General features: G+C 66.2%; 230 protein-coding genes, 3 tRNA genes, 2 other RNA genes and 1 pseudogene (1 of these 236 running past the window's edge). 89 read left to right on the forward strand and 147 right to left on the reverse strand.

The genetic code is table 11. The features are described 5' to 3' along the window. The first annotated feature begins 241 nt into the window (after positions 1–241). Together FHS94_RS09950 and FHS94_RS09955 are read left to right on the forward strand one after the other, a co-directional pair. Positions 242–595, forward strand: coding sequence for a hypothetical protein (locus FHS94_RS09950; RefSeq protein WP_221234699.1), 354 nt, complete (start codon positions 242–244; stop codon positions 593–595). Positions 596–728: 133 nt separating this feature from the next. After that, on the forward strand, positions 729–4,136 hold the full coding sequence (locus tag FHS94_RS09955) for a hypothetical protein (RefSeq protein WP_221234700.1): 3,408 nt from the start codon (positions 729–731) through the stop codon (positions 4,134–4,136). A 43-nt stretch (positions 4,137–4,179) separates the two neighbouring features. Here the strand turns inward: FHS94_RS09955 and FHS94_RS09960 are convergent, their stop codons facing one another. Beyond that, positions 4,180–4,773, reverse strand: coding sequence for a PEP-CTERM sorting domain-containing protein (locus tag FHS94_RS09960; RefSeq protein ID WP_184057364.1), 594 nt, complete (start codon positions 4,771–4,773; stop codon positions 4,180–4,182). A 118-nt stretch (positions 4,774–4,891) separates the two neighbouring features. Here FHS94_RS09960 and FHS94_RS09965 point away from each other — a divergent pair, with 118 nt between their 5' ends. From FHS94_RS09965 to FHS94_RS09980, 4 genes and pseudogenes are all read left to right on the forward strand, one after another. After that, complete coding sequence (locus FHS94_RS09965) at positions 4,892–5,083, forward strand: DUF6771 family protein (RefSeq protein ID WP_184057366.1); 192 nt, start codon at positions 4,892–4,894, stop codon at positions 5,081–5,083. 149 nt (positions 5,084–5,232) lie between these two features. Further along, a complete protein-coding gene (locus FHS94_RS09970) occupies positions 5,233–5,703 on the forward strand; it encodes a vgr related protein (protein ID WP_343055233.1) in 471 nt (156 codons plus the stop codon). A 44-nt stretch (positions 5,704–5,747) separates the two neighbouring features. After that, positions 5,748–5,969, forward strand: a pseudogene (locus tag FHS94_RS19405) (vgr related protein); the annotation flags it as partial. Positions 5,970–6,018: 49 nt separating this feature from the next. Continuing rightward, a complete protein-coding gene (locus tag FHS94_RS09980; RefSeq protein WP_184057373.1) occupies positions 6,019–7,041 on the forward strand; it encodes an acyltransferase family protein in 1,023 nt (340 codons plus the stop codon). 19 nt (positions 7,042–7,060) lie between these two features. Here the strand turns inward: FHS94_RS09980 and trhO are convergent, their stop codons facing one another. The 6 genes from trhO to FHS94_RS10010 are packed head-to-tail and all read right to left on the reverse strand — an operon-like array spanning position 7,061 to position 11,510. Beyond that, positions 7,061–7,960 carry an oxygen-dependent tRNA uridine(34) hydroxylase TrhO gene (gene trhO, locus FHS94_RS09985; protein WP_184057375.1) on the reverse strand — a complete coding sequence of 300 codons (900 nt, stop codon included), beginning with the start codon at positions 7,958–7,960 and terminating at the stop codon, positions 7,061–7,063. Then, complete coding sequence (locus FHS94_RS09990) at positions 7,957–9,183, reverse strand: threonine synthase (protein WP_184057377.1); 1,227 nt, start codon at positions 9,181–9,183, stop codon at positions 7,957–7,959. The genes trhO and FHS94_RS09990 overlap by 4 nt, the downstream gene beginning before the upstream one ends. Before the next feature lie 47 nt (positions 9,184–9,230). Further along, the gene (locus tag FHS94_RS09995) at positions 9,231–9,374 is read right to left on the reverse strand and encodes a hypothetical protein (RefSeq protein WP_184057379.1); all 144 of its coding nucleotides are present in this window, start codon (positions 9,372–9,374) and stop codon (positions 9,231–9,233) included. Between the two features lie 10 nt (positions 9,375–9,384). Next, complete coding sequence (gene grpE, locus FHS94_RS10000) at positions 9,385–9,945, reverse strand: nucleotide exchange factor GrpE (RefSeq protein WP_184057381.1); 561 nt, start codon at positions 9,943–9,945, stop codon at positions 9,385–9,387. Continuing rightward, complete coding sequence (gene hrcA / locus FHS94_RS10005; protein ID WP_184057383.1) at positions 9,942–11,000, reverse strand: heat-inducible transcriptional repressor HrcA; 1,059 nt, start codon at positions 10,998–11,000, stop codon at positions 9,942–9,944. Before hrcA ends, grpE begins: the two co-directional genes overlap by 4 nt. Before the next feature lie 21 nt (positions 11,001–11,021). Next, a complete protein-coding gene (locus FHS94_RS10010) occupies positions 11,022–11,510 on the reverse strand; it encodes a DUF6438 domain-containing protein (RefSeq protein ID WP_184057385.1) in 489 nt (162 codons plus the stop codon). A 79-nt stretch (positions 11,511–11,589) separates the two neighbouring features. On the opposite strand from FHS94_RS10010, the gene rph reads away from it, so the two are divergent. The 3 genes from rph to FHS94_RS10025 are packed head-to-tail and all read left to right on the forward strand — an operon-like array spanning position 11,590 to position 13,588. Continuing rightward, on the forward strand, positions 11,590–12,315 hold the full coding sequence (gene rph / locus FHS94_RS10015) for a ribonuclease PH (protein WP_184057387.1): 726 nt from the start codon (positions 11,590–11,592) through the stop codon (positions 12,313–12,315). Beyond that, positions 12,312–12,947: an RdgB/HAM1 family non-canonical purine NTP pyrophosphatase gene (rdgB, locus tag FHS94_RS10020; RefSeq protein ID WP_184057389.1), complete on the forward strand. Its 636-nt coding sequence runs from the start codon at positions 12,312–12,314 to the stop codon at positions 12,945–12,947. Before rph ends, rdgB begins: the two co-directional genes overlap by 4 nt. Before the next feature lie 26 nt (positions 12,948–12,973). After that, entirely contained in the window at positions 12,974–13,588 is a 615-nt protein-coding gene (locus tag FHS94_RS10025) for a GNAT family N-acetyltransferase (protein ID WP_343055234.1), read from the forward strand. On the opposite strand, the gene FHS94_RS10030 is transcribed toward FHS94_RS10025, so the two are convergent. Next, complete coding sequence (locus FHS94_RS10030) at positions 13,573–14,151, reverse strand: CAP domain-containing protein (RefSeq protein WP_343055235.1); 579 nt, start codon at positions 14,149–14,151, stop codon at positions 13,573–13,575. The two genes, FHS94_RS10025 and FHS94_RS10030, sit on opposite strands and share 16 nt — an antisense overlap. Before the next feature lie 18 nt (positions 14,152–14,169). On the opposite strand from FHS94_RS10030, the gene hemW reads away from it, so the two are divergent. After that, the gene (gene hemW, locus FHS94_RS10035) at positions 14,170–15,333 is read left to right on the forward strand and encodes a radical SAM family heme chaperone HemW (protein WP_184057393.1); all 1,164 of its coding nucleotides are present in this window, start codon (positions 14,170–14,172) and stop codon (positions 15,331–15,333) included. Here the strand turns inward: hemW and FHS94_RS10040 are convergent. Next, the gene (locus FHS94_RS10040; RefSeq protein ID WP_184057395.1) at positions 15,323–16,513 is read right to left on the reverse strand and encodes a penicillin-binding protein activator; all 1,191 of its coding nucleotides are present in this window, start codon (positions 16,511–16,513) and stop codon (positions 15,323–15,325) included. The genes hemW and FHS94_RS10040 overlap by 11 nt on opposite strands. A 10-nt stretch (positions 16,514–16,523) precedes the next feature. Between FHS94_RS10040 and rsmI the strand changes: the two genes are divergently transcribed. From rsmI to FHS94_RS10065, 5 genes are all read left to right on the forward strand, one after another. Beyond that, positions 16,524–17,354 carry a 16S rRNA (cytidine(1402)-2'-O)-methyltransferase gene (gene rsmI / locus FHS94_RS10045; RefSeq protein ID WP_184057398.1) on the forward strand — a complete coding sequence of 277 codons (831 nt, stop codon included), beginning with the start codon at positions 16,524–16,526 and terminating at the stop codon, positions 17,352–17,354. Between the two features lie 157 nt (positions 17,355–17,511). Further along, complete coding sequence (locus FHS94_RS10050; RefSeq protein ID WP_184057400.1) at positions 17,512–18,144, forward strand: PEP-CTERM sorting domain-containing protein; 633 nt, start codon at positions 17,512–17,514, stop codon at positions 18,142–18,144. Between the two features lie 101 nt (positions 18,145–18,245). Then, positions 18,246–18,626 (forward strand): YraN family protein, encoded by a 381-nt coding sequence (locus tag FHS94_RS10055; protein ID WP_184057946.1) that lies wholly within the window; start codon positions 18,246–18,248, stop codon positions 18,624–18,626. Between the two features lie 49 nt (positions 18,627–18,675). Further along, entirely contained in the window at positions 18,676–19,635 is a 960-nt protein-coding gene (gshB, locus tag FHS94_RS10060) for a glutathione synthase (RefSeq protein ID WP_184057402.1), read from the forward strand. 55 nt (positions 19,636–19,690) lie between these two features. Further along, entirely contained in the window at positions 19,691–20,290 is a 600-nt protein-coding gene (locus FHS94_RS10065) for a VTT domain-containing protein (RefSeq protein WP_184057404.1), read from the forward strand. Here the strand turns inward: FHS94_RS10065 and FHS94_RS10070 are convergent. Then, complete coding sequence (locus tag FHS94_RS10070; RefSeq protein ID WP_184057948.1) at positions 20,287–21,180, reverse strand: tyrosine recombinase XerC; 894 nt, start codon at positions 21,178–21,180, stop codon at positions 20,287–20,289. The genes FHS94_RS10065 and FHS94_RS10070 overlap by 4 nt on opposite strands. A 200-nt stretch (positions 21,181–21,380) precedes the next feature. On the opposite strand from FHS94_RS10070, the gene FHS94_RS10075 reads away from it, so the two are divergent. Further along, a complete protein-coding gene (locus FHS94_RS10075) occupies positions 21,381–23,549 on the forward strand; it encodes a primosomal protein N' (protein WP_184057406.1) in 2,169 nt (722 codons plus the stop codon). Between the two features lie 356 nt (positions 23,550–23,905). Here the strand turns inward: FHS94_RS10075 and FHS94_RS10080 are convergent, their stop codons facing one another. The 7 genes from FHS94_RS10080 to FHS94_RS10110 all read right to left on the reverse strand — a co-directional run bounded on the left by FHS94_RS10080 (position 23,906) and on the right by FHS94_RS10110 (position 31,010). Continuing rightward, on the reverse strand, positions 23,906–24,160 hold the full coding sequence (locus tag FHS94_RS10080) for an ATP synthase F1 subunit epsilon (RefSeq protein WP_184057407.1): 255 nt from the start codon (positions 24,158–24,160) through the stop codon (positions 23,906–23,908). Beyond that, positions 24,160–25,638, reverse strand: a complete 1,479-nt coding sequence (gene atpD / locus FHS94_RS10085; RefSeq protein ID WP_184057408.1) for a F0F1 ATP synthase subunit beta — start codon at positions 25,636–25,638, stop codon at positions 24,160–24,162. Before atpD ends, FHS94_RS10080 begins: the two co-directional genes overlap by 1 nt. After that, on the reverse strand, positions 25,638–26,213 hold the full coding sequence (locus FHS94_RS10090; RefSeq protein WP_184057411.1) for a hypothetical protein: 576 nt from the start codon (positions 26,211–26,213) through the stop codon (positions 25,638–25,640). The genes atpD and FHS94_RS10090 overlap by 1 nt, the downstream gene beginning before the upstream one ends. Then, a complete protein-coding gene (locus FHS94_RS10095) occupies positions 26,210–27,094 on the reverse strand; it encodes a F0F1 ATP synthase subunit gamma (protein WP_184057413.1) in 885 nt (294 codons plus the stop codon). The genes FHS94_RS10090 and FHS94_RS10095 overlap by 4 nt, the downstream gene beginning before the upstream one ends. 105 nt (positions 27,095–27,199) lie before the next feature. Next, the gene (atpA, locus tag FHS94_RS10100) at positions 27,200–28,729 is read right to left on the reverse strand and encodes a F0F1 ATP synthase subunit alpha (protein WP_184057415.1); all 1,530 of its coding nucleotides are present in this window, start codon (positions 28,727–28,729) and stop codon (positions 27,200–27,202) included. Positions 28,730–28,734: 5 nt separating this feature from the next. Then, positions 28,735–29,289 (reverse strand): F0F1 ATP synthase subunit delta, encoded by a 555-nt coding sequence (locus FHS94_RS10105; RefSeq protein WP_343055236.1) that lies wholly within the window; start codon positions 29,287–29,289, stop codon positions 28,735–28,737. A 128-nt stretch (positions 29,290–29,417) separates the two neighbouring features. Next, entirely contained in the window at positions 29,418–31,010 is a 1,593-nt protein-coding gene (locus FHS94_RS10110; RefSeq protein WP_246348533.1) for a hypothetical protein, read from the reverse strand. 95 nt (positions 31,011–31,105) lie between these two features. Here FHS94_RS10110 and FHS94_RS10115 point away from each other — a divergent pair, with 95 nt between their 5' ends. From FHS94_RS10115 to FHS94_RS10130, 4 genes are all read left to right on the forward strand, one after another. Then, positions 31,106–32,149: a bifunctional transcriptional activator/DNA repair enzyme AdaA gene (locus tag FHS94_RS10115; protein ID WP_184057417.1), complete on the forward strand. Its 1,044-nt coding sequence runs from the start codon at positions 31,106–31,108 to the stop codon at positions 32,147–32,149. 57 nt (positions 32,150–32,206) lie between these two features. Then, a complete protein-coding gene (locus FHS94_RS10120; RefSeq protein ID WP_184057419.1) occupies positions 32,207–33,745 on the forward strand; it encodes a TadA family conjugal transfer-associated ATPase in 1,539 nt (512 codons plus the stop codon). Positions 33,746–33,864: 119 nt separating this feature from the next. Next, complete coding sequence (locus FHS94_RS10125; RefSeq protein WP_343055237.1) at positions 33,865–35,067, forward strand: pepsin/retropepsin-like aspartic protease family protein; 1,203 nt, start codon at positions 33,865–33,867, stop codon at positions 35,065–35,067. A gap of 4 nt (positions 35,068–35,071) precedes the next feature. Then, entirely contained in the window at positions 35,072–36,517 is a 1,446-nt protein-coding gene (locus tag FHS94_RS10130) for a hypothetical protein (protein ID WP_184057421.1), read from the forward strand. A 28-nt stretch (positions 36,518–36,545) separates the two neighbouring features. Here FHS94_RS10130 and FHS94_RS10135 read toward each other — a convergent pair whose 3' ends face one another. Continuing rightward, on the reverse strand, positions 36,546–36,728 hold the full coding sequence (locus FHS94_RS10135) for a hypothetical protein (RefSeq protein ID WP_184057423.1): 183 nt from the start codon (positions 36,726–36,728) through the stop codon (positions 36,546–36,548). Between the two features lie 10 nt (positions 36,729–36,738). Next, a complete protein-coding gene (phaR, locus tag FHS94_RS10140; RefSeq protein WP_184057425.1) occupies positions 36,739–37,317 on the reverse strand; it encodes a polyhydroxyalkanoate synthesis repressor PhaR in 579 nt (192 codons plus the stop codon). Between the two features lie 86 nt (positions 37,318–37,403). Between phaR and FHS94_RS10145 the strand changes: the two genes are divergently transcribed. After that, a complete protein-coding gene (locus FHS94_RS10145) occupies positions 37,404–38,402 on the forward strand; it encodes an alpha/beta fold hydrolase (protein ID WP_184057956.1) in 999 nt (332 codons plus the stop codon). 6 nt (positions 38,403–38,408) lie between these two features. Here FHS94_RS10145 and alr read toward each other — a convergent pair whose 3' ends face one another. The 3 genes from alr to FHS94_RS10160 all read right to left on the reverse strand — a co-directional run bounded on the left by alr (position 38,409) and on the right by FHS94_RS10160 (position 42,136). Further along, positions 38,409–39,455 (reverse strand): alanine racemase, encoded by a 1,047-nt coding sequence (alr, locus tag FHS94_RS10150; protein ID WP_184057427.1) that lies wholly within the window; start codon positions 39,453–39,455, stop codon positions 38,409–38,411. Positions 39,456–39,465: 10 nt separating this feature from the next. Beyond that, a complete protein-coding gene (locus FHS94_RS10155; RefSeq protein WP_184057429.1) occupies positions 39,466–41,052 on the reverse strand; it encodes an MFS transporter in 1,587 nt (528 codons plus the stop codon). A gap of 406 nt (positions 41,053–41,458) precedes the next feature. Further along, complete coding sequence (locus tag FHS94_RS10160; RefSeq protein WP_184057431.1) at positions 41,459–42,136, reverse strand: murein L,D-transpeptidase catalytic domain family protein; 678 nt, start codon at positions 42,134–42,136, stop codon at positions 41,459–41,461. Between the two features lie 209 nt (positions 42,137–42,345). On the opposite strand from FHS94_RS10160, the gene FHS94_RS10165 reads away from it, so the two are divergent. Then, entirely contained in the window at positions 42,346–42,942 is a 597-nt protein-coding gene (locus tag FHS94_RS10165) for a L,D-transpeptidase family protein (protein ID WP_184057433.1), read from the forward strand. Between the two features lie 43 nt (positions 42,943–42,985). Here the strand turns inward: FHS94_RS10165 and mmsB are convergent, their stop codons facing one another. The 11 genes from mmsB to FHS94_RS10220 form a co-directional block, all read right to left on the reverse strand. Next, positions 42,986–43,873, reverse strand: coding sequence for a 3-hydroxyisobutyrate dehydrogenase (gene mmsB, locus FHS94_RS10170; protein WP_184057435.1), 888 nt, complete (start codon positions 43,871–43,873; stop codon positions 42,986–42,988). A gap of 1 nt (position 43,874) precedes the next feature. Continuing rightward, a complete protein-coding gene (locus tag FHS94_RS10175; protein WP_184057437.1) occupies positions 43,875–44,156 on the reverse strand; it encodes a hypothetical protein in 282 nt (93 codons plus the stop codon). Positions 44,157–44,159: 3 nt separating this feature from the next. Continuing rightward, positions 44,160–44,933, reverse strand: coding sequence for an enoyl-CoA hydratase (locus FHS94_RS10180; protein ID WP_184057439.1), 774 nt, complete (start codon positions 44,931–44,933; stop codon positions 44,160–44,162). After that, the gene (locus FHS94_RS10185; protein ID WP_184057441.1) at positions 44,930–45,997 is read right to left on the reverse strand and encodes an enoyl-CoA hydratase/isomerase family protein; all 1,068 of its coding nucleotides are present in this window, start codon (positions 45,995–45,997) and stop codon (positions 44,930–44,932) included. Before FHS94_RS10185 ends, FHS94_RS10180 begins: the two co-directional genes overlap by 4 nt. 85 nt (positions 45,998–46,082) lie before the next feature. After that, positions 46,083–47,237: an acyl-CoA dehydrogenase family protein gene (locus FHS94_RS10190; RefSeq protein ID WP_184057443.1), complete on the reverse strand. Its 1,155-nt coding sequence runs from the start codon at positions 47,235–47,237 to the stop codon at positions 46,083–46,085. Beyond that, on the reverse strand, positions 47,234–47,722 hold the full coding sequence (locus FHS94_RS10195; RefSeq protein ID WP_184057446.1) for a hypothetical protein: 489 nt from the start codon (positions 47,720–47,722) through the stop codon (positions 47,234–47,236). The genes FHS94_RS10190 and FHS94_RS10195 overlap by 4 nt, the downstream gene beginning before the upstream one ends. A gap of 50 nt (positions 47,723–47,772) precedes the next feature. Then, positions 47,773–50,919 carry a helicase-related protein gene (locus FHS94_RS10200; RefSeq protein ID WP_184057448.1) on the reverse strand — a complete coding sequence of 1,049 codons (3,147 nt, stop codon included), beginning with the start codon at positions 50,917–50,919 and terminating at the stop codon, positions 47,773–47,775. Between the two features lie 74 nt (positions 50,920–50,993). Then, positions 50,994–52,532, reverse strand: coding sequence for a CoA-acylating methylmalonate-semialdehyde dehydrogenase (locus FHS94_RS10205; protein WP_184057450.1), 1,539 nt, complete (start codon positions 52,530–52,532; stop codon positions 50,994–50,996). 62 nt (positions 52,533–52,594) lie between these two features. Then, complete coding sequence (locus FHS94_RS10210; RefSeq protein ID WP_184057958.1) at positions 52,595–54,658, reverse strand: TonB-dependent receptor; 2,064 nt, start codon at positions 54,656–54,658, stop codon at positions 52,595–52,597. A 44-nt stretch (positions 54,659–54,702) separates the two neighbouring features. After that, complete coding sequence (locus tag FHS94_RS10215; protein WP_343055258.1) at positions 54,703–55,464, reverse strand: sulfite exporter TauE/SafE family protein; 762 nt, start codon at positions 55,462–55,464, stop codon at positions 54,703–54,705. Positions 55,465–55,475: 11 nt separating this feature from the next. Then, entirely contained in the window at positions 55,476–57,938 is a 2,463-nt protein-coding gene (locus tag FHS94_RS10220) for a TonB-dependent receptor (RefSeq protein WP_184057452.1), read from the reverse strand. A gap of 328 nt (positions 57,939–58,266) precedes the next feature. Here FHS94_RS10220 and rpsA point away from each other — a divergent pair, with 328 nt between their 5' ends. The 5 genes from rpsA to FHS94_RS10245 all read left to right on the forward strand — a co-directional run bounded on the left by rpsA (position 58,267) and on the right by FHS94_RS10245 (position 62,401). After that, entirely contained in the window at positions 58,267–59,973 is a 1,707-nt protein-coding gene (gene rpsA, locus FHS94_RS10225; RefSeq protein ID WP_184057454.1) for a 30S ribosomal protein S1, read from the forward strand. A 121-nt stretch (positions 59,974–60,094) separates the two neighbouring features. Continuing rightward, positions 60,095–60,373 carry an integration host factor subunit beta gene (gene ihfB / locus FHS94_RS10230; protein WP_184057456.1) on the forward strand — a complete coding sequence of 93 codons (279 nt, stop codon included), beginning with the start codon at positions 60,095–60,097 and terminating at the stop codon, positions 60,371–60,373. Between the two features lie 74 nt (positions 60,374–60,447). Next, positions 60,448–60,531, forward strand: a tRNA-Leu gene (locus FHS94_RS10235). Positions 60,532–60,551: 20 nt separating this feature from the next. Beyond that, positions 60,552–61,964: an ABC transporter substrate-binding protein gene (locus FHS94_RS10240; protein WP_184057458.1), complete on the forward strand. Its 1,413-nt coding sequence runs from the start codon at positions 60,552–60,554 to the stop codon at positions 61,962–61,964. A gap of 5 nt (positions 61,965–61,969) precedes the next feature. Then, a complete protein-coding gene (locus tag FHS94_RS10245; RefSeq protein WP_184057460.1) occupies positions 61,970–62,401 on the forward strand; it encodes a DUF4112 domain-containing protein in 432 nt (143 codons plus the stop codon). On the opposite strand, the gene FHS94_RS10250 is transcribed toward FHS94_RS10245, so the two are convergent. The 3 genes from FHS94_RS10250 to nadC are packed head-to-tail and all read right to left on the reverse strand — an operon-like array spanning position 62,376 to position 64,450. Further along, the gene (locus FHS94_RS10250; protein ID WP_184057462.1) at positions 62,376–63,089 is read right to left on the reverse strand and encodes a ribonuclease T2 family protein; all 714 of its coding nucleotides are present in this window, start codon (positions 63,087–63,089) and stop codon (positions 62,376–62,378) included. The genes FHS94_RS10245 and FHS94_RS10250 overlap by 26 nt on opposite strands. Further along, positions 63,086–63,553, reverse strand: coding sequence for a hypothetical protein (locus FHS94_RS10255; RefSeq protein WP_184057464.1), 468 nt, complete (start codon positions 63,551–63,553; stop codon positions 63,086–63,088). Before FHS94_RS10255 ends, FHS94_RS10250 begins: the two co-directional genes overlap by 4 nt. A 60-nt stretch (positions 63,554–63,613) precedes the next feature. Beyond that, positions 63,614–64,450 (reverse strand): carboxylating nicotinate-nucleotide diphosphorylase, encoded by an 837-nt coding sequence (gene nadC, locus FHS94_RS10260; protein WP_184057466.1) that lies wholly within the window; start codon positions 64,448–64,450, stop codon positions 63,614–63,616. Positions 64,451–64,563: 113 nt separating this feature from the next. Between nadC and FHS94_RS10265 the strand changes: the two genes are divergently transcribed. Both FHS94_RS10265 and ppk2 read left to right on the forward strand, forming a co-directional pair. After that, positions 64,564–64,905, forward strand: a complete 342-nt coding sequence (locus FHS94_RS10265) for a hypothetical protein (RefSeq protein WP_184057468.1) — start codon at positions 64,564–64,566, stop codon at positions 64,903–64,905. Continuing rightward, entirely contained in the window at positions 64,902–65,666 is a 765-nt protein-coding gene (gene ppk2, locus FHS94_RS10270) for a polyphosphate kinase 2 (RefSeq protein ID WP_184057470.1), read from the forward strand. The genes FHS94_RS10265 and ppk2 overlap by 4 nt, the downstream gene beginning before the upstream one ends. Positions 65,667–65,685: 19 nt before the next feature. On the opposite strand, the gene nadA is transcribed toward ppk2, so the two are convergent. The 19 genes from nadA to FHS94_RS10365 form a co-directional block, all read right to left on the reverse strand. Further along, positions 65,686–66,684, reverse strand: coding sequence for a quinolinate synthase NadA (gene nadA / locus FHS94_RS10275; RefSeq protein ID WP_184057472.1), 999 nt, complete (start codon positions 66,682–66,684; stop codon positions 65,686–65,688). Positions 66,685–67,136: 452 nt separating this feature from the next. Beyond that, entirely contained in the window at positions 67,137–67,487 is a 351-nt protein-coding gene (locus FHS94_RS10280) for a hypothetical protein (RefSeq protein WP_221234701.1), read from the reverse strand. A 65-nt stretch (positions 67,488–67,552) separates the two neighbouring features. Beyond that, the gene (locus FHS94_RS10285; protein WP_184057476.1) at positions 67,553–67,990 is read right to left on the reverse strand and encodes a bactofilin family protein; all 438 of its coding nucleotides are present in this window, start codon (positions 67,988–67,990) and stop codon (positions 67,553–67,555) included. Between the two features lie 151 nt (positions 67,991–68,141). Continuing rightward, a complete protein-coding gene (locus tag FHS94_RS10290) occupies positions 68,142–68,879 on the reverse strand; it encodes a DUF4230 domain-containing protein (RefSeq protein WP_184057478.1) in 738 nt (245 codons plus the stop codon). Beyond that, a complete protein-coding gene (locus FHS94_RS10295) occupies positions 68,864–69,718 on the reverse strand; it encodes an MBL fold metallo-hydrolase (RefSeq protein ID WP_184057480.1) in 855 nt (284 codons plus the stop codon). The genes FHS94_RS10290 and FHS94_RS10295 overlap by 16 nt, the downstream gene beginning before the upstream one ends. A gap of 88 nt (positions 69,719–69,806) precedes the next feature. Next, positions 69,807–71,390 carry a M56 family metallopeptidase gene (locus tag FHS94_RS10300; RefSeq protein ID WP_184057482.1) on the reverse strand — a complete coding sequence of 528 codons (1,584 nt, stop codon included), beginning with the start codon at positions 71,388–71,390 and terminating at the stop codon, positions 69,807–69,809. Next, positions 71,387–71,755 carry a BlaI/MecI/CopY family transcriptional regulator gene (locus FHS94_RS10305; protein ID WP_184057484.1) on the reverse strand — a complete coding sequence of 123 codons (369 nt, stop codon included), beginning with the start codon at positions 71,753–71,755 and terminating at the stop codon, positions 71,387–71,389. Before FHS94_RS10305 ends, FHS94_RS10300 begins: the two co-directional genes overlap by 4 nt. 264 nt (positions 71,756–72,019) lie before the next feature. Further along, positions 72,020–72,355 (reverse strand): Grx4 family monothiol glutaredoxin, encoded by a 336-nt coding sequence (gene grxD / locus FHS94_RS10310; protein WP_184057487.1) that lies wholly within the window; start codon positions 72,353–72,355, stop codon positions 72,020–72,022. 12 nt (positions 72,356–72,367) lie between these two features. Next, the gene (locus FHS94_RS10315) at positions 72,368–72,598 is read right to left on the reverse strand and encodes a BolA family protein (protein ID WP_184057489.1); all 231 of its coding nucleotides are present in this window, start codon (positions 72,596–72,598) and stop codon (positions 72,368–72,370) included. Between the two features lie 3 nt (positions 72,599–72,601). After that, positions 72,602–72,925 carry a DUF1476 domain-containing protein gene (locus tag FHS94_RS10320; protein WP_184057491.1) on the reverse strand — a complete coding sequence of 108 codons (324 nt, stop codon included), beginning with the start codon at positions 72,923–72,925 and terminating at the stop codon, positions 72,602–72,604. Positions 72,926–73,089: 164 nt separating this feature from the next. Next, on the reverse strand, positions 73,090–74,091 hold the full coding sequence (locus tag FHS94_RS10325) for an NADPH:quinone oxidoreductase family protein (protein ID WP_184057493.1): 1,002 nt from the start codon (positions 74,089–74,091) through the stop codon (positions 73,090–73,092). After that, positions 74,054–74,683: a 3-isopropylmalate dehydratase small subunit gene (gene leuD / locus FHS94_RS10330; protein WP_184057495.1), complete on the reverse strand. Its 630-nt coding sequence runs from the start codon at positions 74,681–74,683 to the stop codon at positions 74,054–74,056. The genes FHS94_RS10325 and leuD overlap by 38 nt, the downstream gene beginning before the upstream one ends. After that, on the reverse strand, positions 74,680–76,110 hold the full coding sequence (leuC, locus tag FHS94_RS10335) for a 3-isopropylmalate dehydratase large subunit (protein ID WP_184057497.1): 1,431 nt from the start codon (positions 76,108–76,110) through the stop codon (positions 74,680–74,682). The genes leuD and leuC overlap by 4 nt, the downstream gene beginning before the upstream one ends. A 44-nt stretch (positions 76,111–76,154) precedes the next feature. Continuing rightward, positions 76,155–77,387, reverse strand: coding sequence for a S41 family peptidase (locus FHS94_RS10340; protein WP_184057499.1), 1,233 nt, complete (start codon positions 77,385–77,387; stop codon positions 76,155–76,157). A 302-nt stretch (positions 77,388–77,689) separates the two neighbouring features. Then, a complete protein-coding gene (locus FHS94_RS10345) occupies positions 77,690–78,325 on the reverse strand; it encodes a 3-oxoacid CoA-transferase subunit B (protein WP_184057501.1) in 636 nt (211 codons plus the stop codon). After that, on the reverse strand, positions 78,325–78,636 hold the full coding sequence (locus tag FHS94_RS10350; protein ID WP_184057503.1) for a DUF5076 domain-containing protein: 312 nt from the start codon (positions 78,634–78,636) through the stop codon (positions 78,325–78,327). Before FHS94_RS10350 ends, FHS94_RS10345 begins: the two co-directional genes overlap by 1 nt. Further along, positions 78,633–79,454: an HAD family acid phosphatase gene (locus FHS94_RS10355; RefSeq protein ID WP_184057504.1), complete on the reverse strand. Its 822-nt coding sequence runs from the start codon at positions 79,452–79,454 to the stop codon at positions 78,633–78,635. Before FHS94_RS10355 ends, FHS94_RS10350 begins: the two co-directional genes overlap by 4 nt. 140 nt (positions 79,455–79,594) lie before the next feature. Beyond that, complete coding sequence (locus FHS94_RS10360; protein ID WP_184057506.1) at positions 79,595–80,332, reverse strand: CoA transferase subunit A; 738 nt, start codon at positions 80,330–80,332, stop codon at positions 79,595–79,597. 66 nt (positions 80,333–80,398) lie between these two features. Continuing rightward, positions 80,399–80,791, reverse strand: a complete 393-nt coding sequence (locus tag FHS94_RS10365; protein ID WP_184057508.1) for a hypothetical protein — start codon at positions 80,789–80,791, stop codon at positions 80,399–80,401. Between the two features lie 85 nt (positions 80,792–80,876). Between FHS94_RS10365 and FHS94_RS10370 the strand changes: the two genes are divergently transcribed. Together FHS94_RS10370 and FHS94_RS10375 are read left to right on the forward strand one after the other, a co-directional pair. Next, positions 80,877–82,520 carry a thiamine pyrophosphate-binding protein gene (locus FHS94_RS10370; protein WP_184057510.1) on the forward strand — a complete coding sequence of 548 codons (1,644 nt, stop codon included), beginning with the start codon at positions 80,877–80,879 and terminating at the stop codon, positions 82,518–82,520. Positions 82,521–82,562: 42 nt separating this feature from the next. After that, positions 82,563–83,228: a L,D-transpeptidase family protein gene (locus FHS94_RS10375; RefSeq protein ID WP_184057512.1), complete on the forward strand. Its 666-nt coding sequence runs from the start codon at positions 82,563–82,565 to the stop codon at positions 83,226–83,228. Between the two features lie 108 nt (positions 83,229–83,336). Here FHS94_RS10375 and FHS94_RS10380 read toward each other — a convergent pair whose 3' ends face one another. After that, positions 83,337–83,519, reverse strand: a complete 183-nt coding sequence (locus FHS94_RS10380; RefSeq protein ID WP_184057514.1) for a CsbD family protein — start codon at positions 83,517–83,519, stop codon at positions 83,337–83,339. 109 nt (positions 83,520–83,628) lie between these two features. Continuing rightward, the gene (thiS, locus tag FHS94_RS10385; protein WP_184057516.1) at positions 83,629–84,636 is read right to left on the reverse strand and encodes a sulfur carrier protein ThiS; all 1,008 of its coding nucleotides are present in this window, start codon (positions 84,634–84,636) and stop codon (positions 83,629–83,631) included. Positions 84,637–84,710: 74 nt separating this feature from the next. Here thiS and aroQ point away from each other — a divergent pair, with 74 nt between their 5' ends. The 5 genes from aroQ to glnA all read left to right on the forward strand — a co-directional run bounded on the left by aroQ (position 84,711) and on the right by glnA (position 89,306). After that, positions 84,711–85,145 carry a type II 3-dehydroquinate dehydratase gene (gene aroQ / locus FHS94_RS10390; protein WP_184057518.1) on the forward strand — a complete coding sequence of 145 codons (435 nt, stop codon included), beginning with the start codon at positions 84,711–84,713 and terminating at the stop codon, positions 85,143–85,145. A 34-nt stretch (positions 85,146–85,179) separates the two neighbouring features. After that, positions 85,180–85,680 (forward strand): acetyl-CoA carboxylase biotin carboxyl carrier protein, encoded by a 501-nt coding sequence (gene accB, locus FHS94_RS10395; protein WP_184057520.1) that lies wholly within the window; start codon positions 85,180–85,182, stop codon positions 85,678–85,680. A gap of 2 nt (positions 85,681–85,682) precedes the next feature. Then, positions 85,683–87,035, forward strand: a complete 1,353-nt coding sequence (gene accC / locus FHS94_RS10400) for an acetyl-CoA carboxylase biotin carboxylase subunit (RefSeq protein ID WP_184057522.1) — start codon at positions 85,683–85,685, stop codon at positions 87,033–87,035. A gap of 458 nt (positions 87,036–87,493) precedes the next feature. Continuing rightward, positions 87,494–87,832 (forward strand): P-II family nitrogen regulator, encoded by a 339-nt coding sequence (locus FHS94_RS10405; RefSeq protein WP_184057524.1) that lies wholly within the window; start codon positions 87,494–87,496, stop codon positions 87,830–87,832. 61 nt (positions 87,833–87,893) lie between these two features. After that, positions 87,894–89,306 carry a type I glutamate--ammonia ligase gene (gene glnA, locus FHS94_RS10410; RefSeq protein ID WP_184057526.1) on the forward strand — a complete coding sequence of 471 codons (1,413 nt, stop codon included), beginning with the start codon at positions 87,894–87,896 and terminating at the stop codon, positions 89,304–89,306. Positions 89,307–89,357: 51 nt separating this feature from the next. Here the strand turns inward: glnA and FHS94_RS10415 are convergent, their stop codons facing one another. Next, positions 89,358–90,323 carry an SDR family oxidoreductase gene (locus FHS94_RS10415; RefSeq protein ID WP_184057528.1) on the reverse strand — a complete coding sequence of 322 codons (966 nt, stop codon included), beginning with the start codon at positions 90,321–90,323 and terminating at the stop codon, positions 89,358–89,360. A 67-nt stretch (positions 90,324–90,390) separates the two neighbouring features. Here FHS94_RS10415 and FHS94_RS10420 point away from each other — a divergent pair, with 67 nt between their 5' ends. Next, the gene (locus tag FHS94_RS10420; protein ID WP_184057530.1) at positions 90,391–91,473 is read left to right on the forward strand and encodes an SPL family radical SAM protein; all 1,083 of its coding nucleotides are present in this window, start codon (positions 90,391–90,393) and stop codon (positions 91,471–91,473) included. On the opposite strand, the gene FHS94_RS10425 is transcribed toward FHS94_RS10420, so the two are convergent. The 8 genes from FHS94_RS10425 to FHS94_RS10460 form a co-directional block, all read right to left on the reverse strand. Beyond that, positions 91,470–92,444 (reverse strand): quinone oxidoreductase family protein, encoded by a 975-nt coding sequence (locus tag FHS94_RS10425; RefSeq protein WP_184057532.1) that lies wholly within the window; start codon positions 92,442–92,444, stop codon positions 91,470–91,472. The genes FHS94_RS10420 and FHS94_RS10425 overlap by 4 nt on opposite strands. 103 nt (positions 92,445–92,547) lie before the next feature. Next, entirely contained in the window at positions 92,548–92,871 is a 324-nt protein-coding gene (gene trxA, locus FHS94_RS10430) for a thioredoxin (protein WP_184057534.1), read from the reverse strand. Between the two features lie 61 nt (positions 92,872–92,932). After that, positions 92,933–96,376 (reverse strand): double-strand break repair helicase AddA, encoded by a 3,444-nt coding sequence (gene addA / locus FHS94_RS10435; RefSeq protein ID WP_184057536.1) that lies wholly within the window; start codon positions 96,374–96,376, stop codon positions 92,933–92,935. Beyond that, positions 96,363–99,302, reverse strand: a complete 2,940-nt coding sequence (gene addB / locus FHS94_RS10440) for a double-strand break repair protein AddB (RefSeq protein WP_184057538.1) — start codon at positions 99,300–99,302, stop codon at positions 96,363–96,365. The genes addA and addB overlap by 14 nt, the downstream gene beginning before the upstream one ends. Beyond that, the gene (locus FHS94_RS10445; protein ID WP_184057540.1) at positions 99,295–100,050 is read right to left on the reverse strand and encodes a nucleotidyltransferase family protein; all 756 of its coding nucleotides are present in this window, start codon (positions 100,048–100,050) and stop codon (positions 99,295–99,297) included. Before FHS94_RS10445 ends, addB begins: the two co-directional genes overlap by 8 nt. Then, positions 100,047–101,015, reverse strand: a complete 969-nt coding sequence (locus FHS94_RS10450; RefSeq protein ID WP_184057962.1) for an aminoglycoside phosphotransferase family protein — start codon at positions 101,013–101,015, stop codon at positions 100,047–100,049. The genes FHS94_RS10445 and FHS94_RS10450 overlap by 4 nt, the downstream gene beginning before the upstream one ends. Continuing rightward, positions 101,012–101,452, reverse strand: coding sequence for a tRNA (adenosine(37)-N6)-threonylcarbamoyltransferase complex ATPase subunit type 1 TsaE (gene tsaE / locus FHS94_RS10455; protein WP_184057542.1), 441 nt, complete (start codon positions 101,450–101,452; stop codon positions 101,012–101,014). Before tsaE ends, FHS94_RS10450 begins: the two co-directional genes overlap by 4 nt. Further along, positions 101,449–103,800: a sensor histidine kinase gene (locus tag FHS94_RS10460; RefSeq protein WP_184057544.1), complete on the reverse strand. Its 2,352-nt coding sequence runs from the start codon at positions 103,798–103,800 to the stop codon at positions 101,449–101,451. The genes tsaE and FHS94_RS10460 overlap by 4 nt, the downstream gene beginning before the upstream one ends. Positions 103,801–104,037: 237 nt before the next feature. Between FHS94_RS10460 and FHS94_RS10465 the strand changes: the two genes are divergently transcribed. Next, positions 104,038–107,274, forward strand: coding sequence for a TonB-dependent receptor domain-containing protein (locus tag FHS94_RS10465; RefSeq protein WP_246348535.1), 3,237 nt, complete (start codon positions 104,038–104,040; stop codon positions 107,272–107,274). A 203-nt stretch (positions 107,275–107,477) separates the two neighbouring features. On the opposite strand, the gene ahcY is transcribed toward FHS94_RS10465, so the two are convergent. Together ahcY and FHS94_RS10475 are read right to left on the reverse strand one after the other, a co-directional pair. Continuing rightward, complete coding sequence (ahcY, locus tag FHS94_RS10470) at positions 107,478–108,902, reverse strand: adenosylhomocysteinase (RefSeq protein WP_184057546.1); 1,425 nt, start codon at positions 108,900–108,902, stop codon at positions 107,478–107,480. Positions 108,903–109,048: 146 nt separating this feature from the next. Beyond that, positions 109,049–109,609 (reverse strand): YqgE/AlgH family protein, encoded by a 561-nt coding sequence (locus FHS94_RS10475; RefSeq protein WP_184057548.1) that lies wholly within the window; start codon positions 109,607–109,609, stop codon positions 109,049–109,051. Positions 109,610–109,720: 111 nt separating this feature from the next. On the opposite strand from FHS94_RS10475, the gene FHS94_RS10480 reads away from it, so the two are divergent. The 3 genes from FHS94_RS10480 to FHS94_RS19160 all read left to right on the forward strand — a co-directional run bounded on the left by FHS94_RS10480 (position 109,721) and on the right by FHS94_RS19160 (position 112,414). Then, the gene (locus tag FHS94_RS10480) at positions 109,721–110,200 is read left to right on the forward strand and encodes a peroxiredoxin (RefSeq protein ID WP_184057550.1); all 480 of its coding nucleotides are present in this window, start codon (positions 109,721–109,723) and stop codon (positions 110,198–110,200) included. A 104-nt stretch (positions 110,201–110,304) separates the two neighbouring features. Continuing rightward, positions 110,305–111,744 carry an AMP nucleosidase gene (locus FHS94_RS10485; protein WP_184057552.1) on the forward strand — a complete coding sequence of 480 codons (1,440 nt, stop codon included), beginning with the start codon at positions 110,305–110,307 and terminating at the stop codon, positions 111,742–111,744. Positions 111,745–111,805: 61 nt separating this feature from the next. Then, a complete protein-coding gene (locus FHS94_RS19160) occupies positions 111,806–112,414 on the forward strand; it encodes a hypothetical protein (RefSeq protein WP_221234703.1) in 609 nt (202 codons plus the stop codon). A 222-nt stretch (positions 112,415–112,636) separates the two neighbouring features. Here FHS94_RS19160 and FHS94_RS10495 read toward each other — a convergent pair whose 3' ends face one another. The 3 genes from FHS94_RS10495 to FHS94_RS10505 are packed head-to-tail and all read right to left on the reverse strand — an operon-like array spanning position 112,637 to position 115,710. Next, complete coding sequence (locus tag FHS94_RS10495) at positions 112,637–114,463, reverse strand: M2 family metallopeptidase (RefSeq protein ID WP_184057554.1); 1,827 nt, start codon at positions 114,461–114,463, stop codon at positions 112,637–112,639. Positions 114,464–114,518: 55 nt separating this feature from the next. Further along, positions 114,519–115,277, reverse strand: coding sequence for an alpha/beta fold hydrolase (locus FHS94_RS10500; protein ID WP_184057556.1), 759 nt, complete (start codon positions 115,275–115,277; stop codon positions 114,519–114,521). Beyond that, positions 115,258–115,710 carry a GFA family protein gene (locus FHS94_RS10505; RefSeq protein ID WP_184057558.1) on the reverse strand — a complete coding sequence of 151 codons (453 nt, stop codon included), beginning with the start codon at positions 115,708–115,710 and terminating at the stop codon, positions 115,258–115,260. The genes FHS94_RS10500 and FHS94_RS10505 overlap by 20 nt, the downstream gene beginning before the upstream one ends. 104 nt (positions 115,711–115,814) lie before the next feature. On the opposite strand from FHS94_RS10505, the gene FHS94_RS10510 reads away from it, so the two are divergent. The 3 genes from FHS94_RS10510 to FHS94_RS10520 are packed head-to-tail and all read left to right on the forward strand — an operon-like array spanning position 115,815 to position 118,976. After that, positions 115,815–116,261, forward strand: a complete 447-nt coding sequence (locus tag FHS94_RS10510) for a MarR family winged helix-turn-helix transcriptional regulator (protein WP_343055240.1) — start codon at positions 115,815–115,817, stop codon at positions 116,259–116,261. Beyond that, positions 116,254–117,384 (forward strand): HlyD family secretion protein, encoded by a 1,131-nt coding sequence (locus FHS94_RS10515; protein ID WP_184057560.1) that lies wholly within the window; start codon positions 116,254–116,256, stop codon positions 117,382–117,384. Before FHS94_RS10510 ends, FHS94_RS10515 begins: the two co-directional genes overlap by 8 nt. Further along, positions 117,384–118,976 carry a DHA2 family efflux MFS transporter permease subunit gene (locus tag FHS94_RS10520; RefSeq protein WP_184057562.1) on the forward strand — a complete coding sequence of 531 codons (1,593 nt, stop codon included), beginning with the start codon at positions 117,384–117,386 and terminating at the stop codon, positions 118,974–118,976. The genes FHS94_RS10515 and FHS94_RS10520 overlap by 1 nt, the downstream gene beginning before the upstream one ends. A 66-nt stretch (positions 118,977–119,042) precedes the next feature. Here FHS94_RS10520 and FHS94_RS10525 read toward each other — a convergent pair whose 3' ends face one another. Further along, positions 119,043–120,131: an aspartate-semialdehyde dehydrogenase gene (locus FHS94_RS10525; RefSeq protein WP_246348576.1), complete on the reverse strand. Its 1,089-nt coding sequence runs from the start codon at positions 120,129–120,131 to the stop codon at positions 119,043–119,045. Between the two features lie 442 nt (positions 120,132–120,573). Between FHS94_RS10525 and FHS94_RS10530 the strand changes: the two genes are divergently transcribed. Then, complete coding sequence (locus tag FHS94_RS10530) at positions 120,574–121,455, forward strand: alpha/beta fold hydrolase (RefSeq protein ID WP_184057564.1); 882 nt, start codon at positions 120,574–120,576, stop codon at positions 121,453–121,455. Positions 121,456–121,681: 226 nt separating this feature from the next. Here the strand turns inward: FHS94_RS10530 and FHS94_RS10535 are convergent, their stop codons facing one another. The 5 genes from FHS94_RS10535 to FHS94_RS10555 form a co-directional block, all read right to left on the reverse strand. Further along, positions 121,682–123,985 (reverse strand): S9 family peptidase, encoded by a 2,304-nt coding sequence (locus FHS94_RS10535; protein WP_184057566.1) that lies wholly within the window; start codon positions 123,983–123,985, stop codon positions 121,682–121,684. A gap of 157 nt (positions 123,986–124,142) precedes the next feature. Next, positions 124,143–125,483, reverse strand: a complete 1,341-nt coding sequence (locus tag FHS94_RS10540) for a DUF418 domain-containing protein (protein WP_184057568.1) — start codon at positions 125,481–125,483, stop codon at positions 124,143–124,145. A 116-nt stretch (positions 125,484–125,599) separates the two neighbouring features. Continuing rightward, a complete protein-coding gene (gene rplS, locus FHS94_RS10545; RefSeq protein WP_184057570.1) occupies positions 125,600–125,992 on the reverse strand; it encodes a 50S ribosomal protein L19 in 393 nt (130 codons plus the stop codon). Positions 125,993–125,996: 4 nt separating this feature from the next. Continuing rightward, positions 125,997–126,725, reverse strand: coding sequence for a tRNA (guanosine(37)-N1)-methyltransferase TrmD (gene trmD, locus FHS94_RS10550; RefSeq protein ID WP_184057572.1), 729 nt, complete (start codon positions 126,723–126,725; stop codon positions 125,997–125,999). Then, positions 126,722–126,946: a hypothetical protein gene (locus tag FHS94_RS10555; RefSeq protein ID WP_184057574.1), complete on the reverse strand. Its 225-nt coding sequence runs from the start codon at positions 126,944–126,946 to the stop codon at positions 126,722–126,724. Before FHS94_RS10555 ends, trmD begins: the two co-directional genes overlap by 4 nt. A gap of 81 nt (positions 126,947–127,027) precedes the next feature. Between FHS94_RS10555 and FHS94_RS10560 the strand changes: the two genes are divergently transcribed. Then, entirely contained in the window at positions 127,028–127,942 is a 915-nt protein-coding gene (locus FHS94_RS10560) for an NAD(P)/FAD-dependent oxidoreductase (protein ID WP_184057575.1), read from the forward strand. 10 nt (positions 127,943–127,952) lie between these two features. Further along, on the forward strand, positions 127,953–128,195 hold the full coding sequence (locus FHS94_RS10565; protein WP_184057577.1) for a hypothetical protein: 243 nt from the start codon (positions 127,953–127,955) through the stop codon (positions 128,193–128,195). A gap of 157 nt (positions 128,196–128,352) precedes the next feature. Here the strand turns inward: FHS94_RS10565 and rimM are convergent, their stop codons facing one another. From rimM to ffh, 4 genes are all read right to left on the reverse strand, one after another. Beyond that, the gene (gene rimM, locus FHS94_RS10570) at positions 128,353–128,823 is read right to left on the reverse strand and encodes a ribosome maturation factor RimM (RefSeq protein ID WP_343055242.1); all 471 of its coding nucleotides are present in this window, start codon (positions 128,821–128,823) and stop codon (positions 128,353–128,355) included. Positions 128,824–128,827: 4 nt separating this feature from the next. Further along, complete coding sequence (locus tag FHS94_RS10575; RefSeq protein ID WP_184057581.1) at positions 128,828–128,983, reverse strand: hypothetical protein; 156 nt, start codon at positions 128,981–128,983, stop codon at positions 128,828–128,830. A 69-nt stretch (positions 128,984–129,052) separates the two neighbouring features. Beyond that, positions 129,053–129,442: a 30S ribosomal protein S16 gene (gene rpsP / locus FHS94_RS10580; RefSeq protein ID WP_184057583.1), complete on the reverse strand. Its 390-nt coding sequence runs from the start codon at positions 129,440–129,442 to the stop codon at positions 129,053–129,055. Between the two features lie 36 nt (positions 129,443–129,478). Then, on the reverse strand, positions 129,479–130,951 hold the full coding sequence (gene ffh, locus FHS94_RS10585; protein WP_184057585.1) for a signal recognition particle protein: 1,473 nt from the start codon (positions 130,949–130,951) through the stop codon (positions 129,479–129,481). 234 nt (positions 130,952–131,185) lie between these two features. Between ffh and FHS94_RS10590 the strand changes: the two genes are divergently transcribed. The 4 genes from FHS94_RS10590 (at position 131,186) to FHS94_RS10605 (ending at position 135,739) form a co-directional block, all read left to right on the forward strand. After that, positions 131,186–132,775, forward strand: coding sequence for a putative bifunctional diguanylate cyclase/phosphodiesterase (locus tag FHS94_RS10590; protein WP_246348540.1), 1,590 nt, complete (start codon positions 131,186–131,188; stop codon positions 132,773–132,775). 51 nt (positions 132,776–132,826) lie between these two features. Further along, complete coding sequence (locus FHS94_RS10595; RefSeq protein WP_184057589.1) at positions 132,827–134,038, forward strand: MiaB/RimO family radical SAM methylthiotransferase; 1,212 nt, start codon at positions 132,827–132,829, stop codon at positions 134,036–134,038. After that, a complete protein-coding gene (ftsY, locus tag FHS94_RS10600) occupies positions 134,035–134,970 on the forward strand; it encodes a signal recognition particle-docking protein FtsY (RefSeq protein WP_184057591.1) in 936 nt (311 codons plus the stop codon). The genes FHS94_RS10595 and ftsY overlap by 4 nt, the downstream gene beginning before the upstream one ends. Positions 134,971–135,052: 82 nt before the next feature. Further along, complete coding sequence (locus FHS94_RS10605; RefSeq protein WP_184057593.1) at positions 135,053–135,739, forward strand: inner membrane-spanning protein YciB; 687 nt, start codon at positions 135,053–135,055, stop codon at positions 135,737–135,739. Between the two features lie 49 nt (positions 135,740–135,788). On the opposite strand, the gene FHS94_RS10610 is transcribed toward FHS94_RS10605, so the two are convergent. Together FHS94_RS10610 and pspF are read right to left on the reverse strand one after the other, a co-directional pair. Beyond that, the gene (locus FHS94_RS10610) at positions 135,789–136,400 is read right to left on the reverse strand and encodes a superoxide dismutase (RefSeq protein WP_184057595.1); all 612 of its coding nucleotides are present in this window, start codon (positions 136,398–136,400) and stop codon (positions 135,789–135,791) included. Between the two features lie 79 nt (positions 136,401–136,479). Beyond that, the gene (gene pspF, locus FHS94_RS10615; RefSeq protein ID WP_184057597.1) at positions 136,480–137,544 is read right to left on the reverse strand and encodes a phage shock protein operon transcriptional activator; all 1,065 of its coding nucleotides are present in this window, start codon (positions 137,542–137,544) and stop codon (positions 136,480–136,482) included. Positions 137,545–137,722: 178 nt separating this feature from the next. Between pspF and FHS94_RS19670 the strand changes: the two genes are divergently transcribed. The 10 genes from FHS94_RS19670 (at position 137,723) to FHS94_RS10660 (ending at position 141,221) form a co-directional block, all read left to right on the forward strand. After that, on the forward strand, positions 137,723–137,854 hold the full coding sequence (locus tag FHS94_RS19670; protein ID WP_281396882.1) for a hypothetical protein: 132 nt from the start codon (positions 137,723–137,725) through the stop codon (positions 137,852–137,854). Positions 137,855–137,928: 74 nt separating this feature from the next. Continuing rightward, positions 137,929–138,597, forward strand: a complete 669-nt coding sequence (pspA, locus tag FHS94_RS10620) for a phage shock protein PspA (RefSeq protein ID WP_184057970.1) — start codon at positions 137,929–137,931, stop codon at positions 138,595–138,597. Between the two features lie 4 nt (positions 138,598–138,601). Beyond that, positions 138,602–138,895, forward strand: coding sequence for an envelope stress response membrane protein PspB (gene pspB, locus FHS94_RS10625; protein WP_184057598.1), 294 nt, complete (start codon positions 138,602–138,604; stop codon positions 138,893–138,895). Position 138,896: 1 nt separating this feature from the next. Next, on the forward strand, positions 138,897–139,280 hold the full coding sequence (gene pspC / locus FHS94_RS10630) for an envelope stress response membrane protein PspC (protein ID WP_184057600.1): 384 nt from the start codon (positions 138,897–138,899) through the stop codon (positions 139,278–139,280). A gap of 36 nt (positions 139,281–139,316) precedes the next feature. Continuing rightward, the gene (locus FHS94_RS10635; RefSeq protein WP_246348577.1) at positions 139,317–139,610 is read left to right on the forward strand and encodes a hypothetical protein; all 294 of its coding nucleotides are present in this window, start codon (positions 139,317–139,319) and stop codon (positions 139,608–139,610) included. A gap of 38 nt (positions 139,611–139,648) precedes the next feature. Then, a complete protein-coding gene (locus tag FHS94_RS10640) occupies positions 139,649–139,948 on the forward strand; it encodes a hypothetical protein (protein ID WP_184057972.1) in 300 nt (99 codons plus the stop codon). 11 nt (positions 139,949–139,959) lie between these two features. After that, positions 139,960–140,226 carry a hypothetical protein gene (locus FHS94_RS10645; RefSeq protein WP_184057605.1) on the forward strand — a complete coding sequence of 89 codons (267 nt, stop codon included), beginning with the start codon at positions 139,960–139,962 and terminating at the stop codon, positions 140,224–140,226. 23 nt (positions 140,227–140,249) lie between these two features. Continuing rightward, positions 140,250–140,483 carry a hypothetical protein gene (locus FHS94_RS10650; protein WP_184057607.1) on the forward strand — a complete coding sequence of 78 codons (234 nt, stop codon included), beginning with the start codon at positions 140,250–140,252 and terminating at the stop codon, positions 140,481–140,483. Between the two features lie 15 nt (positions 140,484–140,498). Beyond that, complete coding sequence (locus FHS94_RS10655; RefSeq protein ID WP_184057609.1) at positions 140,499–140,741, forward strand: hypothetical protein; 243 nt, start codon at positions 140,499–140,501, stop codon at positions 140,739–140,741. A gap of 72 nt (positions 140,742–140,813) precedes the next feature. Further along, positions 140,814–141,221, forward strand: a complete 408-nt coding sequence (locus FHS94_RS10660; protein WP_184057611.1) for a SufE family protein — start codon at positions 140,814–140,816, stop codon at positions 141,219–141,221. A gap of 41 nt (positions 141,222–141,262) precedes the next feature. On the opposite strand, the gene FHS94_RS10665 is transcribed toward FHS94_RS10660, so the two are convergent. The 11 genes from FHS94_RS10665 to FHS94_RS10715 form a co-directional block, all read right to left on the reverse strand. Beyond that, positions 141,263–141,601, reverse strand: coding sequence for a (2Fe-2S) ferredoxin domain-containing protein (locus tag FHS94_RS10665; RefSeq protein WP_184057613.1), 339 nt, complete (start codon positions 141,599–141,601; stop codon positions 141,263–141,265). After that, positions 141,601–142,137, reverse strand: coding sequence for a J domain-containing protein (locus FHS94_RS10670; RefSeq protein ID WP_184057615.1), 537 nt, complete (start codon positions 142,135–142,137; stop codon positions 141,601–141,603). The genes FHS94_RS10665 and FHS94_RS10670 overlap by 1 nt, the downstream gene beginning before the upstream one ends. A gap of 232 nt (positions 142,138–142,369) precedes the next feature. Continuing rightward, positions 142,370–142,763, reverse strand: an RNA gene (rnpB, locus tag FHS94_RS10675) — RNase P RNA component class A. Positions 142,764–142,773: 10 nt separating this feature from the next. After that, positions 142,774–143,463, reverse strand: a complete 690-nt coding sequence (locus FHS94_RS10680) for an N-acetylmuramoyl-L-alanine amidase (RefSeq protein ID WP_184057617.1) — start codon at positions 143,461–143,463, stop codon at positions 142,774–142,776. A gap of 38 nt (positions 143,464–143,501) precedes the next feature. Then, positions 143,502–144,362, reverse strand: coding sequence for a CheR family methyltransferase (locus tag FHS94_RS10685; protein WP_184057619.1), 861 nt, complete (start codon positions 144,360–144,362; stop codon positions 143,502–143,504). Next, positions 144,362–145,405: a chemotaxis protein CheB gene (locus FHS94_RS10690; protein ID WP_184057974.1), complete on the reverse strand. Its 1,044-nt coding sequence runs from the start codon at positions 145,403–145,405 to the stop codon at positions 144,362–144,364. The genes FHS94_RS10685 and FHS94_RS10690 overlap by 1 nt, the downstream gene beginning before the upstream one ends. 88 nt (positions 145,406–145,493) lie before the next feature. Next, on the reverse strand, positions 145,494–145,859 hold the full coding sequence (locus FHS94_RS10695) for a response regulator (protein WP_184057621.1): 366 nt from the start codon (positions 145,857–145,859) through the stop codon (positions 145,494–145,496). 83 nt (positions 145,860–145,942) lie between these two features. After that, on the reverse strand, positions 145,943–146,380 hold the full coding sequence (locus tag FHS94_RS10700; RefSeq protein WP_184057623.1) for a chemotaxis protein CheW: 438 nt from the start codon (positions 146,378–146,380) through the stop codon (positions 145,943–145,945). Next, the gene (locus tag FHS94_RS10705; RefSeq protein ID WP_184057625.1) at positions 146,380–148,695 is read right to left on the reverse strand and encodes a chemotaxis protein CheA; all 2,316 of its coding nucleotides are present in this window, start codon (positions 148,693–148,695) and stop codon (positions 146,380–146,382) included. Before FHS94_RS10705 ends, FHS94_RS10700 begins: the two co-directional genes overlap by 1 nt. 50 nt (positions 148,696–148,745) lie before the next feature. Next, positions 148,746–149,417 (reverse strand): histidine phosphotransferase family protein, encoded by a 672-nt coding sequence (locus FHS94_RS10710; RefSeq protein ID WP_184057627.1) that lies wholly within the window; start codon positions 149,415–149,417, stop codon positions 148,746–148,748. A 3-nt stretch (positions 149,418–149,420) separates the two neighbouring features. Further along, entirely contained in the window at positions 149,421–149,864 is a 444-nt protein-coding gene (locus FHS94_RS10715; protein ID WP_343055244.1) for a M67 family metallopeptidase, read from the reverse strand. A gap of 14 nt (positions 149,865–149,878) precedes the next feature. Here FHS94_RS10715 and FHS94_RS10720 point away from each other — a divergent pair, with 14 nt between their 5' ends. Genes FHS94_RS10720 through mtgA form a run of 4 tightly spaced genes read left to right on the forward strand, consistent with a single transcriptional unit; the run spans position 149,879 to position 153,717 of the window. Beyond that, positions 149,879–150,823: an RluA family pseudouridine synthase gene (locus FHS94_RS10720; protein WP_184057632.1), complete on the forward strand. Its 945-nt coding sequence runs from the start codon at positions 149,879–149,881 to the stop codon at positions 150,821–150,823. A gap of 58 nt (positions 150,824–150,881) precedes the next feature. Then, positions 150,882–151,787 carry an RNA polymerase sigma factor RpoH gene (gene rpoH / locus FHS94_RS10725; protein WP_184057633.1) on the forward strand — a complete coding sequence of 302 codons (906 nt, stop codon included), beginning with the start codon at positions 150,882–150,884 and terminating at the stop codon, positions 151,785–151,787. A gap of 4 nt (positions 151,788–151,791) precedes the next feature. Continuing rightward, a complete protein-coding gene (locus tag FHS94_RS10730) occupies positions 151,792–153,027 on the forward strand; it encodes a flavin monoamine oxidase family protein (RefSeq protein WP_184057636.1) in 1,236 nt (411 codons plus the stop codon). Positions 153,028–153,036: 9 nt separating this feature from the next. Then, positions 153,037–153,717, forward strand: coding sequence for a monofunctional biosynthetic peptidoglycan transglycosylase (mtgA, locus tag FHS94_RS10735; RefSeq protein WP_184057638.1), 681 nt, complete (start codon positions 153,037–153,039; stop codon positions 153,715–153,717). Positions 153,718–153,753: 36 nt separating this feature from the next. Here the strand turns inward: mtgA and FHS94_RS10740 are convergent, their stop codons facing one another. From FHS94_RS10740 to FHS94_RS10780, 9 genes are all read right to left on the reverse strand, one after another. After that, complete coding sequence (locus FHS94_RS10740) at positions 153,754–154,014, reverse strand: hypothetical protein (RefSeq protein ID WP_184057640.1); 261 nt, start codon at positions 154,012–154,014, stop codon at positions 153,754–153,756. Between the two features lie 73 nt (positions 154,015–154,087). Then, positions 154,088–154,411 (reverse strand): YbaB/EbfC family nucleoid-associated protein, encoded by a 324-nt coding sequence (locus FHS94_RS10745; protein WP_184057642.1) that lies wholly within the window; start codon positions 154,409–154,411, stop codon positions 154,088–154,090. Next, positions 154,408–156,051 carry a DNA polymerase III subunit gamma/tau gene (locus FHS94_RS10750; protein WP_184057976.1) on the reverse strand — a complete coding sequence of 548 codons (1,644 nt, stop codon included), beginning with the start codon at positions 156,049–156,051 and terminating at the stop codon, positions 154,408–154,410. The genes FHS94_RS10745 and FHS94_RS10750 overlap by 4 nt, the downstream gene beginning before the upstream one ends. Positions 156,052–156,268: 217 nt before the next feature. Then, an RNA gene (gene ffs / locus FHS94_RS10755) (signal recognition particle sRNA small type) lies at positions 156,269–156,366 on the reverse strand. 35 nt (positions 156,367–156,401) lie between these two features. Further along, positions 156,402–156,635, reverse strand: a complete 234-nt coding sequence (locus tag FHS94_RS10760; RefSeq protein WP_184057644.1) for a hypothetical protein — start codon at positions 156,633–156,635, stop codon at positions 156,402–156,404. 20 nt (positions 156,636–156,655) lie between these two features. Then, entirely contained in the window at positions 156,656–156,988 is a 333-nt protein-coding gene (locus FHS94_RS10765; RefSeq protein WP_184057647.1) for a hypothetical protein, read from the reverse strand. 127 nt (positions 156,989–157,115) lie between these two features. After that, the gene (locus tag FHS94_RS10770) at positions 157,116–157,424 is read right to left on the reverse strand and encodes a 2Fe-2S iron-sulfur cluster-binding protein (RefSeq protein WP_184057649.1); all 309 of its coding nucleotides are present in this window, start codon (positions 157,422–157,424) and stop codon (positions 157,116–157,118) included. Continuing rightward, positions 157,421–158,512 (reverse strand): cysteine desulfurase family protein, encoded by a 1,092-nt coding sequence (locus FHS94_RS10775; protein WP_184057978.1) that lies wholly within the window; start codon positions 158,510–158,512, stop codon positions 157,421–157,423. Before FHS94_RS10775 ends, FHS94_RS10770 begins: the two co-directional genes overlap by 4 nt. 10 nt (positions 158,513–158,522) lie before the next feature. Then, entirely contained in the window at positions 158,523–159,590 is a 1,068-nt protein-coding gene (locus FHS94_RS10780) for a cysteine desulfurase family protein (protein ID WP_184057651.1), read from the reverse strand. A gap of 83 nt (positions 159,591–159,673) precedes the next feature. Here FHS94_RS10780 and FHS94_RS10785 point away from each other — a divergent pair, with 83 nt between their 5' ends. Further along, the gene (locus FHS94_RS10785; protein ID WP_184057653.1) at positions 159,674–160,330 is read left to right on the forward strand and encodes an alpha/beta hydrolase; all 657 of its coding nucleotides are present in this window, start codon (positions 159,674–159,676) and stop codon (positions 160,328–160,330) included. Positions 160,331–160,790: 460 nt separating this feature from the next. Here FHS94_RS10785 and FHS94_RS10790 read toward each other — a convergent pair whose 3' ends face one another. Together FHS94_RS10790 and FHS94_RS10795 are read right to left on the reverse strand one after the other, a co-directional pair. Further along, the gene (locus FHS94_RS10790; protein WP_184057655.1) at positions 160,791–160,970 is read right to left on the reverse strand and encodes a hypothetical protein; all 180 of its coding nucleotides are present in this window, start codon (positions 160,968–160,970) and stop codon (positions 160,791–160,793) included. 21 nt (positions 160,971–160,991) lie between these two features. Then, entirely contained in the window at positions 160,992–161,951 is a 960-nt protein-coding gene (locus FHS94_RS10795) for a pyridoxal-phosphate dependent enzyme (protein WP_184057657.1), read from the reverse strand. Between the two features lie 140 nt (positions 161,952–162,091). Between FHS94_RS10795 and FHS94_RS10800 the strand changes: the two genes are divergently transcribed. The 5 genes from FHS94_RS10800 (at position 162,092) to FHS94_RS10820 (ending at position 165,745) form a co-directional block, all read left to right on the forward strand. Continuing rightward, a complete protein-coding gene (locus tag FHS94_RS10800; RefSeq protein WP_184057659.1) occupies positions 162,092–163,324 on the forward strand; it encodes a type III PLP-dependent enzyme in 1,233 nt (410 codons plus the stop codon). A 110-nt stretch (positions 163,325–163,434) separates the two neighbouring features. Continuing rightward, positions 163,435–164,514 carry a 1,9-bis(guanidino)-5-aza-nonane synthase gene (locus FHS94_RS10805; protein WP_184057661.1) on the forward strand — a complete coding sequence of 360 codons (1,080 nt, stop codon included), beginning with the start codon at positions 163,435–163,437 and terminating at the stop codon, positions 164,512–164,514. 120 nt (positions 164,515–164,634) lie between these two features. Next, positions 164,635–165,081, forward strand: a complete 447-nt coding sequence (locus FHS94_RS10810) for a GreA/GreB family elongation factor (RefSeq protein ID WP_184057663.1) — start codon at positions 164,635–164,637, stop codon at positions 165,079–165,081. Between the two features lie 35 nt (positions 165,082–165,116). After that, positions 165,117–165,560, forward strand: coding sequence for an MAPEG family protein (locus tag FHS94_RS10815; RefSeq protein ID WP_184057666.1), 444 nt, complete (start codon positions 165,117–165,119; stop codon positions 165,558–165,560). Beyond that, positions 165,560–165,745: a hypothetical protein gene (locus FHS94_RS10820; protein ID WP_184057668.1), complete on the forward strand. Its 186-nt coding sequence runs from the start codon at positions 165,560–165,562 to the stop codon at positions 165,743–165,745. The genes FHS94_RS10815 and FHS94_RS10820 overlap by 1 nt, the downstream gene beginning before the upstream one ends. A gap of 1 nt (position 165,746) precedes the next feature. Here FHS94_RS10820 and xrtA read toward each other — a convergent pair whose 3' ends face one another. From xrtA to FHS94_RS10875, 11 genes are all read right to left on the reverse strand, one after another. Next, a complete protein-coding gene (gene xrtA / locus FHS94_RS10825) occupies positions 165,747–167,261 on the reverse strand; it encodes an exosortase A (protein ID WP_343055247.1) in 1,515 nt (504 codons plus the stop codon). Then, on the reverse strand, positions 167,258–168,415 hold the full coding sequence (locus tag FHS94_RS10830) for a TIGR03087 family PEP-CTERM/XrtA system glycosyltransferase (RefSeq protein WP_184057672.1): 1,158 nt from the start codon (positions 168,413–168,415) through the stop codon (positions 167,258–167,260). Before FHS94_RS10830 ends, xrtA begins: the two co-directional genes overlap by 4 nt. Further along, entirely contained in the window at positions 168,415–169,449 is a 1,035-nt protein-coding gene (locus FHS94_RS10835; protein WP_184057980.1) for a FemAB family XrtA/PEP-CTERM system-associated protein, read from the reverse strand. Before FHS94_RS10835 ends, FHS94_RS10830 begins: the two co-directional genes overlap by 1 nt. 2 nt (positions 169,450–169,451) lie before the next feature. After that, the gene (locus FHS94_RS10840) at positions 169,452–170,273 is read right to left on the reverse strand and encodes an XrtA system polysaccharide deacetylase (RefSeq protein ID WP_184057674.1); all 822 of its coding nucleotides are present in this window, start codon (positions 170,271–170,273) and stop codon (positions 169,452–169,454) included. Between the two features lie 9 nt (positions 170,274–170,282). Continuing rightward, on the reverse strand, positions 170,283–171,329 hold the full coding sequence (locus tag FHS94_RS10845) for an ExeA family protein (protein WP_184057677.1): 1,047 nt from the start codon (positions 171,327–171,329) through the stop codon (positions 170,283–170,285). Positions 171,330–171,340: 11 nt separating this feature from the next. Further along, a complete protein-coding gene (locus tag FHS94_RS10850) occupies positions 171,341–172,960 on the reverse strand; it encodes a hypothetical protein (protein ID WP_246348543.1) in 1,620 nt (539 codons plus the stop codon). Next, positions 172,960–173,934 carry a P-loop NTPase family protein gene (locus tag FHS94_RS10855; protein ID WP_184057679.1) on the reverse strand — a complete coding sequence of 325 codons (975 nt, stop codon included), beginning with the start codon at positions 173,932–173,934 and terminating at the stop codon, positions 172,960–172,962. Before FHS94_RS10855 ends, FHS94_RS10850 begins: the two co-directional genes overlap by 1 nt. Next, the gene (locus FHS94_RS10860; protein ID WP_184057681.1) at positions 173,931–175,442 is read right to left on the reverse strand and encodes an XrtA system polysaccharide chain length determinant; all 1,512 of its coding nucleotides are present in this window, start codon (positions 175,440–175,442) and stop codon (positions 173,931–173,933) included. Before FHS94_RS10860 ends, FHS94_RS10855 begins: the two co-directional genes overlap by 4 nt. 10 nt (positions 175,443–175,452) lie before the next feature. Continuing rightward, complete coding sequence (locus FHS94_RS10865) at positions 175,453–176,094, reverse strand: XrtA/PEP-CTERM system exopolysaccharide export protein (RefSeq protein ID WP_184057683.1); 642 nt, start codon at positions 176,092–176,094, stop codon at positions 175,453–175,455. A 96-nt stretch (positions 176,095–176,190) separates the two neighbouring features. Next, positions 176,191–177,408 carry a pyridoxal-dependent decarboxylase, exosortase A system-associated gene (locus FHS94_RS10870; protein ID WP_184057685.1) on the reverse strand — a complete coding sequence of 406 codons (1,218 nt, stop codon included), beginning with the start codon at positions 177,406–177,408 and terminating at the stop codon, positions 176,191–176,193. After that, the gene (locus tag FHS94_RS10875; RefSeq protein ID WP_184057687.1) at positions 177,405–178,907 is read right to left on the reverse strand and encodes an AMP-binding protein; all 1,503 of its coding nucleotides are present in this window, start codon (positions 178,905–178,907) and stop codon (positions 177,405–177,407) included. Before FHS94_RS10875 ends, FHS94_RS10870 begins: the two co-directional genes overlap by 4 nt. A gap of 86 nt (positions 178,908–178,993) precedes the next feature. On the opposite strand from FHS94_RS10875, the gene FHS94_RS19415 reads away from it, so the two are divergent. Genes FHS94_RS19415 through FHS94_RS10890 form a run of 3 tightly spaced genes read left to right on the forward strand, consistent with a single transcriptional unit; the run spans position 178,994 to position 180,732 of the window. Then, positions 178,994–179,266: a phosphopantetheine-binding protein gene (locus FHS94_RS19415; RefSeq protein ID WP_184057689.1), complete on the forward strand. Its 273-nt coding sequence runs from the start codon at positions 178,994–178,996 to the stop codon at positions 179,264–179,266. A gap of 12 nt (positions 179,267–179,278) precedes the next feature. After that, the gene (locus FHS94_RS10885) at positions 179,279–179,956 is read left to right on the forward strand and encodes a hypothetical protein (protein WP_184057691.1); all 678 of its coding nucleotides are present in this window, start codon (positions 179,279–179,281) and stop codon (positions 179,954–179,956) included. Next, positions 179,953–180,732 (forward strand): hydrolase 1, exosortase A system-associated, encoded by a 780-nt coding sequence (locus FHS94_RS10890; RefSeq protein WP_343055248.1) that lies wholly within the window; start codon positions 179,953–179,955, stop codon positions 180,730–180,732. Before FHS94_RS10885 ends, FHS94_RS10890 begins: the two co-directional genes overlap by 4 nt. Here FHS94_RS10890 and trxB read toward each other — a convergent pair. Continuing rightward, positions 180,722–181,729, reverse strand: a complete 1,008-nt coding sequence (trxB, locus tag FHS94_RS10895) for a thioredoxin-disulfide reductase (RefSeq protein ID WP_184057695.1) — start codon at positions 181,727–181,729, stop codon at positions 180,722–180,724. The two genes, FHS94_RS10890 and trxB, sit on opposite strands and share 11 nt — an antisense overlap. Positions 181,730–181,856: 127 nt before the next feature. On the opposite strand from trxB, the gene FHS94_RS10900 reads away from it, so the two are divergent. The 4 genes from FHS94_RS10900 (at position 181,857) to FHS94_RS10915 (ending at position 186,286) form a co-directional block, all read left to right on the forward strand. Further along, positions 181,857–184,172, forward strand: coding sequence for an FdhF/YdeP family oxidoreductase (locus FHS94_RS10900; RefSeq protein WP_343055249.1), 2,316 nt, complete (start codon positions 181,857–181,859; stop codon positions 184,170–184,172). Beyond that, positions 184,169–184,687, forward strand: coding sequence for a molybdenum cofactor guanylyltransferase (gene mobA, locus FHS94_RS10905; RefSeq protein WP_184057697.1), 519 nt, complete (start codon positions 184,169–184,171; stop codon positions 184,685–184,687). The genes FHS94_RS10900 and mobA overlap by 4 nt, the downstream gene beginning before the upstream one ends. Further along, a complete protein-coding gene (gene fdhD, locus FHS94_RS10910) occupies positions 184,684–185,517 on the forward strand; it encodes a formate dehydrogenase accessory sulfurtransferase FdhD (RefSeq protein ID WP_343055250.1) in 834 nt (277 codons plus the stop codon). Before mobA ends, fdhD begins: the two co-directional genes overlap by 4 nt. Before the next feature lie 238 nt (positions 185,518–185,755). Continuing rightward, positions 185,756–186,286, forward strand: a complete 531-nt coding sequence (locus FHS94_RS10915; protein ID WP_184057699.1) for a hypothetical protein — start codon at positions 185,756–185,758, stop codon at positions 186,284–186,286. Between the two features lie 647 nt (positions 186,287–186,933). On the opposite strand, the gene FHS94_RS10920 is transcribed toward FHS94_RS10915, so the two are convergent. The 3 genes from FHS94_RS10920 to FHS94_RS10930 form a co-directional block, all read right to left on the reverse strand. Then, entirely contained in the window at positions 186,934–188,175 is a 1,242-nt protein-coding gene (locus FHS94_RS10920) for a tyrosine-type recombinase/integrase (protein WP_246348544.1), read from the reverse strand. Between the two features lie 1,031 nt (positions 188,176–189,206). Next, positions 189,207–190,001 (reverse strand): DNA adenine methylase, encoded by a 795-nt coding sequence (locus tag FHS94_RS10925; RefSeq protein ID WP_184057701.1) that lies wholly within the window; start codon positions 189,999–190,001, stop codon positions 189,207–189,209. Between the two features lie 63 nt (positions 190,002–190,064). Next, positions 190,065–190,601 (reverse strand): calcium-binding protein, encoded by a 537-nt coding sequence (locus FHS94_RS10930; protein WP_184057703.1) that lies wholly within the window; start codon positions 190,599–190,601, stop codon positions 190,065–190,067. 225 nt (positions 190,602–190,826) lie between these two features. Between FHS94_RS10930 and FHS94_RS10935 the strand changes: the two genes are divergently transcribed. Then, positions 190,827–191,249: a hypothetical protein gene (locus FHS94_RS10935; protein WP_184057705.1), complete on the forward strand. Its 423-nt coding sequence runs from the start codon at positions 190,827–190,829 to the stop codon at positions 191,247–191,249. Positions 191,250–191,291: 42 nt separating this feature from the next. On the opposite strand, the gene FHS94_RS19920 is transcribed toward FHS94_RS10935, so the two are convergent. Next, positions 191,292–191,663: a LexA family protein gene (locus FHS94_RS19920; RefSeq protein ID WP_184057707.1), complete on the reverse strand. Its 372-nt coding sequence runs from the start codon at positions 191,661–191,663 to the stop codon at positions 191,292–191,294. Positions 191,664–191,850: 187 nt separating this feature from the next. Between FHS94_RS19920 and FHS94_RS10945 the strand changes: the two genes are divergently transcribed. Then, the gene (locus tag FHS94_RS10945) at positions 191,851–192,186 is read left to right on the forward strand and encodes an HU family DNA-binding protein (protein WP_184057709.1); all 336 of its coding nucleotides are present in this window, start codon (positions 191,851–191,853) and stop codon (positions 192,184–192,186) included. 219 nt (positions 192,187–192,405) lie between these two features. Beyond that, positions 192,406–192,792 (forward strand): type II toxin-antitoxin system HicB family antitoxin, encoded by a 387-nt coding sequence (locus FHS94_RS10950; RefSeq protein ID WP_184057711.1) that lies wholly within the window; start codon positions 192,406–192,408, stop codon positions 192,790–192,792. 155 nt (positions 192,793–192,947) lie between these two features. Here FHS94_RS10950 and FHS94_RS10955 read toward each other — a convergent pair whose 3' ends face one another. From FHS94_RS10955 to FHS94_RS10970, 4 genes are all read right to left on the reverse strand, one after another. After that, positions 192,948–193,466, reverse strand: a complete 519-nt coding sequence (locus FHS94_RS10955) for a hypothetical protein (RefSeq protein ID WP_184057713.1) — start codon at positions 193,464–193,466, stop codon at positions 192,948–192,950. A gap of 150 nt (positions 193,467–193,616) precedes the next feature. Continuing rightward, positions 193,617–195,191 carry a M10 family metallopeptidase gene (locus FHS94_RS10960; protein WP_221234706.1) on the reverse strand — a complete coding sequence of 525 codons (1,575 nt, stop codon included), beginning with the start codon at positions 195,189–195,191 and terminating at the stop codon, positions 193,617–193,619. Positions 195,192–195,577: 386 nt separating this feature from the next. Further along, entirely contained in the window at positions 195,578–196,315 is a 738-nt protein-coding gene (locus FHS94_RS10965) for a Crp/Fnr family transcriptional regulator (RefSeq protein WP_184057717.1), read from the reverse strand. Positions 196,316–196,583: 268 nt separating this feature from the next. After that, positions 196,584–196,844 carry a hypothetical protein gene (locus FHS94_RS10970; RefSeq protein WP_184057718.1) on the reverse strand — a complete coding sequence of 87 codons (261 nt, stop codon included), beginning with the start codon at positions 196,842–196,844 and terminating at the stop codon, positions 196,584–196,586. A 909-nt stretch (positions 196,845–197,753) separates the two neighbouring features. Here FHS94_RS10970 and FHS94_RS19790 point away from each other — a divergent pair. The 5 genes from FHS94_RS19790 (at position 197,754) to FHS94_RS10995 (ending at position 201,426) form a co-directional block, all read left to right on the forward strand. Further along, entirely contained in the window at positions 197,754–197,981 is a 228-nt protein-coding gene (locus FHS94_RS19790; protein WP_184057720.1) for a GapR family DNA-binding domain-containing protein, read from the forward strand. A gap of 271 nt (positions 197,982–198,252) precedes the next feature. Then, the gene (locus FHS94_RS10980) at positions 198,253–198,477 is read left to right on the forward strand and encodes a hypothetical protein (RefSeq protein ID WP_184057722.1); all 225 of its coding nucleotides are present in this window, start codon (positions 198,253–198,255) and stop codon (positions 198,475–198,477) included. 180 nt (positions 198,478–198,657) lie between these two features. Next, the gene (locus FHS94_RS10985; RefSeq protein WP_184057724.1) at positions 198,658–199,095 is read left to right on the forward strand and encodes a hypothetical protein; all 438 of its coding nucleotides are present in this window, start codon (positions 198,658–198,660) and stop codon (positions 199,093–199,095) included. Further along, positions 199,092–199,700 (forward strand): hypothetical protein, encoded by a 609-nt coding sequence (locus FHS94_RS10990; RefSeq protein ID WP_184057726.1) that lies wholly within the window; start codon positions 199,092–199,094, stop codon positions 199,698–199,700. Before FHS94_RS10985 ends, FHS94_RS10990 begins: the two co-directional genes overlap by 4 nt. 88 nt (positions 199,701–199,788) lie before the next feature. After that, positions 199,789–201,426, forward strand: a complete 1,638-nt coding sequence (locus FHS94_RS10995) for a recombinase family protein (protein WP_184057991.1) — start codon at positions 199,789–199,791, stop codon at positions 201,424–201,426. On the opposite strand, the gene FHS94_RS11000 is transcribed toward FHS94_RS10995, so the two are convergent. The 3 genes from FHS94_RS11000 to FHS94_RS11010 all read right to left on the reverse strand — a co-directional run bounded on the left by FHS94_RS11000 (position 201,383) and on the right by FHS94_RS11010 (position 203,976). Continuing rightward, positions 201,383–201,459, reverse strand: a tRNA-Met gene (locus tag FHS94_RS11000). The genes FHS94_RS10995 and FHS94_RS11000 overlap by 44 nt on opposite strands. 46 nt (positions 201,460–201,505) lie before the next feature. Continuing rightward, positions 201,506–202,051, reverse strand: a complete 546-nt coding sequence (locus tag FHS94_RS11005) for a 2'-5' RNA ligase family protein (protein ID WP_184057728.1) — start codon at positions 202,049–202,051, stop codon at positions 201,506–201,508. Beyond that, entirely contained in the window at positions 202,051–203,976 is a 1,926-nt protein-coding gene (locus FHS94_RS11010; RefSeq protein ID WP_184057994.1) for a potassium transporter Kup, read from the reverse strand. Before FHS94_RS11010 ends, FHS94_RS11005 begins: the two co-directional genes overlap by 1 nt. A 197-nt stretch (positions 203,977–204,173) precedes the next feature. Between FHS94_RS11010 and ald the strand changes: the two genes are divergently transcribed. The 3 genes from ald to FHS94_RS11025 all read left to right on the forward strand — a co-directional run bounded on the left by ald (position 204,174) and on the right by FHS94_RS11025 (position 206,393). Then, complete coding sequence (gene ald / locus FHS94_RS11015; protein WP_184057730.1) at positions 204,174–205,280, forward strand: alanine dehydrogenase; 1,107 nt, start codon at positions 204,174–204,176, stop codon at positions 205,278–205,280. A 38-nt stretch (positions 205,281–205,318) separates the two neighbouring features. Continuing rightward, positions 205,319–205,537, forward strand: coding sequence for a DUF3072 domain-containing protein (locus FHS94_RS11020; RefSeq protein WP_184057732.1), 219 nt, complete (start codon positions 205,319–205,321; stop codon positions 205,535–205,537). A 112-nt stretch (positions 205,538–205,649) separates the two neighbouring features. Continuing rightward, a complete protein-coding gene (locus FHS94_RS11025) occupies positions 205,650–206,393 on the forward strand; it encodes a hypothetical protein (protein ID WP_221234707.1) in 744 nt (247 codons plus the stop codon). A gap of 10 nt (positions 206,394–206,403) precedes the next feature. Here FHS94_RS11025 and FHS94_RS11030 read toward each other — a convergent pair whose 3' ends face one another. The 19 genes from FHS94_RS11030 to gspD form a co-directional block, all read right to left on the reverse strand. Beyond that, complete coding sequence (locus FHS94_RS11030) at positions 206,404–207,033, reverse strand: tetratricopeptide repeat protein (RefSeq protein WP_184057735.1); 630 nt, start codon at positions 207,031–207,033, stop codon at positions 206,404–206,406. Further along, entirely contained in the window at positions 207,033–207,437 is a 405-nt protein-coding gene (locus tag FHS94_RS11035) for a cytochrome c-type biogenesis protein (protein ID WP_184057737.1), read from the reverse strand. Before FHS94_RS11035 ends, FHS94_RS11030 begins: the two co-directional genes overlap by 1 nt. Beyond that, positions 207,434–207,964: a redoxin family protein gene (locus FHS94_RS11040; RefSeq protein ID WP_343055252.1), complete on the reverse strand. Its 531-nt coding sequence runs from the start codon at positions 207,962–207,964 to the stop codon at positions 207,434–207,436. Before FHS94_RS11040 ends, FHS94_RS11035 begins: the two co-directional genes overlap by 4 nt. Continuing rightward, positions 207,961–209,880, reverse strand: a complete 1,920-nt coding sequence (locus tag FHS94_RS11045) for a heme lyase CcmF/NrfE family subunit (RefSeq protein WP_184057739.1) — start codon at positions 209,878–209,880, stop codon at positions 207,961–207,963. Before FHS94_RS11045 ends, FHS94_RS11040 begins: the two co-directional genes overlap by 4 nt. Further along, positions 209,877–210,311 (reverse strand): cytochrome c maturation protein CcmE, encoded by a 435-nt coding sequence (gene ccmE, locus FHS94_RS11050; protein WP_184057741.1) that lies wholly within the window; start codon positions 210,309–210,311, stop codon positions 209,877–209,879. The genes FHS94_RS11045 and ccmE overlap by 4 nt, the downstream gene beginning before the upstream one ends. Before the next feature lie 97 nt (positions 210,312–210,408). Then, on the reverse strand, positions 210,409–211,134 hold the full coding sequence (gene ccmC, locus FHS94_RS11055; RefSeq protein WP_184057744.1) for a heme ABC transporter permease CcmC: 726 nt from the start codon (positions 211,132–211,134) through the stop codon (positions 210,409–210,411). A gap of 101 nt (positions 211,135–211,235) precedes the next feature. Beyond that, on the reverse strand, positions 211,236–212,288 hold the full coding sequence (locus FHS94_RS11060) for a Glu/Leu/Phe/Val family dehydrogenase (RefSeq protein WP_184057747.1): 1,053 nt from the start codon (positions 212,286–212,288) through the stop codon (positions 211,236–211,238). A 60-nt stretch (positions 212,289–212,348) separates the two neighbouring features. Next, positions 212,349–212,425: transfer RNA gene (locus FHS94_RS11065), tRNA-His, on the reverse strand. A 48-nt stretch (positions 212,426–212,473) separates the two neighbouring features. Next, positions 212,474–213,196, reverse strand: a complete 723-nt coding sequence (gspN, locus tag FHS94_RS11070) for a type II secretion system protein N (RefSeq protein ID WP_184057749.1) — start codon at positions 213,194–213,196, stop codon at positions 212,474–212,476. After that, positions 213,193–213,669: a type II secretion system protein GspM gene (gspM, locus tag FHS94_RS11075; RefSeq protein WP_184057751.1), complete on the reverse strand. Its 477-nt coding sequence runs from the start codon at positions 213,667–213,669 to the stop codon at positions 213,193–213,195. Before gspM ends, gspN begins: the two co-directional genes overlap by 4 nt. Further along, the gene (gene gspL / locus FHS94_RS11080) at positions 213,666–214,745 is read right to left on the reverse strand and encodes a type II secretion system protein GspL (RefSeq protein ID WP_184057753.1); all 1,080 of its coding nucleotides are present in this window, start codon (positions 214,743–214,745) and stop codon (positions 213,666–213,668) included. The genes gspM and gspL overlap by 4 nt, the downstream gene beginning before the upstream one ends. Continuing rightward, positions 214,742–215,734 carry a type II secretion system minor pseudopilin GspK gene (gene gspK / locus FHS94_RS11085; protein ID WP_184057755.1) on the reverse strand — a complete coding sequence of 331 codons (993 nt, stop codon included), beginning with the start codon at positions 215,732–215,734 and terminating at the stop codon, positions 214,742–214,744. Before gspK ends, gspL begins: the two co-directional genes overlap by 4 nt. Further along, complete coding sequence (gene gspJ / locus FHS94_RS11090) at positions 215,724–216,341, reverse strand: type II secretion system minor pseudopilin GspJ (RefSeq protein ID WP_184057757.1); 618 nt, start codon at positions 216,339–216,341, stop codon at positions 215,724–215,726. Before gspJ ends, gspK begins: the two co-directional genes overlap by 11 nt. Next, a complete protein-coding gene (gene gspI, locus FHS94_RS11095; RefSeq protein ID WP_343055253.1) occupies positions 216,338–216,775 on the reverse strand; it encodes a type II secretion system minor pseudopilin GspI in 438 nt (145 codons plus the stop codon). Before gspI ends, gspJ begins: the two co-directional genes overlap by 4 nt. After that, complete coding sequence (locus FHS94_RS11100; RefSeq protein ID WP_184057759.1) at positions 216,768–217,220, reverse strand: GspH/FimT family pseudopilin; 453 nt, start codon at positions 217,218–217,220, stop codon at positions 216,768–216,770. Before FHS94_RS11100 ends, gspI begins: the two co-directional genes overlap by 8 nt. Positions 217,221–217,247: 27 nt before the next feature. Next, positions 217,248–217,709, reverse strand: coding sequence for a type II secretion system major pseudopilin GspG (gene gspG, locus FHS94_RS11105; RefSeq protein WP_425506179.1), 462 nt, complete (start codon positions 217,707–217,709; stop codon positions 217,248–217,250). Next, positions 217,706–218,929 (reverse strand): type II secretion system inner membrane protein GspF, encoded by a 1,224-nt coding sequence (gene gspF / locus FHS94_RS11110; RefSeq protein WP_184057763.1) that lies wholly within the window; start codon positions 218,927–218,929, stop codon positions 217,706–217,708. Before gspF ends, gspG begins: the two co-directional genes overlap by 4 nt. Continuing rightward, positions 218,922–220,496 carry a GspE/PulE family protein gene (locus FHS94_RS11115; RefSeq protein WP_184057765.1) on the reverse strand — a complete coding sequence of 525 codons (1,575 nt, stop codon included), beginning with the start codon at positions 220,494–220,496 and terminating at the stop codon, positions 218,922–218,924. The genes gspF and FHS94_RS11115 overlap by 8 nt, the downstream gene beginning before the upstream one ends. A 79-nt stretch (positions 220,497–220,575) precedes the next feature. Continuing rightward, positions 220,576–222,494 carry the 3' portion of a type II secretion system secretin GspD gene (gspD, locus tag FHS94_RS11120; protein ID WP_184057767.1) on the reverse strand. 283 nt of this gene lie beyond the right edge of the window, so 1,919 of the gene's 2,202 nt are visible here — the last part of the coding sequence; its start codon lies off the right edge, out of view — the gene reads right to left on this strand; its stop codon occupies positions 220,576–220,578.

Genomic DNA, 222,494 nt, shown 5'->3' on the forward strand with positions numbered 1-222,494 from the left:
GCTCATCCGTCAGCCAGTACAGGTCGCTCATCCACGCTCTCCTCACAGAGCCTGAATCAGATCGCGCCTCTCACATCAATGGGTCCTGACCCTAGTACTCGACTACCATCACGAGCGGTTCTCCGAACTGCGCGAGGCAGCACTCAAGCTGGGCTACGCACACCTGTTCATCACGACCGAGAACCGAGCGCAGACCCTCAACACGATCACGCTCGTAGTCCCGTTTTCCGCCCCGTTGGGTGTGTCCCAATATAGCCGCATCGCAAGCTGTATCGCGACCGAGTTGAGCGTCTACGGGCTGGTTGAGGGCGCGCTCGCAGCAACCCACATCGTCAACATCCATGCCACTTCACTGACCGGGTTTGAACGAGGCGAACTGCTCGACGGTGCGGCTTACATCCAGCGCACCGCTCGCATGTTCCAACGACAAGACGCTCGCCGCTTCGAACGCACGACGGCCCGCTCGGCAGCAGCGGCGCAGATCGAAACTCCCCACTATACCTGCTCCGACGACATGTTTGCCTGGCCAGTAACGAAGGCGGAGCAAGTCGCTATCCCGGCCGCTCGCCCCTTCCAAATCTCGACAATCAAGTAATGAAGTAGGGCGGACAGTTCAGAACGTGATGGGGCAGTCTAGCCCAGCAAGGGCTACTGCCTAAGCGGCATAGAATGCGGCGTCTGGTAAATACCGGATGCCGCTAAAAACAGACAGCAAACTCACTCAGTTCATGGTTTCGGCAGGCGAGCCGGTTCATGTGCGAAAGATCCTCGCCGACCAGCAGGGCATCTCAGAAGACTTGACCGGACGTGCGTTCACGCTTGGTGCGTGGGACACCGCCCGTAACATCGACGAGAAGCTAGAAGCTACTGTCCACACGGATACCACTCCGCATTACATGGAGTGGAAGCAGAACGGCTCCTTTACGACGAGGATCAAGTCTGCCGGCACCCTGAACTTCGAGATCGCCGAGCGTCTAGCCGAGGACACCAAGGAAACGCTTGCTTCGGGGAAGCTGACGGTAATCCCGTCGCATCCATCGATCGTTAGCCTCAATACGGGGCCGATCTCTCGGCACATGCTCACGATCAAGCGGCTAAACGACGCAACAAACGACAAAGACGCAGAATACCAGATTACCTACGGGCCAGCGCCCAACATCTTCCCGGTCGCACCGTCCAACACTTCTGCTCCGACGATCACGGGCACTCCCCAGCAGGGCCAGACACTCTCCGCTTTGAGTGGCTCCTGGTCGGGCACATCGCCCACCTATGCGTACCAGTGGCTTCGCAATGGCACGGCGATCACCGGAGCGACCTCTCAGACTTACACGCTCGTGGCCGCAGATGTGGGCACGGCCGTTTCCGTTAGGGTCACGGCATCCAATAGCGCGGGCAATGCGACGGCAATCAGCGCAGCGACTGGTTCAGTGTCGGCGCTTGTTGTCGCGCCCGCTAACACGGTCGCACCAAGTATCAGCGGCACTGCTCAGCAGGGGCAGGTTCTCACCGCGTCGCCGGGCACATGGTCCGGCACCTCGCCCAGCTACGCTTACGCATGGCTCCGCAACGGCACGGCAATCAGCGGCGCTACTTCGTCCACCTACACCCTCGTTGCCGCAGACGTTGGCACGACCATTCAGGTGCGTGTCACTGCCAGCAACAGCGCAGGCAATGCTACCGCGACGAGCGCTTCTACTTCCTCGGTTGCTGCCGCTCCCGCCACCCCTCCAACCTACACGTACGGGCAGCTTGGCGTCTCGCCCCAGGCGTTCACGCAAGGCGCGGCGGCCGGAACAGTCATAGGAACGATCAGCGGCAAGACCATTGGTTCGACCATCACTGTCAGCGATCCACGCCTATCCGTGTCCTCGGATGGCACCCAGCTGCTTGTTGGTCTGACTGTCAGCAACGCCAACGACGTTATCAGCGCCAACCTAATCGAAAGTGGCAGCGACGCGACCAACTCCGGTCGAGCCTCCGCAATCTCCATCACGGTCAATCCCGCACAGGCGAGCGCTGCGACCGTAGACTTTTTCTCCCAGGATATTGCTTCGGCTCCTTGGTACGCAGGTGCGACTAGCCCGAGCGCTATCCGCGACCGCGTCAGTGGCAGAACCCTAGCGACCTACGAAGCATGGGACGGACCGCTACAGAAGCGCGTCTCTAAAGTCCGCATTTTCGATCCCGCGACTAAGACGTGGTCCGCTGGTTGTCGGATGTTTGATGCGCAGATCGTTGACGACGATCACGGCGTCCCTGCCCTTGATATTGCGGACAATCGCCGAGCCTACAGCTTTGGTGGCGCACACGTGAATAACAGCCAGCTTCAGGTAGCGATGAGTGCTGCTGGTGACTTCACCTCGTGGACTGTCCAGCCGGGACTCACGCCCTCTACTTACGGTTATGACGGCCTGGCCTACCCCCATCCAATTGCCATCGGAACCAAGCTGTACTTGTACCTACGCTGCCAGAAGAACTCGACCAACAGGTTCCTTTTTGGCCTGTTGGCCGGCGACATTCAGACGGACGGATCAGTCGTTTGGCCTTCGGCTATCACTATCCTCATGGACTTCGGTGCCGATAGCCGCGTCTATGCGGTACAGCCGTTGGTGATTTCGCAATCGGGCAACGATGCGGTCATCCGTCACGCTTGTACGTTCGCGGACTCCGGCGACAACTACCGCCAGGACGCTTACTGCTTTGACCACGATACCGCAGCAGGAGTTCTGAGGGACATCACAGGTGCTTTCTCGCGAAGCACAAGCTCGCCAATGCCGCTGGCCACGGCCCGTTCGTCCGTTCGTGTCACGCAGCATTTCGAGAATAGTCTTTACGGCAACGTGCCCGCTCATACCTTCGATAGCGCTGGCAATTACCAGATTGCCTATTCGGAGTCCGCCAGTGGCAGTCTGGATACTCAGATCACCACTCCAGTAATGGAAAGGGTCCTACCCGCAGGTTCGACGGTGCTTGGCGCTCCGATCAACACGGGTGCGGTAGTCAAGCAGCGCTATGACGTGTTCAACTACGTTCCCATGCCAAACAGCCGCGTGGACATGTACTTCTGCGCTGAAGATGCTCGCGGTTACAATCGCGGTGGAGACATCGCCTACGTGAGCCGCACAGGACCAGCTGGCACATGGGGCAGCAAGGTCACCATCGCGAATGCTGGTTACTACCTGGGCCTGGATCGCGTCACCAGCGTTAAGCACAGTGACGGTTCAGTTCGAGTGCTCTGGGGTGAAAACGTCATTCCGGGCGGCGGCAGCGGCGGTGGCCTCAACGCAACTTCGGGCAACGCTCGTATCTTCGCCCGCTCGGACGCTGGTAATCTCACATACCCGTTTCAGCCGCGACCTGAAACGCAGGCGTTCGCTGCCCGACTACAAGTTCAGCCCTCCGCTACGGAGATGAAGGCGCTCGACGCACTGATCGCTTGCTACGTTGATGACGGCATCTGGGCACAGGCTGACGCCATCTATGTACCCGCATGGCTGACCCCTAACACACAGGCCATGTCGCTGAATTTGGTCGGCGACGTTTACAATATGAGCATTCTGGGCAGTGTGACTGCGCAGCAGGTGACCGGGAAGACGGGCTACGCCCTCAAGACCAATGGCGTGGCAGGTAGCTATCTTCGCAGCAGCCTAATCCCGTCTGCGGCAACGGGTCTCAAGTACGCCCAGACCAGCGCAACACTGGCCATCTACCCAGTGAGTGACGAACAAGAAGTTGGTCAGGCTATTGGCTTTGATAGCGGTGGTACGTCGGGTACGGCATTCATCGTGCCGCGCAATGCGAGCAACCAGTACTCAATGCGAGTCAACGACGTCGCTGGTTCGGGAAGTAACCTGACCGGCCCTGCCACAACCGCAATAACGATGATGGTTGCGCGTCGTCAGTCCGCTTCGCCGTTGAAGGGCCTTTACAAGGCGGGTTCACAAACCGCTACGACCTTCGTCAACAGTTCAAGTTCGCCCGTACCAAACTCAGCGTTCTGCTTGCTGGGTACGTCGGCCACTCCAGCGTCTCGTCAGATTGGATTCGCGTTCATGGGCTCGGCAATCAACGATACGAACCTGCCGATCTTTGAGGCACCAATACACCGTTACCTCATCGACATGGGCGTGCTCTAAAGAGGTACATGGCCGTCCAGACGATCCGGACGGCCATGGTCGATCAAGCAAATGTGACCTTGGTCTTGCGCCGACGGCGGTAGCCAGCGACACCACCGGCCAAGCTGAGTCCAGCGATCATCGAAGCCCAGGTAGCGGGCTCGGGCACAGGCGCAGCCATCGGAGCAAAGGTGAGAGTGCCGCTGCCGCTTCCAGTCAGAGTTTCGTCCGAGTATGGGTCGTAGCGCGCGTTGTAGATGCTCAAGCCGCCCTTAGTCCCGAACAGTTGCTGAAATGTGGGCAGGTAGTGAGGCTCGTTGCCCTTCGCGTCAGCAAAGATGCTGATAATTGGAACGGACCGACTTGTGGTAAAGCTAAACGATCCTGTGTTCGTGTTGCCGCTAATATAGTTGACGTTGTCGCCAGCGCTTGTTCCGTCTTCAAAGAAAACATCGACCATACCCCAGCCGCCCAGTAGGCCCTCAACGTCGTCGTTGTACTCGCGCTCGTAGCTTAGAGTGCCGTAGAACTTCTCGCCCGGCTGATACAGACCTTCGGCATCGTCGCCGAACACACCATTGAACTTAAGGACTACATTTTCGGCGTTGGCCACGGTTGGTGTAACCGCCAAAATGGCGGCAAGTACGTACCCCTTCATCTACTTTCCCCTGCTAAGTTCAGGGCGAAGCTAGACTAGGTTAATAACGTGTCAACTAGGATCGCCCGCTCGTCAGAAGAACTCTCGACAAATCGGAACGTATGGAGAACAAGGCGACATGACCACGCCCGATTCCTCCAGCTTCGCCCACTGCCTCCTCAATGCCCCGGCCTGGGCTCGCGTGGGGCTTACGGCTCCATCTGAGCGCCTGCGTGAAGCTGCGGCAGCAGAACTTGCGCAGACGATCATGGGCGTTCTGGAGGGCTCGCAGGGAACGTACGACGCCCGCCAGATGGCGCTGCCACTCTGACGTGGCGCCGGCCAACACGGCACTGGTCGCAAGCTGCCCATCATTCTGTCTGTTTTAGGCCCTCCATCCTGAATTGACCGGAACAAGCCCCGTGCTGACCCATTCTCGCCCACCTTGGAGGCGGAATGAATACGAGTACGAGTACGAGTGTGGGTACGGCGAAGGGCACGAGACGAAAGCTGACCGAGGGCGAGAAGCGGCTCGCTCGATCTGTCTACCGGGACAGCATCAACCTCGACGCAGTGGAAGTCCGCCGCAAGAAGTGGGCGTTCTTCCAGCCGCGACACGTCGCCATGGCTCCAAGCGGTCACATACACCTTCACCCCGATAGTCCGCTTTGGACCGAGGATTTCAGTCACGGCGGACTGGGTACGCGGGGGCTGTTCATTCACGAGCTCTGCCATGTCTGGCAGACGCAACGTGGAGTGTACCTTCCACTCGCTAGACACCCCTTCTGTCGCTACAGCTACACCATCAAACCCGGCTGGCGATTTCAGCAGTATGGGCTTGAACAGCAAGCTGAGATCGTGCGCCATGCTTACCTGCTGCGCGAAGGATACACCGTGCCAGGGGCGCCCTCGCTTGGTCTCTACGACAGCATCTTGAGCGTATTCCGCTGAGATTACGCGTTTTTAATTCGTTGCGTTTGCGCAAATACAGGGTGCACATCTGGCAGCACCAGCGCGGCGTCTATCTTCCCCTCGCCCGTCATCCCTGGTGCCGGTACGACTACGCAATCAAGCCCGGCCAGCCCTTCGCCCGCTATGGCTTGGAGCAGCAGGCCGAGATCGTTCGCCACGCCTTTTTGCTGCGTGCAGGTCAGATCGTGATCGGCGCGCCGCCGCTCCATAGCTACCGGTCTTTGCTTCCGTTCAACATGCGGTAAGCGTCGGGCGTGAACGCTTTGCTAAACCGGACGTGCTACCTGCCGGTTGATGAGCGCCACGCCAGACACGATACGCCTGAGCGCACGCCTGCCTGAACTCGATGCACTACGCGGTCTCTCCGCACTGGCCGTGGGCTTGTACCACCTGACCTATTTCGTACCGTTCATGTTGCCGGGCGCTCATCGCGGCAGCGTCCCGATCTGGTGGGGCTGCTACGGCGTCCAGGTATTTTTCGCGATCTCAGGTTTTGTCATCCTGGGCTCACTCGACCGCATCTCCGACCTTCGTGCGTTTGTCCGGGCCAGGGCCGCGCGGATCTTCCCCGAGTACTGGCTGGCGATGCTTGTTACGGCCAGCGTCACGGCGTTGCTCGGGCCGCCCTGGCTTCGCGTCGATCTCGCTACCTGGATCGCGAACCTGCCGCTCCTGCAGATGTGGACGGGGGTTGGCATGGTCGACGGGGTATATTGGTCGCTGAACGTGGAGATCGTTTTCTACGCGGCGATGGCACTGGTATGGCGGGTCGGCTGGACCCGGGAGATCGAAACGGTGGTGCTCATCTGGCTGGCACTCAAGTGGCTCCTGTGGGCCTGCCCAGTACTGCCGGTCGGAATCGAGCATTTTCTGATGGTCCAGCATGCTCCCTATTTTGCCGTCGGGCTGATCGCCTATCGCATCTGGGCGGGGCACCGGAGCCTATCCGAACAAATCCCTATCCTGGCCACGTGCGCCGCCACCGTGTGGCTGCTCGACCCGGTCCACGCCCATTGGTTGTTCGCCGCCATGGTGCCGCTGTTTCTACTGCTCGCCTGCAACCGCCTTCGTGCGCTGGACCACCCGGTCCTGCTGTGGATGGGGCGGATCTCCTACCCGTTCTACCTGCTGCACGGCGCTATCGGCTATTCCGTTATCTATCGACTATCCGCCGCAGGATGGGGGCCGAACGAGGCCTCAGCCGCGGCGCTGGTCACGGGTGCGCTGCTGGCGACCGGTCTCGACTACCTGATGCACCTTGGCCGCGGGGCCGGTTTCCGCGTTGGCAACCGTCCTGCAAAGGTCGCGCTCGCCTGAACTCTCGGCGGCTTACAGCCTAGCCTCCCCTCGCTTCGGCAAGCTGCTTCTGACGATGCCGTTCGGCATAGCCTGCCCGCTGCTCGTCGCTCCGCTGGTCGTGGCAGGCAGCGCAGCTGACGCCTTCCTGAAACAAAGGCGACGATAGATCGTCGGGCGACAAAGGGTGTTGGCAAGCGCGGCACAGGCGATGGGTGCCCGGCTCCAGGCCATGCACGACCGCGACCCGCTCGTCGAACACGAAGCACTCACCCTGCCACCGGCTCTCGGCTTCGGGCACCGTTTCCAGGTATCTCAGGATGCCGCCTTGAAGGTGAAACACGTCCTCGACGCCCTCCTGCTTCAGGAACGCCGTCGCCTTTTCACAGCGAATGCCGCCCGTGCAGAACATAGCGACCCGGCGCTTACCCGCGAGCAGAGACTCGCGGTTCTCGCGGAACCAGCGAGGGAAGTCGCGAAAGCTTGGCGTCTCGGGGTCGACCGCCCCGGCAAAGCTGCCGATCGCGACCTCGTAGTCATTGCGCGTGTCGATCACCACGATGTCCGGATCGTCGACCAGCGCGTTCCAGTCCTCGGGCGCGACATAGGTCCCGACCGTATGGAGCGGGTCGATCCCCTCCACGCCCATCGTGACGATCTCTCGCTTCAGCCGCACCTTCATGCGCCCGAACGGCATCAGCGCGGCATCCGCGAACTTGACTGATGGCGCCTCGCAGCCGGGGAATGTCCGAACAAGCGCCAGCACCGCCTCGATCGCCTCGGGGCTGCCCGCAATCGTGCCGTTGATCCCCTCCTGCGCGAGCAGCAGCGTACCCTTCACCCCGCCCGCCTCGCACAATTCCAGCAGCGGCCCGCGCAGGGCGGCCGGATTCTCGAAGCGCGCAAACTGGTACAGGGCGGCCACCCGAATGGTCGTCATAGCGCGTCGAAGTCGATCGTCTGGTGTCGGTCGAGCAACTGCGGCGCTTCGGGCATCGGGTATTTCAGACCGGTTGCGCAATTGAACAGCACGACGCGTTCATCCTCGTCCACCTCGCCGGTCCGGACGGCCTCCCTGTATGCGGCCAGGGTAGCGCCGCCCTCTGGGCACAGCAGCAACCCGTCCTTCCTGGCGCAATCATCCACCGCCTTCAGGATGGCCGGATCGCCGACGCCCACCGCCTTGCCACCGCTTTCCCGCACGGCACGCAGGATCAGGAAGTCACCCACGGCCCTTGGGACGCGAATGCCCGCGGCGATCGTGTGCGCATCCTCCCAGCGCTCGGCATGTTCTTCGCCCGCTTCGAACGCGCGCACGATCGGCGCACATCCCGACGCCTGCACCGCATACATGCGCGGCCGTTCGGGCCCGATCCAGCCAAGCTTCTCCAACTCATCGAATGCCTTCCACATGCCGATCAGGCCGGTGCCGCCGCCCGTGGGATAAAAGATTGCGTCCGGCAGCGTCCAGCCAAGCTGCGCCGCCAACTCCAGTCCCATCGTCTTCTTGCCCTCGATCCGATACGGCTCCTTGAGGGTCGAGAAGTCGAACCAGCGCCCCTGCTTCGCGCCCTCACCCACGATCGCGCCGCAATCGTCGATCAGGCCGTTGACCCGCCAGACGCGCGCGCCCTGCATCGCGATCTCGCGCACGTTCACTTCGGGCGTGTCCTCCGGGCAGAACACGATCGTCTCGATCCCGACCCGGCTGGCATAGGCGGCCAGCGCCGCGCCCGCATTACCATTGGTCGGCATGGCGATCCGCTTGACACCCAGTTCCTTGGCCATGGCCACCGCCATCACCAGCCCGCGCGCCTTGAAGCTGCCGGTCGGCAGGCGGCCTTCATCTTTCACGAGCACGTTGGGCGCGCCCGCCGCTTTCGGGATCGGGATCAGGGGCGTTTCAATCTCGCCCAGCGAGACGATATTCTCCGTGCCACGGACCGGCAGCAACTCGCGCCAGCGCCACATGTCGGTCGGGCGCGCTTCCAGCATGCGCCGTGACAGGTTGGCCTTCACCGCGTCCAGGTCATAGCGCACCAGCAAGGGCCGCCCGGCGCGCGACAAGCCTTGAAGCGTATCCGCCTCGTAGCGCTCGCCAGAAATCGAACATTCCAGGTGCGTGACAAACGTCGGTCGGTCGGTGACGAGGTTCTGGTTCATGCCTGCCGGTTAAGTCGCTGCACGTTGCTCCACAACAGGAGCTAACCTTAGCGCGAGAGAATAAATCCGATTGCGACGCTGATCGTCAGGGCAAGGGCAGAGAGCCAGATGGCCGTCAGCTTACGACCTTCTTGCCCTGACGGCAGTGAGACGGCGAAGTACTCCAGCAACGCGCCGAGTACCTCGCCCATCACCAGCGCCCTAGTCCGGCTTCTTCGCCACTCCCACCAACGCCGGGCGCAGCAGGCGGTCCTTGATCATGTAGCCGGCCTGCATCTCCGTCACCACTGTGCCCGGCTCAACATCAGCGCTCGGCACTTCCATCATCGCCTGGTGCTTGTTGGGGTCCAGTGTCGCGCCCATCGCCTGGATGCGGGTGATGCCGTTGCGGGTGAACACATTGTCGAGCTCACGGCCGGTCGCCTCCAGGCCCGTCACCAGGCCCTTCATCTTTTCGTCTTCGCGCAGATCCGCCGGGATCGCAGCCAGCCCGCGCGACAGGTTGTCGGCGACCGACAAAACGTCGCGGGCAAAGTTCGTCGCCGCATAGGCGCGCGCGTCGGCCGCCTCGCGCTCGGCACGACGGCGCAGATTTTCCGTCTCGGCACGTGCATAAAGAACGCCCTGCTTGGCTTCGGCAAGCTGGGCCTCCAGCTCGGCGATGCGAGCCTGGGCGGCGTCGTGCTCGGCCAGCTCGGGCGATGCGTCCGCCGTCTCGGCGCGCAGGTCCTCGGTCTCGGTCGTCGCAGTGGTATCGGTCATGTTTGTCCCTGTAGCCCCATCAATCGGGCAAGCGTTGCCGCGGTAAAATCCACCATGGGCACGACCCGGGCATAGTTCAACCGAGTCGGTCCGATCACGCCGACCACGCCCAGCACGCGCCCATCCTGCCCACGAAACGGTCGTGCGATCACGGAAGATCCCGACAAAGCGAACAGCTTGTTCTCCGCACCGATGAAAATGCGCGTTGCATCACCCGCTCTGGCTGAATCGAGCAGGCTTGCGATCTCCTGCTTGCCATCCAGATCGTCCAGCAGTGCTTGCACTCGTTCCAGGTCGGCCAGCGCCGCGGCATCGACCAGCCGCCCCTGCCCGCGCACGATCAGCACCGGGCGCCGCTCGCCATCCTCGCTCCACACGGCCAGGCCCCGCTCGACCAGTGCCCGCGCCGCGCCATCCATCGCGGCGCGCCCATCGGCCAGTTCGCGCTCCAGTCGTTGCTTCGCTTCGGACAGGGTCAGTCCGGCAAGCGTCGCCGACAGGTAATTGCCCGCTTCCACCAAAGCGGACGGTCCCATGCCTTCGGGCAGCGCCACGACCCGATTCTCTACCGCGCCATCCTCGCTGACGAGCACCGCCAGCGCCTGGGCAGGGGACAGCGAGACGAACCCGATCGAGCGCAATCGCATCTCACGCTTGGGCACCAGCACCAGCCCGGCGCAAGCGGACAAGCCCGACAGCGCCGCCGCCGTGGTCGCCAATGCTTCCTCGACCGGGCCACCGCTGCTGGCCCGCGCCTCAATTGCAGCACGCTCCTCCGCCGATGGCTCGGCCACCTGCATCATCCCATCGACGAACAACCGCAGCCCTCGCTCGGTCGGCATTCGGCCGGCGCTGGTGTGCGGTGCCGCGAGGAGGCCGCGCTCCTCCAATTCCTGCATGACGCCCCGAATGGAAGCGGGCGACAGGCTCAGGCCCGCCTGTTGCGCGATCGTGCGTGATCCCACCGGCGCGCCGCTGATCAGATAAGCGTCAACCACCGCGCGAAAGATGTCGCGCGCCCGGTCGTTCAGATCAGCGATCGGCAAGTGAGCCATGCTGGGCAATCTAGGACGCGCCTAGCGCCCCGAAAAGCCGGATCGGTCACCAATGAGAGCCGCAATCGGCAGCGTCGCGGGTGCAGCGGCCAAGGCTTCGGCAATCGCCTGGTTCTCCCTTGCGCAGCCTCGATAAAAGCGCAGCGACCGTGCACCCTGCGTTCCTTGCCAGCGAACATTGACGCTCGGCATGTCCGTTGGCGCATTGGCGCAGCCTGGCGAACCGGGCTCGATCACCCGGTCCCTCGTGGGCCGCGCGGAGGCCAATGCGGCGGCAAAGGCGCGAACCTGTTCGGGCGTCGCCTGAAAGCGCTGTTTGCCCCGCGTCGTCGTGAACATCTGCCCGTCAAAGATGCCCTGGCCATCCGGGCCGACCGTCACAGTGTAAACGGGGCAGCTCCCAAAGCAGCGCTCCGTCGAATAGCTGATGGTTTCAGCGCCGACCTGGTCGCGTCCGTGCGCGCATCCCGCCAGGGCCAGCGCCGCCGCTCCAATCACCAACCACCGCATCATCGCACTCCCTTCGCTCACCACTGGCGCGCCAGTTCACGCCCGTCTAGTGGCGCAAAGCTGAACAGGAGATACGTTTATGCGCCCCAGCGGCCGCGCCCCCGACCAGATGCGTGCGATCACCATCGAACCGAACTTCACCCGCCATGCAGAAGGGTCGGTGTTGATCGGCTTCGGCGAAACCAAGGTGCTGGTGACTGCCAGCATCGAAGAGCGCGTGCCCCCCTTCCTTCGCGGCAAGGGTGAGGGCTGGGTTACGGCCGAATATGGCATGCTGCCCCGCGCCACCCACACCCGCAGCAGCCGTGAGGCCGCGAAGGGCAAGCAGTCCGGCCGCACACAGGAAATCCAGCGCCTGATCGGCCGCTCGCTTCGCGCGGTCACCGACCTCAAGGCGCTGGGCGAACGCCAGATCACTCTCGATTGCGACGTCATCCAGGCGGACGGCGGCACCCGCACCGCTTCGATCTCAGGCGCGTGGGTTGCCCTGCGCCTCGCGATCAACGCCTTGCTGCGGGACGGCAAGCTCACGACCGACCCGCTGACGCAAAAGGTCGCGGCCGTGTCTTGCGGCATCTACGAGGGCACGCCGGTGCTCGACCTAGACTATCCCGAGGACTCCTCCGCCCACGCGGATGGCAACTTCGTGATGTTGCAGAACGGCACCTTTGCCGAAGTGCAGGCGACTGCCGAAGGCGCGACCTATGACGAGGAAGGGTTGCTCCGCCTCCTGCGCCTGGCGCGCATGGGTTGCGCCGAAATCTTCGCGGCACAGGATCGCGCCGTCGCCGGGGCGGCCCAATGAGCCTGGAGTTCCCCGGCCCGCAAGCGGTGCGCAAGCTCGGCCCCGGCAAGCTGGTGATTGCCAGCCACAATCCGGGCAAGGTGAAGGAGATTGCCGCCCTGCTTGAGCCGTACGGCATCGAAACCGTGTCGGCCGCCGCGCTCGACCTGCCCGAGCCGGAAGAAACCGGCACCACCTTCGTGATGAACGCCGAGCTAAAGGCTCGTAGCGCCGCCGACCTGTCCGGCCTGCCTGCCCTCGCCGACGACTCGGGGCTGTGCGTCGAAGCGCTGAACGGTGACCCGGGCGTTTACACCGCCAACTGGGCTGAAACGCCGTCGGGCCGCGACTGGGATCTTGCGATGCGCAAGGTCGAGGATGCGCTGAACGCCAAGGGCCCAGACGTCAGCCGTGACGCGCACTTCGTCTGCGTCCTCGCGCTCGCCTGGCCGGACGGCCATGTCGAGTGGTTCGAAGGCCGCGCCGAGGGCACGCTGACCTGGCCGCCGCGCGGCACGGTGGGTTTTGGCTATGATCCCGTCTTCGTGCCGACTGGCCACGACCGGAGCTATGCCGAACTCGACCCTGCCGAAAAGCATGCGATCAGTCACCGCGCCGATGCCTTCCGGCAAATGGTGGCAGCCGTATTCTGACCGGGCACGCGATCGATCCCGACCTCGTGCGCGGCTGGCTCGCCGCGCGCTCGGTGTCGCGCGGCCTGCCCGCCCCCGTGCCGGACAGCGGCGGCTGGCGAGTCGACACGGGCTCTGAAGAAGAGCGCCGGCGCTATGTGTTCGCCACGACCGGTCCGGGCATCTCTGCGCTCGCCGGCAGGATCACCGAAACCAAGGTCCCAGTAAAACTCTGCGCCTCGGCAGCGGTGTTCGGGCCGCGGCTTCCGTCGAATTGGGAGATCCTCAGCGAACACTGCATGATGATCGCGGGACCCGTTGAAAGGCCCGCGCCCGCGCTGCCGCACAGCTACAGCCTCAACCTACGGGCAAGCGGCCCTGTCACCCACGCCACCATCAGTGCGCCGGACGGCACCTTGGCGGCGACTGGCTATGCAGCAGAAGTGGACGGGATCTTCGTCTACGACCGTATCGCCGTGTCAGAGGCGCACCGCCGCCGCGGGCTGGGCCGCGCACTCATGGCCGCCCTGGCCGAAGCGCGCGCCGATCCCTCTTCGCGTGAAGTTCTGGTCGCAACTGATGCCGGTGCGGCGCTCTACGCCTCCATCGGTTGGCAGGTCTATGCGCCCTACACCACGGCCGCGCTTCAGAAGGCGCGCTGACCCACCACGTTGCCCGCGGGCGAGTAGCGGCACACCAGGTAATCGTCGCTGCGATTGCTCGCGATGGCACATCCGACCTGCCTGCTGCCGCGCCAGACGATTTGCGAATAGTGCGCCACGTCCTCCCATCGGCCAGTTCGACTGAACGCGGGAGTAGCAAGGTTCACGAACTGATCCCGCTCGGCGACCCAATGCCCGATCATCTCGGAAAGGGCATAAGCATCGCGAGTGCCCGTCCATAGATTCTCACCCTCACGCGCTGGCCCTTGTGGTTGCTCGGCGTGCTGAAAGCGCCCGCTCGCCGCCAGCTGATCCGCATAGGCCTGCGCATGGGCGGCCAGCGTGTCACTCCAGGTGAGCGGGGTCACGCCCACCGCGGCACGCGCCCGATTATGCCCGTCCAGCATTGCGCGCCTAAGCAACCCGGCGCCTCGCGGCGCAGCAGCCTCGGATCGACGCGCCTCCACGACTCGCTCGGGCCCATACGCATCATCGGCACCGGAGCAGCCCGTACAGGCCGTCAGCAGCATCAGCGAAGCAAGACAGTGGCGTAGCGCACGCATGGTTGCCATATCGGCGCCGTGACCGATCCCGACAAGCAGCCGCCGCTCGCGCTTTACGTGCACTGGCCCTTTTGCGTTTCCAAATGTCCGTATTGCGACTTCAACAGCCATGTGCGCGCATCGGTCGACCAGGATGCCTGGCGCAGCGCGCTGCTGGCTGACCTCAACCATGAGGTCGCCGCCCTGCCTGACCGTCGCCTCGGCTCGATCTTCTTTGGCGGCGGCACACCATCACTGATGCCGCCAGCCACGGTGGCAGCGATCATCGACGCCGCGGTTCGCGCCTGGGCACCCGCCGGCGACCTGGAGATTACCCTGGAGGCGAACCCATCCTCCGTGGAGGCGGCACGCTTTGCCGACATCGCCGCAGCCGGCGTGAACCGCGTTTCGCTAGGGCTTCAGGCGCTCGACAACGAGGCGCTCCGCTTTCTCGGCCGCGCGCACGATGTGGCTGAAGGGCTAGCCGCGCTTGACACCGCGCAGCGGCACTTTGCCCGGGTCAGCACCGACCTCATCTATGCCCGGCCCGGGCAGACCCTGGCGGCTTGGGATGCGGAGCTGTCCCGCGCGCTCGGCTTCAGCACCGAGCACCTCTCCCTCTACCAATTGACGGTGGAGCCCGGCACACGCTTTGCTACGGAGGAAGCCGCCGGACGCCTGACGCTTCCCGACGGCGACTCAGCTGCCGATCTATTCGAACATACCCGCGCGCAGACCGCCGCCGCAGGCCTGCCCGCCTATGAAACGTCAAACCATGCGCGTCCGGGCGCTGCGAGTCGGCACAACCTGACCTATTGGCGCTATGGCGACTATGCGGGCGTCGGCCCGGGCGCGCATGGCCGGCGCGGCGGACTCGCCACCCAACGCCGCCGCAAGCCCGAGAACTGGCTCGCCGCCGTCGATCGCAATGGCCACGGCATGGAGGTGGAGGAGCCGCTGGACCCGCACACTCGCGCTACGGAAGCGCTGGTCATGGGACTGCGACTTGCCGAGGGCATTTCCCTGCCCCGCATCGCCGCCCTGGCTGGCGGGCATGCCCCGATCGACGAACGGCAGGTCGCCCGACTTGCGGAACAGGGGCTGGTCGCCCGTGAAGACGACCGTCTGCGCGTCACCGAAGCCGGCGCACTGCTCCTCGACGCCATTCTGCCCCTAGTTGTGGCCGATCCCGTCAGCGCGTGAAGTCACTCGGTGCCGGCGACACCACCGTCGTCGTGCCGCCCCGAATCTCTTGCACCTCCAGCGCGCGTTCCGCGATGCCGTCCCGGCCAAAACGGAACGCGCCGTCGATCCCGGCAAAGCCGCCCGCATCGCGCAGCCGCGCCTCGGGGAACGGCCGGTTCATCGGCCAATCGCGAGAGATCCTGACCGCCAGCAACACCGCGTCATAGCCAAGGCTCGAGAGCCGGTACGGCGCGGAGCCGAAGCGGGCGCGGTATTTGGTCGCAAACTGCCGGTACAGCGTGTCCGATACGCTCGCGAACCACGCGCCATTCAGCGCCGTACGCCCGCCGATCGACGCGTCTGAATTCCACAACTCCGTGCCCAGCAGGTGCACGCCCGGGCTCGCGCGCTTAACGCCAGGCGCGATCGCCGCCCCCGCGGCACCGCCGTCCGCGATCAGCACCGCCCCGAAAGGCGCTTTGGCATTGAGGCGCGTGACGGCGGGTGACGCCTGGCCGCGCTCGTAGACCTGAAGCGATACGACCTGCCCGCCCGCGCCCTCGACCGATCGCAGGAACGCAGTTGATGCGCGCTGGCCGTATAAGCCGTTCGGCACCAGCCCGGCAAAGCTCGATACGCCACGCGAACGGGCAAAGCTGACCACGCGATCGATCGATTGCGAGGGCGCATAGCCCATCAGGTACGCACCGTTCCCTGCAACGCCGGTGTCGTTGGAAAAGCTGATCAGCGGCACGTTTGCCGAGCGCGCGATCGGCGACACCGCTCGCACGTCATCGGCCAGCAACGGGCCCAGGATCAACTGCGCGCCGTCCGCGACCGCCCGCTGCGCTGCCGTGACGGCGCCGCCTGCGGTGTCATAGGTGGTGATGCGCAGCTGGTCGGTACCCGTGTCGAGGACCGCGAGCTGCGTCGCATTGTTGATCGATTGACCGACGCCAGCATTGGGTCCGGACAAGGGCACGAGCAGCGCGATACGATGGCGGGCGGTGTCGCGGGGAATGCCGGCGTCCACCCCCAGCTCGGGCCCGGTCTCGGGACGAGTCGCCCTGCGCGGCGGCGGTGCTTCCGCTGGCCCCCGGGGCACCAGCGTTGAACAGGCGGGCAGAAGCAACCCCGTCACCAGCACGGCCCATCGCCGCCATACGCCCCGTTGCGCAGTCCCGTTACGCTCTGCCATGCACACCCCCATGGATCCCTTGTCCCCAGGCCTCTACATCGTTGCCACGCCTATCGGCAATCTCGGCGACCTTTCCCCGCGCGCGGCCGACATCCTGTCGCGCGCCGACGTGGTCGCGGTGGAGGACAGTCGGGTCACCGCTGGGCTGCTTCGCCACATCGGCGTGAAGCGCCACATGCAGCCCTATCACGATCATAACGCCGAGGAGGTTCGTCCCGGCCTGGTCTCGCGTCTTTCGACTCAGGCGGTGGCGCTGGTATCGGACGCGGGCACGCCGCTCATCTCCGATCCGGGGTACAAGCTGGTCCGCGACGCGCGCGCGGCGGGTCACGCTGTAGTGACTATCCCGGGTCCCTGTGCCGCGGTCGCGGCCTTGACGCTCGCAGGATTACCTACCGACCGTTTTCTGTTCCTCGGCTTTCTTCCGCCCAAGGTGAAGGCGCGGGCAGACGCGATCGCGGAGATCGCGAACGTGCGCGCCACCTTGGTCCTTTACGAGTCGGGCCCGCGCCTGTCCGCCTGCCTGTCGGCGCTCGCGAAGGGCTTGGGCGATCGCGAAGCCGCTGTGACGCGCGAGATCACCAAACGGTTTGAGGAGGCCGTCACCGGGACGCTCGCCAATCTTGCCGCCCGCTACGCCGATACGCCACCAAAGGGTGAGATCGCGATCGTTGTGGCTCCGCCGGGCGAGCCGGAGCCTGCCAGCGCGGAGGACGGCGACGCCGCCCTCGCCGAAGCACTCACCCGTCTTCCCGCCTCCAAGGCGGCCGGAGAAGTCGCCAAGCGCCTCGGCCTAGATCGGAAGGCGCTTTATGCGCGGGCGTTGGAGATGAAGCAGTAGTGGGTCGCCCGTACGGCTTCGCCTGCCGAACGCGCCCTTGCGCGCCACATCATCCCGGTCTGAAATCCGCACCCGGAACATGGGTCTTACGCGCCACCCGGTGCAGGCATAATCCTTTATCGGGGCCGTCCTCCTTTCGACAGGCGAGGAGCATTCGATGCGCAAGCATACTCACTTGATGACAGCCGTGATTGCCCTGGCCCTGTTCAATCCGCCTCCAGCAAGCGCCGAACACCGGCAGTTCACAAATCAGAGCCAGTTCGAAAGCGTTACGAAGAACCGCGATGTTGCAACCGTGGAGAGCTCGCCTGCTGACTATTACGGCAACTCCGGCTTCATCGACCTCGGCACCATCTCAGTCATCACCTCCTCGCCCCTGTTCGTGCAGGACACCAACTATTATGGATCCGGCAAGTTCTTGAGTGCGCAACAGGAGTCACCGATCTATCTAACCTTCACGGCAGATCGCCTGGTGACGGCGTTCGGGTTCAACTACACTTCCGCGGTGCCGCTCCTCTTTTACGTCGACAATTTCAACCTTAAGGCTGAACCAAGTCCGTTCCCCACGAGCAGCTTCTTTGGCTTTACGTCCGACGCTCCGTTCTCCACCGTTTTCCTCGGCATCAACGGTGACGGTATCGATCTCGACAGCATCCAGGTTGCGGACATGGTACCTCCGGTGCCGGAGCCGAGCAGTTGGGCGCTGATGGGGCTCGGCGTCCTTGCAGCCTGGTTCGCCGCCCGCAAACGGCGTGGCACCGGGCCAGCGGCCCGCGCGCTGGCAACGTAGGGCTTTGCACCCGCGCTCGCTGGCGCACGCGCTCGTTCGCCTAAGCAGGCTTGGCGCAGCACCGGCTTGCCGCGACGGGGCTGGGGCCGCATTCTGCGCCCATGCACCGCGCCCCGCCCCGCCGAACCGCCGATAATCGCCGCCTTGCTGAAACCGCCGGCCGCCGCGGTGAACGACTCGCGGGTTGGTGGCTTTGGCTGAAGGGCTGGCGCATCCTCGACCGCCGCGTACGCACGCCGGCGGGAGAGGTCGATCTGGTCGCACGAAAGGGGAACCTGATCTCGTTTGTCGAGGTCAAGATGCGGGGCAGCGCCGCCGATCTCGATCACGCCATCGACGAACGACGCTTGGCCCGTGTCGCCGCGGCGGCAGAGCTTCTGATGCCCCGATATGCCGGGCCAAACGACGACATCCGGGTCGACGTCGTGCTTCTCGCGCCCGGCACCCCGCCCCGCCATATCGAGAACGCCTGGATAGGCTAGTTTAGCGGATCGGGTGACAAGCGCCCTCTGCCGCCTTACCTGCCCGGACATGGCCACTCCCCTCACCGTCGCCGTCCAGATGGACCCCCTCGCCTCCATCAACATCGCAGGCGACTCGAGCTTCGCGCTGATGCTGTCGGCACAGGCCCGCGGCCATCACCTGTTCCACTACCTGGCGGAGGACCTGAACTACCGCGATGGCCGTGTCTGGGCCCTTGCCCATCCTGTGACGGTTCAGCGGCAGCAGGGCGCGCATTTCACCTTCGGGGACCCGGTCAGGCTCGACCTCGGGCGAGAGGCGGACGTGGTGCTGATGCGGCAGGATCCGCCCTTTGACCTCGGCTACATCACCGCGACCCACTTGCTTGAACGGATCGCGGACGAGACGCTGATCGTCAACGACCCTTCCAGCGTTCGCAACGCGCCCGAGAAGATCTTCGTCCTCGACTACGCTCATTTCATGCCACCGACGCTGATCACGCGATCGCTCGACGAAGCACGCGCCTTTCTGGCCGAGCACGGCGACATCGTCATCAAGCCGCTTCACGGCAACGGCGGGAAGGCTATCTTTCGCGTCGGTGCCGATGGCGCCAACCTGTCCGCGCTGATCGAGGTGTTCAACAACACCTGGCGCGAACCGCACATGGTGCAGGCGTTCCTTCCGGCGGTGGCGAAGGGCGACAAGCGCATCGTCCTGGTCGACGGGGAGATTGCGGGCGCGATCAATCGCCTGCCCGGCGAGGGGGAGATCCGCTCCAACCTGGCGGTCGGCGGATCGGCGGAGAAGACGGAACTGACCCCCCGCGAGCGGGAGATCTGCGCCGCGCTCGCGCCGGAGTTGAAGCGCCGCGGGCTGTTGTTCGTCGGCATCGACGTGATCGGTGGGGAATGGCTGACGGAGATCAACGTCACTTCCCCCACCGGCATCGTCGCGATCGAGCGGTTCGATGGTACCGATGTCGCCGGCATGATCTGGGACGCGATCGAGGCGAAGTGCACGCGCGCATGACGCCCGTCGGCCACTCGTCGCGCGAGCTCGCCGGCCGTGTCAGCCTCGGGTTCCCGTGACCGACTTCATTCTCGATGCGATGGCGTGGGGCGGGTATGTCGGCATTTTCCTGCTGATGGCGCTGGAGAATATCGTCCCTCCCATCCCGTCGGAGGTGATCATGGGCCTCGGCGGCATGGCGGTGGCGCGGGGCGACATGCACCTCTGGCCGCTTGTGGCCTGGGGCACCGCGGGGACCACGGTCGGCAACTACTTCTGGTACTTCATTGGCCGTAACGTGGGCTATAAGCGCTTTCGGCCCGTTATCGACCGGCACGGCCGTTGGCTGACGCTGGACTGGTCCGACGTGCAGCGCATCCACGATTTCTTCCTGCGCCACGGCGGCTGGGTTATCTTCGTGTTCCGCTTCATGCCGGCGTTCCGGACCATTATCTCGCTTCCCGCGGGAATGACTCGCATGGGGTTGCCGCGCTTCCTGATCTGGACGTTCCTTGGCAGTGCAATCTGGAACAGCATCCTTGCCGCAGCGGGACTGTATTTCGGTAGCAACTTTGGCGTGATCGACCATTATGTCGGGCCGGCCGCGATCGCGCTTACCGCGCTGCTGATCGCAGGGTATCTGTACCGCGTCGCGACCTGGCGTCCCCGCGGCTAGGAGCCCGCGCGGGGGTGCGCGTTGCGATAGACGTCCAGCAGGTACGCGGCGTCCACCGCTGTATAGACCTGCGTCGAGCTGAGGCTTGCATGGCCTAGCAGCTCCTGAAGCGCGCGAAGGTCCGCTCCCCGGCCAAGCAGGTGGGTGGCAAAACTGTGCCGCAGCGCATGTGGGGTCGTCCGCTCGCCCAACCCCAGCCGTCCGCGCGCGCCCTGCACCGACCGGCGCACCACGCCGGGTGACAGCGGTCCGCCCTTGGCACCGCGAAACAGCGCCTCCTCGCGCGGCAGCGGCCACGGCACCTCCTCGGCATAGCGTTCGATCGCGCCACGCACCTGCGGCAGTAGCGGCACGATCCGCGTCTTGGCGCGCTTGCCCGTGACCCGCAGCGTGTCGCCGAGCGGCAGCACCGACGCGGTCAGCCCCAGTGCTTCGCCAATGCGCAGCCCCGCCCCGTAGAGCAGCATCAGCACCGCCCAGTCGCGCGCGCCGATCCAGGGCTCGCTTGCGTCCTCCGCCACGTCTCTCGCCAATGCCACTGCTTCGTCGGGCGAGACGGGCCGGGGCACACCTTTCTTGACCCGCGGCCCCCGCAGCCTCGGCGTTGTTGCCCCCTCGCTCGCCCAACCCAGGAAGCCACGCACGGCCGACAGCTCCCGCGCCGCCGACACGTTGCCCAGACCATCTCCTCTCCGGTGTGCCAGGAACGCGCGCAGGTCCGTCGCGTCGATCCTTGCGAGCCGCGCAGCATCAACGCGCTCGCCCCAATGTTCAGCCAGAAAGTCCAGAAGCCGCTCCGCCGTCGCCTGATAGGCGCGGACCGTATGAACGGACCTTCGGCGATCCCGCGTCAGATGCTCGCCCCAGCCTAGCGCGAGTGGATGCACCATTCCGTCCATGTCCGCCGCTGTCCTACAGCGTTGGTCCGGTGGCAAGGTCGGGCATATCTCCGACGAGGGGCGCCCCGCGGCCGGTCGCCCATCGATGCTGAACCCCGGCAAAGCACAAGAGACGATAGTCGATCGCTTCTCCCCTTTGCCGGCTCGTCAAGCGGTTGCCCCGAGTCGCTCCGGCCCCATATGGGGGAAAGATGAGCCGCGCCCGCGTCCTCCTCCTCAACGCCGCGCTCGGCCCTCTCGACTACCGCGTCCCCGACACGATGAGCGTCGAGCCCGGATCGATCGTCGTCGCGCCGCTTGGCCCCCGACAACTTCTCGGAGTTGTGTGGGAGCCAGATCGCATGCCTTCCGACGCGGAAGTTGGCGACAACCGCCTGCGTCCGCTGCTCGCCGTAGCGGACGCACCGCCGCTGCGCGAACCGCTGCGCCGGTTGGTCGAGTGGACTGCGGACTATTATCTAGCTCCGCCCGCCGCAGTGCTGCGCATGACACTTGCCTCCACTTCCGCGCTCGAAGGCGCGCGCACGGCGGTGGAGTATCGCGCCACCGGGACCGTACCGCCCCGCCTCACGCCGCAGCGCGAACAGGCGCTTGAGCGGATCGGGGATCGCCAAGGCCTGATTCGAGAACTCGCGGCCCTTGCGGACGTGTCCGACGCCGTGATCCGCGGCCTGGTTAAATCCGGTACGCTGGAGGCTGTGCAGGTAGACATCGACAGCCCCTTCCCGGTACCCGACCCCGGTCACGGGGTTCCCGAACTCTCCCCTGACCAGCGGGCCGCCGCGGACGCGCTGGTCGCGGACGTTGCCGCGCATCGTTTCCAGCCCACGCTGCTCGACGGCGTCACCGGCTCTGGCAAGACGGAAGTGTATTTCGAGGCAGTGGCTGAGGCGATCCGGCTGGGTCGGCAATGCCTCGTGCTCATACCCGAAATCGCCCTGACCGAGCCGTTCCTGAAACGCTTTGCCCAGCGCTTTGGCTGCGAACCGGTAGCGTGGCATTCGGGCCTTCGCTCCAGCCAGCGTCGCCGAGCGTGGCGGGCGATTGCGAGCGGGGAGGCATTGGTCACGGTCGGCGCCCGTTCGGCCCTGTTCCTGCCCTATCGCAACCTCGGCCTGATCGTGGTCGACGAGGCGCACGAGACAAGTTTCAAGCAGGAAGACGGCGTCCATTACCACGCCCGCGACGTCGCCGTGATGCGCGGGCGGTTCGAGGGCTGTCCCGTGATCCTCGCGTCCGCCACCCCGGCCATCGAGACGCGCCAACAGGTCGAACTTGGGCGATACGCCGAGTTGCAGCTACCCGGACGCTATGGTGCAGCAGAGCTGCCGACGATCGAAGCGATCGACCTCATCCAGGAACCGCCAGAGCGCGGCCGTTGGCTCGCGCCCAAGCTCGTCACCGCGATGGAGGAAACGCTCGGTCGCGGTGAACAGGTGCTGCTGTTCCTCAACCGTCGTGGCTATGCCCCGCTGACGCTGTGTCGCACCTGTGGTCACCGTTTCCAGTGCCCGCACTGTACCGCCTGGATGGTGGAGCACCGCCTCACCCGCCGTCTCGCCTGCCACCACTGCGGCCATGTCGAGCCAGTGCCCCGCGCCTGTCCTGAGTGTTCGGGCGAGGACACGCTCGTCGCCTGCGGGCCGGGCGTGGAACGCATCGCTGACGAGGTCGCGCTGCTGTTCCCGGAAGCGAAGACAGCGGTGGTCACCTCCGACACGATATGGTCGCCTGCCAAGGCCGCCGAGTTCGTGGACCGCATGGAAGCAGGCAATATCGAGGTCGTGGTCGGCACCCAGCTGGTGACCAAGGGCTATCATTTTCCCAACCTGACCCTGGTCGGCGTGGTCGATGCTGACCTGGGGCTGGAGGGCGGTGACTTGCGCGCTGCCGAACGCACCTTCCAACAGATTCGCCAGGTCTCGGGCCGCGCCGGCCGCGGTGAGAAGCCCGGGCATGTCCTGATCCAAACTCATAGCCCGACCGCACGCGTCATGCAGGCCCTGATCACGGGCGACGCAGAAGCGTTCTATGACGCAGAAACTGAGGCAAGACGCGAAGCCAACGCGCCACCCTTCGGCCGCTACGCCGCCATCGTGGTTTCATCGGAGGATCAGGCCTGCGCTCATGAGGCTGCGCAACTGGTTGGCCGATCAGCGCCGCGGGTCGACGGCATGTACGTCTACGGCCCGGCCCCGGCGCCGCTCGCCATGCTACGCGGCCGCCACCGCTATCGCCTGCTCGTCCATGCCCGCCGCGCGCTCGACGTGCAGGATGTTATACGGGATTGGCTCGGCAAGCTGGACTGGCCGGCCAAAGCGCGGGTCACCGTTGATGTGGATCCGTACAACTTCCTCTAGGCCGCTTGGGTGAGGAGGCGCGCGAAAGTTACGGAGGGGCGGCGCATGTAGGCCGGGCTGCGGCGCCGTTGCTGCCGGCTGAGCGAACAGCATGGCCGCGGACAACGCAAGTTTCTGTGCGGATCAGCCCCGGAGCAAAGGCCGGCGCCGGCCTGACACTAAGTATTTTCAGGGCCTAGCTGCTGCACGGCCGTCAGCGTTGTCTAAGTTCGGGCGGGCGTGCCCCGATATGCTCGCCCCATCCACGGCGCGCAGCACAGAAATCGCAACTGGGGGCCTGTTCCCGTCACCTGAAAGATCGAGAGAAAAGGGCGACGGGCAGAGCGGACGACCGCCCTCCCCGCCTGCCCTGCATGTCAGGCCGTCTGTTCGGCCAGGACCGTCAGACCCTTGGCGTTCACTTCGGCGAAACCGCCAGTGATCGGCAGCGTCTCGGGCGTGGCACCCTGAGCGCGATAAATCGAAAGCGAGCCATCGCGGATTGTCGACATGAAAGGCGCATGGCCCTCCAGCACGCCGAAGTCGCCCTCGGTGCCAGGCACGACCACCATATAGACCTCCTCCGAGCGTACCAGGCGCTCGGGGGTGACCAGTTCGAAGTGCAGCGCCATTACGCCGCCTGCGCCAGCTTCTCGGCCTTGGCGACCGCCTCGTCGATGCCGCCGACCATGTAGAAGGCAGCCTCCGGCAGGTGGTCATATTCGCCGTTCACCACTGCCTTGAACGAGCGGATCGTGTCCTCGATCTGCACGAACTTGCCGGGGATGCCGGTGAACACTTCCGCGACGTGGAAAGGCTGCGACAGGAAGCGCTGCAGCTTGCGGGCGCGGCTGACCGTCAGCTTATCCTCTTCGGACAGCTCGTCCATTCCGAGGATGGCGATGATGTCCTGCAGCGACTTGTAGCGCTGGAGCACCTGCTGCACGGCACGCGCCGTCTCGTAATGCTCCTGGCCCACGGTGCGCGGCTCCAGAACGCGGCTGGTCGAGTCGAGCGGATCCACAGCCGGGTAGATGCCCAGCTCGGAAATCGCGCGGCTTAGCGTCGTGGTCGCATCCAAGTGGGCGAAGGATGTTGCAGGCGCCGGATCGGTCAAATCGTCCGCGGGAACGTAGATCGCCTGCACCGAGGTGATCGAGCCCTTGTTGGTCGACGTGATGCGCTCCTGCAGTGCGCCCATGTCGGTCGACAGGGTCGGCTGATAGCCCACCGCCGACGGAATACGACCGAGCAGCGCCGACACCTCTGCGCCCGCCTGCGTAAAGCGGAAGATGTTGTCGACGAAGAAGAGCACGTCCTGGCCCTCCTGGTCGCGGAAATACTCGGCAATGGTCAGGCCCGACAGGGCGACGCGAGCGCGGGCGCCCGGCGGCTCGTTCATCTGGCCAAATACCAACGCGACCTTGGAGCCCTCCGGCGTCGCATTGCCGTCCGCGTCCTTTGCGATAACACCCGCATCGAGGAACTCGTGGTACAGGTCGTTGCCCTCACGGGTACGCTCGCCGACGCCCGCGAACACGGACACGCCGCCATGGCCCTTGGCGATGTTGTTGATCAGTTCCTGGATCAGCACGGTCTTGCCAACGCCGGCGCCGCCGAACAGGCCGATCTTGCCGCCACGCGCATAGGGCGCGAGCAGGTCGATCACCTTGATCCCGGTGACCAGGATCGCGCTCTCGGTCGACTGATCGATGAAGTCGGGCGCCTTGGCGTGGATCGGAGCACGCAGGTCGGTGCCGACCGGACCACGCTCGTCGATCGGCTCACCGACAACGTTCAGGATGCGGCCCAGCGTCGCCGGACCCACGGGTACCGAGATCTGCGCCCCGGTGTCGCGGACGGTCTGGCCGCGAGTCAGGCCCTCGGTCGAGTCCATCGCGATCGTGCGGACGGTGTTCTCGCCCAGATGCTGCGCAACCTCGAGCACCAGCTTGTTGCCGTTGTTGTCGGTCTCGAGCGCCGACAGAATGGCGGGCAGGTTCTGGTTGAAGTGCACGTCCACAACGGCGCCGATCACCTGCGAGATGCGGCCGACATTGTTGGTGCTGCCCTGGGAGGTGGGGCGGATGTCTTCGGCGACGGTTGCCATTACTTTTTCCTCGGCTCTGCTGTGCCCGCCATAGCGTCTGGACGGGAGAAGGTCACGACCCAGCGGGTGCCGCTGGGCAAGGGTTCGCGGGTCACCGCGTAAGTGGCGCCGGCAAGCGTGCCGGCTCCGGGATGTTCGGCCTCGATCGCGGCCACGACGGGCTCGGCACCGGGCGCGCCAAGCTGCTTCAACGGTTGACCGATCCAGCGCCCGAATTGCTGCCGAGCGAAGGCCCCGTTGGCCGCGTTCACCAGATCGAGCGAGAAGCGCATCGTGCGCAGCCGCTGCTGGTCGCCCGACACGGTCAGGTGCGCCATGTTGACCGGCGGCGCCGATGGATCACCCATTGGCGTGGGCGTCGCTTCCGACTGGAAGCCCTGCCCGGCCACAACATACTCGCCCAGACGGAAGCCCATGCGATTAAGCAAGGTCACCGTCCCCGGCGCGTCATTCCATAGCGTTGCCCAGCCGTTCTTCACGAACGGCGTGGGCGCCGCCTGCGGCTGCTCGGCGGACTTGGAACAGCCGCCAAGCACCGCGGCGACAAGCGCCAGGGAGGCGGCCGTGCGGATCAAAGCGCCTCGGCGCCCGAGATGATCTCGACCAGCTCGGTGGTGATCGCGGCCTGACGCGTGCGATTATACTGGATCGACAGGCGGTTGATCATGTCGCCGGCATTACGCGTCGCGTTGTCCATGGCGTTCATGCGGCTGCCCTGTTCGGACGCGGCGTTTTCCAGCATGGCGCGGAACACTTGAATCGCGACGTTGCGCGGCAGCAGGTCGGCAAGGATCGCCTCCTCGTCCGGCTCATATTCGACCACCGCGTCGCCCGACGTGGACATCGCACTGGCAGCCTGTACCGGAACCGCGACCGGAATGATCTGCATGCCGGTCGGCTCCTGAACCAGGGCCGACACGAACTTGGCATAGAAGAGCTCGGCAACGTCGAACTCACCCGCCGCGAAACGAGCGAGCAGGTCGTCAGACACGCGACGTGCATCCTCGAACGTCACGGACTTGATTGCCGACAAGTCGGGATCGGCCACGATCTGGTTCGGGAACAGCCGGCGCAACACGCGGCCCTTCTTGCCCGCCAGGAAGAACTTTACCGTCTTGCCCTGCGCCGCCAGCTCTTCAGCCCGGCGACGCGCGGCGCGCACGATGTTGGTATTGAATGCACCGGCCAACCCGCGCTCAGAAGTTGCAACTACCAGCAGGTACGTCTGGTCCCTGCCAGTACCCGCCAGCAACGGCGACACGGCAGGTCCGCCGGCAAGCTGCGCCGCCAGCGACGCCACGACACGCTCGATCCGCTCGGCGTAGGGACGGCCATTCTGCGCCGCTTCCTGCGCACGGCGCAGCTTGGCGGCGGCGACCATCTTCATCGCCTTGGTGATCTTCTGCGTCGACTTAACCGAGCCGATGCGGAGCTTCAGGGCCTTGAGGGATGCCATCGTGGTCCTTTGGTCGTCATCCTGGGCCTGCTCCGGGGTCCCGGGCCCAGCGGCGGACCGCTTGCAACCCGGAAACCCGGCGCGACGCCGGGAGGACGGAAGTGTTTACGCGAACGACTTCGCGAACTGGTCGAGCGCCGCCTTCAGCTTGCCCTTGGCCTCGTCGCCCAGGTCGCGCGAGTCACGGATTGCCGTCAGCACGTCTGCATGGTTCGCACGCAGGTCGGCCAGCATCGCGCTTTCGTACCGGACCACGTCGGCTACCGGAACGTTGTCGAGGTAACCGTTGGTGCCCGCGAAGATCGACGCCGTCTGCTCTTCAAAGGGCAGCGGGTTGAACTGCGGCTGCTTCAGCAGCTCGGTCAGGCGCGCACCACGGTTCAGCAGGCGCTGCGTCGACGCGTCGAGGTCCGAACCGAACTGGGCGAACGCAGCCATTTCACGATACTGGGCCAGCTCCAGCTTAATGGAGCCGGACACCTTCTTCATCGCCTTGGTCTGCGCGGCGGAGCCGACGCGGCTGACCGAAAGGCCGACGTTGATTGCCGGGCGGATGCCCGCAAAGAACAGGTCGGTTTCGAGGAAGATCTGGCCGTCGGTGATCGAGATCACGTTCGTCGGGATATAGGCCGACACGTCGCCTGCCTGCGTTTCAATGATCGGCAGTGCTGTCAGCGAGCCACCGCCATTCTCGTCCGACATCTTTGCGGCGCGCTCGAGCAGGCGCGAGTGGAGATAGAATACGTCGCCCGGATACGCCTCACGGCCCGGCGGACGGCGCAGCAGCAGCGACATCTGGCGATACGCGACCGCCTGCTTGGACAGATCGTCGAACACGATCAGCGCGTGCATCCCGTTGTCGCGGAAGAACTCGCCCATCGCGGTGCCGGTGTACGGCGCGAGGAACTGCAGCGGCGCAGGGTCGGATGCGGTTGCGGCAACAATGATGGAATACTCCATCGCGCCGTTCTCTTCGAGCGTACGGACGAGCTGCGCGACGGTGGAGCGCTTCTGGCCGACCGCGACATACACGCAGTACAGCTTCTTCTTCTCGTCGGTGCCGGCGTTGACGCCCTTCTGGTTGATGAAGGTGTCGATCGCCACGGCCGACTTGCCGGTCTGACGGTCGCCGATGATCAGCTCGCGCTGGCCACGGCCTACCGGCACCAACGCGTCGATCGCCTTCAGGCCCGACTGCATCGGCTCGCTCACCGACTGCCTCGGGATGATGCCCGGTGCCTTTACCTCGACGCGGCTGCGGTGATCGGCGACGATCGGGCCCTTGCCGTCGAGGGGGTTGCCGAGCGCGTCGACGACCCGGCCGAGCAGGCCCTTGCCAACCGGCACGTCCACGATGGTGCCGGTGCGGCGCACGATGTCGCCCTCGCGGATCTCGGCGTCCGATCCGAAGATCACGACGCCGACATTGTCGGCTTCAAGGTTGAGCGCCATGCCCTGCACGCCATTGGCGAACTCGACCATCTCGCCCGCCTGGACGTTGTCGAGGCCATAGATGCGGGCGATGCCGTCACCCACCGACAGCACCTGGCCGGTTTCGCTGACCTGAGCCTCGGTGCCGAAATGCGCGATCTGGTCCTTGATGACCTTGGAGATTTCTGCGGCGCGGATATCCATTTTCGTCAGCCTTTCATCGCGCTGGCGAGCGCATTCAAACGGGTACGGATCGACGAATCGATCATCTGGGAACCGATGCGGACCACAAGTCCGCCGAGGATAGCTGGGTCGACGTTGAGGTCGATCGCGACCTCACGCCCGACACGCTGACGTAGCTGCTGCCTCAGCTCGACCACCTGTTCGTCGGTCAACGGGTGCGCGCTCGTTACCTCTGCCGTCTGCTCGCCGCGGTGACGCGTCGCAAGCTGGCGATAGGCACTAATGATCTTGGGTAGTTGGCTCAAACGGCGGTTCTCCGCCAGCACGCCCAGGAAGCTGCGCGTGGTCGGATCGAGCCCCATCTGGTCGGCGGTTGCGGTTACCGCCTTCACGGCATCGCCACGCGCGACCACGGGACTGGTCGTCACCTTGCGCAGGTCGGCCGACTGGCTGAGTGCATCGCGCACCGCCAGCAGGCTCTGCTCAACCTGATCAATAGCCTTGGCTTCTTCCGCCAGCTCGAACAGGGCCAGGGCATAGCGTCCGCCTAAGCTCGCTTGAATACCGCCGGATGACTCCACGCGATGAGTGTCCTTACCTAACAATCGGTTGCCCCATGCACATGGGGAGGCGCGCGAAATCGGCGCCTCGATGGGGTGGCGGGCGGCTAGCATGGGGTCCCGCAACATGCAAGCGCGGCCGGAACGACTCAGCTACCATCCTTGCCGCCGCTTTTGGGGCCGTCCTTGGTCAATTCGCTCGATTTCTCCTTCGCCGCCTCCAGCGCCGCTCGTCCGCCCTTCCCTGCATCAAGGGCGGCAAGGATCCGCGCGGCCGGGTTGTCGCTGTCGGCGTGGGGGTTGTAGGCAAGCGGCCGCAGCAGCGCCTTGGCACCGGGCACATCATCATCAAGCAGCCGCTGCTGCGCAGCCTGGAACCGTATGTCCATGTCCTGCGGCACTAGCTCAACAGCGCGATACAACCCGGCCACCGCGCCCTTGTTGGGCTTGGCGTCCTGCATCTGGAACGACTGATAGAACAGGGCGAGCGCTGCCGCGTCGTTGTTCTGGGCCCGATTGGCCTTGATGATCCAGCTGCGCGCCTCTTTCCAGGCCGCCTCATCGTGTGACTTGGCGGCGACCAGCCGGGCGAGGTGGACGCGCGCCTTGTAGAGCAGGCCCTGGCTCGATGTCGGATCGGCCGCGACCGCGTGATCGGCTGCTGCTTCGGCGGCCTCCAGATCGCCCGCGTCATACGCCATCTCGGCGAGCCACCCCTGCGCTACTGGATCGGCAGGGTAGCGTGCGCCCGCCTCCTTGGCCTTTGCCCAGAGCGGCTTCGCGGTTCGGCCATCGACCCCGCGCGTCGATTCCATCCGCATCCGTATCAGCGCTGCTTCCCCCTCGGTCAGCGCTCGCACGTCCACCACCGGTTGCGGCAGAATCGATGCGCTGACCGGCAGGGCGGAAACCCTGGACTGTTTCAGGTAAGCATCAGCACGCTTGTCCAGCGCCTTCAGATCGCCAAAGCTCTGCTGTGCCGCCGCCGCGCTCTTTGTCCCGGAGTTGAGCAGCGTCAGGTATTTGCCGAGTTGGGAACGAAGAACAGGGTCGAACATGACCATATGGGTCAGCAACCAGCCACGGCCATAGATCGCCTCTGTCTGCTCGGACGTCATGGAGGCGGGCGGTGCGAACAGCTGCCCCATCGTCAGCTGCTTGTCCATTTCGAGCAGGCCATAAGCGCGGTGCTGCGCCGGAACGCCGATCCAGTACTTGTCGTCGCGCTTCGCGGTGGTGGACGCGAACTCGGCAAAGCCTTCCGAGAACCAGGCCGGCAGCGCCAGCGTCGAATTTCCGAGCAGAAAGTGGTGGGTATACTCGTGGAACAGCACGATCCGGGGGCTCAGCGCGTTCTCCCCGACACTGTCCGATTGGCGCGGGGTGAAGGCGATCGACCCTGTCACGCGCGGCACATAGAATCCGGCCACGTCCTTCATCCTGGCGAATTGCTGGACGGAGGCGATCGAGGGCAGGACGTAAACGGTCACCTTGTTGAACGCGCGATCCGGGTTGCGCGCCGCGTCGGTCACGTCGGTGAGGAAGCGTTGCGAGAACGCGGACATTAACAGGTCAAAGCGCTCGAGTTCCGCGGTCTCGGCGCGCAGTTTCTCGGCATTGCTGTCCGAATATACCACGAAGTGCGTGCTCGTGGCCCTCATCCAGGTCGCCTCGGCGGGGACGCCAGCCGTCACCACGCCGAGGGCGAGCGCAGTGCGCCCGATCCTTCCCTTTATCCCCATTACATCCCCCTTTGTTCTTCTGCCGACCATATCGGGCGCCGGTTTGGACGCAAGCGCCGGGATGCAGTTGGCGCGGCTGCTGATAAACTGGCCCGATGACACAGACATCCGCCCCCATCGATGTCGAGCAGGCATGGGCAGCCTTTGCCGCGCGCGACCGTACCTCCGACGGACGCTTCGTCGTCGCCGTCCGCACAACCGGCATCTATTGCAAGCCGAGCTGCCCGGCCCGCCGACCGGCCCCAGGCAATGTCACGTTTTTCGCCGATGGTCCGGCAGCGCAGGCCGCAGGCTTTCGCGCGTGCCTGCGTTGCCGCCCGGACGAGGTCGCGCGCGACCACGCCGCCGTTGCCGAAGCCGCGAGACTGATCTCGGAAGGTGAACAGTTGCCGACCCTTGCGAACCTGGCGACGGCGGTGGGCTATGCGCCGCATCACTTTCAGCGCGTCTTCACGCGCCTTACTGGCATCAGTCCAGCCGCCTATGCCCGCGCCCTTCGAGCAGAACGGGGCGACGACGCGCTTGGGAAAGCAGGATCCGTAACCGACGCCGTGTACGCAGCCGGCTATTCGACCCCGAGCCGCTTCTATGCCGAGACTGCGCCAAGGCTCGGCATGACCCCGCGACATCGTAAGAATGGAGGAGCAGGTCAGGTGATCAGATGGACAATCGCGCCGACCAGCCTTGGCCCGCTGCTGGTCGCGGCAACCGAAAAAGGCCTGTGCCGCGTCGCTTTTGAGGAAGACGAGGCTGCGCTCGCCGCGCGCTTCCCGGCCGCCACTCTCACGCCCGCAGACGAGGCCCTCGCGCAACTCGCGCGACAGTTGGTAGCGCTGGTCGATGAGCCACGCAGCGCACCTGCCGATCCCCTGCCCCTCGATATCCGTGGTACCGCTTTCCAGGAGCGCGTTTGGCGGGCGTTGGCCGATCTCGCGCCCGGTGAAACGGTCAGCTATACCGAACTCGCTTCACGCGCCGGCAACGCAGCGGCCGTACGCGCTGCCGGCTCCGCGTGCGGCGCCAATCCGGTCGCCATCGCGGTACCCTGTCATCGTGCCAAGCGCGGGAACGGGACCCTTGGCGGTTATGCCTGGGGGCTCGATCGCAAGCAGGCGCTGCTCGATCGCGAGCGTGGTTAGGCAAATGTAAATCGTTACACCCTAGGCCGATCCCGAGTTGATGGGGACGAGTGTGGCATGAGTGCGTTCGGTCGGCGCAGCGGCGTGAGTGGTGGAACCGGACCTAGCCGGCCGGCCTTCGGCGTCGCTCGTCCGATGCAAGGCGGCGGAACCACCCGTCCCGAGCCGGAGGGCGGCAGCCAGTTTCCTCCGCTCGATCCGCTTGTCCCCCTGCCGGGCGACCCCGTTCTCGAAACGGTCGGCACCATGCCCGGCCAGGCGATGGATGCGATGGCCCGTCTGGCCGAACGTCAGGCCGCCTCGGCGGACTCCGGATCGAGCCGCGTCGAGGGGTTCGAGTCTTCCATCCACAAGATCAAGGAACAGGTGCTCCCGCGCCTGCTCGAACGCGTCGATCCCGAAGCGGCCGCGACGCTGGGCAAGGATGAACTTGCCGAAGAGTTCCGCCCGATCATCGGCGAGGTGCTGGCCGAGCTCAAGCTGACGCTCAATCGGCGCGAGCAGTTCGCGCTGGAAAAGGTACTAGTCGATGAGCTGCTCGGCCTTGGCCCGCTCGAGGAGCTCCTGTCCGACCCCAACATCTCCGACATCATGGTCAACGGTCCGGACCAGACCTATGTCGAGCGCAAGGGCAAGCTGGAACTGGCACAGGTCCAGTTCCGCGACGAGGAGCACCTGTTCCAGATCGCGCAGCGCATCTGCAACTCGGTCGGTCGCCGCGTCGACCAGACCACTCCGCTCGCCGACGCTCGCCTGAAGGACGGCAGCCGCGTCAACGTCATCGTGCCGCCCTTGTCGCTGCGCGGCACTGCCATCTCCATTCGTAAGTTTTCGGCGAAACCGATCACGCTCGACATCATGGCCGGCTATGGCTCGATGAGCCCCAAAATGGCGACCGCGTTGAAGATCGCGGGTGCCTGCCGCTTCAACGTCGTTATCTCCGGCGGTACCGGCTCGGGCAAGACCACGATGCTGAACGCCCTGTCCAAGATGATTGACCCGGGCGAGCGCGTGCTGACGATTGAGGACGCGGCGGAGCTTCGCTTGCAGCAGCCGCACTGGCTTCCCCTCGAAACCCGCCCCGCCAATCTGGAGGGCCAGGGCGAGATCTCGATCCGCGACCTGGTCAAGAACGCCCTGCGTATGCGCCCCGACCGCATCATCCTGGGCGAGATCCGCGGCAGCGAATGTTTCGACATGCTGTCCGCTATGAACACCGGCCACGACGGGTCCATGTGTACGCTTCACTCCAACTCCCCGCGCGAGGCGCTGGCGCGTATGGAGAACATGGTGATGATGTCGGACATCAAGGTGCCCAAGGAAGCGATCAGCCGCCAAATCGCGGACTCGGTCGATATGATCATCCAGGTGAAGCGACTGCGCGACGGCTCGCGCCGCGTCACCAACGTAACCGAGGTCATCGGCATGGAAGGCCCGGTCATCGTTACCCAGGAGCTCTTCAAGTTCGAATATCTGGATGAAAGCGCGGACGGAAAGATCATCGGCGAGTACCGCTCGATGGGCCTGCGCCCCTACACGATCGACAAGGCAAAGCAGTTCGGGTTCGACCAGGCTTATCTGGAGGCGTGCCTGTAGGTCACGAAGCGCCCGAGACCCGCGCTGTCACGATCGCTAGTCGCGTTCCGCAACCATGTCGGCGGGACGAGCGGCTAACCCACATTGTGCGGGGCGCGAATGCCGCCTAGCTGGCGCACGTGCCACGCCCGCTTACCCTGCTGCTCCTCCCGCTTCTTCTGACGGCAGCTCACTCGCCGTCGCCGCCGGTTGCGATCGCCAGCCGCGACGCCGGCGTCGCCACCCTGTCGGACGATGCCGAAGCGCGCTGGGTTTCGTTCGACCTGACGCCAGGGAACCAAATCCGCTTTGTCATGGCCCTCGATGGCAAACCCGTGACTGCCATTCTCGACACGGGCGTCAGCTATTCGGTGCTCGGTCGCGGCTCGCCCGCGGTGACGCCTGCGCGATTGCAGCCGGGCGGCAGCGCCACGGCCATCGGCGGTGCGGTCGCGATCGAATGGATGCCGGTCGCGACGTTGCAGGTCGGCGGCCTGACCCGGCGCGGCGGCGGGGTCACCGTAGCCGAGCTTCCCGCCCTCGCCACGGGCAGCAGCAAGGCGGTGGACCTGCTGGTCGGGCGCGACCTGATCGGCGAACAAGCGCTCGACATCGACTATCAGGCGCGCCGCTTCCGCCTGCTGCGATCGGGCCGCATGCCATTTCCCGGGCTGACCGCGCCCCTCACGATCTCTGCCGAGCGCCGGGTGTACGAGAGCGAGCTGATATTGGGTGGCCGACGGCTGCGACCGATGGTGGTCGACACCGGCGACGGCTCCTCCATCACGGTCACCCAATCGGGCTGGCGTGCGGCCGGCCTGTCGGCCCTTCGCAGCACCACCGGCATCTCCTTTGGACTCGCTGGCCCGGTCGTGAGTGACGTCGCCATTGTTCCCGACCTGCGTCTCGGCCAGGTCACCGCCCGCTCCGTAGAAGTCCGGGTGGAACCGTCAGGCGGGTTCTCGCAGTCGATCGGTACCGCCGGCCGGATCGGATCGGGCTTCCTGCAGAACTACCGTGTGCTGCTGGATCCAGGCGCCGGCCGCATGATCCTTCAGCCCGGCCCGGACGCGGGAATGCCGCCACTCAGGTCGACCAGTGGGCTGCTCGTGGGCCTGGTGCGGGACAGGTTGCGCGTGCTCCACGTGATGAAGAACGGCCCGGCTGCCGCAGGCGAGTGGCGCGAGGGGGATGAGATCTGTTCGGTGAACGGCGCCCCAATCCCGCCCGACTACCCATCCAACCCATTGGCGAACTGGTCCGTCGGGGCGCCCGGAACGCGCGTCACCCTGGGCCTGTGTGGCGGCGGATCGCGGGTGCTGACCCTGGCGAGCTTCTACTGACGCGATGACCCGTCCTGCGGCTCAGGGGTGGCTGGCTGCGGCAGCCTTGCTGTGCGTCATGGTCCTGCTGCGCGCTTGGGACTGGGGCAATCCGGTGATCCATGTCGATGAGCAATATTACCTGCTCGTCGGGAACCGGATGCTGCATGGCGCGGTTCCCTATCTCGACATTTGGGACCGCAAACCGGTCGGGCTGTTCCTGCTGTTCGCGGCAATACGGCTGCTGCCGGGCGACGGCATCCTCGCCTACCAGCTGGCCGCGTCCCTGACCGCCTGGGTAACCGCCCTGATCGTCCGCCAAGCTTCGAAGGAGATTGGCGCTGCTGAGCGAGGAGCGCTGGCCGCGGCGGCGTTGTACCTGATCGGCGTGTCGCTTCTGGGCGGGCGCGGCGGCCAGGCTCCGGTCTTCTACAACCTGCCCGTCGCGGCCGCGGGATGTCTAACCCTCACCCTTCCGCGGCGCAGCATAAATGCCATGGTCGTCAGCGGGGCGGCGGCGTGCCTGCTCGTCGGCTTGGCGATCCAGATGAAGTACACGCCCGCGGTCGAGGGCGCCGTGATGGGCCTCGCTCACCTGTGGTGGTTCCGTCGCCGGGGCGCGGGCTGGCCGGCGCTGGCTGGGGCAGCCCTTCTATGGTCAGCGCTGGGGGCGGCGCCAACGCTGGCCGTTTTCGGTTGGTATGCAGCAAAGGGCCCACAGGCGCTCGACACGTTCTGGTTCGCGAACTTCACGTCGATCGCATTGCGCGCCGGTTATCCAGCCGACCAACTCGCGATGCGCCTGCTCGGCATTGTTGCCCAGCTTGCACCATTGCTTGTCGCGGCGGGTGCTACTTGGCGTCGGCAGTACAGGTCCCCCGCCGTCAAACTGGCAGTATGCTGGCTGCTGGCGGCAATCGGCGGTTTCCTCGCGATCGGCACCTTTTTCGACCATTACGCCCTGCCGCTTGTAGGGCCGCTCGCCATCCTGGCCGCTCCAACGCTGGGCAGGCCCAGCCGATTGCTGATCGCGACGGGCCTGCTCGCGCTTGTCCTGTTCGCGGTTGAAGCGATCAAGCGTCCCGCCGATGCCGCGGGCGCACGCGAGGTCGCCAGGATCGTGCGCGCGAACAGCGGCAGCGAATGTCCTTACGTCTTCATCGGCGACACGATCACCTATCTGCTCGCCGACGCTTGCCTGCCGACCGCTTACGCCTTCCCCAACCTCCTCGCCTACAGCACGGAGAAGGGCGCGACCGGGATCGATGAAGCCGCCGAGGTTCGGCGCGTTCTAGCAAAGCGGCCACCCGTGATCGTGACCTCAGATCGACGGCTGGAGATCTGGAATCGGGACAGCCTCGCCGCGCTGAAGGGCACGCTGTCGCTCGACTATCGGCTGGTATATCGCACCAAGCGGCAGAACTGGAACACGCTGGTGTATTTGCGGCGCGACCGGCCGCTACGCCGCTGAGCCGTAAACCGTTCAGCCGTTCAGCCGTTCAGCCGTTCAGGGCGACGCTGACCAGGATCAGCGCGCCGACCAGCCCGAACAGCTGCACTGCCCGCCAGTCTACCCACCCAACCCGATCAGGGTCACGCCGGCGCTGGCGGCGGCGCTCGGCCGCCGCTGCAACCAGCGCAATGAGCACCGATCCGCCCGCACCCCAGAACGCGCCCGGCACGTCGCTGGTCCTACTTGCCCAACCTGTCGATTTTTTCCTGCAAACGACTCAGCTCAGCCTTCAACGCTGCGACATCGTCGCCCCCCGCCGTCTCCGGACCGCTTGCCGCGGCGCCGGACGTTGCCGGGGAGACGGGAGCGCCGGCCGCCGGGGTAAAGGCGCTCGCAGCCGCTTCGAACATCTCGAGGTTGCGCTTGGCGATGTCGGCAAAGGGCGACCCCGCAAAGGCTCCCTCGACCGCCGACTTGAACTGGTCCTGGTTGCGACGAAAGCTGTTCATCGACGCTTCGAGGTAACCGGGCACCATCGCGCCCATCGAGTCACCGTACATCGAGATCAGCTGGCGCAGGAAGCTTACCGGCAGCATCGTCTGGCCCCGGCTTTCCTCGTCCATGATGATCTGGGTCAGGACACCGTGCGTGATGTCCTCGTCGGTCTTCGCATCAACGACCTTGAAGTCGCGGCCCGCGCGCGTCATCGCGGCGAGATGTTCCAGCGTGATGTAGGACGATGTCTCGGTGTTGTAGAGCCGCCTGTTGGCGTACTTCTTGATCGTGACGACCCCTTCGCCGGGCTGTTGCTTTTTCATGGACGCCCCCCTCTGTGACCCAAAGGGCTACACCTTCCCTTGTCGCGCCGCAACATGGCCCGCGGCCCTTGCCGTTGTTCCTCGAAATGCTGCGCAGCGAAACGGCAAATTCACATGAACGGCAAGCTGCAGCGCTGGTTGGACTGTCCGCCTATCAACAGGCGCCGCGGCCAAAGGGGATGCCCCCGCTGCCCGCCCGCTTCCGCCGTGGCCGTGCAAGGTTGCGCGATGCGGGAGGGACCGGGCGACCGGTCGTGCTTATCCCATCGCTCATCAACCCGCCGAGCGTGCTCGACCTGGCGTCCGATAGGTCACTTGTTCGCTGGCTGGCTGGCCAGGGCTGTCATGCCTGGCTTCTCGATTGGGGCGCACCCACCCCGGCCGAACGTGACCTCGATCTTGCCGGGCATGTCGAGCAGCTTCTTCTGCCGCTACTGACCAAGTTGGACGAACCACCCGTCCTGGTCGGCTATTGCCTCGGCGGCACGCTGGCCATGGCCGCCGCTGCGGCAGCCGGCGCGGCGGGGTGCGCGATGATCGCGGCGCCGTGGCATTTCTCCGGCTACGGGGATGCCCGCACCGCCATGGCTCAGCACTGGGCCACTGCTAAACCGGCCTGTGAGATGCTGGGCCTGTTGCCGATGGAGGTGTTGCAGTCCGGGTTTTGGCGGCTCGACCCAGGTCGGACGATCAGCAAGTTCGAGGCGTTCGGCCGCATGGACCCGACGAGCGAGGCAGCACAAAGCTTCGTGCGGCTGGAGGACTGGGCCAACGCAGGCGCACCGCTGACGCTCGCCGCCGGTCGCGACCTGTTCGAGCGTTTGGTCCAGCGGGACGAGCCGGGAGCGGGAGCATGGCAAGTCGCTGGACAGCGGGTCTGTCCCGCCACGCTCCCCTGCCCTGCCATCGAGTTCGTGTCGCTGACCGATCGCATCGTTCCTGCCGCAACCGCAGCCGGGCTGCGTGAGCGTCACGATATTGGCGCGGGCCATGTCGGGATGATGATCGGCAGCCGCGCGCGCCAGCAGCTCTGGGATCCCCTCGCATCTTGGATCCACCGGGCCTGCACCAGCGCGTGTAGCTAAACGGAGCTACTGTCCCCAGTACCGGTCGAAACGCCGCCCCAGACCCGTCAGCAGCTCATATTGCGACACGCCGGACGCGTGCGCCTGAGCAGGCAGGTCGTAGTCGATCTCGACCCAGTCACCTTCGCCCAGCATCGGCGCGTCAGTCACGTCGAGTGCGACCAGATCCATCGACACGCGGCCAATAACCGGCAGGGTAGAAGCCCCGGCCCTTGCGCCCCCGACATTCGAAAAAGCGCGGCGGTAACCATCCGCATAGCCCAGGTTGATGACAGCAACTTCGGTGTCGGCGGGCGCGGTCCAGGTTGCGTTATAGCCGACCGTGTCGCCCGCCAGCACCCGCCGACGTTGCAGGATCTCGGCCTCCGGCCGCACGACCTGGCGCAGCCGGTCCCTCAGGCCGGGTACTGGCACGCCCCCATACACCGCCAGCCCCGGTCGGGTGAGATCGAACGCGTAACCCGACCCAAGCGCAATCCCGGCCGAGTTCGCCAGGCTCATCCGCGTCGCGCCCGTCTGACCAGCCAGTGCCGCAAAGCGCGCGCGCTGTTGCTCGTTCATGGCGCTGCTTGGCTCGTCCGCGCAGGCAAGGTGGCTGTGGAGGGTGCTGACGGACAGCCCGTCCAGCAGCCCCGCCGCAATGTCACCTGGCGCCACTCCCAGCCTGTTCATGCCGGTATCGACCATGACGTCACAGGGTCCGCCGCCCGCCTCGCGCCAGCGCGCGATCTGGTGGGCGGTGCTGAGCACCGGCCTTGCCGGTCCGGCGAGCGCCGCCGCCAGCTCAGCCTCGCGCACTCCGTGCAGCACGGACACGCTGAGCCCCAGCGGCGCTATCTCCCGCGCCTCCGCCCAGGTCGCCACGAAGAAATCACGGCAGCCCGCGTCCGCCAGTCGGTGAGCCACCTCGACCGCGCCCAGGCCATAGCCGTTCGCCTTCACCGCCGCGCCACAGGCCGCGGCGCCACTCATCCTGGCGAGCGAGGTCCAGTTTGCGGCAAGCGCCTCCCCATCAAGGCGAAGGCGAAGAGGGCTGTCGGTATTGTCGGTCACGGCGCCGCGTCTAGGCTCCCCGTGCGGGCTCCCGCAAGCCGAACAGGGTCACGACCAGCGCCATCGCGACCACCGCCTCCGTATACCAAAGGCCAGCAAAGGGGTTTCCGGTGCGCGCCACGATGTACTGGCTGATGAAGGGGAGGAAGCCGCCGAAATAGCCGGTGCCGATATGATAAGGGATCGACAGCGACGAATAGCGGATCTCTGGCGGGAACATCTCCGACAGCAATGCCGCCACCGGACCATATGTCGCGCCGGACAAGGCGGCGAGCGCCAGGATCGCGAACAGCATCTTCGCGATGTTGCCGGCCGACGGCTTCACCGGCGCCAACTGATAGCCCGCTCGGGTCAGCGCAGCGTCCAGCCCGGCGGGCGACAGGTCTTCCTGCGGATCCCCACCGATCAGGACCACGGTCGCTGGCGTCGTCGCCTTTGTATACGCGACGCCCTTCTTGCTGAAGTAGTCGAGTAGTTGCCCGCACTTGTCTGCCTGCTTTTGGGCAAACGGGCTGTACGCGCAATGCGGGCCGGCAACCAGCACCGGCGCTCGCTCCGCAGCGCGCGACAGTGCCGGATTTGCAGCATCGGCGATCACCCAGAAGATTGGGAACAGCAGCACCAACGTCAGCGCATAACCGATCACGATCGGCTTCTTGCGCCCGACCCGGTCGGACAGGCGCCCGAACAGCACGAACCAGACCATACCCATCAGCGCACCCGATCCGGTGATCAGCTGCGCGGTCGTCTCCTCGACCCGCATGGTGCTCTGGATAAACGACAGCACCGTGAACATTGCCGTGTACCAGATCACCGTCAGCCCGGCGGCGATCCCGAACAGCGCCACCAGCATGCGACCGATATTGCCGGGGTAGGTGAAGGAGCGGGTGAACGGATTGCGCGCCCTCTCTCCCTCCGCCCGCATTGCCAGAAAAACGGGGCTTTCGGAGAGTTTCAGCCGCATCCACAGCGATACTGCCAGCAGCACGAGCGAGAACAGGAACGGCAGGCGCCAGCCCCAATCACCCCAGGTCTCGGCCGAGAGCAGCCCCTTTGTGCCCAGCACCACAGCCAAGCTCAGGATGAAACCGCCAACCACGCCCGCCTGGATGAAACTCGTGTAAAATCCCGCCTTGTTCGGGGGCGAATGCTCCGCGACGTACACGGCCGCGCCACCATATTCCCCACCCAGCGCCAACCCCTGGCAGACCCGCAGCAGCAGCACGAGCGCGGGCGCGGCAAAGCCGATGGCGGCGGCCGACGGGATCAGGCCTACGCCCGCCGTGGCTATCCCCATCAGGGCGATGGTGACCAGGAACGTGTACTTACGCCCCAGCCGATCGCCCAGATACCCGAACAGCACCGCGCCCAATGGTCGAAAGCCGAACCCGACCGCAAAGCCGGCCCAGGCGAGCAACGTTTGCACCACCTCGTTTCCGGCGGGGAAAAAGGTGCGTCCGATTATCCCCGACGCGGCCAGCGTGCCGTAAATGAAGAAGTCGTACCACTCGAACACCGTGCCGAGTGCCGAGGCCGTGATGACGAGACGGATATCGGCGGCCGACGGTTGGGCGGCGTGGGTCGTGCTGGTGGCCATGTTCCTCCCCTACCCGGCCACGGTAGCGCCCGCGCACCGCAGGGCAAGCGTTCGGGGCAACGTTGGCGCGCGCCGGAACGACAGAGGTGGAGGGAAACCAGCTCGACCAATCATGTCAGTCGTGGGGCGGACAGGCTTCGCGCGCGCCTCCGCCGTCGGGGCAAACTCGCAGACCGCACAATTTCGACGACGCTGTCCCTTGGTCACGGCGGCTGCGCAGAGCCGGTGCTTGTGCCGACAGGATGCGAATGGTCCGCTGATCCCGCTGGCAAAACGCGCTTAGCCGTCGCTTCCGACTGAACGCCGCGCGTCAGACAGGGGTCGTTAAAAGCGCGTGATGAAGTGCCACTACGGCGCGCTCACAGCGTCCGAGCCGACCTCCAACGCCGAATGGACACGGACGCCCTCAAACCTTCGCGGCGTAGATCATCCGACCCGGCCCGAGGCGGTCGAACAACCGTGGCAGGTCAGCTTCGCCGACCGCAAAACAACCCTGGCTACGGCCCAGCATGCCGTGGGTCTGAAGCATGTCAGGGTTGGAGTACCAGGCCGCGTGAACCACGATCGCGCGGGCAAGCGCATTGTTGTTGGTCTGGTCCAGCCCGATCAGGCGCTGCGAGCGGCCATGCTTCCCGACATAATAGTCGTCGGTCATGAAAGCGCCCTCGCACGATGCGTTCGAGTTGGGCTGATTGGAAAAGCGCTGCAGCCAGCCGCTATGCGCCGGATCCGAGCCGCTGCCATGCGCAACCAGCATCGACGTGCTGCGGCCACCCTCGATGTCGATCAGGTGAAAACGCGGCTGTGCGGAGGGAGCGGCGAAATCCGCAATGGCGATACGGTCGCGGCGGGAAAGGCGCCCAGCATGCGTGTCGAGCGCTGCCATCGCACGCCGCAGCAGTTCCGGCCGCACCACGCGCGGGCTGGTGATAGGACGAGCCGGCACTGGCGGCAGCGCAGGCATCCGCATCCCTTCGAGCTGCAAACTGGCCGCCGATGCCGCACCCGGTACTGCCAACGCTCCCGCCAGAACCACTCCGTTCCTGATCACAGTACGGCGATTACGGGCGGTTTCGAGCGTCATGTGCACTAATTTCCTCACTGGACCAGTCGGCCTTGATGAGGACAATATAGCGGTTTCCGCACTAAATTTCCCTAGCGTTCACCGCAGGTTGCGCACGAGTTGCTCCTTTTCGCCGCAGCATCGCAACGGTTGGTCGCAACTCGCGTCGGCACCTTTTCAGGATGATGACGTTATACCCACCGAGTCCTGCGTAATCAGGGAGCCAAGCAATGAGGGGATTCGTCATCACCGGCGCGCTGCTGCTCGGTGTCTGGACTACTGGGCCTGCTCAGGCTGCCAGCGAGGGTGCGCTGTCCGCCGAAGCGGCGGCAACGCTGACCCCCAATGCCTATGTCTGGCGCGACGACGCCAACACGGGAAACGTCAGGATCGTCGTGAGCATCGCCGATCAGCGGGCCTATGTCTATCGGGATTCTACGCTGATCGCAGTTTCTTCGGTTTCGACCGGCAAGGAGGGCAAGGACACGCCCGTCGGCGTCTACCCCATTCTGCAGAAGAACAAGGACCACAAATCCAACCTCTATAACGCGGCACCCATGCCCTACATGCAGAGGCTGACCTGGGATGGCATCGCCATTCACGCGGGCAAGAACCCGGGATTTCCCGCGTCGCACGGCTGCATTCGCGTGCCGACTGCCTTTGCCCAAAGGTTGTTCGACATTACCGCGGTCGGAACCACGGTAGAGGTCACGGACCTGCCGGTGGCCGACACGGCGCCGGATGACAGCCTGGTGCCACCCGACGTGATGGCACAGGCGGAGGCGGCAAAGGCCAGCAACACGCAGATGGCGTCACTGAACCGCTGATCCGGCCTTTCCAGCCTGGCTCCGCCGCACGCGGCCGGATCTTTCAGGCGGCGGGAGCGCGCAGTAACTGGCCGACGACAGAAAAGTCGCGGCTGCCCTGCCCCTCGGCAGCCAACTGCTCGTAAAGCTCCGCTGCTCTGGCGCCCATAGGCGTCGCAGCACCCGCTTCGCTCGCCGCGGCAAGCGCAAGGCGCAAATCCTTCAGCATCAGCGCCGCCGCGAACCCGCCCTGATAGTCATGGTCCGCAGGCGTGTCCGGCCCCACGCCGGGAACGGGGCAATAGGTCGTCATCGACCAGCTCTGCCCCGAGGATACAGAACTGATGTCATAGAAGCGCTGCAGGTTCAGCCCCAGCTTGTCCGCCAGCACGAACGCCTCGCAGGTCGCGACCATGGTCGCGCCGAGCAGCATGTTGTTGCAGATCTTGGCCGCCTGCCCCGCCCCGCTGCTACCTGCATGGATCACCGCCTTTCCCATCGCTTGCAGGAAGGGCTCCGCGCGCTCGAACGACTGTTCGGTGCCGCCGACCATGAAGGTCAAGGTTCCGCCCGCCGCCGCAGAGATGCCACCGGAGACCGGGGCATCAACGGCGAGCAGACCTTTCAGCGTCGCTGCCTCCGTCACGCGCCGGGCCGTCGCAACGTCGATGGTGGAGCAGTCGATCAGGATCGCCCCCGGCGCGGCGTTCGGGATCGCGGCCTCGGTGTATACCGCCTCCACATGCGTTCCCGCAGGCAGCATGGTGATCACCGCCTCCGCGCCATCCACCGCCGCCGCCGCTCCATCGACGGGCAGACAGCCTGCCGCCTTCGCTCGGTCGAGCGCGTCAGCCGACAAGTCGAACGCCCTTACATCATGCCCCGCCTTGGCGAGGTTTGCGGCCATGCCGCCGCCCATGTTGCCCAACCCGATAAACGCGACGCGTGCCATCTCATCTTATCCTTGCCAGGAACTTCGCCATGCCTGCTCCAAATAGCACGGCAACACAGACGACCGGGACCAACAACCCGGCGGTCCACACGGAAATTGTCGCGGTCGCGACCAGGTCCGGGCCACGTGTCCAAAGCAGATGGCCCAGAATGGCCAGAAACCCGGTGAGCACGACCGTCAGCATTTCGGCGACCGGCCGTCGCCGGACAGCAAAGCCGACCGTCAATGCGGCCAGGCCAACAACAACGGCCAGAGCGCGAACAAACTCGCCATAGCCGTCCACCGGCTACCGCCCCGTCCAGTTCCCCGGCCGCTTCTCGACGAACGCCGCCATACCTTCCTTTTGGTCCGCCGTGCCGAACAATGCGTGGAACAGGCGCCGCTCGAACTGCACCCCCTGGGACAGCCCGCCTTCATACGCGGCGTTGACCATTTCCTTGTTAGCCTGCGCCGCCAAGGGCGCCATGCCGGCAATCGTCGCTGCGGTCTCCATTGCTTCCTCGACCAACTCGCCCGCGGGCACGATGCGGCTGACCAATCCGGCTCGCTCCGCCTCGGCCGCGTCCATCATGCGGCCGGTCAGCACCATCTCCATCGCCTTGGCCTTTCCAACCGCGCGCGCCAGCCGCTGGGAGCCCCCCATGCCGGGCGACACGCCAAGCTTGATCTCGGGCTGCCCGAACTTCGCCGTGTCGGCCGCCAGGATGAAATCGCACATCATCGCGAGCTCGCAGCCACCGCCCAAGGCATAGCCGGCGACGGCGGCGATCATCGGCTTGCGCGTCCGCGTGAAGCGATCCCAGCCGGCGAAAAAGTCCTGCCCGTACATGTCGGCAAACCCTTGTGCCGACATTTCCTTGATGTCCGCCCCCGCCGCGAATGCCTTCGCCGATCCGGTGATCACGGCGCATCCCAGCCCCGGATCTTGATCGAAGGCGGCCGTCACGTCGAGCAACTCGGACAGGAGTTGGCTGTTCAGCGCATTCAGCGCCTCGGGCCGGTTCAGCGTCACCAACAGCACGCGCTCGCGCTGCTCGACCAGCAGGGTATCGTAGCTCATTCGGGGCTCCAGGCATCTGACGCCGGCAGGGGGGCAAAGATCTGGTCGATCAGGTGGTCGCTCACCGCATCCGGGGTAGCCGCGCTCCAGCGCGGGGCATTGTCCTTGTCGACGATCACCGCACGCACGCCCTCGGCGAAGTCCTGGCGCTGCACGACGCGAGTCGCCACGGCATACTCCATCGCCATCTCGTCTTCGAACGTGCCGACGCTCACGCTTTCCAGCAGCAGTTTCAGACTGATCTTCATCGCCTGGGGGGATCGGGTACGCAGCGCTTCCAGAGTTTGCCGAGCGAAGTCGCTTTCGTCGGCCTCCAGCGCAGCGAAGACGTCCTCCAGACGGTCGGACGCGAACAGGCGATCGATCGCCTCGCGTTGTGACAGGATCGCTGCGTCCGGTGCCGACGCCGAGAAATGATCGAGCGTCGCCGCGATATGCTGAGGGTCAGGGGCGATCGCCTGCTTGGCCTCGTCCAGATGTTCGATCGGCAGGAAGTGCGTGGCAAGTCCCAGCGCCAGGCACTCCGCCCCGTCCAGCCGGTGCCCCGTGAGCGCCAGATACTGCCCCACCCGTCCCGGCAACCGCGACAGGTACCAGCCGCCGCCAACATCCGGGAAAAGACCGATCGCCGTTTCGGGCATGGCCAGCTTGGTGTTTTGTGTCGCGACACGAAAACGGCACGGCTGGCTGATCCCGACGCCGCCGCCCATCGTGACGCCGTCCATGAAGGCGACGGTCGGCTTGGCATAGGTGAACAGGCGGTGGTTCAACCGGTATTCGGTGAAGAAGAACGCGCGCGCCGCGACCCCGTCCGTCGCACCGGAGTCCGCCAGCATACGAATATCGCCCCCGGCACAGAAGCCGCGCGACAGCTTGGGATCGCCATCGGGTGCTGGCAGGTGGTCGATCACCACCGCTTCCACGTCGTCATCCTTCCGCCACGTATCCAGGGCCTGCAACATGCCCTCACACATGGCAGTGTTGAGTGCGTGCAGTTGACGCGGGCGGTTCAGGCGTACCCGGCCGACGCGGCCCTGCACCTCCGCGACGAGTTCGCCCTGCATCAGATCAAGCCTTTCGAACGCGATCGCGCGAGGCACCGGGCCCGGCGCGTCCGGCTCTGCGCCGCTAACCGCGTAAGACTTCCGTTCATCCGCGCACCAGATCGCGGCCGACGATCATCCGCATGACCTGGTTGGTCCCTTCCAGGATCGAATGAACGCGAAGGTCGCGCCAGAAACGCTCGATCGGATAGTCCATCAGATAGCCATAGCCGCCGTGCAGCTGCAGGGCGCGGTCGACCACCGCCGATCCGGTGTCGGTCGCCAGCCGCTTGGCCATGGCAGCGAAACGCGTCTTGTCGGGTGCGTTCGCGGTCACCTTCGTCGCGGCGGCGTAGAGCAGCATCCGCGCGGCTTCCAGCTCCGTTGCCATGTCGGCCAGGGTAAACTGGGTGTTCTGGAAGTCCGCGATCGGCTTCCCGAACTGCTGACGGTCCTTGGTGTAGCGAATCGCCTCGTCCAGGCAGCGCTGTGCGCCGCCCAGCGAGCACGCGCCGATGTTGAGCCGCCCGCCGTCGAGCCCGGTCATCGCAATCCGGAAGCCCTGGCCAAGCTCGCCGACCAGATTCTCACCCGGCACGCGCACGTCCTGGAACGTCACTTGGCGGGTAGGTTGTGAATGCCAGCCGAGCTTGCGCTCATTGGCGCCGAAGCTGACGCCCGGCATGTCCTTCTCGATCACCAGGCAGGAGATACCCTTCGGCCCTTCCTCGCCCGTGCGGACCATCACGACATAGACCTCGTTCTCGCCCGCGCCGGAAATGAACTGCTTGGACCCGTTGACGATCCAGTCGTCGCCATCCTTCACAGCCCGCGTCTTCAGCGCGGAGGCGTCGGACCCTGACGACGGTTCGGTCAGGCAATAGCTCGCGAGCCGGTCCATCGTGACCAGACTGGGCAGGTACTTGTCCTTGACCGTCTGTGACCCAAACGCATCCATCATCCACGATGCCATGTTGTGGATGGAGATAAAGGCGCTGGTGGAGGGGCAGCCATAGGCCATCGCTTCCATGATCAGCGCGGCCTCCAGGCGGCCAAGGTTGATGCCGCCCGACTCTTCACTGACGTAAATCGCCGCAAAGCCGAGCTCCGCCGCTTCCTTGATCACGTTGCGCGGGAAAATGTGCTTCTCGTCCCATTCGGCCGCGTTGGGGGTGATGCGGTCCGCGGTGAAGCGGCGAGCAAGTTCCTGGATCTCGCGCTGGTCGTCGGTCAGATCGAACTGGTTGGTCGGGTCGGTCATGCAGGGCACCGCTGATAGCGTTCGGAGGATGTCGGGGACTTGGTGTCGCGCACCAGCGTGCGGCCTTCGTCGATCAGGGTCAGCGTTTCGTCCGATGACCAGACCTGCCCTTCCCCGTTCATGGACAATCTAAGGTCGATCTGCGTCGGCCCGACCTGCTGCAGGCTCGCGATCGTACCCCGCGATTCGTAGAAGCTGACCTTGGCCGGCTCGACAGTCATCAGCCCCTTGTTGTCGCCGCGTGACGGATCGCAGTCGCCCTCAACCAGCGCCCATCTGCCCGTGAAGCTGGCCGGCAGCGCCTTGGCAGCGTGCGGACTTGGCGAGGTGATCGGGACGACGGTGTTCTGCTGATCCTGGTAAAGCGCCTCGTTCATCGGCTCCTGCGCGGTCGTGGTCGCCTGTGACTCGTTGTCACCGCCCGCCCCGCCGCTACAACTGGCTAGCAGAGCAGCACCGGCAATCAGCGCGTGCGCCCTTTTCATGGCTTTCAAACTCCTCTCGCCATCGCTGCTGGGCGCGCTGGCGCCGAAAATCAACTCTCGACCAGCTCGTCGAGCAGCGTCCTGACTCGTTCCAGCCGCTCCGCCGCATCCTCGATCCGCTCGCTTAACAGCAGCCTGTCACCCTTTTGCGTCAGCCCCGCCGCCGCCCAGTCACCCGCGAATTCGGGTCGTGGAGTCAACGCAATCGCTGCCGGCCCCGCATCGACACGCGCAATCCCGGCCACCGCAGCCGATAGCCGCACGGCCACCAATGACAGCAGGGCCTCAGCTTCGGGAGGCGACTTGCCAAACCGATCCTCCAACTCCTCCGCCAGCCCTTCCAGGCCGTCGCTATTGGTCACGCGGGCAAGCCGTGCATAGGTGGTGATGCGCAGCTCCGGCTCAGGAATCCATTCGGCCGGCAGCCGTCCCTCAACACCCAGGTTCAGCTCGGGCGTCCAGCGTTCCGCGTCCTGCCCGCGGGCCTGGCGCAGCGCCGCTTCGAGCAGGTACTGGTACAGCTCCACGCCGATCAGCTTCATGTGCCCGGCCTGCGTCTCGCCCACCAGATCTCCCGCGCCGCGCATGTCCAAATCGCGGGCGGAGATGGCAAAGCCCGCCCCAAGCCGGTCGAACGCCTCAAGCGTGCGCAGGCGCTTGGCGGTCGCGCCCGCGATCGGATGCTCGGGGTTGGTCAGCAGCAGAACCTGCCCACGCCGGCTTCCACGCCCGACCCGCCCGCGCAACTGGTGAAGCTGCGACAAACCGAACCGATCGGCCCGCCATACCACCATCGTGTTCGCACGCGGTACGTCCAGCCCCGCTTCGATGATGTTCGTCGCTAGCAGCACGTCGCCCTCACCATTGGCGAAGCGGACCATGGCGTCGTCGATCTCCGCCACCGGCATCTTGCCATGGGCTTGCAGCACGGTCAGCTCCGGCACCAGCTTGGCGAGCCGCGCGGCCATGTCGTCCATGTCCTCGATCCGGCTGACCACCACGAAGCTCTGCCCGCCCCGTCCCTTTTCCCGGCTCAGCGCCGTGCGAACGGTGGCGCCGTCCCATTCACCGGTGGAGGTCCGGATTGGCTGACGCCGCGCGGGCGGCGTGGCGATGACCGAAAGCTGCTGCAATCCGACCAGCGCGGTCTGCAAGGTGCGCGGAATCGGCGTGGCTGACAGTGACAGGACGTGGGTGCCCGGACCGCCCAGCGCGCGCAGCTTCGCCTTGTCCGCCGCTCCAAAGCGTTGCTCCTCGTCGATTACGACCAGCGCCAGGTCCTTATACTCGACACCCTTGGCCGCAACGGCCCCGGTGCCGACCACCACTCCGATTGATCCGTCCGCCAGCCCTGCCTTGGCCGCTTTCTTCTCGGCCGCGCTCGACAGGCGGGACAGCCCGGCAACGCCGATCCCGGTGCCCTCAAAGCGCTTAGTGAAGTTCTGGATATGCTGGCGGACCAGCACCGTGGTGGGCGCGGCAACGATCACCTGCTTGCCGGCCAGTGCCGTCAATGCGGCAGCGCGCAACGCCACCTCTGTCTTGCCATAGCCGACATCGCCGATCACCAGCCGATCCATCGGCTTTCCGCTCGCCAGGTCTGCCCGGACAGCCGCGATCGCGCGCGCCTGATCCGTTGTCTCAGTAAAGGGAAAGCCCGCCGCGAACCGTTCATAGGCGGCGGCGTCCGGGTCCAGCACCGGTGCCTCCTGTTGGTCGCGCTCGGTCGCCAGGCGGGTAAGCTCACGTGCGCTTTCCGCCACCGCTTCATCGATCGCGCCGCGCCGCTTAGCCCAGCTTGATCCGTCCAGTTTGTCGAGCGTCACCGCGTCAGCGTCAGCGCCATAACGCCAGATCCGGTCCGCTTCGGCGACCGGCACCAACCGCCTGTCCTCACCCGCATAGCCGAGCACGATCGCGTCGCCGTCCTCGACCTTGTCCAGCCCTTCAACGATGCCGAGGCCGAAATCCTCGTGCACGACCACGTCGCCGATCCGGATCTCTCCCGCCGGCCCCATCAACGGGTCGATCTGGCTTGGCCCCGTATCGCCCAGCGCCGCGCGGCTGCCGATCAGGTCGGCGGCGGCAACGACCAACGTGTCACCCTCCTGCCACCCGCGATCGATCGGGAGCACCAGCGTCAGCAGTCTTCCCGCGCTGGCGTCCTTGACGGCTGCCCAGCTCTCCACCGGCACCGCTTCGCGCTTCAGGATCTTGGCAATGCGGCGCGCGAGGAAACGAACGTCCCGTGCACTGCCGGCCAGCACCACGCGACCGCCCGCGTCCAGCACGGGGCCGGCAAGCTTCGCAAGAGCGCGGCCTGGCGCCTTGCTCTCGACGAAGCGCGGCGTGGGCTCTGCGCCGTGGCTGTTCAAAACCAGCAGCTGGCGTGCTTCCAGCACCGCGTTCCAAGCGTCGGCGTCGGCGACCGGCTCACGCACCTTACCACCTCGCGCGGCGTCTTTAGCGAGAGCCACGAAGCGATCACGCCGGTCATTAACGCCCGGATCGGTCATCACCCGAGCGTCCGGCAAATGATCGAACAAGGTGACGTTCGGCGTGCCGTCGGGCTCACGCACCTGCCCGATCTCCAGTTGCTCGATCGACTCGATGCCGAGCTGGGTGATCGGGTCGTAATGGCGGATTGACGCAATCGCGCCGTCCTCCACCTCGACCCGAGCAGGGTTTGGCGCGTCGGCGGGAAAGATGTCGGCCACCTGGCCGCGAACGGCCATTTCGCCCGGCTCGTCGACCCGGTCGTCCGCGAAATAGCCGATCTCTTCCAGCGTGCCCGCGAACTCCGCCAAATCGAGCGCATCGCCAACCGCAAGTCTTGGCGGGCGTGCGTCGAATGCGTCGGGCGCCAGGAACAGCCGGGCCGCCGCCTCGCCCGTGGAAACGAGCGCGATCCGCTCCTTACCCTGCGTCGCGCGACGAAGCCGGCGCAATGCGGCAACTCGGCGACCGGCGTTGGCGGGTGACGCTTCGGCGGCATCGCCCGGCAGCGCATCACTGGAGGGCAGGTGTATCACGGTCGCCTCGGGCGCCGCCGCGGCCAGTGCCGCTGCCAGTGCTTCCGCCCTCTGCTCGTCGGTGACAATCGCCAGAACATGGCCGTCGGTCAGCGCTTCCGCCGCACGAACGGCGAACACACCCACCGGCGCCGGGGTAACCCCGGCGGCATCCTTGTCGGCCATCAACACTCCCTTCCGCTCAGCCCCGTTCAACGATGCGAACGGGGCCGGCGTTCCGAAGGCGTGTGGCCCGGGCCTCAGCCCATCGTCGGGATCACAAAAGCGTCCTGTATCCGGGACGGGCCGCCATCCTCGCTGCCCCGCGGCAAGGCAGAACCATCGGGCCAGCGCTGGGTCACCGTCTTGGTCTTGGTCCAGAACCGGACGCCCTCGGTGCCATGCTGGTTGATGTCGCCGAACGCCGAACGCTTCCACCCGCCAAATGTATGATAGGCGACCGGCACCGGGATCGGCACGTTGATGCCCACCATGCCGACGTTGACGCGCGCCGCGAACTCGCGCGCGGCATGGCCGTTGCGGGTAAATATCGCGACTCCGTTTCCGTACTGGTGCTCGGACGGCAGGCGCAGTGCGGTCTCGAAGTCGGGCGCACGCACGATCTGGAGCACGGGGCCGAAAATCTCCTCCTTGTACGCGCTCATGTCGGGGGTGACCCGGTCGAACAGCGACGGGCCGATAAAGAAGCCGTTTTCGTGCCCCTGCAACTGGAACCCGCGGCCGTCCACGACCAGCTCGGCACCCTCGTCAACGCCCGTCTGAATCCACTTTTCCACCCGCTCCCTGTGCGCGGCGTTGACCACCGGCCCATAATGCGCGTCCGCATCGGTGGACACGCCAACGCGCAATCCTTCGATCGCGGGGATTAGCTTCTCGCGAAGCGCATCTGCCGTGCGCTCGCCGACAGGCACCACCACCGGCAGGGCCATGCAGCGCTCACCCGCCGAGCCGAAGGCCGCGCCGGACAAGTCGGCCACGACCTGATCAAGGTCCGCGTCGGGCATGACGATGCCATGGTTCTTGGCCCCGCCCATCGCCTGCACGCGCTTCCCCGCATACACGCCGCGCCGGTAGACATAATGCGCGATGTCGGACGACCCGACAAAGCTGACGGCGCTGATCGCGGGATGATCCAGGATCGCGTCCACCATCTCCTTGTCGCCATGCACGACCTGAAGGATGCCCTCCGGCGCGCCCGCCTCCCGCATCAGCTCGGCAAGGCGAACGGGCACGGAAGGGTCGCGCTCCGAGGGCTTCAGGATGAAGGCATTGCCGCACGCGATCGCGACGCCGAACATCCACATCGGGATCATCGCGGGGAAGTTGAACGGTGTGATCCCCGCGCCGATGCCCAGCGGCTGGCGCATGGAGTAGACGTCGATGCCGGGCCCGGCGCCCTGCGTGTACTCGCCCTTCAGCACATGCGGAATGCCGCACGCGAACTCGATCACCTCCAGCCCGCGCTGGATGTCGCCCCTGCTGTCAGCAATCACCTTACCGTGTTCGGACGAGAGCAGGTGTGCGAGCGCGTCCATGTTCGCCTCGACCAGTTCCTTGAAGCGGAACATGACGCGGGCTCGCCGCTGCGGGTTGGTCGCGGCCCAGCCCGGCTGCGCTGCCTGCGCCGCTGCCACTGCGCGGTCGAGGTCGGCCGACGTGCCCAGCGTAACGCTCGCCTGGACCTGGCCGGTGTTCGGGTCCCAGATGTCGCTGGTCCGCCCGCCGCCTCCGCCGCCACCGGCAGGGCCGCCGGCGATCACGTGGTCGATGGTCCGCATTCAAACTCTCCTGCCTTATCGTTGCGGCGGCCTTTGCGCCCGAAGACAGTCGTGGGCAAGCATCAGCGCGGGCGGTAGCGCAGCCCCAGCCACAGCGTCCGGGGGGTCGCGCGTTCGACGATGTCGGCGCCGCTGATGCCGGCCTCCACCCGCTCGTCGAACAGGTTCTCGGCGCGGACCTCCACCGCCACCGCGCGGGTGAGGGGAAGCGCCAGATAGCCGTCCAGCGTCGTCGCAGGTGCCAGCCGATCGACATTGGCGTCGTCGTCATACTGGCCCGCGAAATACCGCAGTGTCGCCGACGCGGTAAACCCGCCGCGCTGCCACCCGAGCGTCCCTGACACTTGGTCAAGCGGCGTCTGCGCAGGCCGGAGTCCATCCAAGGGTGCGGCGGTACCCGATGCCTCAACGCGCGGATCGACATGGCTCCATGATGCCAGAACAAACGCCGGCCCTGCTCGCCAGGACGCGTCGACCTCGACGCCATTAGACCGGATCGCATCGAGGTTCTGCCGCACCCGATACGTGCCGTTCGCCGCGACGAAGCCGACCACCGGGAAGGCACCAGGCCCCGCCCCCTGCGTCACGTTCGCGATCGCGCCACGCAATTTGTTGTGGAACACGGTCGCGGCCAGGCTGACGCGCGGCACCGGCGCCCAGGTCGCGCCCGCCTCATACCCGGTCAACCGCTCAGGCGAGAGGGCTGAGTTCGGTGCGGTCGCGTCCGGGCCGACCCGGAAAGGACGATACAGTTCGTTCAGTGTCGGCAGCCGCCAGCCCCGATACGCCCCCGTCCGCAGAGCCAGTGTCGCCACGGGCCGCCACGCAACGCCAACCCGCCCGGTCGCTTCCGTCCCGTCACGATCGGCGAAGCGCGTGTCGGTCAGCGCCGGCCCGCCTGCTAACGGCCGTTCATTCAGAAAGCCGTCCGTAATCTGCCACCAGTCCAGCCGCCCGCCCGCGGTAAAGGTCAGCTGCCCTGCTTCCATCGCCCCGTCGACGAACAGCCCGGCCGTGCGTGACTCGCCACCTGCGACACGCCGCCGCGTCGGGCTGCCCCCGACAAAGGTATAAAGCTCCTGAGTCCGCCCCGACACATTGCGAAGGTCGCCGCCCAGTCGCAGCGTGATGGCATTGCCAAGCGGCGGCGCCACCTCGACGCGCACGCCGCTGCCGGTCGCAGGCGTGTTGTACTGGTTCAGCGACTGGGTCGCCGTCGTGCGCTGGGCGTTGATGCTGGCGAAGCTCGACGCGAATGCGCGTGTCTGCAGGTAAGCGAGCGCCGACCAGGCCCAGTCGCCTCGCCCGACGAACCGCAGACTGGCGTCCGCACCTTCGGACTTGTTGGCAGTGAAGTCGGTCCCACGATCACGCCGGTCCGTAAACGCTGACAGATTTGCCTGCAGTTCGGTACCGCGACCAATGTCGATCACGGCCCTGATCGCGCCTGAGGCCTGCTCATAGGGTGCTGGCCGATCCGCGGGACCGCGGCTCTCCGTGACGGTGGGCGTAAAGCCGTCTCCGCGTTGGTAAGCGCCGGACAGCGTGGCGAACCCGCCGGGCCGGACCAATGCCGCCGATGCGTCGGCGTCGATCGAGTCACGGCTGCCATAAGCGGCCGATCCGCTGAACGGTGCCAGCGCCTGCGGCGTCGCGCTCTCCAGTTCCACTGTGCCCGCCAGGGCACCGGGTCCCCAGAAGCCGCTGCCCCCACCCCTGGTGACCCGCACCTGTCCCAATCGGCTGACAGCATAGGCCGGGAACGGAACCCAGCCGCCGAACGGGTCGGTTTGCGGGACGCCGTCAAGGATCAGCAGCGCCCGGCTGGACGCATTGCCGCCGATGCCGCGCAGCGAAATGCCCTGGCTGGTCGGGTTAGCCGAACGGGAGTCGGATCGGCGGAACTGCTGCAGCCCGGCGACGTCGGACAGCACGCTTTCCAACCGGTTGCTCGCATTGGCGTCCAGCCGCCCACGATCGATCGTCACCACGCCAAACGCCCGATCACCCGGCGCCTCAGCAAGACCACGGCCGGTAACGACGACGTCTGGTTGTACAGGTTCGCCCACCTGGGCGGCGACGGGCGCGGCGACCAGGGTCGCGAACAGGGGCAAGCGGCTGAGCATGAAGCTGCCTTTGCCCACTTTGTGCACTGCCGCAAACACTTGCATCAGCGCATCAGTGCGGATGCCACTCCGTAAAGGCTGGTCAGCGTCAGCACCGTTCCGACCAGCAGCAACAGCGTACGCGTAGGAAGCCGCTTGGCCATGATCGCGCCCAGCGGCGACGCCACCAGACCGCCGATCAACAAGCCCGCCGTCGCTGTCGTGAACGCTTCCCAGCCCAATCGCGCGATAAAGGTCGCAGACACGGTCGCCGTCAGAAAGAACTCGGTCGTGTTGACGGTCCCGACCGTGCGCCGCGGGCAGCCGCCCTGCACCAGCAGGTTGCTGGTCACGACGGGGCCCCATCCGCCCCCGCCCGCTGCATCAAGGAAGCCGCCGACCAGCCCCAAGGGCGCCACGAACCTGGGCTCGCGCTCCGGCGGGTGCCGATGGCGGAGCGCGCGCCACAACAGGTACACCCCGATCGCGGCCAGATAGGCCAGCACGAACGGCCGCGCGACACTCGCATCGACACTGCTGAGCACATACGCGCCGAGCAGCCCGCCGATGATTCCAGGGATCGCCAGGCGGCGGAACAACCGCCAGTCCACATTACGGTGGAGAACGTGACTGATCCCGGATGCGGCCGTCGTGAACGTCTCCACCGTATGCACGCCTGCCGATGCCGCTGCGGGCGGCACACCCAAGCTGATCAGCAACGTGTTCGATATAACGCCAAACGCCATTCCAAGCGCGCCGTCCACGAGCTGCGCCGCAAACCCCACCGCAACGAACGGAAGCAGTTGTTCTAAAAGTTGAATTGAGATCGGATCAGTCCTTAGAAGGATTTGGACAAGGTGACGCCATAGGTGCGTGGATCACCCGGTTGTCCTACGATCAACCCCGTGCTGCCCGACTGGGTTGCGAGCAATTCAAAGTAGTTCTCGTCGAACGCGTTGCGAACCCAGGCAAACACGTTGAAATCCCTTTCAGTTTTGAAACCGAGACGAAAATTCGAGATCGAGTAGCCGTCGACATAGGTGTAGATTGAGGGCGACGGGCTGGACGAGAAGCGCGACCGATAGCTGCCGTCGTAACCCAGATATACCTGGCCCGCGACATCGCCGACCCGAACCGGCAGGTCGTACTCCGCACCGAATGACAGCGCCCACTTCGACACGCCGGGCAGCACCTGGCCCGAGATGTCGCAGACGACGGGGCTGAACGAGGGTGAAGCCGTTGACCCGATCCGACCGGGCGCGCTCGCCGGGTTGGCTGCGGTTGCGATCGAGCCGCCGGACAATTCCGGCGGGCACGGCGCGTTGCGGAAGCGGACATATTTTGCATCGGTATAGGCGGCGTTGAAGTAGGCATTCAGACGCTCGGTCGGACGGAATGCTGTGTCCAGCTCTGCACCGGCAGTCCGCACGCGACCAGCATTGGCCAGGTAGCCGCGGATCACCGCTAATTGTCCGTTGTTCACCGTCGCCTGGTAATCGTCGATGCCGGTGTAGAAGACGGCCAGGTTGGCGGTGACCCGACGGTCAGCAAACTGGGTCTTCAGGCCCAGCTCCAGGTGATTGACCTTCTCCGGATCGACCGTTTGCACCGACAGGTCGACCGCGGTTCCGGCCGCGTTCAACGGCAGGCCTGACAGGTTTATACCGCCCGACTTGTAGCTGCGCGCATAGGTCGCATAGCCATGGACATCGCGACTGAAGTCATAGGCGACCGTCAGATCCCCCGACAGATTCCAGTTGTCGAATTCCGGAGCATAGCTTTGCGGGCTGAGCACGCCCGACTGGTCGCCGGTCAGCGCCGTGTTCGTTCCATTTGTGACCAGCGACACGTAGTCGCCGCTTTTCTTGTCGTAGTTGAGCCGCAACCCCGGCGAGATCGACAGCTGGTCGGTCGGGTGCCAGGTCAGCTTGCCAAAGGCGGCCGCGGACGTGTTGGTGAAACCAATGGTGTTGCGGCTGGTCAGGTTGTTCAGCGTCGCAGGGTTGCGCCCGCCTGCGCTGGTCGGGTTGAGCAGGAACGCGCTCGCTGCTGGGCCCTGAATCTGCAGGCCCTGGGTGTCGATCTTCTGGTGAAAGTAGAACAGGCCCGCGACGTAATCGAGCGATCGGTCGCCATTCGACGCGATCCGCAATTCCTGGCTGATCTGGCTCTGCTGGGATGGGTTGTTCGACGCGCTGGTGATCGGCAGCCCGATGAAGTCGCGATCATTCGACGGATCCCAGTGCCAGAAGCGCCAGGCGCTGACGGAGGTGATGGTCGCGCCGCCCAGGTCCCAGTTCCCAACCAGCGATAGTCCGCCCAGTTCCTGCTTCGCGCGCACATCAACGTCGATGTCGGTCAGCCGATCGAACGGGTTGGTTGAAGGGACTGCATAATTCTGCGCCGCCGCGAGAGCGCCATACTGCCGGTTGGCATTGCGCTGGGTCGCGCCCACCCGGGCATAATATTGTACGCAGCAGTTCGGGTTCTGGCGGTTATAATCGCCGGCCAGCGTCAGGTCGAGATTGGGCGCTGCCTGCCAAAGAATGCGGGCGCGAAAGGACTGGTTGTCCTGGCTGTTCTGCCATTCGCGCTGCCGGACATTGTAGACTGTTCCTCGCCGCGTGGTGACCGACGTCGACAGCCGGATCGCGACCTTGTCGTCAACCAGCGGACCGGACACGGACGCCTTGCCCTGGAAGAAGGAGTAATTGCCCCCCGTCAACTCGACCCGGGCCTCCGGTTCGAAACTGGGAGCGCGCGTGATGATGTTGATCGCGCCAGCAGTGGTGTTCTTGCCGTACAACGTGCCCTGCGGCCCGCGCAGCACTTCGATCCGATCGGTGTCGGTGAAGTCAAAGGTCGCCGACGCGATGCGACTATAATAGACCTGGTCGACATAGATGCCGACGCCCTGTTCGATGCCATCATTGGTAAGGCCGAACGGTGCGCCGAGCCCGCGGATATTGGCAGCCGAGTTGCGAGGGTTGGTGGAGTAAAATTGCAGTGTCGGCTGGATCTGGGTCAGCCGGTTCACATTGTACGTGCCGGTCTCAGCCAGCGCGGTTCCACCCACAACGGAGATCGCGATCGGCACCCGCTGGGCAGACTCCGCGCGGCGCCTTGCCGTGACCACCACTTCACCACCTGGGGCCGGACCGGTGCGCCCGGTCGCCTCGTCGTCAGTCCCGCCATTCTCCTGCGTCTGGGCCACTTCCTGTGTTTGAGCGGCGACATCCTGAACCGGCGTTGCAGGCGCGCTCGCCTGTGCGGCAAGCAACAGGGCAATAGTGATGGTCATGCAAATCCCCCCCAAATCTCCCATGCTAAACTCCAGCTTCTAGGTAGGAGATCAAGACGCGACAGCTACTAGGGTAAGAAGCACAGCTTCTTGCCGAAACCTGCGCGATGCGCTAAGGACGCGCCGTCCAGCGGGCAGGTGCTCGTGGAGGTCGGTGCAGAAGTCGTGGCTTCATGCGCCCTTTTCGCACATCTGCGGCAAGTATCCTCTGCATCGCCCGTCGGCTAGATCCTGCGCTGGCATGGGGCCACGTGGGCAGTGCAAGGCCAAGACCACCGGACACAACCGGTTGGCCGGAAACGAATAAAAGCAGGAACTGAAAGACTTTATGGCAACCCAGGCTCAGCCCACCCGCGACGATTTCGCCGCGATGCTCGATGACATGTTCGGCGGCGCCGACAGTTTCGAAGGACGCGTCGTGCTCGGCACGGTCACCGCGATCGAGAATGATCTCGCCGTGATCGACGTCGGCCTGAAGTCGGAGGGCCGCGTGCCGCTCCGCGAATTCGCTGCGCCGGGTCAGAAGGCTGAGCTGAACGTGGGCGACGAGGTCGAGGTTTATGTCGACCGCGTAGAGAACATGCACGGCGAGGCGATGCTGTCGCGCGATCGCGCTCGCCGCGAAGCCGCCTGGGACAAGCTGGAAACCGAGTTCGCCAAGTCGGCTCGCGTCGAGGGCGTTATCTTTGGCCGCGTGAAGGGCGGCTTCACCGTCGACCTGTCGGGCGCCGTGGCGTTCCTGCCGGGCAGCCAGGTCGACATCCGTCCGGTGCGTGACGTCACCCCGCTGATGGACATCCCCCAGCCGTTCCAGATCCTCAAGATGGACCGCAAGCGCGGCAACATCGTGGTGTCGCGTCGCGCGGTGCTGGAGGAAACCCGCGCCGAGCAGCGTTCGGGCCTGATCCAGTCGCTGGGCGAAGGTCAGATCATCGACGGCGTGGTGAAGAACATCACCGACTATGGCGCGTTCGTGGACCTGGGCGGCATCGACGGCCTGCTGCACGTTACCGACCTCAGCTACAAGCGGGTCAACCACCCGTCGGAAGTGCTGAACATCGGCGACACGGTGCGCGTGCAGATCATCCGCATCAACAAGGACACACAGCGCATCAGCCTCGGCATGAAGCAGCTCGAGTCGGATCCGTGGGACGGCGCTGCCGCGAAGTACCCGGTCGGCGCCAAGCTGTCGGGCCGCGTGACCAACATCACCGAATACGGCGCGTTCGTTGAGCTGGAAGCAGGCATCGAGGGCCTGGTCCATGTCAGCGAGATGAGCTGGACCAAGAAGAACGTCCACCCTGGCAAGATCGTGTCCACCTCGCAGGAGGTCGACGTGGTGGTGCTCGAGGTCGATGCCGAGAAGCGTCGCATCAGCCTCGGCCTCAAGCAGGCACAGGCCAATCCGTGGGAGGCATTCGCGTCCGCTCACCCGATCGGCTCGACCGTTGAGGGCGAAGTCAAGAACGCGACCGAGTTCGGCCTGTTCATCGGCCTCGACAACGACGTCGACGGCATGGTCCACATGTCGGACATCGCCTGGGGCGTGTCGGGCGAGGACGCACTCGCGCTGCACCGCAAGGGCGAGACCGTGTCGGCTGTCGTGCTCGACATCGATCCCGAGAAGGAGCGCATCAGCCTCGGCATGAAGCAGCTCGAGCGTGGTGGCCCGTCGGTTGGCGGCGTGACCTCGGGCGGTGGCGTCAACAAGAACCAGGTCGTGACCGTGACCGTGCTGGAAGTCCGCGACGCGGGTCTCGAAGTGCAGGCGGGTGATGACGGTGCTACCGGCTTCATCAAGCGCACCGATCTGGGCCGCGACCGGGACGAGCAGCGCCCCGAGCGCTTCCAGGTCGGCCAGAAGTTCGACGCGATGGTCACCGGCTTTGACCGGTCCAAGAAGCCGACCTTCTCCGTCAAGGCGATGCAGATTGCCGAGGAGAAGCAGGCGGTGGCACAGTATGGCTCATCCGACTCGGGTGCGTCGCTCGGCGACATCCTGGGCGAAGCGCTGAAGGCGCGCGGCCAGAAGTAAGAAGACGATGGGCCGGAACGCACTGCGTTCCGGCCCAATTGTTTTGATCCAGGTCGAAACAGCGCTGTACTACGGCCGGATCGGGTCGTATGATCTGCATCAAGTCGCGCCGGGGGGCCCCATGATCCGATCAGAGCTTGTGCAAAAGGTAGCTGACGAGAACCCTGGCCTGACGCCGCGGGAAATCGAAGCGATCATCAGCACGTTCTTCGACCAGATTGTCGACCGTCTGGCTGCCGATGGCCGGGTTGAGCTGCGCGGATTCGGCGCGTTTTCCACCCGCGCTCGCGATGCGCGCACGGGCCGTAATCCTCGGACCGGCGAAGTGGTCGACGTCGACGCCAAGCGCGTCCCTTATTTCAAGCCGGGCAAGGACATGCGGGTTCGCCTGAACGTGTGACGTGTTCCGGCGATCTGATCGCTGAGACGCACGCTTGACGTGACCCGCCGGCTCGGGCTTTCCCTTTCCCGTGCGCGGACGTGGCGAAACCGGTAGACGCAGCCGACTTAAAATCGGCTTCCCCTGGAGTGCGGGTTCGAGTCCCGCCGTCCGCACCATCATTGTTGCCGGCGCGGCATTGCTTGCCACAGGCTGCGACCGCCGGGCCGACACCGGCGCCGTCGTCGTCAGCGCCATTGGAAGCCCGCCGACCCTTGCCAACCCTGACCTGAGGGCGATCGACGAACCCTCACGCGCGCTGATCGATGCAACCGCTCAGGGGCTGGTACGGTTCGACGCTGCGGGCCAGATCGAACCGGGGCTGGCGGAACGGTGGACCGTCATCGACGACGGCATGACCTACATCTTCCGCCTGCGCCGCGCCACTTGGTCGGACGGACGGCCCGTTTCCGCCGAGGAGGTAGCCGCGCGGCTCAAGCGGCATGTAGCGCCGACATCGCGCAATCCGCTGGTGCCATTCCTGTCGGCGATCGACGACGTGGTGGTGATGACCCCTGAGGTGATCGAGGTGCGGCTTACCCGTCCTCGCCCCGACCTGCTCAACCTGTTCGCCCAGCCCGAAATGGCTCTGCTCCGCACACGTCCCGTATCGGGGTCCGGCCCGTTCCGCATGGTGCAGCCGGGCCCGTCTCCACTTCTCCGCCCCGCTGTCGATCCTGATCGCGACGAGGCGGACGAGGCTGACCGTGGTGCCCGCCCCGAACGCGATGTGCGGTTGATCGGAGAGCGCGCTGCCCTGGCGGTCACCCGGTTCGCAGCGAAGCGGTCGGACATGGTAACCGGCGGTCGCTTTTCGGACTGGCCCCTGCTTTCTGCGGCCGGCGTCGCGCCCGCCAACATCAAGGTTGACCCGGCGGCCGGGCTGTTCGGGCTTGCTTTCACCTCCCGTGACGGCTTGCTGGCGGATGCGGGCGCGCGAGACGCCATTTCGGCATCGATCGATCGGACCGCGGTGCTGAAGTCCGTGCGTAGCCAGTGGCTGCCGACTGAAACGCTGCTCCCCGACCAACTCGACTCTGCAACACCGCCTTCAGTCCCGGCCTGGGTAGCGCTTCCCCTTGCCCAGCGTCGCCAGGCGGCGGCAGCGCTGGTTCGAGCCTGGGGCAAACCCGTCCGCCTCCGCATCTCGTTGCCCGCTGGTCCCGGCGCTACCTTGTTGTTTACGCAGCTTGCGACCAATCTGGCGGCTATCGGGATTGCGGCTGACCGGGTTGCTGCGGATGCCCCGGCCGAGCTGCGGCTGATCGACGAGGTCGCTCCCTATGACAGCGGCCGCTGGTATTTGCAGACCGCCTGCGCCCCGTGCGGACCCGAGGCGTCAGCCGCGCTTGAGGCGGCTCGGCTGGCGCCGACGCTTCCCGAACGCTCGCGCCAGGTGGCGGTCGCTGACGCGACCCTTACCCGCGACGCCGCCTTTATTCCGCTCGGCCGCCCGCTGCGTTGGTCGCTGGTCGCCCTACGGTTGCGGCTGTGGACCGCGAACGCGCGTGCCGCGCATCCGTTGAACCGGCTGCGTCTCGATACCAGATAAGGCGCATGGCCGTTCGACCCACGCCCCTGGCGCCCGCCCTGCCGATCGGGCGCGACCCCGCCGCGGTTCGTCAACGTATCGAGATGCTGGAGCGCGTGCTGGAAGGCCTCGTTCGTATTCCAGGCACGAACAGGAAGCTTGGCTTGGACGTGATCCTTGACCTGCTACCCTTTGCTGGCAGCACCGTCGGCGCCGCGCTCGGCAGCTACCTTGCCTGGGAGGCGCACAATCTTGGCATGTCGAAAACGCAGGTCGCGCGCATGGCGGGCAACATCGGCGTCGACTGGGCCTTGGGAATGATCCCCTTTGTGGGCGCGATCCCAGACTTCTTCTTTCGATCGAACACGCGCAATCTGCGGTTGGTGAAGCGGCACCTGGACCGCCATCACCCCGCAACGGCAACCGTTGACGTCAGCGCGCCCCGCGCCAGATCTTGAGCGCCACCCGCCGCGGCAGTCCGCCCTGGTGAACGGGGCAGGGCTGCGGCCGGAACGCCTTGTTCAAACAGAACCAGATCTCGTCCAGCCATCCCTGCCGATTAGCTGTTACGCGCATATGATCGCCACGCATTCCCGGATTTGCACGCGCGACCGCATCGGCGAACGCGCCTGCCGTCAGGGCGCCCCGCGACAACTGATCCATGTCCGGGAATCGAAGCCGTGCATATAGCCCTGTGGAACGCTGGAAATAACGGGCGGGCGACAGGCCGGGCATGCAGGTGCCGTGCTTCGCCCATTCGTGCTGCAGCAACTGCGCCGACGGTGTCGAGCACAGATTGCCCCGGATCACTGTTGCGGGCAGCAAGCCGGTCGGGCGGCAATATTGCGGCCAGTCCTTGCCCACCCCGTCGGGCCACAGTCCGTGCAGCGTAAAACCAAAGCGATTGCCCGACCCGCATTGCAACCGCGCGGATTGGTCGCGCGCGTGCTCATGGCAATATTGTGGGGCCCAGGTCACGGCCAGCGTATAACCGCCGATGGGCACGACCCGCGTGGGCTGGCTGGCGCTCGGCAGGTCGGGACGTGGGCGCTCAATGCTGCCCGGTACGGTGCACCGATATGCCTGCGCCTGCGCGCCGGCGATGGGAACGGCTGCCAGCAGCAGCGCGGTCCAGCGCGCCTTCACGACGGCATCTCCGGATCGGTGTAGCCGGGCCCGGTCACGCCCTCCTCATAATCCCCAATCTCGCCGAACCATTCCCGTGCATCGGCGCGAAACAGCAAGGCCGCCGCGATGATGGCGACCACCGCCGCCGCGATCGTCAGCAGCGACGACACGGGGTGGCGGAAGTTCGATCCCATCAGGTTGATCAGCGTGACCAGCGCACGCAGGCCGCCCAACGTCGCGACGATCAGCACCCCCCATTTGCCCGTCAGGCTGCGGTGCAGCACCATGTACCATAGCAACAGACAGAACAGGGCCACGATGCCGGTAAGCGTCGGCAGTGCCCAGTGCGCGATGGGCGCGGATTGCGGGTTCGCTTCCAGCATCGCCTGCACGCGCACGCGGCTGACCCAAGCGGCGACGATCGATAGCAGGATGGACAAAAGCCACAGCCGCCCAAAGGTGACGATTGATGCCGGTCTCATGTCGCGAAATCTGCTCCCTGTAAGTCGATGAAGCTAGCCGGTTCATGCCCGGCCCGCCAGTCAGGCCGTGGCGAAATCCAGCCCGATATCAGCGGCCGGTGCCGATTGGGTCAGCCGGCCCACCGAGACGAAATCGACCCCCGTCTCCGCGATCGCCCGGATCGTCTCAAGATTGACTCCGCCAGACGCTTCGGTTGGCACGCGGCCACCCACCAGCGTTACCGCTCCGCGCAAGATGGCCGGCGGCATGTTGTCGAGCAGCAACCGCGTTGCGCCCGCCGCGAGGGCCGGCTCGATCTGATCGACCCGATCCACCTCCACGATCACTTCCGCGATCCCGGCCGATCGTGCCCGGCGTACCGCCTCGGAGACGCCGCCCGCGACAGCGACATGATTGTCCTTGATCATCGCCGCGTCCCACAGCCCCATGCGGTGATTGCTCGCCCCACCCATCCGGGTGGCGTACTTCTCCAGGCGGCGCAGGCCGGGCAGTGTCTTGCGCGTGTCGAGCAACGTCGCACCCGTTCCGGCGATCTTGTCGACATAGCTGCGCGTCAGTGTCGCGATGCCCGACAGATGCTGAACGGTATTAAGGGCGGAGCGCTCCGCGGTCAGCATGGCACGCGCCCTGCCCTCCAGCCGCATCAGGTCCGTTCCCGCCGGCACGCGCGCGCCGTCGTCCACCAGCCGTTCGACCCGGACTTCCGGGTCGAGCGCACGGAAGAAGGCTTCGGCAATCTCCAGCCCCGCGACCGTGATCGCGTCACGGCTGTCCATCACGCCGGTGAAGCGCGCGTCATCGGGTATGACGGCGGCAGAGGTGGTGTCCCCCGCCCCGCCCAGATCCTCGGCCAGTGTCGCGCGAACGAACGCGTCCAGGTCCAATCCGTCGATCATGTGCTTGCCGGTCCCCTTGCCCGCCCGATGGTGCCCTGGCCCTATACGCGTCGCTGCCGACGAGGGAACCCGACCCGGTGATCCGATCGTTGATCGGCAAAGGAGTTCACCTCATGCCCACAGATCAGCCCAACAACACTGCGACTGAAGCGCTGCCAACCGACGCGCGCGAAGATCGCACGGCGGCGGCAGTGGTCACCGACGAGCGACTGGACCAGCCGCCGGGCGGCGGTGGGCTGGGGGGGCTGTCTGCGGCGCAAGACCCGCTGAGTGGAACGGGTTCGGTCGCAGGCGGCACCTCTCCCAACAGCCCCATCGACGTGCCCGTCCCGGCGTCCTCACTCGACGAAAATGGCCAAAACCCTTCGGCCGAGCGGAGCGTGCAGACCGAGGTGTCACGCGATCGATCACCCGAACCGCAGCCGCTCTCCGGCTCGGGGGCTGGCCACCAGTGAGCAACGACAAGGACGACAAGCAGGCGGCCGACGATGCGCTGCAACTAGGCCTTGTTCAGACCCAGCAAGCCATGGCAGCCACCGGCCAGCGCGCGATCGTGGTGTTGGAAGGGCGGGACGCCGCCGGCAAGGACGGGACGATCAAGACGCTAACGGAGCATCTGTCGGTTCGAAACACGCGAGTCGTTGCACTGCCCAAGCCGTCCGATCGCGAGCGGGGGCAATGGTATTGGCAACGCTACGTGTCGCACTTCCCGGCGGCGGGCGAGATCGTGATCTTCAACCGCAGCTGGTACAATCGCGCCGGCGTGGAGGTTGTAAACGGCTTCTCGACGCCAGCCGAACAGGCTCAGTTCCTGGCGGACGTGCCGGGCTTCGAGCGCATGCTGGTCGAGAGCGGGATCACGCTGATCAAGTTCTGGCTGGATATCGACAAGGACGAACAGGACCGGCGCCTTCGTGCACGCCGGGAGGACCCGCTCAAGGCGCTGAAGATCTCGCCACTAGATGCAGTCGCGCAAGATAAATGGGACGCGTACACCGCCGCCCGTGATGCGATGCTGGCGGGCAGCCATACACCGGACGCGCCATGGACGTGCGTGCGTGCCGACCACAAGAAACAGGCACGTCGTGCGATCATACGTCACTTGCTGCGCCAGATCGGGCCCGACAAGGTGGCCCAGGAGGTCAAGAAACCCGACCCCGACATACTCTTCACCTTTGAACCCGCCGCCATCGGCGACGGGCGCCTCGCGCGGTGACACGCGGGCGCCCGGACGCTTAATCTCCCGTGACGCGCGCTGGACCCAGGTCACCCCGACCAACGGTCGACTCCGCCATGGTCAGCATCGCATCAAGGCTCTTCTTGGCGCGCAGCCGCAGTCCCTCTTCGATCTCGATCTTCGGCTGGAGATCGCGGAGTGCGACGTAAAGCTTCTCCATCGTGTTCAGCGCCATGTACGGGCAGATGTTGCAGTTGCAGTTCCCGTCGGCACCCGGCGCGCCGATGAACTGCTTGCCGGGCAGTGCCTTCTCCATCTGGTGAATGATGTGCGGCTCGGTCGCGACGATCAGCGTGTCGCCGGGGAAGCTCTTCGCAAACTCGAGGATGCCACGCGTGGAGCCCACATAGTCGGCATGGTCCAGGATCACCGCGGGGCACTCCGGATGCGCTGCGATCGGGGCACCAGGGTGCAGAGCCTTGAGCTTCAGCAACTCGGTTTCGCTGAACGCCTCGTGCACGATGCACACGCCTGGCCACAACAACAGGTCACGCCCGGTCTTGCGCGCCAGATAGCCGCCAAGGTTGCGGTCCGGGCCGAAGATGATCTTCTGGTCCGCCGGCAACTTCGCCAGGATCGTTTCCGCCGAAGACGACGTGACGATGATGTCGGACAGCCCCTTCACCTCGGCCGAACAGTTGATGTAGGTCAGCGCGATATGGTCCGGGTGCGCGGCACGGAATGCCGCGAACTGCTCGGGCGGGCAGCTGTCTTCCAGGCTGCAGCCGGCATCCATGTCGGGCAGCACGACCGTCTTCGTTGGCGACAGGATCTTGGCCGTTTCCGCCATGAAGCGCACGCCGCAAAAGGCGATCACGTCCGCGTCCGTTTCCGCAGCCTTGCGGCTGAGGTCCAGGCTGTCGCCGACGAAGTCCGCCAGGTCCTGCAACTCGGGCTTCTGGTAGTAATGCGCCAGGATCACCGCGTTGCGTTCACGGCGAAGGCGGTCGATCTCGGCACGAAGGTCGAGGCCGGACAAGGATGTTGGCTGTTCCATGTCGTCGCAAATGGTCCGGTGTGGACCTGCGATCAAGCCTTGATGCGAGACGGCACCGTCCTCGGCTAGTCGAAGTCGTCGAACTGAAAGGGCGAGCGCTCAATCTGGCCTGAAAACGGCCTTGGCGGTTTTGATCTGATCGTGGCCGGGCTCGCCGGCATAGGCTCATGCGAAGGCGATAAGGGCCGCTCCTCCGGATTTGCCTCGGCTGATTGTTCTCCGGCATCCTGGGCCCGCATTGCGACCGCCAAGTTGCCCGGCGGCTGGGCACTCCAGACAATGCGAAACCCGTGCGGCACGTGCCATCGGCCAAACGCCGATCGGACCATGTCACGCCCGCATCGCGCGCATCTCGTGAAGCAATAACCACCATTCCACCGCCCACCAGGGATGGGCGGGTGCAATCCCAGCCGGCACAGAAGGCGGGGCAAGATCACCGGCTCCCGTCCGCCTCACCGCATCCATTGCTGCGGGTCTGAAGGGTCGGCTGGCCGCGCCCGCGCCGGCTCCACTGCAGCCGCGCTGGTGTTCGCCCCCAGCATTGCCCGGCACCGTTCCATCGCTCGCCGCACAAAGGCCTGCCGCAATGAAGGGTCGGGGTCGTACAGGTTTATGAACTCCCGGAACTTAAAGACCGTCAGGCATTGATAGAGGAAGCCTGGCAGCAACGCCTTCGCCCGCGACTGCAACAAGTCAGATCGGCAGTTCGAATAGGTGTTCGCCTGCGATCGATTGGGCGTTCCCCCGCCCGCGATCCCACACAAGAGCTCTTCGAGCACGTCGATCGCGTTACGTTCGTCCACGGGCGCACCGTCCGACACCGGCCTAACTCCGCCGGCAAGGGACCGGGACAGTTACGGGCCGGCGCTCAATCAACATAGACACGACGCGGATTCGCGTGATCGGGAGAATCCACCAGCTTCAGGCCAGTGTCGGGCGCCGGCACCGGTGCGGACGCGTCGCTGCCGCGATGCTTGAAGCTGCCCTCAACGACAGCGCTCGCGCTCACTTTCAGGCGAGCATAGCTGACATTGCCGGAAACCCGTCCGCCCGGCTCCACCGCCAAGTCGCCGGCCTCGATCGTCCCTTCGACCAAGCCGGAAACTCGGACGCGCTCGGCATAGATGCCACCGGCCACTGAACCGCCTTCGTCCACGAACACGGTGGAGCAGCGAACGTCACCCTGCACGCGTCCCGCGATCTGAAGATCGGTCGAACAGGCAACGTCGCCGGTGATGCTGATGCCTGCCGTGATCGTCGCCGGTGCCGCCCGGGCATGAATATCGCGCCCGTCTCCAGTGCTCATCGATGTTCTCCCCTGGACGGCATCAGCCTCCCCCGATGGAGGGCGAAGCTGGCGCTCAAGATCCGGGATGAAGAGTATCGGGCGTTCCTGCGGTTCACCAGTACCGCAAAAACGTGCCCCGATTCCGCGCAGCGCGTGTCACCTGGAAGGACTAACGGCGGTTCTGCGTCACCTGGTCGAGCGAACGGGACACATCCCACCGCTCGTTGCTGGGCACGGGCTCGTCGGCAAAGCGGACACGCACGGTGGCGTCCAGCCCCGTCGCGCGCAGCGGCATGGCGAAGCTCCGCTCCACCGCCCGCCGAGTCGCGTCGCGGGCCAGGCGCATCGGCATCGCATCGCGCGCTTGCCGGATGAGCTCGGCCTGCCCCGCCCGGCGATTGGCTGTGTCGAGTGCCTGGCCGGCATCGGTCAGCCGCGCGAGAACGCCGCCCGTCCCATATTCCCGCACAGCGTTCAGGTCGACCTGCGGCCCGTCGATCTCAACGGGCGGCAGACGCACGGACAGGACTTTCGTTGCCGGGTCCCAACTCACGTCCCGCTGAGTCAGCTTGGCAAGATCCACCTCATACCTGACCAGCCCGGGCATGATCAGCGTCTTCTCGGTCGAAAGACCCAACTGAGTACGACAGCTGGTGACTACCGCCACAAAGCGCGCCGCGAACGCGGACAGCCGGTTCTGTTCGCGCAAGCCCTCCAGACTGGCAGAGGCGATGGTGACAGGATCGGGAGCAAGCTTGCTCGACAGATAGCGCTGCACACCCCAGAGCCCCGCCACGCCGGCCAGTGCCAACAGCAGCAGCGCCACGGCAAACTGGATCAAGCATCCCGGCCCCCGCCTTCCCGCGCCGCCGGGCGCCGATTCGGCTGGCGTCACCGGCGCGCCCATGCGCCATCCTCCTGCCCGACAAGTCCGCGGGCGCCGAGATCGAGCAAATGGGCCAACACCGATCCCTTCGCTGCCGGCAACAGCCTGGGGTCGAGCGACGCGTACATGTCGGGCAGCAGCGCTTCCACCGGCCGGGCCCCGCCGGCGAGCAGCCGCAGGATCTGCCCCTCGCGGTGTTTGCGATGGCCCAGCATTCCACGTACCAGGCGGCGGGGCTGCTCCACCGCATCGCCATGGCCGGGATAATAGATGCGGTCGTCACGCCCCATCAGCTTTTCCAAGCTCGCCATATACTGACCCATATCGCCATCGGGCGGCAGCACGACTGTCGTCGACCAGCCCATGACGTGGTCGCCCGAGAACAGCGCGCCCGTTTCGGGCAGCGCGAAGGCGACGTGGTTGGAGGTGTGGCCAGGAGTTGCCACTGCGGTCAGCGTCCAGCCAGTACCGACCACGCTTTCGCCATCGGCCAGCACCCGATCAGGCGCATAGATCGCATCGAATGATGCATCCGCCCGCGCCGCCGCCTCCGCCGGGGCGAACGGGGCGGCCCCGATGATCGGCGCTCCGGTCGCAGCGGCTAGTGCGCGGGCGCCTGGGCTATGATCGCGATGGTGGTGGGTGATCAGGATGGCCTTGACCGGCCGCCCGGCAATCTCGGCTAGCATCGCCTGTTGATGCGGGTCGCTCTCAGGCCCCGGATCGATCACCGCCAGATCTTCGGTGCCGATCAGGTAGGATTGCGTTCCCGTGTGGGTGTAGGGCGACGGATTGGGCGCGAGCAGGCGTGTGACCAGCGGCTCTAGCCTGATGGGAATACCGGTCGGGGCCTCGGCCATGGGGGCCAGATGGTCCGGTCGGCGTCGCTTGGCAACCCCGACTGCTCGCGGCGTGCTTTGTGGCCATGCCGCGAGCAGTGGGCCTGTATCAGCCCTCGGAGGCCAGCTCCGCCTCGGCCTGCGCCAACCCTTGCAGGGCCTCATCGCGTTGCTGGGCCGTCAGGTTGCGGTCGCGCTCAATCGCCGCGCGCGCCGTGGCAAGGCCGCTACGTGCGCTGCGGCGTGCCTGCTGTTCCGTGACGGCCGCATCTGCGGCGGTACGTTCGGCTTCTTGGGTCATTCGCTCGATCCGGTTGGTGCAGATGGTGATGCGACGGCGACCACCCTCGCTGCGATCATCCACCGCCGGGCCGCTACCGGCGCAGTTCCTTTCGGAAACTTGCGGCACGGGCGGCACGGTGATCGTCTGCTCCTTGCCGTCCGGATCGCGGAAGCGGATCACCTTTCCGCCCTTCGCCTCGTTCAGGTGCATCACGCGAACCCGCACTGGCGGCTGCGGCGCGGCAGGAGGCGGCGGCGGCATCATCTCAGGATTCGCGGCCAGGAACGCGTCGGCTTCGGCGCCCTCATAGCTGGTGCTTTTGCCGTCCTTGACGATCACCACACGCTTCTTGCCCTTTGCCGGATGAGCGGGTGGTGCGGGTGGCAAGGGCGCGACAGGCGCATTGGCCAGGGGCGCGGGCGCCGCTGGCGGAGCGGGCGGCCTCGGCGGAGTCACCTGTGCGCTCACCGTCTCGGCGATCGCGGCCGCGCCGCTGCCCGATGCGGTCAGGCCCAGGCCGCCCAGGACCAGCACGCCGACACAGGTAGCGCCCGAAAAAAGCCGGCGACGCGAGGCAGGGGAACGCGCGAGCATCTTTAGTCTCCCTTTCAGATCATTGATGGTGTGAAGGTGACAGGCGGCCGACACCGCGCCGCCATGCGCCGCCTTGACGATGGCCCGACCATAGGCGTGCCGCTGCGACACGGAACGGGTTGCCAATATGCCGGCGTCGTTGGCCAGCTCCTGGTCATTCCGGAAGGCGCGAAAAGCCATCCAGGCAAGCGGGTTGAACCAATGGGCGGCGAGCACGGCCAGCGCCAGCCAGTTGGCGATCAGGTCACCGCGAAGGTGATGCCCGACCTCATGCGCCAGCGCGAGTTCACGCTCGTCGGGATCATAGCGATCCGCGAAGTCGATCGGAAAGGCGACCACCCGGCGAAAGATGCCAAAGGCGAGCGGGCCGGGTGCGGCGTCGCTCACCACCATGGTGATCCCGCGAACCCTCGACTGCATCGTCGCCCCTTGCAGGACGGAGGCGCAAAAGCGGGTATAGCGAACGATGTGGAACAACAGAAAGCCTGCCGCGCCAACCGCCCAGACGGCCGCCAGGATGGTGCCCCAGGCTACCGACGAAGCCGCAGCGGCAGCCGGAACCGCCGGCGCCGTGCCGTCGAACACCATCACCGTCAGCGTGTCGCCAGCTTTGTCGATCGGCGTAACAGCGGAGCCCAACCAGGCCGGCATGGGCGGCAATACGAGTCGCAGCAGCGGCAATGCCCACAATGCGTATGCGACGCTCGGACCAAAGGCGCGGCGCACGGGTCCGCGAACCAGCAACACCAGGGCCATCAACAGCCCCGACGCGACCAGAGCCTGGATCATCCAGGGCGCGAGGTCGACGGCGCTCATGCCCGCAGATCCTTCAACAGGGCCTCGATGTCGGCAATGTCCTGCGCCGTCAGCGCGTCGCGCTCGGCCAAGTGCGCGACTAGCGGCGTCAGCTTGCCACCGAACAGGCGGTCGATCAGCCGCCGGCTCTCGCCCTCGACATAGTCGCCGCGCTCGACTAGCGGCCGGTACAGGTAACGCCGGCCGTCCGCCTCATGCGCGATCACTGATTTGGCGAGCAGACGCCCAAGCAGCGTCTTGACGGTGTTGGCGCTCCAGCCACGGTCGGGATCGACCCGTTCGGCCACATCCTGCGCCGTCAGCGGCGCCTCATCCCACAGCACTTCCATGACGGCGTGCTCGGCATCGCTGATCCGTTCGGCCACGACTCGCTCCTAACTGACTACATCTGTAATCGCATTGATTACACGCGTAGTCAACAGGGCTGGCCGGCAACGTGCCTGTCGGATCTTCTTACAGCCGAGCGGGTCGCTCGGAAGCAGTTAACCAATGGGTCCCGCAGCAACGCGTGCTTGGGCGGGACTGGCACGCAGGCTGCAAAGCTGTGAGTGTCCGAGCGGCTGGTCCGCTTCAGTAGGGCGGGTCGGCCGCTTCCGGATCAGTGCCGACCCGCCCTCACCCGGCTTGTCTCAGCCTTCGGCCTTTTCGCCGCCGAGCAGTTCGGCGAGTTCACCGCTTTCATACATTTCCATCATGATGTCGGATCCGCCGACAAACTCACCATGGACGTAAAGCTGCGGGATTGTTGGCCAGTCGGAATAAGCCTTGATGCCCTGCCGGATACCCTGATCCTGCAACACATCCACACCCTCGAACTCGGCGCCGAGATGCTGCAGGATCGCCACGGCGCGGCTTGAAAAGCCGCACTGCGGGAAAAGGGGCGTGCCCTTCATGAACAGCACCACGGGGTTCGCCTTTACCAGGGCGTCGATGCGGGCGTTGGTGTCGATGGTCGTGTCGGTCATTGTTCTGGGTCCTCAGGCGGAAGCAGTCTTGAGTTGCAGGGCGTGTAGTTCGCCGCCCATCCGGGTGCCCAGCGCGGCATAGACCGCCTGGTGCTGCCGGCGCAGCGGCATGCCGGCGAAGCTCGGCGACACCACGCGCGCGGCATAATGATCCCCATCACCGGCAAGATCGGTGATCTCAACCTCGGCGTCAGGAATGGCGGTGCGGATCAGCGCGGCGATGTCATCGGCAGCCATCGGCATCGATCAGCGACCTTCCATCAACTGGCGGCGGGCCTCTACGGCTCGCTCGTCCAGCGCACGACGAAGCGCGGCGGGCTCGATTTCAACGCCCGCTGCGGTCAGATCGCCCAGCAGCTTGCGCACGACATCCTCGTCACCGATCTCTTCAAAGTCGGCCTGGACCACCGACGTGGCATAGGCATCCGCCTCTGCCGGGGTCAGCCCCATCAATCCTGCGGCCCATTGCCCAAGCAGCCGGTTGCGTCGGGCGGTGACCCGAAACGCCATCTCTTCGTCATTGGCGAACTTCGCCTCAAAGCCGCGGCCGCGGTCCTCGAAACTGGTCATCTGGCCTGGCTCCCCTTGAAAGTACGCCATCAAGATAGGGGCGTGCCGACGCCCACGCAACGCGGCCGTCAGATCAAGGCCAGGTGTTGCCGCTTGTGGCGTCCGATACGCGAGACGACCTGGTTCATCCCCTCGCTTCAGCGTGGCGCGGAGCCGTTGAAAACCTATCCGGTTACGTCCACTACCAGCTTGCCCACCGAAGTCCGCGCCGCCATCTTGGCGATCGCACTTCCGCCTTGCGCCAGGGCGAAGCGCCCGGTGACCCGCGGCGCAATCCGGCCCGCTTCCCACAATCGAAACAGCTCGGCGACATGGGCGGCGTTGGCCTGCGGATCACGCGCCGCGAACGCCCCCCAGAACACCCCGCACACGTCGCAGCTTTTCAGCAACGTGAGGTTAAGCGGCAGTTTCGGTATGCCGGCCGGGAAGCCGACGACCAGGTACCGCCCTTCCCACCCGACCGACCGCAGTGCGGGCTCAGTATAGTCGCCTCCGACCGGATCATAGACGATGTCGAAACCGCCGGGCCCCGCTGCTGCCTTGAACTGGTCGGCCAGCGCGCGGGACTGGTCCTTGTCGAAAGGCGCGCGCGGATAGATCAGCGTTTGATCTGCGCCTGAATCCCGCGCCGCCGCTGCCTTCTCCTCGGACGACACAGCCGCGACCACATGCGCGCCATAGGCCTTGCCGAGTTCCACGGCGGCCAGTCCGACGCCCCCCGCCGCGCCCAGCACCAACAAACGCTGCCCTGCCCGGAGCCGCCCGCGGTCGAGCAGCGCATGAATTGTGGTGGCATAGGTCAACAGCAGCGCCGCACCTTCCGCGAAGCTGCGCCCTTCCGGCAACCGGAACAGCCGGACGGCATCGACCACGATCTTCTCGGCAAGCCCACCGAAGCCGATCACACCCATGACCCGGTCCCCGGGCCGCCAGGCCGTGACGCCTTCCCCCACTGCCTCGACGACGCCCGCGATTTCGCCACCGGGCGCGAAAGGGCGCGGCGGCTTCATCTGGTACTTGTCCTCGATGATCAGAACGTCGGGATAGTTGATCGCGCAAGCCTCGACGGCCACCACGACCTGCCCTGGGCCGGCCACCGGATCGGGCAGCTCGGCCAATTCCAGAGTTTCAGGTCCGCCGATCGCCCTCGACAGCAACGCCCGCATACCCGCTCCTCTGCCCTGTCCAGGGGCGGTTCTCAGTGGCCGCCGCCTCGAACTTAGAAATCGCGGTATCTCTTGCCAGCGTCAGCCCGATCTCGTCCAGCCCTTCCATCAGGCAGCGTCGGCGAAACGCATCGAGCTCAAAGGAGAAGCGGTCCTGGTACGGGGTCGTGACCGTCATCGTCTCCAGGTCGACCGTCACAGGCTGGTCGGCGGCGACCTCCAGCAACCTGTCGACCGCCTCCTGCGGCAGTACCACGGGCACGATCCCGTTCTTCACTGCATTGCCGGAGAAGATGTCGGAAAAAGATGGCGCGATGATCGCCGTCACGCCCATGTCGGCCAGCGCCCATGCGGCATGTTCGCGGCTCGACCCGCAGCCGAAATTGTCGCCGGCGATCAGGATCGGGCTGCCCTGGTAGCGCGGGTCATCAAAGATGTTGCCCGGCACCGCCCGGACCGTCTCGAAGGCACCCTGCCCGAGCCCCGATCGCTTGATGGTCTTGAGCCAGTGCGCAGGAATGATGACGTCTGTGTCAATGTTCTTGGCGCCCCAGGGATAGGCGGTGCCGGTGACTTCCACGACCGGAGTCACGCCATCAACTCGCGTACATCGGCCAGCCGGCCGGTCACCGCCGCCGCTGCTGCCATGGCTGGCGACAACAGATGCGTCCGCGCACCCGGTCCCTGCCGGCCAACGAAGTTGCGGTTGCTGGTCGATGCGCATCGTTCCCCCGGCGGCACCTTGTCGGGGTTCATGGCGAGGCACATGGAGCAACCGGGCTCGCGCCATTCGAACCCGGCGGCGGCGAACACGCGATCCAGCCCCTCCGCCTCCGCCTGCCGCTTCACCAGTCCCGACCCCGGCACCACCAGCGCGCGCACCCCGTCCGCAACATGCCGACCACTGGCAACGCTGGCCGCGGCGCGCAGGTCCTCGATGCGGCTGTTGGTGCAACTGCCGATAAACACGTGATTGACCGGCACGTCCTGCATTCGCGTGCCCGGCGTCAGGCCCATATAGTCGAGCGATTTGCGCGCCGCGGCCTGCTTCGCGGGATCGGCAAAGCTTTCCGGGTCGGGAACGGTGCCCGTGATCGGCACCACGTCTTCGGGGCTGGTGCCCCAGGTCAGCGCCGGCGCGATGTTGGTTGCGTCAAGCCGAACCTGCTTGTCGTACCGCGCACCGGCATCGGTCGGCAGCGACCGCCACCATTCGACCGCCCGGTCCCATTGCTCGCCAGCGGGCGCCATCGGGCGGCCCTTCAGGTAAGCAAAGGTCGTGTTATCCGGGGCCACCAGCCCGGATCGCGCCCCACCCTCGATCGACATGTTGGCAACGGTCAGCCGTCCCTCGACAGAGAGCGCCCGGATCACCTCCCCGGTGAACTCGATCACGTGGCCGGTGCCGCCCGCCGCGCCGATCCGGCCGATGATCGCGAGGATCACGTCCTTGGCCGACACTGCAAAGCCGAGCGTGCCGTCAACCCGAACCTCCATGGTCTTGGACGGCGACAGGATCAGCGTTTGGGTCGCGAGCACATGCTCGACCTCGCTGGTGCCGATGCCGAACGCGAGCGATCCCAGCGCCCCATGCGCGCTGGTATGGCTGTCGCCGCACACCAGCGTCGTGCCCGGCAGCGTAAAGCCGAGTTCTGGCCCCACCACATGCACGATGCCCTGCTCGGCCGCCGCGGCATCGATATATTCGACGCCGAACTCGGCCGTGTTGCGGCGGAGCGCGTCCAGCTGTGCCGCGCTTTGGGGGTCGGCAATCGGCAGCATTCGCCCTGACGCATCGACTCGCGCCGTAGTCGGCAGATTGTGATCGGGCACCGCCAACGTCAGGTCGGGCCGCCGCACCCGCCGCCCGGCCGCGCGCAGCCCCTCGAACGCCTGCGGGCTGGTCACCTCATGGACCAAGTGGCGGTCGATATAGATAAGGCAGGAGCCGTCGTCCCGACGCTCCACAACATGAGCGTCCCAGATCTTCTCGTACAGCGTGCGTGGTGCAATAGTCATGACAGGCGCGCGTTAGTAGATTGTGGCGCGCAACGAAACCCTGGCTATGGTTTTCGTGCGCCGCGGTCAGGAAGGGAGGAGACCCACCTCTGCAACGCAGCCGTGTCGCGCAGGTCGCCACCATAGGCGTGCACCGGCATCCAGGGCTGATTCGCCCCGCGCTTGCGCCCGCGATAAACCTTCATAGGCACCACCGCGCGTGTCATCCCGCTTGGCAGCACCGTGTCACGCACGTCCATGTAGAGCGTGTCGGCGCTTGTCTCCTGCCCAACCTGGATCGCGCCAAGCGCCCGCCAAAGGTCGACCGCATCCAGGCACGCGGACCCGCAGCCCCAGTCGGTGACGATAAACACCGGCCCGGCAAGCGGTGCGACCGTCTGCTCCTTCGCTGGGATCGTGGCTTCCGGCTCGTCCGTCTCGCGCCACAGTGGCTGGTGCTTGGCCGCGGCGCCTGTCAGGCCGTCATAGGTCCGCTGCGCCCATTGCTTCGCGTCGGGCGACGCATTCGGGGCGGCGGCGAACTGGTCCCGATACTCGCCAATTGCTCTGATCGTCGCCGGCGACACGCGCCACTCCACCGCCTCGGAATGCCCTTCCGCTCCGCGCACCGCCGCCTCGCCCCACAGGACCGCCGCGATCTGGCGCGACCAGTCGGACGATCCGCCGTTATTGCCGCGAAGGTCGAGGACGATCCGCGGCGCCCGCGCTAGCGCCGTCCGGTCTGCCTTCAGCGCCGCGATCAGCGGCACGAGAGCTTTGAAGTCCGGCCCCGACGGATCGCTGTTGAACCCCGACAGTGACAGCCAACGCGTCCCATCCGCCAGTGTGCGTTGCCCAATCGCCTCCCGCGCCCGTCCGCCCACGGCAGCAATCCGCGTCGCCGCTTCGTCCGCCGGCAGGGCACGCCAGCTGAGCGCCACCTCATGCGTCGCGCCATTCCAGGCGAAGCGACACGCTCTTGGCCGCGCCACGAACGGGTTGCCACGGTCCAGGAACAGGTTGCGCGCCAGCAGCGCCCGGCGCGACGCCAGCATCCACCGCCCGGCAAAGGTGCCGACCCGCTCCTCGGCCAGCCTGCCCGCCGCAACCCCATCGCACGACACCAAGGCGGCGCCGATCGGCACGGCGGCGTCATCGGCCCGCGTTGCGACCCGATATCGGCGATCGGCACCGTACCCGGTCAGGAAACCGGGCCAGCGCCCCTCAATCGCCGGGAACGCATCGGTCGGTGCCGTCGCAAGATGCCCGTCGTCGAAGCTTGCCGCATAGGCGTCCATCGCCGCGCGATAGCCTGCCGCATCAGTTACTTTCGGCGCCCAGCGCAGCGCCCGTGCCAGCGCGCGATCGTTGCGCGCGGCAAAACCGGGGTCCAGGTCGTTCGACGACCCGGGGTGGTTCGCAGCGATATCGTCGTGGAAAGCTTGCGCGTCCTACCGCAGCAACTCGGCCCAGTTCGGCGAAGGCGGCGCCGCCGCGATCAGCAACGGCAGGGACAAAAGGCTTAGTCGCAGGCGGGTCATGCCGCCGATGCTAGGGTGCTCCCGCGCAGCCGGTCAACGCTGCCCAGGACCTCGCGCCGTCATGCCTCATAATGGGCAGTGGTCTTTGCCCTGACCTCGTCCGCCTCCACGCCCGGTGCCAGCTCGACCAGCCTGAACGCCGATTGATGGTCGGGCCGCTGGAACACCGCCAAGTCGGTCACGATCATGTCGACTACATTCTTGCCCGTCAGCGGCAGGGTGCACGCCGGGATGAACTTGGGGCTGCCATCCTTGGCGGTATGCTCCATCACCACGATGATCTTCTTGACGCCCGCGACCAGGTCCATGGCGCCGCCCATGCCCTTGATCATCTTGCCCGGGATCATCCAGTTGGCGATGTGGCCGGTCTGGGCCACCTCCATCGCACCCAGCACGGTCAGGTCGATATGCCCGCCCCGGATCATCGCAAAGCTATCGGCGGAGGAGAAATAGGCTGATTGCGGCAGCTCGCTGATCGTCTGCTTGCCCGCGTTGATCAGGTCGGGATCAACCTCGTCGTCATATGGGAACGGGCCTATCCCCAGCATCCCGTTCTCCGATTGCAGCGTCACCGTCATGCCATCGGGGATGTTGTTCGCGACCAGCGTCGGGATGCCGATGCCAAGGTTCACATAATGACCGTCGCGCAGTTCCTTGGCCGCGCGTGCCGCCATGCCGTTGCGGTCCCAGGGCATCAGTGCGCCTTTCCATCGTTGGTCGGCAAGTTGTCCTCGCGCCGATAGCGCTCAGCCTCGACTCCTTGCCAGATGCGCCCCAGCGCTTCCTCCTCGTCGATGTTGACCGCGCGGGCATAGGCTTTCGCGCCCTGCCGAATGCAGTCCACCAGAGCAGCGCCGAACGCCGCCGGATCGGCCCCAACCGGCACGGGGTTGATGAAGCTCGCCGTCGCGCCATCCGGGCGCATCCACACGCGCAGGAACTCGCGCGCGCCATTGATCATCGCCACGTGGGCATGGAGGTCGATCGGGACGGGCTTGTCGGTCATTGAGCAGCTCCGGGCGAGTTCCAGCGCTTGTCGGCGGGGAAGACGTCGTCCAATCCACCCTTCAGCGCCGATCCGTAAACAGGGTTGGGCAGCACGAACCAGCCCGCGCCCCACAGCAACGCGAGCGCCGGCGCGGCGACCGCATCCCGTCGAGCACGCACAGGCTGGCCCGCGTTGAACAGGTCGGAAAAATCGCCAAGCTGGTCGCCACCCATCGCGATCACGCAATAACGCGCGGCGATGGTCGCGCGGCGCAAGTCCTTGCGCGAACCGGTCGGGTCGTCACCGGCCACGAACAGGGTCTCACCATGTCGCGCCGGGCCCAGTCCCGCGCCGTTCAGCGACGCCGCGGTCTGCTCCACCGTGCCGACCGAGCGGTTGGTGTTGAACACCGGGGTCACTCCCATGGCCCGCAGAGTCGCAAGCGCCTCGCGAGCACCCGGCACCGGCGAAACCTGCGCCACGCCCGTCCTCTCCCACGCCTGCCAGCGTGCCTGGTCATAGGAACGTCCCGGATGCGCTGCGTCGTCCGCCTCGAAGCCGAGGTTGAGCAGCACGGTTTCGTCCACGTCGAACACGGCGGCCAGCGGCTTTGCCCCGCATGGCACAAAGCGGGGCGCGTCCAGCGTCGCGCCGCTCGCCAGCACCACGCTGTCCGTCGGCCGAGCCTTGGCCCTTGCTGCCGCATAGCCGACCAGACCGCGCCACGCCTGGATGCTGATCGCCGCGCCCTCGCCCGACCCGTACAGATATTGCATGCCCGGCGGCACCGAACCCGGAGTCACCGCGGCCGGTGGCGGTGCCACTGTTGCCGCCATCGGAGTGGCCGCGACCGGCGGCTCTGCAGAAGGGATGGTCGCGCACCCCGCCAGCAGCGCTCCCGCGCATGCAGGGGCCCAAGCAGATCTGCGCCACGCCCGACTTGCCGGCCCGGCGTCGCGGCCGGGAACTGCCAGTGTCACGCCCCGACCTCCGACCCTGCAGCCGCGCTTGCCTCGGCGCGTTGACGCGTCGTGCGGAACTCGATCTTCTTGTCGTAGGGGGCGCCGACGATCATGCGCTTCACGTAAATGCCCGGCAAATGGATCGCGTCGGGATCAAGCGCCCCTACAGGCACAACTTCCTCAACTTCGGCCACGCAGATCCGCCCCGCCGTCGCCATCGGCTGGTTGAAATTGCGCGCCGTCTTGCGAAAGATCAGATTGCCGCTCTCGTCGGCCTTCCAGCCCTTGATGATGGAAAGGTCGGCACGGATACCGCGCTCCAGGATGTAATCCTCGCCATCGAAGGACTTCACTTCCTTCCCCTCGGCCACCAGCGTGCCGACGCCCGTCTTGGTGTAAAAGCCCGGAATGCCGGCACCACCCGCGCGGCACCGCTCGGCGAGCGTCCCTTGCGGGCAGAACTCCACCTCCAGTTCGCCCGACAGGTATTGCCGCTCGAATTCCTTGTTCTCGCCGACATAGGATGAGATCATCTTCGCGACCTGGCGAGACCGCAGCAGCTTGCCGAGCCCGACGCCGTCCACGCCCGCATTGTTCGACGCGATCGTCAGGCCCGTGACCCCGCTCGCCTCGATGGCGTCGATCAATCGCTCTGGAATGCCGCACAGGCCAAAGCCGCCCGCACAGATCAGCATGTTGTCGTGCAACAGCCCGTCCAGCGCCGCCGCCGCGTCGGGATACAGCTTGTTCATGGGCGACCCTCCTGCGCGCCGCCCTAGCGAGCGGGCGCGCAGCGGGTCAAGCGAGCGCGCCTCGCGTCACTTCTTGGGGGGGAGGCGATAGGGGGTGAACTCGCCCAGCGACACGCTGCCGCGTTCGAACCGGCTCCCGCGGTCGATCAGGCGCACCAGGTCCAGGCTGCACAGCTGCGACGTGAACTGGCGGGTCACCAGGATATCATCCTCTCGCAGCGACTCCGCACCCGACCGCGGGCGGTTGACCCACAGGGTGCCGCCCTGCCGGTACACAATCGCCTGGCCTGGGATGATCTCGCTGTTCTGGGTTTGCTGCGGAAGGATGCAACTGGTCGGCCTGCCTGCAACTCGCCCGTCCAGAAGCTTGGCAAGCTTCACGTCGGGGGTGTCGCGCTTGGCCAGCGCAGGGGCTGCGACCAGCGCAGCGGCGGACAGGGCAAGAAGAATGTTTCGCATGGGACAGCAATTACCACATCGGCGCTGAACACATGCTGACTTGCCGCAAGTTGGCGCTCGGCCCAGCCCGCGCTACGGCGGCCCGATGACCAGCAGATCCGGCGGCCGAATCCTTGTTGACCAACTCGCCATCCAGGGGTGCGAACGACTGTTCACCGTGCCCGGCGAAAGCTTCCTGGCGGTGCTCGACGCGCTCCACGACACGTCGTCGATCGAGACGGTGGTGTGCCGGCAGGAAGGCGGCGTCACCTTCATGGCCTGCGCAGATGGTGCGCTGACCGGGCGCCCGGGCGTCTCCTTTGTCACCCGCGGGCCGGGCGCTACAAACGCCGCTATCGGCGTCCATGTCGCGATGCAGGATTCGCAGCCGATGATCCTGTTCATTGGCGATGTCGACCGGTCCACCCGCGACCGCGAAGCGTTCCAGGAGGTCGACTTTCAGGCAATGTTCGCGCCGCTCGCGAAATGGACCGCCCGAATCGACGATGCTCGCCGCATCCCCGAATATGTTGCCCGCGCCTATGCCACCGCCATGAACGGCCGGCCGGGCCCGGTCGTGCTCGCGTTGCCGGAGGACATGCTGCTCGAAACGGTGGAGGCAGTGGACCGCCCCCGGATTACGCGTGCACCACAAGCGGTCGACGACGACTCCCTCGCTCGCCTCGGCGACCTGCTTGCCACAGCCGAGCGCCCGGTTGCGATCATCGGCGGAGCGGGGTGGACCAGCCATGCCGGCCAGGACGTCGCCGCCTGGGCCGATCGCACCGGCGTGCCGCTCGTCGCCGCCTTTCGTCGGCAGGATGCAGTGCCGAACGATTGCCCCGCCTATGCCGGAAACCTCGGCTATGGCCCCAATCCCAAGGTGGTCGAACGCGTTCGCTCTGCCGATCTGCTGCTGGTAATCGGCGCGCGTCTGGGGGAGGCAACCACCGACGGCTACACGTTGGTCACCCCCGATCACCCCGACCAGCGCCTTGTCCATGTCCATCCCGATCCCGAGGAGTTGCACAGCAGCTACCGAGCCGACCTAGCCATTTGCGCCGACATGTCGTCCTTTGCGGAGGCTCTCGCCGCACTCGATGGCCCCGCTCACCCGGCCGGCGCGGAGGCCCACGCCGACTATCGCGCCTGGTCCACGCCCCGGCCCCGCGCGAACGTGCGCCTCGATCTCGGACCCTGCGTCGCCGCGATGAAGGAAGCGATGCCGGCAGACACGATCATCTGCAACGGCGCTGGCAACTACTCGGGCTGGTGGCATCGCTACTGGCAATATGGCGGCTACGGGACCCAGCTTGCACCCACTGCGGGAGCGATGGGCTATGGCCTCCCCGCCGCAGTCGCGGCATCGCTCCGCTACCCGGCCCGCGCCGTTGTCGCACTGGCAGGCGACGGCGACTTCCTGATGAACGGACAGGAACTGGCCACCGCGGTCCAGCATGGCGCGTCGATCCTGGTGATCGTCGTGGACAACTCGGCCTATGGCACGATCCGCATGCACCAGGAACGCGAGTTCCCCGGCCGCGTCTCCGCCACCACCCTCGGCAATCCAGATTTCGCGGCCCTCGCCCGGGCCTTTGGTTGCTGGGCCGAGACGGTGGAGGAAACGGCGGCCTTCGCGCCCGCCCTCGGCCGCGCCCTGAACCAGCCGGGCGTCCGCCTGCTGCACCTCAAGACCGACCTGGAACAGATTACCGCTGGCACGACGCTGACGGCGATCCGCAGCAAGTGACGTTTACCGCTTGTGGAGGGCTGCTGGTGTAAGCGGCCCTTCATGAGCGCCACCCCTGCCCTGTGGACCGCCCGCGTGATCCTGGCCAGCGCGCTCGGGATCGGCATCGCGGTGGTCGCCGCCAGTCGCCATCGCGATGCGCCCCCGGCCATTGCTGCGACCCTAGCGCCACCCGTAGCTGAGCCTGTCTCGCCTGTTCGGCAAAAGCCGGCCCCGACGCCCAGCCCTGCTCCCGAAGCCTACGCGATCAAGCGCATCCTCGATACAGGCGGCCCGATCAAATACGGCGCGTGGTTCTGGAATGACAAGGAGGTTCCCGCCGGCCGCGTCGTCGTTACCGTCGACCTGGAAGCCAATGTCCTTTCCGTGTTCCGCGCAGGATATGAGGTCGGTACGGCGGCCGTCATCTATGGCGCTGACTCGAAACCGACCCCGACCGGCGTATACCCGGTGATTGGCAAGGACGCTGACCACGTCTCCAACCTGTACGATGCGCCAATGCCGTACATGCTGCGGCTGACCAATGACGGCATCTCGATACACGGCAGCAAGGTTGCGTTCGATGCCGCTACCCATGGCTGCATCGGCATTCCCACGCCGTTCGCCCGCAAGCTGTTCGGGCTGGTGAAGCTGGGAGACCAGGTCATCGTCACACGCGGAGAGAAGCTGGACCTCGGCCAGTCAGTGACCGCCGCCAAGCGCACCTGAGCCCCTCCGAAGGCACCATCCTAAAAGCAAAGCGGCGCGCAGACCTCATCAGGTCCACACGCCGCTTGCAATCAGCACCAGCAGCCAGGGCCGCCGGTTACCCGATCATCAGATATCGTCGCCGAGTGCGCCCTTGACGCTGCCCTTGAACTGCTCGCCCTTGCCCTGCACTTCCTGGGCCTTGCCTTCGGCCGCCAGATCCGGGTCGCGGTTATGCTCGCCGATCGCCTGCTTTACGTTGCCGATCGCCTCATTGACGTTGCCTTTGATCTTGTCGGTCAGCTCGCCCATGGTGAACTCCTTTGTGGTCGCGCCTGCTGCTCGCCGGGATTGGCTGCGCGCGCGGTGATCACGTGAAGATAAACGGCTTGAGCGGCCGGCTGTTCCGCTTTCGGCTGCTTTAGATTAGTCCTGCCAACGGGCTCGACGGGTCGGCATAGCGCCGCTGCCCCATCCGCCCGGCCCGATAAGCGAGCCGCCCCGCGTCCACCGCCGCACGCATGGCTGCTGCCATCATCACCGGGTCCTTGGCTTCGGCGATGGCCGTGTTCATCAGAACACCGTCACAGCCCAGCTCCATCGCCACAGCCGCATCGGATGCCGTGCCGACGCCAGCATCGACCAGCACCGGCACCCCCGCGCCCTCCACGATCAGCCGGATGGTGACCCGGTTCTGGATGCCCAGCCCCGATCCGATCGGCGCACCGAGCGGCATGATCGCGACCGCCCCCGCTTCCTCCAGCTGCTTCGCCGCGATGGGGTCGTCAGTGCAATACACCATCGGCTTGAAGCCCTCGCGCACCAGCACCTCCGTCGCCTTCAGCGTTTCGCGCATGTCGGGATAAAGCGTCTTGGCTTCCCCCAGCACTTCCAGCTTTACGAGGTCCCAGCCGCCCGCCTCACGCGCCAGGCGCAAGGTCCGGATCGCCTCGTCCGCGGTGAAGCAGCCCGCTGTGTTGGGCAGATAAGTCACCCGCTTGGGATCAATGAAGTCGGTCAGCATCGGCGCCTTGGGGTCGCTGACGTTTACCCGCCGCACCGCCACAGTGACGATCTCCGCCCCGCTCGCCTCCAGCGCCGCCGCGTTCTGGGCAAAGTCCTTGTACTTGCCGGTGCCGACGATCAGCCGCGAACGAAAAGTCCTGCCCGCCACCGTCCAGCTGTCATCGGCGATAACTCCCGCATGGTCGCCGCCACCAACAAAATGGACGATCTCGATATCGTCGCCATCTTCGACGCATACCTGGCCGAGCGTGGACCGCGGCACCACTTCCATGTTTCGCTCCACCGCTACCTTTTCGGGCACCAGGCCAAGCTCGGTTGCAAGGTCGGCCAGCGAGATTCCCGCCGCGACGCGCTTGTGCTCGCCATTGACGCTGATGGTGACGGTGCCGTCGGTATGGGGCATGAGGCTTCTTCGCTGATGAAAGGGTTGCGGGCGAGATAGGCCCCGCGTCCCGGTTGCTCAACCAAAGGTTTCCTATGCCCGATACGGTCCTCGTCCTGAACGGCCCCAATCTGAACCTGCTGGGCCTGCGCGAACCGCACATCTACGGCCATGACACGCTGGACGACATTGCCGGCCAGCTGGAGGACCGCGCCCGCGAACTCGACCTCGATATCGACCTGCGCCAGTCCAATCATGAAGGGCACCTGGTTGACTGGCTGCACGAAGCGCAGGCGACGAACGCGCGTGCCGTGCTGCTCAACGCCGGCGGCTTCACCCACACCTCCGTGGCGATCCACGACGCGATCAAGGCGGTGACGACACCGGTGATCGAGGTGCACCTGTCCAACCCGCACGCCCGCGAATCCTTTCGTCACGTCAGCCTCGTCGGGCAGGCCGCGCGGGGAACCATCGCGGGCTTCGGCGCGCTTTCCTACCTCCTCGCGCTTGAAGCGGCGGCGCGCATCTGACAGTGGCGCGCGCTTACAAGGGGATTTTTGGCTAATGGCCGACAACAACGAACCCAAGAACAACCAGGCCGCGATGCAGATCGATGTCGATCTGGTCCGCCAGCTGGCCGAACTGCTCGACACCACGCAGCTGACCGAGATCGAGGTGGAGGACAAGGATCGAAAGATCCGCGTCGCTCGCAAACCGGCAGCGGCGGCACCGGCGCAGGTCGCCTATGCTCCAACCGCGCCTGTGCCCTCTGCGCCCCTGGCGGCGGCTCCTGCCGCAGCGGAGATCGGCGCGTCGACCCCGGCCAGCACAGCGTCCGCGGTCCGCTCGCCGATGGTGGGAACCGCCTACCTGTCGGCGGAACCGGGCGCCAAGCCTTTCGCGGGCATCGGGCAAAAGGTATCCCCTGGAGACACGCTGCTGATCGTTGAAGCGATGAAGGTGATGAACCCGATCACCGCGCCCAGCGGCGGCACGGTAACGCAGGTGCTGGTCGAGAATGGGCAACCGGTCGAATTCGACCAGCCGCTGATCGTCGTCGAATAATCATGCGCCAGATCAAGAAGCTGCTGATCGCCAATCGCGGCGAGATCGCGCTGCGTATTCACCGCGCATGCCACGAAATGGGCATCAAGACGGTCGCGGTCCACTCCACGGCCGACACCGACGCCATGCACGTGCGGCTGGCGGATGAGGCGATCTGCATCGGCCCGCCGGCCGCGACGGACAGCTATCTCAACATCCCGAACATCATCTCCGCGGCCGAGATCAGCGGCGCCGATGCGATCCATCCCGGCTACGGCTTTCTCAGCGAGAATGCCCGTTTCGCGGACATCGTCGAGTCGCACGACCTGCTGTTCGTCGGGCCCAAGCCCGAACACATCCGCACCATGGGCGACAAGGTAGAGGCCAAGCGCACCGCCGGCGCGCTCGGGCTTCCGCTGGTGCCGGGCTCTGACGGCGCGATCAGCGACCTCGACGAGGCCAAGGCTCTTGCCGACCGGATCGGTTATCCGGTGATCATCAAGGCGGCGAGTGGCGGCGGCGGTCGCGGCATGAAGGTGTGCACCTCACCCGACCAGCTCGAAACTCTGATGCAGCAGGCCGGCACGGAGGCAAAGGCCGCGTTTGGCGATGCCACCGTTTACATGGAAAAGTACCTCGGCAACCCGCGGCACATCGAATTCCAGGTATTCGGCGACGGCAAAGGTAACGCCATCCACCTTGGCGAACGCGACTGTTCGCTGCAGCGCCGCCATCAAAAGGTGCTGGAGGAAGCACCCTCCCCGATCATCTCCGCCGAAGAGCGTGCCCGCATGGGCGGCGTCGTCGCTAAGGCGATGGCCGATATGAGCTATCGCGGCGCAGGCACGATCGAGTTCCTCTGGGAAGACGGTGAGTTCTACTTCATCGAGATGAACACTCGGCTTCAGGTCGAGCATCCGGTGACGGAGATGATCACCGGCATCGACCTGGTGCGCGAACAGATCCGCGTGGCCGAAGGGCATCCGCTCTCCGTCACCCAGGACAAGGTGCAGTTCCGCGGCCACGCGATCGAGTGCCGCATCAATGCCGAGGACCCGCGCACCTTTGCCCCCTCACCTGGCCTGGTGAAGCAGTTCCATGCGCCCGGCGGCATGCACGTCCGCGTCGATTCGGGGCTCTACGCCGGCTACAAGGTGCCGCCTTACTACGACTCGATGATCGCGAAGCTGATCGTCTACGGCAACACGCGTGAAGGCTGCCTCGCCCGCCTGCGCCGTGCGCTGGAAGAGTTCGTGATTGAGGGCATGAAGACCACCATCCCCCTCCATCAGGCGCTGCTCGACGATCCGGAGTTTCAGCGCGGCGACTACACGATCAAGTGGCTTGAGGAATGGCTGGCCCGGCAAGCCCCATGACGGCCGGGAGGGGGCGTCGTGGTCGCGTCTAGACAGCCCGACGCCCCTCCCGCGGAATGATAGACTTTTCGCATATAACTGAGACGACGCAGCGACATGGCCTGCGTGTAAGCCAGCGCCGTCGATACCTCGACGTGACGGGATGGCGCATGAGCCTTCACCCCTCTCTGACGGGGCCGAGAGGCGATGCGGCCGAGGTAGCTCCAACATCTCACAGCAACCGCAGACACGTCGACCACGCCTTTGCCGGGCTCGAAGAACTCAGGCTCCCGACCTTTGCCGGACGCGCCCACTCTGCCCACCAAACAAGCACCCACGCCCACTCTGCCCGAAAAAGCAGCACCAGAATCGTGCTGCCATGCAGCAGAATCCCCCTTCCCCCTCGCCCCTCTCACTGGCACGTTCAGTGCAAGGCGCCCGGACGGGCGAGGATCTATTCGGGGTGGGGTTGAGCTGACGTGAAAAAGATCGAGGCGATCATCAAGCCGTTCAAGCTCGACGAAGTGAAGGAAGCGCTCCACGAAATCGGCGTCAGCGGGATCACCGTAACCGAAGCCAAGGGCTTCGGCCGGCAGAAGGGCCATACGGAGCTTTACCGCGGCGCTGAATATGTGGTCGACTTCCTGCCCAAGGTGAAGCTGGAGGTGGTCGTCGAGGACGGCCTGGCGGCCCGGGTGGTGGAGGCAATCGCCGCCGCCGCGCAGACCGGTCGCATCGGCGATGGCAAGATCTTCGTTCTCCCCGTCGAGACCGCGCTCCGCATCCGCACCGGCGAACGCGATGAGGATGCGATCTGATACGCAATTCCGCTCCGGGTTCCCGGGCGGCGCTTGAACACCACATCGAGGACTGATTCACATGGCGAATACGGCCGCAGACGTTCTGAAGATGATTGAGGATCAGGAGATCGAGTGGGTCGATCTGCGCTTCACCGACCCAAAGGGCAAATGGCAGCACCTGACCATGGTCGCATCGATCCTGGGCGAGGATGAATTCACCGACGGCCTGATGTTCGACGGCTCCTCGATCGAGGGGTGGAAGGCGATCAACGAATCGGACATGACGCTGAAGCCCGATCTGGACGCGGTCTATGTGGACCCGTTCTCGGCAACGCCGATGCTGATCGTGATCTGCGACATCGTGGAGCCCTCGACTGGCGAGCTTTACGCCCGCGATCCGCGCTCGACGGCCAAGCGCGCCGAGGCTTACCTGAAGACCACCGGAATCGGCGACACCGTGTATGTCGGCCCCGAGGCCGAGTTCTTCATGTTCGACGACGTGCGGTTCGAGAACAGCTACTCGACCAGCTACTACAAGATCGATGACGTCGAGCTGCCGGGCAACTCGGGTCGCGAATATGAGGGCGGCAACCTCGCCCATCGTCCGCGCGCCAAGGGCGGCTATTTCCCCGTCGCGCCGGTCGACTCGGCGGTCGATATCCGCGGCGAGATGGTCTCGACCATGATCGAGATGGGCCTGCCTTGCGACAAGCACCACCATGAGGTGGCGGCCGCGCAGCATGAGCTGGGCCTGACCTTTGGCACGCTGACCACCACCGCCGATCGCATGCAGATCTACAAGTATGTCGTGCATCAGGTCGCCCATGCCTATGGCAAGACCGCGACATTCATGCCCAAGCCGATCAAGGAAGATAACGGCTCGGGGATGCACACCCACTTCTCGATCTGGCAGGGCAAGGAGCCGCTGTTCGCCGGCAACGGCTATGCGGGCCTCAGCGATACATGCCTGTACTTCATCGGCGGCATCATCAAGCACGCCAAGGCGCTGAACGCGTTCACCAACCCGTCCACCAACAGCTACAAGCGCCTGGTACCGGGTTACGAGGCGCCCGTGCTGCTCGCCTATTCGTCGCGCAATCGCTCGGCGTCGTGCCGTATCCCTTATGGCACCGGTGCCAAGTCGAAGCGCGTGGAAGTGCGCTTCCCCGACGCGCTCGCCAATCCCTATCTCGCCTATGCGGCGTTGATGATGGCTGGCCTGGACGGGATCCAGAACCGGCTCCACCCGGGAGAGGCGATGGACAAGAACCTTTACGACCTGCCGCCGGCAGAGCTCGCAGAGGTTCCGACCGTGTGCGCCAGCCTGCGTGAAGCGCTGGACGCCCTTGCCGCAGATCACGACTTCCTGCTCAAGGGCGACGTGTTCTACAAGGACCAGATCGAGGCGTATATCGAACTCAAGTTCGCCGACGTCGCGCGCTGGGAAATGACGCCGAGCCCGGTCGAATACGACATGTACTATTCGGGCTGATCGCCGGCCCTGACGAACACGCCGCGGTCGTTATCGGCCGCGGCGTGTCGCTCACCTCTTCGGCCGCTTGGCCAAGGCGAACACGCCCAAACCCGCGACGATCACGCCAGCCGCCGCAAGCCCGACGGCCCGCTGCTTGGGGCTACGCAGACCGCCATCGACCGATACCGGGCCACCGCCCGATTCGAACAGATTGCCCGTCGTTCGCTCGTCCGGCTCCGCTCGATCGAGATACGATGCGATGAACCCGTACATCGACTTGGCCGTCAGCCCCGGCGCGAGGAAATGGCCTAGCCGGATCGCATGAGCCATTGATCCGACTACCGTGGTGGCGCGCGGGTGTTTGGCCAGCCTGACGATCGCGTCTGCCACCCGCCGCGCGTCGGCAACCGGCGGCGGCGCGGACAGCTTTCTGCCCGTCTCGTTCGCGGCATGGGCGATACCCGGCGTGTCCAGAAATGCCGGGTAGACGTCACAAACATGGATATGCGGATGGGCGGCCAGTTCACCGCGCAGCGCTTCCGAAAAGCCCTTCAGCGCGAACTTGCTTGCGCCGTAAGCCGCCGCCCAGGGGGTGGACGCGAACCCGCCGAGCGAGATCATGTCGACCCAGATGCCCCGCTCCTGCTCGATGAACACTGGCAGCACCGCATGCGCTTCGGCCATATGGCTCAGCAGGTTGGCGCGGATCACCTGCTCGTGCTGCTCGAACGGCACCTCGTGGAAACGCCCGACCACGCCAACACCGACATTGCTCACCCACATGTCGATGCGGCCTAGCGCCTCCCGCGCGCGTGAGACCAACCGGCGCACCACCTCCGCGTCGGTAACGTCGGCAGTGATCGCCGTGACCTCCGCACCAAGTTCCCTGACCTGTGCAGCCGCCTTGTTCAGCGCCTCCTCGCCACGCGCAACGAGGACCAACTTCGCTCCTTTGCGAGCAAACGCCTCTGCCGTCGCCAGCCCGACACCGCTCGACGCGCCGGTGATCACCACCGCCAGCTTCGTGTAATCCATGCCAACTTCTCCGCAGATGCTCGACGCCGAACGGGCAACGGCGGCCGTTGATCCGCGTTGAGCACAGATGGCGACCGCTGCCCCCCTGTCCTCCGCGCGTGCCTGGCAGCCCCGGCGGCTGCTCGCGACGCCGTCTGCGCTCGGCTGGGACCACGGTCGCCAGGTCGCCGAGCGCGTTGCTGCGCTGGGCATCGAGGTGGTCGAGCTGCCGTCCGACCGCATCAAGCTCGACCTGCCCGATGATCCACGCCGCGCCTATGCCGAAGCGAAGAACACGCTGGCGCTGGTTGTCGCCAGCCCCGCCAAGCGCCGCCTGCAGCCGATCGCGCCATCCGCCGACTGGCGCGTCGACCTGGCGGAAGGGTGCCCCGCGCATTGCAGCTACTGCTACCTCGCGGGTTCGCTGAAGGGCCCGCCGATCACCCGCGTCTACGCCAATTTGCCCGAGATCATGGAGGAACTGCCCCGCCACCTGGGCCAGGGCAAGGTCACGTCACGCTCGCGCGCGCGCGCGCATGAAGGCACAACCTATGAGGCATCATGCTACACCGACCCGCTGGCGCTGGAGCACCTGACCGGATCGTTGTCGGCACTGATCGGCTATATGGGTGACTGGGACGCGGATGCGCAGCTGCGTTTCACCACCAAGTTCGCCGACGTGTCACCTCTGCTCGGCCTCCGTCATGGCGGGCGGGTGCGAATGCGGGCTTCGATCAATCCACCCAGGTTCGCGCGCTTCGAAGGGGGCACGTCGCGTGTCGCGGACCGGCTGCGTGCCCTTCGGCGCATGGCGGATGCGGGCTACAAGGTCGGCCTGACGATCGCGCCGATCATCGCGGCAGGGGGGTGGGAAGTGGCCTATGCCGGTCTGATCGCCGATGCTGCGGCGGCGCTTAACGATGTTCCTGACCTGGATTTGACGGTGGAGCTGATCACCCATCGCTTCACGCCGGGGTCAAAGGCGGTACTGGACAGCTGGTATCCGGGATCCTCCCTGGAGATGGACCCGGCCGCCCGCTCGGAAAAGCGCACCAAGTTCGGCTCGATCAAGCATGTGTATGACGCGAACACGATGAAGGCGCTTCGCAGCTTCTTCGAACAGGAGATTTCGCGCGCCCTGCCCGACGCCCGCATCCTGTACTGGACCTAGGGTAGCAGAACCGTGCTGCCCCGGGTTTCGCCAGCCTCCAGCGCGCGATGGGCTTCCGCCGAGTCCTCCAGCGCAAAGGTCTGGCCGATCTCCGGCCGGATCGCACCTGATCGAAGCATCTCCCACAACCGCTCGACGCCAGCGGTCCGTTCCTCCGGAGTGACATAGAAGTCGAACAGCGTCGGCCGGGTCACGAACAGAGAGCCATGCTGACTGAGCGTGCCGAGCGATACGCCAGTGACGGGCCCCCCAGCATTGCCATAGCTGACGATCAGGCCACGCCGGGCCGCCGCGCCAAGGCTCGCCTCCCAGCTCGCGGCTCCGACCCCGTCGAGGATGACAGGCGCCCCCGCACCGTCGGTGATCTCCCGAACGCGAGCGGCAACATCCTCGGCACGATGATCAATGGCATGGTATGCGCCGGCGGCAAGCACCCCAGCGCACTTGTCCGCGCCGCCGGCGACGCCGATCACCACCGCATCGATTGCTCGCAGCCAGCCGACAAGCAAGTGTCCGACACCCCCGGCAGCGGCCCAGACCAGCACCGCCTGGCCCGGCTGAACCCGTGCGCAGCGCTCCACCAGGAACTCCGCGGTGCAGCCTTTCAGCAGGATGGCCGCCGCGGTCCGGTCGTCTATGTCGTCGGGCAAGGCGATCGCCTGCGCCGCGGCCATGTTGCGCTCGGTCGAATAAGCCCCGCGCGCCGGACCGAAAGTGCCGATACGGGTTCCGGGCGAAAGGTGGGTGACACCCTCCCCCACTGCCTCGACCACTCCGGCCGCCTCGCCACCCAGCCGGGCAGGCAGCTCGATCGGGTAGATGCCCCGCCGGTGATAGGTGTCGATGTAGTTCAGGCCGACGGCCGTATGCCGCACACGTATTTGGCCGGGCCCGGGCGCCGCCAGGTCTTCGTCATGCCATCGGATCTCCTCTGGGCCGCCGGTACGATCGATCCGTGCGTAGCGAGCCATGAGGGTCCCCCGATGTTGCATTTTCGTCGTTCGAAACTGCTGGCCGTGCCGGAGAACCGGCACGACCAGAGAGCATTAGGCAGAGTGCATCAGCCAGAATGCATCAGGCGAGCGCGCCTTCCAGCCACGCCTTGATACGGCCCTTGGGCTCAGCGCCGACCTTGGTCGCGGCAGGAGCGCCGGCCTTGAAGAGGATCATCGTCGGGATGCCGCGCACGCCATAATTGCCGGGCGCGTCGGGGTTCTCGTCGATGTTGATCTTGGCGATCGTGACCTGCTCACCAAGCTCTTCGGACAGCTCTTCCAGGCTCGGCCCGATCATCTTGCACGGCCCGCACCACTCGGCCCAGAAGTCGACCAGGACGGGCTTGTCGGACTGCAGCACGTCGGTCTGGAAGCTGGCGTCGGTGATCTGCTTGGTAGCCATGAGTATCTCCTTGTTTCCTGCCATCTAGGGAGGCGGCACGGTCCGCTCAACGGGCAGATGCCTAGCTTTGCTCCGCGGCCGGCAAGCCGGGCTTGTGTCGGTCAAGCAGTTCGGGCGGCAACACCAACAGGCTTGGGCCAGACGTATACAGCAGGGCCGCCTCTACCCGCCGGTCGGGAAAGATGACGCGGAGCGCGGCGGCATAGGCCGCCATCTGCCGCAGGTGATAGTCGGGCACCTCCGCCACCGCTGCCGGGGCGCGCCGCCCGGTCTTGTAGTCGACCAGCATGATGCGGTCCGCCCCAACGAGCAGCCGGTCAACCGTTCCCGCCACCACCAATCCGTCGGGAAGCGTCGCGGTGATCGGCGCCTCGGTCAAGGCGTCGCCATCGAACAGCGCGGCAAAGCGCGGCTCGGCCAGGATGTCCAGCACCGGGGCTGCCAAGGCGCGACGCTCGGCCGCATCCTCGATTCCACCCGCCCGCGCCAGCCATCGATCGGCCGCATCGGCGCGAGCCGCGGGAGCGACGGCGGGCAACCGCTCGAACAGTGCATGGAGCAGCCGGCCACGCTCCGCCGCTTCGCGCATCGCGGGGCCGGGCGGCGGGTCCGCCACTCGATCCTCGCCCAGGGCGGATGGCGCAAGCGGGCGTGACGGGCGCGACTCCTCCGGCGCGGGGCGGCGCGCCCAGTCCGGCAGCTCGACGGGTGGCGCCAGCTGCGGGGCCGCAGCCTTGCGACGCGGCCGGGTAGGCTCTGGGGCGCGCCCGCGAAAGACCCGCTCGCCCTCGCCCGCTGGCACGCCGAGCGCGGTGAGCGCGCGATCCGCGGCGGCATACCAGCTCTGCTCTGGCGGGACGCCCTTCGCCCGCGGACCCAGCGCTCCGGCAATCACCAGCCGCTCCTCCGCGCGCGTTGCTGCGACGTAGAACAGGCGCCAATGCTCTTCCAGTTCGCGCGTGTCCGACGCGGTCAGCGCGGCATCCAGCGGCCCGCCACGCTCGCCCGAACGCGGACGGAACACGGGAATGGCCGGAGTCTCCTCGTCAGGCGACCAGCGCAAAATGGAACGGGGCGCGGCGGCCGGGTCAGCGGTCGCATCCGCCAGGATCACCAGCGGTGCCTGCAAGCCCTTCGCCCCGTGCGCCGTCATCACTCGAACCGCATCGAGTGGCGCGGACGGGTCGCGCACGATCTCCACGTCGCCGCGGTCGAACCAGTCCAGAAATCGTTGCAGCGAGGGCGTCGTCGTCGTCTCGAACGCGAGCGCGGCACCCAGCAGCTCCTCGATTGGGTCGCGCGCTTCCGCGCCCAGTCGGCGCAGCAGCTTGCGGCGCCCGTCGAGCTCGCCCGACAGCATCTCCTCCAGGAACTGATAGGGCGTCGTGAAGTCCGCTCGCGCCAGGATCGTCGTCAGCGGCGCCAGGCGGGCAGCAGGCTGGGTGCGGCGCAGATGCCGCCACAAGCTGCCATTCTCTCGCGGAGCGGCGGCCATCAGCTCGTCCTGCGTCCAGCCGACCAATGGGGAGACGAGCAGGCTCGCCAACGACAGGTCATCATCGGGCTGCAACGCAAAGCGAATGGCGGCAAGCAAATCCTGCACCGCCAATGGCGCGTTCAGCCGAAGGCGGTCGACACCCGCCACCGGTACGCCCTCCGCGTACAGCCGCGCGACGAGCAGCGATGCGAGGTCGCCGCGCCGCTTCACCAGGATCATCACGTCCTCGGGCCGGAGCGGGCGGCCCTTGGCCTCCAGCATCAGCCCGTCGTGCAGCCAGCGGCTGATCGTGGCGGCGATGTCGGTCGCCAGCCGGCGGGTGGCGTCGCTGATCCAACCTTCTTCGTCCTCGTCGCCATCGGGAGGGCCAGCGACGGATGCGGGCCACAGCAACACCTCGCCCGGCCCCGGAACCTCGCTGGCGTGCCGCTCGGCCGCGCCGGTGCCCAGGCCCGGTTCGCCGATCGCCTCCACCGCGGCATCGACGAACTCCAGCACCGGGCGGGTCGATCGGAACGAACTGGTCAGCGCCAGCTGGTGCATCGGCAGGCCGGTTTCCTCAATCGGCCAACCCTCCGCCCCGGAAAGCGCCTCCGCACGCGCCCGGAAGTACATCTCCGCCGCTTCAAAGGTCCGTGGGTCGGTGCCCTGAAATCCGAAGATCGCCTGTTTGAAGTCGCCCACGGTGAACAGCGTGCGGGTCCAGGGTGCATGGACGCCGCGGCCGACAAAGAACTCGTCCACCAACGCGCGCACGATGGTCCATTGCGCGACGTTGGTGTCCTGCGCTTCATCGATCAGTACGTGCTCGGTGCGCTGGTCGAGCTTGTAGCGGATCCACTCGCCGATTCCGTCCTGCTGCAACAGGCGAACGGCGGTCTGGATCAGGTCGTCGAAATCGACGGCACCGACCCGCCGCTTCGCCAGTAAATAGGCCCGCGCATAGTCGCGCCCGACATCCAGGCCCTGCGCCAGCAGGTCGGCATAAGCGGCTCGCGTTGCCAAAGACAGCAGCGCGGAACACCGGCCATGCAGCTCCGTCGCTTGCGCGGCGTAATCAGCGTCCGCCGGCGCCTGCCCCTTGGCAAAGGAGCGCAGGTCGCCATCCGCCTTGGCCCAGACGGAATGAAGCTGGGCGAGGTTGGTGGCGCGCGCCGCCTGATCACCTGCCAGCCAGCTATCGATCGCCTCTGCGCGCACGACCCCGCTCTTGGTCGCCCAGGCGCGATTGGCGGCGGCAATGTCGCGGATCGCGTCGATGTCGAGCGCCTCGCACCCGCTCGCGATCGCCTCCGCAATGTCGCCGGCTGGTAGGTCGAGCGCGCGCCGGAGCCAGGGCTGGATGCCGGCGGGCAGCGCGTTCAGCGCCTCCAGGGATCGGGCGCAGGCCGCCAGGAACGCCTCCGCCCCGCCCTCTCCCAAGCGAAGCGACAGCGCGCCAATCGCGTCGATGGGGGCCTGCCGCCCTTCACGCTCGGCATCGGCGAGCATGCCGGCCAGCGCCTCTCGCTGCAGCACCGCTTCTTCACGCGGCTCCAACGGCCGAAAGCCGGGCGCCAGGCCCGCCTCGACCGGGAATGCGGCCAGCAACGACTGGCAGAAGCCGTGGATGGTCCCGATCCGGATGCCGCCACCCGGCGCGTCGAGCACGCTGGCAAACAGAGTCCGGGCGCGCCTGCGCAGCTGCTCGCTCGGCTCCTCGCCCAACGCATGAAGATCGCGCGACAAAGCCGTGTCGGGCGCCCGTACCCAGGCGGCCAGCCGGTTGCCGATCCGGGTCGCCATCTCGGCCGCGCCTGCCTTGGTGAAGGTGAGGCACAGGATCGCGTCCGGCGCGACCCCCCGCAGCAACAGCCGGAACACCCGCGCGGCCAGCACTTGCGTCTTGCCCGTTCCGGCCGAGGCCGACAGCCAGACATGGGCTTCCGGCGCCGACGCATCCGCCTGATCGCGGGTCAATGGCGGCAGCGGTCGGAGCTGAGCGACGGGCGAACTACTCACGGCCATACCATTCGTCTCGGCGCATCAGCTGGTCATATTCCGCATAGGGCGCGTATTCTGGCACCAGCTTCGCGGTGAAAGGCTCCTCGCCGGTCAGCCACTTGCCCGCCGCGTCCGCGAAGTTTGCGGCCGCGACCGTCGTGAACTCGGACGTGACGATGCGGTCGCGCTTGCCCGCGTCGTCGCACGGGGAGGTAACAGTGCCAAAGCCACCGGGGCCCTTGGCAAGCGACCAATATTCAAACGCGCGCGCCTCGCCCGATACGCCCTCGAAACCGCCACGTTCTGCAATGATCCCCGTCAGGCCGAGCTGCAGGCTGAACCCCGCCCGCACCGCCGCGGTGCTGGGTGCCTTGCCCGTCTTGTAATCGACAATGGCGATGCCGCCGCCCGGCAGCGCGTCGATCCGATCGAACCGCCCCGACAGCGTGACGCCCGCCAGCGCAATGCGCCCGCGCCCCTCGGCATGGGTCACCTTCCGCCCGGTTTCGGCATCGGCACTGACCTTCGCCGCGACGAAGTCGATCGCCTCCTCCAGCCGCGGTTGCCACAGGGCCCGCAGCATCGGATGCGTAGCGCCATCGCGCAGCATCGCCCGGGCGCGCGGTTTGAGCGCGTCGGCGGCGCAAGCATCCTCCGTCCACCAGGCCTCCAGGATGGAGTGCACCGCCGTCCCTCGCCACGCGGGCGTCGGGTCGGCATCGACCGGATCGAGCGGCGCAAGCGCCAGCACCCGGCGCGCGTAGAAAGCATACGGGTCCGCCTTCAACCGGTCGACCTCGGTGATCGAAATGGCCGTAGGGCGCAGCGCGCGCGGCGGCACGGGCGCTGGGCGGCTCGCCGGAATGTGCTCGCCCGGTTCATCGAGCGCGTGCGTCCAGCGCTCCACCTCCGGTGCGCGTTCGAACCGGTCGTCCGCCATCGCCTGCAGCCGCAACCAGAAACGCGACGCGAGCGCCGGCGCCGAGGCATCCCGGCGCGCGCGCGTGATCAACACGGACGGACTGCCCAGCGCCTGACCGAAATCGTGCGCGGCCACGCCGACCCGCCGTTCCAGCCCGGGCAGGCCCAGCTCCGCCCGGATGCGTGGCGCCAGCCATGGATCGGGGGCAGGGCGGCCAGGCCAGACGCCTTCATTCAGCCCACCCAGCACCATCAGGTCCGCCGACTGCAACCGGGCCTCGATCTGGCCATAGATGGCAAGCCGCGGGTGGCGGACACCCTGTGGCGGCCGCACCGCGACCTCGTCCGCCAGCACGCGCAGCATCGGCGCCAGCTCAGCCGGGTCGACCAGCGGCGGCCCGCCCGCGCCTTCTCGCTCCAGCTCGTCCAATAGTTCGGCGGCGGCGCGACCGGCGGGACCGGTCCATGCCTCATCTCCCGCCAGGGCATCGGCGGCTTCACGCAGGCACGCGACCAGGGTGGCCAGCGGCTGCGGCCCGGCGCTGAAGGTGGACGCCATGGGCTCCAGCGTCGCCCGCGCTTCGGCCCACCACAGCGCCGCAGCCCCCTTCACCCGCGTGTCGATACCGTCTAGCCCCGCCGGCGGACGTGGGCCGCGCAAGGCAAGGTCGAGCAATCGAACACCGTCCAGCCAGGCTAGCCGGTTGCCCACACCCACCAGCGGATGCTTCAACAGCGCCAGCAGCGCGAGCGGCGCCCAGCCCTGCGTCGCCGCCTCCGCGATGGCGAGCAGCAACGTGCCCGGCGGCAGGATCGACAGGGGTCGGCCAGCCGAATCGTCGATGGTGATGCCCCAGCGCCGGCAATGCGCGGCAACCCGGCGGGCAAGCCCACGGTCGGGCGTGACCAGGGCTGCCGTCCGCCCGGGTGTCTCCAATGCCTCGCGCAGGGCGAGCGCGATCCCCTGCGCTTCTTCCGCAGCGGTGGCGAACTCCGCTGCTCGCACGCCTGACAGCCGCCGATCGGCGGGCCCAAGGGTCGTCCATCGGGAGGTGAACTCCGCCGGAGCCAGCGCATTGGCGACGGCTCGCCCGCGCGCCACGTCGGACCCGGCGCCCGCGACCTCTCGCCAGGGCTGCACCTCTCCCCGGCCCACGTCCATGCGGTCCAGCATCAACTTCAGGTGGAACTGCGGATGCACCTCGATCGCGCGCGGCCGATGGCCGGTGACCGGATCGGGCTCGTGCGGTCCCAAGGCGTCCCACTCGGCCTGCTGCATCGCCAGGTCTAGCCCGGCGAACACGACCAGCCCGCGGGGCAGATCCGCGATCCGGCGCAGCAGCCGCGCGACAGCGGGCGCGCTGTCGGTGACGCCCGCAGCGCACACCAGCCCCGGCGGCGGCGCAACACGCCAGCGCTCGACAAGCTCGCCCAGCAAGCGGCGGCGGCGATCGGCCGAATCGATCCGGTTCAATCGCGCAAGCTCTCGCGGCCAACGATCGAGCAGCACCGCCAGACTCTCGCGCGCCCGCTCCCAATGGCTGGCAAGCTCGGCACCGATGTCCAGCGTCCGCAGGCGATCCGCGGGCACTTCTTCCACGGCCAGTTGGTCGCTGACTCGTGCAAGCTCGCCTGCAAGCCGGACCGCTTCTGCGGCGCCAACCGGCTGGCCGGCGGCTTGCCGCTCCTCCGCCACCAACCGGGCAAGGATCAGGCGCCGCGCATGGGGCGACACTGCGGGGGGCGGCGGATCGGGCGCGTCGGCCGCATCGATGGCGGCTCCCACCGCCTCGCCCAGTTCAGGGTCGCCAATCGCCACCAGCCGTGGCAACAACAACGCCCCGCCGCTTGCCCGCACAAACGCGTCCGTCACCGCTCGCGCCGCACGGTTGTTGGGCAGGATGACCATGGTCCGGGCCAGCGCCATCGGGTCGTCGCCTGCGCGCCGGCGCAGCCCCGCCACCAGCGAATCGGCGAAGGCGTGGTGGCCGGGTATCGTGAAAAGCTGCGGCCCGCGTGCCTCAGCCATCGGCCAGCACCGCCTCCGTCGCCGCGATCGCGCCGGGATAGCCGACGTCGAACCAAAGGCCCTGATGAACCAGGCCAAAGGCGCGCCCGGCCTCGATCGCCCGGTTCCAGAACAGATTGGTAGAAAACGGCCCTTCCGGCGCGTCGACCAACAGGCGCGGATGCACGATCTGCACACCCGTGAACACGAACGGGGCGACCCGTCCCTGGCCACGACGCCGGGTGATCCGCCCGTCGCCGCCGAGGTAAAAGTCGCCCTGCCCGGCATGGTTGTGCGCCCGGGCGAGCGGGACCAGTAGCAACAACACGTCCATCGTCGCATCGTCCCACCGCGCCGCGAGAAGCCGGATCGCGTCCACGGGGCCATCAACCCACAGATTGTCGCTGTTGACGACCACGATCGGGTCGTCGCCCAGCAGATGGCGCGCCTGCATCAACCCGCCGCCAGTCTCCATCAGCCGCGCCCGCTCGTCGGACACGACCACCTCCAGCCCTTCGGTCCGAAGCCGCAGATGCGCTTCAAGAGCGTCGGCCAGGTAATGAACGTTCACCACCGCGCGATGCACCCCGGCCGTGCGCAACCGGTCAAAGACGTGATCGATCAAAGGCTTGCCCGCGACTTCCACCAGCGGCTTGGGCCGGGTCGCGGTGAGCGGTCGCATCCGCTTGCCCAGGCCAGCCGCCATCACCATCGCCGTATCAGGCACGCGCCCGCCGGGATCGGGGCGCAGCGCCAGCTGCCGGGTCATCGCGCCAGCACCATGGGGTCGCCGCGCTTCTCGGGCGGGACGTTGTCGTCGAACCAGCGTGCGACAGGGGCCAGCACGGGCTGCGACAGGTCGCGTTCCAGATACCCCCACACCCGCGGGCACAGCGCCCCATAACGGGGCTTGCCGTCCCGCTGCCACAGGCGGGTGAAAATGCCGATCACCTTGGCATTCCGCTGCGCCCCAAGCACATGATAAGCGGCCATGAACCCGTCTCCCTCGCCGGTCGCGGCAAGGTAGCGGTCGAGCATGACATCTTCGAGATTGGGGTCGACCTCGCGCCGCGCATCCTGCAGCAGCGACACCAGGTCATAGGCCGGGTGCCCCGCCAGCGCGTCCTGAAAGTCGAGCAGGCCGAGCGGCCGTCCCTCGCCCAGCAGCATCAGGTTCTCGGCATGGTAATCGCGCAGCACGGTGACCGGCGTTTGGGGCAGGCCATGATCCAGCACGGCATCCCAGGCCGCCCGCCAGCCTTCGCGGTCCACGTCCAGTCCGACCGCCTGGCAATACCAGTCGACGAACAGGTCTGCTTCCCGGTGCAACACCGCCCGATCGTAGGCAGGAAACGGACCCGCCGGATGTTTCCGCAGCGCGACCAGGGCATCCACTGCCGACTCGTACAACGGCACGGTCAGCCCGTCGTCCGTGTCGATCACCTCACGCATCCGGGCGTCGCCAAAGTCCTCCAGCAACACCAGCCCCACCTCCTCGTCGGCGGCGTGGATCACGGGCGCCGCAAAGCCCCGCTCCGAAAGCCAGCGCGCAACCTCCAGAAATGGGCGCGGGTCCTCGTTAGGGGGCGGCGCGTCCATCAGCACCGCACGGCGGCCCTGATGCTCCACCCGGAAATAACGACGAAAGGAGGCGTCGCCCGCAAGCGGGTCGATACGCGCGCCGGCCCAGCCATGGGCGGCGAGGAAGCCGGCGGCGCCCGCCGGCGGGGTCATGTCGGCCATCGATCCTTCCAAGCGGCGGGCACGGTGGCTGTCAAGCGGCGCGCATTGTTCGGCTCGATGGAAATGGTCAGTGCCAGGGCGTCGGGCCATGCTCCCGCGCCCGCATGTTCCGGCCACTCGACCAGCAACGCGTGGTCATGCCGCGCATCGTCCAGCCCCAGCTCCTCGATCTCCGCTGGATCGTTCAGGCGATACAGGTCGACGTGCAGCACAGGCAGTCGCACCTCGGGAACGGCATAGGGCTGGACGATGGCAAAGCTCGGGCTGGGCGCTTCACCCGCCAGGCCCAGCGCGGACAGCACGCCACGCGCGATGCTGGTCTTGCCTGCCCCCAGCGGCCCGGACAGAGTCACCACGTCTCCCGCCCGCAACGACCCGGCCAGGGTGCGGCCGACCGCGTCGGTTGCCGCCGCATCGCGCAGGATCATCGACGCGGCAGTTCCACGGTGACCAGCGTCCCCTCGCCCGGTTCGGACAACAGCTCAACCGTGCCGCCATGAGCTTCCACGAACTGCCGGGCGAGCGGCAGTCCCAGGCCAAGCGCCCGCTCGCCCGTCGGGGTGATGCCGGGCTGCGCAAAGCGATCAAAGGCATGGGCGACCGTGTCTGGGTCCATGCCGGGACCATTGTCGGACACTACAATTCGCGCGCCGGTTGCGTTGCCATCGGCGTGGAGCAGGATGCGCCCACCCTCCGGCGTCGATTCCAGCGCATGCCGCAACAGATGCTCGATGACCTCACGCAGGCGTCGTGGGTCGCCCGTGATGCGGCCCGTCGACCGCGCGATCTCGACCGCAAAGTCGAGCCGGCGACGCTTCAGCGCCGGCGCCACCGCGTCCGCTGCCGCCCGGGCGGTCGCGGCAAGGTCCACGTCCTCACGCGCCAGCTCACCGCCCTCGCGTTCCGAACTGGTCAGGTCGAGCACGTCGTCGATCAGGTGGCTCAGCCGCTCGACCGAATCGATGATCGCTTCCACATAACCATCCGCCTGGCGTGGCAGCTTGCCCGCATAGCCGCCGTGCAGCATCTCGGCGAAACCACTGATCGACGTCAGCGGCGTTTTCAGCTCATAGCTCATGTTCGCGACGAACTCGGTGCGGACCCTGTCCGCCTCTTCCAGCGCGTCCGCACGATCGCGCAGCGCTTGTTCGGCGCGGCGGCTGTCGGTGATGTCGAGCATGGTGAACAGCGCGTTGCCATCGGGCAGCGGCACCGCCGCGAACTCGAAGTGGCGCCCGTCGGCAAAGGCTACCCGCCCACCGCGCTGCTGCCGCTCGCCCGTCGCTGACCGGACCAGCTCGGGGATCAACGCCGCGCGATTGGGCGTCGCGAGCTTGGAGGCGACGGCGTCGGCAAAGACATCGACCCGCGGATGGGCTGTGAAGAATTCTTCTTCCACGCCCCACAATGCGCGGAAACGGCTGTTCCACAACTGCAGTCGGCCGTCGGCGGCGAACACGCCCAAAGCTTCGAACAGATTGTCGAAGGTCGCGGTACGAACCCGCAGCAGCGTGTCGCGCGCGGAGGCAAGCTGCACCTGCTCCGTCCGATCCTCAAAGATCAGCAACAAACCGCCGTCGGGCAACGGCTGGGCGACGACGCGGATGTGGACGCCGCCGGGCAAATGCCAGTTTTCCTCGATGGCGCCGTCCGTCTGCGTGAACCAGTCGCGTCGTTCGGCCTTCCAGCCCGGAAAGTCGCGTACTTCTGGAACCCGGCTCGCCTCACGCATGCGCTCCAGCACGCGGTCGAACTCCGGGCGGTCGGCCAACCATTCCGTGCGCATCGCGAACATGCGGCGGAACGGCTGGTTGCAGAACACCAGCGCGCGATCGGACCCGAACTGCGCCACGCCAGCGGACAGGCGATCCAGCATCCCGCGCTGTGCTTCGGCGAAACGGCGCGACGTGCTGCGGGCCTGTTCCAGGTCCTCGATATCGACCGCAAAGCCTGCCACCCCGCCGGTCGGCAGCGGGACGTCGAACTGGCGAAGCGAACGACGCGCGCCGCCAATGGTCGCGGGCACGACCATCTCGTGCGATCGCCCCGTGTCGCGCGCCGTGGCCGCCCCCGCCAGCGGCCCGCCGCGATCGGACCCTTCGATCAGTTCGATCCCGCGCGCCACCACGTCGGCGGCATCGCGCCCTTCCACCGCCTCGACATAGGCTGAATTCACCATCGCCAGCCGCAGGTCCGCGCCGCGGTACCACATCGGCAGTGGCGCCGCCTCGATCAGCCCGGTCAGTGCCTCGAAGGCGCTGCTCAACCGTGCCGTTTCCCCGCGCAACCGGGCGATCTCCGCCTCCGAATCGGTCGCGTCGAACGCCCAGATCAGCACGGTGCCAGGCGCCCCGACGCCGGCCGGCGCGCGCGCGCCGCGCAAGGTGATGGCCCGCGGCGATCCCAGCGGGCGTACCGCCCGTACAAAGCCACGCCCTGCCCGCTGCGCCGCCTGAACGTCCGCGGCGATCGCGGCGCTGTCCTGCGGCGACAATCCCTGATCCTCGCCCGTCAGCTCCGGAAGGTAGCGCGGCGGTGACGCCAGGCCGAACCAGTCCGCCAGACGCTGTGGCATGTCGACCCGCCCATCAGCCTGCACCAGCATCACCTGAGCCGGACCGGCGGTCAGCAATGCGGAAAGCCGGTCGTTCTCGCGCGTCGCCGCCGCGGCATCCGCACGCATCCGCAGGCCGAGAAACAGCAGCACTGCTCCCCCAATCAGGAACAGCGCCGCGATGACACCAGCCACCACCAGCCCCGTCGCGCCGCTCACCATTGCCGATCCGCGCGCCTGAACCCCTGCCTCATGCGCGCAGGTTGTAGGGTGTGCGGTCCGCAGCGGCAATGCGGCAGATTTCGCCGCGACCCCGGGTTTCGCCTCGGTATTCCTGCCTGTTGCTCAACTGTTACAGTTTGTGACTATCTGCATCCTAGGGCGCCCGCACCTTCCAAAGCCGTTGCGCACCTATGCGGCAGTAGTACTGGCTTAACGCCCGGTTTTCTGAGGATAGTTATGCGTCGTTCCATCCTTTGCTCCACCACGGGGCTGACCACTTTGGCCTTTGTCGGGCTGATGGCCTCCACGGCTCCGGCTTATGCCCAGGCAACGGACACTTCCGGTCAACAAAGCCAGATCCCGTCGACCTCGCAGCAGGAAGGGCAGCAGGCGGGCGCCGCGGCGACCACCTCGACGGCGCCGACCGAAACTCCGGCGGCTGCCGCGCAGGAGGGGTTGGGCGGCCAGCAAGTGCCCGCGGACGCCGGCTCGGACCAGGAAGTCGTGGTAACCGGCTCGCGCATCGCGCGCCCGTCCGTCGACAATGCCCAGCCGACCACCACGCTCAGCGCCGCAACCCTGAACAACCGCGGTTATCAGGATGTCGCCCGCGCCATCAATGAACTGCCGGGCTTTTCAGTCCCCGACAGCTCGCTCGTTGGTGGACAGGGCAACGGTTTTGGCGTGGGCCAAAGCTTCGTCAACCTTTACGCCCTGGGCTCACAGCGCACGCTGACGCTGGTCAACGGCCGCCGCTTCGTGGGTGCCAACCCGGCCACCGTGTTCTCGTCAGCGGGCGCCGGCACGCAGGTCGACCTCAACACGATCCCGACCAAACTGATCGAGCGGGTTGAGACCGTCTCAATCGGCGGCGCACCCATCTATGGTGCCGATGCGATTGCTGGCACCGTCAACATCATCCTGCGCAAGGATTTCTCGGGCATCGACCTTGATGGCCAGGCCGGCATCAGCCAGCAGGGCGACCTCGGCAACCAGCGCATTCGCGGGCTGTTCGGCACCAATTTCGGCGATGGACGCGGCAACATCACCGTGAACGTCGAATATAATCACGACGCCGGCCTGCTCGGTAACCGCCGTGACATCGTACGTCGCCAGCTCGGCTTTGTTGCGCCCGGCGATCCGGACTCGCCCTTCTCCCAGGTGCTCGTCGGGAACACCCGCACCTACCTCGGAACCACGGGGGGGGTGGCGTTCATCCGCGATGCCGGCCGGCTTGTCCCGGCCGCGCCCGGCGGCACGACATCGGTTATCCGCAACGCCGCCGGCCAGATCGTCGCCTTCGATCCTTCGGGTAACCTGACGCCGTTCAACATCGGCACGCCGACATCCGATCCGACCACCTTTCTTGGCGGCGACAATCTCAACTTCGCGGACATCACCAACCTTCGCGTCACGGATGACCGCCTGAACGCGGTCGTGCTGGGCCATTATGACCTGACCGACGGCATCGAGGTCTTTGGCGAGGGCTGGGTGTCGAAGAACTGGGCGACCAACCTCGCGGACCAGCCGAACTACAATACGTCCTTCTTTTCACAGAGCGCGCCCGGCTCGTTCGACGTCAACGGCAACTTCATCTTCAAGTTGAACAACCCGTTCCTGACGCAGCAGGCGCGCGACGTGATCCGCGCCAATCTCGCCGCAGCCGGCCTGCCGTCGGGCGATGATGCCAACTTCTATGTCGGCCGTGCCAATGTCGACCTCACCTCTGGCGTATCGAAGCTGAACCAGGGCACCTATCGCCTGGTCGGTGGCTTCCGCGGTGACTTCCAGTTCAACGGCCACAAGTGGACCTGGGAAGCCTCGGCCAACTACGGTCGCACCAACAGCCGGTCCGTGATCCCGTCGATCGTCGAGCCCAACCTTCGCCGGGCGCTAAATGTCGGTCGGGACGCCAGCGGCAACATCGTCTGCCTGCCGTTCAACCCGGACCCCAACGATCCGACCCAGCCACCGCTGGTCCGGACCGACCCGAACTCGCCGCCATTCGGCCAGCAGTATAACGGGACGATTTCGACCACCTGTGCACCGCTGAACCTGTTCGGCAATGGCGCACCCAGCCAGGCTGCGCGCGACTACGTCACCACCAACGCGACCACCTATGCGATCACGTCGCAGCGGGACTTTCTGGCCACGCTGACGGGCTCGCTACTGACCCTGCCGGGCGGCGACCTGGGCGTGTCGGTCGGCTATGAGAACCGGCGCGAATATTCGCGCTTCTCACCCGATGCCTTCTATACGACGCCGCTGGGCCGCTCGATCCCGATCAATGGCCTCAGGGGTTCGTACACGACCAACGAGGTGTTCGGCGAAATCCGCGCGCCCTTGATCGGTCGCGATCAGAACATCCCGCTGATCGAGGAACTGGAGGTCAACGCCGCTGGCCGTTATGTCGACAATTCTGCAGTCGGCGGCGCCTTCACCTGGACGGCAGGCGGGCGCTGGGCGCCTATCTCCGGCGTGGCGGTACGCGGCAACTTCACCAAGGCGATCCGCGCGCCTGCCGTGACGGAGCTGTTTGCCGCCAACCAGCCTGCCTTTGACGGCGGCTTCGACCCTTGCGACGTGCAGAATGTGAACGGCGGCCCGAACCCGGCAACCCGCATCGCGAACTGCACCGCGGCGGGGCTGCCGCCATCGGCTGAGTTCAGCTCGCTGGTCAATTCGGTTTCCATCCCGATCAACGTGATCGGCAACCGCAACCTGGAAAACGAAACGGCCAATTCCTGGACCGTTGGCGGCGTCATCACCCCCAGCTTCGTTCGCGGCTTCTCGCTGTCGGTGGATTACATCAACATTAACCTGCGCAACACGATCGTGTCGTCGAGCGCGGAGGACGTGTTGCGGGGCTGCTATGACGCGACGACCTATCCCGACAACTTCTACTGCGGCCTCGTCACCCGCGACACGACGCCGGGCGAGAACTTCGGCCAGGTGCTGACGCTGGACGAACCCTACATCAACCAGGGTGGCCAGCGCTTCCAGGCTCTGGAGCTCGAGGGCGGCTATCGTTCACGGATCGGGTCGCTCGGCACGGTCAACGCCAGCGTGTCGTACCAGCACATCATCAAGCAGGACTCACAGATCAGCAGCGATACGCCGCGCACCAGCACCCGCGGCAACATCGGCAGCAGCGTCGACAAGGTGAACGCCAGCGTCACGTTGGACACCGGCCCGGTCAGCTGGTTCAACCAGGTCGTCTACACCGGCCCGGCGAAGTTCGACGTGGAGGACGCGCCCAATACCCGCGACGTCACCGGCGTCGGCAGCTTCACCGTGTGGAACACGGCGCTGATCATGCGGGCAAGCGATCGCTTCGACTTCCGCTTCAACATCGACAACGTGCTGGCAGAAAAGATTCCCTACCCGGCCACCGCCGGTTCGGGTGCCCTGAACACCTATTACCAGGGCCTGGTCGGCCGCGCGTTCCTGGTCGGGGCCGGCTTCCATTTCTGATCGCTCGGGCGGCGGCAACGCCGTCCGGCAATCAACAGGCGCCGGTCCCACACGGGGCTGGCGCCTTTTCTTTGGGCTGGCCCGCACTCCACGTGGGGCTCTGCGCACGCCCCCTCGCGCGCCAGTCGCCCTGACCCGGACAGCAAAAAGGGGCAGCGCCCTTATCAGGCGCCGCCCCCTTTGTTCGATCACTCAGGCGAGGATCAGTAGCGGTAATGGTCCGGCTTGAACGGGCCTTCGACCGGCACGCCGATATACTTGGCCTGCTTCTCGTTCAGCTTCGACAGGTGCACGCCGAGCTTTTCGAGGTGCAGCGCCGCAACCTTCTCGTCCAGGTGCTTGGGCAGAACGTACACTTCGTTCTTGTAGTTCTCGCCCTTGGTGAACAGCTCGATCTGCGCCAGCGTCTGGTTGGTGAAGCTTGCCGACATCACAAAGCTCGGGTGGCCGGTGGCGCAGCCCAGGTTCACCAGGCGACCCTTCGCCAGGATGATGATCTGCTTGCCGTCCGGGAACTCGACCAGGTCGGTGCCGGGCTTCACTTCGGTCCACTTGTAGTTCGACAATGCCGCGATCTGGATCTCGCTGTCGAAGTGGCCGATGTTGCAGACGATCGACATGGGCTTCATCGCCTTCATGTGATCGGCGGTGATGACGTCGGCGTTGCCGGTGGCGGTGACGAAAATGTCGGAGCGCTTCACCGCCTCGTCCATCGTCACGACCTCATAGCCTTCCATCGCCGCCTGCAGTGCGCAGATCGGGTCGATCTCGGTGACCAGCACGCGCGCGCCGCCGTTGCGCAGCGATGCGGCCGAACCCTTGCCCACGTCGCCAAAGCCGGCAACGGTGGCAACCTTGCCGGCGAGCATGACGTCCGTCGCGCGACGGATCGCGTCGACCAGCGACTCCTTGCAGCCGTACAGATTGTCGAACTTCGACTTGGTCACGCTGTCGTTGACGTTGATCGCCGGGAACGGCAGCTCGCCCTTCTTTGCGATCTCGTACAGGCGGTGCACGCCCGTGGTCGTCTCTTCCGACACGCCCTTCAGGTTCTTGACCGTCTGCGTCAGATAGCCGGGCTTCTTGGCGATGAACGCCTTCAGCGCGCGCTGGAACTCGACTTCTTCCTCGTTCTCCGGCTCGCCAAAGCTCTGGCCGGCTTCCAGCTTCGCGCCCCACAGCGCAAACATGGTTGCGTCGCCGCCGTCATCGAGGATGATGTTGGCGGTCTGGCCGTCGCCGTTCGTATCCCATGAGAAGATGTCACCGACATAGTCCCAGTAATCGGCCAGGCTCTCGCCCTTGATCGCGAATACCGGCACGCCCGTCGCGGCGATCGCGGCGGCGGCATGGTCCTGGGTCGAGAAGATGTTGCAGGTCGCCCAACGCACGTCGGCGCCAAGCGCGGTCAGCGTCTCGATCAGCACGGCCGTCTGGATGGTCATGTGCAGCGAGCCGGTGATGCGCGCGCCCTTCAGCGGCTGCGACGCGCCGAACTCTTCGCGCAGGGCCATCAGGCCGGGCATTTCGGTTTCGGCGATGCGGATCTCGGCGCGGCCGAAATCGGCCAGGCCGATGTCAGCGATGGCGTAGTCTTGCTGGGTGTTGGGTGCGAGTGCGGTAGCCACTGGCAAACTCCTGAATGGAATTGATCGGCGGGCGGCGCGCCCGTGCCGGATGGCGCGCGCCATAGCCGCTCCGCGCCGTCCGGGCAAATATAAAGATTTCTTTATATGACGAACAATGGCGCCCTCGCGCCGTTCCGTCCGGGAGCTCAGGCGTTGCCGGACCCGGTCACCAGCAGGCGCGGATCGACGCCCGCCGCGCTGAAGCCTCGAGTCCAGCGCTCGGCGGCCGGCGTCTCGAACAACAGCTTCTGGTCACACGCGACATTCAGCCAGCCCGGCCGCACCAGCTCGCCCTCCAGCTGCCCCTCGCCCCACCCGGCATAGCCGAGCGCCACCGTCCAGCGGCTCGGCCCGGTTCCCGACGCAATCGCGCGCAGAACGTCAACGGTGGTCGACAGCGACCAGCATCCCGCCACGTCCACCGTGTCGCCGCCGTCCCAATCGGAACTGTGGATCACGAAACCCCGGCGCGGCTCGCACGGTCCCCCGAAGTGCACGGGTGCATTCGGCGCCGCCCCGTGTTCGATGCTGAAGCTGTCGAGCAGATCGTGAAAACCTAGCCCGTCCACCGTCGCGCCGAGGCCGATCCCCAGCGCACCATGTTCGTCGTGCGAACACATGGCGATCACCGCATGCTCAAAGCGCGGGTCGCCCATGCCCGGCATGGCGAGAAGAAATTGCCCGGTCAGAAAAGAAGGCGCGTCCATGACAACAACATAGGAGGGCGCGGCGCCTCTCGCCACGCTTGAAATCAACTTGGCCGCGCGGCACATGCCGGCGGCTCGGGTTTTCCCCGGACGATCTCAGGAGTTACAGGCATGACCATCAGCGTCGGCGACCGCTTGCCCCAGACCACGCTCGTCAAGGTGACGGATGCTGGCCCCGACCAGGTGAATACCTCCGATTACTTCGCCGGGAAGACGGTTGCGCTGTTCGCCGTCCCGGGTGCTTACACGCCGACCTGCTCTGCGCGGCATCTGCCGGGCTTCGTCGAAAAGGCCGACGCGCTGTACGCAAAGGGCGTGGACGAGATCGCCTGCACCGCCATCAACGACGCCTTTGTCCTGGGTGCCTGGGCACAGGCGAACGGGGCGACCGCGGTTACCATGCTCGCCGATGGCAACGGCGACTTCGCCAGCGCTCTCGGGCTGACCATGGACGGGTCGAAATTTGGCATGGGCACACGCAGCCAGCGCTACGTCATGCTGGTCGAGGATGGCGTCGTGCAGCAGCTCCACGTTGAACAGCCCGGTGAGTTCAAGGTAAGCTCGGCCGACTATCTGCTGGAACACATCTGAGCCTTTTCTTCTCGCCCCAGGCCAGCCCAGGGGCGAGAAAATCGGCATTTGGGCCGACAAACACGCGGCTTGCTCGGGCGTCGGATCGGGCTAAACACTGCCCGATGACACGCGCTGCCCAGATCGTCTCCGAACTCGACCGCCTCTATTGTGCTTCCGTGGAGCGGCTGCAAAGCGCCCTGACAGCGTATGTGACCGAAGGGCGCCGACCCGATCCGCAGGCGCGCCACGACGGCAGCTTCGCCTACCCTGAAATTGCGCTGACCTATCGCGGCGGTGCCGAAGACCGCCCGGTTCCCCCGCGCTCCTTTGGCCGGCTCAGCACACCCGGTACCTACCGCATTTCGGTGACCAAGCCGGGCCTGTTCGCGGATTACCTGACCGAACAGCTGACCCTGCTGATTGAGGATTATGACGTAGAGGTTCAGGCGGTCCCCGGGCGTCAGGAGATCCCCTTCCCCTACGTCCTCGATCCGGGCCACGCACTCAGCCTCGATGCGGTCTCCGCGGCAGAGCTCGCCCGCTTTTTTCCGGCGACCGAACTCGCCCATATCGGCGATGAGATCGCCGATGGCCGCTGGCAGTCACCCGACCCGTCACGCCCACTGGCCCTGTTCGATGCCCTGCGGACGGATTTCAGCCTGGCGCGGCTGCGTCACTACACCGGCACGCCTGCCGAGCACACGCAGCGGTTCGTGCTGTTCACTAACTACCATCGCTACGTCGACGAGTTTGTTCGCTGGGCCGTCGGGCAGCTAGGCGAGGGTAGCCGTTTCACCGCCGTCTCGGGTGCTGGCGGCGTTCTGATGCACGCCGGCGACGATCCCGACCGCGTCGTCACCGACAGCGCGTGGCGGCGGCACCAGATGCCAGCCTATCATCTGATGGCGCCCGACCGGACGGGCATCACGCTGGTGAACATCGGCGTCGGCCCGTCGAATGCGAAGACGATCTGCGACCATCTCGCCGTGATCCGGCCAGAGGCGTGGTTGATGATCGGCCACTGCGGCGGTCTTCGCCCCTCGCAGCGGATCGGCGACTATGTTCTCGCGCATGCGTACCTGCGCGACGATCACGTCCTCGACGACGTGCTGCCGCCCGAAATCCCGGTGCCGGCCATCGCCGAAGTACAGGTAGCGATGGCTCGCGCCGCAGAGATCGTGTCCGGCCAGTCCGGCGAGGAGCTGAAGCGCCGCCTGCGCACGGGCACCATTGTCACCACCGACGACCGCAACTGGGAACTGCGCTATTCGCAATCGGCGCTGCGGTTTTCGCTCAGCCGCGCGGTGGGCATCGACATGGAGTCCGCCACGATCGCCGCGCAGGGTTATCGCTTCCGCGTCCCCTACGGCACCTTATTGTGCGTGTCGGACAAGCCCCTGCATGGCGAGTTGAAGCTCCCCGGCCAGGCTAACCGCTTCTACGAACGCGCGATCAGCGAACACATGCGGATCGGCATCGAAGCGTGCGAACAGCTTCGGCGAGAGGGCGCGACGCTGCACTCGCGAAAGCTGCGCGCGTTCGATGAGCCCCCCTTCCGCTGATTGGGAGCCGATCCGGCACAAGCGCGTTACGCAAGCGAATCAATTCGCCAGGGAGCACGACATGGCCGACAACTCAGACACGCCCGAAACCCCGGCCGCCGAAGCTCCGAAGCCGGCACCGCGCCGCCGGGGCCCTCGCAAGGCCACTGCCGGTGCCGACGCTCCCGCGCCCAAGCGCGCCACCACCCGTCGCACGCCCGTCAAGCGCGTGCCCAAGGATGAAGGCATCGTCGCAACAGTAGAGGACGGCGCCGCAACGGCCGCGAAGTCGGTGCGCGCCGCAGCGTCCCGCACGGCGACTAAGGCAGGCGACACGGTCACCGGCACCGCTCGCAAGGCGGCCACGGCGGTCGCCGCAGTGAAGCCGCGTTCTTCAAAGCGGGCCACTCCGCGCTCCACGGCCAAGGGCAAGAAGGCAGCGCAAAAGTCGACGCTCGCCAAGGCGACGGACAAGGTCGGCGGCACTTGGGGCGCAGCGGCCATTGCCGGCGGCCTCGCCGTAGCGGGCGCAACGGCAGCAGCGCTGCTGTCCCTCCGGTCGAGCAGCGCCAAGGGTGACGCGAGCACGCCGCCCAAGGCCAACGCCGGCGCGCACCAGCCGGACGGTACGGACTCGTCCAAGTCGTTCGAAGCTGGCATCGCTGATGAGAACACCGTCCCCAACGCCTGAATTCAGGCTCGGCCCTTTGTGGCCCTGACCGATCAGGGGCAGCGTCGGTCAACGTCGCGCTGCCCCTGATCCAGTCTAATGCGCCGGCTTACCGCTTACGCCAAGTCCGACGCCTTCCGCCTTGTCCCGATCCGATCGCGGCCAGAACACCCCCGCCCCGGCACTAAGCCGAGGTGCAGGGCGTCCTACGCCACCATCGCGGAAGCAACGCTCCCGCCGTGTTCACCAGCCGGTCGGCTTGCCCTTGTTCTGCTGGTCCAGCCACTTCTTCAGCGGCGCGAAATACGCGACAAGCGCGCGGCCCGACATCTCGCGGCTGCCCGTGAACACCTGCAGTGCGTCCGGCCAGGGCTTCGACTGACCCATCTCCAGCATTGCGTTCAGCTTCTGCCCGACCGCCTTGTTGCCGTAGAAGGAACAACGGTGCAGCGGCCCCTTCCAGCCCGCCTGACGGCACGCCGCCTCATAGAACTGGAACTGCAGCACCCGCGCCAGGAAATAACGCATGTACGGTGTGCCCCCTGGGATGTGGTACTTGGCGCCTGCATCGAAGCGCGTTTCGTCGCGCGCGACCGGGGGCTTGATCCCCTGGTACTTCAGCCGCAGCGCATCCCAGCCGGCCTGATAGCCGCCCGGCTTGATCTCGCCCGACGACACGCCCCAGCGCCATTTGTCGACCAGAAGGCCGAACGGCAGGAACGCCACCTTGTCCATCGCCTGGCGCAGCAGCAGGCCGATGTCCTTGTCTGACCCGGGCACTGCCGAACGGTCGAGCAACCCGATCTGCACCAGGTATTCAGGCGTGATCGACAGCGCGATTGTGTCGCCGATAGCTTCGTGGAAGCCGTCATTCGCGCCGTTCTTGTACAGGAACGGCTGCGCCTTGTAGGCGCGCTGGTAGTAATTGTGGCCAAGCTCGTGGTGGATGGTGACGAAATCGTCGGCATTCACCTTGGTGCACATCTTGATGCGAATGTCGTCCTGGCTGTCGATGTCCCAGGCCGACGCGTGGCAGATGACCTCGCGGTCTGCAGGCTTCACGATCTGCGAACGCTGCCAGAACGTCTCGGGCAGCGGCGCAAAGCCCAGCGAGGAATAGAAGCCCTCCCCCTGCCGGACCATCTTGGTCGGGTCATAACCCTTGGCCTTCAGCAGCTCGCCCGTGTCATAACCGATCGAGCCCGAGCCCGCCGGCGCGACGACGTCATAGATGTTGCCCCATTCCTGGGCCCACATATTGCCGAGCAGGTCGGAACGGATCGGCCCCGTCTTGGCCTGCACCGCATCGCCATATTTCTCGTTCAGCTTCCAGCGGACATACGTGTGGAGCGACTTGTACAGCGGCTCGACTTCCGTCCAGATCTTGTCGGTCAGCGCCTCGAACTGCTCCGGGCTCATGTCATAGCCCGACCGCCACATCGCGCCCAGGTCCGCATAGCCCAGCTGCTTGGCGCCTTCATTCTCCAGCGCCATCGCCTTCTGGTAATCGCCCCGCATCGGTGCGCCGACATTGTCGTTCCAGCTGGTCCACATCTCCTGCAGCTTGGCGGGGTCGCGCACCTCGCCCATTGCCGCCTCGATGTCCGATCCGTTGATTGCCTTGCCCTCCAGCGTTCCCTTGCCCTTGCCGTAGGTGGACGACATGCGCGTGCTCAGCGTCGCCAGCTCGTCCGCAGCACCCGCCCGGGTCGGCGCGGGGTTGGTGATGCCGCCGCGCAGCAGGTCCAGCTTGCGCTTGGTATCGCCCGACAGGCCGGACACGGACTGGAACTTGGCCGCCTCCAGCGCCTGTTCCACCTGCATGGTCGTGATCTTCGCATTCGCCGCCGCGGCGAGCGCGTCCGTATCGTCGGTGATAAAGGTGGCGTTGACCCACGCGATGCGGCTCGCGTCCAGCGAAGCCTTTGCCTGCTCAGCCTCCGCCTTTGCGACAAAGGCATCGGCCTGGGCGGGGGTTGCTGCGGGCGCGGAAGCGGTCGTCTGCCCGGCGGCAGGCAAAGCGGCAATCGCGCCGGCCAGCGCTGCCAGGGAAATGGCGGAACGGATCATCGATGGTCCTTGATAAGCGAATACAGCGGGTTGTGCCGAACAGGTGGGGCGGCGGTCAAGCGGCCAGGAATTCGGCAATGGCGCGGCCCAGCTCCGGCTTGGTGACCGCGCTCATATGGTTGCCGGGCACCTCGAGATATTGGCCGCGCAACGCCTCGGCCAGCTCGCGCGCCGAACCATTGTCGTCGTCATCGACGCCGCACGCGACCAGGACTGGCCGGTCGATCGCCGTCAACGCGTCCCGCGGCGTGTCCACGAACGTGTCCAGCACCCGCAGCAACGCCTGTGGATCGCCCTGCGTGGTCTTGAGGAAAGCCTCCGTCAGCCATTCCGGCGTGCCCCGCTCGAACGAGCCTAGGTTGGTCAGCACGCGCCGGAAATACTCGCCTCGCCCGGTGGTGGACACGATGCCGGTCAGTCCCATACCCGTCAGCACGACCCGGCGCGGCGCCGCACCGTTCGCCAGCATCCGCACCGTCGTCCGCGCGCCCAGCGAATAGCCGCCCAGGTCATAGTCGGTCAGGCCCAGATGCTCGACCAGCGCCAGCCCGTCCCGCATAAGGGCATCGGGCGGATAGCTCGCCGCGTCATGCGGCCGGTCGCTAAAGCCGTGCCCGCGCAGGTCCGGCATGATGACCCGAAAACCGCGCGCGGCGACGGCGGCGGCATGGCCGTACTTGATCCAGTTCACTTCGGTGGTGGAGAAATATCCGTGGATCAGGACGACCGGACGCCCCTCCCCAATCTCGCGCCATGCCAGGCGCACGCCGTCGAAGCTGTTGAAGAACTGCGGTTCAGTCGGGAAGGTGGCCAATTGCTTTGATCCAGCGATCGCGGGTGGAGGGGTTCTCCTCGCTCCGTATGCCGGGCAGGTCACGCGTGTCGAGCCACGCCTCGTGCCGGCTCTCGATCGCGAAATGATGCGTCGGGCGAAATGGCGCCGGGTCATCGAAACTGCCGACCGTCAGGTCCAGGCCCTTCGCCTCATCGTCCGAAAACTCGAACGTCAGCGGCGTCCCGCAAGCCGAGCAGAACCCGCGATGCGCGATCGGAGACGATCGATAACGATCGGGCTCTTGCGTAGTCCAGGTGACCCGGTCGCGATCGACGCCGACGAACGCAATGGACACGCCGCCCGTCGCGCGCTGGCACATTCGGCAATGGCACAGATACGCGTCGTCCGTTTCCAGCTCCGCTTCGTACCGCACCCGCCCACACTGGCAGCCGCCCATCGCCAACCTCGCCATGGTCGCTCTCCTGTTTGCTCCAGTTAACGCGCTTGCACGCTTGATTGCAAAACCGGTATGGGACAGCTCTTCCAACACATAAGCATGCTTACTATATCGGCCGTGTGCAGGGGTACGACATCGGCTTTCTTCTCAGCGACGTGTCGCGCCTGATGCGGCGTGAGTTCGACGCGCGAGCGCGCGCGATCGGCATCACCCGCGCCCAGTGGAAGGCGCTCACCGCGCTGAAGCGGCATGAGGGCATTAACCAGGGCGGGCTTGCCGACCTGCTGGAGGTTGAGCCCATCACCCTGTGCCGCATGATCGACCGGTTGGAAGAAGCTGGCCATGTCGAACGTCGCCGCGATCCCGCCGATCGCCGCGCGTGGAAGATCTTCCTGACCGACAGATCGCGCCCGCTGATCGACCAGCTTCGCGCGCTTGCCGACGACGTGATCGGCGACGCGCTCTCGGTTCTCACTCCGGCGGAACAGGCGGCGATGGTCGACGCTCTCTCCCGCATCCGCACCAATCTCCATTCTTCGGACCTGAAGGACACGGCCCATGGCTGACGCAGATCCCCAGCGCGACCTGCGCCATTCCGCCGAGCCGGTCGGCGATCCAATCGCGGCAGAGGCAGCACCCGCCGCCGCAACGCCCGTAATCGACGCGGCCCCGGCCGAACCGGCACACAAGCGTCGTTGGCTGCGCCCTCTCCTCCTCGTCAGCGTGCCGATCGCCATCGCGGGTGGCGGCGGCTATCTTTGGCTGACGGGGGGCCAGTTCGTCTCCACCGACAATGCTTATGTCCAGCAGGACAAGGTTTCGGTGTCGTCCGACGTTGCCGGCCGCGTTGTCCAGGTCGCCGTCCGGGAGAACCAGCCGGTCCACGCCGGTGACCTTCTGTTCCGCATCGACCCTGAACCCTACCGGATCGCCGTCAGCCAGGCGAACGCGGCCATCGCGAGCGCGCAGGTCGCGTTGACCTCGCTGCGCGCGGATTTCGCGGGCACTGGCGCGGACATCCAGGCCGCGCGCGACGCCATCGTCAACGCCCAGCAGGACTATCAGCGCCAGTCGGAACTGATGCGCCAGGGCTTCACCACCCGCGCACGGTTGGAGCAGTCGCAGCACGCGCTTGAACAAGCCCGCGCGCAGCTCGCCAACGCGACGTCCAACGCGGCCGAGGCTCGCGCCAAGCTCGCCACCGGATCGGCCGTGCCCGGCGCCAACCCCGCCATCGCCGCCGCCCAGGTCCAGCGTGATCGCGCCAGCCTGGATCTCGGCCGCACCGCGGTCCGTGCGCCGGTGAACGGCACCATCAGCCAGTCCGACCGGCTACAGGTCGGCGCCATGATGGTGACCGGCCTGCCCGCGGTCAGCATCGTCGCCAATGGCCGTTCCTGGGTGGAGGCGAACTTCAAGGAAACCGACCTCAACCACATGCGCGTCGGCCAGCCGGCGGAGGTCAGCTTCGATGCCTATCCCGGCCTGAAGCTTCGTGGCCATGTCCAGTCGATCGGCGCTGGCACGGGCAGCGAGTTCTCCGTCCTTCCCGCGCAGAATGCGACCGGCAACTGGGTCAAGGTGACCCAGCGCGTCCCCGTTCGCGTCGCGATCGACGAAAAGAGCCCGCGCCAGCTGATTGCCGGCCAGTCCGCCGACGTACGGGTCGACGTGCGCTCGGCCCGCTGATGGCCAGCGCCGCCCTGCCTGCCGGCGCGTCCGCGACCACGCCTCCGCCTGCCCCGGTGGAGGACCAGCCTGCGCTCCACACCAGCAACCGCCCGCTGCTGACCATTGGCGTCATGGCGGCGACGGTCATGCAGATCCTCGATTCCACCATCGCCAACGTCGCGCTGCCGCACATGCAGGCGGCGCTCAGCGCGACGGCCGACACGATCACCTGGGTCCTGACCAGCTACATCGTCGCTTCCGCCGTCGCGATCCCGCTGACCGGCTGGCTGTCCGATCGGCTCGGCAGCCGGCGTCTGTTCCTGTGGTCCGTTGTCGGCTTCGTGCTGTCCTCAATGGCGTGCGGGCTTGCGACCAACCTGCCCTCCATGGTCGCCTTTCGCTTGCTTCAGGGCGTGGCCGCGGCGTTCATGAACCCGCTCAGCCAGACCGTGATGATGGACATCAACCCCAAATCGAAACAGGCCAGCGCCATGTCGATCTGGGGCATGGGTGTCATGGTCGGCCCGATCCTGGGCCCGGTGATCGGCGGCTGGCTGACCGACAATTACGACTGGCGCTGGTGCTTCTTCGTCAACGTGCCGGTCGGCATCGCCTGTTATGCGATCCTGTGGGCGCTGCTCCCCTCGCGCCAGGTGATCCGTCGCCGCTTCGACCTGTTCGGCTTCGCAACGCTCGCCGTCGCGATCAGCGTGTTCCAGCTGATGCTCGACCGCGGCCAGACGGAGGACTGGTTCTCAAGCTGGGAAGTGCGGATCGAGGCGATGATCGCCGCCGCCGCAGCGTGGATGTTCATTGTCCACCTGTTCACCGCCAAGGAACCGATGTTCGAACGCTCCTTGTTCAAGGATCGCAACCTGATGACCGGCGTCAGCTTCATGCTGGTCATCGGCGTGTTGATGACCGCAACGCTCGCGCTGCTGCCGCCGATGTTGCAGAACCTGTATGGCTATCCCGTGCTCACCACCGGCATCCTGATGATGCCGCGCGGCGTCGGGATCGTGGTCAGCATGGCCTTTGCCGGCCGCCTGATGGCCAAGGGCGTGGACCCGCGCATCCTGGTCATGTCGGGTCTCAGCATCGCCGCCTGGTCTCTTTATGAAATGACCGGCTGGACGCTTGGCATGGATAGCTGGCCCTTTATCTGGACCGGCGTTGTCCAGGGCATCGGCCTTGGCCTGATCTTCATCCCGCTCAATATCATGGCGTTCGGGACGCTATCGCCGTCAAAGCGGACGGAGGGCACGTCGCTGATGAACCTGTCGCGAAACATCGGCGGTTCGGTCGGCATCTCCGTGGTGACGGTGCTGCTCGCCCGCAACCTTCAGACGAACCATGAGGTGCTGGGCGCTCACATCCCCGCGGCGGGCCTCACCACCGCCGACCCGATCGTCGCGTCCCTGACCGGCTCCACCAGTTCCAGCGTGCTCGCCATGGCCGATGCGATCGTCAACCAGCAGGCGGCGATGATCGCCTATATCGACAACTTCAAGCTGATGATGATCCTGACCGCCGGTGCCCTGCCGCTCGGCCTGTTGCTCAAGCGGCCAAAGGGCCCGGTAAAGGCGAGCGCCGACGCCATGGGCCACTGAACCGCCCCGGCCCCGCGCCTGTCACCTCTAACGAACAGGTGATCGGCGCGGGGTTGGGCATGCGGCTCAATCCTCGTCGTCGTCCTCAGCCTCGATCGCGACGTTGGACTCGCCCGCCAGCACCGCCTCGTTGCCACGCCGCAGGTGGCGCCGGCCGAGCAGTTCCGCGATCTGCACCGCGTTCAACGCCGCACCCTTGCGCAGATTGTCCGACACGCACCACAGCGACAGCCCGTTCTCGACCGTCGGGTCCTCGCGTACGCGGCTGACATAAGTCGCGTCGTCGCCCGCGGCCTCGATCGGGGTGATGTAGCCGCCATCCTCCTGCTTATCGATCAGCATCACGCCCGGCGCCTCGCGCAGGATGCGGCGCGCGTCTTCGGCACTGATCTCGTCCGCGAACTCCAGGTTGATCGCCTCGGAATGACCGACGAACACGGGCACGCGGACGCAGGTCGCGGTGATCTTGATCTTGGGGTCGAGGATCTTCTTGGTTTCGACCACCATCTTCCATTCTTCCTTGGTCGAACCGTCGTCCAGAAAGCTGTCGATGTGCGGGATCACGTTGAAGGCGATCTGCTTGGTGAATTTGTGAGGCGTCGCGGGATCGCCGACAAAGATGTTGCGGCTCTGCTCGAACAGCTCGTCCATGCCACTCTTGCCCGCGCCCGACACCGACTGATACGTCGCCACCACCACGCGCTTGATCGTCGCGGCATCGTGCAACGGCTTCAGCGCGACCACCATCTGCGCCGTTGAGCAGTTCGGGTTGGCGATGATGTTCTTGGCCGTATAGCCGTCGATCGCCTCCGCGTTCACTTCCGGCACGACCAGCGGCACGTCCGGGTCCATGCGATACAGGGAGGAATTGTCGATCACAGTGCAGCCCGCCGCCGCGAACTTCGGCGCATAGACCCGCGTCGCCTCGGATCCGATCGCGAATAGCGCCATGTCCCACCCGGTCGGGTCGAAATGCTCGATATTCTGCACCTTGAGCATGCGACCGGTGTCGCCATACTCGATCTGGTCGCCCTGGCTGCGGCTCGACGCCAGCACCGCGATCTCATCAGCCGGAAACTGACGCTCGGCGAGGATGTTGACCATCTCGCGCCCGACATTCCCCGTCGCGCCCGCGACCACCACCCGATAACCCATTTCGCCCTCCGTCGTCGGCACGGGTCTAAAGGGCATTGCGCCTCCCAGGGCAACGCCTTTGTCATGGAGTGAGTCATAGGTTGGCTATCCCGCACAGGCGAAAGGGCAGCAGCTGCCCATTTACGCCCGCACCCCCCTCCTCCAAGAACATGGCGTCTCGTCGGGGACGCCGGTCGACGGAGCAGGCATGGTCAGCAGAATAACCGCGGGTGTGACCGCCTTCGCGTCGTCCATGAGCGTCGCAGTGCCGGCTCAAATCCCACCGCCGCCGCTTTCCGTGACGATCCCTCACATTCCTTCAGGGGTTAGCGTAGCGAACGACAGGTCGAATGCAGCACCATTGCTCGTCAAGTCACTCGATCCTGCGGTGGCGCTACTCGGCCTCAACCCCTGCCGATATTCGAGATCATATGCCAATGGAGAGCCAAGTGGCGCTGTCACCATGGTCGGCAATCCAGAAATCGACTGCGCTACATGGAAGGTCAGCAAAGCACCCGATGTCACCGTGTTTTCGGGCTCGGTCACGATAGCGGGTTCCAGGCTACCGATCGTCGCCTTCTATGACGGCCGGGACCTCGCTCCTTCCACTCCGAGGCGGATCGTCATCGACGTCATCGGCGGCCCCGGCTCGGACATTTCGCCTGGCCTGAACGATGACCTGCCGCTCTTTCTGGTGGAGAGGGGCGTGTTCGTCGTGAGGCTCGGCTACACAGGCACCCGCCATGGGTCGAGTTTTCCGCGTCCCGATCTCGACAACGCCTCCTTCCAAGTCGGGTCTTACGCAACCAGGCTGCGTCAACTCCATCCGCGGGGCAAGATCGTCCTTCTCGGTGAAAGCCTGGGAGGGCTAATCAGCGCCAAGGCTGCCGGCGATCTCCCCGCTGCCCCCGTGATCGACGGGCTGGCGATGGTAATGCCCTTGGTGTTCAGCGCCAATGAGGCGGTCGGGAACTTCAACCACCTGTTCTCCGCGCGCCACGAACAGGTGCCCGCCAGTCCGCGAATCCGGTTGCTCGAAAGCCCTCATGACCTTTGGTCGGACGGCAGATTGGCGACTGTCCCGGGCCTTGATCTCCTCCGGGGCTTCTTTCCTGAAACCGCCCGGCGGCGGAACCTGGAAAGCTATCTCGCTCGGACAAGGGGGCTCAAGAAGATGCTGGCCTTTGGAGAGAATGATGACCGAACCGGGAATGCGGGTATTGCCTCGATTGCTCGCGACATACCCGACCTCGACGTCGTCAAACTGGAACGGAGCGGCCACTTTTTCGACAGGCGGACCGCCCAGCAGCTTGTGGACAGGATGTGGGACCTGTTCCTGAAATAGGGCGAGGGGCTTCCGCGTCGCGGTCCTCCCTCGATCGCACCGGAGCGCACCAAGGTCGACGAGCGCTCCATCCTATTCGTGCGCGGCAAGGGGTGGACCGGCCGGGTACGAAGTCTGTTCCGGTGTCCGCCCTCACCCCCGACCCGACCAGCCTCGCTCGCGGCTCCCTGCCCTCGCCTGCTGAAGCAGCCTCTCCGGTAGCGGGTCGCGGTGCGCTGCCCCGACCCTAGGGCCGGGGAGCTGATGTCGCTGCGACCTGTACCGTCGGCTTGTCGCGCACCTCCCGGTTCAGGAAGTTCAGGATCGTGGTCCAGACATGGATGTCGCGTGCCGCGGCGTGCGTCTTGCCTGGGTAGAACATCATCTCGAACGGCCGGTTGTTCGCCTGCATCGCAGCCGCAAAGGCGGTGGAGTTGTCCAGGAACACATTGTCGTCGGCCATGCCATGCAACAACAGCAACGGGTCGCTGATCTTGGGCGCATCCAGGACCGCGTTCGCGGTGGCATAGCTCTGCGGATCGGTCTTGGGATCGCCCAGATACCGCTCCGTATAATGCGTGTCATATAGCTGCCAGTCGGTTACCGGCGCGCCCGACACGCCAGCGGCGAACACCCCCGGCGCCTTTTCCAGCATCTTCAGCGTCATGTAGCCGCCGTACGACCAGCCATAGGTCGCGACCTTGGTCGGGTCCACGAACGGCAACGTTTTCAGGTAATTGGCCCCGGCGACCTGGTCGTCGACCTCCACCGTGCCCATCGCGTGATAGACCGCGCTGTTGAACGCCACCCCGCGATTGGGCGTGCCGCGATTGTCGATCTCGAAAAAGATATAGCCCTGGTCGACCAGGAACTGCGGGAACGGGTTGGACCAGGCGCGGCTCACCGTCTGGCTGGTCGGGCCGCCATAATGCTCAAAGAACACCGGATAGCGCTTGCCCGGCTCCAGCGCTGGCGTGATCATCTTCCAGTGCAGGTCGGTGCCGTCGGCAGCCTTGATGGTGCCGAACTTCGTCTCGCGATGGCTGGACAGGTAGGGGTAATATGGGTGCCCCTCCCGGATCGCATTCTCGTTCACCCACGCGGTGCGCTTGCCGTCGGGGTCGGCCAGGAACACCTGCGACGGCTGGGTGGGGCTGGAGCGGGAGATGATCAGCCGGGTCGCCGCCCTGTCCATCCGCGCGCCATTCCAATACCCTGCCTCGGTCAGGCGTGTCAGCTTGTTCGGGCGTGCCAGGTCGACGGCATACAGGTGCTGCTCCAGCACGTCGTCCTTGTTGCCCAGGAAATAAACGCGGCCCTTTGGCTGGTCGATGCCGACCAGCCCGGTTACTTCCCACTCGCCCTGGGTCAGGGCCGTCCACTTGCCCGCCTTGAACCGGTACAGATGGCCATGCCCGGACCGCGCCGATCGCCAGATCAGGCTGCCGTCATCCATGGCCTCATAGGAATCGGTCAGGTCGACCCAGCTCTTCGCGCCCGCCTTTTCGCTGAACAGGATCGTCGCCTTGCCCGTCGCGGGATCGACACGCAGCATGTCGAGCCGCTTCTGGTCACGGCTCTGCCGCTGCACCAGCAACGCCGACCCGTCCGGCGTCCAGTCGACACGGGCAAGGTAGATGTCCGGGTTGCTGCCCAGGTCGACCTTTATCTGCCCCGACCCGTCCGGGCGCATGACATACAGCTCGACCAGCACGTTGGGCGTACCCGCCGCCGGATAGCGCTGCTCGTACGTCTTGGTGCCCGCCGCGCCGATGCTGGCGCGGGTGAAGATCTTCACGGGCGCTTCGTCGAACTTCTCGACCGCGATGTGCTTCTCGTCCGGGCTCCACCAGTAACCCGTGCGGCGATCCATTTCCTCCTGCGCGACGAACTCCGCTTCACCCCAGTGGATGGTGCCCTGCCCGCCGGTCGTCACGGCCTTGGCGTCGCCCCCGGCGATCCGCTGCACGAACAGGTTCTGGTCCCGAACAAAGCTGACAAAGCCGCCCTTGGGGCTCACCACCGGGTTCAGCTCGCCGCCGGGCGTACTGGTCAGCCGCCGCACCTGCCCGTCGAGCGAGGCGAGGTACAGGTCACCGTCCAGCGGCACCAGGATCGACTTGCCGTCCGGCGACCAGTCATATTGGACGATGCCCGTCTTGCCGGTCAGCGAACGGTCACGCTCGCGCTGCATCTTCTCGGCCTCGGACAGCTCGGCGCCGCTGCCGACGCGCTTGCTGTCGACCAGCATCCGCTCCTGCCCGGTCCGCGTGTCATACGCCCACAGGTCGTAGCGATTGCGCTCGTCGGCGCGCGGGCGGATGGAGGTCAGCAGCGTGCCGTCGGGCGACAGGGTCAGCGCTTGCGGCTGCTGCCCGGACAGGTCGGGACTGGCGAACAGCCGCTCCAGCGTCAGGTCGCCCGGCTTCGCGGCGACGGGCGCCAGCACCGCGGGGCTCGCCTGCGCCGGCTCGCTCGCGGCCGTCACCTGCGGCTCAGCGGCCAAGGCAGAGGTTCCGAGCAGGGCAAGGGCAAGCAGGGTCAATCGCATGAACTAACTCCGTCGCGACAGCCGCCGCGTGGGTAAAGGGGTTGAACCGTGAAGGGGACACGCTGCCCATCGATGGCATCGGCCGCGTGGCATTCAGGGAAACGTCGGGCACGGCAGTGTCGTGGCAAATATCCAGCCTGTAGGACAGGAAAAAGCGCTACCCGATCGCGACCGCTTCAGGTGCTTCAAATGCAGCGCCGCGGCGGAACGGCAGCCGCCTTCCCGCGACCAGCGACCGCCAGGCCCACTCGACCGGTGCCATCCGGTACCGCTTGACCCACCAGTTCGCCGCCACCGCCAGCGCGATGTTGATCGCCACAGCCGTCAGCATCAGCATCGCCCATCCCGATCGGCCGTAAAGCGCCAGGCCCCAGGGCGGGTACAACACCCACAGCGCAATCACCGTCTGCGCGATGTACACGCTCAGCGCCGTTTGCCCCACCGCGCGAAAGGGGGCCAGCACGCGGGCGCCGGTCCCACTCGCCAGCATCCAGTTCACCAGAAATATGTGGCCCAGAGTCATGGCAATGCGCCCCGGCTCGTAGAGCGCCTGCGTCAGATGGGGAAAGACCCCGGTGCCAACCGACTCCGCGGCCAACGCGATCCGGATGGCAAAGCCGAACAGATAGGCGGTCACGGTCGCGGCCGCATACCACCTCGCCGACAGGCTTCCTTGCAGCACACCCAGCTTGAACAGCGCCGCCCCGATCAGCATCAACGACGCCGCTTCCCAAATGATGAAGACCTCGATGCCCTTGCCTTGGATCGCCATCTCCTGGTGCCATTGCCAGCGGACCCATTGACCTGCCGTTCCCGAACGCTGGGCGTCCTCCGTCGCGACCTGCTTTGCGCTGTTCGCCAGCCGCGCCGTGCGCTCCGCACGCAGCTTCACCGCCGCCTTCTGCTCGTCGGTCAGGAGCCGTCCCGCCGCCTGGGCGACCTGCGCGGCCTGATAGGCAGCGATCGACTGCCCGGTGTCGACATACCCCATCCCGCCGCCCGCCAGCTGCAACAGGCTCATCGCCAGTCCGAACGCGACCAGCAATCGCGGGCGCAGGTTTCGCATGGGAAAGATGACCAGCGCCGCGATCGCATAGCTGTGCAGGATGTCGCCCGGCCACAGCAGGATAAAGATGTGAATCAGGCCGAACGCGAACAGCACGGCGTTGCGCCAATAATAGCGCTTCAGTGCCGCCCAGCGCCGCTCGTCATCGACCAGCCGCTCGGTCAGGATGACCATGCCCGCACCGAACAGCATTTCCAGCATGCCACGCGCGGTGCCGCTTGCGACCACTTCGCGGACCCACCACGCGACCTGGTCAGCCGCGCCCCAGCCGATATGGCGGAAGTCGCCAAAGGACGCGTTCATCGACGCGCCCATGTCGTTGATGTTCATGAACAGGATGCCGAGGATCGCGATCCCGCGCAGGATATCCAGGTTCAGCAGCCGCGGCGCGCCGTCGGGCTCTGCGACAGTTCCCAAGGCGGTGTCGGTCATGGCCACTCCCCCGTTGACCGGAACGCTATCCGAACCTTGCGCCATCGCAAAACGCAGAAAGGGCCGCTTTCCATTGCGGGAAAGCGGCCCTTTCGTTTTGGCTAAACAGCGCTGACTTACTCGGCGGCAGCGGTGCCCTTGGCCGGACGATTGTCGCGACGCTCGGCGATACGCGCCGACTTACCGGTGCGGCCACGCAGATAGTACAGCTTGGCACGACGCACGGCCCCCTTGCGGACCACGTCGATCGAATCGATGTTCGGCGAATACAGCGGGAAAACGCGCTCCACGCCCTCACCAAAGCTCATCTTGCGCACGGTGAAGGAGGAACCCATGCCCTTGTTCGAACGCGCGATGCACACGCCTTCATAGGCCTGTACGCGGGTACGGTCGCCTTCGACGACCTTCACGCCGACCTTCAGCGTATCGCCAGGACGAAATTCGGGGATCGCACGCTGGCCGGTCAGCTTGGCGATCTGCTCGGCTTCGAGCTGCTGGATGATGTTCATAACGTCAGTCCTTTTCGCGCCGCGCGCCAGAGGGCGACCTGACCCGAGCGCCCTCATGGCGCTCCCAAAGGTCCGGCCGCCTTAGCCGTGTGTCGATCTCCGCCTGACGCAAACGCCAGGCAGCGATCTTCGCATGATCCCCCGATCGCAGCACTTCGGGGATCGTGCGCCCTTCCCATTCATATGGTCGGGTATAATGCGGGTATTCGAGAAGGCCGCTTTCGAAGCTTTCCTCGACTCCGCTGGTGGGCGCGCCCATTACGCCGGGAAGCAGCCGAATGCAAGCATCCAGCAGCACCAGCGCCGCCATCTCGCCGCCTGAAAGCACATAGTCGCCGATGGAGACTTCCTCGATCGCCCGTGCCTCGAACAATCGCTGGTCGAACCCCTCGAACCGGCCGCACAACAGCGTGACCCCCGGCCCCGCCGCCAGCTCGCGCACCCGCGCCTGGGTCAACGGCGCGCCCCGCGGCGTCATCGCGAGTACCGGGCGCCCCTGCCCTTCCACACTGTCCAGCGCCGCCGCGACCACGTCCGCGCGCAGCACCATGCCAGCCCCGCCGCCTGCCGGCGTATCATCGACCGAGCGATGCTTGTCCGTCGCGAACTCGCGGATCTGCACCGCGTCGAGCGACCAGCGCTCCTCCCGCAACGCCCGCCCCGCCAGCGATACGCCGAGCGGCCCGGGAAACATCTCGGGGTACAGGGTCAACACGGTCGCGGCAAAGGTCATCGGGGCCTCACCACCGCGTAGGTGAAGCCGCCCGCCAAAAGGCCGTACAAGGCAATCAGCGGCGAGAGGAATAAGGCGAGGCCCTGCGTCGCTACGGCCGCAACAAACGTCGGTATGGCCGCCGCCATCAAAACCACGACCCTCGGCGGCCACTTACGGTGAAAGTCGACCAGCCGACGTCCGATCAACGTGACCAGCACGGGACTGAGCAAGAGTAACATTAAGGACATCCGGATCGCTATTGCCGCTCGCGAACCGGCGGGCAAGGAACGATGCCGCCGGATGTGCGCTTGCTCGCTGGCATGAACGAAACCGACGACTGCATCATCATCGGCGCGGGGCCGGCGGGCCTCACCGCCGCCATCTACCTCGCGCGGTTCCACCTACGCATCCGGCTGTTCGACTCCGGGTCGAGCCGCGCCGCGTTGATCCCGTGCACCCACAACCATGCGGGTTATCCAGAGGGGATCAAGGGCACCGACCTGCTGCTCCTGATGCGCCAGCAGGCCGAGAAATACGGCGCTGTCCGGGAAACGGTGAAGGTCACGGCAATCGAGCGGAGCGGGCAGGAGTTCCGGGTGATTGCCGGCGACCGTGAGTTCGGCGGCCGCACCGTCCTCCTCGCGACCGGCGTGGTGAACCTCCGCCCCGATATGCCCGACGACGTCCATGACGAGGGGCTCGCGCGCGGGCTGTTACGCTACTGCCCCATCTGCGACGGCTATGAAGTAACCGACAAGCGCGTAGGCGTAATTGGAACGGGCGACCATGGCATGCGGGAGGCGCTGTTCCTGCGCGGCTACACCAAGGACGTGTCGCTGATCGCGCCAGAGGCCGAGCACATGCTAGATGACTCATGCCGCGCCAAGCTGGACGAGGCCGGCATCACCCGCATCGATGGCCCATGTGGCGGTTGGGCGTTGGAGGGCGACCGGATCGCCTTCGATACCGCGGCCGGTCGCCTCTCATTCAACAGCGTCTACCCGGCCATGGGCTCGCACATCCGTTCCGAACTCGCGGTCGCAGCCGGCGCAAAGGCGACGGACGAAGGGTGCCTGGACGTGGACGACCACCAACGCACCACCATCCCGGGCCTGTTCGCCGCGGGCGACGTGGTGAAGGGCCTCGACCAGATCAGCCACGCTATGGGCGAAGCCGGCGTTGCCGCAACAACCATCCGCAACACACTTGGCGAACGCGCGCCGTTATGGCGCTGAAGGAGAGATCATGACCGACACGACCAACCAGGACGGCACGATCCAGACCCGCCGCCGCGAAATCGCCGCCGAGCATGTCCTGTTCAAGCTGATCGAATACGTCGAATCCAAGCACCCCGGCCTGCTCGACTTTGTGGAAACAAGCCTGGACCATCTTGGCGATCCGGCAACGGACGGCAGCAAGAATGACGAAGCCGTTCGGGAGATTGCCCGCAAGATGATCACTGGCGCGCGGCGTCAGGGCGTCAGCTAACCCGCACGGCCCAGCGTCGTACCCGGTGGCTCCGCCAGCGCAGGAGCACCGGGGTAGCTGCCGCTCCTACGCGTTCGTCGGACAGAAGCTGGAGCGGAGCGCACCCGAACCCTGCTGACCGAAACACGAGTACGGTCTGACTGGTCGGTCGGGCGACCTAACCCTCGGCGAACGCGTGGCTGACGATCAGCCGTTCGCCATCCCATTCCGGCACCGCCTCGGGCCGCATCGGAATCATGAACCGTCGCCCGTTCGGACGCTCAATTTCGATCACGTCACCTGCACCGAAATTCTCGACCAGCACGACACGACCCAGCGCCTCGCCGTCCGGGGTCACCGCAGGAAGCCCAATCAGGTCGGCGTGATAATACTCGCCCTCCTCCAACGGGGGCAGTGTGTCGCGCGACACGGTCAGCTCTGTTCCACGCAACGCCTCGGCGGCCGTGCGGTCTTCAACCTCCGCAAAGCGGGCGATTTCTCCGCGCAGGCTCTTAACCGTCAGCCGGCCGCCGTTGAACGACCGGTAGCCCGACAGGTCACCGGTAAACAGCTTCAGGCGCACTTCGCCGCCGATGCCATGGGCACCAGTGACGACGGCCAGCGTCACCGTGCGCTCGCCGTCGCTCACAGGCTCAGCGCTCGTCGGCTGTTTCACCGGTGATGACACCTTCGGGGGAGCCGCTGTCACCCGTGGGGGCATCGTCGGCTCCTTCGGCGGGCTCGGTGGTCGAGACCCCCTGGTTGGTCGCGTCTTGCTGGTCATCGCGGCGGTCGGTGTCGGCAGTCATGCAGCATCTCCTCGGGTTACCCCGGGGCAACGCATGACTGCCGCATTCCGATGCTTCGAAAGCCGAAGCTTACTCGGCGGCCGCTTCTTCGGTCGCCGGAGTTGCGGCAGCTTCCTCGGCGGCGCGCTGCTTCTCGGCACGCTCCTCGGCGCGCTCCTTGGCCTTCTCGCCCGGCTCACCCTTCTTGGGGTTGCTGCGCTCCGCGCGCTCACGAACGCCAGCGGCGTCCAGGAAGCGGGCAACGCGATCGGTCGGCTGGGCGCCGACGGACAGCCAGTGCTTGGCACGCTCGCCGTCGAGCTGGACGCGCTGATCCGAATCCTTGGCCAGCAGCGGGTTGTAGTTGCCGATCTTCTCGATGAACTTGCCGTCACGCGGGCTGCGCGCGTCGGCAACGACGATGCGATAGTAAGGACGCTTCTTGGAGCCGCCACGCGACAAGCGAATGCTGAGTGCCATTGGTAATCTTCCTTCGTGTTTCGAGTAGGTTGAGAGTTATTTCTTCTTGTTCATCAGCGCGGCGAGCTCTGGCGGCAGGCCGCCGCCCGGCAAGCCAGGCAGGCCGCCGCCAGCCTTGGTAAGCGCCTCGCCCATGTCCGCGCCGCCGATCGCATTGCCCAGGCCGCCAAGGCCGCCCTTGCCCAGCATCGCCATCATGCCCTTGATCCCGCCCATCTTCTTGATGCGCTTCATGGCGGTTGCCATTTCCTGATGCATCTTGAGCAGCTTGTTGACCTCCTGGACCGTGGTGCCGGAGCCCTTGGCGATGCGGATCTTGCGTTTGGCGTTGATCAGCTCGGGCTTGGCGCGTTCTTTCGCGGTCATGGAGCTGATCACGGCGTCCATGTGGGTCAGCACCTTGTCGCCGCCAGCCTGTTGCAGCGCGCCCTGCGCCTTCTTCATGCCGGGCATCATGCCGGCCAATGCGCCCAGGCCACCCATGCGGCGCATCTGCGACAACTGGCTGCGCAGGTCATTCAGGTCGAACTGACCCTTGGCCATGCGCGACGCCATGCGCTCGGCGTCTTCCTGCTGGATCGACTCCGCCGCGCGCTCGACCAGGCTGACGACGTCGCCCATGCCAAGGATGCGGCCGGCAACACGCGCCGGGTGAAAGGCTTCCAGCGCGTCGAGCTTCTCGCCCGTTCCCGCGAACTTGATCGGCTTGCCGGTGACAGCCCGCATCGACAGCGCCGCGCCGCCGCGCGCATCGCCGTCCATGCGGGTCAGCACCACGCCCGTCAGCGGCACCTGGTCGGAGAAGTTCTGCGCGACGTTGACCGCGTCCTGGCCGGTCAGGCTGTCAACGACCAGCAGGATCTCCTGCGGACGCGCGATGTCGGCCACGGCCTTCATCTCGTCCATCAGCGCCTGGTCGACGTGCAGACGGCCCGCCGTGTCGAGCATCAGCACGTCAAAGCCCTGAAGCTTCGCGGCCTGAAGCGCGCGGCGCGCGATGTCGACCGGCTGCTGCCCCGGGATGATCGGCAGCGTCGCCACTTCGACCTGCGTGCCGAGCGTCGCCAGCTGCTCCTGCGCATTCGGGCGATTGACGTCGAGCGACGCCATCATGACCTTTTTGCCGTCACGGCCCTTCAGCCGGCGTGCGATCTTGGCGGTGGTGGTGGTCTTGCCCGAACCCTGGAGACCGACCATCATCACGATGGCAGGCGGCGAGACGTTCAGGTCGAGTTCCGACGCGTCCGCGCCCAGCATCTCGACCAGCGCATCGTTGACGATCTTGACGACCTGCTGGCCCGGCGTGACCGAGCGCAGAACGTTGTGGCCGATCGCTTTTTCGGTAACATCGTCGACGAACTTGCGAGCGACGGGCAGCGCCACGTCCGCTTCCAGCAGCGCCACGCGAACTTCGCGCATCGCGGTCCGCACATCGCCTTCGGTCAGGGCGCCACGTCCGCGCAGGCGGTCGAAGACGCCGCCAAGCCGGTCGCTCAGACTGTCAAACATCGCCTACACCTCATCAACAAGTTGCTAAACGCAAGAAACGCCGGCGGGCGAAACCTCGCCGGCCAGCGTGCATCCTTGGATGCTTCATCTTCACGTCCTGCAACGGACTTGGGTGTGCTCCTACGCGACAGGCAGGCGAAATGCAAGGGAAGCTCCCGCCATACCCGCGCCTTAACGCCGTCTACACTGCTGCCGTGGCAAGCGAGGCTTTGGGAGACGCGCTTGACGATGACGATGTCCACTGATCCGCTCGAACAGGCGGCCCCGCTGCCGCAAGGGGATTACGTGACCGGTGCGATCACCGGCGGGGCGATCATCCTGTTCGTCGGGACCGGGAGCACGGTGCTGGGATCCGCCCTGCGCAGCCTGGCTGGCAATGGCGGCGCCGTGGACGAAATGCAGCTCGTCGCCATGCTTCTCAACATCGCGATCATCCTGCTCGCCTGGCGCGGGTATCGCCACAAAGTGCACGAGGTCCGCGACCTGGCGGCGGCCGGCCAACGCGCGGAAAAGCTGGCGGCGCACGACCCGCTGACCGGCCTCATTAACCGGCACAGCTTCGCCGAACAGGGTGCCGCGCTAGTGTCCCTCGCGGCAGACCATGGCAAGGCGGTTGCTCTGCTCATGCTCGACCTCGACGACTTCAAGACGGTCAACGACATGCACGGCCACCGGATCGGCGACGCGCTGTTGCGACAGGTCGCCGATGACATCGCGCAGGTCCTTCCTGCCAACGCGCTCACGGCGCGGCTGGGCGGCGACGAGTTCGGCTGTGCGATGTTGTTCGACCCGGCACACCCCGATTCGGTGGAGCGCGTTGCCAAGGCGCTGGTCCGCCGCCTGTCGCGCGCGGTCACGGTGGACGGGCACCTGCTGACGATCAGCGCGTCCTGCGGCCTCGCCCGGTCCGACCAGGATTGCGACACGGTCGACGTGTTGATGCGCGAGGCCGACATCGCCATGTATGCGGCCAAGAAGGCTGGACGCAACCGTTACGCCTGGTTTGACCGTTCCATGGAGCGTGCGATTCAGGCCCGGAACGAGATCGAGACGGGGCTGCGCAACGCCATCCCGCAGGGGCAGATCGTGCCTTACTTCGAGCAGCAGATCGACCTCGCGACCGGCGCGCTCGCCGGCTTTGAGGTGCTCGCCCGCTGGGAACACCCGCTACGCGGACTGATCGAGCCCGACCAGTTCATCCCGATCGCGGAAGAGACCGGCCTGATCGCCGATCTGTCGATGTCGGTGATGAGGCAGGCGTTTATCGCCGCGCGCGACTGGGACCCGGATCTGGTATTGGCGGTCAATATATCGCCGTGGCAGCTGAAGGACGCCTGGCTCGCCCAGAAGATCATCAAGCTTCTGCTTGAAACCGGCTTCCCGGCCCGGCGGCTGGAGATCGAGATCACCGAAAGCGCGCTGTTCGACAATCTCGCGTTGGCCCAGTCGATCGCGGTCAGCCTGAAGAATCAAGGCATCCGGTTGGCCCTGGACGATTTCGGCACCGGCTATTCCAGCCTCGCCCATCTGCGCGCGCTGCCGTTCGATCGGATCAAGATCGACAAATGCTTTGTCGGCTCGATTGCGGAAAAGCTGGAAAGCGCAGCCATTGTAGGCGCGATCGCGCGGCTCGGCGACAGCCTAAACATGCCGACCACGGCAGAAGGCGTGGAGGACGCCGACACGCTGGAACGGCTGCGGGTCATGGGCTGCGCGCGTGCCCAGGGCTATCACTTTGGCCGGCCGGTCAGCGCCGCCAACGTCCGCCGCCTGCTGGCGGAGCGGCGCCTCATCGCACAAGGGCCACAGCGGCTGGCGGGGTAAGCGGACGGGCGTGCGTGGACTTCGAACGCCGCCGCTCCTAGATCGCGCTCCATGTCGCCCGCCGTCCAGCCAGAGGTGGTCAGCCTCGGCTGCCGCCTCAACATCGCCGAAAGCGAGACGATCCGCGCGCTGCTCGGCGCCCGGAGCGACACGCGCGACGTTGCGGTGGTCAACAGCTGCGCGGTGACGAACGAGGCGGTGAAGCAAACCCGCGCCGCCATCCGCCGCCTGCGCCGCACACGGCCGGATGCGGAGCTGGTGGTGACCGGCTGCGCCGCCACCATCGATCCCGACGGCTTTGCAGCCATGGCGGAGGTCGACCGGGTCGTCGCCAACCCGTTGAAACTCGCGCCCGAAAGCTGGGGCGCCGACACCGCCCTGCCCGCGCCCGCCTTTACCGGCCACGCACGTGCGTTCGTGGAGGTGCAGAATGGCTGCGACCATCGTTGCACCTTTTGCGCCATCCCTTTCGGTCGGGGCCCCAGCCGCTCTCTGCCAGCCGGCGCTGTGGTGGAACGGGTCCGCTCGCTGGTTGAGGCCGGCCATGCAGAGGTGGTGCTGACCGGCGTGGACGTGACAAGCTGGGGCACCGACCTGCCCGGCCGTCCGACCTTCGGCGCGCTTGTCGAACGGGTGCTGGTGCACGTGCCCGCGCTGCGCCGGCTACGACTGTCCTCCCTCGATTCGGTGGAGATGGACGAACGGCTGGTGGAGCTGGTGACCGGGGAGCCGCGGGTCATGCCGCACCTCCATCTGTCGCTTCAGGCCGGCAACGACCTGATCCTGAAGCGCATGAAGCGGCGCCACTCACGCGCGCAAGCGGTGGCACTGGTCGAGCGCCTGAAGGCGCGACGGCCCGGGATCGCGATCGGCGCGGACATCATCGCCGGCTTCCCCACCGAGGACGAATCGATGTTCGCCGACAGCCTGGCGTTGATCGACGACTGCGACATCGTCCACGCTCACATCTTTCCCTACTCGCCGCGTGCGGGCACGCCGGCTGCCCGCATGCCGCAAGTCGACCCGCTGGTCCGTCGCGAGCGCGCAGGCAGGCTGCGCGACGCTGCCGAGAGGCGGCGCGCTGATTGGCTTGCCGGCCTGATCGGCAGCCGCGCTGATATGCTGGTCGAACGACCCGGCGACCGCGGCCATGCAGAGCATTTCGCCGAGGTGCGGCTGTCCCACAGCCTTGAGCCAGGCACCATCGCGCAGGTCACCATCGCCGGCGCCACCCCAACCCACCTGACGGGCATCATCGCATGAGCACTACCCCAACCTGGCATGACAAGCTGCTCGGCGGCTTTCGGCGCACCTCCGACCGGTTGATCGGCAATCTCGCCGGCCTGGGCGGCGCCAGACTCGATGAGAGCACCCTGGATGAGGTCGAAGAGGCGCTGATCGCGTCGGACCTGGGTCCGGAGACGGCCGGCCACATCCGCACCCGCCTGGCCGAGGGGACGTTCGAGCGCGACATGGAGGAGCTCGGCATCCGCCTGGTGGTGGCCGAGGAAGTCGAGAAAGCACTCGCCAAGGTCGCCCGCCCGCTGGAGATCGATGCCTTCCCGCGGCCGCAGGTAATCTTGGTGATTGGCGTGAACGGGTCGGGCAAGACCACCACGATCGCCAAGCTCGCCCACTTGTTCATGGAACAGGACTACGGCGTCATGCTTGCCGCCGGCGACACCTTCCGCGCCGCCGCCATCGGCCAGCTTGCCACCTGGGCCGATCGCGTCGGCGTGCCGATCGTGCGCGGGCCCGAAGGGGGCGACGCCGCGGGCGTGGTCTGGGACGCGGTCAAGCAGGCGACGGCCACCGGCATCGACGTGCTGATCGTCGACACTGCTGGCCGCCTTCAGAACAAGCGCGAGCTGATGGATGAGCTTGCCAAGATCCGCCGCGTGCTCGGCCGGCTCAACCCGGAAGCGCCGCATGACGTGGTGCTCGTGCTTGACGCCACGACAGGGCAGAATGCGCTCAGCCAGATTGAGGTGTTCGGCGATGTGGCGGGTGTCACGGGGCTGGTGATGACCAAGCTCGATGGCACCGCGCGCGGGGGCGTCCTGGTCGCGGCGGCTGAGCGTTATGGCCTGCCGATCCATGCGATCGGCGTCGGCGAAGGCATGACGGACCTACGACCTTTCGACGCGCGAGAGGTCAGCCGGATCATCGCAGGCGTGGAGCGGGTGTCAAAGTGAGCGACCATCCTACCGGCACGACCGAGAGCTTGCTCGACGCGACCGGAACGAAGCCGGTCATGTCGAGCGTTAAGGCCCGCTGATGACCACCATCAAAGCCCCCTCTCCCGGCCTGCGGCTCGCGCTCGACTACGGGCCCTTGCTTGTCTTCTTCGCGGTCAACTTCCTCGTCCCTGCCGATTGGTGCCGGGTGCTGGTGGCGCGGTTCACGCCCTCGCTCGATGCGCTCACTCGGGTAGAGGCGCTGTTGATCGCGCGGGTGATCGTCGCGACGGCTGCCTTCACGCTGGCGACGATCGCGGCTGTCGTCTGGTCGCTGGTAAAGCTGCGCCACGTGTCCCCGATGCTGTGGATCAGCGCGGTGCTGGTGATCGTGTTCGGTGGGCTCACGGTCTATTTCCACGATCCACGATTCATCCAGATGAAGCCGACATTCGTGTATGCCATTCTGGCTGCGGTGCTGGGCTTTGGCCTCGCGACGGGGCGCCCCTTGCTTCAGCAACTCCTCGGCACCGCCTATCCGGGGCTGAGCGAGGTTGGCTGGCGCAAGCTGACGATCAACTGGACCGCGTTTTTTGCCGCGCTTGCCATTGCTAATGAGATCGCGCGCGCCGCGCTCAGCTATGATGCCTGGGTGCTCTTCAAGTTCCCCGGCTGCACGGTCGCGACCCTGGCCTTTGCCTTCGGGAACATCCCGATGCTGCTGCGCAACGGTTTGACGCTTGGGGATGAGGAAACGGCGGCAACCGGTCAGTTGCCGCCGGAGTAAGTGCGTAGGCAATCCTGTGCTCCCATTTAGGCGGGAGCACAGGTCGGGATCAGCCGCCTAACGCCTCATAGCGCTGGCCGACCGTGTCCCAGTCGACCACATCCCACCACGCCTTCAGATAGGCGGCGCGGTCGTTCTTGTAGTCGAGATAATAGGCGTGCTCCCACACGTCGTTGCCCAGCAGCGGGGTGCCCGGCTCCTTCGCGTCGTCCATGAGGGGGTTGTCCTGATTGGGGGTCGAGGTGACCTTGAGCTTGCCCGACTGGTCCGCGATCAGCCATGCCCAGCCGGAGCCGAACTGGCCGACGCCCTTGGCGTTGAACTCTTCCTTGAACTTGTCGAGGCCGCCGAAATCGCGATCGATCGCCTCGGCCAGCTTGCCGGACGGCTTTCCGCCGCCCTTCTTCATCGACTTCCAGAAGAAGTCATGGTTCCAGTAACCACCGCCATTGTTGCGGACCAGCGGCGGCTGGGAGGAGATCACCTTCAGTATGTCCTCGATCGACTTGCCGGCGAGGTTCTGGTCCTTCTCGACACCCTCGTTCAGCTTGTCGGTATAGGCCTTGTGATGCTTGTCATGGTGAAGAGTCATGATCTCCTTGGAGATCGTCGGCTCCAGCGCATCATAGTCATAGGGAAGCGGGGGCAGTTCAAACGCCATGGGGGCTCTCCTTCGAGGTCGCGAGCGGTAACGCCCGAGCCGCCCTAGCGCTCCCTTATCGTTACGCAAGCGAGCCGATCTATGTTGCCTTGATCAGATCGTGTCGGCGCAAGGCATGGCGCAGCTGGTCATAGGTCAGCCCCAGCGCCTCTGCCGCGGCACGCTGGTTGAACCGATGCTCGGCCAGGCTGCGGGCGAGCAGTTCCCGCTCAAACCGCGCGACCCGGCTCTTGAAGTCGGACGGCCCCGCCTCGCAAGCGGCGACCACGTCATCGTCACTGCCAGCAGCCGGTGACCTCTCGGCAGAGGCGGGCTCCGGCGAGGATGCGGGTGCTTGTGGCGCCGTCGATACCCTCGCTGGGCTGGTCGGTCGGTATGGCGACTGGAACGGGTCGATCTCGATCACGTCGACAGGAGCTTCCGTATCCCAGCGGTACACAGCGCGTTCGACAACGTTGCGCAGCTCACGCACGTTGCCCGGCCAGCGATACTCGGTCAGCACCTGAGTCGCGGCGGCGCTGAATCCGGGCCAGTCGCGCCAGCCAAGCTCCGCCGCCATCCGCCGTCCGAAGTGGTCGGCAAGCACCATGATATCGGACCGGCGCGCCCGCAGCGGTGGCAGCGTCACGACCTCGAACGACAACCGGTCGAGCAGGTCGGCACGGAAGCTGCCGGCGTCGACCCGGTCGGGCAAATGTTCGTTGGTGGCAGCAACGATGCGCACGTCGACTCGCTGCGGCCGTGAGGAGCCGATACGGGTCACCTCCCCATATTCGACCGCGCGCAGCAAGCGTTCCTGCGCCCCCATCGACAGGGTGCCAAGCTCATCAAGGAACAGCGTGCCCCCGTCCGCCTCCTCGAACCGCCCCGCACGCATCTTGGTGGCGCCGGTGAAGGCGCCCGCCTCATGCCCAAACAGCTCCGCCTCGATCAGTGTCTCGGGCAGCGCGGCGCAATTCATGATCACCAACGGCTGGTCCCAACGAGGGGACAGACGATGCAGGCGTTCCGCGACCAATTCCTTGCCGGTGCCGCGCTCCCCGATCACCAGCACCGGCCGGTCGAGCGCAGCCGCCCTGCTCGCGCGCTCCAGGGCGTCGAGAAAGGCGCCGGACTGGCCAATGACCTGAGTAGTGCGCTCCATGATACCCAAGGCTTGGCGCAAAATCCCGACACTTGGCAAGAGGTCAGCCGCCCCTCCCGACTTGCCCAGCGCCAAGCGCCTGTAAACACGTGAAAACTAGAATTGGCACGGTGGATGCAAAGCATGTGGCATCCCGCCGATGGGCGGCCCGGTTCACACGCTTCGAGGAGTTTCCGCCATGTTCAGCACCAACCTCCGCCGCCAGCTTGCCGCCGTCTTCTGCACCGTTCTGATGAGCTCGGCCTGTGTGTTGAGCGCTGTGGGGCCGGCACAGGTCGATGCTGCCGCCACCACGCGGTCAGTCGCATGACCGCTCATTCTGCGGTAGAAGTGATGCCGCGCGCCGCACCGCCGGCGAACCTTGTTCCAGGAGTTCCCGCAATCATGGGCATCTTTTCCCGCACCCGAGACATCATCGCCGCCAACATGGCGGACCTGCTGGAGAAGGCGGAGGATCCCGCCAAGATGATCCGCATGATCATCCTGGAGATGGAGGAAACGCTGGTGGAGGTGCGCGCCTCGGCCGCCCGCACCATTGCCGACCAGAAGGAGATGCGCCGCCACGTCGTCAAGCTTGATGCGCTGCAGGAAAGCTGGACGGAAAAGGCAGAGCTCGCGCTGTCAAAGGGTCGCGAAGACCTGGCCAAGGCAGCGCTGGTCGAAAAGGGCAAGGCGGTCGACATGAGCGATCAGCTCAAGGCGGAGATCTCGGTCCTGGACGACGCGCTGCGCGCCAATGAAGAAGACATCGCCAAGCTGCAGAACAAGCTGCGCGAAGCACGGGTCAAGCAGGCCAACGTCCAGACCCGTCTGGAAAGCGCAACCAACCGCTTCCGCCTGCGTGACATGTATGCGGGTGCCAAGACCAACGAGGCCTTTAGCCGGTTCGACGTGCTGGAGCGCCGGGTGGACGAGGCAGAAGGTCGCGCCGACGCGATGGGCCTGGGCGTGGTCAAGAGCCTGGACGACGAGATCGCCGAGCTGCGCGCCAGCGACAAGGTGGATGCCGAGCTGGAAGCGCTCAAGGCCCGCATGATGAAGCGGGAGGGCTGACGCGATGGAAGACGTTGTTGTCCCCTTTATCGCCATCGTCACCCTGTTCATCGGGCTGCCCTGGCTAATCATGCATTACGTTACCAAGTGGCGGCAGGCGCCCAAGATCACCGAGGAAGACGAGCGTCTGCTGGACGAGATGTACAACCTCGCCAGACGCCTGGAGGACCGGGTGACCACGGTTGAACGGATCGTCGCCGCCGACAATCCCGATTTCCGTCCCGGTCTGTCGAACGCCACCACGGATTGGCAGATCGAGAATACCAGTCGCAACTATTCGATCGATCGGAGGAACTGAGATGAGCGGGAGCCGTACCAAGTTCTACCTCGATAAGCAGAACGAGAAGTTCAAGGGTGTTTGCGCCGGCATCGCCGACTACACCGGGATCGAGGTACTGTGGGTCCGCGTGGCAGTGGTCCTGCTCACCGTGTCAGGCGTGGGTATGCCATGGGTTCCCCTGGCCTATTTTCTGGTCGCCTGGATGGCGAGCGCTAAGCCGACCGGCCTGTACGACACGCCGGAGGATGCCAAGTTCTGGCAGGGCGTTCGGACCAATCCCAAGCGCTCCACGGCTGAGGTCCGCTCCAAGTTCCGCGAACTCGACAAGCGCCTGGCGGATATCGAGACGTTCTACACCAGCCGCAACACGCAGCTGGCGAGCGAGATCGACAGCCTGCGCTGAGGCAACACACGCAATCGAAGGGGGTTTTCGATGGACATGGGCTGGATGGTGCCGGTGGGGATTGTGGGTGCGGTCAGCGCCAGCCACGCCTTTCGCACCTGGGTTCGCGCCAAGCACGGCTATCCGCTGGACGAAGGTCGCGGTCGGCGCCGGTCGCGGGGCGACGGGAATGACTTGGGGGAAGACCGCAAGATCGCGCTGCTGACGCAGGAGAACGAGCGGCTGAACGGCCAAGTCGGTCGACTGGAAGAAAGGCTGCGTGTGCTGGAGCGGATCGCCACAGATCCCGCCGCCCGCACCGCCCGGGAGATTGACGCGCTACGCGACTGAGGAGAACTGTCGTGTCACATGAAACCTACCAGATCATCATGGGCTTCTTTCCCCTGATCTGCATCATCGTTGGCATCTCGGTCGGCGGTTGGGTGCTGACCACCTGGCTGCGGATCAAGAACGGTTATCCGCTGGACGGGGCATGGGGGCAGGCGATCTACCCGCAGAAGAACGAGGAAACGGTGGAGCGCGTGAAGCTGCTGAGTCAGGAGAACGCGCAACTGCGCGCCGAGCTTGGGTCGATCAAGGACCGGCTCGCCAATGTTGAGCGGATCGTGACGGACAGCAGCCATCAGCTCGACCGCGATATCGAGGCGCTTCGCCTCAAGGCCAACTGAGGAGAATTTCGATGAGCCCACTCCTGATCCCGATCTTCGCCCTCATCATCCCGATCGTGGCGATCATTTGCGGCGTGGTGGTGAAGCCTTGGCTGGCCCTGAAAGAGCGCCAGATGGAGATGAACTCGGTCGCAACCGCTGAAAAGGCGGCACAATATGCCGCTCAAACCGAACGGCTGGAACAGCGGGTGCGAGTGCTGGAGCGGATCGTGACCGACCGCGGCATTGCAGTAGCTGACGAGATTGAGCGGCTGCGCGACGACCGCCCGCTGAACTGAACACCGGAAAAGGGAAAGATCCCATGAGCGTTTATGCGATGGTCGTCATGATCGTTCTGATCGTGACGATGGGGAAAGTGCTGGGCGGTCGCCACCGTATTCATCGGGGCACGGGGATCGACAACGCCGACTCCATGCGCCTGCAGGGCGAAGTGCAACAGCTGAGGGAGCGCATCCAGGTACTGGAGCGCGTCATCACCGACAGTCATTCCAGCGTCGACCTCGATCGTGAGATCGAGCGCCTTCGCGACCGCTGAGAAGGAGGCGGAACCATGGACACCAATGCTTACCTTGTGCTCGCCAGCGCTTCCATCACCGGGCTTGGCATGGTTACCGCGGCAGGGCTTGCCGGCTGGCGCGGCTGGCTGCAGCTGAAGCGGCAGGAGCTCGACCACAGCCATGCCGGGGCGGCCGGCGCCACGGGCGCGGCAAGTGCGGGCGCCCGGATCGAGATGGCCGATCTACGTGAGCGAATCCGAAAGCTGGAGGCGATCGCGGCGGGCGTCGAGCTATGACCTATCGCCGTTCCTTGCCGCCCGGCCCTGCAGCGGTTGCGGCGGCGGCGGGGGCACTGTACCGGCGGCGCTATGGCGACCCTCGCTGACTTGCATGAAGAATATGACTTTCTCGACGGCGACGACCGCTACCGGTTGCTGATTGATCTGGGGCGTGGGCTGGAAGTGATGCCGCCAGCGCTCAAGACAGACGCGACGCTGGTACGGGGATGCTCCGCCTCCGTATGGGTATATCCGATGCGGCGTGAGGACGGGACGCTCCATTTCCTGGCCGACTCCAACGCTGCGATCACCAAGGGGATCATCGCCCTGGTCCTGCTGACGGTTCAGGACCGATCGCCTGCGGAAATCACGGCCACCGACATTGAAGGCGCTTTGGCCCCGTTCGACCTGAAGGCGCAGCTCAGCTCCAACCGGACGCAGGGCATTCCCAATATGATTGCGCTGATCCGCGAAACCGCCGCCCGTTACGCAGCCTGAATAGGTCGGAACGGCTGCGCTTCCGCAAACGCGCGGCGGGCCTACGACCGCGTTTCTAGCGCGGCGCCATGTTCATGAACCACAGGGGCGCTCGTTAGCGCATCAAGGACGTCCTCGACAGCCGCTCCTTCCGGGACGATCATCCAGTCGCCAGGCCGCCGCGTGTCGACCATTGCGACCGCTAGCTTTGGGCAAAGCTTCAGGCACTGCGTTTCCACCACGCCCAGCGTGGCTTTTCGGCCCTTGCCCAGTCCCAGCGCACGGCGAAGCGCCTTGGCGAGCGGCGTCCTGCCCTTCCTGCCAAACCCGCCGCCCAATTTTTTCGAGCATTTTCCGCAGACGAGCACCGCGCCCGTCCAGTGCGATCGGACCTGCCGCATCAGGCCGGGCGCGCTTCGCGAGCCTCCTCGGCCGCGCGCAGCACTTCGTACGCCGCCTGCACCTGCTGGAACTTCGTGGCGGCACTGGCATCACCGGGCCGCACGTCCGGATGATTTTCCTTGGCCAGCCGCCGCCACGCCGCCTTCACACCCGCGAAGTCAGCGTCTGACTCCAGGCCAAGCGCTTCAAGCGCGCGCATTTCGTCGCGCGAGCGGGTGCCGTCGCCCGGACCACCCCAGGCATAATGGTTGGCGCTGGCAAAAGCGGAAGCACCGCGCCGCTCCGCCTGTTCGCGCGAAGCCGCCTCCTCCGCGTCCAAACCAGCGAAATAATCCCAGCCCTTGTTGTACTCGGCCGCGTGGTCCCGGCAAAAATACCAGCGGTCGGGATTGTTGGGCGATTTGGGAGCGGGGCAATCGCCGGGCTGCTCGCAGCCATGGCGGTCGCACAGGCGCACGGGCTTTGCTTCCCTGGCGGAGCCATAGCCGCGCCAACGGGGAAAGCCCCAGTCCTGTGATCGGGTCGGTCGTGCCATGAACGCCGCGATGTAGGGTGAAAGCCGTGCAAGCTAAAGGGGGTAGCGGGATGATGACGCGCGTTTGATGCGGGGCGGAAGTACCAAGTGTCGTTCTGGCGGGCGTGACGGCTGTCGTGGGCCGTCATGACGGACGCCCCGTGACGTCGGCCTCCGCAAGCGCGGCAGGCTGGCAGGCCCGGCGCGTACGCTGTGCGCAACGGCGGCTAGCATTGCTAGCCGCCTCGCTTGGGGTGCCAAAGGGTCTGTAAGCCGGGTTCTGTCCATCCCCGAAGGGACTGGGCGACCATTCCTCTCCGACGACGCTTGCGCGCCGCCTCTAGCAACCAACCCGGGCGGCGAGCGGGAACACGCCCCGGGGCACAAGGCCCCATGCCGCCCCTATTCGGTCTTGCTCCCGGTGGGGTTTGCCGTGCCGATGCTGTTGCCAGCACCGCGGTGCGCTCTTGCCGCACCCTTTCACTTTTCGCGTGGCCGAAACCGTCGCTTGTCTGCTCTCTGTGGCACTGTCCCTGAAGGCGCCCATTACTGGCCGCCCCCGCCGGGTGTTACCCGGCACCGTTGTTCCGTGGAGCCCGGACTTTCCTCGGCATGTTTGCACATGACGCGGCCGCCCGACCCTCTGGCCGGTTCGCCTTACTCGTCACCCTGCGGCTTGGGAAGCAGTAGCGCGAGAAGGATCATGCGGCACTCTGCATCGATTTCCCCGTCGATCAGTTCGGGGCGAAAGCGGCGCTGGAATGCCATGATCGCGGCCATGCGGTCACTGACGTCATAGCCGAACCGCTCCAGCGCCAGGCAGAACCCCGCTTCCGTCCACTCCGGGTCCATCAGGTTGCGCGTCGGTCGAGGCAGCGCGAGCCGCAGCCGCGCCAGGCTATGCCAGGGGAACAGCTCACCCGGGTCGCGCTTGCGTCCGGGCGCTACATCGGAATGGCCGACCACGTTGCCGCGACTGATGCCGTGACGATCCTTGATGTCGCCGACCAGTTCGATCACGGCGGCGATCTGCTCGGCCGGAAATGGGCGGTAGCCCCACTCGTGCCCCGGATTTACGATCTCGATGCCGATGCTGGCGGAGTTGACGTCGTCGATCTCACGCCAATGGCTGCGGCCCGCATGCCAGGCGCGCCGGTCCTCAGGCACCAGGCGGTGCACCCTTGCGTCTTCATCGACCAGATAATGGCACGACACCTTGGCCTCTGCATCGCATAGTCGCGCAAGGGCCCCGGCGGCATCCGGCATGCCGGTATAATGAAGCACGATCATCGAGATCGGGAGCGAGCGCTCGTCCCAATTGGGCGAGGGCGTGTCGATGATCGTCATGCTGCTCTGATCGGCGAGCCGCGCCGCAAAGTAAACCGTCAGGCGACGGCGCGACCGCCCCCGACGACGGGTTCGTAAAAGCCGCGAACACGCGCGCTCGGCTGGAAACGGTCGGTCTGCCCGATCACCGTCTCACCCGCGCCCAGAACCAGCAGCCCCCCGGGACGCAGCACCTCCGCGAACCTCGTGAACATCAGCGCCTTCGCCTCCGCCGACAGGTACAACAGCACGTTGCGGCACAGGATCACGTCAAAGCGGCCGATCGGCCAGCCTTCGCCCATCAGGTTCAGCGGTCGATAAGCCACATGGCGCAGCAGCTCGGGCTTGGCGATCCACTCGCCCGATGCATCGCCATCGAACCACGTCACCGCGCGTCGGATCGGCAGCCCGCGCTGAATCTCGAACTGGCTGTAGCGGCCCTGGCGTGCGCGATGGATCACGCCCTCCGACACGTCGGTGCCCAGGATCTCAGGCATGCCACGCCCGGTCTTGTCGCGACGCTCAGCGAACAACATGGCGAGCGACAACGGCTCCTGCCCTGTCGAGCAGCCCGCGCACCACACGCGCGCCCGACGGCCCTCGCCTTCCAGCGCCGTTGTTGCTTCCACAACGGAATCGAAGACGGGCGATTCACGAAAGAACGATGTTTCGTTGTTGACCAACGCGTCAACGATTTGATCCGACAACGCAGCCTCCTGTCCCCCGAGCAGCAGGTGAACGAGCTGGTCGAGTGTTTCCAGCGCACGCAGGCGCATCAACGGCCGCAGGGCGGTGTCGATTCGCCACGCGCGAGCGGAGGCGAGCTGCTGACCCGTGCGCGCCTCCAGCAGCCGCGTGAGCACGGCGATCGCCTGGGGCGAAGCGGGCGGTGACGCCTGCGGGGTTGCTTGACTGGCCATCAGGGCCTCCGTCCACCAGCCAGCAGCCGGCCAATCGCTTCGGGAGCCAACACCGCATCGGCCAGGCCCAGCGCCGCCACTGCGCCCGGCATGCCCCACACGGTAGAGGATGGCTGATCCTGCACCACAACACAGCCGCCCGCGGCATGAACGACTCGAGCGCCCTCCGCGCCGTCGCGCCCCATGCCGCTCAGCACGATCGCCAGGACCCGCGACTCGAACGCCGAGGCCACGGACGCGAACATGGGATCAACCGAAGGAAGGCAGCCGCTCGTCACCAGCTCGCTCGACAGGCGGACGGCGCCGCCGCCATCGGCAAGTCGAACGCAGCGGAGGTGCGCATCGCCGGGCGCCACGATCATCCGACCCGGACGCATGCGCAGCCTGTCCACTGCCACCTCACAGGGCCGCCCGGCAATCAACGTCAGTTGCGCTGCGAAATAGGGCATGAACGACGCGGGGAGATGTTGAGTTATCAGGATCGGCTGAGTGACGCTGGCCGGCAGCGCCCTCAACATGCCGCTCAACGCATGAATGCCGCCCGTTGAGGCACCGATCGCAATCACATCGAAATTGTCCCGCGCAGCCAGGGCCGCGCTGGCAAGACGTTCGGAAAGACGGAGCGGAGCCGGCACCGGAGCTGGCGATGGAAGCACCGGATTCGCGGGCTGGCCCAATCGATCAAGCTTTTCGAGCAATTGTTCGCCGAAGCGGGCGCTGCTGTCGCCGCTGCTCGGTTTCACCAGCGTGTCCGCCGCGCCAAGGGCCAGCGCCTGGACAGTAGCTACCGCCCCTTCCCCCGCCGCCGCTGACACGATCAGGACGCGCGCATCGGTTGCGGCGAGCAAGTCGGGCAGCGCCGTCAGCCCGTCAACGCCTGGCATCTGAATGTCGAGCAACACTGCATCCACGCGCTCACGAGCGAGGAATTCCAGCGCAGCCGTGGCGTTGGCCACTGACCCTGCCACCACGAACCTTCCGCTCGCTTCAAGGGTGCGCGCTATCACCGCCCGTGCGACTGCCGAATCGTCCACCACCAGCACCCGACGCGAACCGACGTCACCGGCGGGCAGCGAGGCCGGGCCGCGCGATGCGGCTGCATGGGTGGCGGCGCTCACCGGCGTGCCTGGATCAGGCCATGCCGACAATCTGGAGCTTACTCTCCAGCGTGTCGCGATCGAACGGCTTCATGACATATTCGTCCGCGCCGGCTTCGATCGCTGCGCGGATATGGGCCATGCCGTTCTCGGTCGTGCAGAACACCACCTTGGGCTTGTCCGCGATCGAGCTTTCACGCAGCGCGCGAAGGAACTCCATGCCGCTCATCACCGGCATGTTCCAATCGAGCAGGATCACGTCGGGCGGGGTCGCCATGCAATGATCCAGCGCCTCACGCCCGTCCGCCGCTTCGCTGACCGCGAAGTTGAGCGTTTCGAGGATGTGGCGGGCGACCTTGCGGATCACCTTCGAATCATCGACCACCAGGCACGTCTTCATCGAAACACCTTCTACTGACTGGGGCTCTTCTTGCGCGCATAGGAGTAAGCAGCGCGTTAAGCCCCAAGAAGAATCAAGAACCTCTACGCCGCTGCTGCGGAAATCTTGTGCGTCCCGGGCACCAGCGCTGCGAGGTCGAGCACTAGCAACGGGTCACCGTCACGATCGACCAGGCCCCTGCCAGCGCTCGCCCAGCCATGCTGGAGCGAAAGGCCGGACGACAGCGAAAGCGGCTCGTACCGCGCGACATCGTCCAGGCTGTCGACCAGCACGGCATAGTGATGGCCGTCGATGCGAGTGATCACCGCGCGCCGACAACTGTCCGGCATCGGTTCGATCCCCAGCGCGGTGCCGGTATCGATCACGGTCAGCACGCGGCTGCGCAGGGCCGACAGGCCTCGCACGGATGAAACCGCGCATGGCACCGCGACCACGTCGCCAAGGTCCACCACCGAATCGACTTGCTCGGTGGGTATGGCAACGCCCCGACCCGCGATGTGAGCGATCAGATAGAGTTCCATCAGCCGATCCTCCGCGTGGCGATCGTGTCTGCCATTGCTGCGAGCAGGGCGGCACGGTCGTAGCGATACACCGTCGTATCTTCCCTCGCGGCGGCGCGCTCCCGCCGCAACCTGACCACCGGCACGCCAGGGTCGTTTGCTCCGGCCCCGCGCTCGCCGCTCGCCAAGCTGAGGGCGATTGCCGGGCGCTGCCCTGCCGGGGCAGCAGCAACGCAGCGGTAGCCGGCGGCCTCCAGCGTCGGGCGCAGGAACTGGTCCATCCAGCCGGTGCCGTCGTCGTGCAGGAGGCACAAGGCGGGATCGGCAGGCTCCGGCTCTGCCTGTGCGAACAGGGCCAGCGGGTCGAGCACTTCCACCGGCTCTTCCCCGATCAGCACCACGCCCGCGATCGTGCCGGCCCCATTGGCGCAGGCCATCGTTGTGGGCAGATCCACGATGTCGAGCGGCTCAGCGATGGCATAGGCGACGTCCGTCTCACGGTCGGTAAGACGAAGAACGGGCAGGCTCGCCCGGCCCTCCAGGGTGGCGACAGAATAAAGGGGAACAATGACGCCGTCCGCCGACAACCTCAGCCTGCCACCAACATGTCGGATCGACGATGCTTCCACCGTTTCGACCCGGTCGACGGCAGCGAGCGGGACCGCGCGGCGCTGGCCATCGAGGTCCTCGAACAGCAGCGCCGGCACAGCCGGTATCGCGGCTTCGGTGTCTGCCTGTTCGTCGGCCCCTATCGCCCTGTCGAACCGCAGGCCCGCCACCGTCGCAACCCCCGCGCCATCGAGCAGCAGCATCGGCAGGCCGCTGTCAGGCAGCGACTGCCCGGCATAAAGGCCGGTTGCCATCACGGCGGGCGCAGCCGGCTTGATGACCAGCTCTTCCGTGTCCAGCACCGCGTCGATGCCAAGCGCGTAGCTGCCATCGCGGGTGCCGACGATTGCCAGCGTCCCCGGCTCCCCCGTTTGTGGCAGGCCGAGCAGCGCCGACAGGCGAACCAGCGGCAGCCGTTCGCCCCGCACGGTCGCAATGGCCGAATCACCCACGGCGTCGATCCGCACCGTGTCGCCCCGCGCGGTCACGATCTCGTCGATGCTCGCGCGGGACAGGGCAAAGCGCTGGCCGCCCGCACCGATGACGATCGTCGGCATAATCGACAAGGTCAGCGGCACCTGGATGGTGATAACCAGGCCGCGACCCGGACGACTGGTCAGCGAGATGCGCCCGCCAATCTGTTCGATGTTGGCGCGAACGACGTCCATGCCGACGCCGCGGCCGGATATTGAACTGGCCAGATCCTTGCTCGACAGGCCGGCGGCAAAGATCAGTTCCTCGCGCGCGGCCTGACTCATGGCGTCGACATCGGCCGCGCTGTACAGCCCCATCTTCACCGCTTTTGCCGCAACACGGGCAACGTCGATGCCCGCCCCGTCGTCCGCAATCTCTACCAGAATCTGATTGCCCGACTGGCGCGCGGATACGGTCAGCCGCCCTGTTTCGCGCTTGCCCGCGCTACGACGCACAGACGGCGCTTCGATGCCATGATCCAGTGCGTTACGAATGATGTGCACCAGAGGATCGCGCATCATCTCGATCATCTCGCGGTCGAGCTCGACGTCCGACCCCTCCAACGTCAGGGCCACCGCCTTGCCGAGCTCGGCCGCCGTGTCGCGCACCATGCGGGGCAGCGCGGAGAACAACGCATCGATCTTCTGCATGCGCGTGCGGGTCACGGTGTCGCGCATTTCCGCGACAGTTCCGGACAAGCGCTCCAGCGCTGCCTCGACCCGCGGGTCCACATCGTCGTCGCGCAACCGACGCGCGAGTTCGTTGCGTGCCAGCACGATGTCGGACATGCCGCTCATCATGCGGTCGAGCAGTTCGACGTTGAGCCGGACCGAACGCGCAGGGGCACGATGTCCCATTGCCGACGCAGGCGCGGACGCCGGCGCGGCATTTTCTGCCAGCGCCGCAATCAGCAGGTCCTCGGAGGTGTCGTCCAGCGACACACCGGCGTCGATCGCTTCCACGATCTCCCCGATTCGATCAACGATGGCGAGGACCGCATTGACCAGCGCCGTGTCGGGAATGCGTTGGCCATCCCGCACCGCAGCCAGCACATCCTCCGCTGCATGGCTGAGGCGGGCAAGGCGGGGCAGGTCCAGAAAACCGCAGCTACCCTTTACCGTGTGAACGAAGCGGAAAATCGCATCCAGTCGAGCGCGGTCGGCTGGTTGCGCTTCCCACGCGACGATCTCGCCCGCCAACGCTTCCAGCGTTTCACGGGTTTCGGCGACGAATTCCTGAAGCAGGTCATCCATGATGCCCGTCCTGCCCCGGACGGGGTTAAAGCGCGGTTTACCCCCGCCGCTCATTCGGCGCTGGGCATTCCGGCACGAAAGGTCGCACCGAACACGGTGACCGGTTCGTCGCTCGCCGAAACCAGCACGCGCCCACCGCCCGACGCGACGATGTTGTGGACCATCAGCGCCGCCGCGGTGCGCGAAGTGATCGGCTCACCTCCCTCACCGCCGGTCAGCACCGCGGAGATGCCGCTGTCGAGCAGGATGCGTGGCCCCTCGATACGAATCACTATTTCCACCATGGCGGCATCGCCTTCGCCGTTCACTTCGGCGCCGATATCGAGCTTGCCGCCACGGACCAGTGCTTCGTTGGCGATCAGCGCGAGGTTGAGCAGAACCTTGATCGCTGCCTTGGGCAGTTGATCATCTTCGATCAGCCAGCCAAGCTCGGTCCGCTTGGCGTCCGCCAGCAGCGCCTCGATCGCCGCGCGTGCTTCGCGCACGTCCACCAGCTCGCCGAAACCGCCGCCGGCACCGAACGCCAGGCGGAAGAATTTGAGCTTGGCTGCGGAAGCCCGCGCGCTTTCATGGAGTAGCTCGGTGACGCGTGCACGCATCGCCGGGTCGGTTTCATCCGCCAATAGCTCCAAACCGTTGTTCAGTGCGCCAACTGGCGAGAGCAAGTCGTGACATAGTCGCGAACACAACAGGCTTGCGAAATCGACAGCGGTGACGGGCATGGATTACCTTTCCTCAACATCGGCGTTTCTGGCGACGGACGCGCCCATGCGCAAGGCAAGCGGGTCAAAGCGCCCCTCGACCGCGCCATTTGCAACGGCGCGCCATGCCGTGACATCAAATCCCGCGACAATCAGCCAGACGGAGCCGTCAGCAACGGCATCTGCAGCATCGGTGGCGGATGGCCACGCCCTGCCGCTCGGATGCGAATGGTAGTGGCCGATGACCACCGGCCCACCGGCGCGGGACCGGCGGTGGGCCGCAAGCAACTGCGCCGGGTCGATCTCGAACCGACGTGCAGGCTCCGCCGCGACATTTGTGCAGCGTTCCAGCGCATCGATCACATCGGGCGTGCCGAACAACAGACCACAGACCTCCGCAAACGGCGATTGCTGCGCGTGCGCTACGATTTGGGCCAGCAGTTCGGTTGAAATCGCAACGTTCGCCACCATATCGCGATGGCATGGACCGGGGGGTCTCAATCATACAAGCGACCATTGCGCCTGCCGCGCATGGATGGCGGCTGGATCGGGCACTCGCAGATGCGGTGCCGACCTTGTCGCGTGAGCGGCTGAAGGTGCTGATCAATTCGGGTGCCGTATCCCAGGGCAGCGCGCTTGCCCGCGATCCGGCGAAGAAGGCGGCCGCAGGTGACATCTTCGCCGTCGCAATCCCCGCCCCCGCCCCGGCCCACAACGAAGCGCAGGACATACCCCTGGTTGTGCCGTTCGAAGACGAACATCTGCTGGTCGTTGACAAGCCGGCGGGGCTGGTAGTCCATCCGGCGGCCGGCAATCTGGACGGCACGCTGGTCAATGCGCTGCTTCACCATTGCGGGGGATCGCTGTCGGGCATCGGTGGCGTTGCGCGGCCGGGCATTGTTCACCGGATCGACAAGGACACATCGGGTCTTCTGGTCGTGGCAAAGACCGATCGCGCGCATGAAGGACTGGCGAAGCAGTTTGCGGTGCACTCAATCGACCGGCGTTATCTCGCGATTGTCGGCGGCCGACCGGCTCCGGAAGGAACGGTTGACGCTCCGCTCGCCCGTTCGCCATCTAACCGGAAAAAGATGGCCATTGTGCAAAGTGGCAAGCGCGCAGTGACCTTTTACCGGAGTTTGCGAAACTTTCGCGATGCTGCGATGGTTGAGTGCCGGTTGGAGACGGGGCGCACGCATCAGGTGCGGGTGCACATGGCCTCCATCGGGCACGCTCTGCTCGGCGACCAGACCTATGGTCGTGACAAGGGTGCGACCAAGGCACTGCTGGATACGCTGAGTTTCCGCCGACAAGCCTTGCACGCAACCCGTCTGGGGTTCATCCACCCCGTGACACGGCAACCTATGGCATTCGATAGCGCGATGCCGGCGGATATGCAGGAACTGTTCAGCGCGCTTGTCGTATAGCTTGGGCAAGCTTCACCGCAGTGCGGGAAGTATGCCTCCGGACAAAGGGAGAATGGTCATGGCAAAAGGCAGCAACGTCCCAGCGACGGTTCCTGCGCTGGGCGGCGAGCAAAGCCTCAACCGCTACCTGGCCGAGATCAAGAAGTTTCCGATCCTGCAGCCAGAGCAGGAATATATGCTCGCCAAGCGCTTTCAGGAGCATGGCGATACCGAAGCTGCAGCGCAGCTCGTGACCTCACATCTTCGGCTCGTGGCGAAGATCGCCATGGGGTATCGCGGCTATGGCCTGCCGACGTCCGAGCTGATCAGCGAAGGCAATATCGGCCTGATGCAGGGCGTGAAGAAATTCGAACCCGATCGCGGCTTCCGCCTGGCGACCTATGCCATGTGGTGGATCCGCGCGTCGATCCAGGAGTACATCCTGCGGTCGTGGAGCCTGGTCAAGATGGGCACTACCGCGGCGCAGAAGAAGCTGTTCTTCAACCTGCGCCGGATGAAGTCCAAGCTCGACGCGTTCGAGGACGGCGATCTGCGCCCCGAGGACGTGACCAAAATCGCGACCGATCTGGGCGTGGCTGAAGCCGACGTCGTGTCAATGAACCGGCGCATGGCGATGGGTGGCGACACCTCGCTCAACGTGTCGATGAACGAGGACGGCGAGGGTCAGTGGCAGGACTGGCTCGCCGACGAGGGTCCGTTGCAGGACCAGGTTGTCGCCGAGGAGCAGGAAGCGGACGTTCGCCACACCATGTTGGTGTCGGCGATGGACGACCTGAATGATCGCGAGAAGCATATCCTGACCGAGCGCCGCCTGACCGACGATCCCAAGACTCTGGAAGAACTGTCCCAGGTCTATGGCGTGAGCCGGGAGCGCGTTCGCCAGATCGAAGTCCGCGCCTTTGAAAAGCTGCAAAAGGCGATGATGCGGATTGCAGGCGAAAAGCGGATGCTGGCAGCGGCGTAATGTGATGGGCCGGATCGTCGTCATTGGCGGCGGTTCGGCCGGTATCGCGGCGGCACGGGCGCTGCACGACGATGGGCGCGACGTGTTGCTGCTCGAGGCGGGCGACCGCCTTGGCGGACGGGCGCACACTGTCCCGCTCACCCTTTCAACGGGCCAGGTTCGCGTAGATCATGGCTGTGGCTGGCTTCATTCCGCCCGCCGCAACCCTTGGACCACCATCGCCGAAACGTCCGGATTTCATATCGATCGGTCGAGTCCTGGCTGGGGCGAGCAATGGCGAAACCTTGGCTATCCGCCCCATGAGCAGGAGGCGTTCGGCCAGGCCTATGCGCGTTTCGAGCGCCATGCCCGCGCCGCAGTCACAGGGCCGGATCGCCCCTTGTCGGAACTGGTCGAACCGGCCGATCCGTTCCGGGCGACGCTGGACGCCATGTCGGGTTACATCAGCGGCGCGCCGCTAGATCGCGTCTCGCTTCACGACTGGGCCGCGTATGAGGCGGATGCCAGCAACGACAATTGGGCTGTGCGCGAAGGCTATGGCAGCCTGATCGCGAGCCACGCGGCAGGCGTGCCGGTCAGGCTGTCGACGCCGGTCACTCGCATCGACCATCGCGGGCTGACGGTCCGCGTCGTGACCACCGCCGGCGCGATCGAGGCAGACCGCGTCATCGTCGCCGTGCCGACAACGGTGCTGGCACGCGGCGAGATCACCTTCGACCCACCCTTGCCGGCCAAGCAGGACGCCGCAGCCGCGCTGCCCCTCGGGCTGGCAGACAAAAGCTTTCTCGCTGTCGATGACACTCCCTGGCCGCCGCACTCGCACCTGATCGGCAATCCGCACGCGGCGGTGACGGGGAGCTACCGCTTGTCACCCTTTGGCTGGCCGATGATCGAAGCCTTTTACGGGGGCCTTGCCGCCGAGGCGTTAGATGAGAAAGGTGCCGCTGCGGCCTTTGCGATCGATGAGCTGGTAAAGCTACTCGGTAGCGATTTTCGCCGCCGCCTCCACCCGCTCGGTGCGACGCGGTGGAGGCAGCAGCCCTACATAGCCGGAAGTTATTCTTATGCGGTTCCAGGCCGGGCGGACGCGCGTTCGGTACTGGCCGAGACGGTGGACGGCCGACTGTTCTTTGCAGGTGAGGCCTGCCATGCGACCGACTTCACCACGGCGCACGGCGCCTATGAAACCGGCCTCGCGGCCGCGCACGCGATCTTGTCGGCCCCGCGCACCGTCGCCTAAGGCGCACGGATGACCGTCTTTCGCGTGTTCATCTGGCTGACCAAAGTGGCGCTGTGGTTTCTCCTGATCACCGTGTTGTGGGTCGGCGTGTATCGGTTCGTCCCGCCCCCCATCACGTTCACGATGCTGGGCGATGTTGTTGGCGGTCACGGCGTCACCAAGGACTGGATGTCGCTGGCCGAGATGGACCCCGACATGCCCCGCGCGGCGATCGCGGGCGAGGACGCGCGCTTCTGCGTACACCATGGCTTCGACTGGCGCGGCATTGCGAGCGCAGCGGCCAACAACGCGCGGGGTCGACGCGTCCGTGGCGGCTCGACGATCAGCCAGCAGACGGCAAAGAATGTGTTCCTGTTTCAGGGCGGCGGCTATGTCCGCAAGGCGTTTGAGGCGTACTTCACAGTGCTGATCGAAGCGATCTGGGGCAAGCGCCGGATCATGGAGGTTTATCTCAACGTCGCGGAGACGGGGATCGGCACATATGGCGCGAACGCGGGGGCGATGCGCTACTATCACCATAACGCATCGAAGCTGTCGCCAACCGAGGCAGCGCGCATCGCGGCGGTGCTGCCGCTGCCCAAGAAGCGGGCGGCGGTGGATCCCCGCGGCTTCGTCCGGCGTCATGGCAACACGCTGGCGCGCTATGTCGGGGTAGTCAGGCGCGGCGGCCTGGACCGCTGCATCAGATAAGGCGGCGGCCGGACCGAGCCGGCCGCCGAAATGTGCTTACTTCCCCGGATCGATCGCGGAGCCAGCCTTGTCGGCCGTGCGCTCCACGCTCTTCGCGGCAGAGGTGATCGCGTTGTTCTTGGCGCTTTCGCTCGAGTTGCGGGCGAACAGGAAATAGCCGCCGATCAGAACTGCAATCAGCAGCACCACCGCGAGCAGGGCCGTTCCGCCGCCCCCGCCGCTCCGCTCGACCACCGTTGTATGGGTGGACGTGCCCGCGCTGTTTGCCGGGGTCTCTACGATACGCTCTTCGACCATGACGCTTACTCCCTGTTGTTCACAGGGCCCGTAACGTGGAGCGGCGGAAACTTGTTCCCGCCGCGCAACGACCTCAGAACGGCAGCTTGAAGCCCGGTGGCAGGGGAATGCCTGCGCTCATCTTGGACATCTCCTCGCCCGACGCCGCATCGGCCTTGGCGCGCGCGTCGTTGAAAGCCGCGACCACCAGGTCCTCCAGCATCGCCTTTTCGCTAACCTGGACGAGGCTGTCGTCGATGCTGAGTGATATGACACGCCCCTTCGCCGACGCCCGCACCTTTACCAGGCCGCCACCCGCCTGCCCTTCGACTTCGATGGTGTCGAGGTTGGCCTGCGCCTTGCTGAGTTCGGCCTGGACGTTCTGCGCCATGGCCATGATCTGATCGAGGTCGTTCATGCGATGCTCCGTTTGCCCGGCCAGTCTTCAAGTTCAGCGTCCGGGAATGCTTCTTGCGCCGCCCGGACGAGGGGGGATGCCAGGATGGCCTGCCGCGTGGCCTCTGCGACGGTATCCTCGGCCTGACGAATGGTGGGGTCGCCGGGCTCGTCCGACAAGGTCACCTTCCACACCCGGCCGGTCAGCCCCTTCATGGCCACCGTCAGTTCGGTCAGCGTGTCGGCCGCGATCGGGCGACTGCCGCTCAGCACCAGTTCTGGCGGGGTATAGCGAACCAGGCGCGCGCCGTGCCGCAGGCGGGCCGCTAATGCGAGGTGGCCCGCATTGTCTAGCGCATCGACCATGCCGGGGAATGTCGCCGGCGTTGGATCCTCCGCTACCGGCTCTGCCTGTGGTGCGGGCGCAGTAGCTGGCGCCGGGGCTGCGGCACCGGGAATGGGTCCACCTGCCTGGATCCGTCGTGCAAGCTCGCCCGGATCGGGAAGCGTGGACGCGTGGATCGCGCGGAGCAGCGCCATCTCGGCCGCTTCGATCGGCAGCACCGCGCGCGCGACCTCATCATGTCCCTTCAGCAGCAGCTGCCACAGCCGGTGAAGGACAGGAAAGGACAGTCGCGCCGCCCAGTCTTCCCGCGCGGCGCGCTCCTCTTCCGACTGAGCGGGATCGGGCGCGGTGCCGACCTTCGCCAGCGTGATGCCGTGCACCGCCTCCAGCAGCGCGCGCATCACTGATTGCGGGTCGGTGCCGCCGTCATACTGCCGCCGAAGCCCGTCGAGCGCGACTGGCGCATCGCTTGCCAGCACCGCTGTCAGGATCTGACGAACGGCACCGCGATCGGACAAGCCCAGCATTGCCCGCACGGCAACGGCGGTGATCCCGCCGCCTTCCAGTCCGGCGTGCGCGATCGCCTGGTCCAGGATCGACAATCCGTCGCGCGCCGATCCTTCGGCAGCGCGCGCGACCAATGCCAGTGCCGCGGGCTCGGCCTCCACCCCTTCCTTGTCGCACACTTCGGCGAAATGCTGGGCGAGCAGGTCGGCCGGGATGCGCCGCAGGTCGAAGCGCTGGCAGCGCGACAGGACGGTGATCGGAACCTTGTTCACCTCCGTCGTCGCGAGCAGGAACTTGACGTGCGCGGGCGGCTCCTCAAGCGTCTTCAGCAGCGCGTTGAACGCCGCCTTCGACATCATGTGGACCTCGTCCACGATGTAGATCTTGTAGCGCGCGGAAACGGCGGCATAGCGCGACGCCTCCGTGATCTCGCGGACGTCGTCGATGCCGTTGTGGCTGGCAGCGTCCATCTCGATCACGTCGATGTGGCGGCCTTCGGCGATGGCGCGGCACGGTTCGCAGACACCGCATGGACCGATCGTCGGGCCGCCCTGCCCGTCCGGACCGATGCAGTTGAGCGCCTTCGCGATCAGGCGGGCGGTGGAGGTCTTTCCGACCCCGCGCACGCCGGTCATCAGGAACGCGTGCGCGATCCGGTCGCGCTTGATGGCGTTGCCGAGCGTCCGCACCATCGCGTCCTGCCCGATCAACTGAGCAAAGGTCTGCGGACGATATTTGCGGGCGAGAACGCGATACGCCTCCGGCCGGGCGGGCTGGGACGGTTCACCAAGGTCGAGGAAGTCGGCCATTACGGAGCCGATATAGGCGCGTGCCCCGCGAGAGTCACCGATCGTTGGTGGATTGTGACGGAGCAAGGGTTTGAGCCCGGTCACGCTCAGCTGCAGGCCCAATGGCCAGGCATGAGGCATAAGGGGTTAGGTGGCGAAGCCGCGTCGTCAGTCATCACTTTGCGACGCTGGCCGCGCTCGCCGGCGTGGCGAGGCGCAGCCTCGCTCTCGCTGGCTGCACGGTGGGAACCGGAACGACCCGTGGCGAAATCGTTGTGGCTGCTGCCTTCCGGCCCTGACCAGGTTGGCGACGACCACGTCCGCCCGGCTCCCGCGCGCTATATGGCGAAGCCGGGCGGTGTGATCAAGCGTCAGTAACGGTTACGGACGCGGCGGCACACCCGCTCACGATGACCATGGCGGCGCTCGGTGTGGCACATGGTGCGATAACGCGCGCGATTGTGGAAGCGGCGGTCGTTGTGGCGAACCACCGTACGCTCACGCACGATCACCCGCTCCTGAGCGGCCGCGGGGGTCGCGATCGCGATCGGCGCCAGACCCGTCAGCATCGTCAGGCCGGCAGCGGCCAAGGCAATCAACTTCATTTCACTCTCCTCTTGTGAACTTAATAAACGCGGAAGCAGCGGCGGACGGGGCCGTAATATCCCGGGCGCAGGCGGCACACGACGCGCGGCCGGTGATAGCCGCCGCCGTACCCGCGGTAACCACGCGGGCCGCCATAACCGTAGTCGCCGCGGAACCCGTGGCGCCCGCCGCGATAGGCGTAGCGGTTGCCGCCACGGTAACCATGGTCGCGAGAGCCCCGATCGTGGCCGCGGTCACCATAGCCATGGCTGCCCCGGTCATAACCGTACCCGTACCGCTGCGCCTCCGCCGGCACTGCACCCAGCGTTCCCGCAGCAAGGGCACCGACGCCCAACATCGCGATCAGCTTCATGATCCCACACTCCTCTCTACGCACCCGTTCGCTGACGGGCATGAGGACAATCTGAGAGCCCCGCCATGCACACGGCCTGAACTCGTTGTTGTGAGAACGTCAGCTTGGCTGCCGCTGTTCCCTGGCTTTAGCCGGGAATGCGGACCGTGATCGCGCCGACCTGTGCGGTCAGTCGCACCTGGCAGGCGAGCCGGCTGGTCCGGGTCGCGTTGGGGGCGAGGTCAAGCAGGTCTTCTTCTTCCGCGCTCGCGGCGGGGAGGCGCGCGAAATCGGCGGCGTCGACCACGACGTGGCAGGTCGCGCAGGCAAGGTCGCCATCGCAGGTGCCCTCCAGCGGCTGTCCCGCGGCTTGCGCCACGTCGAGCAGGCGCGCGCCCTCGATACCATGTGCGTGCGTCTCACGCCCGTCCATGCCCAGAAATGTGACGAGGATCATGCGGCCACTCGCTGCCGTGCCGCTGCCTGAACAAGCCGATCGAGTGCCTGGGCGAGGTCATTCGCATTGGTATAGCGCCCAAACCCCAGGCGAATGGACGAACGCGCCTCCGCATCCGGCAGCCCCAGCGCGCGCAGCACATGGCTCGGCCGACCCGAGCCGCTTGCACAGGCAGAGCCGGCGGAAAAGGCAATGTCGCGGCAATCCGACATCAGCCGGGCGACATCCAGCCCGGCCCGCCGCACGTTCAGATTGCCATGGTAGCGTTGATCGACGGACCCGTTGACCTGCCACTCACCCCCGAGCCGGTCCTGGGCGACAGCCCATAGGCGCTCGATATGCGCGCGGTCCGCCTCCGCCCGATGGCGCATGAGCGTCGCGGCGGCGCCGAACCCCGCGCACAGGGCCGGCGACAGCGTGCCCGAACGCCCTGCCGGCTCCTGCATGCCACCGTGAAGCAACGGATCGATCTGCACGCCGTCCCGTATCCACAATGCGCCAATGCCCTTGGGGCCATGCAACTTGTGCGCGGATACAGCGATCAGGTCGCAATCATCCGGGATCGGCACGCGGCCATAGCCCTGCACCGCATCGCACAAGAACAGCGCGCCTGCCGCCCGAGCCAGCCCCGCCAGCGCGGCGACCGGCTGCACCACGCCGACCTCGTTGTTGACCAGCATGGCCGCGACCAGGCCAGTGCCGGGCCGGATAGCGGCTTCCGCTCTCGCCAGGTCCACCAGCCCGTCCCCACCGACCGGGAGAACGGTCAACTCGCGCCCTAGCCGTGCCTCGGCCGTAGCCGTGTCGAGAACGGCCGCGTGTTCGGTGCTAAGCGTGACGATCGGCCCGGTCGTGCCCTTGATCGCCCAGTTCAGGGCCTCCGTCGCGCCGCTCGTCCAGGTGACCTGCCCGCCGGACGGTAGCAGAGTGGCCACCGCGTCGCGGGCTACCTCCACCGCAGCGCGAGCACGCCGCCCCTCACGATGGGGTGAATGCGGGTTGGCGAAGTTGTCGCGTAGCCAGGGCAGCATCGCGTCCAACGCTTCGGGCGCCAGTGGGGTGGTCGCCTGATAGTCGAGATAGGCCATGCCGTGGGTATCAGGCCGCAAAGCGGCTGGTTGCGCGGGCAATGCCACGCCAGGCCGCGATCAGGGCGTCGACCTCCTCGATACTCGTGCCGCGACCGAAGCTGACACGGATGACCTCTCGCCCCGCCTCCTCCGAATAGCCGAGCGCGGCCAGCACATGGCTGGGCTTCAGACTGCCGCTCGCGCACGCGCTACCGGCCGACACGGAGAAGCCGGCCAGGTCCAGCCGGATCAGCTGCGCCGTGGATGGCGTGCCCGGCAGTCGGTACGATCCGATCGCGGGGTGGCGCGGCGACCCGCCCGCAACAACTTCGCCCCCCGACCGCGCGAGCGCATCGTCGAGTCGCGCGCGGAGCATTGCCCAGTTCTCCACCGGCTCAGGCTCCGCCAGCGCCGCCGCATAGCCGAGCACGCCCGGAAGGTTCTCGGTCCCGCCACGATAGCCGCGCTCCTGCCCGCCGGACGGTCGCAACAGCGCGAGGTCTCGGACGAGCAGCGCGCCTACTCCGGGCGGCCCGCCGCGCTTGTGGGCGGAAAGCGCCACCATGTCGGCGCCGGCAACCGACTCGGCTTCGCTCGCCGGCATCTGCGCCGCATCGACAAGCAGGTGGCACCCAGCCGAATGTGCTGCCTCCGCCAACGCCGCGACCGGCTGGCGTACCCCTGTCTCGCTATTTGCCCATTGCACTCCCACCAGCGTGCCTGCCGGTAATGCGGCAACGCTGTTCACATCGAGCAACCCGTCCCGACCGACCGGCAGCACCCGCGCGCCCTCGCCCGCCGCCCGGATCGCCGCGTCATGCTCCACCGCGCTGATCGCGATTGCACCCGCCGTGTTCCGCCCGAGCGCGATAGCGAGCGATTCGCTGGCGCCGCTGGTGAACAGCACCTCGCCGGGCCAACCATGCGCGGCGGCGACCTGCGCCCTTGCCTCTTCCAGCGCTGCACGCGCGGCCCGACCCTCGCCATGGGGACTGGACGGATTGGCCCAGCGCGCCATGCCGTCCAGCACGGCTGCGCGTGCCCTCTCGGTCATCGGCGTGGTGGCGGCGTGGTCAAGATAGGTGCGGGGCGGCAAGGTCGTTCCAATTCGGCTCGGCTCCCCTATATAGCGGCGCAATCCGGCGGGTTCGACCCGCTGCCGCTATTCTAAGGTTCGCCATGCCTGAAGTCATTTTTCCCGGCCCGGAAGGGCGCCTGGAAGGTCGTTTTGCTCCTGCCCCCCGTCCGCGCGCGCCAGTCGCGATGATCCTGCATCCGCACCCGTCTTCCGGGGGCACGATGAACAATCGCCTGGTGCAGGAGCTCTACAAGACCTTCCAGCGCCGCGGCTTCGCCACGCTGCGCTTCAATTTCCGCGGCGTCGGAAAAAGCCAGGGCGTGTTCGACAACGGCGTCGGCGAGCTGTCGGATGCGGCAAGCGCGCTCGACTGGGTGCAGAGCTTCCACCCCGAAGCGTCGTCGACCTGGATCGCAGGCGTCAGCTTTGGCGCGTGGATCGGCATGCAGTTGCTGATGCGCCGGCCGGAGATTCGCGGCTTTATCTCGATCGCGCCGCCCGCGAACATGTACGACTTCACCTTCCTAGCCCCCTGCCCGTCATCGGGCATCATCATCCAGGGCGAAGCGGACGAGGTGGCAACCCCGGCCGCGACCCAGAAGCTGGTCGACAAGCTGCGGACGCAGAAGCACATCACCATCCATCACGATACGATCCCCAAGGCCAATCACTTCTTCGAGCATGAAACGCCCGAGCTGATGGCCTCGGTGGACAAGTACCTGGACATGCGCCTGGACCCGAACTCACCCATCCGGTGAGGTTGCCGCTGGCAATCGGGCGCGGGTGTCACCGCGCCCGCCTTGTCCCAGCCTCGCAATATTCCTGAACCAGGTCTGCGATGCCGTCGCTTTCGGACCGGATATCACGGTGAAGCTGCGCCGTTTGCGGTGCCGCTGGCTTGTAGCGGGCCCGGTTTGCCACGATCGCGGCCGCGTACCAGCGGTTCAGATAAGCCCTGAACACCTCGCCCGCGCTGACGCAGGCGATTTGATGTGCCGGCCCGGCTGTGCGCGCTGCGCGTCACCCGACGCGACCGGTCGAAAACAGCGCATACTTGAAGGTTTGATAGGCACGCAGCGCCGTCTCACGGCCGCTGCTCCAGGGGGGCAACATCGCGTGACAGGTTGCCAAGCGCGGGTTCCTGATGCCCGCGTAGCGCCTCGAGGGCGATGGGGGCGCTCATTCCCCTGACGCTCCCCGGAAAGGCTTCAGCGAGCGTTACAGGGTCCAGATCGCCACATTGGCGAGCAGGACGACGGCCATGATCAACAGCAGCACGCCCTTCCTGGTATCGCGCCGGCGCAGCACCATCATGCCACCGCCGATCAGGCAGGCGAAAAAGCCGATCATCGCTATCGCGGGTGCCGCGGCCCCAAGGCCAGTAAAGTTCCCGCTCATCTCAGATGTCTCCCGGCCCGGTCATGACAGGACCCGCGCATATGCCGCCAGGTCGACATTGCCGCCCGACAGGATGATCAGCATCCCCGGCTCAGGCGCCACGCGCCCTGCCAGCAGCGCCGCAAGCGCAACGGCGCCTCCCGGCTCCACCACCAGCCGCAACCGCTCCGCCGCCCAGCGCTGCGCCATCCGTACCTCCTCTTCGCTCACGGCGACACCGCGCGCGTCCCGGCGCGAGAGTACGTCAAAGGTGAGCGGAGAGACGCGCGTGGTCTGCAGCGAATCGCAGGCGGTCGGTGGCGGGTTGGGGCCCACCGGCTCTATCCAGCTTGCCTCAAGGCTGCGGCGCATATCGTCCCAGCCGTCAGGCTCCACAGCCGTGATCTGTGCCTCCCCAAGGCCCAGCGCTATGCCCGCAGCCAAGCCGCCGCCGCCGCAGGGCACAACGACGTGGGTGGGCTCACCCAGTCCCGCTGCCTCCATCTGCCGGCGCGCCTCGATCCCGGTCGACCCCTGCCCTTCGATGATCCATGGGTCGTCAAAGCTCGGTACCAGGGTGGCCCCGCGCGCCTCGGCCAGACGCGCGGCGATCGCTTCGCGGCTTTCGGTCGCGCGATTATAATCGACCACTTCGGCCCCGAGCGCGAGCGTGCCTTCACGCTTGGCCCGCGGCGCATCGGCCGGCATCACGATCGTCGCCTGCATGCCGAGCCGCCGGGCGGCCCAGGCTACTCCCTGCGCGTGATTGCCGCTGGAAAAGGCGACCACACCCCGCGCCCGCGCCTGGTCATCGAGGGCAGTCAGCCGGTGCCACGCCCCCCGGATCTTGAAGGCGCCGATCGGCTGCAGGCATTCTGCCTTGAAAGCGACCGTTATCCCCTTGATCTCGGCCGTGAACAGCGGCGTCGGCGGCAGTATCGCAGCCACCTTTGCCGCCGCGTCGCGTACCCCGGCCCGGGTCGGCTGTCGCACGATTGTCACCTTTTATCTCCTGACCCTGATTCATTGCTTTACAGGGGGGTACCCCAATCCTATGTGCGCCGTCCGCTGCCCCATGGGACTTCCAACCGCAAGGCAGCTTCTGAACGTCGTCGCCGCAAGGCACTTGGAGGTCCCTTGAATTGCACCAGCATCATCGCGCGCTGGGGCTAGCGCCCCAATCGACCGCCGACTCCCCTGTCCTGGGGGGTGGTATCGACATCGCCAAGGCGTTGCCGGTTCAACCGGTAACGCTTGTCCGTCCGCATGCCGCGGCGCGGGCTGCCCGCTTCTTTTCGGAGAAGTTTCCGGGCCGGTCGATGTACGCCGTAAAGGCTAATCCTTCGCCCGACCTGCTCCGCGTCCTGTGGGACAACGGCATCACGCATTACGACGTGGCATCGTTGGCCGAAGTGCGCCTGGTCGCCGACACGCTGCCGGAGGCGACCTTGTGCTTCATGCACCCGGTCAAGGCCGAGGAAGCGATCGCGGAAGCGTATTTCACCCACGGCGTGCGCGTGTTCAGCCTGGATTCGCTCGACGAGCTCGAAAAGATCCAGCGGGCGACCCGCTTTGCGGCCGACCTGACCCTGTGCGTTCGGCTGCGGGTTTCGTCCGAGCATTCGAAGCTGAGCCTCGCGTCCAAGTTCGGCGTTGCTTCGCATGAGGCAAAGGCGTTGCTGTTCGCGACCCGTCAGGCGGCGGACTCGCTTGGCATCTGCTTCCACGTCGGCAGCCAGGCGATGACACCGGATGCCTATGCGCAGGCGATGGAGCGCGTTCGCGCCGCCATCGTCGAAGCGGCCGTAACCGTGGACGTAATCGACGTCGGCGGTGGCTTCCCCAGCGTCTATCCGGACATGGAGCCGCCGGCACTCGAGCGCTATTTCGAGGTGATCGGACGCGCATTCGAAAGCCTGCCGATCTCCTACTCGGCAGAGCTATGGGCGGAGCCGGGCCGAGCGCTGTGCGCGGAATATTCCTCGCTGGTGGTTCGGGTCGAGCGGCGGCGCGGGAATGAGCTGTACATCAACGACGGCGCCTATGGTGCGCTGTTCGATGCGGCGCATATCGGCTGGCGTTTTCCGGTGAAGCTGCTGCGCGAGCCGGAGTCGACGGTGCGCGATCACCCCTTCTCGTTCTATGGCCCGACCTGCGACGACCTGGACCACATGGCAGGCCCTTTCCTGCTCCCGGCGGACGTAAAGGCGGGCGATTACATCGAGATAGGGATGCTCGGCGCTTATGGCGCGGCGATGCGGACCAGGTTCAACGGCTTCACCTCCGATGAAACGGTGGTGGTAACGGACGAGCCGATGGCCTCGCTCTACGCACAGGTCGATCCGATCACTACCTCGAACGTCGTCAAGCTGTAAGACGGCGAGAGCAGACAAGCTTGGTCGGCGGGGCTACGGTCCCGCCGATCCAATACGGGTTTCCGCGTCCCCTTTGAACGACGTCGGCTTTGAACAACCATAAGGCTGTCATGACCGATACCCTGACCAAGACCGCGGCGGCAAACGCCCCGATCAACGACACCCGCAAGGCCGAACTGCTGAGCAAGCAGGTCAAGCACATCGACATCAAGAGCTTCGACGCACGCCCGATCGTCGATGCGATGAGCGACATGAGCTTCACCAGCCGCGACCTCGGCCGCGCGACCAAGATCTACAACCAGATGCTGGCCGACAAGGACTGCACCGTCTGCCTGGTGATCGCAGGATCGACCTCGGCCGGCGGCTGCATGGACCTGTATGCGGAGCTCGTCCGAAACAACATGGTGGACTGCATCGTCGCGACCGGCGCCACCATCGTCGACATGGATTTCTTCGAAGGCCTGGGTCACAAGCACTTCCAGGCGCTGGAGATCCCCGACGACGACACGCTGCGCTCGCTCTACATCGACCGCATCTACGACACGTACATCGACGAGGAAGCGCTCCAGAACGTCGACCACACGATCTTCGAGATCGCCGAGTCACTGGAGCCAAAGGCGTACAGCTCGCGCGCGTTCATTCGCGAAATGGGCAAGTACCTTGTCGAGCACGGCAAGAAGGAGAACAGCCTCGTCAAGCTCGCCTATGAGCATGACGTGCCGATCTTCTGCCCGGCGTTCGTGGATTCGTCGGCAGGCTTCGGCCTGGTGAAGCATCAGGTCGATCGCGCCAAGGAAGGCAAGCCCTACCTGATGATCGACGCGGTGGCCGACTTCCGTGAGCTCACGCAGATCAAGATCGAGGCTGGCACCACCGGCCTGCTGATGATCGGCGGCGGCGTGCCGAAGAACTTTATCCAGGATACCGTCGTTTGCGCCGAGATCCTCGGCCATGACGACGTCGCGGTCCACAAGTACGCGGTGCAGATCACCGTGGCCGACGTGCGCGACGGCGCCTGCTCGTCCTCCACGCTTCAGGAGGCGGCGAGCTGGGGCAAGGTCAACACCGGGATCGAGCAGATGGTGTTCGCCGAAGCGGGCTCGGTCATGCCGCTGCTGGCGTCCGACGCCTACCACCGCGGCCACTGGAAGGACCGCGCGGTTCGCGGCTGGGCGAAGCTGTTCGCCTGAACAGCGCGCGGGTAGCGAAAGCTACCCGCGAGACGGCGAGGGCCGGCCGACGCGGGCCGCAAGCCCGCGTCCGACGTCACGGGGGCATGCCCCCGTGACGTGGCCTGGAGAGATATAACGATGAGCGTCGCCTTCCGCCGCGACTCCGACGAGGAGCATCTCGAACCCAAGTTCGAGCGGCCCATCGCGCCCGGTCCCAATCTCGTGACCCCGCGCGGACTGGAGATGATCGGGGCCGAAGTCGCGAGGCTGGAAGCGGCCATTGCCAATGCGCCTGCCGAAGACATCGAAGCACTACGGCGCGACCTTCGCTATTGGCACACCCGCGCCACCACCGCCGAGCTCGCGCCACGGCCCGAGGAGGGCGAGGCCGGGATCGGATCGCGCGTGACGTTCCAGCAAGGTGCCACGACCCGCACCGTCGAGATCGTCGGCGGCGATGAGGCCGACCCGGCGTCCGGGCGCGTCGGCTTTCAGGCTCCCCTCGCCCGTGCGTTGATGGGCGCGATGGAGGGTGAGGCAGTCGCATCCGGTGGAGCGACGCTACAGGTGCTCGCGGTCGAATAGTTGCCGCCAGCGGGCCGGCCGCCTAGCATCACTCGATGGCCGTCCCGCTCCATAGCTTCTCGCCCATTCTCCAACCTGTGGCCGTGCTGGTCGCGTGGACACTCGCCATGCTGGTCTGGACACTGGCGACCCGGTTTCCGGCTATGGCCAAGGCCGGCGTGCGCTTCTCCACCCTGGTCGGGACCAAGGGAGCCGACGCCGACCGGGCGCTGCCAGCGCAGGCGCAGTGGAAGGCGCACAATTACAACCACCTGGTGGAGCAGCCGACGCTGTTCTACGCGATCTGCGCCGTACACGCGCTGGCGGGCAGCGGGATCGGGGTAAATGTGGCGCTCGCCTGGCTTTATGTCGCCTTCCGTATCGCACACAGCCTGTGGCAAGCGACGGTGAACCGGGTATCAGTGCGCTTCTATCTGTTCTTCGCGTCGTCGCTTGTGCTGGGCGCGCTCACTTTTTCGGCATTGCTGGTGGTATTCTGATGGCCAAGGACAAGGAATTCGAACGGCATCGGCAGCCCTGGACCACGGATGAGATCCAGAAGCTGCACACGCTGGCGAAGAAGGGCATTGCCCTGCGCGCAATCGCGAAGGCGTTGAAGCGGTCGGAGGAGTCGACCAAGGATCGCGCCAAGCAGGACGGCCTTTCGATCGCAAAGCTGCACTGATCTAGCGGACCGATCGCGCGATCAGCGCCCTCGGCGACCCTGCGGCACGGAGCAACGCTTCAATGCTGCCGGCCGGGTCCGGGCCGTTCGGGATCGCCTCGGCCGACAGGTGAAGAGCGACTGCCTGTTGCGATCCGCCGAACAGGCGCCCCCGCAGGGTGGCGAGCTTCACGTCGACAGGGCTTGCCGTCAGGGTATCGCCAATCCGGTACCAGCTCGTCACCAAACGCCGCACAGGGCCGGGCGCCGTGATCCACATTGCTGACCCGGCTGCCACGGCCGGCGCGTCATTTACCCGCAGCCAGCGATCCTCGGCCCGCAGCACACCAACGCCATAGCCGACGAGCTCGCGCCCTTCCGCCTGCCGCGGATAAGCCGCAACCGCGACGTCGACCGCCCGGCCGTGCCCGTCCGCGTAGCGCTGCATCGAGAGAGCCGCACCGGGGTACCAGGGCCGCCAGGCGGCCGAACTCTTGCCGGAAACGCGATGCCACCCCGGAATGTCCGGCAGCACGATCAAGGGTGCGGCTGCAGTGCGGCTCTCAACCGCCGCAGCCCAGACGGGAAACACACCCGCCCCCGCCATAACGAGCGCCGCCGCCGCGATCAGGGGCAGTTGCGGGCGAACCGGGCCTTTCAGGGTTTCGGGGTCGAACGCCGGGTCATCCGCAGGCCGATCGAAGAAGCGCCACGCGACGGCCAGCATCCCGGCTACCACCAACGCGAAGAAGACCCAGCCATAAACGATGTGGTCGAACCCGCCCGCCGTCTCGACATCGGTCAGGTCTGCGGCAAGGATGGTGGCAAAGGCGCGCAAACCATTGGCGAGCACCGGCACGACCAGGCACGCGGCCAGCCAGACAAATCGCCGTCGTCGGGAGCGGAACCCGACCTGCGCGACCAGCACGCCAAAGGCAGCCATGGCGATGACGAACTTGGCCCCAGAACACGCCTCCGCCACCTCGAAATAGTAACGGCCGGCATGGATCATTACGCCGTCGGCACTTGCCGGGATGCCCGCCAATGCGAGGAGCGGCATCACCAGGCGGACGGTGATGGCCTGAAGCGGTGCCTCCAGCCAATCGCCGAATGGCACCAGGAACAGCGCATAGCCGAGCGGAAAGGCAAGCCCGCGCGCCACCCTCGGTCCGAGCAGTGTCACCACGGCCCCGATCAGCATCAGCACCAGCGCGAACTGCCGGGCGAAGGCGACGGACGCCGCCTGCCCTAGCCACCACTGCGCCCCGCCAGCGCTCACCAAAAGAAGCCCGGGCCACCATGCAACCGGCTCCAGCTCCGCTAGCTGCTCGCGGCGCTGCCACACCAGCCAGCCGAGGATTGGCGCGATCAGCAAACAGTGGCCGAAGGTGCTGCTGGTCCACCAGATGCCGACCATGTCGGACAGGTCGCGCGCGAAGATCAGCAGTATCGCGGCTGCAACGGCAGCGACCACCGAAAGGTGCATGCGCCAGCGAACCGGCACAGCAAAGGTCGTTGCGGGGATCGCCACCGTCACGCGAACAGCGCGTCGAGCGGGGCGAGGTTTGCACGCCATTCATAGCGTTCCAGCACTCGCGCCCGCGCCGCCCGGCCGAGCGCGCCCGCCGCAGGCCTGTCCGACAGCAGTTGCGCGAGCGCCTGCGCAAATCCCGCCGGGTCGTCGGCGGTCCTCAGCGTTCCGGCATGGTCGATCCCCTCTGCCGCCGCGCTGGTCGCGACGACGGGTCGCGCCATCGCCATCGCTTCGAGCACCTTGTTCTGGATGCCGCGCGCCAGATGCAGCGGCGCGGCAGCGACTGCCGCGCGCGCGAGCCAGGGCCGCACATCCGCGACCTCACCAGTCACGGCCACGCCAGGCTGCTGTGCCAGGGCCTTCACCGCGGGAACGGGCGCTCGCCCGACAATGGCAATTTCCGCGTCCGGATGGATCTCGCGCAGCACTGGCAGCACGCGCTCGACCAGCCAGACGGCGCCCTCGACATTGGGGGCATAATCCATCTGTCCCGTCATCACGACCAGCGGCTCGGACGGTGGCGCGAAGATCGCTGGATCGAACACACCCGCATCGATCCCGTTCTCGACCGCTATGACGCGCCCTGATCCGCCGCCCCTTGGGAACAGCGCCGCCTCGGCTTCGCTAACGAACAAGGTCGCGCTTGCACGCGCCGCCACGTCGCGCTCCACCGCGCCGAGCAGCCGCGCCTCGCGGGCGTAAAGCGACGCGAGCGGACCGCGCCCGCTGGTCGAAAGCTGCGCGAATTTGGCCGAGTCGACATCGACCAAGTCCATCACCGTTCGCGGCCCGTCGGGGAGATACTGCGCCATCTGCCCCGAAAAGGCATAGGTCGCCCCGATCGGATGCGCTGCCCGGACCTGCGCCACCGCGCGGGCGAAGTGCGGGTCGGCGAAGGCGGTCATCGACACCGCCCGACCTGTCGCCAGCGCCTCAGCCAACGCCCGTGCACGTGACTTACGCCGATGCAGCAAGGTGCAACTCGCGGTGACGGCGGTCAGCTCAGGCGCGGGCAGCGTCTGCGCCGCCTCGTCAACAAAGGCGACCAGATGGACGCGATGGTGCCGGGCGAGGTGCTTCAGCACATGCCAGCTGCGGATACGGTCGCCCCTGTCCGGCGGCCAAGGGGCACGGTGCGCCAGGAACAGCAAATCCATCAGCCCAGGCCGCGGGCTATCCAGGGGCCGGCCAGATTGGCGATCGGGAGCGGCAGGCGTTTCCACGTCCGCACCATCAGCGCGTATTTGGGGTTAAGCGGGTTCACCTCTCGCGCCGGGCCATCCGAGCGCTTCGCATAGCGGCGCGGGACCGGCTCAAATCCCCAGTTCTTCTTGAACGACGCCGCACCGGTGCCGGCCTTGGAGCGCCCGAAATCAAACCGCCTACAGCCGCGCGCCCGCGCATGGTTCATCAGCGCGAAGTACATCATGTCGTTAGCGCGCAGGGCTCGCGCCGCCGCGGTGCCGCCGCCCCAATAAGGGTACACCGTGCCCTGCCAGTACAGGCTCAACACCGACGCGACGGCGCGTCCCTGATGGCGAACGGTCAGAACGTCGCTGTCGACCGCCGCCGCCACGTTGGACAGAAGCCTTGGCGGGAAGACGGGGGTGCCGAGGTTGTGCACCGATTCGGCATAGACCCCGTAGTGCTCGCCGAGATCACGCCCGACCGAAACCTCCAGATCGAAGCCGAGCGCACGGCGAACCTCCGCGCGCTGCTTGCGCGGGATCGCGGCAAGCTCTGCCGCCTCGTCGCCTGCCAGTGGCCGCACGAAGCCAAGATAACTGCCCTCGTCGACCGCCCAGCCTTCGGGCAGCGCTCCGCCGCGCAATTCCACCTCCGGGCAGCCCAGACGCCGCGCCAGTTCCCATGCACCGCTGGCGAGAGATTCCACCCCGTCACCCAGGATGCCGCCGTCCACCCCGAAACCCGTCGACACCAGCGCCCGCCCGAACAGGCGCGACCGCATCTCTGTCAGCGGCAGCACGCCGATCACGGCTCCATTGGCCCGCTCCGCCACCAAGTATCGGGCGCGGTTGCCCGTCGCGCGCGCGACGGCGGCGCTCCAGCCCGCCAGGTGAAATGGCGTGGATCCGGGCGTACTCGCGACAAAGGCGTCGATGCGCGCGCGTTCGCGGTCGTCGGCAAGGTTCGCCTCCCGAACCCCGACCGGCTGAGTCACCAGTGACATCGTCACGCGGCGATTGCCTGGTCGACGCGGCCCCACTCGTGCCGGGCGAGCAGCCCAGCGAGCTTGCCGCGCATTGCGCCGAGCCGGCTGTAATGACGCAGGCGAGAACGCAGCGGCGCGCCCGTGACCCGGGGCTGGTCGGGGTCGACTTCCCAGGGATGGAAGTAGAACATGGCCGGCTGCTGCTCGGCATTGGCCCGACGCACCGCGCGATCGGTCACGGCCGAGGGTAACAGGCGAAAAAAGCCTCCGCCCGCCGTTACCTGCTTCGGGCCGACTGTAGCGATCGTCACCGGCACCTCCAGCAACGGGCTGTCCGCCAGCGGACGGTGCGCATAGCGTGGCGCGTCGGGCCAGCCATAATGGTCATGTGCGATCGGGGCGATGCTGGATGAATAGCGGTAGCCCGCCGCGGCGAGCTCGACATGGGCCCAGGGCGTGCGGGTATCGACGGAGAAGCTCGGCGCGCGGTAACCGATCACACCCCGCCCGCTCGCATCCTCCAACGCGGAACGCGCGCGGGCCAGGTCCGCGCGGAACGTAGCCGCGTCCATGGTCCACACCCGCTGGTGGTCCCAACCGTGGCTAGCAATCTCATGTCCTGCGTCCGCGATCCGCCGGATCAACGCAGGACAGCGATGCGCAACCCAGCCAAGCGTGAAAAAGGTCGCGGCCACGCCGGCTTCCGCGAACAGGTCGAGCACTCGCCCTGTGTTCGCTTCCACCCGGCTTTCGAGCGTCGGCCAGTCGTCCTTGTCGATCACGCGTTCGAACGCGCCGACCTGAAACCATTCCTCCACATCGACCGACATGCCGTTGAGCATGGTGCGAACTCAGGCAGCGCGGTTGGTGAGCGTGGGGCGGGCGTCCTCCCCCTCCACCCATTCGACAAGCATGTTGAGCACGCGGCGCAGCGCCAGGTCCTGCTCCTCGATGCGCGTCTCCAGCTCGATCAGCCGCGCCGCCGTCTCGTGATCAATGGCGGGAGCGACCGGCGCGTTGGCCGACGAAACCAGCTCGGCCGCAGCCGTGACGGCCTTGGGCGCGTGCTTGGCGGAGGGTACGGGCAGATCAGCGCGCATGTCCGCCACCACCGCTTCGACCGCATCTGCGTTGATCAGGTCCGATCCCGACAGCGCGGCGTGCAGCATGACCCGGTTCGCGATCGAATTCAGCTGGCGCGGCACACCGCCCGACGCGCGATGGAACGCGGCAAAAGCATCGGCGGTGAAATCGGGCTTTCCCTTCCAGCCCACGCGGAGAAGGCGGTGCGCCATGTACGCGTCCACCTCTTCCAGGCCCATGGGCTCCAGGTGATGGATCGCGATCACACGCTGGCGCAGCTGCTCAAGGTGGCTTTCGCCGTGAAGGCGGTCGCGGAACTCGGGCTGGCCGAGCAGCACGACCTGCAGCATAGCCCGCCCGCCGGCCTGAAAGTTGGAGAGCATGCGCAGCTCCTCCACCGCCGACACAGACAGCGCCTGCGCTTCATCGACGACCAGCAGGGTACGACGCCCAGTGCGCGCCACGCTGTGCAGCCCGCGTTCGATGGCGAGCAGCAGCTCCGCCTTCGCCAGCCCGCGCGGTTGTACGCCCAGCTGCACCGCCACTATGCGCAGCAAGTCGTCTGCTTCCAGGGCAGTCGACACCATCCGGATCGCGTTCAGCGAGGTTGGGTCGATGCTGGCGAGCAAATGCCCCATCAGCGTGGTCTTGCCCGCGCCGATCTCCCCCGTGATGACAACAAAACCCTCGCCCTGCTGGAGCCCGAACCCCAGATAGGCCATCGCCTTGCGGTGGGTTGCGGTTTCAAACCAGAAGGCCGGGTCCGGCGTCAGCTGGAAGGGACGGCCGGTAAGCCCGAAATGATCCTCGAACATCTCAAACGTCCTTAGAAGGTATAACGGGCCGCGAGCTGCGCCTGGGCGGACCAGTCGCTGGGCAGGTCGCCGACCTTGAAGCTGTACAGGCCGGCGCTCGCGGTGGTGCTGATCCGGCCGAAACTGCGATTGTAGCTGCCGACGGCGCCGTACGACCAGACCCCGTCCGAGTTGACCTGACCCGGATCGAAATAGTTGGCGAACAGGTTCAGATCGACCGTGGAAACCGGGCTCATCCGTCGCGAGTAGAAGCCCTGGGCGTAATAGCTTTCGTCCTCCACGCCGAAGACCGACACGCCAGGATTGGCGCGGGAGAACAGCTTGCGATTCACATATCCGGCGCCGAAGCCATAGGTGTTCAGCCCCCGCGTGGCGGTGACCACGGCATCCAAACCGCGGGTGCGATAGGTGGCCGTCGTGATCGATTGGAGTACGCTGTTCAGGCAGGATCCCGGCGCCGCGCCGGACGTACCAAAGATGCAACCGTTGAACTGTTGCGAATACAGGTCGCGCGCGGTCACGAAGCTGGTCGGCAGGGACCCGATATTGTCGCGCAGCTGATTTCCGAACGTCTCGACGCTGTCGTACAGGTTCACGGCGACCCCGACACTGCGGGACGCGGCCCAGGTTGCCTGCCCGGTATAGATGGTGGAGCCATAGCGGCGCCCCACCGCGCCGGAGACGGAGGTGCGTCGGTTGGGCCGCCATACCACGCCCGCATCGAAGTAGACGCCGTCGGTACGGTAATCGACGCGGCGCGGGCTGGCGGGATCGGTCACGAAGCGGCCATTGCCGTCGGTCACCGGCACGCCCGTCACCGCGTTAACCAGCGGAGCCCGGCTGGAGGAGGTGACCTTCTCATAGCCCACCCCGCCCTGCAGGGCGAGGTTCGCGGATACCGGCAACAGCGCATCAACCCGGCCATACGCGTCTTCGAACCGCTGGCTCAGCTGGCCCGCATCCTCACGCACATAACCACCGCTCGCGGTCAGCCCGACCGGTAGCAGCGTGCCGGGCGCAAAGCCGATGCGCGCGGTCGCGACGATGCCAAGCGAATCGTCGTAGTAGTCGCGACGGGGCCGGCCGACGACCGCCGGGTCGAAGCCAGGCGTTTCGACCTTTGTGTAGCCGATCCGGTAATCCGCCCCGACCGTGAACGCGCCCAGCGTCGTCGACAGGCTGGGCCCCGCGTAAAGAGAATAAAGCTGCGAAACATTGGTGTTGTTGCCCAGCAACAGCCCCGGCGCGGCACCGCGAATATCAGACCGGGTCCGCGTTGCCAGGCCGCCCGCCTCCAATGTCAGCGCGTTGGTGACGCGTGCCGCCACGCGGGCCAGGCCGAGGTGCAGGTCGTCGTCGCCGACGCCCTTTTCCCATGAAAAATTGTGCTGGTAGCGATAGCTCAATTGCGCCGAGGTACGCGCGGTGTCGGCCGACACGTCCACGCCCGCGGCCAGCGTGGTATAGGTCACCGCGTCGCCGTTGTTCAGGTCCCAATCGAGCAGCTGCCCGACCTCGACATAGGGCGCGACCTGCACGCTCCCGCGATCGCCCGACCTTTCCTGCGCCGCGGCCGGCGCTGCCAGCGCCAGCGTCGCCGTCCCCGCGATGAGCGCCTGTTTCAGGCTCATCACCTGTTCTCCTGATCGTAATAGCTGCCAAAACGCGCGCCGCTCGGCACGAACGACACGGCATTCAGCACCAGCGCGATATGCTCGCACGCGTCGAGCAGCCCGACGGCCTGGCCGACCTCGCTTTCAGGGGTATGGTCCGCGCGCACCACCAGCATCACCTGGCCGACCAGCATCGCCAGCACCGAAGCGGGGCTGGCCGCCAGCGCGGGGGGCGAATCGAACACCAGCAGGCGGTTGGGCTCCGCCTCCAGCAGCCGCGCGATCACGGCACGAGTGCGGGCGGAGGCAAGCAGCTCGGTATCCGTCGCCGTACGGGTACCCGCGCGCAGCACCGACAGGTGCGGCACGTCAGTGCGCACGACCAGCGTTTCCGGGTCGAGATGCGTGTCAGCCAAAGCGTCGAGCAGCCCCGGCCCTTCGGTCAGGCCCAACTGCCGCATCACGTCGGGTTTGGCGAAGTCCGCATCCACCAACAGCACTTCCAGGTCACGCTCCGCCGCAAGGCTGAGGGCGAGGTTTATCGCGCAAAACGTCTTTCCGTCGTTCGGGCGTGCGGAGCAGACCAGCAGCGAACGCGCCTTTTCGGGCGAGCCGCCCTCGGCCACCCGCTCGCGCGTGATCAAGAGCTGGCGCTTCACCAACCGGAATTCCTCCGCCAGCGGACCCACGGGCGCGCCGGGGACGATCATGCCGGCCTCAGCCAGCATCAATCGATCGATCGGTGCGACGTCCTGCGGGTCCCGCGCGGGCGCGATGTCCTCATCATAGCCGCCGAACTGGTCGACCGGCGCGAAGTGCGGCTCCCATTCAGGCGCTGTCTCGAAGTCGGGCTCGATCGGCGGCAGTGGCTCGGGCTGTGCGGCCAGCGGCTCGGGCGACCGGAACTGACGCCCCCAGTCATAGGTCTGCGCCGCACGTTCCAGCAGGGAACCGCCATCCTGCGCAGGGTGGTCGATCTTCTCGTTCCTCATGCTGCCATCCCCCGCTGGAGAAGCTCTACGCCCAGCAGCAGCACGTACGCCGCCGGCAAGGCCGCCGCGCCGCCCAGGAACAGCTTCAGCTTCTTGGCGCGGTCCTCCGACTGGCGCCGGGTCACGACCTCCCCGATCGATCCGATCACCGGCAGGCCTGCCGCCTTTTCCAGCCGCGCTTGCGTCGGGAAAGTGGTGCGCAGCTTACCCATGGCGAACGCACCGCCGACTCCTGCGCCCGCACCAAGCAGCAGCACCGCTGTCAGCAACAGGAAACGGTTTGGCGCGGTCGGCGCACGCGGCAGGGTCGGCTTATCGATGACCGAGAAGCGGACGCGATCGGTTTGCGACTGGGCCTGCCCCTTCAGCGCCGTTTGTTCGCGCTGGGCGAGCAACTGGTCATATTGGTCCTTAAGGACCTGGTAATCGCGCTCGATCTGTCCCTGTTCTGCCGCGACCGCGGGATCGCCGGCAAGCTTGGCGTTGAGCTGGTCGAGGTCGGCCTGCAGCTGCGCCTTTTTGATCCGAAGGCCGGCGACCTGGCTCTGCTTGTCCGCCAGCATGGACTGGAGCGACAGGTAGAGCGGATTGGGCGTGCCCCCGCCGGCTACACCCGCAGGCTCGCTGCGAGCCGCGCCCGTGGCGGCGCTCAGCTGCGCCTTCAACGCGACGACATCGGGGTGGTTTTCGGTGTAGCCCCGCGCCCGCGCATCAGCGAGCTGGCCCTGGATCGCGGCCAGACGCGCGCGAGCAGGACCGCCGGTGACACCACCGGCCCCAGGCAGGCTCGCCTGGGTGCCCGCCATCTGCCCCTGCACGGCGGCAAGGCTCGACTGCGCCGCCGCAAGGTCACCATCGACCTGCGCCATCTGCGCGCGTGACGCGCCGATCCGGTCGCTCACCGAGCCTGCGCCCGGCAGCGAGCCGAGATACCGGTTCTGGAAATCCGCGCGCTTGGCTTCGGCGTCCTGCAGCTGTTGCTGGCGCTGGGCGAGCTGCTGGTCGAGGAACGCGAGCGACTGGGTATTGCTCCGCCGGTCGCCCGCCAGGTTGCCGTCCACGAACACGTCGATCAGCTTCTGGGTCACCTGTTGCGCCAGCCGCGGGCTCGACATGGTAGTGGTCAGCCCGAATACATTGTCCTGCTGCGCATCCACCTTGATCGCGAGGGCCAACGAGGCGACGCGGTCGGCGACATCGCGGTCGCTCGACACCGTGTTGGCGAGGTCGGTCCCGCGCACCACCTTTTCGAGGTTCACCGCGCTGACCATCGTCTGGCGAACGCTGGTGATGTCGCGCGTGGTGTCCGTCGGCACACCGTTCATCTGCTGCGGCAACAGCGTGTTCATCTGGATCAGCACGCGCGCGGTCGAGGTGTAGCGGCTGGGCATCTGCGACACGACGAGCCAGCCGAGCACACAGGTGGCCCAGGCGATGCCCAGCGCCAGCCAGCGACGTGTCCACACCGCGTGCAGCGCTATCCGCGCTTCATCGTAGATGCCGTTCAACGGACGGTCCTCAGAACATCGACTCGGGGATGATGATCACGTCGCCCGGCTCCAGCCGGACATTCGCGGACGAGTCGCCCTTCTTCAGCAAGTTGCTGATCTGGAGCGCGAACTCCTTCTGCTTGCCCGTGTCGCGGTCATAGCGGACCAGCTTCGCCTTATTGCCCGCTGCGTATTGCGACAGCCCGCCGACCGCGATCATCGCGTCAAGCAGCGTCATGTTGGCGCGGAACGGGATGGAGGCGGGCTTCTCGGTCGCGCCGACGATGCGGACCTGCTGAGAATAGGTGCCGGAGAAATTCTCCACGATCACAGACACGATCGGCTTGTTGACGTACTCGGACAGCGCCTTCTTCATGTCGTCGGCCAGCATGGCGGGCGTCTTGCCGACCGCGGGCATGTCGTTGACCAGCGGCGTGGTGATCCGACCATCGGGGCGCACCTGCACCTTCGCCGACAGCTCCGGGTTGCGCCACACAAAGATGTTGAGCTGGTCGAGCGGGCCGATGACGTATTCTTCGCCAGGCTGCTCCTTGGACGCGACATAGGACGCAGAGGGCAGCTCGGGACGCCCGCCATTCCCACCGGCACAGGCGGTGGTCATGGTGGCGAGAGCGCCTAGGGTCAGGACCGAACGGGAAACGGAACGCATGGCCGACAAATCTCCTGAGCTCGGGCCCGTACGGGCGCTCGGCTTGGCTGATCGGCTATGCGCGGGAGAGGTGAAGATAGCGTTAGGGCTGAGCGCTCAGGCGACGACCTCCGCCGCCGGGGGGTGGCCGAGGAACGCGGTCGGCGACGCGGTTGCGCCATATGCGCCCGCCAGGAACACGGCGATCAGATCGCCGACACTGGCCGCAGGCAGCCCGACATGATCCCCCAGCCGGTCGAGTGGGGTGCAGAGCGGGCCGACCACTGAGGCCTCCTGAACATCCTCCACGTTCACCGCATGGGTCAGCGCGAGCGGATAGTTTCGCCGCACCACCGTTCCCAAATTCCCGGTGGCAGCGAGCTGATGATGCAGCCCGCCGTCGACAACCAGAAAGGTCTCGCCCCGGCTCTGCTTCACGTCGACAATTCGGGTCAGGTACACGCCCGCTTCTGCGACGAGCCAGCGGCCGAGCTCGATCGCAAAGCGCGTATTCGCCAGGATCGCGGGGCGGCTCGCGAGCGCGCCGGAAAGCGACGCCCCCACCGCTTCAACGTCGAGCGGCCTGTCGCCCGCGAAATACGGCACCCCGAACCCGCCGCCGAGGTTGACGAGCGGCGGCGCGGCGTCCGCCTCCTCAGCCAACCGCGCCACGAGCGCAAGCGTCGCTGCTTGTGTTTCGATCACCGCCTCGGCGCTCAGGGCCTGACTTCCGGCATAGACGTGGAAGCCCCGCCAATCTGCTCCAGCCCCCACCAGCATCCGGACCAGCGCCCCTGCCCGTTCGGCATCCACCCCGAACGGCGACGGGCGTCCGCCCATCCGCATCCCCGACCCGCGCAGTTCCAGGTCCGGGTTGACCCGCACCGCCAGTCTTGGCTGCACCCCGATCTGCTCGGCGATGGCGAGCGCGCGCTTTGCCTCGTTCTCCGATTCCAGGTTCAGCGTCGCGCCCGCCAGGATCGCCGCCTCCAGCTCCGCATCGCGCTTGCCAGGACCCGCGAAGCTGATCGCGGCCGCCGGCTTTGCATTGAGCGCCCGGGCGAGCTCCCCCGACGAAGCGACGTCGAGCCCGTCAACCAGCGGCGCGATTGCGGCGAGCAGGCCGGTGTGCGGGTTTGCCTTGATCGCATAATGAAGGTCGACGCCCGGAAACGCCGCGCGAAACCGCGCGACACGCGTTGCGACCATGGCCGGATCATAGACGAAGACCGGGGTGCCATGCTCGGCAGCCCAGCTATCGGCCGAACGTCCCGCGATCATCAACTCGCCGCCTTGGCCCGCGAACTCGCGCGGTAAAGGGCCGGTCGGCTTCATGCTTCCTCTCCCCCGCGCAGCATCGCCGCGATGGCCGCCCGGTCCAGCTTCCCGTTGGCGTTGCGCGGCAGTTCGTCCAGCCAGCGGTAACGCTGCGGCTGCTGAAAGCTCGGCAGCTCCGCCCTCAACCGCGCGCGCAACGCTCCCTCCCGCGCCGGATCGCCCGCCACCGCCACCGCGATCGCCTGCCCCAATCGCTCGTCCGGCACGCCCACCGCGACCGCCTCGCGCGCCTCACCGCCGGACAGCACCGCTTCCTCGACCTCGGCCGGGCTGATGCGGTTGCCCGCCGACTTGATCATCTCGTCGTCCCGCCCGACAAAGCGTAGCAGCCCGTCCAGGCCGACCATCATGGTGTCGCCCGACCATACCGCCGTGCCCCCCAACCGTGACCATGCGGGTGCCGGACGGAAGCGGCGGGCCGTACGCTCCGGGTCCCGCCAATAGCCTTTCGCGACCAGTGGGCCGGCATGGACCAGCTCACCCGGCTCACCTGGGTCCGCGCGAGTACCGTCAGGGCGGACCACCATCACCTCAGCAGACGGGATCGCAGCGCCGACCGCATCGGGATTAGCGTCGATCAGCGTCGGATCGAGGAAGGTCGAACGGAATGCTTCGGTCAGGCCGTACATGGCGAAGATCCTTGCCGCCGGAAACCGCTCACGCAGGCCTCGCACCATACGCGGCGTGAGCGCGCCGCCAGAGTTGGTCAGCCTGTTCAGACGCGCCGAAACCTCGCTCGGCCAGTCAGCCTCCAGCAATTGCACCCAGAGCGGCGGCACCCCGGCCAGCGTGGTTGCCCCCACCCGTTCAACAGCCTTCACCACATCGCGCGCGGTCAGATAGTCGACTGGCGCAACCACTCCGCCCGCATACCAGGTCGAGAAAAGCTGGTTCTGCCCATAATCGAACGACAGCGGCAGCACCGCCAGCACGCGGTCGTCGCTCCCCAGCCCCAGATAGTGGGCGACCGACACCGCCCCCAGCCACAGATTGGCATGGCTCACCATCACTCCCTTGGGAGCGCCCGTCGAGCCAGATGTATAGAGGATCGCGGCAAGGTCATCAGGGTCGGCAGTCGAGGGCGATAGCGGCTCTCCCCTGCCCGCCTCCGTCATGACCCGGCAATCGTCGGGCACATCGCCCGGCACCAGCGTTGCTGCGCGCGCCGGCTGCGTCAGCAAAAGCGCCGCTCCGCTGTCGGCAAGGATATGGGCGACCTGTGCACGACGTAGTGCCGGGTTAATCGGCACGTGGACCAGACCCGCCCGCGGCGCGGCAAGCGGCATAAGGCAGGCGTGGCGTGTCTTGGGAAGCCAACTTGCAACGCGCGCACCCGGAGCAAGGCCAAGGCTGGCCAGCCACCCCGCGAGCGCTGCAACCTCCGCCTCTGCTTCCGCGAAGGTCAGTTCGCCCTCGCGATCGATCAGGGCCAAATCGTCCGGCCGTCCGCGCAAGGCATGGTCGATGGGCCGGGGCACAGGATCAGGCGCGATCATCGCTACCCCATAGCGCGAGGGCGTTGCCGTTTTCACCCCCGGCGATTATCGCGGCGCACCATGACAGGGGCGAGAGGAAGCGGGCGGTGATCTTCGAGGGCACTCACGAGGTAGAGCGGGCAGTTCGCGCAGTGCTCGGCGACGTCCTGGGCCTGTCGCCCGAACGCACCGCCGAGTTCACGGATGTGACGCCATTGTTCGGCGCGCTCCCCGAGCTCGATTCCATGGCGGTCGCAGGCGTGCTGACCGAGGTCGAGGACCGCCTGGGTATCGTGATCGAGGATGATGAGGTGGATGGCGAGACGTTGTCGACCTTTGGCGCCCTCGTCGCCTTTGCCGCTCGCAAGACAGCCGTTTAGCACCGCGCCGGCATGACCGGCCTGCGGATCGACAGCTATGACTGGCAAGGCGGGCATGAGGCAATGCTGCGCCTCGGCCCCGACCACGCGCCCCTTGCGATCATCGCGCCCGCGCTGTTCGAGGAAGCCAACCGCACACGCGCCTTTACCCTCGCGATTGCACGCGCCCTGGCGACTCATGGGATCGGCGTGGCCATTCCGGACATCCCCGGACAGGGCGAAAGCGTGCTTCCAACCGACCGCGCCAGTCTGGCAGACTGGCGAGCGGCCTTTGCCGCAGCAACCGCGCAGATCGGCGGCCAGGTGCACGGCATCGCGATCCGCGGGGGCGCTATCGTCGACACGGACGCGGAACTCGCCAGTCGCTGGCGCCTGTCTCCGATCACCGGCCAGACCGTCCTCTCCGATCTTCGCCGCGCCTCCCGCCATGCAACCGTCAACGGCGAGCCATCAACCCTCGCCGGAAACCGGCTAGCTGCTCCGCTCGTCGCCGCACTAGAGGCAGACGAGATATTTCCATCAACGGGCGGCCCGGTTCGGACCGTCAGGGTCGACACCGACCCGCGCCCAGCAGATCGGCATGTCGCTGGTTCGCCCTTGTGGCGCCGAAGCGAGCCAGCCAACGATCCTCCGTTCGCAGCTACGCTCGCTGCCGACATTGCCCAATGGATCACAAGTTGCGGAGGGTGATCACCTTCACCTGCGACAGGGCGAGCCTGCTCGGCACGCTCGACGCGGCTCCGGGCGCCACGGGCCTGTTGATCCTATCGGGTGGCAACGAGGTTCGGGCAGGCGCTCACCGCGGCATGGCACTGCTCGCTGCCAAGGTGGCATCCGCCGGATATCCCGTGTTCCGCTTCGACCGTCGTGGAGTCGGCGATTCGGAAGGCGAGAATGGCGGCTGGGAAAGCGTGGAACCCGACCTCATGGCCGCCCTCGCCATGCTGCGCCGCGAACAGCCGCAGGTCACCCGCGTGGTGGCACTTGGCAACTGCGATGCCGCAACGGCGCTCGCCCGGTTAGGTGCCCGTGCCGGGGTAGACGCGCTGGTGCTCACCAATCCCTGGACCGGCGACGACGCGGACGGACTGCCCCCCGCTGCCGCGATCAGGCAACGCTACGGCCAGCGGCTGCGCGATCCGGCGATGTGGCGGCGCGCGTTAAGCGGCAACATCGCCTGGGGTAAGCTCTTGCGCGGCATGGCTAAGAGCCTAGTTCTCGCCCCCAGCACGCTACTGAATCGAATGGCTGCGGATCTGGCCGCCTTCCCCGGCCCGCTGACGCTGGTGCTTGCCAGAGGAGACGCCACCGCGATCGGCTTCCGCGCCTTCTGGACGGGCGCGGCCTTTGCGCCCGTTCGCGACCGCGCGACCCTGGTCGAACTCGACACAACATCGCACAGCTTCCAGCACGCGGCCGACGCCGCCGCGCTGGAAGCCGCGGTGCTGGCAGCGCTTACCAGGTAGCTTCGGCGTTTTCCTTCTCGCGTGGCGGCTCGTTCATCGCCGCCACGTCGGACTCGAACTGAGCGTGGGCCAGGAAACGCTCGGCGTCCAAGGCAGCCATACAGCCTGTGCCAGCCGCCGTAATCGCCTGGCGATACACCTTGTCCGCCACGTCGCCGCAGGCGAACACACCCGGGACGGAGGTCTTGGCCGTGCCGGGCTCCACCTTCATGTAACCGTCAGCGTCCAGTTCCAGATGTCCGCGGAACAGCTCTGTCGCCGGCGAGTGGCCGATCGCGACGAAGCCGCCCTCGACGTCCAGCCTTCTCTGTTCGCCGGTGCAGGTGTCCACCAGGTCGAGCGCGACCAGCCCGGCATTGCCCCCGCCGTCCACGAACTCGCGCACTTCCTTGTTCCACAACACGGTGATGTTGGGGTGCGCGTGCAGCCGCTCCTGCAGGATGCGTTCGGCACGCAAGGTGTCGCGGCGGTGGATCAGCGTCACGTCCTGCGAATGGTTGGTGAGGTACAGCGCTTCTTCGACGGCGGTATTGCCCCCGCCGATTACCGCAACCTTCTTGCCGCGGTAGAAGAAGCCGTCACAGGTCGCACAGGCGGACACGCCCTTGCCCTTCATCGCGTCTTCGGACGGGATCCCCAGCCACTTTGCCTGCGCGCCGGTCGCGATAACCAGCGTTTCGCCCTCATAGATGTCGCCCGAATCGCCGGTCAGGCGGAACGGACGGCGTGACAGGTCGATGCCGACGATCGTGTCCCATACCATGGTGGTGCCGACATGCTCGGCCTGTGCCTGCATTTCCTGCATCAGCCAGGGTCCCTGGATCACCTCGCGGAACCCCGGATAGTTCTCGACGTCGGTGGTGGTGGTCAGTTGGCCGCCGGGTTGGATGCCCTGCACCACGATCGGCTTCATGCCCGCGCGCGCTCCATAGATTGCGGCAGACAACCCGGCGGGGCCGGAGCCGAGGATGAGCATGCGGGTAGTATGGGTCGCCATGAAAAAAGCCTCTTAGGAATCGGTGCTGATCTAGGATGTTGGCAGCCTGATTTGAACCGATCGATTTCGGTTCCCGTCAGGGCATCCAAAGCTGCCCCGGCTCGTTGTGGCCAGAGCGGAGGATGGCGTGACACAAGGCAGCAATATCCCGGCCGAAGGGTCGGGCAAGGTTGAGATAACCGAGTACAAGGGCGCGGCAGGCGGCTGGGGGTCGATGAAGTCGCTCGTCCACATCCTGCCCCAAGAGGACGCGATCGGTCCCGACACGCTCGACACACTCAGGCGGCAGAACAAGCCCGAGGGCTTCATGTGCGTGTCCTGCGCCTGGGGAAAGCCGGCCAAGCCGCACATCGCCGAGTTTTGCGAGAACGGCGCCAAGGCAACCGCGTGGGAGCTGACCAGCTACCGCGTCACGCCGGACTTCTTCCAGCAGCACACTGTTGCCGAACTGGAGCAATGGCCCGAGTACAACCTCGAACAAGCCGGCCGGCTTACGCATCCGATGAAATATGATCGCGCGACCGACAAATACGTCGCGGTCAGCTGGCAGGAGGCGTTCGATGGCATCGCCGCCCGGCTGAAAGGGTCGGACCCCAAGAAGGTCGTGCTCTATTCGTCCGGCCGTGCCAGCCTGGAAACCAGCTACATGTATGCGCTGTTCGGGCGTCTCTGGGGTACCCAGAACCTGCCCGATTCGTCGAACATGTGCCATGAAACGACGTCGGTCGGGCTGAAGAATGCGACGGGTTCCCCGGTCGCGACCATCCAGCTTCAGGACTATGACAAGTGCGACGCGATCTTCTGCTTCGGGCAGAATGTCGGCACCAACTCGCCCCGCATGCTCCATACGCTTCGCGACTGCGCCAAGCGCGGGGTGGAGATCGTCACCTTCAATCCACTGAAGGAGCGCGGATGGGAGAAGTTCACCGATCCCCAGAACCCGATCGAGATGGCGACGGGTAAGTCGACCCAAATCTCGTCGCAATATCACCAGGTCCGCGCAGGCGGCGACATCGCCGCGATCCTCGGCATCTGCAAGCTGACCATCGAGGCAGACGACCAGGCGCTGCGTGATGGCGGCGAGCGCGTGCTCGACCACCACTTCATCGAACAGCACACGGTTCGCTTCGAGGAGTTCGCCACCTTCTGCCGCAACGCGACGTGGGACGACATTACTCGCGAAAGCGGGCTGACGCGGGAAGCGATCACGGAAGCTGCCCGCGTGTACATGAATGCCAAGGCCGTCATCAACGTCTATGGCATGGGCATCACCCAGCACCGCTATGGCATGGACAGCCTGTACATGCTGACCAACATGCTGCTGCTGCGCGGCAATATCGGGCGCGAAGGAGCCGGACCGGGGCCGGTCCGCGGCCATTCCAACGTGCAGGGGCAGCGCACCGTCGGCATTACCGAAAAGAGCGAGCTGGTGCCGGTCGACAGGCTGAAGCAGCTCTATCAATTCGACCCGCCCACGGAAAAGGGTTGGGACACCGTCGAAAGCTGCCGCGCCATCATCGCCGGCGAATGTCAGGGCTTCGTCCAGCTCGGCGGCAACTTCCTGCGCGCGGCCCCCGATTATGGGCGCCTGCGGGAAGCCTGGGCCAAGCTTCCTTTCACTGTCCACATCGCGACAAAGCTCAACAAGAGCCACCTCGTGCCGGGTGAAGACAGCTGGATCCTCCCCTGCCTTGGCCGGTCGGAGCTCGACATGCAGGCGACCGGCCGACAGGCGGTGTCGATCGAGGACTCGTTCAGCCACATCTACGGGTCAGTTGGGAAGGCAAAGCCGGCGGCAGAAACGTTGTTGTCCGAACCCGCGATCGTCGCCGGCATTGCCTCGCGCGTGCTGCCGCCCAATCCGAACATTGATTGGGAAGAGTGGGTCGGCGACTATGGCAAGGTCCGCGACGCGATCGAGAACACCTATCCCGACAAGTTCGCCAACTATAACGGCCGCCTGTTCCAGCCCGGCGGCTTCTGGAAGGGCAACCCCGCCGCGCATCGGAAATGGGAAACGAAGAGCGGCAGGGCGGAATTCAACGCCCCCCGGGCGCTCAACTCCGCAGGGTTCGCGGACAAGGAAGGCCGATATCGGCTGGTGACGCTCCGCTCCAACGATCAGTTTAACACCACCATCTATGGCTATGACGACCGATTTCGTGGCATCAAGGGGACCCGCCAGGTGGTCATGATGTGCGTCGCCGACCAGCAGCGATTGGGGGTCAAGGACGGCGACATCGTTGCGCTCGAGAGCGACGCGGACGACGGCATTGATCGCGTCGTGGAAGGTCTCCGCGTCGTCAACTACGACCTGCCAGAGGGCACGATCGCGGGCTATTATCCCGAACTCAACGTGCTTGTCCCGCTGGAACACCATGCGCTCGAAAGCCATGTTCCGGCGGGCAAGTCCGTCCCGGTCAGGGTGCGGGTGTCTGCATGACGGGGTTGCTGGGCGCTGTACTGGCTGGCGGGCGGTCGAGCCGCTTCGGGTCTGACAAGGCGCTGGCACTGTGGGAGGGCCAGCGACTGATCGACCGGTCCCGCGCACTGCTGGAACCCTGGTGCGATGAGGTCATCGTGGTCGGTCGGAATGATGATGGCGCCGGAGTGGCCGATCTTCCGCGCGCAAGCCTCGGCCCGCTTGGCGGCATCGCCGGGGCACTCGATTACGGGGCAAGCCACGGCTATCGCTGCGTCCTGACGATCAGTTGCGACATGCCGTTCCTGCCCGATGGCCTGGTGGAGGCGCTGGTCCGTCGCGGCCCCGCATACTGTTCGGACGCGCCGGTGCTGGGGTACTGGCCGTCCGCCCTCGGCGCACAACTGCTCGGCTGGATCGAGACTGCGCCCGATCTGTCGGTGCGCGGCTGGGCCCGCTCGGTCGGCGCGCTACCCATCGCCTCCCCCGCTCCGCTCGCCAACGTCAACACGCCCGAGGACTTGCTCGCCCTGTGACCGGGCCCGTTGCCGGCGACACGGTGAGGCGAGCGCCGACGCTGGTCCTGCGCGCTGACACCGTTCTACCCGGTGAGCGAGTGATTGCGGTGGAGGCGCCCGTCGCGATCGAGGTCGACGGGCTCGGCTACGCGGTAATGATGATGACCCCGGCCGATCTCCAGGCGTTTGCGACGGGGTTCATGCTGACGGAGCGGCTTGCCGACAGCGCGGCCGACGTGATCGATGTGGAGCCTTTCGAGTCACAGGCGGGCTGGATCGTGCGCGTGGCCCTGTCTGACCGATGCCGTGGGCGCATTCAGGACCGGGTCCGCCACCGCACCAGCGATACAAGCTGCGGCTTGTGCGGCATCGCCGGGCTGGAACAATTGCGGCGCCCGGTGTCGGGCCGGCCTGCCCGCCCGGAGGTCGCCTCGCCCGCTCTCTTCGCCGCCCTGGCCACACTGCGCGACCGACAGTTGCTTAACGCGGAGACCGGAGCCGTTCACGCCGCCGCCGCCTGTGACCGGGATGGTGGCATTACCCGCGTCATGGAGGATGTTGGCCGTCACAATGCCCTCGACAAGCTGATCGGCGCGCTGGCGCTGTCGGACGAGGCACCGGGGTTCCTGCTCGTCACCTCGCGGCTCAGCTTTGAAATGGTGGACAAGGCGCTTGTTGCAGGTGTGCCGCTGCTCGTCGGCATCTCCGCACCCACCAGCCTCGCTCTTGATCATGCCCGCGAGCATGGGCTGACGCTGATCGCCCTGGCACGGCACGATGCGATGCTGGTCATGAACGATCCGTGGGAGGCCTTCGGGCCTGGTAGCGGAGGACAGCTACCCACTTAACCGAGCGGTGAAGACCATTAAGGTTTGACCGCTCGGGCCGCAGACAGCGGCCCTCTCCCCTCGACGATAAGCATCAGCCAGCGCTCACGCGCTCCACCGTGATCCCGACTTGGGAGCGGCGCTCCTAACCCGCGTCTCCTCGGGCGACGCCTCAGAACCTGCGACTGCGCACGGCTGCCGACCTCGGTTCAGCTGGCGCTTTCGTGCGCCCATCGACTCCGCAGTGGGAGCCGACACGATGTCGAATGCCAAGAGCACTGACGCAGCGCTGACCGCGCGCCAAGCTCGCCAGATTACCCAAGGTTTCACCGCACGCCTGACCGGGCGCGCCGAACGCGGCGCTGACCGGAAGGTCCGCCGCAACAGCGTCGACGTTGGCGATCGCCGGGCGCAGGTCTCCCGGCCGATCGGCGACGGCACCATGGCCGGCGCGCTGTCCTGGATCGACTGCCTGCTGAAAGCCGTCTCGGAATGGGACAATATGGAGCGCCGCAAGAACGGCGCCCGGCCGCTCGGGCTGTACGGCCTGCGCGTGCTCGAGGTGATCCTCGGCCGCCACGGCGCGATCGCGATCGACTTCAAGTCGGGCCGCCTGGACCCCGCGATCGACACGATCGCACGTGTCGGCCGGATAAGCCGAACGACGGTGGTACGCGCTCTCGCCCAGCTGCGCGCCATGAAGGTGCTCAGCTGGATCCGCCGGACAGAGAGCACCGGCCGCGATGGCCTGTTCGGGCCGCAACGTCGGCAGGTGTCGAACTCTTACTAGTTCACGCCCGAGCAGCTGCCTGCGCGCGTGCTACAACGCCTCCGCGACCTGGTCGCCCGTCGGGCGCTCCGCCGCCGCACTGGCGCTGAGAGCCCGCCGCACGCCCCGCCCTCACCCGCAGAGCCGTCGAGTCCCGAACTTCGCGCTGTTCTGGCCCGCGTCTCGCAGGCCCTGAACGCGAGTCCACCATCCCGTCTGTATCCCTGCTCAGGGGTTGAAGGATAAGAGGAATGGGATCGTTCAGACGATCCCATGCGCTGATTTGAAGTCCCCCAGGCCGAAACGGCCCACCTTCCACCACCGGACCGCTTAGACGCGCGGTCGGGACCGGGCGGCCATGCCGCCCGATGCTGCCGGAGGGGGACGAGCACGAAGCGTGCCGATCAGCCGCCATCGGAGCGGCCTACGGCCGGCGAAGCCTAAAATGGTGGCCCCTCCGCGGGGGACTTTGGAGGGGCCTCAGGTTGGGGTCTGTCAACACGGAAAGGCTGCTGACTCGTCAAAGATACGCAACGCGATCCGCACTTCCCATGCCGAGAACATGACCCCAACTTTTTACCCAAGAAACGTTCGCGGCGCGCATGAAGGCACTGCGCGGTGTTCGGCCCCAACCGGCCCTGACTTTCGAGCCCCTGCCATCAATCTGGTCAGGTGATCAGAACCGCCCAGGCATCGAAGAGCTCGCGCAGCTGGTCGAGATACTCACCGCGATCATATGCGGCCTTCACCTTGTTCTTCGGCGCATGAGCCAGCGCCCGCTCGATCAACTCGCCGTCAAACCGCCCGCCTCGATTCATGATGGTAGAAAAGGCCGCGCGCCAGCCGTGCGGCACGTGGCGGCCGGAGAAGCCAGCTCGACCATACAACGCGCCGATCGCCGCCTCGCCGATCGGCGCCGACCCGGTGCGGCCGGGGAAGATCAATTGCGCGGCGTCCCGAATATGATCGCCCGCCAGGCCGCGTGCCTGGCGCAGCACCTCCACCGCAGCCGGCGACAGCGGGACCAGATGGTCGTTCTTCGGATCCAGCTTCTTGGCTGCCGCTTGCTTCATCCGAACTGCAGGCACACGCCACACCGGCGCCGGGCCGTCCAGGTCCAGGATCTCCGACCAGCACGCGCCCCGAACCGCGGCCAGGCGCATGGCCGTAAGTGCCAGGAAACGAGAAGCCAGTTTGAACGACGGCGCGGCGCCCAGCTGGTCGACAGCGGCCAGCAGCTCGCACACCTGGTCGACCTCGAGGAGCGCAGGCTGATGGCGTGCCGGCTTGGGCGGCATCAGCGCGCGGCCGACGATCGCGGCCGGGTCGCTCTCAGCCCAGCCCTCGCCCATGGCGTAGCAGAACACGGCCGAGATCCGCTGGCGCACCCGGCGCGCCGTTTCGCGTCGGCCGCGCCCCTCAACTGAACGCAAGGCGTTCAGCAGCACAGGCGGGGTGATGGCCGCCAGCGGCATCGCGCCGATTGCCGGGAACACGTCGCGCTCGAGGCTGTCCAGGACGTCGCCGGCGTGAACTGCGGTCCAGCGCGGCAGCATGTGCTTATGCCAGAGCCGGGCAACATACTCGAAAGCACGAACTTGCGCCTGGTCGGCCGCGACCTCGCGCGGATCCTCGCCTCGGGCCAGCTGCTCGCGTGCGAGCTCGGCACGTTCCCGCGCCTGGTCGAGCGTGACTTCCGGCCACTGGCCGATCGTCAGGAGCTGCTCTTTGCCGGCGAGGCGAAAGCGCATGCGGAACGACTTGGTCCCGAGCTTCGTCACGAAGAGGTGCAGCCCGCGCTCGTCGGTAAGCCTATAGGCAGCCGGCTTCGGCCGCGCGGCTTTCACCGCTGCGTTTGTCAGCATTTTAACCTCGCTCAAGTAAGGGGCCGGCATGGCCCTGACGTTCAAACAGTTCCTGCGATCGCGCCCAGCGACGGCGAGCGATGTCGGCCGGTTCGTCTCAGCGGCTCGCCGGGACCGACGCCTCGGGACCTGCACATGCTGGAAGGATCTCGAGCGCTACCTGCTCAGGATTGGAGCAGAGCCAGACGCGCGCGTGGCCGCTCGAAAAACGTGGCTGGCCTACGAAGCGGCAGACAATTTGGCGAAGCGGCACAACACACGGCCGAAGGTCGGTAAGCTGGCGGTAACTCCCGCCCTTTAGGCGGACACCGTGGCGCCTGGCCCGGTCGCCCTGAGAATAGCCGGGCCACCCGCAACAGTGGCGGAGAAACCCTCCGCCATGGTCATGCGCGAGCCGCGCTTCTCTGCCGTTCCTGATGTGTCGGCCGGGGCGCGATACCCCGGCCGGTACCCGCACTTTCAGGTAGAAACGTCCAGGTAGGCGCGGGACCTGAGACGGACGGAGGCACGAACGTCGGCGTTGAAGGTTCAGGTCGGATGCTAACAGGTGCACTCGTCACGGCCCTGCTTGCGCTTGTCGCGCCGACTACGTCCGCGAGGCAGACAGGAACGCAGGAGCGGAACGACGCGAGACAGAACTCCAACGATCTGGTCCTAATTCGCCGGACCACGACCGGCGCCTGGGCTTGGTCGAACTGGTGGAGCGCTCGGGGCAGGCTCTGCATGCTAGTCGAGACACTCGATGGTTCGGTCACGGCCGTAAAACGGGTGCCTCGGAGGGACTGCGCCAAGCCGATCCCGCGAGACTTTTGAAAGCGGCAGAGGTGCCCTCCGCCATGGTCGTGCGTGGACCGCACTCTTCCGCCATTCTCGACAGTTAGGCAGGTGGGTGATACCCCAACCGGTACCCGCTCAATCTAGCTCCCAACCTCGTCCGGCAGATTGCAACCTGCTGCCGGACGAGGCGGAGCGCTGGGGGGTGTCCCGCAGGTCCGCCTTGCCCTGCGACAGCGCAACCCGGAGGCAGGCTACGTGTGGCTGTCCAAAAGTGTCCACGCAGAATCGTGGTTAGCGGTTCAGCGCGTCTCACTTCGGATCAGCAGCTCGTTGACCTTCTGAGCACCGGCCGATCGCGTCGCCAGCGTCCAGGTCGTCGGGATCTCCTCGATCGAGAAGCGCGCGAACGCGTCCCGGACGAAGGGCGTGTCGTTGATCGAGATGATGAACTGGCCTTTGATGCCGGCGAGCTGCTCGGCCATGGCCAGATAGTCGTCGCGGCTGAAGTCGACGCCGTAGCCCTCGGTCTTGTCGTAGGGCGGGTCCAGGTAGAACAAGGCCCGTGCATCATCGTAGCGACGGATCACGTCCTGGTAGGGCAGCTTCTCGATCGTCACCGGCTCGAGGCGCCGGCTGAGCGATCTTAGGTTGGCCCTGATCTTCGCCAAGTTGAAACGCGAGCTGGCCGCGCGGTCCACGCCGAAAGTGCGGCCTTCGATCATCCCGCCGAAGCAGAGGCGTTGGAGATATAGGAATCGAACGGCCCGCTCGATATCGGTTAGAACCTCCGGATTAAGCCGGCGCTGGCGGTCGAACTCGTCCCGGCTCGCCGGCAGGAACGCCAGCTCGTCGACGAACGGCTGATAATGCCGGCGCACGATCCGGAACAGGTTCGCGACGTCGCCAGAGAGGTCGTTGATGACCTCGACGGGGGCCGGCTTGGTGCGGCGTAGGAACACCCCACCCATGCCGACGAACGGCTCGATATAGGCCCGGTGAGGAATGGTCTCGATCAGGGCGCACAGGCGCCGCGCGAGGTTACGCTTGCCGCCAAGATACTTGGCAGGCGGGTTAGCGACGATGGTCGCAGTCATAGGTCTCAGCTCTCTGGGAAGAGCACGTCGGCTATGCCATGGACCCGGCGCGCGGTCGAGAGATCAGCGGCGGGTGACGGTCTCGCCGGACGCAAGGTCCTGGACGATCGCCTGGGTGTAAGTCTTGCCGTTGATCTTGATCTTGCGATCGGCCGGCACGTTGTACCAGTCGACGCCACCACCGCCCCAAATGAGTGCGGTAGGCGTCAAAGCACTGAGCGTGTCGTTACCGCCATTGCCGCGAATGCCGTCCGACGCGGACCCTTTGTCGGTTGCGATGCCCATCAGGACATTGTCGTTATCATCGCCGACCAGCGAAGCGCCCCAAGGCGCGCCGATTGCGTTGGCAAAGCCGCGGATCCGGAAGGTGCAACGGCCGACCTTCACCTTGCCAGCCTTGAGGTCGATGGTCGCGAAGCTGTTCTGCCCGCGCGGCAGCTGCTCGCCGCTGATCGTGGCATCCGGCTTGGACGCGACGACGGTGTCCTTGGGACAGGCCGGAACGTTGGTCGCGACAGTGGAGGGGATGTAGAACGTCTCGGCCGCAGCCGGCGCCGCAATGACGAGCGCCGCCACTGCGAGGATCATGGACTTGATCATCGGATCTTCCTTTTCGTGGAATGCGGGTGTGCGCCCCCGCTGTTGCGATCTGTTGGCGAGCTTAGGGCCCGACGGTCACCCCCTATGGGTCCTCCCCGCGATCCTGCCCGTATGCGGGAGGCTGGGGCCCATCGCGCGCGTGTTTCCCATGTCCGGAAAACACTACGCCTTTTTATTACGCCTTTGGATCTGCCGGCGGGCCGCTGATCGGGCGCGGGAGGTGCCATGGCGCGATCGTCGACCCCGCGTCAGGCGCCCAAGAAGCGCAAAGCCGCAGAGCTTATCGTCAGCCTGGACGAATTCGCCTCGATCTGCGGCGTCACGCCCGAGACGATGCGCAAGCACCTCGCGCAGGCGCCGGCCGACGCGCCCTGGCTGATCGAACGCGGTCGCCGGGGCGTCGGCTACAAGATCGCAGCGGGCGGGGCGGTCGCCTGGTGGCGGACCCGGTCGGCCGGGGGCGGCGAGGACGACGCAAAGCTCGCCGCGATCGCCGAGCTGCGCATGCAGATGCGTTGGCTGCAATGTTCACTAACGACCGAACATTGGTCAACGCCCGGCGGGCGTGCTGACCGAGCTCAACTTCGGCAAGCATCTCGGCCAGCTGCAGCTTCGGCACGGCGAGCACCTCGCCCTCCGTTGCGTTGATGTGGGCGCGAACTTGCGCGACGTTGATCATGGTCCCCCCGACTAGTCAGGGTCGGGCAAATGCTCAAAAGGCGGCAGGACCGGCAGCTGTACAGGTGACAAGGGGGGCAGAAGGTCTCCCATCGGCTCAGACGCGGTGATCCCTAGCCCCCGCAGCGTCTCCACGATTACATGCCGGCAATGCTTTAAGTCGCGAATCCGCAAACTGCGGGGCGACCCGGGCGTCTTCTCAAGCACGCCCTCACGGACCAGCTGGTCTATCAGCTGTTGCGCGCGTTGCCGGCTAACGCTCAGCGCCGACGCGATCTCTCCGGACGTCGGGCTAGTGCCCGTCCGGATGATCCGCTGGATGACTAAGGCCAGCACCTCGGCGCGGCGAGGTGGTGACAACGGGGGTGTGAAAGGCGCGCCCATGTTTCCCCCAGACTACACCCCCGAGCGGAACATAGCCTGAACTCAATGCTGTAGGAAAGCACTGGCTGTAATGGGACCTTGTCAGTCTGGTCGCCAGCGCTACGCAGCGATCCATGCAAGTCCCGACTGAAGCTCCGGCTAGCCTTCAACGTTCACCCTGCCACGAACGCTTTATTCGGTTGTAAGGATGACGCTCGGCACTTCCAGCCCGCATCTGGCGCGGGAAAACATGACCCGGGAAGACCTCGCAAGAGGATTAGCCCGAGCACATGGGCTGCTATTGGATCAGGCGAAGGGTCTGGTGGACAACATACTCGATCAAATCGGCGCGGCCTTGGAGCGAGGTGAAAACGTGAGCATCGCCAACTTTGGGGTTTTCGAGATCCGAGAGAAGCCCGCGCGCATCGGCAGGAATCCTGCAACAATGCAGCCGTTTCCGATCGCCGCACGAAAAATCCTGACGTTCCGCATCGACAAGAATGCACGCGAGCGGATCTACGAAGCAGCTCGACCCGCCGCTTGAAGCTGCGATCTGAGATGGCGCGGTTGTCAGCGGCTACGTCATCGAAGACTGCAGCTCGGAAGCTATAACGCTGCTTCATCGGTCGACGGGCAGCGTGGCAACGCAGGCAGAGATGGCAATCGGAACGCTCAAGAGCATCGAAGAGCAGAGCGGCGTGCAGCACCGGTAAGCCGCTCCTCCTCGTGACATTCCTCCACCCTCCGGAAAGGATCCTGAGTCATGGCCACTGTTCACTATGTCGCCATTATCGAGCGGTCGGCACATGGCTTTAGCGTCTTCTTCCCTGACCTACCCGGCTGCACCTCGGCCGGGGACACGATGCAGGAAGCGGCGATCGCCGCTGAGGAGGCCCTGTCGAGGCATTTGGCCATGTCGATCGGGCATGGCGATCACGTTCCCGATCCGACTGACCTCGACCGGGTCAAGCGTGATCCGGAAGTCAACGAGGTTGGCCGCATTCTCGTCCGTGGCGAGCGGCCTGGCCGGACAGTTCGCGTCCAAGTGTCGATCGACGAGGGACTTCTTGCCCGAATCGATCGCGTCGCGAGGAACCGTTCCGGGTTCCTCGCGGACGCTGCCCGTCAAAAACTCGCTGCAATGGCATAGCGCCGGCCCGACCATGGCGGAGGAGTGATCCGGCATGGTCTCAAGAACTGGCGCAGTTGCGTGGCCTTTGCAGGCTAGATCGCGCCCGATACCCACGCGGTACCCGCACTGTTCCGGCTCGCGTAGTAAGCGAACGGGCCGCGCGCAGACGTTTATCACTCAAGATCAATGGGAACTTCCAACCGCTTCGTCCTAGGAAGTTCGACTGATGTGAGATTGTTTCTCAACCAACGTCGAAACTCGATGGTCTTGCTGACATAGCCAAACATGAAGAAGACTAGCCAAAAGCCGAGTGCGAGGGCCCACGCCCACTGGTAATCCGGCGCTCGGGTGAACCGGATTACCAGACCGGCAGCCAACGAGAAGGCAGTCGACAACCAGAACCAGACCCGACAATCGAGTTTGTAGCTCACGGTCAAACCTTCGAAGGTGCGATCCAATCGCAGGGAGCAAACGCCTAGTGCGTTGAACATCCAACCCTCGCCCTCCGGGCGTAGCTTACGCTCTCCGCCCTTTACCTGCGGAGTGAACTGGATCGTGTCCTCGCCGATCGTGATAGTGTCGACGGTTTGGGCATGAAGTGCGTCTCGAAGTCGGTCCCTTGCGTCCTGACTGGCGTTCAGGTCCTGATGCCGGATCCTAAGTTGACCCGTGATGGAAAGCGGAAAAGCCATGCGATCTGGTATAGCGCATGACGCTGAAAGCTGCGTGCGTAGTCATTAGCGTTGATTTGTTTCGACCACGCGGGCTTCGTGCCCTGCCCGCAACTAGCATCGCATGTGGATCTGCGAAGCCCGGGGAACTTTGGTTCCCCGGGCCGCCGGTCAATACAGCATGTCGCCTGCGCCAACGAGAACGTGTCCCAGATTAATGGCGAAGTCCGCCACGTGATCTCCATCGACGTCGCCTGACAAGAACGTGTTGCCTGAGACGTCCGTGGACAGGTGTAGGTCGCCAGCCTTGGTGAACGCGCCGGTTCCGACGAAGCGGAATGCTTGATCCCCTGCCTTCTGGGTATTCGCATCAATCAGATGAAGGTCGATATGATCGAGACCACGTTGGAAGTCCGTAATCGTATCGGTGTATCCGATCTGGCCGAAAACGAAGGTGTCTGCTCCGGCCCCACCAGTGTAGGTGTCGTTTCCTGCACCACCGTCGAGGATATTGGCGACGCTGTTCCCGATCAGCAGATCGCGACCCGAGCCAGTCGCACCGTCCTCGATGGTCGTGTTGTAAGCGATGCCGATGTTGTCCGACAGGAACCCGGGATTGGAGGTCTTGCCAGCGTAGATGGCATCCCATGTCGCCTGGCTGAAGTTCGTGCCGTAAAGCGAGTTTAGCTGTCCTGCATCGCCCTTGGTATAGCCACTGCTAAAGTGGCCGGCGTTTAAGTCCAGCGTCGCGTCAACTGACCAGCCGCTCAAGTCGAGCTTATCATGCTCTCCCCCGGCGTCATAGATTGTGAGGAATGGGTTCTTGTTTACCGCGAAGTCGTAGACATCCCGGCCAGCGGTTGAGTTGAAGCCGTAAGTTGTGGACCCGAGCCGCGTAGTGGTGTCGGCGCCATACATGGCCTGAACAGCGGCGATGTCGTCGAGCATGGGAGTCTGCGGCGTCTGATAGTAGCCCCCAGTCCCCCAGTTCACGAATCCTGTCGAGCCGGTATTGTCCGCAGCGAAGTACGACATGATCGTATATTCGTACGAGTCCTGGAAGAAGTACGCGCTGCTGTCGTAGGTAATCGGGTCAGGGATCCCGTCGCCGTTTGCGTCTGCACCGAAGTTGTAGTCACCTGGGTGCGAGAGCCCGATTGCGTGCCCGGTTTCGTGAACGAGGGTGGTCTGACCATACCCACCAGGCGCGACGTCGAAGTTGCTGGACTCGAGCCCGTCCACGAACACGTCGCCCTGGATCTTGCCGAACTTGCCATGGGTGCCAGCGTAGAACGGCGTATAGGCTGCGGCCTGAGCCGGGCCACCTTCGCCGGTATTCATATAGACGATGTCTGCTCCAGCCCCGTTCTTCTCGACGAACTTGACAGAAATCAGGTCATCCCAGAGGCCAATGGCCTCACGAGCAGCGATGCGCTGCTCGGGTGTGAAGGCGCTAAATTGGGAAACGGTCAGGCCAAGATCGCCTGCGTTCTTCGGGCTGTTGTACTGGCCACCGGGACTGTGTTCAGCGAAGCTGTACGTGATGACGCCCCTAGGGCCCACGTCCCAGATCGCTCCGGTCCTGTTCAAGTTCGCAGCGGCCTCCGCTTGCGTGAGGATGGGCTTGCCATTGAACGCGATCCCATCGCCGTCCGCGTCGACGATAATCTGCGACTGAGGACCTGCCCTCGAACCGGACGTAATCGATACGCCCGTCTCAGTTCTGTTCAAGTGGAACTTCTGCATAACGCCTCCCTGCCGCGGCGTGGCGATTTTCGCCTTCACCGAATTTCTCGAGCGTCACGAGCCACTTCGTCGGTGTCAACGAAAAAGGAGTTTCGCACGAGCCAATCCGCCGGGCGCTGATGGTAACGCTCGGCCAAGGAGGGCGGACAATCGATCCGCCATGGTCGCCGAAACACACGTATTTGCGTGGGTCTATTAGATCAGATTAGGCGATATACCCGTGCAGTACCCGCAGGAACGGCTCTCGATTGACCCCGAGACATAGAGCTCGAGACCAACTCACGCTGCAGTCGCGGACGATTTCGAAAGAGAGTGCTGAGAGCTCTGCGTTTTGAGGATGTACCACAAAGCCCAGCTTGGCCGTTGCACCCCTCGTTCGATCGTTCTCAGATGTTTATGCCCGACGAGGACTGATAAATCTGAAAGAGTCTGAACTGCTCAGTTTCCGTTACGCCGTAGCCTTCGGCTGCTAGCTCCAGCAGCCCGCACGCGTCCCGGATCACCACAAGTCCCCGCTTAGCGCTAATTAGGCCATACCCCTCGATGTCATGGAGCGCGCCAGTGACACCGGTCCGTTGCACGCCAATCATCAGACTCATGAACTCGTGAGTGACCGGCAACTGATCCGTTCCAAGCCGATCCCGGTACATGAGGAGCCACCTCGCCAAGCGCTCTGGAATTCGCTGATTCGCGTTGCTGATCAGACCCTCAGCGATTTGCACGAGCTTGACTTGGACTGAACGCAACAGCACGCGGCTAAAGTCTTCATCTTCTCTGAGAAGGCGGAGAGTGGAGGCCGCATCCAAAATCACGCCTGATAGGTGATCTCCCTGCACGATAGTGCGGTAGGGCCAACTTGTATCTGCCAGGACCAGAGGAGTGCCGCAGAAGCTCTCTGGCCCCGACAGGCAAATCTCCGTTCCATGCGGCTGAGAAGGCTTAAAGATCGATGCAATGCCGTCTTCAATGAACAGCGCAGATGTGATTGGTTCATCCGCTTCGCTGATCAGCGCAGATTTCGGTAGAATCACATGCTCGCAGTGAAGAGCCATGCGGGTCAGTGTAGCATCAGGTAGAATAGCCAGGAGCTTATTCCCGCCATGTCGTAGCGTTTGGGCGTCCATTGCGTGACACTCTCGGCCGGGTCGCAGTTCTACTCGGCCCGCGCACTATGGCGCCTTAGTAGGTCCGGAGCGAGCCTTATTTTCGAAAAGCCCCGGTTCTATGTCCAGAGAAGCCGTGAGGTAGGTTGGCGCAGCGATCGCGGCGGACCTTCGCCCATAGCGGACAAATGGTCCGCCATGGTTCCCGAAAACGACCTAAAACCCTAGTTCAACATGGCGATTTCGGGAGCGATACCCTCCCCGTAACCGCATTGCCGCGAATTGATGTTCACCTGCGACCGGTTTGCTTAGCTCGATCAGGACACGGTTCGTCAGGCCAGGCGGGCACCGATTTTGTCTTTCCCGGCTCCAGTCCGCCGATGTGGGCAAGAACCTCGGCGTAACCGGCATCCGTAGGCTTATAGACGACGCGAGCTTCGAGGATCTCGCCATCGCAACCAACGGACCCGAGATCGAGTACAATCTGCCGATCGGCGTCCATGGTCGCGACGCCGATGTTATCGCCGGCCTTGGTCGCAGGCTCACCCATCCGCCATGGTCGCCGAGAGGCGCGCGTTCGCGTGACCTTATAAGCACTAGTCCGTCGCAAGTACCCACCCGGTACCCGCGCCTACTACCGAGCTAAGTGCGGTTGGCCTCGCAATGTTAGATCCGCCGTTTGCGCTAAATCCGGGCTCCGCCCGGCCCGCCTGGTGCCGCAGGCTGGTCAACCGGTGCGGGACCAGCGTCCGGTGTCGGCTTATCGACCGGTCCGGGTCCGGCGTCCGGAGCCGGCTTGTCGACCGGTCCGGGTCCGGCGTCCGGAGCCGGCTTGTCGACCGGTCCGGGACCAGCATCCGGGGCTGGCTTATCGGCCGGCGCGGGTCCGGGTCCGGCGTCCGGCATGGGCTTGTCGACCGGTCCGGGTCCGGCGTCCGGCGCCGGCTTATCGACCGGTCCGGGTCCGGCGTCAGGCGTCGGCTTGTCGACCGGTCCGGGTCCGGCGTCAGGCGTCGGCTTGTCGACCGGTCGGGGTCCGGCGTCCGGCGTCGGCTTGTCACCTGCGCCGGGTTGCGCAGGCGCTGGGCCAGCAATCGGACCGGTTGGCGCTGCGCCCGCGTTAGGTGCGGACGGCTTGTCGGCCGGCGCAGAAGCCGCAGGTTTGTCGCCTGCGCCCGGCCCGGCCGGTGCAGGGCCCGTGTCCGGCGCCGCAGGCTTGTCGCTTGGAATTGGAGCTGCCGGCTTGTCGCCCGGGGTCGGAGCTGCTGGCTTGTCACTAGCGCCCGGACCGGTCGGTGCGGGACTGCTGTCCGGCGCCGCTGGCTTGTCGCCTGAAGTTGGAGCTGCCGGCTTGTCGCCCGGGGTTGAAGCTGCTGGCTTGTCACCACCGCCCGGACTGGCCGGTGCAGGGCCGGTTTCCGGGGAGGTGGGCTTGTCAGCTGGTGCAAGGTTCACGGGCGTGTCAGCGCCACTCCGCGGCGCAGGTAGCGAGCCTGCGTCGGCGGGCGAAGGCTTCGGCGTTTCAGTCGGAGCACTTGGCAGTCCAACCGACGGCCCAGGAGTGGCTGGCGTATACGACCCGAAGGCGATCCGCACGATCCTATCGATCCGGAAGAAGAAAAAGGAAGAGTACCAGGAGGAGGAGTCGATCCTCCAGGTCTACATGCAAGCGCTGGGCATGATCTGATGCCCTGCCAGCACGTCTCAATGCCGGGCGGCGGGACCGCCATCGTCTGCACCTCGCGGACGCGCCAGCGCTGCGCGTGCGGCCGTCCGGCGACGCTGCTCTGCGACTGGACGGTCGAGCGCCAGCGTAGCGGCACGTGCGATAAGCCGCTGTGCCGCACCTGCAGCACGTCTCCGGCACCGGACAAGGATCTCTGCGCAGCGCATGCGACCGAGTTCACCCGCTGGGCTGCAGCGCGCGCGGCTAAGCCGCCGGTCGAAGGGCTGCTGCTATGAGCGGTCTCGCCCGCGCCGCTCAAGTCGATCGCATGCTGCGGTTGCTCGATCGAGAAGCCGAAGTGCTCGGGCCCGGCGCGCATCAGCCGCTGGTCGAGCTCGAGGCGCGTGGTCTCGCCAAGAGCAAGACGGTACGCGGCATCGACGGCAAGATCGCGTCCAGTGTGATCTGGACGATCACGCCCGCCGGCCGTGCCCGCGCGGGAGGCGCACATGGTTGAGCGCCCGCAAGAGTTCGCCTGCCTGTGCGGCTTCGGTGCGCCTGCGTCGCAGATGTGCTGCGGCGCGCCCATGTACCCGGTCGGTCAGCGTCCTTGGGATAGCCCGGCTGCACTGGCAACGGCGGCATCGCCGGCAACGCCCGAAGCCGACGCGATCGGGGATTTGTTCAGGTGGGCAGCATGAGCCCGGCCGTCCTCTCCTGGCACGCTGCCATGGCTGACCGCTGGTCAGCTCGTGCGGCCGAGCTGCGCGCGCGTGCCGGCGCTGGCGATGACAACCGCGCCTTCATGTTGGAGCACCACGCCCGCAGCAACCGTGAATTCTGCCAACGGCACAACGCTCCTGTCCCGGCCACCGCGGTCGAGACGACGCGGATTGCCGAGCTGGAAGTCCGGCTAGCTGAGATCCAGCCGCGCCCGGGCCCCTACGGTCTAATCATCAACGGTGGTGAGATCATGGACCGCGTCCGTGACGGCATCGCCCGCGAGCTGGCCCGCTTGCGGGGCGACGCCGCACCAGAGCCGACGGCGAAACCAGCCCTGGCGGTCTGCCCGCCTGCCGAGGCGCGCCCATTCAGCGCTGGCCCCCAGCTAGATCTGTTTGGACTCGCCGCATGAGCCTCGCCCCGCTCTCCACGACCGCGGGAAGTGCTTTCTCGCGCGCCCAAACGGACGATCGCGCTAACCGCGAGACCCACGACTTCTACCCGACGCACCCGGGTGCCACGCGCGCCCTGCTGACGGTCGAGGCGTTTGACGGCCCGATCTGGGAGCCAGCCTGTGGCGACGGCGCCATGTCGACCGTGCTCGAGGCGGCTGGGCATCAGGTGATCAGCACCGACCTGGTCAAACGCGGCTATGGTGAGCAGCGCGACTTTCTGATGGAGTGGGCGCCCCGCGCTCCGCACATCGTGACGAACCCGCCGTTCCGCTGGGCTCGGGAGTTCGCCGATCGCGCGCTGCTGCTGACCCGGATGCCAGGTGGCAAGGTCTGCCTGTTTCTGCGCCTCGCCTTTCTGGAAGGGATCGAGCGCCAGCGCTGGTTCGCCACCACCCCACTCGCCCGGGTTTGGGTCATGTCGCGCCGCGTCCCGATGGCGCGAGGCAAGGCGCACGGCGAGGGCGACGGAAGCGGCGTGATCGCCTTTGCTTGGTTCGTTTGGGAGCACGGACATCAAGGCAAGCCGGACCTCGGCTGGCTCGACTGGAAAGCGGCCGCATGACCCCTGCCTTTGCCGCTCTCATCGATGCGATTGCCCGCGACATGGCGGCCGACGATGCTGCGCGCGTCACGAATCTCCGGAGTTCTTCATGCCCCGCTGCGCCATCTACGCTCGCTTCTCGACCGACAAGCAAAACGCCCTCTCGGCCGAGGACCAGGTCGCCAGCTGCACAGCACGCGCCGAGCGCGAAGGTTGGGAAGTCGCGGGCGTCTACACCGACGTCGCGATCTCCGGCACCAGCAACAGGCGGCCGGGCATGACTGCAATGCTCGCCGACGCCGGCGCTGGCACGTTCGACATCGTTCTTGCCGAGGCGCTGGACCGGATTTCGCGCAACCAGGCGGACATCGCGACCATCTTCCAGCAGCTCGAGTTCGCCAACGTATCGATCGAGACGCTCACGGAAGGCCGGGTCAGCGAACTGCACATCGGCCTCAAGGGGACCATGTCGGCGCTGTTCCTTAAGGACCAGGCCGAAAAGATCAGGCGCGGCCAGCGGGGCACCGTCAGCCGCGGCCGGGTGCCTGGCGGGCTGACCTATGGGTACGACGTCGTCAGCCAGTTGAACGACCGCGGCGAGCTTGATCGCGGTATCCGGAAGCTCAACCCGGAGCAGGCGGTAGTAGTCCGGCGGATCTATGCCGAGTACCTGGCCGGCCGTAGCCCGAAGATGATCGCCAAGGGGCTGAACGCTGACGGTATCCCCAGCCCTCGTGGGGGCGAGTGGCGCGCCTCTACGCTCTCTGGCAATCGCGAGCGCGGGATTGGGGTGCTCTGCAACCCGATCTACTCCGGGCGCTACCTCTACAATCGCGTGCATATGCGACGCGATCCGGAGAGCCGGCGCCGGGTGTCACGGCCGAATTCGGCCGAGGAACGCGTGTGGGTCGACATGCCAGAGCTGGCGATCGTGTCGGCTGCGGACTGGCAGGCAGTCCAGGACCTAGCCGAGCAACGCTCGATCGGCGCTCCGGTCCTGCACAAGCGCCCCAAGTACCTTCTGACCGGCCTTGTGACGTGCAAGCGCTGCAGCGGTTCTATGGTGATCAAAGGTGACGGCCGCCTCGGCTGCAGCCGTCATCGCGAGGCTGGCACCTGCGACAACCGGCACACCATCAAGCGCGTTGAGCTTGAGCAGCGAGTGCTGAACGGCATTACCGAGCAGCTGCTCGCCCCCGCTGCAGTCTCCCGCCTGGTCGCCCGTTATCACGCCGAAGTTGAGCAGCACGAAGCGGCGCGCCGGCACAAGACCGGCGACGTTGATCGGCGAATCGCGAAGGTGGAGAAGTCGATCGAGCGGCTGGTTGCCGCGATCGCGGAGGGCGGAGCCGGCTTTACGGAGATCCGCGAAGCACTGGCAGCGCGCAAGGCGGAGCGCGAGGCGCTGAAGCGCACCCGGCAAGAAGCCGAGGCTGCGCCGGTGATCGCCCTCAATCCGCACGTCGTCGCTGCGTATCGCCAGCGCGTTCGCGCGCTCGCGATGCACCTGGACGGTGAGTCGGCAACCGGACGTGAGGTGCTAGAGCGCCTGCGAGACCTGATCGTCGGCGTGCGCTGCGCGCCCCTGAACGATGGTGCCTGGGACGTGGAAGTGATGAGTTCGCTAGGTGGGGCCGTCGCCCTAGCGACGGCCTCATCTGCTTCCTTCAGGCCTTCGAGCGGTCTTCACCGCTCGGTTAAGATGGTAGCGGAGGAGGGACTTGAACCCCCGACCCCAGGATTATGATTCCCGTGCTCTAACCAGCTGAGCTACTCCGCCGAGTGGCCCGAAGGAGCGGCGCCTATATGGGGGCGCTCGCAGGCGGTCAAGCGAACATGTGCCGGGAAAGAAGCTTCCAGGGGCCGCCACGGTACCACCAGGCCGCAAGGCCGGCGATCTCGACCTCGCGGGGGCGGAAGTCGCGGCTCAGCTGATCCAGCAGCAGCTTGGCAACGGAGGGCTGAACCTTGTTCTGGACGGTGACGTGCGGACGCCAACCGCCCGCGTCCTGGGGCGTCAGCAGGCCCGAGAATGCTTCTGCCAAACGAGCGCGCACGGCCGTGAGTTCGGGTGACTCGATCCGGACCGCAACGCCCCTCCCCAGCGACATGAAGCCGCCAGCCCGCGCCACCGGCGCCCGGACCCCACGCGTCTCGCCGATCAGCCGATGCTTCAGCTCGTCCGCGCTCGAGGGCGGCAGGTGATGGAACAGGGTCAGATGTGCCGCGAGCTGGTTGCGCTCGGCCGGGAAATGCTCGCGCCGCATTCCGTCCAGCCAGCCCTGGTCCGCACGCCCGAATAACGCGGACACGATGATCGGGGCCGGCCTGGTACTGCCCTCCAGCGCAGCATCGCCCGGCGATACCGACATCAGATCTCCACCTGGCTGCCGAGCTCGACCACGCGGTTGGTGGGCAGGCGAAAGAATTCCATCGCCGACTCCGCGTTACGGAGCATCCAGGCGAACAGCTTTTCGCGCCAGATCATCATGCCTGGCCGATCGGATGCCAGCAGCGTCTGGCGCGACAGAAAGAAGCTGGTGTCCATCATCTTGAACGCGGCGCCGCGGTTTTCCATCGTCTTCAGCGCGGCCGGCACGTCGATCTCGTCCATGAAGCCATAGCGCAGTACCAGGCGATAGAAGCCCTCGCCCAGCGTGTCCCATTTCGCGCGATCGTCATCGGGCCAATAAGGCTGGTCGGTGATCTTGACGGTCAGCAGCACCACTCGTTCGTGCAGCACCTTGTTGTGCTTCAGGTTGTGCAGCAGCGCGTGCGGCACTCCCTCCGCGCTCGAGGTCATGAACACGGCCGTACCGGCAACGCGACTGGCGCTGTTGGCGGCGGAGCTGATGAAGACCTTGATCGGCATGGCCGACTCGGTCAGCCGGTCGATCATCAGCTTGCGCCCCTTCGACCAGGTGGTCAGCAGCGTGAAGATGATGAAGCCGATCATCAGCGGGAACCACCCGCCATCGGGGATCTTTGTCAGGTTCGCCGACAGATAGGCACCGTCGACCAGGAAAAAGAGCGCGAGCATCGGGAACGCGGCGATCCGCGGCCAATGCCACAGCCGGATCAATGCGACGCCCAACAGGCAGGTGTCGATCGTCATCGCCCCCGTCACCGCGATCCCGTACGCGCTGGTGAGATTGGACGACGTGCGGAAGAACAGCACCAGCAGGATCACGAAGCACATCAGCGCCCAATTGACGAGCGGGATGTAGATCTGCCCCGCTGTCTGTGCGCTGGTATGCTCGATGCGAAGCCGCGGCATGAAGCCGAGCTGGATTGCCTGTTGCGTGACCGAGAACGCGCCGGAGATCACCGCCTGGCTTGCGATGATTGCTGCCATTGTCGCCAGGATCACTAGCGGCAGTTGCAGGTTTTCCGGCGCCAGCATGTAGAACGGGCTTTGCAGCGCCGCCGTGCCCTGCCGGAACAGCAGCGCGCCCTGCCCCATGTAGTTCAGCATCAACGCCGGCAGCACGAAGAACAGCCACGACACCCCGATCGGCCGCCGCCCGAAATGGCCCATGTCGGCATACAGGGCCTCCGCACCCGTGACCGCCAGCACTACCGATCCCAGCGCGAGAAAGGCGCGCACGGGATCGAGCAGGAAGAACTCAACCGCGTAATGCGGGCTCAGCGCCCAGAGCACGGCCGGCGTTTCGACGACGCTGATCACTCCCAACGCGCCGATCGTGGTGAAATAGACCAGCATGATCGGGCCAAAGAACAGCCCCACCCGCCCCGTTCCCACCGACTGGATGGAGAACAGCCCGACCAGGATCGCGACGGAGATTGGCAGCACCAGCATGCCAAGGGTCGGCGACACGACGCCCAGCCCTTCGACCGCGGACAGTACCGACACGGCGGGGGTGATCATGCTGTCGCCATAGAACAGGGCCGTGGCGAACACGCCCAGCAGGATGATGCCCGTCGACCAGCGCCGCGTTTTTGTCTTGCCCGATACCAGCGCCAGCAGGGCAAGGCTGCCGCCCTCCCCCTTGTTGTCGGCGCGCATGATGATCATCACGTATTTCAACGTCACCACGATCATCATCGACCAGAACATCAGGCTGATGACGCCCATGATGTGGGCGGGATCGAGAGCCAGCTTGTGATGGCCGGCAAAAGTCTCGCGAAACGCGTAAAGCGGGCTGGTGCCGATATCGCCGAACACGATCCCGATCGCACCCACCGCCAGCTTGACCAGGCCTTCGCTGCCATGGCCGCCATGATGCCCACCGTGATCACCGACATCGCCGCCAAGCTCGGCCCGTGCGGCCGGCAGGGAAGCGGAAGGTTGGGTCGTCACAGGCGTGCTTTGCCCGGCATGGGTTGGCTTTCCGTGGATTGCGCTCCGACAGCAAAGGTCGGCTCTCGCGAAGGAACGGCGCGTGTACACCCCGGTTCCCGGCCACGCAACGGGACCGGGACAGGCGTGATCACCGCGGTTATAGCGCGCGCAACCAGATCAGGAGAGTTCACATGCGAGTCGGTGTTCCAAAGGAGATAAAGAACCACGAATACCGGGTAGGTTTGACCCCTCCATCGGTTTCCGAACTGGTCGCCGCAGGTCACGACGTGGTGGTCGAAACGGGGGCAGGCGCCGGCATTGATTTCTCGGACCAGGATTACAGGGACGCCGGCGCGGCCATCCTGCCTGACGCACCTGCCGTGTTCGCGGGTGCCGACATGATCGTGAAGGTCAAGGAGCCGCAGGCGTCGGAGATCGCCCTGCTGGAACCGCGCCACCTGCTGTTCACCTACCTGCACCTGGCGGCCGACAAGCCGCAGGCCGAAGGGCTGATGAAGTCGGGCGCGACCTGCATCGCCTATGAAACCGTGACCCAGGCGACCGGCGGCCTGCCGCTGCTGAAGCCGATGAGCGAGGTCGCTGGCCGCATGTCGGTGCAGGTCGGCGCACATTATCTGGAAAAGGAGCAGGGCGGCCGCGGCATCCTGCTCGGCGGCGTGCCCGGCGTCGCACCGGCGAAGGTGGCGATCCTGGGTGGCGGCGTGTCCGGCATCAACGCAGCGCAAATGGCAGTTGGCATGCGCGCCGACGTGACCGTCTATGACCTGAACATGAGCCGCCTGGCCGAGCTCGACATGTTCTTCTCCAGCCAGATCAAGACGGCCTATGCCAGCCGCGCCGCGATCGCGTCGGCCGTGAAGAACGCGCACCTCGTCATCGGCGCGGTGCTGGTGCCCGGCGCCGCGGCTCCCAAGCTCGTCACCCGCGACATGCTGAAGACCATGAAGCGCGGATCGGTGATGGTGGACATCGCCATCGACCAGGGCGGCTGCTTCGAAACCAGCCACGCGACCACGCACGAGGACCCGGTGTTCGAGGTCGACGGCGTGATCCACTATTGCGTGGCGAACATGCCAGGCGCCGTCGCACGCACCAGCACCTTTGCGCTGAACAATGCGACCCTGCCCTTTGCCCTCAAGCTCGCCAACATGGGCGCCGAGGCCGCGATGAAGGCCGACCCGCATCTCGCCAACGGCCTCAACGTCTACGGGGGCAAGATCACGTTCAAGGCGGTCGCGGACGACCTCGGCCTCGAATATCAGGCGTGGAACGGATAAGGAACATGGGGGTTGTCGGTGCTGAAAGGATTTTCTGCATGAGCGATACCGAGAACCCCAAGACTCACCCGACCTCCAACGCTGAAAAGGACCCGCACGACTGGACCACCGGCGACGAGCCGATGACCGGCGCGCAGGCCAGCTATCTCAAGACCCTTTCCGAGGAAGCGCATGAGGAGTTCGAGGACGACCTGACAAAGGCTGACGCCTCGCTGAAGATCGACGAACTTCAGGAAAAGACCGGGCGCGGCAAATAACTCATCGATGGGGGCGGCATCGTTCGCAGCGGCGCCGCCCCATGTTCAAGGAACAAGGGCGGGCAAGATGAGGCGATTACGGGCTTCACCGACCCTTGCTTTTGCTGCCGTCATGTTCGCGAGTGCCTTGTCGGAAGCGGGTCTGCCCGCCGCGCTGCGGTCCGTCACCGGGCCGGTTCTCCTTCAGCCCCGGCCAGCATCGACTGACCGGAATGTGGCGCTACTGCCCATGGTGGCGTCTGGGCCAGCCGTCACACCTAAGAACGCGTCCAGTATCAATGCGGCCCTGCGCCGCGAGGACGGCCGGGTCCTGAACGCCGCGGCGGAGTGCCGGGCGTCGCTTCGGGAACAGACCGGTCGTGGGTCGCAGGACGCGTGGCACCGGTCGGTCTCGATCGGCATGGCAGGCCCACGCTTCCTGGCGTTCGACCTCACCGACAATTACTTCTGTGGGGGTGCCTACCCGAATGACGGGCAGACCTCGCTCGTGTTCGATCTCGCCACGGGAAAGCCGGTCAACTGGCTTACATTCTTTCCACCCGGCGCTCGGGGCCGGCAGAACACGGCTGGGGACGGCGCGCCCCTTGGCTTGGTCGCTTGGCCCGAACTGACCCGTCGCGCTGCCGCACAAGCACAACCCGAATGCCGGGAAGCGCTCTCTGACGCGGGGTATAGCGGCTTCTCCATAACCCTGGACGCACGTACCGCTGCCCTGATCGCGACGCCCGCGGAGTTCCCGCATGTTATTCAGGCCTGTGCCGAGCCGATCCACCTCCGTACGGAGGAATTGCGGCGACTGCGCATTTCGCCGGTCCTGATTGGCGCGCTTGCATCGGCGCGTCGGTTGCAGCGCTAGCCGGCCTCGCTCAGCGCCCTCCCGTCTCCGCCAGATAACGATCCAGCAACGCCAGCCTGACCGCTATGTCGCGCCGATACGAAGCCTGTACCGGCGCCAGGGCGAGAGCGCGAGTCCACAGCGGCCGTGCTGCGGCGAAGTCGCCCGCTCGCACACGAGCAAGCCCCAGGAAGAACGGAGGCGCGGGGCTGGTAGGAGCGATGCGCGCCGCCTGCTGGAACGCGAACAGGGCCGCCGGGCTCACCTGGTTGTTGTCATGCGCGGCGAAGGCGTTGCCGAGTGCCGTCCACAAACGCAGGCTTCTCGGTTCGGACCGGATTCCGCCGAGCAGCACCTGTACCGCCGCCTTCGGCTCGCCGACACGGGTCATGGCGTCCGCAGCGACCAGGTAGGCGGCATCGCTCGCGTAGCGGTTGAGCATCTGGTCGCGCAGGTCGGTGATGCTGGGGTCCTGCGGTTGGATCAGCGTTCGCGGGGCCGCGGCACGGGCAGGGACGCCAGGCCTGCCCTGAAGCGCATAGCCCGCCGCGCCCAGCATCAGCGCGGCACCTGCGAACGACCACAGCAGCCGCGGCAAACGCAGCGCGACCAGCAGCCCGAAGGTGCCGCCGCCAAGCAGCAGAAGCGCCACCCAGCCCATCAGCGCCGCCGCCGAAAACTGACGCGGGCCAATGCTACGCCGATCAGCAGCAGGGCAATGGGAGCGAGATAAAGCGGCCAGGTCGCGCGCGACAACGGCGGATCATAGCTGACGTAATCACCATAGCGCGACACCAGCCAGGACCGGATAGCCCCCGACTCCTCGCCCGCCGCGACCCGCTGGCGAACCAGTGCCCGCATGTCACCCGCCATGGCAGCGTCGGAGTCGGCAATCGACTGACCCTGGCAGACCAGGCAGCGCAGTGTTTCCATCAGCCCTCGCGCCCGCGCCTCCTGCGCAGGGTCGGGCAGTTCGGTATTGGCAAGCCGCTGTGACGGCAGCGGCGTGTTGGCCACCGCCGGCGTCGCGACGATCAGCAGCAGCAGGAGCGCGGCGCCCCTCATGGCAGCGCCTTCACCCGTGCCGCGAGTGCGTCCACCTCATCGGCGCGGATATCGCCAACATGCTGGTCGATGATCTTGCCTTCGCCATCGACGATGAAGGTTTCGGGCACGCCCGAGGAGCCAAGCGCGAACTGCACCGCGCTGGCCGGGTCGCTCCCGATCGCGTCATATGGGTCGCCGTAGCGAGCCAGGAAGTCCTGAACGGCGCCGGTCGTGTCCTTCACCGCGATCGCATCGATCGGCACGCCCATGGCCTTCAGCCGCAGCAACTGCGGCGCTTCGGCCGCACAAGGAATGCACCAGCTGGCGAAGATGTTGACCAGTCTCGGCCGGCCACGCGCAAAGCGGCCGGGCTCGATGCCGGGCTTGCCGGGCACGATGGGCTGCAGCGCCACGGCGGGCATGGGGTGTCCGACCAGCGCCGATCGAACGGTGCGATCAGCCGGTCGCCACATCGCGACCGCGACAATGACGACCAGGACCAGAAACCCTGCCAGGGGTAGCCACAACAGGCGGTTGTTGCTCACGCCCAGATTTCCCGGAGAGCAGCCCGGCGGTCCCGCGCCACCCGACCGATCAGCGACAACGCGCCCCCGAGGGCGATCAGCGCGCCGCCCAGCCAAATCAATGTCACCCACGGCTTCCACCACAGCCGCAACTGCCAGCGCCCCTGCCCGTCCGCCGCGCCGAGCACGGTGTAGAGCTGCCCGTCCAGCATGGTACGGATCGCCGTTTCGCTCGTGGTGGTCGGCGGGTTGGCGAAGAAACGCTGCTGCGGCCTGAGAACCATCGTGTCATCGTCGCGCGTCGCGATCAGCCGCCCTTCAAGCCCGGACCAGTTCTCCCCCAGCACCGGCGCGATCCCGACCAGCGTCACGCTGAACGGTCCTACCCGCACCGGCTCGCCCGGCCGCACGGCGACCAGCCGCTCGGTCGTGAATGCCGCGTCACAGGCCATGCCGGCGAGGCTGACGGCGATCCCCAGATGCGCAACCACCATGCCCCATGTGAACATGGGCGTGCGGCGCAGGTTTCGGCCGACCAGCGGCAACACGCTCGCTACCGCCAATCCCGCGGACAGCGCGAGCCCGAGCAGCGGCAGCAAGCCGATCCATCCGGCGAGCACGACCAGCCCCGCCCCGCTGAAACACGCCGCGGCGGTCGGGTAGGTCAGCTGCGCCAGCACCGCCTGCCCGTCATCACGCCGCCAGCGGATCAACGGCCCGGCCGCCATCGCAATCACCAGTGCCAGGGCGATCGGCCCAGCCGCCTTGTTGAAGAAGGGCGCCCCGATCGACAGCTGCACCCCGAAACCCGCGGCAACCAGCGGGTACAGCGTCCCGATCAGCACGATGCCGAGGATGACCGTCAGGAGCAGGTTGTTGAGCACCAGCCCGCCCTCGCGGCTCAGCAGCTCGAACGTCGTACCCTGGCGCACCGTGCCGACCCGCAGGGCGAACAGCGCAAGCGCGCCGCCGATATAGATCAGCAGCAGCGCCAGGATGAACGCGCCGCGGGTCGGGTCGACCGCAAAGGCATGAACGCTGGTCAGGATGCCCGACCGGACCAGGAACGTGCCAATCATCGACATGGAAAAGGCTACAACCGCCAGCATCACGGTCCAGGCACGAAGGCCATCGCGCGTCGCCAGCACCGTCACGGAGTGGAGGAGAGCGGTGGCCGCGAGCCACGGCATCAGTGAGGCGTTCTCGACCGGGTCCCAGAACCACCAGCCGCCCCAGCCAAGCTCGTAATAAGCCCAATAGCTGCCTGCTGTGATCCCCAGCGTCAGAAAGATCCAGGCCCCGAGCACCCAGGGCCGCATCGCCTTGGCAAACACTGCCCCCACGTCACGCGTCACCAACGCGCCCACCGCGAAGGAAAAGGCGACCGACAGGCCGACATAGCCGATGTACAAGGTCGGCGGATGGAACGCGAGACCGGGGTCCTGCAGCAGCGGGTTCAGCCCAAGCCCGTCGGCCGGCGCCGGCCACAGCCGCGCAAACGGGTTGGAGGCGATCAACAGAAAGGCATAAAAACCCGCGGCGATCAGCGCCTGCGCGCCCAACGTTGCTGCCAGCGTCCGCTCCTCCAGCCTGTGCTCCAGCATCGCGACCGCACCGCCGGCGAGCCCCAGGATGGTGACCCAGAGCAGCATGGAGCCTTCGTGATTACCCCAGGCGCCCGCGATCTTGTAGAGCATGGGCTTGGCTGAGTGGCTGTTTTCGACGACCAGCTTCACCGACATGTCCGACGCGGCGAACACCGCGATCAGGCACGCCATCGCCACGCTTGCAAGCAGCCCTTGCGCAACCGCGACACGGCGGATGCCCAGCATGGCCTCCTCCCGCCCCGTTCGCAGAGCCAGCGCCCCCAGCGCGAACTGGAGGAGGGCAAGCGCCGCGGCAAGCCACAGCGCGACCAGACCGGCTTCGGCGATCACTGCTTCAGCGTCCGGGTTTCGTGCATCTTGCCCGCCAGCTCAGGCGGCATGTACTTTTCGTCATGCTTGGCGAGCAGATTGGTCGCGACGAACCGGCCGTCGGGCTGGAAACGGCCCTCCGCCACCACGCCCGACCGCTCGCGAAACAGGTCCGGGACGATGCCGGCAAAGGTCACGGGCGTCGTCGCCTGCCCGTCCGTTACGGTGAAGCGCACGGTGACGCCGTCATGTGCCCGTGCGATCGACCCCGCCTCTACCATCCCGCCCAGCCGCACGTCGCGCCCCAGCGGCAACCCGCTACGCCGCACGTCGGATGGTGCGTAGAAGAACGCCGCCTGGTCACGCAGCGCCGACATGGCGAGCAGCGCCGCCGCGACCACCGCAGCGAGGGCCAGGAGGACAAGCACCAGCCGCTGGTTCTTGGCCGTCATTTCTCGGCCCGCCTCATGGCAAGGTAGCTGGCCAGCGCGAGCGCCCCCGCCCCGCCCAGGACCACGAGATAGGCCGCGATCACGAAAACCCACTGGTTCATGCGCGCGCCATCCGCCGCAGCCGCGCCTCGGTCTTGATGCGGCCGAGCAGCGCCCGCATCCGCATCAGCACCACGCCCGCGAAGAAAAGGGTGAAGCCGACCAGCGTGATCGGCAGCGGCCACAGGATCGAACGGTCGATCGTGGACCCGGTCAGCCCGATCGACTGGCCCTGGTGCAGCGTGTTCCACCACACCACCGAATAACGGATGACGGGCAGCAACGCCGATCCCGCGATGCCGAACACCGCAGGCACCCGGCCATCTCCGCCCCGTTCCGCATCGGCACGGGCCAGCGCCATGTAACCGCAGTACACGAAGAATAGCAGCAGCATGGACGTCAGCCGTCCGTCCCACTGCCACCAGGTGCCCCAGGTCGGTCGCCCCCAGATGGATCCGCTGATCAGGCATAATGCTGCAAAGGTCGCCCCCGCCGGCGCGATCGCGCGCGCGGCGATGTTGGCCAGCGGATGCCGCCAGACGAGATAAGCGACGCTGGACAGTGCGATCCCGCTCCATCCGCCCATCCCCAGCCACGCGGTCGGCACATGCAGGTACATGATGCGCACCGTGTCGCCCTGCAGGTAGTCGGGCGGCGTCAGCGCCAGCCCGGCCCAGGTTCCGATCGCGACCAGCGCTATCCCTGCCCAGACGAGCAGCGGGGTCAGCGGCCGGGCGATCCGGAGAAAGCGCGTCGGATTGGCAAGGGCATGGAGCGAAGGCACAGGTCTGGTGGCTCAGATAAGCGTTTTCCGGCCGCGCGTCACCCCGCTCCGGCGGTCGGACAGCGATGACGGCGAGCTTTCGTGGCCCGCCGCCTGCCGGGTCAGCCGCGGCCGATCAGCCGCTGCGCGATACGGTCGGCAACCTCGGCTGCGGGCTGGCCGGTACGCTCGCTCTCGTCCCACACCTGTTCCAGCCGCTCGGGGATGCGGCTGATCCGCGCCATCACCTCGGCCTCGTCGCCCTGGCCCAGATATTCGAGCCCGACATTGATGATCCCGCCCGCGTTGATGACGTAATCGGGCGCGTAGAGGATGCCGGCCTCATGCAGGCGCGCATAGTCGGCGCGGGTCGCGAGCTGGTTGTTCGCACCGCCCGCCACGATCTTCGCGCCGAGTGTCGGGATCGACTGTTCGGTCAGGATCGCGCCCAGGGCATTGGGGCTGACGATGTCGGCCACGGTCGATAGGATCGCGTCGGCTGCGACCGCGGTCCCGCCGAGTTCGGCCGCCAGCGCCTGGGCACGGTCGGCGTTCACGTCTGCCAGCGTCAGCACCGCGCCGTCCTTGGCCAGCAACCGGGCAAGGCCGCCGCCGACCGAGCCGACTCCCTGGATCGCCACCCGCACGCCAGCCATGGCATCGGTGCCGAGCCCCCGCTTCGCAGCGGCCTTGACGCCCAGATACACGCCATGCGCCGTATAAGGGCCAGGATCGCCGCCCGCCGCACCGCTCGCGACCGGCAGGCCGGAGACATAGCGTGTTTCTTCAGCGATCACCTTCATGCGCGCTTCGGACATGCCGACATCCTCGGCGGTGACATAGCGACCGTTGAGTGATTCGACCGCGCGGCCGAATGCCCGCAACTGCTCCTCGGTGATGGTCGCGCCCGGGCGATCGGCGAGCACCACGCCCTTGCCGCCGCCCAATTCCAGCCCTGCCATCGCATTCTTGTAGCTCATGCCACGCGACAGGCGCAGCGCGTCGGTGATCGCGCCGTCGGTGCTGCCGTAATTCCAGAACCGGACACCACCCGCGGCCGGCCCCAGCGCGGTGGAATGCACCGCCACAATGGCCTGCAGCCCGGACGCATTGTCCGTGAACAGGTGCACGCCCTCGTGCTCGTCGAAGTCGGGGAAGCCCCAGTCGGCGCTCATGATCGTCCTTCGGTGGGGCGCGGACTGGCCGGCGCCTGAACCAGCGAGTGCTGGCAAAAGTGGGGCGACCGACGGGACTTGAACCCGCGACCCTCGGTACCACAAACCGATGCTCTAACCAACTGAGCTACGATCGCCGCGAAGGTCCGAGCCCCTACGAGCAGGTCCGCCACGCGTCAAGGCAATCAGAAGCGTCCCTCGATCGAAAGACGATGGCCGGCGCTGGTGGGGGCAAATCCCGCCAGCTCCAGCTTCTGTGCAGCTTCGGGGTCTGTGGGCCTCACCAGGAAGGTCGCGGCATAGGTCCCGGCAGCCATGACGCGCAGGGTCACGCTTTCCGTGCCCGCACTGCTGGTCAACGGCAGCAGTAGCGCTTCACCATCGCACCGCGCGGTGCCGGTCAGCGTTGCGGGAAGCGCGATCCCTGCCGCCGCCGTCGTGAGTGACACGCTGACCCGTCCCTCCGCATCGTGGCACGCGCCATCAACAAAGTGCGCGCTGACCGCATCAAGATCGAATCGGGTCACGGGCAGCGGCGCGAACAGGTTGCCGGTCGCAAGCGATGCGGTCGCGTCGTCGATCCCGGTACGGTGCCGGCTGACAGTCACCGCGCCGTGAAAGGGACGAACCGCATCTTCGTGCCCGTCCAGTTCAATGCGAGCGCGCCCGATCAGCAGCGGCCAGGGAGACAAATGTGCCTTCAGGTCCCCCAGCGCGAGTTGGCCCAGATGCGCATCGGTCAGCGAGCCCGCCCAAACGCTGCCATCCGCGGTTCGTGCCGTCAGCCCTGCATCATCCGCGCCGAACCACCCGAGCGCAAGGCGAAGCGGCAGGAACAGGAACAAGGCAGCGGCGAACATCGCACCGCCGAGCGCCGCCGGCCCGGTCCGCAGGCGCACCCGCCTCATCGACCTTGCGTCCCGATCACCAGGTCGACAGCCACCGTACGATCCCCATTGTCGGTCAGCCGCGCGCCCTGGACCAGCAATCCCTGCCGCTCCAATCGCGCCAGCCACGGCACGATCGCTGCCGGCCTGGCTGATGTCAGCGTCACGTGAATCCGGTCGGGAGCTTGCTCGTCCAGGTTGGTCAACTGAAAGCCTGCCGCATCCGCGCGGGCCCGCACCGCGTCCGCCAGGGTGCCGGTGAGCGCCCGCCCGCGCAGGGCCTGCGCCGACCGCACGGCCGCGACGGCGGCGCGGGTTTCACCCAGCCGGGTCACCGCATCCACCTGCCGCGACTGCGCGCTCGACAGGGCATCGCCCACCGGGCGGATGATGCCGGCCCAGATGATCGTCACCGCCGCCAACGCGACCATGATCAGCAGCAGCCGCTTTTCCCTCAGCGATCGACCGGAATACCAGGTGACCACGCCGTTCATGGTGCCCTTACCGTCATTTCGCCCGACACCCGCCCGCCGGCCGAGGTAAAGGTGCTGGCCGTAACGGCAAAGCCCGCTGCCTCCAGCGCCCGCTTGACGTCGGTCGGCCCGGCCTCGCTGCTCGTCGCGAGGGACACGCGCAAGCTGCCGTCGGGTTCGAACGTCATGGCCGTCAACTCGGCCCCCTGCTGCGCACGCACAGCGGCGAACACGGCTGCGGCGGTGGCGCTGAAACCGCGGCCGGGTCCGCGCAGCCGGGTCAAGCGCTCGTCGAGCTGGCGCGCCGGATCGGTAACGGTTTCGCCCCGGGCCAGCCCGGTTCGGGCAAGCGCGTCCGCCTGCGCTTCCGCCGCGTCGGCCGCCAGGTTGAGGCGGATGATGCGAGCGACGTCGATGGCGAAGGTGAGCAACAGGGCCACGCCCGCCAGCACGGCCAGTCGCCGCACGAGCCGCCAGTCGATGGCCGGCCGGCGACGCCGTGCGAACGGGCCCTGACGCAGGTCCAGCGGCGGGCTGGCCGCTGCGGCGGCGAGCGACGCGCCGAGCAGGTCGCGATCGATCGTCGTCGGGGCCACCCCGCCGGTGACGAGTTCGGTCAACCGCGCCTCATCCGCAAAGCCGCTCGCGTGCCCCCGCACCAGGCCGCGACCCCCCACCTCCGCGCGAACAAAGCCCTCCTCAGGCCTGGGCACCAGCAACGGCGCCGGCACTACCGCGTCAGGGTCGATGCCCAGCGCCGCAAGGCGGGACAGCCAGTCGCGCATCCGCTCTGCTGCCACCACGGCGATCGCGCGGCTGGCGCCGTCCTCCGCCCCCGCGACTGCCACATGTAACTCGCTGACTGGCGATGCCGCAGCCTCGGACACCAGCACCCGTGCGGCGGCAGCGGCCTGGGCGAGTGAACGGCTGGGCAGATCGGCCCAATGCAGCGTCACGTCCTCGGCTGGGGCGACCGCGACGACGCCGTCGTCGAAGTCGGGAATGCCCTCCCCCTCACCCGCGGGCTTGCCCTCGGCGAAGCGCAGCCAGCGCCAATCGTCGGCGCCATCGCCGGGAAGGAAGAGAAGCGTTGTCATGTCCCCTCCCCCCATTGCCGTGAGACGAGCTGCGCGGGAAGCCTGTTCGCATCAACAAGTGCGCGTTCGTGCCGCTCGGCCCCGGGAACCGTGACATCAATGGTCAGCGCGAACCAGCTTGTCGTCACCGCCAGCGGCCCGGTGCTGTTCAGCCCTGCCACGACGCCCGCCTGATTGGCCTGGTTCTGGAACGCGCCGATGTCCGCCCACCCCTGGGGCGGCCGCCGCAACAACAGTTGGCGCGCGAGGTCCACCGGCATCGAGTCCGGATATTGCATCGCCAGCAGCGGCGCCTGCTCGGGCAGCAGCGTGTCGACATTGATCCGCGTCGCCTCCGCCCGTGGGAGTGTGCAGATCCAGGGCTGAAGTTGCCGGAACAGATCGGGCGTGACGCCCGCAACCGCGCGCAATTCACTCCGGTCCGCCATCAGCGTACCGCCCGTGCGGTACGGCGTCGCGAGCGAGAGATAGGTCGCGTCCTCCCCACCGTTCGCCTGCTGGTCGGCATCGGTGTCGATCCAGTCGGCGGCCCCTGCCGCCACCTGCTCCGCCAGATGGGGCGCGATGCCGATCAGGCGCATCAGCCGGGCGAACTGCTCACGCGCGGGACCGTAGCTCGTGTAGGTGCCGGCCTCACCCGACGATACTAGGCTGTTCAGGTTGAAGCAGTTGCCGCCATCGGTGATGCGCGCCACCGCGACCCCGCCGCCCGGCAGCGGCAGGCCGAACGGCCGCCCGCTCCAGCCGCCGGCCAGCGTGACGCGGCTGCGGCCCTGCCCCAACAGCGTATCGACCCGCGTCAGCGCCAGCGTTTCGGCCGCGCGCGCATAGCCTTCTGCGGCCTGCCCGGCGGCGGCATTGGCGGCCAGGCGCGTGGTCAACGTCAATCGCTCAAGGGCACCGGCCGCGATCACCGCGATGACTGCGACCAGCATCAGCACGGTCAACAACGCCGCGCCCCGTTCTGCCTGGCGTGGCTCAGGGCGCATCGACCACGATCCCGTTCGGACGATAACCGGTGCCGACCGGCATCAGCGCGCGAAAGGCGACGCCATCGCGCCTGACCAGCGAAAGTTCGGCGGCGTCGGGCAAAGGTTGGTCGAGCCGCCCCTCCCATCGCTCGCTCCATGCGCCCGAAAAGCGGTAGCGCAGCGACAGCGACTTCAGGCCTGTCATCAACACCGCTGGGGCCAACGGCTCCGCCCCGTCCAGCTGCGGAAAGGCGATCCGCTGGAGCGACCCGTCGACCAACTGATAGCCGAGCTTCTGCAACGTCGGCCGGCCAACATCGTCCAGGTTGCTCCACCCGCCGCGCACCAGCTGCATCCCGACAACCTCGCCGGTAAAGGCGGGGCGAACATTGCCCGCCTGATCGCGAGTCTGCCGGTTCACCGCCTGGGCGAGGTCCGCGCCCATGATCGAAACGGTCCGCTGCAGCGCCGCCGCTTGATCCAGCCGCGCCCCACCGGCTGCGCCCGCGCGGACGCTGAAGGCGAGCACGCCGACCCCGGCGACCGCGATCATGGAGAATACCATCAGCGCGATCATCACCTCGACCAGCGTAAAGCCGGCCTGGCCGCGTGGACGGGAACTCACGACGACCCTCCCGGCGCGGGGGATGTCGCCACCGGGACGGGAGCGACGGGCGCCGGGGGCCGGATCAATGTGGCACGGGCACGAACCACGCCGGTCGTGTCGGCAACCGCCACGTCCACCCGCAACACCTGCGTGTTGCCGGTCGGCGCCACCGTGCGGGTCCAGCGCCAGACCCGCCCGCCATTGCGCTGCTGCCCGGCTGCGGTGCCGAGCGTCGGCGGACGTACATCGCCGACCGCTTCCTCCGCCACGCCGCGCGCGACCAGGTTCGCGGCCATGGCCCCGTCCACGGCGGCGATCCCGCGCATGGTGCTCGTTTCCAGCCGTACCAGCGTCAGCACCGCCAGACTGAACACCGCCAGCGCCACCATGATCTCTATCAGGGTGAACCCGCGCTCATCTGCGCTTCCCGTCGAGGGCCCGAAATCAGGCACCGACCCGCGCGGTCCCGTCCGCCTCGATCCGCACGCTCGCCTGGGCGCCGCGGCGTTGCAGGCGCAGGTCGAGCGGCCGATCCGCCAGCCCGGTCGTGTCAAAGATCACCCGCACGCGTCCGGAGTCATCGCCCAGCACCGCGCGGGTGCCCTCCTTCCACCGCTCGATCCGCAGCGGCTTGGCCGCCATCGGCACCCAGCGGCCGCCAGTCCGCTCGTCAAAGCCATAGCCGCCGGGGGTCACCCACAAGGATACCGGGCGCGACGTCACGATCGCCTGGTCGTGCGCCGCCTGGGCGCGGGTGGCGAACCGGGCCGCTTCGTCCGCCACACGCCCCTGCGGATCGGGCATGACCCACACGACCACGGCCGCCGACAGCGCGATCACGGTGATCGTCACCATGAGCTCCACCAGCGTGAAGCCGTGCTCGGCGGAGCGATTCATTGATTCAGGCCCGCGCCCGTTCAGCCCTTATTGCCAGCTCGCGACATCGGCATCGACGCCCTCGCCGCCCTCCTTGCCGTCTGCGCCCAGGCTCCAGACGTCCGCCTCACCATGCGTGCCGGGTGAGGAATATTGATACGGCCGGCCCCAGGGGTCCTGCGGCAGCTTCTTTATATAGCCGCCACGCTGATACTGGGCGGCATCGATCCCGGACGGTGCGGTAGTCAGCGCGGCAAGCCCCTCGGTGGTTGAGGGATAGCGGCTGAACTGAAGCCTGAACTGTTCCAGCCCGCCCTCGATCTGCGCGATGTCGGCCTTGGCCTTGACCACCCGCCCCTTGTCGCCGGCCGGGATCACGTTGATCGCGACAATGGTCGCCAACAGGCCGACGATGACAATGACGACCATCAGCTCGACAAGGGTGAAACCCTCTTCCCCGCGACGGCGGCGGCGCTTGTTCTGATCCTGGAAACGCATAACAATCCTCATTGTCCCGCAAGCGTGTTGAGCTGCAGGATCGGCAACAGAATGGATAGCACGATCGTCGCGACGATGCCGCCCATCACGACGATGATGGCGGGCTCCAGTAGCGACAGCGCGGTCGCGGTGAAGCGGTCGAATTCGCGCTCCAGGTAATCGGCCGCGCGTTCCAGCATCTCGTCGAGCCGGCCCGCGGTTTCGCCGCTGGCGGCAAGGTAGGTCAGCAACGGCGGAAACACCGCCGCGCGCCGCATCGCCGATGACAGGCTACCGCCACCCCGGATCGCATCAACGATCTGGTCCGAAGCGACCCGCAGGCGGCGGTTGTGGATGGTGCCCGCGGTCAGTTCCAGCCCTTCCAGCAGCGGCAACCGGCTCGCCACCATGGTGCCAAGCGTCCTCGCCATGCGCGCGGCATGAAGATCGCGCAGCAACCGGCCCAGTAGCGGCAACCTGAGCAGCCAGCTGTCGAACGCAAGCCGGATTGCGGGCTCCCGCAACAACCGCCAGCCAAGCACGCCACCGCCCACGGCAATCAGCCCAAGAACCCACCACCAGCCCGCCAGGAACGCGGAAAGCGCCATCACCATCCGGGTCAGGAATGGTAATTCCTGCCCTACCGTGTCGAACTGCTCGACCACCTGCGGCACGACGAAGATCATCAGCGCCGCGACCACGCCGAACGCCACCACCGCCAGGATCGCAGGATAGGCGAGCGCGGTGATCAGCTTGCCGCGGATCTCCGCCTGGCGCTCCAGCAGCGCGGCGAGGCGATCGAGGATGGTGGGCAACGTGCCCGAACTCTCGCCCGCCGCGACCATTGCGCGGTAGAGCGGCGGAAAGCTGCGCGGCTCGCGCGCCATGGCGTCGGCCAGGCGCCGTCCTTCCACCACGCCGCCATGAACCTGGGCGACCACCGTGCGGACATGCTCCTGCTCGGTCTGGCGCGTGATGGTCCGCAGCGACTCTTCCAGCGGCGACACCCGGTTCAGCGTGGCGAGCTGGCGGGTGAACAGCGTCAGCTGCTTGCCCGACATGCGCCGCCGGGCAAGCTGGAGCCCGAACAAGGGCCGCGTCGTGGTGGCCGGGGGAGCCCCGGGCTCGATCCGCACCACATAGAGCCGCCGCCCATCGAGCGTACGGCGCGCGGCATCGAGGTCGCTCGCCGCCACATGCCCGCGCCGCTCGTTCCCGCGGGTGTCGATCGCGAGATAATCGAAATCAGCCATCATCGTCCGGCAACGGCGCCGCCGTTTCCACGACCGGGTCCGTCGCATCGCGCCGCGACACGCGCACGGCCTCTTCCGGTGTGGTCAGCCCCGCCTCGACCAGCTCGCGCGCCGCCTGCGCCAGCGTCGGCGTCCGGGCAAAGGCGTGGCGCGCGATCGCCGCCTCGTCCCCGCCCTCGTTGATCAGCCGGCGCACGGTGTCATCGACCCGCACCGCCTCGAACACGCCGATCCGGCCGCGGAAGCCTGTGCCATTGCACCGTTCACAACCGCCCGCCTGATACACCGTCTTGTCGGGAGCGATGCCCAGCAACGAAGCGACGGAATGCTCCGCCGCCACGGGACGCCGGCACTCGTCGCACAGGCGCCGCACCAGCCGCTGCGCGATCACGGCGCGCAAGGTGGAGGCGAGCAGGAACGGCTCCACCTTCATGTCGCGCATCCGGGTGATCGCGCCCACGGCATCGTTGGTGTGGACGGTGGAAAGCACCAGATGCCCTGTCAGCGACGCCTGCACCGCGATCTCGGCCGTTTCGCGGTCGCGGATCTCGCCCACCATCACCGTGTCGGGATCCTGGCGCAGGATCGCGCGCAGCCCGGCGGCAAAGGTCAGCCCGACCTTGGGGTTCACCTGCGTCTGGCCAACGCCATCCACGGCGTACTCGACCGGGTCTTCCACGGTCAGGATGTTGCGGCTGCCATCGTTCAGCAGGCGCAGTGCCGCATAAAGCGTCGTGGTCTTGCCCGACCCGGTCGGCCCCGTGACCAGCAGGATGCCGTTCGGCTCCGCCAAAGCCTCATTCAGCAGCTGGAACATGCCCGGCGTCAGCCCTAGCGCGGGCAGGTCGATGCCGGCATTGTCCTTGTCCAGGATACGCAGCACGACACGCTCGCCCGCCCGGCTCGGCAGCGTGGAGACGCGCACGTCCAGCAGCTTGCCCCCCAGCGTCAGCCCCATGCGCCCGTCCTGCGGCACGCGCCGTTCGGCGATGTCGAGCCGCGCCATCACCTTGATGCGGCTGACCACCACCGGCGCGACATGCGGGGGCATGCGCAACGTCTCGCGCAGCACGCCATCGATCCGCATCCGCACGACCAGGCCGGTCTCATATGGCTCGATATGGATATCCGACACGCCGTTGCGGGCCGCATCGGCGATGATCCCGTTGATCAGCCGGATCGCCGGCGCATCATCGGCGGTGTCGAGCAGATCCTCGGCGGTCGGCAGGCCATCGGCCAGCAGGTCCAGCTCGTCACCCATCCCTACTGCCGCGATCGCGGTCGCCTGCCCGTCCATTGCATAGGCATCGGACAACAGGCGGTCGAACGCAGGCGGGGCCACCAGTTCGACGTCGAACGGCCGGCGCAGAAATCGGCGCAGTTCCAGCAGGGCGCGCGGGTCGGCACCTTCCCGCAGCGCAACTCGATCCCCGTCCAGCACCACACCGAACTTGCGGGCGAAGGCATACGGGATGCCGGCGATCGGATGGTGTTCTGCGCGGGCAAGCGCAATCGGCGGCGTGGTGTCCTCGCCGTCGACGCCCAGGCGAAGCGCGGTATCGGTCATGACGATGCTCCAGCGGAAACCGGGGCACCGCTGCCGCCCCGGTCATCGTGACACCAGATAGGGACCATTGCCCCCATTTTCACCGCTTCACCCGAACCTTGCTCGTCGAATTGGTCACGACGGGCACCGCGACACGAGGGTCCTGGATGTTGCCCGGCACGGGCGCGGACGGGATCGGCGCCGCCGCACCCAGATAGTCTCGCACCAGTTCGTCGATTGACGGCTCGGCCGTGGGGTCCTGCAGCCCCTGTTGCAGCCGCAGATAGCCGTAACGCTGCTCGGCAACCCGCCGGCTGTCCTCGCGTGTCCTGAGGATCGTCGGGCGGATGAAGATCATCAGGTTGGTCTTGGCCCGGGACTTGGCGCGCGACTTGAACAGGTTGCCGACCACCGGAATGTCGCCCAGCAGTGGGATCTTCTCGATCGTCCGCCGCTCCTCGTCCGATAGCAAACCACCGATAACGCCAATCGCACCATCATCCAGCGTCAAGGTAGTCTCGACCTCGCGCTTGTTCAGGATCAGGTCCGAATTGTCGCTCGACACAGGCCCGGCGATGGAGCTGACCTGAAGGTGGATGTTGACCTTCACCGTGCCCGACGAGTTCACCTGCGGACGCACGTCCAGGCCGATGCCGACATTCTCGCGCTGCGTCGTGCGGAACGCGTTGTCGAAGTTGGACGACAGCGCCTGCCCCGTCGTGACCGGGATTTCCTGTCCCACCAGGCTGTGCGCCTCCTGGTTGTCGGGCGCGATGATGTGCGGAACCTGCAGCAGGTTGGACGCCGTATCGCTTTTGACCGCGTTGATGATCGCGCCAAAGATCGTGTCGCCGATCTTGCCGCCGAACCCGCCAAAGCCGCCGGACGAGCCGAGGATGGACGTGATCGCGGACTGGGCGAGCTGGTTCGAGACGGTCGTGTCGGTGCCCGTCACGACGTTCTGGCCGTTGATGGTCGTTGTTGTGGTCGCCAGTTCGCGGGCCCCGATCGCGCCCGCGATCTGCAGGATGTTCGGCGCGGAGTTGCTGAACGTCGATGCCGCGAACGCCCCACCCGAGAGGTTGCCGAGCAGGAATTGCGCGCCAAGGCGGTTCACCGTCGAATCCGACACCTCCGCGACGATCGCCTCGATCAGGACCTGTTCACGCCTTGTATCAAGCTGACGCACCACCTCGGCCAGCTGACGCTGGATGTCGCCCGGTGCCGCGATCACGATGGCGTTGGCGCCAATGAAGCGGGTCACCACCGCCGCCGTCCGTCCACCCGCCGCCGTCAGCGCGGGCTGGCCCGTTCCGCCATTCGCGCCCGGCACGCTCGCCGGCGCGGACGGGCCCTGGGGGGCCGCATTGGCGGGGGTGGACGTGCTGCCGTTGGTGCTGGTCGACCCGAAATTGGTGCGGCTGAGCTGCTGGCTGGACGGCTGGTCCGGGGTTTGCCCGACCAGCTGCTGCAACACGGGCAACAGCTGCTCGGCGTCGGCGTTCTCCAGGAACACGACCTTGATCTCGGTCCCGTTCTTCGCCTTCAGATCCAGGTCTGCTGCCACTTGTGACAGCCGGGATACGGTGGACGGATCGCCCCGCAGCACCACGGCATTGGAGCCCTCCACTGCAACGACGGAGGTGGGGGTCGCCCCTGCCCCGCCACCCGCGGCTGCCCCGCCCGCGCCAGCGCCGACCAGCCCTTGCAGCGCGGTCGCGATCTCGCGTGCCGATGCGTTCCTCAGGCTGACGACGCGCGTGGACGCGTTGTCATTGTCGATCCGGCCCAGCACCTCGCGGATCCGGCGAATGTTGTCGGCGAAATCGACAATGACCAGGCTGTTGCCGCCGCGATTGGCGGTGACGGAGCCTTGCGCGCTGACCAGCGGCCTCACCGTTTCCACTGCACTTTGCGCGTCCACCGCACGCAACCGGACGATCTCCGTCACGAAGCTGTTGCGGTTGGCCCCGCTCGCGCCGATCCGGCTTGGCTGCTGGGCCGCATTGTCGATCGGCT

The organism is Sphingomonas aerophila, from assembly GCF_014199305.1.
GTDB classification, from domain to species: domain Bacteria; phylum Pseudomonadota; class Alphaproteobacteria; order Sphingomonadales; family Sphingomonadaceae; genus Sphingomonas; species Sphingomonas aerophila.

Bases quoted from the DNA above. Each gene is read 5' to 3' on its own strand.
- FHS94_RS09955 (WP_221234700.1), top strand. From the start codon at position 729: ATGGTTTCGGCAGGCGAGCCGGTTCATGTGCGAAAGATCCTCGCCGAC.
- FHS94_RS09960 (WP_184057364.1), bottom strand. From the start codon at position 4,773: ATGAAGGGGTACGTACTTGCCGCCATTTTGGCGGTTACACCAACCGTG.
- FHS94_RS09965 (WP_184057366.1), top strand. From the start codon at position 4,892: ATGACCACGCCCGATTCCTCCAGCTTCGCCCACTGCCTCCTCAATGCC.
- FHS94_RS09980 (WP_184057373.1), top strand. From the start codon at position 6,019: ATGAGCGCCACGCCAGACACGATACGCCTGAGCGCACGCCTGCCTGAA.
- trhO (WP_184057375.1), bottom strand. From the start codon at position 7,960: ATGACGACCATTCGGGTGGCCGCCCTGTACCAGTTTGCGCGCTTCGAG.
- FHS94_RS09990 (WP_184057377.1), bottom strand. From the start codon at position 9,183: ATGAACCAGAACCTCGTCACCGACCGACCGACGTTTGTCACGCACCTG.
- FHS94_RS09995 (WP_184057379.1), bottom strand. From the start codon at position 9,374: ATGGGCGAGGTACTCGGCGCGTTGCTGGAGTACTTCGCCGTCTCACTG.
- grpE (WP_184057381.1), bottom strand. From the start codon at position 9,945: ATGACCGATACCACTGCGACGACCGAGACCGAGGACCTGCGCGCCGAG.
- hrcA (WP_184057383.1), bottom strand. From the start codon at position 11,000: ATGGCTCACTTGCCGATCGCTGATCTGAACGACCGGGCGCGCGACATC.
- FHS94_RS10010 (WP_184057385.1), bottom strand. From the start codon at position 11,510: ATGCGGTGGTTGGTGATTGGAGCGGCGGCGCTGGCCCTGGCGGGATGC.
- rph (WP_184057387.1), top strand. From the start codon at position 11,590: ATGCGCCCCAGCGGCCGCGCCCCCGACCAGATGCGTGCGATCACCATC.
- rdgB (WP_184057389.1), top strand. From the start codon at position 12,312: ATGAGCCTGGAGTTCCCCGGCCCGCAAGCGGTGCGCAAGCTCGGCCCC.
- FHS94_RS10030 (WP_343055235.1), bottom strand. From the start codon at position 14,151: ATGCGTGCGCTACGCCACTGTCTTGCTTCGCTGATGCTGCTGACGGCC.
- FHS94_RS10040 (WP_184057395.1), bottom strand. From the start codon at position 16,513: ATGGCAGAGCGTAACGGGACTGCGCAACGGGGCGTATGGCGGCGATGG.
- rsmI (WP_184057398.1), top strand. From the start codon at position 16,524: ATGGATCCCTTGTCCCCAGGCCTCTACATCGTTGCCACGCCTATCGGC.
- FHS94_RS10050 (WP_184057400.1), top strand. From the start codon at position 17,512: ATGCGCAAGCATACTCACTTGATGACAGCCGTGATTGCCCTGGCCCTG.
- FHS94_RS10055 (WP_184057946.1), top strand. From the start codon at position 18,246: ATGCACCGCGCCCCGCCCCGCCGAACCGCCGATAATCGCCGCCTTGCT.
- gshB (WP_184057402.1), top strand. From the start codon at position 18,676: ATGGCCACTCCCCTCACCGTCGCCGTCCAGATGGACCCCCTCGCCTCC.
- FHS94_RS10070 (WP_184057948.1), bottom strand. From the start codon at position 21,180: ATGGTGCATCCACTCGCGCTAGGCTGGGGCGAGCATCTGACGCGGGAT.
- FHS94_RS10075 (WP_184057406.1), top strand. From the start codon at position 21,381: ATGAGCCGCGCCCGCGTCCTCCTCCTCAACGCCGCGCTCGGCCCTCTC.
- FHS94_RS10080 (WP_184057407.1), bottom strand. From the start codon at position 24,160: ATGGCGCTGCACTTCGAACTGGTCACCCCCGAGCGCCTGGTACGCTCG.
- atpD (WP_184057408.1), bottom strand. From the start codon at position 25,638: ATGGCAACCGTCGCCGAAGACATCCGCCCCACCTCCCAGGGCAGCACC.
- FHS94_RS10095 (WP_184057413.1), bottom strand. From the start codon at position 27,094: ATGGCATCCCTCAAGGCCCTGAAGCTCCGCATCGGCTCGGTTAAGTCG.
- atpA (WP_184057415.1), bottom strand. From the start codon at position 28,729: ATGGATATCCGCGCCGCAGAAATCTCCAAGGTCATCAAGGACCAGATC.
- FHS94_RS10110 (WP_246348533.1), bottom strand. From the start codon at position 31,010: ATGGGGATAAAGGGAAGGATCGGGCGCACTGCGCTCGCCCTCGGCGTG.
- FHS94_RS10115 (WP_184057417.1), top strand. From the start codon at position 31,106: ATGACACAGACATCCGCCCCCATCGATGTCGAGCAGGCATGGGCAGCC.
- FHS94_RS10120 (WP_184057419.1), top strand. From the start codon at position 32,207: ATGAGTGCGTTCGGTCGGCGCAGCGGCGTGAGTGGTGGAACCGGACCT.
- FHS94_RS10130 (WP_184057421.1), top strand. From the start codon at position 35,072: ATGACCCGTCCTGCGGCTCAGGGGTGGCTGGCTGCGGCAGCCTTGCTG.
- phaR (WP_184057425.1), bottom strand. From the start codon at position 37,317: ATGAAAAAGCAACAGCCCGGCGAAGGGGTCGTCACGATCAAGAAGTAC.
- FHS94_RS10145 (WP_184057956.1), top strand. From the start codon at position 37,404: ATGCTGCGCAGCGAAACGGCAAATTCACATGAACGGCAAGCTGCAGCG.
- FHS94_RS10155 (WP_184057429.1), bottom strand. From the start codon at position 41,052: ATGGCCACCAGCACGACCCACGCCGCCCAACCGTCGGCCGCCGATATC.
- FHS94_RS10160 (WP_184057431.1), bottom strand. From the start codon at position 42,136: ATGACGCTCGAAACCGCCCGTAATCGCCGTACTGTGATCAGGAACGGA.
- FHS94_RS10165 (WP_184057433.1), top strand. From the start codon at position 42,346: ATGAGGGGATTCGTCATCACCGGCGCGCTGCTGCTCGGTGTCTGGACT.
- mmsB (WP_184057435.1), bottom strand. From the start codon at position 43,873: ATGGCACGCGTCGCGTTTATCGGGTTGGGCAACATGGGCGGCGGCATG.
- FHS94_RS10180 (WP_184057439.1), bottom strand. From the start codon at position 44,933: ATGAGCTACGATACCCTGCTGGTCGAGCAGCGCGAGCGCGTGCTGTTG.
- FHS94_RS10185 (WP_184057441.1), bottom strand. From the start codon at position 45,997: ATGCAGGGCGAACTCGTCGCGGAGGTGCAGGGCCGCGTCGGCCGGGTA.
- FHS94_RS10190 (WP_184057443.1), bottom strand. From the start codon at position 47,237: ATGACCGACCCGACCAACCAGTTCGATCTGACCGACGACCAGCGCGAG.
- FHS94_RS10195 (WP_184057446.1), bottom strand. From the start codon at position 47,722: ATGAAAAGGGCGCACGCGCTGATTGCCGGTGCTGCTCTGCTAGCCAGT.
- FHS94_RS10200 (WP_184057448.1), bottom strand. From the start codon at position 50,919: ATGGCCGACAAGGATGCCGCCGGGGTTACCCCGGCGCCGGTGGGTGTG.
- FHS94_RS10205 (WP_184057450.1), bottom strand. From the start codon at position 52,532: ATGCGGACCATCGACCACGTGATCGCCGGCGGCCCTGCCGGTGGCGGC.
- FHS94_RS10210 (WP_184057958.1), bottom strand. From the start codon at position 54,658: ATGCTCAGCCGCTTGCCCCTGTTCGCGACCCTGGTCGCCGCGCCCGTC.
- FHS94_RS10220 (WP_184057452.1), bottom strand. From the start codon at position 57,938: ATGACCATCACTATTGCCCTGTTGCTTGCCGCACAGGCGAGCGCGCCT.
- rpsA (WP_184057454.1), top strand. From the start codon at position 58,267: ATGGCAACCCAGGCTCAGCCCACCCGCGACGATTTCGCCGCGATGCTC.
- ihfB (WP_184057456.1), top strand. From the start codon at position 60,095: ATGATCCGATCAGAGCTTGTGCAAAAGGTAGCTGACGAGAACCCTGGC.
- FHS94_RS10245 (WP_184057460.1), top strand. From the start codon at position 61,970: ATGGCCGTTCGACCCACGCCCCTGGCGCCCGCCCTGCCGATCGGGCGC.
- FHS94_RS10255 (WP_184057464.1), bottom strand. From the start codon at position 63,553: ATGAGACCGGCATCAATCGTCACCTTTGGGCGGCTGTGGCTTTTGTCC.
- nadC (WP_184057466.1), bottom strand. From the start codon at position 64,450: ATGATCGACGGATTGGACCTGGACGCGTTCGTTCGCGCGACACTGGCC.
- FHS94_RS10265 (WP_184057468.1), top strand. From the start codon at position 64,564: ATGCCCACAGATCAGCCCAACAACACTGCGACTGAAGCGCTGCCAACC.
- nadA (WP_184057472.1), bottom strand. From the start codon at position 66,684: ATGGAACAGCCAACATCCTTGTCCGGCCTCGACCTTCGTGCCGAGATC.
- FHS94_RS10285 (WP_184057476.1), bottom strand. From the start codon at position 67,990: ATGAGCACTGGAGACGGGCGCGATATTCATGCCCGGGCGGCACCGGCG.
- FHS94_RS10290 (WP_184057478.1), bottom strand. From the start codon at position 68,879: ATGGGCGCGCCGGTGACGCCAGCCGAATCGGCGCCCGGCGGCGCGGGA.
- FHS94_RS10295 (WP_184057480.1), bottom strand. From the start codon at position 69,718: ATGGCCGAGGCCCCGACCGGTATTCCCATCAGGCTAGAGCCGCTGGTC.
- FHS94_RS10300 (WP_184057482.1), bottom strand. From the start codon at position 71,390: ATGAGCGCCGTCGACCTCGCGCCCTGGATGATCCAGGCTCTGGTCGCG.
- grxD (WP_184057487.1), bottom strand. From the start codon at position 72,355: ATGACCGACACGACCATCGACACCAACGCCCGCATCGACGCCCTGGTA.
- FHS94_RS10315 (WP_184057489.1), bottom strand. From the start codon at position 72,598: ATGCCGATGGCTGCCGATGACATCGCCGCGCTGATCCGCACCGCCATT.
- FHS94_RS10320 (WP_184057491.1), bottom strand. From the start codon at position 72,925: ATGACCAGTTTCGAGGACCGCGGCCGCGGCTTTGAGGCGAAGTTCGCC.
- FHS94_RS10325 (WP_184057493.1), bottom strand. From the start codon at position 74,091: ATGCGGGCGTTGCTGTCGAGGGCGATCGGCGGACCTGAAACTCTGGAA.
- leuC (WP_184057497.1), bottom strand. From the start codon at position 76,110: ATGACTATTGCACCACGCACGCTGTACGAGAAGATCTGGGACGCTCAT.
- FHS94_RS10340 (WP_184057499.1), bottom strand. From the start codon at position 77,387: ATGGACGCCTATGCGGCAAGCTTCGACGACGGGCATCTTGCGACGGCA.
- FHS94_RS10345 (WP_184057501.1), bottom strand. From the start codon at position 78,325: ATGCCCTGGGACCGCAACGGCATGGCGGCACGCGCGGCCAAGGAACTG.
- FHS94_RS10350 (WP_184057503.1), bottom strand. From the start codon at position 78,636: ATGACCGACAAGCCCGTCCCGATCGACCTCCATGCCCACGTGGCGATG.
- FHS94_RS10355 (WP_184057504.1), bottom strand. From the start codon at position 79,454: ATGGCGGCAACAGTGGCACCGCCACCGGCCGCGGTGACTCCGGGTTCG.
- FHS94_RS10360 (WP_184057506.1), bottom strand. From the start codon at position 80,332: ATGAACAAGCTGTATCCCGACGCGGCGGCGGCGCTGGACGGGCTGTTG.
- FHS94_RS10365 (WP_184057508.1), bottom strand. From the start codon at position 80,791: ATGCGAAACATTCTTCTTGCCCTGTCCGCCGCTGCGCTGGTCGCAGCC.
- FHS94_RS10370 (WP_184057510.1), top strand. From the start codon at position 80,877: ATGACCAGCAGATCCGGCGGCCGAATCCTTGTTGACCAACTCGCCATC.
- FHS94_RS10375 (WP_184057512.1), top strand. From the start codon at position 82,563: ATGAGCGCCACCCCTGCCCTGTGGACCGCCCGCGTGATCCTGGCCAGC.
- FHS94_RS10380 (WP_184057514.1), bottom strand. From the start codon at position 83,519: ATGGGCGAGCTGACCGACAAGATCAAAGGCAACGTCAATGAGGCGATC.
- thiS (WP_184057516.1), bottom strand. From the start codon at position 84,636: ATGCCCCATACCGACGGCACCGTCACCATCAGCGTCAATGGCGAGCAC.
- aroQ (WP_184057518.1), top strand. From the start codon at position 84,711: ATGCCCGATACGGTCCTCGTCCTGAACGGCCCCAATCTGAACCTGCTG.
- accB (WP_184057520.1), top strand. From the start codon at position 85,180: ATGGCCGACAACAACGAACCCAAGAACAACCAGGCCGCGATGCAGATC.
- accC (WP_184057522.1), top strand. From the start codon at position 85,683: ATGCGCCAGATCAAGAAGCTGCTGATCGCCAATCGCGGCGAGATCGCG.
- glnA (WP_184057526.1), top strand. From the start codon at position 87,894: ATGGCGAATACGGCCGCAGACGTTCTGAAGATGATTGAGGATCAGGAG.
- FHS94_RS10415 (WP_184057528.1), bottom strand. From the start codon at position 90,323: ATGGATTACACGAAGCTGGCGGTGGTGATCACCGGCGCGTCGAGCGGT.
- FHS94_RS10420 (WP_184057530.1), top strand. From the start codon at position 90,391: ATGGCGACCGCTGCCCCCCTGTCCTCCGCGCGTGCCTGGCAGCCCCGG.
- FHS94_RS10425 (WP_184057532.1), bottom strand. From the start codon at position 92,444: ATGGCTCGCTACGCACGGATCGATCGTACCGGCGGCCCAGAGGAGATC.
- trxA (WP_184057534.1), bottom strand. From the start codon at position 92,871: ATGGCTACCAAGCAGATCACCGACGCCAGCTTCCAGACCGACGTGCTG.
- addA (WP_184057536.1), bottom strand. From the start codon at position 96,376: ATGGCCGTGAGTAGTTCGCCCGTCGCTCAGCTCCGACCGCTGCCGCCA.
- addB (WP_184057538.1), bottom strand. From the start codon at position 99,302: ATGGCTGAGGCACGCGGGCCGCAGCTTTTCACGATACCCGGCCACCAC.
- FHS94_RS10445 (WP_184057540.1), bottom strand. From the start codon at position 100,050: ATGACCCGGCAGCTGGCGCTGCGCCCCGATCCCGGCGGGCGCGTGCCT.
- FHS94_RS10450 (WP_184057962.1), bottom strand. From the start codon at position 101,015: ATGACCCCGCCGGCGGGCGCCGCCGGCTTCCTCGCCGCCCATGGCTGG.
- tsaE (WP_184057542.1), bottom strand. From the start codon at position 101,452: ATGATCCTGCGCGATGCGGCGGCAACCGACGCGGTCGGCCGCACCCTG.
- FHS94_RS10460 (WP_184057544.1), bottom strand. From the start codon at position 103,800: ATGGTGAGCGGCGCGACGGGGCTGGTGGTGGCTGGTGTCATCGCGGCG.
- FHS94_RS10465 (WP_246348535.1), top strand. From the start codon at position 104,038: ATGCGTCGTTCCATCCTTTGCTCCACCACGGGGCTGACCACTTTGGCC.
- FHS94_RS10475 (WP_184057548.1), bottom strand. From the start codon at position 109,609: ATGGACGCGCCTTCTTTTCTGACCGGGCAATTTCTTCTCGCCATGCCG.
- FHS94_RS10480 (WP_184057550.1), top strand. From the start codon at position 109,721: ATGACCATCAGCGTCGGCGACCGCTTGCCCCAGACCACGCTCGTCAAG.
- FHS94_RS10485 (WP_184057552.1), top strand. From the start codon at position 110,305: ATGACACGCGCTGCCCAGATCGTCTCCGAACTCGACCGCCTCTATTGT.
- FHS94_RS19160 (WP_221234703.1), top strand. From the start codon at position 111,806: ATGGCCGACAACTCAGACACGCCCGAAACCCCGGCCGCCGAAGCTCCG.
- FHS94_RS10495 (WP_184057554.1), bottom strand. From the start codon at position 114,463: ATGATCCGTTCCGCCATTTCCCTGGCAGCGCTGGCCGGCGCGATTGCC.
- FHS94_RS10505 (WP_184057558.1), bottom strand. From the start codon at position 115,710: ATGGCGAGGTTGGCGATGGGCGGCTGCCAGTGTGGGCGGGTGCGGTAC.
- FHS94_RS10515 (WP_184057560.1), top strand. From the start codon at position 116,254: ATGGCTGACGCAGATCCCCAGCGCGACCTGCGCCATTCCGCCGAGCCG.
- FHS94_RS10520 (WP_184057562.1), top strand. From the start codon at position 117,384: ATGGCCAGCGCCGCCCTGCCTGCCGGCGCGTCCGCGACCACGCCTCCG.
- FHS94_RS10525 (WP_246348576.1), bottom strand. From the start codon at position 120,131: ATGGGTTATCGGGTGGTGGTCGCGGGCGCGACGGGGAATGTCGGGCGC.
- FHS94_RS10530 (WP_184057564.1), top strand. From the start codon at position 120,574: ATGGTCGGCAATCCAGAAATCGACTGCGCTACATGGAAGGTCAGCAAA.
- FHS94_RS10535 (WP_184057566.1), bottom strand. From the start codon at position 123,985: ATGCGATTGACCCTGCTTGCCCTTGCCCTGCTCGGAACCTCTGCCTTG.
- FHS94_RS10540 (WP_184057568.1), bottom strand. From the start codon at position 125,483: ATGACCGACACCGCCTTGGGAACTGTCGCAGAGCCCGACGGCGCGCCG.
- rplS (WP_184057570.1), bottom strand. From the start codon at position 125,992: ATGAACATCATCCAGCAGCTCGAAGCCGAGCAGATCGCCAAGCTGACC.
- trmD (WP_184057572.1), bottom strand. From the start codon at position 126,725: ATGACCTTTGCCGCGACCGTGTTGACCCTGTACCCCGAGATGTTTCCC.
- FHS94_RS10555 (WP_184057574.1), bottom strand. From the start codon at position 126,946: ATGTTACTCTTGCTCAGTCCCGTGCTGGTCACGTTGATCGGACGTCGG.
- FHS94_RS10560 (WP_184057575.1), top strand. From the start codon at position 127,028: ATGAACGAAACCGACGACTGCATCATCATCGGCGCGGGGCCGGCGGGC.
- FHS94_RS10565 (WP_184057577.1), top strand. From the start codon at position 127,953: ATGACCGACACGACCAACCAGGACGGCACGATCCAGACCCGCCGCCGC.
- FHS94_RS10575 (WP_184057581.1), bottom strand. From the start codon at position 128,983: ATGACTGCCGACACCGACCGCCGCGATGACCAGCAAGACGCGACCAAC.
- rpsP (WP_184057583.1), bottom strand. From the start codon at position 129,442: ATGGCACTCAGCATTCGCTTGTCGCGTGGCGGCTCCAAGAAGCGTCCT.
- ffh (WP_184057585.1), bottom strand. From the start codon at position 130,951: ATGTTTGACAGTCTGAGCGACCGGCTTGGCGGCGTCTTCGACCGCCTG.
- FHS94_RS10590 (WP_246348540.1), top strand. From the start codon at position 131,186: ATGTCCACTGATCCGCTCGAACAGGCGGCCCCGCTGCCGCAAGGGGAT.
- FHS94_RS10595 (WP_184057589.1), top strand. From the start codon at position 132,827: ATGTCGCCCGCCGTCCAGCCAGAGGTGGTCAGCCTCGGCTGCCGCCTC.
- ftsY (WP_184057591.1), top strand. From the start codon at position 134,035: ATGAGCACTACCCCAACCTGGCATGACAAGCTGCTCGGCGGCTTTCGG.
- FHS94_RS10605 (WP_184057593.1), top strand. From the start codon at position 135,053: ATGACCACCATCAAAGCCCCCTCTCCCGGCCTGCGGCTCGCGCTCGAC.
- FHS94_RS10610 (WP_184057595.1), bottom strand. From the start codon at position 136,400: ATGGCGTTTGAACTGCCCCCGCTTCCCTATGACTATGATGCGCTGGAG.
- pspF (WP_184057597.1), bottom strand. From the start codon at position 137,544: ATGGAGCGCACTACTCAGGTCATTGGCCAGTCCGGCGCCTTTCTCGAC.
- FHS94_RS19670 (WP_281396882.1), top strand. From the start codon at position 137,723: ATGTTCAGCACCAACCTCCGCCGCCAGCTTGCCGCCGTCTTCTGCACC.
- pspA (WP_184057970.1), top strand. From the start codon at position 137,929: ATGGGCATCTTTTCCCGCACCCGAGACATCATCGCCGCCAACATGGCG.
- pspB (WP_184057598.1), top strand. From the start codon at position 138,602: ATGGAAGACGTTGTTGTCCCCTTTATCGCCATCGTCACCCTGTTCATC.
- pspC (WP_184057600.1), top strand. From the start codon at position 138,897: ATGAGCGGGAGCCGTACCAAGTTCTACCTCGATAAGCAGAACGAGAAG.
- FHS94_RS10635 (WP_246348577.1), top strand. From the start codon at position 139,317: ATGGGCTGGATGGTGCCGGTGGGGATTGTGGGTGCGGTCAGCGCCAGC.
- FHS94_RS10640 (WP_184057972.1), top strand. From the start codon at position 139,649: ATGGGCTTCTTTCCCCTGATCTGCATCATCGTTGGCATCTCGGTCGGC.
- FHS94_RS10645 (WP_184057605.1), top strand. From the start codon at position 139,960: ATGAGCCCACTCCTGATCCCGATCTTCGCCCTCATCATCCCGATCGTG.
- FHS94_RS10650 (WP_184057607.1), top strand. From the start codon at position 140,250: ATGAGCGTTTATGCGATGGTCGTCATGATCGTTCTGATCGTGACGATG.
- FHS94_RS10655 (WP_184057609.1), top strand. From the start codon at position 140,499: ATGGACACCAATGCTTACCTTGTGCTCGCCAGCGCTTCCATCACCGGG.
- FHS94_RS10660 (WP_184057611.1), top strand. From the start codon at position 140,814: ATGGCGACCCTCGCTGACTTGCATGAAGAATATGACTTTCTCGACGGC.
- FHS94_RS10665 (WP_184057613.1), bottom strand. From the start codon at position 141,601: ATGCGGCAGGTCCGATCGCACTGGACGGGCGCGGTGCTCGTCTGCGGA.
- FHS94_RS10670 (WP_184057615.1), bottom strand. From the start codon at position 142,137: ATGGCACGACCGACCCGATCACAGGACTGGGGCTTTCCCCGTTGGCGC.
- FHS94_RS10680 (WP_184057617.1), bottom strand. From the start codon at position 143,463: ATGACGATCATCGACACGCCCTCGCCCAATTGGGACGAGCGCTCGCTC.
- FHS94_RS10685 (WP_184057619.1), bottom strand. From the start codon at position 144,362: ATGGCCAGTCAAGCAACCCCGCAGGCGTCACCGCCCGCTTCGCCCCAG.
- FHS94_RS10695 (WP_184057621.1), bottom strand. From the start codon at position 145,859: ATGAAGACGTGCCTGGTGGTCGATGATTCGAAGGTGATCCGCAAGGTC.
- FHS94_RS10700 (WP_184057623.1), bottom strand. From the start codon at position 146,380: ATGGAACTCTATCTGATCGCTCACATCGCGGGTCGGGGCGTTGCCATA.
- FHS94_RS10705 (WP_184057625.1), bottom strand. From the start codon at position 148,695: ATGGATGACCTGCTTCAGGAATTCGTCGCCGAAACCCGTGAAACGCTG.
- FHS94_RS10710 (WP_184057627.1), bottom strand. From the start codon at position 149,417: ATGCCCGTCACCGCTGTCGATTTCGCAAGCCTGTTGTGTTCGCGACTA.
- FHS94_RS10720 (WP_184057632.1), top strand. From the start codon at position 149,879: ATGGACCGGGGGGTCTCAATCATACAAGCGACCATTGCGCCTGCCGCG.
- rpoH (WP_184057633.1), top strand. From the start codon at position 150,882: ATGGCAAAAGGCAGCAACGTCCCAGCGACGGTTCCTGCGCTGGGCGGC.
- FHS94_RS10730 (WP_184057636.1), top strand. From the start codon at position 151,792: ATGGGCCGGATCGTCGTCATTGGCGGCGGTTCGGCCGGTATCGCGGCG.
- mtgA (WP_184057638.1), top strand. From the start codon at position 153,037: ATGACCGTCTTTCGCGTGTTCATCTGGCTGACCAAAGTGGCGCTGTGG.
- FHS94_RS10740 (WP_184057640.1), bottom strand. From the start codon at position 154,014: ATGGTCGAAGAGCGTATCGTAGAGACCCCGGCAAACAGCGCGGGCACG.
- FHS94_RS10745 (WP_184057642.1), bottom strand. From the start codon at position 154,411: ATGAACGACCTCGATCAGATCATGGCCATGGCGCAGAACGTCCAGGCC.
- FHS94_RS10750 (WP_184057976.1), bottom strand. From the start codon at position 156,051: ATGGCCGACTTCCTCGACCTTGGTGAACCGTCCCAGCCCGCCCGGCCG.
- FHS94_RS10760 (WP_184057644.1), bottom strand. From the start codon at position 156,635: ATGAAGTTGATTGCCTTGGCCGCTGCCGGCCTGACGATGCTGACGGGT.
- FHS94_RS10765 (WP_184057647.1), bottom strand. From the start codon at position 156,988: ATGAAGCTGATCGCGATGTTGGGCGTCGGTGCCCTTGCTGCGGGAACG.
- FHS94_RS10770 (WP_184057649.1), bottom strand. From the start codon at position 157,424: ATGATCCTCGTCACATTTCTGGGCATGGACGGGCGTGAGACGCACGCA.
- FHS94_RS10775 (WP_184057978.1), bottom strand. From the start codon at position 158,512: ATGGCCTATCTCGACTATCAGGCGACCACCCCACTGGCGCCCGAAGCG.
- FHS94_RS10785 (WP_184057653.1), top strand. From the start codon at position 159,674: ATGCCTGAAGTCATTTTTCCCGGCCCGGAAGGGCGCCTGGAAGGTCGT.
- FHS94_RS10790 (WP_184057655.1), bottom strand. From the start codon at position 160,970: ATGAGCGGGAACTTTACTGGCCTTGGGGCCGCGGCACCCGCGATAGCG.
- FHS94_RS10805 (WP_184057661.1), top strand. From the start codon at position 163,435: ATGACCGATACCCTGACCAAGACCGCGGCGGCAAACGCCCCGATCAAC.
- FHS94_RS10810 (WP_184057663.1), top strand. From the start codon at position 164,635: ATGAGCGTCGCCTTCCGCCGCGACTCCGACGAGGAGCATCTCGAACCC.
- FHS94_RS10815 (WP_184057666.1), top strand. From the start codon at position 165,117: ATGGCCGTCCCGCTCCATAGCTTCTCGCCCATTCTCCAACCTGTGGCC.
- FHS94_RS10820 (WP_184057668.1), top strand. From the start codon at position 165,560: ATGGCCAAGGACAAGGAATTCGAACGGCATCGGCAGCCCTGGACCACG.
- FHS94_RS10830 (WP_184057672.1), bottom strand. From the start codon at position 168,415: ATGGATTTGCTGTTCCTGGCGCACCGTGCCCCTTGGCCGCCGGACAGG.
- FHS94_RS10835 (WP_184057980.1), bottom strand. From the start codon at position 169,449: ATGTCACTGGTGACTCAGCCGGTCGGGGTTCGGGAGGCGAACCTTGCC.
- FHS94_RS10840 (WP_184057674.1), bottom strand. From the start codon at position 170,273: ATGCTCAACGGCATGTCGGTCGATGTGGAGGAATGGTTTCAGGTCGGC.
- FHS94_RS10845 (WP_184057677.1), bottom strand. From the start codon at position 171,329: ATGTTCGAGGATCATTTCGGGCTTACCGGCCGTCCCTTCCAGCTGACG.
- FHS94_RS10850 (WP_246348543.1), bottom strand. From the start codon at position 172,960: ATGAGCCTGAAACAGGCGCTCATCGCGGGGACGGCGACGCTGGCGCTG.
- FHS94_RS10855 (WP_184057679.1), bottom strand. From the start codon at position 173,934: ATGAGGAACGAGAAGATCGACCACCCTGCGCAGGATGGCGGTTCCCTG.
- FHS94_RS10865 (WP_184057683.1), bottom strand. From the start codon at position 176,094: ATGCGTTCCGTTTCCCGTTCGGTCCTGACCCTAGGCGCTCTCGCCACC.
- FHS94_RS10870 (WP_184057685.1), bottom strand. From the start codon at position 177,408: ATGAAGCCGACCGGCCCTTTACCGCGCGAGTTCGCGGGCCAAGGCGGC.
- FHS94_RS10875 (WP_184057687.1), bottom strand. From the start codon at position 178,907: ATGATCGCGCCTGATCCTGTGCCCCGGCCCATCGACCATGCCTTGCGC.
- FHS94_RS10885 (WP_184057691.1), top strand. From the start codon at position 179,279: ATGACCGGCCTGCGGATCGACAGCTATGACTGGCAAGGCGGGCATGAG.
- trxB (WP_184057695.1), bottom strand. From the start codon at position 181,729: ATGGCGACCCATACTACCCGCATGCTCATCCTCGGCTCCGGCCCCGCC.
- mobA (WP_184057697.1), top strand. From the start codon at position 184,169: ATGACGGGGTTGCTGGGCGCTGTACTGGCTGGCGGGCGGTCGAGCCGC.
- FHS94_RS10915 (WP_184057699.1), top strand. From the start codon at position 185,756: ATGTCGAATGCCAAGAGCACTGACGCAGCGCTGACCGCGCGCCAAGCT.
- FHS94_RS10925 (WP_184057701.1), bottom strand. From the start codon at position 190,001: ATGACTGCGACCATCGTCGCTAACCCGCCTGCCAAGTATCTTGGCGGC.
- FHS94_RS10930 (WP_184057703.1), bottom strand. From the start codon at position 190,601: ATGATCAAGTCCATGATCCTCGCAGTGGCGGCGCTCGTCATTGCGGCG.
- FHS94_RS10935 (WP_184057705.1), top strand. From the start codon at position 190,827: ATGGCGCGATCGTCGACCCCGCGTCAGGCGCCCAAGAAGCGCAAAGCC.
- FHS94_RS19920 (WP_184057707.1), bottom strand. From the start codon at position 191,663: ATGGGCGCGCCTTTCACACCCCCGTTGTCACCACCTCGCCGCGCCGAG.
- FHS94_RS10945 (WP_184057709.1), top strand. From the start codon at position 191,851: ATGACGCTCGGCACTTCCAGCCCGCATCTGGCGCGGGAAAACATGACC.
- FHS94_RS10950 (WP_184057711.1), top strand. From the start codon at position 192,406: ATGGCCACTGTTCACTATGTCGCCATTATCGAGCGGTCGGCACATGGC.
- FHS94_RS10955 (WP_184057713.1), bottom strand. From the start codon at position 193,466: ATGGCTTTTCCGCTTTCCATCACGGGTCAACTTAGGATCCGGCATCAG.
- FHS94_RS10960 (WP_221234706.1), bottom strand. From the start codon at position 195,191: ATGCAGAAGTTCCACTTGAACAGAACTGAGACGGGCGTATCGATTACG.
- FHS94_RS10965 (WP_184057717.1), bottom strand. From the start codon at position 196,315: ATGGACGCCCAAACGCTACGACATGGCGGGAATAAGCTCCTGGCTATT.
- FHS94_RS10970 (WP_184057718.1), bottom strand. From the start codon at position 196,844: ATGGGTGAGCCTGCGACCAAGGCCGGCGATAACATCGGCGTCGCGACC.
- FHS94_RS10980 (WP_184057722.1), top strand. From the start codon at position 198,253: ATGAGCGGTCTCGCCCGCGCCGCTCAAGTCGATCGCATGCTGCGGTTG.
- FHS94_RS10985 (WP_184057724.1), top strand. From the start codon at position 198,658: ATGAGCCCGGCCGTCCTCTCCTGGCACGCTGCCATGGCTGACCGCTGG.
- FHS94_RS10990 (WP_184057726.1), top strand. From the start codon at position 199,092: ATGAGCCTCGCCCCGCTCTCCACGACCGCGGGAAGTGCTTTCTCGCGC.
- FHS94_RS10995 (WP_184057991.1), top strand. From the start codon at position 199,789: ATGCCCCGCTGCGCCATCTACGCTCGCTTCTCGACCGACAAGCAAAAC.
- FHS94_RS11005 (WP_184057728.1), bottom strand. From the start codon at position 202,051: ATGTCGGTATCGCCGGGCGATGCTGCGCTGGAGGGCAGTACCAGGCCG.
- ald (WP_184057730.1), top strand. From the start codon at position 204,174: ATGCGAGTCGGTGTTCCAAAGGAGATAAAGAACCACGAATACCGGGTA.
- FHS94_RS11020 (WP_184057732.1), top strand. From the start codon at position 205,319: ATGAGCGATACCGAGAACCCCAAGACTCACCCGACCTCCAACGCTGAA.
- FHS94_RS11025 (WP_221234707.1), top strand. From the start codon at position 205,650: ATGTTCGCGAGTGCCTTGTCGGAAGCGGGTCTGCCCGCCGCGCTGCGG.
- FHS94_RS11030 (WP_184057735.1), bottom strand. From the start codon at position 207,033: ATGGGCTGGGTGGCGCTTCTGCTGCTTGGCGGCGGCACCTTCGGGCTG.
- FHS94_RS11035 (WP_184057737.1), bottom strand. From the start codon at position 207,437: ATGAGGGGCGCCGCGCTCCTGCTGCTGCTGATCGTCGCGACGCCGGCG.
- ccmE (WP_184057741.1), bottom strand. From the start codon at position 210,311: ATGACGGCCAAGAACCAGCGGCTGGTGCTTGTCCTCCTGGCCCTCGCT.
- FHS94_RS11060 (WP_184057747.1), bottom strand. From the start codon at position 212,288: ATGAGCGCCGACTGGGGCTTCCCCGACTTCGACGAGCACGAGGGCGTG.
- gspN (WP_184057749.1), bottom strand. From the start codon at position 213,196: ATGAGGCGGGTGCGCCTGCGGACCGGGCCGGCGGCGCTCGGCGGTGCG.
- gspM (WP_184057751.1), bottom strand. From the start codon at position 213,669: ATGAACGGCGTGGTCACCTGGTATTCCGGTCGATCGCTGAGGGAAAAG.
- gspL (WP_184057753.1), bottom strand. From the start codon at position 214,745: ATGACAACGCTTCTCTTCCTTCCCGGCGATGGCGCCGACGATTGGCGC.
- gspK (WP_184057755.1), bottom strand. From the start codon at position 215,734: ATGCGCCCTGAGCCACGCCAGGCAGAACGGGGCGCGGCGTTGTTGACC.
- FHS94_RS11100 (WP_184057759.1), bottom strand. From the start codon at position 217,220: ATGAATCGCTCCGCCGAGCACGGCTTCACGCTGGTGGAGCTCATGGTG.
- gspG (WP_425506179.1), bottom strand. From the start codon at position 217,709: ATGAGGATTGTTATGCGTTTCCAGGATCAGAACAAGCGCCGCCGCCGT.
- gspF (WP_184057763.1), bottom strand. From the start codon at position 218,929: ATGGCTGATTTCGATTATCTCGCGATCGACACCCGCGGGAACGAGCGG.
- FHS94_RS11115 (WP_184057765.1), bottom strand. From the start codon at position 220,496: ATGACCGATACCGCGCTTCGCCTGGGCGTCGACGGCGAGGACACCACG.